This window comes from Azospirillum soli (assembly GCF_017876165.1).
GTDB lineage: Bacteria > Pseudomonadota > Alphaproteobacteria > Azospirillales > Azospirillaceae > Azospirillum > Azospirillum soli.
Genome location: NZ_JAGINQ010000013.1, coordinates 1 through 201,591, shown reverse-complemented (window position 1 = coordinate 201,591; position 201,591 = coordinate 1). Strand labels below are relative to the sequence as shown.

Annotated in this window: 179 protein-coding genes, 3 tRNA genes and 3 pseudogenes; 82 read left to right on the top strand and 103 right to left on the bottom strand. The window is 67.4% G+C overall.

Going from position 1 to position 201,591, the window contains the following annotated elements; genetic code table 11:
• Positions 1–357 (top strand): transposase (locus J2852_RS20365; protein ID WP_209878923.1); only part of this gene is annotated, 357 nt, incomplete at its 5' end.
• 38 nt (positions 358–395) lie between these two features.
• Here J2852_RS20365 and rsmA read toward each other — a convergent pair.
• The 5 genes from rsmA to J2852_RS20340 form a co-directional block, all read right to left on the bottom strand.
• A complete protein-coding gene (gene rsmA / locus J2852_RS20360) occupies positions 396–1,241 on the bottom strand; it encodes a 16S rRNA (adenine(1518)-N(6)/adenine(1519)-N(6))-dimethyltransferase RsmA (protein WP_209878921.1) in 846 nt (281 codons plus the stop codon).
• 41 nt (positions 1,242–1,282) lie between these two features.
• Entirely contained in the window at positions 1,283–1,483 is a 201-nt protein-coding gene (locus J2852_RS20355; protein ID WP_209878919.1) for a hypothetical protein, read from the bottom strand.
• 257 nt (positions 1,484–1,740) lie between these two features.
• Positions 1,741–2,592, bottom strand: a complete 852-nt coding sequence (locus J2852_RS20350; protein ID WP_425514396.1) for an alpha/beta fold hydrolase — start codon at positions 2,590–2,592, stop codon at positions 1,741–1,743.
• 31 nt (positions 2,593–2,623) lie between these two features.
• A complete protein-coding gene (locus J2852_RS20345; RefSeq protein WP_343206788.1) occupies positions 2,624–3,556 on the bottom strand; it encodes a lytic transglycosylase domain-containing protein in 933 nt (310 codons plus the stop codon).
• A 76-nt stretch (positions 3,557–3,632) separates the two neighbouring features.
• On the bottom strand, positions 3,633–4,181 hold the full coding sequence (locus J2852_RS20340) for a hypothetical protein (RefSeq protein ID WP_209878917.1): 549 nt from the start codon (positions 4,179–4,181) through the stop codon (positions 3,633–3,635).
• Positions 4,182–4,325: 144 nt separating this feature from the next.
• Here J2852_RS20340 and J2852_RS20335 point away from each other — a divergent pair, with 144 nt between their 5' ends.
• Positions 4,326–6,590, top strand: a complete 2,265-nt coding sequence (locus J2852_RS20335) for a hybrid sensor histidine kinase/response regulator (protein ID WP_209878915.1) — start codon at positions 4,326–4,328, stop codon at positions 6,588–6,590.
• 33 nt (positions 6,591–6,623) lie between these two features.
• Here the strand turns inward: J2852_RS20335 and J2852_RS20330 are convergent, their stop codons facing one another.
• Positions 6,624–7,508, bottom strand: coding sequence for a LysR family transcriptional regulator ArgP (locus J2852_RS20330; protein WP_209878914.1), 885 nt, complete (start codon positions 7,506–7,508; stop codon positions 6,624–6,626).
• 94 nt (positions 7,509–7,602) lie between these two features.
• Between J2852_RS20330 and J2852_RS20325 the strand changes: the two genes are divergently transcribed.
• From J2852_RS20325 to J2852_RS20315, 3 genes are all read left to right on the top strand, one after another.
• Positions 7,603–8,208 carry a LysE/ArgO family amino acid transporter gene (locus tag J2852_RS20325; protein ID WP_209878912.1) on the top strand — a complete coding sequence of 202 codons (606 nt, stop codon included), beginning with the start codon at positions 7,603–7,605 and terminating at the stop codon, positions 8,206–8,208.
• A gap of 142 nt (positions 8,209–8,350) precedes the next feature.
• Complete coding sequence (locus J2852_RS20320; protein ID WP_209878910.1) at positions 8,351–10,759, top strand: penicillin acylase family protein; 2,409 nt, start codon at positions 8,351–8,353, stop codon at positions 10,757–10,759.
• Entirely contained in the window at positions 10,756–11,973 is a 1,218-nt protein-coding gene (locus tag J2852_RS20315) for a threonine ammonia-lyase (RefSeq protein ID WP_209878908.1), read from the top strand. The genes J2852_RS20320 and J2852_RS20315 overlap by 4 nt, the downstream gene beginning before the upstream one ends.
• Before the next feature lie 6 nt (positions 11,974–11,979).
• Here J2852_RS20315 and J2852_RS20310 read toward each other — a convergent pair whose 3' ends face one another.
• On the bottom strand, positions 11,980–12,459 hold the full coding sequence (locus tag J2852_RS20310) for a flavin reductase family protein (RefSeq protein WP_209878906.1): 480 nt from the start codon (positions 12,457–12,459) through the stop codon (positions 11,980–11,982).
• Positions 12,460–12,671: 212 nt separating this feature from the next.
• Between J2852_RS20310 and J2852_RS20305 the strand changes: the two genes are divergently transcribed.
• From J2852_RS20305 to J2852_RS20280, 6 genes are all read left to right on the top strand, one after another.
• The gene (locus tag J2852_RS20305) at positions 12,672–13,697 is read left to right on the top strand and encodes a flagellar motor protein MotB (RefSeq protein WP_209878904.1); all 1,026 of its coding nucleotides are present in this window, start codon (positions 12,672–12,674) and stop codon (positions 13,695–13,697) included.
• Between the two features lie 200 nt (positions 13,698–13,897).
• Complete coding sequence (locus J2852_RS20300) at positions 13,898–15,382, top strand: circularly permuted type 2 ATP-grasp protein (RefSeq protein WP_209878902.1); 1,485 nt, start codon at positions 13,898–13,900, stop codon at positions 15,380–15,382.
• A complete protein-coding gene (locus J2852_RS20295) occupies positions 15,379–16,356 on the top strand; it encodes an alpha-E domain-containing protein (RefSeq protein WP_209878901.1) in 978 nt (325 codons plus the stop codon). The genes J2852_RS20300 and J2852_RS20295 overlap by 4 nt, the downstream gene beginning before the upstream one ends.
• Before the next feature lie 40 nt (positions 16,357–16,396).
• Positions 16,397–17,137 (top strand): arginyltransferase, encoded by a 741-nt coding sequence (locus J2852_RS20290; protein ID WP_209878898.1) that lies wholly within the window; start codon positions 16,397–16,399, stop codon positions 17,135–17,137.
• 199 nt (positions 17,138–17,336) lie between these two features.
• Positions 17,337–17,873 carry a TRAP transporter small permease subunit gene (locus J2852_RS20285; protein WP_209878896.1) on the top strand — a complete coding sequence of 179 codons (537 nt, stop codon included), beginning with the start codon at positions 17,337–17,339 and terminating at the stop codon, positions 17,871–17,873.
• Positions 17,874–17,890: 17 nt separating this feature from the next.
• On the top strand, positions 17,891–19,396 hold the full coding sequence (locus J2852_RS20280; protein ID WP_209878894.1) for a TRAP transporter large permease: 1,506 nt from the start codon (positions 17,891–17,893) through the stop codon (positions 19,394–19,396).
• Positions 19,397–19,868: 472 nt separating this feature from the next.
• Here J2852_RS20280 and J2852_RS20275 read toward each other — a convergent pair whose 3' ends face one another.
• From J2852_RS20275 to recO, 3 genes are all read right to left on the bottom strand, one after another.
• On the bottom strand, positions 19,869–20,960 hold the full coding sequence (locus J2852_RS20275) for a TRAP transporter substrate-binding protein (protein WP_209878892.1): 1,092 nt from the start codon (positions 20,958–20,960) through the stop codon (positions 19,869–19,871).
• 421 nt (positions 20,961–21,381) lie between these two features.
• Positions 21,382–23,640 carry a DNA topoisomerase IV subunit A gene (gene parC / locus J2852_RS20270; protein WP_209878890.1) on the bottom strand — a complete coding sequence of 753 codons (2,259 nt, stop codon included), beginning with the start codon at positions 23,638–23,640 and terminating at the stop codon, positions 21,382–21,384.
• Between the two features lie 32 nt (positions 23,641–23,672).
• Entirely contained in the window at positions 23,673–24,395 is a 723-nt protein-coding gene (gene recO / locus J2852_RS20265; RefSeq protein WP_209878888.1) for a DNA repair protein RecO, read from the bottom strand.
• 450 nt (positions 24,396–24,845) lie between these two features.
• On the opposite strand from recO, the gene J2852_RS20260 reads away from it, so the two are divergent.
• The 4 genes from J2852_RS20260 (at position 24,846) to J2852_RS20245 (ending at position 30,220) form a co-directional block, all read left to right on the top strand.
• Positions 24,846–27,356, top strand: coding sequence for a sensor domain-containing protein (locus J2852_RS20260; protein ID WP_209878886.1), 2,511 nt, complete (start codon positions 24,846–24,848; stop codon positions 27,354–27,356).
• A 105-nt stretch (positions 27,357–27,461) separates the two neighbouring features.
• The gene (locus J2852_RS20255) at positions 27,462–27,845 is read left to right on the top strand and encodes a hypothetical protein (protein WP_209878883.1); all 384 of its coding nucleotides are present in this window, start codon (positions 27,462–27,464) and stop codon (positions 27,843–27,845) included.
• Positions 27,846–27,925: 80 nt separating this feature from the next.
• Positions 27,926–29,851, top strand: a complete 1,926-nt coding sequence (locus tag J2852_RS20250; protein ID WP_209878881.1) for an alpha-amylase family glycosyl hydrolase — start codon at positions 27,926–27,928, stop codon at positions 29,849–29,851.
• Between the two features lie 108 nt (positions 29,852–29,959).
• Complete coding sequence (locus J2852_RS20245; protein WP_209878879.1) at positions 29,960–30,220, top strand: hypothetical protein; 261 nt, start codon at positions 29,960–29,962, stop codon at positions 30,218–30,220.
• Between the two features lie 67 nt (positions 30,221–30,287).
• Here J2852_RS20245 and frc (J2852_RS20240) read toward each other — a convergent pair whose 3' ends face one another.
• The 3 genes from frc (J2852_RS20240) to J2852_RS20230 form a co-directional block, all read right to left on the bottom strand.
• Positions 30,288–31,538 carry a formyl-CoA transferase gene (gene frc / locus J2852_RS20240; RefSeq protein WP_209878877.1) on the bottom strand — a complete coding sequence of 417 codons (1,251 nt, stop codon included), beginning with the start codon at positions 31,536–31,538 and terminating at the stop codon, positions 30,288–30,290.
• A 129-nt stretch (positions 31,539–31,667) separates the two neighbouring features.
• Positions 31,668–32,096 (bottom strand): PAS domain-containing protein, encoded by a 429-nt coding sequence (locus J2852_RS20235; RefSeq protein ID WP_209878875.1) that lies wholly within the window; start codon positions 32,094–32,096, stop codon positions 31,668–31,670.
• Positions 32,097–32,347: 251 nt separating this feature from the next.
• Positions 32,348–32,866 carry an HPP family protein gene (locus J2852_RS20230; protein WP_209878872.1) on the bottom strand — a complete coding sequence of 173 codons (519 nt, stop codon included), beginning with the start codon at positions 32,864–32,866 and terminating at the stop codon, positions 32,348–32,350.
• 335 nt (positions 32,867–33,201) lie between these two features.
• Here J2852_RS20230 and J2852_RS20225 point away from each other — a divergent pair, with 335 nt between their 5' ends.
• Entirely contained in the window at positions 33,202–33,690 is a 489-nt protein-coding gene (locus J2852_RS20225) for an acyl-CoA thioesterase (protein ID WP_209878870.1), read from the top strand.
• 40 nt (positions 33,691–33,730) lie between these two features.
• On the opposite strand, the gene J2852_RS20220 is transcribed toward J2852_RS20225, so the two are convergent.
• The 4 genes from J2852_RS20220 to J2852_RS20210 form a co-directional block, all read right to left on the bottom strand.
• Positions 33,731–34,168, bottom strand: coding sequence for a hypothetical protein (locus J2852_RS20220; RefSeq protein WP_209878868.1), 438 nt, complete (start codon positions 34,166–34,168; stop codon positions 33,731–33,733).
• Between the two features lie 233 nt (positions 34,169–34,401).
• Positions 34,402–34,536, bottom strand: a complete 135-nt coding sequence (locus tag J2852_RS32105; protein WP_281418465.1) for a hypothetical protein — start codon at positions 34,534–34,536, stop codon at positions 34,402–34,404.
• A 110-nt stretch (positions 34,537–34,646) separates the two neighbouring features.
• Positions 34,647–35,159, bottom strand: coding sequence for a molybdopterin-guanine dinucleotide biosynthesis protein B (mobB, locus tag J2852_RS20215; RefSeq protein WP_209878949.1), 513 nt, complete (start codon positions 35,157–35,159; stop codon positions 34,647–34,649).
• A 95-nt stretch (positions 35,160–35,254) separates the two neighbouring features.
• Positions 35,255–35,977 carry an NUDIX hydrolase gene (locus tag J2852_RS20210; RefSeq protein WP_209878866.1) on the bottom strand — a complete coding sequence of 241 codons (723 nt, stop codon included), beginning with the start codon at positions 35,975–35,977 and terminating at the stop codon, positions 35,255–35,257.
• A 169-nt stretch (positions 35,978–36,146) separates the two neighbouring features.
• Between J2852_RS20210 and pyk the strand changes: the two genes are divergently transcribed.
• Positions 36,147–37,628 (top strand): pyruvate kinase, encoded by a 1,482-nt coding sequence (pyk, locus tag J2852_RS20205; protein ID WP_209878864.1) that lies wholly within the window; start codon positions 36,147–36,149, stop codon positions 37,626–37,628.
• A gap of 16 nt (positions 37,629–37,644) precedes the next feature.
• On the opposite strand, the gene J2852_RS20200 is transcribed toward pyk, so the two are convergent.
• Positions 37,645–38,334 (bottom strand): GntR family transcriptional regulator, encoded by a 690-nt coding sequence (locus tag J2852_RS20200; RefSeq protein WP_209878862.1) that lies wholly within the window; start codon positions 38,332–38,334, stop codon positions 37,645–37,647.
• A gap of 146 nt (positions 38,335–38,480) precedes the next feature.
• Positions 38,481–39,095 carry a thiamine phosphate synthase gene (locus J2852_RS20195; protein ID WP_209878860.1) on the bottom strand — a complete coding sequence of 205 codons (615 nt, stop codon included), beginning with the start codon at positions 39,093–39,095 and terminating at the stop codon, positions 38,481–38,483.
• Between the two features lie 175 nt (positions 39,096–39,270).
• Here J2852_RS20195 and gcl point away from each other — a divergent pair, with 175 nt between their 5' ends.
• The 6 genes from gcl to oxlT (J2852_RS20165) all read left to right on the top strand — a co-directional run bounded on the left by gcl (position 39,271) and on the right by oxlT (J2852_RS20165) (position 46,648).
• On the top strand, positions 39,271–41,040 hold the full coding sequence (gene gcl, locus J2852_RS20190) for a glyoxylate carboligase (protein ID WP_209878858.1): 1,770 nt from the start codon (positions 39,271–39,273) through the stop codon (positions 41,038–41,040).
• Between the two features lie 76 nt (positions 41,041–41,116).
• Positions 41,117–42,019, top strand: a complete 903-nt coding sequence (locus J2852_RS20185; protein WP_209878856.1) for an IclR family transcriptional regulator domain-containing protein — start codon at positions 41,117–41,119, stop codon at positions 42,017–42,019.
• Between the two features lie 50 nt (positions 42,020–42,069).
• Complete coding sequence (gene hyi, locus J2852_RS20180; protein ID WP_209878854.1) at positions 42,070–42,891, top strand: hydroxypyruvate isomerase; 822 nt, start codon at positions 42,070–42,072, stop codon at positions 42,889–42,891.
• Between the two features lie 21 nt (positions 42,892–42,912).
• Positions 42,913–43,821, top strand: a complete 909-nt coding sequence (glxR, locus tag J2852_RS20175) for a 2-hydroxy-3-oxopropionate reductase (protein ID WP_209878852.1) — start codon at positions 42,913–42,915, stop codon at positions 43,819–43,821.
• A gap of 22 nt (positions 43,822–43,843) precedes the next feature.
• Positions 43,844–45,106 carry a glycerate kinase type-2 family protein gene (locus tag J2852_RS20170; protein ID WP_343206787.1) on the top strand — a complete coding sequence of 421 codons (1,263 nt, stop codon included), beginning with the start codon at positions 43,844–43,846 and terminating at the stop codon, positions 45,104–45,106.
• A gap of 240 nt (positions 45,107–45,346) precedes the next feature.
• The gene (oxlT, locus tag J2852_RS20165) at positions 45,347–46,648 is read left to right on the top strand and encodes an oxalate/formate MFS antiporter (RefSeq protein WP_209878850.1); all 1,302 of its coding nucleotides are present in this window, start codon (positions 45,347–45,349) and stop codon (positions 46,646–46,648) included.
• 67 nt (positions 46,649–46,715) lie between these two features.
• Here the strand turns inward: oxlT (J2852_RS20165) and J2852_RS20160 are convergent, their stop codons facing one another.
• A complete protein-coding gene (locus tag J2852_RS20160) occupies positions 46,716–47,717 on the bottom strand; it encodes an NAD(P)H-quinone oxidoreductase (protein WP_209878848.1) in 1,002 nt (333 codons plus the stop codon).
• A 203-nt stretch (positions 47,718–47,920) separates the two neighbouring features.
• Here J2852_RS20160 and J2852_RS20155 point away from each other — a divergent pair, with 203 nt between their 5' ends.
• Positions 47,921–48,106 carry a hypothetical protein gene (locus J2852_RS20155; RefSeq protein ID WP_209878846.1) on the top strand — a complete coding sequence of 62 codons (186 nt, stop codon included), beginning with the start codon at positions 47,921–47,923 and terminating at the stop codon, positions 48,104–48,106.
• 145 nt (positions 48,107–48,251) lie between these two features.
• Here J2852_RS20155 and oxlT (J2852_RS20150) read toward each other — a convergent pair whose 3' ends face one another.
• The 12 genes from oxlT (J2852_RS20150) to J2852_RS20095 form a co-directional block, all read right to left on the bottom strand.
• Entirely contained in the window at positions 48,252–49,586 is a 1,335-nt protein-coding gene (gene oxlT, locus J2852_RS20150; protein ID WP_209878844.1) for an oxalate/formate MFS antiporter, read from the bottom strand.
• Between the two features lie 591 nt (positions 49,587–50,177).
• Positions 50,178–51,002, bottom strand: coding sequence for an IclR family transcriptional regulator (locus J2852_RS20145; protein ID WP_209878842.1), 825 nt, complete (start codon positions 51,000–51,002; stop codon positions 50,178–50,180).
• Between the two features lie 91 nt (positions 51,003–51,093).
• On the bottom strand, positions 51,094–53,847 hold the full coding sequence (gene fdhF / locus J2852_RS20140; protein ID WP_209878840.1) for a formate dehydrogenase subunit alpha: 2,754 nt from the start codon (positions 53,845–53,847) through the stop codon (positions 51,094–51,096).
• Positions 53,844–55,586 carry an NAD(P)H-dependent oxidoreductase subunit E gene (locus tag J2852_RS20135; RefSeq protein ID WP_209878839.1) on the bottom strand — a complete coding sequence of 581 codons (1,743 nt, stop codon included), beginning with the start codon at positions 55,584–55,586 and terminating at the stop codon, positions 53,844–53,846. The genes fdhF and J2852_RS20135 overlap by 4 nt, the downstream gene beginning before the upstream one ends.
• A 72-nt stretch (positions 55,587–55,658) precedes the next feature.
• Positions 55,659–56,933 carry a formyl-CoA transferase gene (gene frc / locus J2852_RS20130; protein WP_209878837.1) on the bottom strand — a complete coding sequence of 425 codons (1,275 nt, stop codon included), beginning with the start codon at positions 56,931–56,933 and terminating at the stop codon, positions 55,659–55,661.
• A 95-nt stretch (positions 56,934–57,028) separates the two neighbouring features.
• Complete coding sequence (gene oxc / locus J2852_RS20125; protein ID WP_343206786.1) at positions 57,029–58,750, bottom strand: oxalyl-CoA decarboxylase; 1,722 nt, start codon at positions 58,748–58,750, stop codon at positions 57,029–57,031.
• Between the two features lie 92 nt (positions 58,751–58,842).
• Positions 58,843–59,490, bottom strand: coding sequence for a GntR family transcriptional regulator (locus tag J2852_RS20120; protein WP_246499869.1), 648 nt, complete (start codon positions 59,488–59,490; stop codon positions 58,843–58,845).
• 540 nt (positions 59,491–60,030) lie between these two features.
• Complete coding sequence (locus J2852_RS20115; protein WP_209878831.1) at positions 60,031–61,428, bottom strand: NAD(P)(+) transhydrogenase (Re/Si-specific) subunit beta; 1,398 nt, start codon at positions 61,426–61,428, stop codon at positions 60,031–60,033.
• 1 nt (position 61,429) lies between these two features.
• Entirely contained in the window at positions 61,430–61,882 is a 453-nt protein-coding gene (locus J2852_RS20110; RefSeq protein WP_209878829.1) for an NAD(P) transhydrogenase subunit alpha part 2, read from the bottom strand.
• Between the two features lie 12 nt (positions 61,883–61,894).
• Positions 61,895–63,067, bottom strand: a complete 1,173-nt coding sequence (locus J2852_RS20105; protein ID WP_209878827.1) for a Re/Si-specific NAD(P)(+) transhydrogenase subunit alpha — start codon at positions 63,065–63,067, stop codon at positions 61,895–61,897.
• 127 nt (positions 63,068–63,194) lie between these two features.
• Positions 63,195–64,217, bottom strand: coding sequence for a 2-dehydropantoate 2-reductase (locus J2852_RS20100; protein ID WP_209878825.1), 1,023 nt, complete (start codon positions 64,215–64,217; stop codon positions 63,195–63,197).
• Positions 64,218–64,390: 173 nt separating this feature from the next.
• Positions 64,391–65,134 (bottom strand): sulfite exporter TauE/SafE family protein, encoded by a 744-nt coding sequence (locus tag J2852_RS20095; protein WP_209878823.1) that lies wholly within the window; start codon positions 65,132–65,134, stop codon positions 64,391–64,393.
• Positions 65,135–65,279: 145 nt separating this feature from the next.
• On the opposite strand from J2852_RS20095, the gene J2852_RS20090 reads away from it, so the two are divergent.
• From J2852_RS20090 to J2852_RS20080, 3 genes are all read left to right on the top strand, one after another.
• Positions 65,280–65,720, top strand: coding sequence for a GNAT family N-acetyltransferase (locus J2852_RS20090; RefSeq protein ID WP_209878821.1), 441 nt, complete (start codon positions 65,280–65,282; stop codon positions 65,718–65,720).
• Between the two features lie 202 nt (positions 65,721–65,922).
• Positions 65,923–66,372 (top strand): CBS domain-containing protein, encoded by a 450-nt coding sequence (locus J2852_RS20085; protein ID WP_209878819.1) that lies wholly within the window; start codon positions 65,923–65,925, stop codon positions 66,370–66,372.
• A gap of 53 nt (positions 66,373–66,425) precedes the next feature.
• On the top strand, positions 66,426–67,358 hold the full coding sequence (locus tag J2852_RS20080; protein WP_209878817.1) for a histone deacetylase family protein: 933 nt from the start codon (positions 66,426–66,428) through the stop codon (positions 67,356–67,358).
• A gap of 17 nt (positions 67,359–67,375) precedes the next feature.
• Here J2852_RS20080 and J2852_RS20075 read toward each other — a convergent pair whose 3' ends face one another.
• The 4 genes from J2852_RS20075 to J2852_RS20060 are packed head-to-tail and all read right to left on the bottom strand — an operon-like array spanning position 67,376 to position 70,990.
• Complete coding sequence (locus J2852_RS20075; RefSeq protein WP_209878815.1) at positions 67,376–69,058, bottom strand: pyruvate, phosphate dikinase; 1,683 nt, start codon at positions 69,056–69,058, stop codon at positions 67,376–67,378.
• Positions 69,059–69,068: 10 nt separating this feature from the next.
• Entirely contained in the window at positions 69,069–69,518 is a 450-nt protein-coding gene (locus J2852_RS20070) for an NAD(P)-binding domain-containing protein (protein WP_343206789.1), read from the bottom strand.
• On the bottom strand, positions 69,511–69,954 hold the full coding sequence (locus J2852_RS20065) for a CBS domain-containing protein (protein ID WP_209878811.1): 444 nt from the start codon (positions 69,952–69,954) through the stop codon (positions 69,511–69,513). The genes J2852_RS20070 and J2852_RS20065 overlap by 8 nt, the downstream gene beginning before the upstream one ends.
• Positions 69,955–69,964: 10 nt before the next feature.
• Positions 69,965–70,990, bottom strand: a complete 1,026-nt coding sequence (locus J2852_RS20060) for a 2-dehydropantoate 2-reductase (protein ID WP_209878810.1) — start codon at positions 70,988–70,990, stop codon at positions 69,965–69,967.
• Positions 70,991–71,319: 329 nt separating this feature from the next.
• Here J2852_RS20060 and J2852_RS20055 point away from each other — a divergent pair, with 329 nt between their 5' ends.
• Together J2852_RS20055 and J2852_RS20050 are read left to right on the top strand one after the other, a co-directional pair.
• On the top strand, positions 71,320–71,532 hold the full coding sequence (locus J2852_RS20055; protein WP_209878808.1) for a hypothetical protein: 213 nt from the start codon (positions 71,320–71,322) through the stop codon (positions 71,530–71,532).
• 108 nt (positions 71,533–71,640) lie between these two features.
• Complete coding sequence (locus J2852_RS20050; RefSeq protein ID WP_209878806.1) at positions 71,641–71,847, top strand: hypothetical protein; 207 nt, start codon at positions 71,641–71,643, stop codon at positions 71,845–71,847.
• Positions 71,848–71,870: 23 nt separating this feature from the next.
• Here the strand turns inward: J2852_RS20050 and J2852_RS20045 are convergent, their stop codons facing one another.
• Entirely contained in the window at positions 71,871–72,527 is a 657-nt protein-coding gene (locus J2852_RS20045; RefSeq protein WP_209878804.1) for a YitT family protein, read from the bottom strand.
• Between the two features lie 200 nt (positions 72,528–72,727).
• Between J2852_RS20045 and J2852_RS20040 the strand changes: the two genes are divergently transcribed.
• The 3 genes from J2852_RS20040 (at position 72,728) to J2852_RS20030 (ending at position 74,389) form a co-directional block, all read left to right on the top strand.
• Entirely contained in the window at positions 72,728–73,162 is a 435-nt protein-coding gene (locus J2852_RS20040) for a hypothetical protein (protein WP_209878802.1), read from the top strand.
• A 79-nt stretch (positions 73,163–73,241) separates the two neighbouring features.
• Positions 73,242–73,925, top strand: a complete 684-nt coding sequence (locus J2852_RS20035; protein ID WP_209878800.1) for an HD domain-containing protein — start codon at positions 73,242–73,244, stop codon at positions 73,923–73,925.
• A 110-nt stretch (positions 73,926–74,035) separates the two neighbouring features.
• Complete coding sequence (locus tag J2852_RS20030) at positions 74,036–74,389, top strand: hypothetical protein (protein ID WP_209878798.1); 354 nt, start codon at positions 74,036–74,038, stop codon at positions 74,387–74,389.
• A gap of 206 nt (positions 74,390–74,595) precedes the next feature.
• Here J2852_RS20030 and J2852_RS20025 read toward each other — a convergent pair whose 3' ends face one another.
• The 3 genes from J2852_RS20025 to J2852_RS20015 form a co-directional block, all read right to left on the bottom strand.
• Positions 74,596–76,749 carry a response regulator gene (locus tag J2852_RS20025; RefSeq protein ID WP_246499868.1) on the bottom strand — a complete coding sequence of 718 codons (2,154 nt, stop codon included), beginning with the start codon at positions 76,747–76,749 and terminating at the stop codon, positions 74,596–74,598.
• Positions 76,750–76,760: 11 nt separating this feature from the next.
• Complete coding sequence (locus J2852_RS20020; protein ID WP_246499867.1) at positions 76,761–82,607, bottom strand: HAMP domain-containing protein; 5,847 nt, start codon at positions 82,605–82,607, stop codon at positions 76,761–76,763.
• Positions 82,608–82,746: 139 nt separating this feature from the next.
• A complete protein-coding gene (locus tag J2852_RS20015) occupies positions 82,747–83,181 on the bottom strand; it encodes a response regulator (RefSeq protein WP_209878796.1) in 435 nt (144 codons plus the stop codon).
• Between the two features lie 503 nt (positions 83,182–83,684).
• On the opposite strand from J2852_RS20015, the gene J2852_RS20010 reads away from it, so the two are divergent.
• Entirely contained in the window at positions 83,685–84,866 is a 1,182-nt protein-coding gene (locus J2852_RS20010) for an MFS transporter (protein ID WP_209878794.1), read from the top strand.
• Positions 84,867–85,149: 283 nt separating this feature from the next.
• Here J2852_RS20010 and J2852_RS20005 read toward each other — a convergent pair whose 3' ends face one another.
• Positions 85,150–85,620, bottom strand: coding sequence for an Lrp/AsnC family transcriptional regulator (locus J2852_RS20005; protein ID WP_209878792.1), 471 nt, complete (start codon positions 85,618–85,620; stop codon positions 85,150–85,152).
• 169 nt (positions 85,621–85,789) lie between these two features.
• Between J2852_RS20005 and J2852_RS20000 the strand changes: the two genes are divergently transcribed.
• The 11 genes from J2852_RS20000 to J2852_RS19950 all read left to right on the top strand — a co-directional run bounded on the left by J2852_RS20000 (position 85,790) and on the right by J2852_RS19950 (position 95,621).
• Positions 85,790–86,182, top strand: coding sequence for a Rid family detoxifying hydrolase (locus J2852_RS20000; protein WP_209878790.1), 393 nt, complete (start codon positions 85,790–85,792; stop codon positions 86,180–86,182).
• An 8-nt stretch (positions 86,183–86,190) separates the two neighbouring features.
• On the top strand, positions 86,191–87,342 hold the full coding sequence (locus J2852_RS19995; protein ID WP_209878788.1) for a PLP-dependent cysteine synthase family protein: 1,152 nt from the start codon (positions 86,191–86,193) through the stop codon (positions 87,340–87,342).
• 75 nt (positions 87,343–87,417) lie between these two features.
• Positions 87,418–87,894, top strand: a complete 477-nt coding sequence (locus J2852_RS19990; RefSeq protein WP_209878786.1) for an L-2-amino-thiazoline-4-carboxylic acid hydrolase — start codon at positions 87,418–87,420, stop codon at positions 87,892–87,894.
• Positions 87,895–87,926: 32 nt separating this feature from the next.
• Positions 87,927–89,048, top strand: a complete 1,122-nt coding sequence (locus J2852_RS19985) for an ABC transporter substrate-binding protein (RefSeq protein ID WP_209878784.1) — start codon at positions 87,927–87,929, stop codon at positions 89,046–89,048.
• Between the two features lie 73 nt (positions 89,049–89,121).
• A complete protein-coding gene (locus tag J2852_RS19980) occupies positions 89,122–90,039 on the top strand; it encodes a branched-chain amino acid ABC transporter permease (protein ID WP_209878782.1) in 918 nt (305 codons plus the stop codon).
• Complete coding sequence (locus tag J2852_RS19975; protein WP_343206785.1) at positions 90,032–91,090, top strand: branched-chain amino acid ABC transporter permease; 1,059 nt, start codon at positions 90,032–90,034, stop codon at positions 91,088–91,090. The genes J2852_RS19980 and J2852_RS19975 overlap by 8 nt, the downstream gene beginning before the upstream one ends.
• Positions 91,091–91,097: 7 nt before the next feature.
• Positions 91,098–91,871 carry an ABC transporter ATP-binding protein gene (locus J2852_RS19970; protein ID WP_209878779.1) on the top strand — a complete coding sequence of 258 codons (774 nt, stop codon included), beginning with the start codon at positions 91,098–91,100 and terminating at the stop codon, positions 91,869–91,871.
• Positions 91,861–92,607, top strand: a complete 747-nt coding sequence (locus tag J2852_RS19965; protein ID WP_209878777.1) for an ABC transporter ATP-binding protein — start codon at positions 91,861–91,863, stop codon at positions 92,605–92,607. Before J2852_RS19970 ends, J2852_RS19965 begins: the two co-directional genes overlap by 11 nt.
• Before the next feature lie 16 nt (positions 92,608–92,623).
• Positions 92,624–93,145, top strand: coding sequence for an L-2-amino-thiazoline-4-carboxylic acid hydrolase (locus tag J2852_RS19960; protein ID WP_209878775.1), 522 nt, complete (start codon positions 92,624–92,626; stop codon positions 93,143–93,145).
• Positions 93,142–94,347 carry a M20 aminoacylase family protein gene (locus J2852_RS19955; RefSeq protein WP_209878773.1) on the top strand — a complete coding sequence of 402 codons (1,206 nt, stop codon included), beginning with the start codon at positions 93,142–93,144 and terminating at the stop codon, positions 94,345–94,347. The genes J2852_RS19960 and J2852_RS19955 overlap by 4 nt, the downstream gene beginning before the upstream one ends.
• Positions 94,344–95,621, top strand: coding sequence for an NAD(P)/FAD-dependent oxidoreductase (locus J2852_RS19950; protein WP_209878771.1), 1,278 nt, complete (start codon positions 94,344–94,346; stop codon positions 95,619–95,621). Before J2852_RS19955 ends, J2852_RS19950 begins: the two co-directional genes overlap by 4 nt.
• Before the next feature lie 85 nt (positions 95,622–95,706).
• Here J2852_RS19950 and J2852_RS19945 read toward each other — a convergent pair whose 3' ends face one another.
• From J2852_RS19945 to cyoA, 5 genes are read right to left on the bottom strand one after another with little or no spacing between them, the layout of a single operon-like run.
• The gene (locus tag J2852_RS19945; protein ID WP_209878769.1) at positions 95,707–96,483 is read right to left on the bottom strand and encodes an SURF1 family protein; all 777 of its coding nucleotides are present in this window, start codon (positions 96,481–96,483) and stop codon (positions 95,707–95,709) included.
• The gene (cyoD, locus tag J2852_RS19940) at positions 96,480–96,920 is read right to left on the bottom strand and encodes a cytochrome o ubiquinol oxidase subunit IV (protein ID WP_209878767.1); all 441 of its coding nucleotides are present in this window, start codon (positions 96,918–96,920) and stop codon (positions 96,480–96,482) included. Before cyoD ends, J2852_RS19945 begins: the two co-directional genes overlap by 4 nt.
• On the bottom strand, positions 96,917–97,567 hold the full coding sequence (cyoC, locus tag J2852_RS19935) for a cytochrome o ubiquinol oxidase subunit III (RefSeq protein WP_246499866.1): 651 nt from the start codon (positions 97,565–97,567) through the stop codon (positions 96,917–96,919). Before cyoC ends, cyoD begins: the two co-directional genes overlap by 4 nt.
• A 10-nt stretch (positions 97,568–97,577) precedes the next feature.
• Complete coding sequence (gene cyoB, locus J2852_RS19930) at positions 97,578–99,575, bottom strand: cytochrome o ubiquinol oxidase subunit I (RefSeq protein WP_209878765.1); 1,998 nt, start codon at positions 99,573–99,575, stop codon at positions 97,578–97,580.
• A gap of 18 nt (positions 99,576–99,593) precedes the next feature.
• Positions 99,594–100,790 (bottom strand): ubiquinol oxidase subunit II, encoded by a 1,197-nt coding sequence (cyoA, locus tag J2852_RS19925; protein WP_209878763.1) that lies wholly within the window; start codon positions 100,788–100,790, stop codon positions 99,594–99,596.
• 327 nt (positions 100,791–101,117) lie between these two features.
• Between cyoA and J2852_RS19920 the strand changes: the two genes are divergently transcribed.
• Positions 101,118–102,512 (top strand): MFS transporter, encoded by a 1,395-nt coding sequence (locus J2852_RS19920; RefSeq protein ID WP_209878760.1) that lies wholly within the window; start codon positions 101,118–101,120, stop codon positions 102,510–102,512.
• A gap of 15 nt (positions 102,513–102,527) precedes the next feature.
• Here J2852_RS19920 and J2852_RS19915 read toward each other — a convergent pair whose 3' ends face one another.
• Entirely contained in the window at positions 102,528–103,034 is a 507-nt protein-coding gene (locus J2852_RS19915; RefSeq protein ID WP_209878758.1) for a hypothetical protein, read from the bottom strand.
• Positions 103,035–103,173: 139 nt separating this feature from the next.
• Between J2852_RS19915 and J2852_RS19910 the strand changes: the two genes are divergently transcribed.
• Positions 103,174–103,800: a cold-shock protein gene (locus J2852_RS19910; protein WP_209878756.1), complete on the top strand. Its 627-nt coding sequence runs from the start codon at positions 103,174–103,176 to the stop codon at positions 103,798–103,800.
• A 212-nt stretch (positions 103,801–104,012) separates the two neighbouring features.
• Here J2852_RS19910 and J2852_RS19905 read toward each other — a convergent pair whose 3' ends face one another.
• The 6 genes from J2852_RS19905 to J2852_RS19880 all read right to left on the bottom strand — a co-directional run bounded on the left by J2852_RS19905 (position 104,013) and on the right by J2852_RS19880 (position 112,979).
• Positions 104,013–104,342, bottom strand: a complete 330-nt coding sequence (locus J2852_RS19905) for a helix-turn-helix domain-containing protein (RefSeq protein WP_209878754.1) — start codon at positions 104,340–104,342, stop codon at positions 104,013–104,015.
• 186 nt (positions 104,343–104,528) lie between these two features.
• On the bottom strand, positions 104,529–106,295 hold the full coding sequence (locus J2852_RS32255) for a sensor histidine kinase (protein ID WP_209878752.1): 1,767 nt from the start codon (positions 106,293–106,295) through the stop codon (positions 104,529–104,531).
• Positions 106,296–106,614: 319 nt separating this feature from the next.
• Entirely contained in the window at positions 106,615–109,797 is a 3,183-nt protein-coding gene (locus tag J2852_RS19895; protein WP_209878750.1) for an efflux RND transporter permease subunit, read from the bottom strand.
• A 56-nt stretch (positions 109,798–109,853) separates the two neighbouring features.
• Positions 109,854–111,020 carry an efflux RND transporter periplasmic adaptor subunit gene (locus tag J2852_RS19890; protein ID WP_209878749.1) on the bottom strand — a complete coding sequence of 389 codons (1,167 nt, stop codon included), beginning with the start codon at positions 111,018–111,020 and terminating at the stop codon, positions 109,854–109,856.
• A gap of 38 nt (positions 111,021–111,058) precedes the next feature.
• On the bottom strand, positions 111,059–111,868 hold the full coding sequence (locus tag J2852_RS19885; protein WP_209878747.1) for an alpha/beta hydrolase: 810 nt from the start codon (positions 111,866–111,868) through the stop codon (positions 111,059–111,061).
• 121 nt (positions 111,869–111,989) lie between these two features.
• Complete coding sequence (locus J2852_RS19880; protein WP_209878745.1) at positions 111,990–112,979, bottom strand: LysR family transcriptional regulator; 990 nt, start codon at positions 112,977–112,979, stop codon at positions 111,990–111,992.
• Positions 112,980–113,390: 411 nt separating this feature from the next.
• Here J2852_RS19880 and J2852_RS19875 point away from each other — a divergent pair, with 411 nt between their 5' ends.
• Together J2852_RS19875 and J2852_RS19870 are read left to right on the top strand one after the other, a co-directional pair.
• The gene (locus J2852_RS19875) at positions 113,391–116,546 is read left to right on the top strand and encodes a M10 family metallopeptidase C-terminal domain-containing protein (RefSeq protein ID WP_209878743.1); all 3,156 of its coding nucleotides are present in this window, start codon (positions 113,391–113,393) and stop codon (positions 116,544–116,546) included.
• A gap of 151 nt (positions 116,547–116,697) precedes the next feature.
• A complete protein-coding gene (locus tag J2852_RS19870) occupies positions 116,698–117,123 on the top strand; it encodes an NUDIX hydrolase (RefSeq protein ID WP_209878741.1) in 426 nt (141 codons plus the stop codon).
• Between the two features lie 42 nt (positions 117,124–117,165).
• On the opposite strand, the gene J2852_RS19865 is transcribed toward J2852_RS19870, so the two are convergent.
• From J2852_RS19865 to J2852_RS19855, 3 genes are read right to left on the bottom strand one after another with little or no spacing between them, the layout of a single operon-like run.
• The gene (locus tag J2852_RS19865) at positions 117,166–117,936 is read right to left on the bottom strand and encodes a hypothetical protein (protein ID WP_209878739.1); all 771 of its coding nucleotides are present in this window, start codon (positions 117,934–117,936) and stop codon (positions 117,166–117,168) included.
• Between the two features lie 30 nt (positions 117,937–117,966).
• The gene (locus J2852_RS19860) at positions 117,967–118,392 is read right to left on the bottom strand and encodes a DUF350 domain-containing protein (protein ID WP_209878737.1); all 426 of its coding nucleotides are present in this window, start codon (positions 118,390–118,392) and stop codon (positions 117,967–117,969) included.
• 23 nt (positions 118,393–118,415) lie between these two features.
• A complete protein-coding gene (locus J2852_RS19855) occupies positions 118,416–120,038 on the bottom strand; it encodes a DUF2491 family protein (RefSeq protein WP_246499865.1) in 1,623 nt (540 codons plus the stop codon).
• Positions 120,039–120,476: 438 nt separating this feature from the next.
• Here J2852_RS19855 and acnB point away from each other — a divergent pair, with 438 nt between their 5' ends.
• Both acnB and J2852_RS19845 read left to right on the top strand, forming a co-directional pair.
• Positions 120,477–123,062, top strand: coding sequence for a bifunctional aconitate hydratase 2/2-methylisocitrate dehydratase (acnB, locus tag J2852_RS19850; protein ID WP_209878735.1), 2,586 nt, complete (start codon positions 120,477–120,479; stop codon positions 123,060–123,062).
• Positions 123,063–123,374: 312 nt separating this feature from the next.
• Positions 123,375–123,665 carry a hypothetical protein gene (locus J2852_RS19845; RefSeq protein WP_209878733.1) on the top strand — a complete coding sequence of 97 codons (291 nt, stop codon included), beginning with the start codon at positions 123,375–123,377 and terminating at the stop codon, positions 123,663–123,665.
• Between the two features lie 10 nt (positions 123,666–123,675).
• Here the strand turns inward: J2852_RS19845 and rraA are convergent, their stop codons facing one another.
• Positions 123,676–124,188: a ribonuclease E activity regulator RraA gene (rraA, locus tag J2852_RS19840; protein WP_209878732.1), complete on the bottom strand. Its 513-nt coding sequence runs from the start codon at positions 124,186–124,188 to the stop codon at positions 123,676–123,678.
• A gap of 27 nt (positions 124,189–124,215) precedes the next feature.
• A complete protein-coding gene (locus J2852_RS19835) occupies positions 124,216–125,268 on the bottom strand; it encodes an NUDIX hydrolase (RefSeq protein ID WP_343206784.1) in 1,053 nt (350 codons plus the stop codon).
• Between the two features lie 230 nt (positions 125,269–125,498).
• On the opposite strand from J2852_RS19835, the gene J2852_RS19830 reads away from it, so the two are divergent.
• Together J2852_RS19830 and J2852_RS19825 are read left to right on the top strand one after the other, a co-directional pair.
• Positions 125,499–126,152 carry a DUF47 domain-containing protein gene (locus J2852_RS19830; RefSeq protein WP_209878730.1) on the top strand — a complete coding sequence of 218 codons (654 nt, stop codon included), beginning with the start codon at positions 125,499–125,501 and terminating at the stop codon, positions 126,150–126,152.
• Positions 126,153–126,156: 4 nt separating this feature from the next.
• Positions 126,157–127,164, top strand: a complete 1,008-nt coding sequence (locus J2852_RS19825) for an inorganic phosphate transporter (RefSeq protein ID WP_209878728.1) — start codon at positions 126,157–126,159, stop codon at positions 127,162–127,164.
• 160 nt (positions 127,165–127,324) lie between these two features.
• Here the strand turns inward: J2852_RS19825 and J2852_RS19820 are convergent.
• Positions 127,325–127,399 (bottom strand) — tRNA-Gly (locus tag J2852_RS19820).
• 88 nt (positions 127,400–127,487) lie between these two features.
• Between J2852_RS19820 and J2852_RS19815 the strand changes: the two genes are divergently transcribed.
• The 4 genes from J2852_RS19815 to J2852_RS19800 all read left to right on the top strand — a co-directional run bounded on the left by J2852_RS19815 (position 127,488) and on the right by J2852_RS19800 (position 131,421).
• The gene (locus J2852_RS19815) at positions 127,488–127,781 is read left to right on the top strand and encodes a DUF1488 family protein (RefSeq protein WP_343206783.1); all 294 of its coding nucleotides are present in this window, start codon (positions 127,488–127,490) and stop codon (positions 127,779–127,781) included.
• Positions 127,782–128,082: 301 nt separating this feature from the next.
• Positions 128,083–129,264 (top strand): GNAT family N-acetyltransferase, encoded by a 1,182-nt coding sequence (locus J2852_RS19810; RefSeq protein ID WP_246499864.1) that lies wholly within the window; start codon positions 128,083–128,085, stop codon positions 129,262–129,264.
• Between the two features lie 193 nt (positions 129,265–129,457).
• On the top strand, positions 129,458–130,603 hold the full coding sequence (locus tag J2852_RS19805) for a carboxylate--amine ligase (protein ID WP_246499863.1): 1,146 nt from the start codon (positions 129,458–129,460) through the stop codon (positions 130,601–130,603).
• Positions 130,600–131,421 (top strand): metallophosphoesterase family protein, encoded by an 822-nt coding sequence (locus tag J2852_RS19800; protein WP_209878721.1) that lies wholly within the window; start codon positions 130,600–130,602, stop codon positions 131,419–131,421. Before J2852_RS19805 ends, J2852_RS19800 begins: the two co-directional genes overlap by 4 nt.
• Positions 131,422–131,924: 503 nt before the next feature.
• Here the strand turns inward: J2852_RS19800 and J2852_RS19795 are convergent.
• The 7 genes from J2852_RS19795 to J2852_RS19765 all read right to left on the bottom strand — a co-directional run bounded on the left by J2852_RS19795 (position 131,925) and on the right by J2852_RS19765 (position 144,266).
• Entirely contained in the window at positions 131,925–133,607 is a 1,683-nt protein-coding gene (locus J2852_RS19795) for a sensor histidine kinase (RefSeq protein WP_209878719.1), read from the bottom strand.
• 88 nt (positions 133,608–133,695) lie between these two features.
• Entirely contained in the window at positions 133,696–134,079 is a 384-nt protein-coding gene (locus J2852_RS19790; RefSeq protein ID WP_209878717.1) for a response regulator, read from the bottom strand.
• Positions 134,076–136,145: a response regulator gene (locus J2852_RS19785; protein WP_246499862.1), complete on the bottom strand. Its 2,070-nt coding sequence runs from the start codon at positions 136,143–136,145 to the stop codon at positions 134,076–134,078. Before J2852_RS19785 ends, J2852_RS19790 begins: the two co-directional genes overlap by 4 nt.
• Before the next feature lie 38 nt (positions 136,146–136,183).
• Positions 136,184–142,483, bottom strand: a complete 6,300-nt coding sequence (locus tag J2852_RS19780) for a HAMP domain-containing protein (protein ID WP_211112285.1) — start codon at positions 142,481–142,483, stop codon at positions 136,184–136,186.
• Between the two features lie 82 nt (positions 142,484–142,565).
• Entirely contained in the window at positions 142,566–142,973 is a 408-nt protein-coding gene (locus J2852_RS19775) for a response regulator (protein ID WP_209878715.1), read from the bottom strand.
• A gap of 203 nt (positions 142,974–143,176) precedes the next feature.
• Positions 143,177–143,548 carry a hypothetical protein gene (locus J2852_RS19770; protein ID WP_209878713.1) on the bottom strand — a complete coding sequence of 124 codons (372 nt, stop codon included), beginning with the start codon at positions 143,546–143,548 and terminating at the stop codon, positions 143,177–143,179.
• On the bottom strand, positions 143,532–144,266 hold the full coding sequence (locus tag J2852_RS19765) for a type 2 periplasmic-binding domain-containing protein (RefSeq protein WP_209878711.1): 735 nt from the start codon (positions 144,264–144,266) through the stop codon (positions 143,532–143,534). Before J2852_RS19765 ends, J2852_RS19770 begins: the two co-directional genes overlap by 17 nt.
• Before the next feature lie 235 nt (positions 144,267–144,501).
• On the opposite strand from J2852_RS19765, the gene J2852_RS19760 reads away from it, so the two are divergent.
• Both J2852_RS19760 and J2852_RS19755 read left to right on the top strand, forming a co-directional pair.
• Positions 144,502–144,870 carry a response regulator gene (locus J2852_RS19760; protein WP_209878709.1) on the top strand — a complete coding sequence of 123 codons (369 nt, stop codon included), beginning with the start codon at positions 144,502–144,504 and terminating at the stop codon, positions 144,868–144,870.
• Positions 144,871–144,912: 42 nt separating this feature from the next.
• Positions 144,913–145,338: a hypothetical protein gene (locus J2852_RS19755; protein WP_209878707.1), complete on the top strand. Its 426-nt coding sequence runs from the start codon at positions 144,913–144,915 to the stop codon at positions 145,336–145,338.
• Between the two features lie 23 nt (positions 145,339–145,361).
• Here J2852_RS19755 and J2852_RS19750 read toward each other — a convergent pair whose 3' ends face one another.
• Both J2852_RS19750 and J2852_RS19745 read right to left on the bottom strand, forming a co-directional pair.
• A complete protein-coding gene (locus tag J2852_RS19750) occupies positions 145,362–145,544 on the bottom strand; it encodes a YqaE/Pmp3 family membrane protein (RefSeq protein ID WP_209878705.1) in 183 nt (60 codons plus the stop codon).
• Between the two features lie 39 nt (positions 145,545–145,583).
• Positions 145,584–147,803 (bottom strand): helicase-related protein, encoded by a 2,220-nt coding sequence (locus J2852_RS19745; protein ID WP_209878703.1) that lies wholly within the window; start codon positions 147,801–147,803, stop codon positions 145,584–145,586.
• A gap of 106 nt (positions 147,804–147,909) precedes the next feature.
• Between J2852_RS19745 and J2852_RS31620 the strand changes: the two genes are divergently transcribed.
• Positions 147,910–148,359, top strand: coding sequence for a hypothetical protein (locus J2852_RS31620; protein WP_246499861.1), 450 nt, complete (start codon positions 147,910–147,912; stop codon positions 148,357–148,359).
• Between the two features lie 18 nt (positions 148,360–148,377).
• On the opposite strand, the gene J2852_RS32100 is transcribed toward J2852_RS31620, so the two are convergent.
• Complete coding sequence (locus J2852_RS32100; RefSeq protein ID WP_281418464.1) at positions 148,378–148,503, bottom strand: hypothetical protein; 126 nt, start codon at positions 148,501–148,503, stop codon at positions 148,378–148,380.
• A gap of 117 nt (positions 148,504–148,620) precedes the next feature.
• Here J2852_RS32100 and J2852_RS19735 point away from each other — a divergent pair, with 117 nt between their 5' ends.
• Positions 148,621–149,121 carry a hypothetical protein gene (locus tag J2852_RS19735; protein WP_209878701.1) on the top strand — a complete coding sequence of 167 codons (501 nt, stop codon included), beginning with the start codon at positions 148,621–148,623 and terminating at the stop codon, positions 149,119–149,121.
• Between the two features lie 11 nt (positions 149,122–149,132).
• Here J2852_RS19735 and J2852_RS19730 read toward each other — a convergent pair whose 3' ends face one another.
• From J2852_RS19730 to J2852_RS19715, 4 genes are all read right to left on the bottom strand, one after another.
• The gene (locus tag J2852_RS19730; protein WP_209878699.1) at positions 149,133–149,909 is read right to left on the bottom strand and encodes a Crp/Fnr family transcriptional regulator; all 777 of its coding nucleotides are present in this window, start codon (positions 149,907–149,909) and stop codon (positions 149,133–149,135) included.
• Positions 149,910–150,047: 138 nt separating this feature from the next.
• A complete protein-coding gene (locus J2852_RS19725; protein ID WP_209878696.1) occupies positions 150,048–152,216 on the bottom strand; it encodes a methyl-accepting chemotaxis protein in 2,169 nt (722 codons plus the stop codon).
• 425 nt (positions 152,217–152,641) lie between these two features.
• Complete coding sequence (locus J2852_RS19720) at positions 152,642–152,974, bottom strand: Gas vesicle protein V (protein ID WP_209878695.1); 333 nt, start codon at positions 152,972–152,974, stop codon at positions 152,642–152,644.
• Between the two features lie 173 nt (positions 152,975–153,147).
• On the bottom strand, positions 153,148–153,585 hold the full coding sequence (locus J2852_RS19715) for a hypothetical protein (protein WP_209878693.1): 438 nt from the start codon (positions 153,583–153,585) through the stop codon (positions 153,148–153,150).
• Positions 153,586–154,032: 447 nt separating this feature from the next.
• Here J2852_RS19715 and J2852_RS19710 point away from each other — a divergent pair, with 447 nt between their 5' ends.
• Positions 154,033–154,248, top strand: coding sequence for a SlyX family protein (locus J2852_RS19710; protein ID WP_209878691.1), 216 nt, complete (start codon positions 154,033–154,035; stop codon positions 154,246–154,248).
• A gap of 21 nt (positions 154,249–154,269) precedes the next feature.
• On the opposite strand, the gene J2852_RS19705 is transcribed toward J2852_RS19710, so the two are convergent.
• Together J2852_RS19705 and J2852_RS19700 are read right to left on the bottom strand one after the other, a co-directional pair.
• Entirely contained in the window at positions 154,270–154,530 is a 261-nt protein-coding gene (locus tag J2852_RS19705; RefSeq protein WP_209878689.1) for a hypothetical protein, read from the bottom strand.
• A gap of 145 nt (positions 154,531–154,675) precedes the next feature.
• Positions 154,676–156,316 (bottom strand): sensor domain-containing diguanylate cyclase, encoded by a 1,641-nt coding sequence (locus J2852_RS19700; protein ID WP_209878687.1) that lies wholly within the window; start codon positions 156,314–156,316, stop codon positions 154,676–154,678.
• Between the two features lie 189 nt (positions 156,317–156,505).
• Here J2852_RS19700 and J2852_RS19695 point away from each other — a divergent pair, with 189 nt between their 5' ends.
• Complete coding sequence (locus J2852_RS19695; protein WP_246499860.1) at positions 156,506–157,006, top strand: hypothetical protein; 501 nt, start codon at positions 156,506–156,508, stop codon at positions 157,004–157,006.
• A 69-nt stretch (positions 157,007–157,075) separates the two neighbouring features.
• Here the strand turns inward: J2852_RS19695 and ppc are convergent, their stop codons facing one another.
• Positions 157,076–159,847: a phosphoenolpyruvate carboxylase gene (gene ppc, locus J2852_RS19690; protein ID WP_209878685.1), complete on the bottom strand. Its 2,772-nt coding sequence runs from the start codon at positions 159,845–159,847 to the stop codon at positions 157,076–157,078.
• A gap of 250 nt (positions 159,848–160,097) precedes the next feature.
• On the opposite strand from ppc, the gene J2852_RS19685 reads away from it, so the two are divergent.
• Positions 160,098–161,099 carry an MBL fold metallo-hydrolase gene (locus J2852_RS19685; RefSeq protein ID WP_209878683.1) on the top strand — a complete coding sequence of 334 codons (1,002 nt, stop codon included), beginning with the start codon at positions 160,098–160,100 and terminating at the stop codon, positions 161,097–161,099.
• 113 nt (positions 161,100–161,212) lie between these two features.
• Complete coding sequence (locus J2852_RS19680; RefSeq protein WP_209878681.1) at positions 161,213–161,419, top strand: hypothetical protein; 207 nt, start codon at positions 161,213–161,215, stop codon at positions 161,417–161,419.
• Positions 161,420–161,449: 30 nt separating this feature from the next.
• Here the strand turns inward: J2852_RS19680 and J2852_RS19675 are convergent, their stop codons facing one another.
• Entirely contained in the window at positions 161,450–162,025 is a 576-nt protein-coding gene (locus J2852_RS19675) for a hypothetical protein (RefSeq protein WP_209878679.1), read from the bottom strand.
• Between the two features lie 200 nt (positions 162,026–162,225).
• Between J2852_RS19675 and J2852_RS19670 the strand changes: the two genes are divergently transcribed.
• The 5 genes from J2852_RS19670 (at position 162,226) to denD (ending at position 165,424) form a co-directional block, all read left to right on the top strand.
• Positions 162,226–162,301, top strand: a tRNA-Asn gene (locus tag J2852_RS19670).
• 4 nt (positions 162,302–162,305) lie between these two features.
• A tRNA-Asp gene (locus J2852_RS19665) sits at positions 162,306–162,382 on the top strand.
• Between the two features lie 71 nt (positions 162,383–162,453).
• A complete protein-coding gene (gene otnI / locus J2852_RS19660; protein ID WP_209878677.1) occupies positions 162,454–163,239 on the top strand; it encodes a 2-oxo-tetronate isomerase in 786 nt (261 codons plus the stop codon).
• Positions 163,239–164,507, top strand: a complete 1,269-nt coding sequence (gene otnK / locus J2852_RS19655; RefSeq protein ID WP_209878675.1) for a 3-oxo-tetronate kinase — start codon at positions 163,239–163,241, stop codon at positions 164,505–164,507. The genes otnI and otnK overlap by 1 nt, the downstream gene beginning before the upstream one ends.
• Positions 164,504–165,424 (top strand): D-erythronate dehydrogenase, encoded by a 921-nt coding sequence (denD, locus tag J2852_RS19650; protein ID WP_209878673.1) that lies wholly within the window; start codon positions 164,504–164,506, stop codon positions 165,422–165,424. Before otnK ends, denD begins: the two co-directional genes overlap by 4 nt.
• Here the strand turns inward: denD and J2852_RS19645 are convergent.
• The 4 genes from J2852_RS19645 to J2852_RS19630 all read right to left on the bottom strand — a co-directional run bounded on the left by J2852_RS19645 (position 165,421) and on the right by J2852_RS19630 (position 167,412).
• Positions 165,421–165,783 (bottom strand): hypothetical protein, encoded by a 363-nt coding sequence (locus J2852_RS19645; protein ID WP_209878671.1) that lies wholly within the window; start codon positions 165,781–165,783, stop codon positions 165,421–165,423. The genes denD and J2852_RS19645 overlap by 4 nt on opposite strands.
• Complete coding sequence (locus J2852_RS19640; protein ID WP_209878669.1) at positions 165,783–166,298, bottom strand: hypothetical protein; 516 nt, start codon at positions 166,296–166,298, stop codon at positions 165,783–165,785. Before J2852_RS19640 ends, J2852_RS19645 begins: the two co-directional genes overlap by 1 nt.
• 59 nt (positions 166,299–166,357) lie before the next feature.
• Positions 166,358–167,101: a phosphatase PAP2 family protein gene (locus tag J2852_RS19635; protein ID WP_209878667.1), complete on the bottom strand. Its 744-nt coding sequence runs from the start codon at positions 167,099–167,101 to the stop codon at positions 166,358–166,360.
• A gap of 131 nt (positions 167,102–167,232) precedes the next feature.
• Positions 167,233–167,412, bottom strand: a complete 180-nt coding sequence (locus J2852_RS19630; protein WP_209878665.1) for a hypothetical protein — start codon at positions 167,410–167,412, stop codon at positions 167,233–167,235.
• A 243-nt stretch (positions 167,413–167,655) separates the two neighbouring features.
• On the opposite strand from J2852_RS19630, the gene ahcY reads away from it, so the two are divergent.
• Entirely contained in the window at positions 167,656–168,960 is a 1,305-nt protein-coding gene (gene ahcY / locus J2852_RS19625) for an adenosylhomocysteinase (protein WP_209878663.1), read from the top strand.
• 77 nt (positions 168,961–169,037) lie between these two features.
• Here ahcY and J2852_RS19620 read toward each other — a convergent pair whose 3' ends face one another.
• The 6 genes from J2852_RS19620 to J2852_RS19595 form a co-directional block, all read right to left on the bottom strand.
• Complete coding sequence (locus tag J2852_RS19620; RefSeq protein ID WP_209878661.1) at positions 169,038–170,927, bottom strand: methyl-accepting chemotaxis protein; 1,890 nt, start codon at positions 170,925–170,927, stop codon at positions 169,038–169,040.
• Positions 170,928–171,084: 157 nt separating this feature from the next.
• Positions 171,085–171,687 carry a hypothetical protein gene (locus tag J2852_RS19615; protein WP_209878659.1) on the bottom strand — a complete coding sequence of 201 codons (603 nt, stop codon included), beginning with the start codon at positions 171,685–171,687 and terminating at the stop codon, positions 171,085–171,087.
• A gap of 61 nt (positions 171,688–171,748) precedes the next feature.
• The gene (locus J2852_RS19610) at positions 171,749–172,729 is read right to left on the bottom strand and encodes an Hsp33 family molecular chaperone (RefSeq protein ID WP_209878657.1); all 981 of its coding nucleotides are present in this window, start codon (positions 172,727–172,729) and stop codon (positions 171,749–171,751) included.
• Positions 172,730–172,747: 18 nt separating this feature from the next.
• Complete coding sequence (gene argF, locus J2852_RS19605; protein ID WP_209878929.1) at positions 172,748–173,665, bottom strand: ornithine carbamoyltransferase; 918 nt, start codon at positions 173,663–173,665, stop codon at positions 172,748–172,750.
• Positions 173,665–174,819: an aspartate aminotransferase family protein gene (locus J2852_RS19600; protein ID WP_209878927.1), complete on the bottom strand. Its 1,155-nt coding sequence runs from the start codon at positions 174,817–174,819 to the stop codon at positions 173,665–173,667. Before J2852_RS19600 ends, argF begins: the two co-directional genes overlap by 1 nt.
• A 147-nt stretch (positions 174,820–174,966) precedes the next feature.
• Positions 174,967–175,770 carry an ABC transporter permease gene (locus tag J2852_RS19595; protein ID WP_209878655.1) on the bottom strand — a complete coding sequence of 268 codons (804 nt, stop codon included), beginning with the start codon at positions 175,768–175,770 and terminating at the stop codon, positions 174,967–174,969.
• Between the two features lie 80 nt (positions 175,771–175,850).
• On the opposite strand from J2852_RS19595, the gene J2852_RS19590 reads away from it, so the two are divergent.
• The 4 genes from J2852_RS19590 to J2852_RS19575 all read left to right on the top strand — a co-directional run bounded on the left by J2852_RS19590 (position 175,851) and on the right by J2852_RS19575 (position 178,357).
• Complete coding sequence (locus tag J2852_RS19590; RefSeq protein ID WP_209878653.1) at positions 175,851–176,426, top strand: regulatory protein RecX; 576 nt, start codon at positions 175,851–175,853, stop codon at positions 176,424–176,426.
• A 75-nt stretch (positions 176,427–176,501) separates the two neighbouring features.
• A complete protein-coding gene (locus J2852_RS19585; protein ID WP_209878651.1) occupies positions 176,502–177,341 on the top strand; it encodes a TIGR02587 family membrane protein in 840 nt (279 codons plus the stop codon).
• A gap of 11 nt (positions 177,342–177,352) precedes the next feature.
• Positions 177,353–177,781 carry a hypothetical protein gene (locus tag J2852_RS19580; protein WP_209878649.1) on the top strand — a complete coding sequence of 143 codons (429 nt, stop codon included), beginning with the start codon at positions 177,353–177,355 and terminating at the stop codon, positions 177,779–177,781.
• A gap of 18 nt (positions 177,782–177,799) precedes the next feature.
• A complete protein-coding gene (locus J2852_RS19575) occupies positions 177,800–178,357 on the top strand; it encodes a hypothetical protein (RefSeq protein ID WP_209878647.1) in 558 nt (185 codons plus the stop codon).
• 40 nt (positions 178,358–178,397) lie between these two features.
• Here the strand turns inward: J2852_RS19575 and J2852_RS19570 are convergent, their stop codons facing one another.
• Positions 178,398–179,096: a pirin family protein gene (locus tag J2852_RS19570; protein ID WP_209878645.1), complete on the bottom strand. Its 699-nt coding sequence runs from the start codon at positions 179,094–179,096 to the stop codon at positions 178,398–178,400.
• Between the two features lie 128 nt (positions 179,097–179,224).
• Here J2852_RS19570 and J2852_RS19565 point away from each other — a divergent pair, with 128 nt between their 5' ends.
• Complete coding sequence (locus tag J2852_RS19565; protein WP_246499859.1) at positions 179,225–179,845, top strand: trimeric intracellular cation channel family protein; 621 nt, start codon at positions 179,225–179,227, stop codon at positions 179,843–179,845.
• 22 nt (positions 179,846–179,867) lie between these two features.
• Positions 179,868–180,143, top strand: coding sequence for a GNAT family N-acetyltransferase (locus J2852_RS19560; protein WP_209878644.1), 276 nt, complete (start codon positions 179,868–179,870; stop codon positions 180,141–180,143).
• 5 nt (positions 180,144–180,148) lie between these two features.
• On the opposite strand, the gene J2852_RS19555 is transcribed toward J2852_RS19560, so the two are convergent.
• From J2852_RS19555 to J2852_RS19545, 3 genes are read right to left on the bottom strand one after another with little or no spacing between them, the layout of a single operon-like run.
• Positions 180,149–180,853, bottom strand: coding sequence for an ABC transporter ATP-binding protein (locus J2852_RS19555; RefSeq protein ID WP_209878642.1), 705 nt, complete (start codon positions 180,851–180,853; stop codon positions 180,149–180,151).
• A 19-nt stretch (positions 180,854–180,872) separates the two neighbouring features.
• Positions 180,873–181,625, bottom strand: a complete 753-nt coding sequence (locus tag J2852_RS19550) for a sulfite exporter TauE/SafE family protein (protein ID WP_209878640.1) — start codon at positions 181,623–181,625, stop codon at positions 180,873–180,875.
• Positions 181,626–181,638: 13 nt separating this feature from the next.
• A complete protein-coding gene (locus J2852_RS19545) occupies positions 181,639–183,255 on the bottom strand; it encodes an acyl-CoA synthetase (RefSeq protein ID WP_209878638.1) in 1,617 nt (538 codons plus the stop codon).
• A gap of 146 nt (positions 183,256–183,401) precedes the next feature.
• On the opposite strand from J2852_RS19545, the gene J2852_RS19540 reads away from it, so the two are divergent.
• On the top strand, positions 183,402–183,983 hold the full coding sequence (locus J2852_RS19540) for an RT0821/Lpp0805 family surface protein (protein WP_209878637.1): 582 nt from the start codon (positions 183,402–183,404) through the stop codon (positions 183,981–183,983).
• Between the two features lie 94 nt (positions 183,984–184,077).
• On the opposite strand, the gene J2852_RS19535 is transcribed toward J2852_RS19540, so the two are convergent.
• From J2852_RS19535 to J2852_RS19515, 5 genes are all read right to left on the bottom strand, one after another.
• Positions 184,078–185,790: a methyl-accepting chemotaxis protein gene (locus J2852_RS19535; protein WP_209878635.1), complete on the bottom strand. Its 1,713-nt coding sequence runs from the start codon at positions 185,788–185,790 to the stop codon at positions 184,078–184,080.
• Between the two features lie 148 nt (positions 185,791–185,938).
• Positions 185,939–186,664: an ABC transporter ATP-binding protein gene (locus tag J2852_RS19530; protein ID WP_209878633.1), complete on the bottom strand. Its 726-nt coding sequence runs from the start codon at positions 186,662–186,664 to the stop codon at positions 185,939–185,941.
• The gene (locus J2852_RS19525; RefSeq protein WP_209878631.1) at positions 186,661–187,650 is read right to left on the bottom strand and encodes a branched-chain amino acid ABC transporter permease; all 990 of its coding nucleotides are present in this window, start codon (positions 187,648–187,650) and stop codon (positions 186,661–186,663) included. The genes J2852_RS19530 and J2852_RS19525 overlap by 4 nt, the downstream gene beginning before the upstream one ends.
• Positions 187,647–188,516, bottom strand: a complete 870-nt coding sequence (locus J2852_RS19520; RefSeq protein WP_209878629.1) for a branched-chain amino acid ABC transporter permease — start codon at positions 188,514–188,516, stop codon at positions 187,647–187,649. The genes J2852_RS19525 and J2852_RS19520 overlap by 4 nt, the downstream gene beginning before the upstream one ends.
• A 73-nt stretch (positions 188,517–188,589) precedes the next feature.
• A complete protein-coding gene (locus tag J2852_RS19515) occupies positions 188,590–189,555 on the bottom strand; it encodes a L,D-transpeptidase family protein (RefSeq protein WP_343206782.1) in 966 nt (321 codons plus the stop codon).
• Positions 189,556–189,728: 173 nt separating this feature from the next.
• On the opposite strand from J2852_RS19515, the gene J2852_RS19510 reads away from it, so the two are divergent.
• The 4 genes and pseudogenes from J2852_RS19510 to J2852_RS32390 form a co-directional block, all read left to right on the top strand.
• On the top strand, positions 189,729–191,027 hold the full coding sequence (locus tag J2852_RS19510) for a tetratricopeptide repeat protein (protein WP_209878626.1): 1,299 nt from the start codon (positions 189,729–189,731) through the stop codon (positions 191,025–191,027).
• A gap of 337 nt (positions 191,028–191,364) precedes the next feature.
• Positions 191,365–192,081, top strand: coding sequence for a hypothetical protein (locus J2852_RS19505; protein WP_209878624.1), 717 nt, complete (start codon positions 191,365–191,367; stop codon positions 192,079–192,081).
• Positions 192,017–192,169 (top strand): annotated as a pseudogene (locus tag J2852_RS32395) (helix-turn-helix domain-containing protein); the annotation flags it as partial. The gene J2852_RS19505 and the pseudogene J2852_RS32395, both read left to right, overlap by 65 nt.
• A 22-nt stretch (positions 192,170–192,191) precedes the next feature.
• Positions 192,192–192,341 (top strand): annotated as a pseudogene (locus J2852_RS32390) (IS630 family transposase); the annotation flags it as partial.
• A 380-nt stretch (positions 192,342–192,721) separates the two neighbouring features.
• Here J2852_RS32390 and J2852_RS19495 read toward each other — a convergent pair.
• From J2852_RS19495 to J2852_RS19470, 6 genes are all read right to left on the bottom strand, one after another.
• A complete protein-coding gene (locus tag J2852_RS19495) occupies positions 192,722–194,245 on the bottom strand; it encodes an AMP-binding protein (RefSeq protein WP_209878620.1) in 1,524 nt (507 codons plus the stop codon).
• A 142-nt stretch (positions 194,246–194,387) separates the two neighbouring features.
• Complete coding sequence (locus J2852_RS19490; protein WP_209878618.1) at positions 194,388–195,368, bottom strand: quinone oxidoreductase family protein; 981 nt, start codon at positions 195,366–195,368, stop codon at positions 194,388–194,390.
• A gap of 14 nt (positions 195,369–195,382) precedes the next feature.
• Positions 195,383–196,282: a 3-hydroxyisobutyrate dehydrogenase gene (mmsB, locus tag J2852_RS19485; RefSeq protein ID WP_209878616.1), complete on the bottom strand. Its 900-nt coding sequence runs from the start codon at positions 196,280–196,282 to the stop codon at positions 195,383–195,385.
• Between the two features lie 30 nt (positions 196,283–196,312).
• A complete protein-coding gene (locus tag J2852_RS19480) occupies positions 196,313–197,512 on the bottom strand; it encodes an ABC transporter substrate-binding protein (RefSeq protein WP_209878614.1) in 1,200 nt (399 codons plus the stop codon).
• A gap of 33 nt (positions 197,513–197,545) precedes the next feature.
• Positions 197,546–199,045: an aldehyde dehydrogenase family protein gene (locus J2852_RS19475; protein WP_209878612.1), complete on the bottom strand. Its 1,500-nt coding sequence runs from the start codon at positions 199,043–199,045 to the stop codon at positions 197,546–197,548.
• A 59-nt stretch (positions 199,046–199,104) separates the two neighbouring features.
• Positions 199,105–199,830, bottom strand: coding sequence for an enoyl-CoA hydratase/isomerase family protein (locus J2852_RS19470; protein ID WP_343206781.1), 726 nt, complete (start codon positions 199,828–199,830; stop codon positions 199,105–199,107).
• Positions 199,831–200,265: 435 nt separating this feature from the next.
• On the opposite strand from J2852_RS19470, the gene J2852_RS19465 reads away from it, so the two are divergent.
• Positions 200,266–200,937: a GntR family transcriptional regulator gene (locus J2852_RS19465; protein WP_209878608.1), complete on the top strand. Its 672-nt coding sequence runs from the start codon at positions 200,266–200,268 to the stop codon at positions 200,935–200,937.
• A gap of 28 nt (positions 200,938–200,965) precedes the next feature.
• Here the strand turns inward: J2852_RS19465 and J2852_RS19460 are convergent.
• Positions 200,966–201,443: pseudogene (locus J2852_RS19460) on the bottom strand (transposase).
• Between the last annotated feature and the right edge of the window lie 148 nt (positions 201,444–201,591).

Below are 201,591 nucleotides of genomic sequence, written 5' to 3'. Positions count from 1 at the left end.
GCAGATGGCCGTTATCTTCGGCGACCGGTTCGCAAGGGCGATGAACGCCTGAAACTGAAATCCGCCCCGCCGAGCACGAAATTCCGGATACTCCCAGAGCGCGTCGCCGCTCACAAGCGGGCCGATATCCTTGCTGCCTTTGAGACCGCGGGGATCCTTGTCCGCTTCCTCCCGCGCTACTCGCCCGACCTCTCGCCCATCGAGCCGGGCTGGGCCAAACTCAAAGGAATCCTGCGCGCCAAGGAAGCCCGCACCGTCAATGCCCTCAACGAGGAACTCGGCCCAGCCCTCAATGCAATCACCGCCACCGACGCCAAAGCGTGGTTCAAGCTATGCGGCTACCCGAATCTAAACTGAGCTGAAATTCGCTTTAACCCCGCCTTATTGACCTTGGCTTATTGGCCCCGGAACGCCCGCGCCAGCGCGGCGAAACCTGCGACGTCCACCTCCTCGGCGCGGGCGGTCGGCTCGATCCCGGCGGCGGCCAGCAGCGCCTCAGCGTCGCCAAGGCTCTTGAGGCTCTGACGGAGCATCTTGCGGCGCTGGCCGAAGGCGGCGGCGGTGACCTGCTCGACCGCCCGCCACTCCGCCGGTTCCCGGTTGACGCGCGGCGTCAGATGCACGACCGAGGAGTCCACCTTCGGCGGCGGCGTGAAGGCCTTGGCCGGCAGGTTGAACAGCACCTTCGCCTCCGTCCGCCACTGCGTGATGACCGACAGGCGGCCGTAGGCCTTGCTGCCCGGCTTGGCGACCAGACGGTCCGCGACCTCCTTCTGGAACATCAGCGTCAGGCTGACATATTCCTCGATTTTCGCCAGCCAGCCGATCAGCAGCGGGGTCGCCACGTTGTAGGGCAGGTTCGCCACGATGGCGCGCGGCGCCGGGGCGAGGTCCACTGGGTCAACTTCCAGCGCGTCCGACTCCACGATCCTCAGACGCCCGTTCGCCGCCTGCACCACGTCCTGCAAGGCGTCGATGAAGCGGTGGTCGCGCTCGATGGCGATGACCTGCTTCGCCTTGGTGGCGAGCAGCGCGCGCGTCAGTCCGCCGGGGCCGGGCCCGACCTCAATGGCGGTGACACCCGCCATATCCCCGGCCGAACGCGCAATGCGCCCGGTCAGATTGAGGTCGAGCAGGAAGTTCTGCCCCAGCGCCTTGCGGGCATCCAGCCCGAAACGGGCGATCACGTCGCGCAGCGGCGGCAGGGCGTGGGGGTCGAAAGCGGAATCGGCGTCGGTCATGGGGTCCTTATAGGACGCTCGACGTCAATCGTCACGGTCCGTCAATCGTCACGACGCTCGATACGGATTTCCGCCCGGCCGGTCAGCACGCCGACCAGAACCGCCACGACGATCAGCACCGGAAGGCCGATCGCCAGCGCCAGGAACAGCCCCGAGGTGATGAACAGAATCACCCCGACCGCGAGCCCCACGACAACCGCCGCCGCCACCGCCGTAAGCGCGTTTGAGACTTGCCGAGCCATACACCCTCGCTTATGTTTGGAGGGTAGGTGGCCGGGTCATTGACCCGACCACCTACCTGCTAGGTAATTTCAAGGGCGATGTGGAGCCGCACTCCCATCGCCCTTATCTTCACCCACAGGGTCAGACTCAGCTTTCGCATCGTCCTACCCTCCGAAACATCGGCAGCACCATTGCCGCCGATCCGCCATGATTAACGGTTGCAGCCGGCGTTGCCCATGCGTCGGAAAGTCTCGTCGGAAAGTCCCGCCGGACGCTCCTACTCTTCCAGCAGAAAGCCGCGCACCGCCGCGATCTGGTCTTCGGTCATCAGTGCCGGAGCATGCCCGGTGTGCGCGAACTCCACCACACGGGCCTTAGGGCCGCGCCGGGTCATCTGCTCCGCCGTTTCGGGCAGCAGTATGTCGGACGTAGCACCGCGCAGCACCAGAACCGGACAGCGGATGCGGTCCCAGATGGCCCACAGATCGACGTCGCCCATCGGCTGCGTCTTGAACGCCTCGGCGATCGCCGGATCGTAGGCGAGGCCGTAACGCCCATCCCCGCGCAGACGCGCGCTGTGCTCGGCCATGTGCCGCCACGCCTCGTCGGGCAGCCGGCCGAAGCCCATCAGGACGAAGCGCAGGTAGGATTCCACCGCCGGAATATCCTCGAACACCGGATCCTTGCCGACATAGTCGGCGATCCGCTGCAAGCCGGGCTTGGAAATGAACGGCCCCACGTCGTTCACGACCAGCCGGCGGATCGGGCTGTTCGGCTGGGCAGCCAGCATCATGCCGATCAGCCCGCCCATGGAAGTGCCGACCCAGTCCACCGCGTCCACGCCCAGCCGGGCGATCAGCGCCGCCATGTCCGCGCAATATTGCGGATAGCCGTAAAGCGTCGGCTCGGCGAGCCAGCCGCTCTTCCCCCGCCCCACCACGTCGGGGCAGGCGACCCGGTAATGATCCGCGAGGTCCAGCGCCAGCGCGTCGAAATCGCGCCCGTTGCGGGTCAGGCCGTGCACGCAGACCACCGTGCGCGCCGCGTCGTCGCGGCCCCACTGGGTATAGGCCACGCTGTGGAAACCGGCCGCGCTGAGGCCGAGGAAGCTGCGTTCGGACATCGGCACGGCGCGGTTTCTCCCCTAGTCTTGTAGCGTTCTAACCCCTGTTGGGCCGCGACAGGTCAGCCGCCTGACGGGCCAGCAACGGCGACGGTCCCGTCACTGCCGCATCGAACGGATGCGTGTCCGCGTCGTAGATGCGGCGGATGGAGCGCACGTAGTTCTGCGTCTCCTCGTAAGGCGGCACGCCCTTGTGACGGTCCACGGCACCTTCGCCCGCGTTGTAGCCGGCCAGGGCCAGAGTAACGTCTCCCTGGAAGTAGGCCAACAGCCAGCGCAGGTACTTGATGCCGCCCTTGACGTTCTCCGCCGGGTCGAAGACGTCGGTCACGCCGAACCGCTCCGCCGTGTCCGGGATCAGTTGCATCAGCCCGGCGGCCTCCTTCGGCGACACGGCGTCGGTGCGATAGGCGCTTTCCACTTGGATGACGGCCAGCACCAGCGCGGGGTCGAGGCCGTATTTCGGCGCCATCTCCTTGACGAGCTTGGCGATCTCGGCCGGCGGCGGGGCCAGCGCGCGCAGCGGGGCGGCGCCCGGCCGGCACCAGGGGCGGATGTGCCCCATCTGGCCCGGCACGTACTTGACCATCTTCTGCGCGTCCGGATGCCCGCGCGTCGCGGCGGCGCGCAGCCAGGCGGTGCCAACGCGCCGGTCGCGCGACACCCCCATGCCGAACAGGAAGCGCCGCGCCATGCGGTAGGCCGCGTTGGGGTCGCCCCGCTCCGCCGCGTCGCAGTCGCTGGCGCGGCTGCCGGCCGCACCACCCTGCTGCTGTTGCTGTATCGCCAGCGGCGACAGGACGCGCACCCCGTTCTCCACGCGCGCGGCCGTCCTGGGCGCTGTCGAGGGGCCAACGGAAGGGTTGTCGCCGCCGCGCACAACCACCGGCTGGTTCTTGGACTCGCCGGCTTGGACGGCGGGTGCCGCCAGCGCGACGAGGCAAGCCAGAGCCATGGATAAAACGCGCACGATCACCCCTGCCACCTTCCTTTGGACGGGAGGGATTATGCGGAAGTACGACCGACTCGGCAAGCACCTGCCCTTTCTACCCCTTTTTCGCGAACCGCCACGCCCAGCCGCGCACCGCCCGCGTCAGGCTCCGCGCCGCCTCCGCCACCCGGCGCCACGCCCGCAACACCGCCTGCCACGCCGGCAGGGCCTTCAGCCAGTCGAGCCAACGCACCACGCGGACATAGCCCCAAGCGAAAGCCGGGATGGTCAGTAGCTTGTCCCGGCTCATGTGGAACAGGCGCTCGACCAAGGTGATCTTCAGAACCTCGGCGGTGCCGATGACCACCACCCCTTCCAGCGCGTGGCCGGTTCCCATCAGATAGAGGCCGAGCGGCTTGGCCGGTTCCAACACCACCAGCGGCACCAGGAACAGCACCAGCGTCGGATAAGGACCCAGCCCAGCCACCCACCGGGCCACCCTGGCGAAGACCGGCCAGCTGCCAACCCAGGCGGCGAACGGCCGGATCACGCCAAAGACCACAGCGTCGATGAGGAAATACAGCACCGCCACCGTCGTCACGACGGGGCGCAGCACCCAATGCCTGACCCAGTGCTTCTCAGACCGTTCGGAAGACCGGAGCATCGCTCCTCCATTCAGGGTATCGGCTACGCCTTTTTATAGTTCAGGCGGACCTTTGGGCAGGTTGGGCGGCGCGCCCGCTTCGCCTATGTAACACCTCTGAGTAAGCGAAACCCTTGTTCTCTTTTCCTGTATTCGCGCCCGACCGTGCCTGGACACTACGACCCACTCCTCGTCGCGCTCTCCATCGTCGTTGCCACCTTCGGCAGCTACGTGGCGCTTGATCTCGCCTCGCACGCCAGGGAGGCGCGGCGCCGGCCCGGCGTCTGGCTCGGCGGCTCCGCGGTCGCCATGGGGGCCGGCATCTGGTCGATGCATTTCATCGGCATGCTGGCCTTCCGCACGCCAATGCCGGTCACCTACGACATCGGCCTCACGACACTGTCCTTTCTGCTGGCCGTGGCGGTGTCGGGCGCCGGCCTGTTTGCGGTCGCCCGCAACATCCCCCGGCGCCTCACCCTGCCCATCGCCGGAACGCTCACCGGGCTCGGCATCGTATCGATGCATTATGTCGGCATGGCGGGCATGCAGATGCCGGGGAGCCTCGCCTACGACACGACGCTGGTCGGCGCGTCGGTGGCCATCGCCATCGCCGCCTCCACCGCCGCGCTGTGGCTCGCCTTCCGCACCGCCAGCCCGCTTCAGCGCTTCGCGAGCGCCCTGGTCATGGGTCTGGCGGTCGTCAGCATGCACTACACGGGTATGGCCGCAGCCAGCTTCCTCGAACCGCACCCGCATATGATGCCACTGGACGGCAGCATGGTCCTGTCCACCCCGCTGCTCGCCGTCGGAACGGGCGCGGGAACGATCCTGCTGCTGTCGCTGGCGCTCGCCTCCGCCCTGCTCGACCGGCGGCGCGTGGCGGAACGGTCGGAACTGCAGGAGGCCCGCTACCGCTCCATCGTGGACACGGCGGTGGACCCGATCGTGGTCATCGACGAAGAAGGGACCATTCATTCCTACAACCGCGCCGCCGAAGCCACCTTCGGCTACGGCGCGGAGGAGGCGGTCGGCGCCAACGTCCGCCTGCTGATGCCGGAACCGCACCGGACCGCCCACGACGGCTACATGGCCCGCCACCGAGAAACCGGCGAGCGGCGCATCATCGGCGTCGGGCGGGAGGTCGAGGGCCGGCGCAAGGATGGCTCCACCTTTCCGCTGGAACTGTCAGTTGCCGAATGGCGCGCTGGGGGGCGGCGCTTCTTCACCGGCATCATGCGCGACATCACGGCGCGCAAGGCCGCCGAGGACGCGTTGCGCCGCGCCAAGGAGGAGGCCGAGCGCGCCCGCGAGGAAGCCCTGGCCGCCAAGGACCGCGCCGAACGCGCCGACATGGCGAAGACCAAGTTCCTGGCCGCCGCCAGCCACGACCTGCGCCAGCCCATTCAATCGCTGTTCTTCTTCGCCCACGCTCTGTCCGACAAGCTGAACGGGCATCCCGCCTCCCCCCTGCTGGCGAGCATGAGCGAATCCCTGAACGGCCTGCGCACCTTGCTCGACAGCCTGCTGGACGTGTCGAAGCTCGACGCCGGCGTGGTCAGCCCCAGCGTGACCGAATTCGCCCTCGGCCCCATGCTGGAGCGGCTGGCCGGTGAGTACGCCCCGCGCGCGGCGGAGGCCGGCCTCACGCTGCGCCACGTGCCGACCAACCGCTGGACCCGCAGCGACCCGGCCCTGCTGGAGCGCATCCTGCGCAACCTGATCGAGAACGCCATCCGCTACACCGAGCGTGGCCGCATCCTGATCGGCTGCCGCCCGTCCGGTTCCGACCTGCGGATCGACGTTCTCGACACCGGCATCGGCATTCCCGAGGACCAGCGGGAGGAGATCTTCAAGGAGTTCACCCAGCTCGCCAACCCGGAGCGCGACCGGCGCAAGGGCCTCGGCCTCGGTCTCGCCATCGTGCGGCGCCTCGCCGGTCTGCTCGACCACACCGTCACGCTCCATTCGACGGCCGGACAGGGCAGCCGCTTCTCGCTGACGGTGCCGACGGTCGCCGCGCGTGCGGCGCCCAAGACCTGCCGCCCCGCCAACCAGCCGGCCTCCGGCAAGGGCTTGATTGTCGTGGTCGAGGACGACGCCATCATCCTGCTCAGCGTCCGGGCGCTGCTGGAGGAATGGGGGTACGAGGTGGTCGCCGCCATGTCCTCCGACGAGGCCATCAGCACGCTGACCAGCCTCGGCCAACGCCCGGACATGATCCTCGCCGACTACCGCCTGCGCGAAGGGCGTACGGGCCTTCAGGCGATCCGCGACATCTTCGGCGTGTGCGGCGTCCGCGTCCCGGCCGTGGTCCTCACCGGCGACACCGACCCCGCCCGCATCGCGGAGGTCCAGCAAAGCGGCTACCGCCTGCTGCACAAGCCGGTGTCCCCGGACCTGCTGCGCGACGTGCTGTCCTCCGCGGCTTGACCGCCCCATCCGTTGGTTCCATCCGGCCCGGAATCACGGTCGATGCAGCATGGCGCGCGCCGTGGTGAGAACGGCGCGCGTGATGTCGGCAAGGGTGCTGCTCGCGATGCGGCTTCGCTGCCAGAACAGCGGGACGTCCAGCGGTTGGTCCGGCACCAGTTCGACCAGCCGCCCGTCGCGCACGTGTTCGGCGACCAGCGTTTCCGGGTTCATCCCCCAGCCGAGGCCGGCCAGTGCCGCGTCGATGAAGGCCTGGGACGAGGGCAACCAGTGGCTGGGCGACGGGATCTCCGTTCCGAAGACCTGCCGTGTCCACAGCGTCTGCAACCGATCCTTGCTGTTGAAGGTCAGGCGCGGCGCGTGCGCGAAGGATTCGGCATCCAGTTCCCCGGAGAAATGCCGGCTAACGAACGCCGGGCTGGCGGTTGCGATGTAGCGCAACGCGCCCAGCGGTGTGCTGTCGCAGCCCTGCACCGGCTTCGCGCTGGCCGTCACCGCCGCCAGGACTTCGCCCCGGCGCAGCCAATCGGCGCTGTGCTCCTGATCGTCCAAGACAAGGTCGAACAGGCAGTCCCGCGTTTCAGCCATGGCGGCGACAAACCATGTGGCGAGGCTGTCCGCGTTCACCGCGATGCGCACGGTCACCGGCGGCCCGGTGTGCTGGAAGCCCGGAAAGTCGCGGCGCAGTTCGCTTTCCAGCAGAGTCACCTGCTCAACATGCTGGCACAGGCGCAGCCCCGCCGGGGTGCCGGCGCAGGGGGTACCGCGCACCACCAGGATCGTCCCAAGCCTTTCTTCTAGAAGCTTCACGCGCTGGGACACGGCCGAAGGGGTGACGTGAAGCTGCTGCGCGGCCCGTTCGAAACTGCCGGTGCGGACCACAGCCGCCAAGGCGGCGAGCAGGGCATAATCCAACATGGATTAGCGTTCCTTAACTCAGCGAAGAATCTTTAATCACTCTAATCTCGCCGACCATGGTAGCGGAAGCGCCTCCGACAACGAGGTGCCCGCCATGCTGTCCGCTTTCGTCCCCGGCCTCCTTCTGGGCCTCAGCCTGATCGTTGCCATCGGCGCGCAGAACGCCTTCGTGCTTCGCCAGGGATTGCGCGGCGAGCACATCCTGGCGATCTGCCTGACCTGCGCGATCTCGGACGCCGTGCTGATCCTGGCGGGCGTTGCCGGCTTCCATCAGGCCAGCGACTGGGTGCCGTGGCTCGAAACCGCGACACGCTATGCTGGCGCGGCCTTCCTGTTCGCCTACGGTCTGCGCAGCTTCTGGGCGGCGGCACGCTCGGCAGACGCGCTGGCACCGGCGAACAGCGTTCCGGCCGGTCTCGGCCCGACGCTGGCGACCTGTCTGGCGCTGACGTGGCTCAATCCGCACGTCTACCTGGACACCGTGGTGCTGGTCGGCTCCGTGTCTACGCAGTTTACCTCGGGCAAGGGCGCCTTTGCCCTTGGGGCGATGACCGCGTCCTTCCTGTTCTTCTTCTCGCTGGGCTACGGCGCGCGTCTGTTGCGGCCGGTCTTCGCACGCCCCGGCGCGTGGCGGGTGCTGGAGGTGGGCATCGGCGTCGTCATGTGGACCATCGCCGCAACGCTGGTGGGCCAAGCTTGATGCTGGTTTCACGTCCGGAGCAATCGGGTGAAAAGCACCGCGTCCAGAATTGGGACATGCATTGCATGCATAACAACAGGCAACGCCTAGCGCTTATCCGCTCGAACACCATCTTTGAAAGGTGTTTCCTGCCGGAGCCGGGATGATCCGCCGCGCCATAACCCGCACCATTGTCGTCATCCTCGCCATCGTGGCGCTCGTGGTTCTGGTCCCCGCGCTGGGGGCGGGCGGCTTCCTGCTGTGGATGCGGGAGCAGATGCCGGTCCACAGCGGCACCGCCACCCTGCCCGGCCTCGACAACCCGGTGGAGGTGCTGCGCGACCGCAACGCCGTCCCGCACATCTTCGCGGCGACGGAGAAGGACGCCTATTTCGCGCTGGGCTACGTCCACGCGCAGGACCGGCTGTGGCAGATGGAGACCATGCGCCGCAGCGGCGCCGGCCGCCTGTCGGAGCTGGTCGGAACCCGCTTCGGCGACTTCGCCCTGCGGCTCGACCGCTCCATGCGGACGCTCGGCGTCTACCGGCGAGCGGAGGCCATCTACGATACGCTGCCGCCCGACGTGCGGGCCACCTTCGACGCCTACGCGGCGGGGGTGAACGCCTATCTGGAGAACCGGACCGAGGCGCTGCCCATCGAGTTCCAACTTCTTCGCCACACGCCGGAACCCTGGCGCCCGGCCGACAGCCTCGTCTGGGGCAAGCTGATGGCGCTTCAGCTCTCCGGCAACTCGGCGGACGAGCTGTTCCGGGCACGCGCCCTGCAAAAGCTTACGCCGGAGCAGGTGCAGGACCTGTTCCCGACCGACCCGCCGGGCACGCCCGTGACCCTGGCCGCCGAACTCCAGGACATGGACCTGAAGTCCGCGCTGGCCGCCCTGCCCAACCTCGGCTTCAACACGGCCTCCAACGAATGGGCGCTGTCCGGCGGCCGCACGACGACCGGCAAGCCGATCATCGCCAACGACCCACATCTGGGGCTCGACGCGCCGATCCTCTGGTATCTGGCCCGCATCGTCACCCCGGCCCACAGCATCGCCGGCGGCACGGTGCCGGGCATCCCGCTCCATGTCCTCGGCCACAACACCCGCGTCGCCTGGGGCTTCACCACCACCCACAGCGACACCCAGGACCTGTTCATCGAGAAGATCGACCCGCAGGACCCGACCCGCTACCTGACGCCGGACGGCCCGCAGCCCTTTGCCACCCGGACCGAGATCATCCGGATCGCCGGCCAGCCTGACGAGGTGCTGACCGTGCGGGAAACCCGCCACGGCCCGGTCCTGACCTCGCCGGACACGGCGGGCGTCGCTCCGGAAGGCCATGTGCTGGCCCTGGCCTTCACCGGGCTGAACGCCAAGGACACCTCGGCCGAGGCGCTCTACCGCCTGAATCACGCCGCCGACGCCGGGGCGGTGCGCGAGGCGCTGTTCCTGCACACCGCGCCCCAGCAGAACATCGTCTACGCCGACACGTCCGGGACCATGGGCTTCCTCTCCCCGGCGCTGGTGCCGGTGCGTCGGGCCGGCGACGGCCGCGTTCCGGTGCCGGGCTGGACCGGAGAGCATGACTGGACCGGCTATATCCCCTTCGACGCGCTGCCGCAGGCGGTCGATCCGCCATCCGGCCAGTTCGTCAACGCCAACAACGCCGTGGTCGGCCCCAACTACCCACACTTCCTGGGCGCCGACTGGCCCGACCCGTCCCGCGCCAAGCGGATCGAACAGATGCTCGGCACCGGCCGCCACACTGTGGAGGCCGTGGTTGCCCAGCAGTTGGACAGCGTGTCCCTGCCGGCCCGCGATCTGCTGCCCCTGATGCTCAAGGTCCCCGTGGACAGCGGCCCGGTGGCCGAGGCCGTCAACCAACTGAAGGGCTGGGACGGCAGCATGAAGCGTGACCGGCCGGAGCCGCTGATCTTCGAATGGTGGCTGCGCGAGCTGGTCCGCACCCTTTTCGCCGACGAGTTGGGCGACATCTTCGCCGGCTACTGGGACCTGCGCCCGCGCGCCGTCCAGAACGTTCTGACCAAGGCACCGCAGTGGTGCGACGACGTGACCACGCCGGCTCGGGAGACCTGCACGGACGCCCTGTCCGCCTCCCTCAAGGCGGCGTTGGCCCAGATCGAGCGGCGCCACGGCCCCCATGTCGTCGCGTGGCGCTGGGGATGGGAGCACAAGGCCGAACTCAATCATCGCCTGCTCGGCCGCGTGCCGCTGCTGAAGGAGCTGTTCGACCTGTCCATCGAGACCGACGGCGGCGCCTTTACCGTGAACCGGGGTACCACCCGCATCCGCGACCCGCAGAACCCCTTCGCCCACGTCCACGGCGCCGGCTTCCGCGCCGTCTACGACCTCGCCAATCTCGGCAACTCCCGCTTCATCATCGCCACCGGTCAGTCCGGCAACCCGCTCTCCCCTCACTGGGGCGATCTGGTGCGGAACTGGCGCGACGGCGCCACCCTGCGCCTGACCGGCGACCGTGGCACCCTGGAGGCGGCGGGCGCCAAGGTGCTGACGCTCACCCCCCGCGACCTTCGGACCTCATCATGACGACCGTCACACTGGACGATGTCCGCGCCGCCGCCGGACGCCTCGCCGGCCTGATCCCCACAACGCCGGCCGAGCCGTCGCCGCGCCTGTCGGAGATGACCGGCTGCTCCCTGGTTTTGAAGCTGGAGAACCAGCACCTCACCGGCTCCTTCAAGGAGCGGGGCGCCCTGAACAAGCTGCTGTCCCTGGGCGAGGCCGAACGCCAGGCCGGCGTCATCGCCATGTCGGCCGGCAACCACGCCCAGGCCGTGGCCTGCCACGCCAGCCGCCTCGGCATCCGCGCCACCATCGTGATGCCGAGCTTCACCCCCTTCACCAAGGTCGAACGCACGGAGAGCTTCGGCGCCAAAGTCGAGTTGCACGGCGACACGCTCAGCGACGCCGCCGCCTTCGCCCATGACCTCGCCCAGCGGGAGGGGCTGATCTTCGTCCATCCCTACGACGACCCGCTGGTCGCCGCCGGCCAAGGCACCGTCGCGCTGGAATTGCTGGAGGCCGCCCCCAACCTCGACACGCTGGTCGTGCCCATCGGCGGCGGCGGCCTGATCGGCGGCATGGCCGTGGCCGCCAAAACGCTGAAGCCGGCCATCCAGGTCATCGGCGTCGAATGCGCCATGTACCCGTCCATGAAGCAGACGCTGGCCGGCCAACCAGTGTCCTGCGGTGGCGCCACCATCGCCGAGGGCATTGCCGTCAAGGCGCCGGGCGCCGTCACCCTGCCGCTGGTCCGCCAATATGTGGATGATGTGGTGGAGGTCGGCGAGCAAAGGCTGGAGGAGGCCGTCTACCGCCTCGCCACCGTCCAGAAGCTGGTCGCCGAAGGGGCCGGCGCCGCGGCGCTGGCCGCCGTCTTCGACGATCCCGGCCGCTTCGCCGGCAAGCGGGTGGGCATCGTGGTGTCCGGCGGCAACATCGACCCGCGCATCCTGGCGCAGGTTCTCATGCGCGGCCTGGTCTACGAGGGGCGCATCGTCCGCGTCCGCATCGGCATCACCGACGCCCCCGGCGCTCTGGCCCGCGTGGCCCGCCTGCTCGGCGAGGCCGGCGCCAACATCGTGGAGGTCCACCACCAGCGCCTGTTCCACGACGTGCCGGTCAAGATGGCCGAGATCGACGTGGTCCTGGAAACGCGCGACCGCACCCACGTCCAGCAGCTCGTCGCCAAGCTGCATGAGGCCGGCTTCCCGACCGAACTGATGACCGAAGTGTCCTGAAGACGCTTACGGCAGCTGCGCGTAGCCGCCCCGGAAATACAGCAGCGGCTTGCCCTCGGCCGTGACGGCCAGCCGGCGCACGCGGCCCAGGATCAGCACATGGTCGCCGCCCTCGTAGACGTGCTCGCGGTCGCATTCCAGGTTGGCGAGGCAGCCGGTCAGGATCGGCACGCCGCTGTCCCAGCGCTCCACGCCCACCCCTTCCCAGCGCTCCTGCAGATCGCGCTTGGAGAAGCGCACCGACAGGTCCGCCTGAGCTTCCGCCAGGACGTTGATCGCGAAGGACTTGGCCGTCGTGAACGCCTCGAACGACATGGCCGCGCGGCCCAGGCAGAACTGGACCAGCGGCGGTTCCAGCGACACCGACGAGAAGGAATTCACGGTCACGCCGATCGGCTCCCCGTCCGGAGCGATGGTGGTGACGACGGTGATGCCGGTGGCAAAGCAACCGAGGGCGTTGCGGAACGCCCGAGAATCGAAGGTCATGGCGGCCTGTGTTGGCTCGACGGTGCGGAAGTCCAGCGGGCTTAACCCACCCGGCCCTTTGGCGCAAGCCGGATCTCTCGGACAACAACCGGGTGTCCGGTCCATTGCATTAAAGGGTTCTTAAGGATGAACGGACACCATTCCCCGGTTGAACGTTCGGGCGCGTTTCGACGGGCGCCTCCGGTCTTTGGGAACGGGATCCGTAGGGAGCAATGGCCGCCAATCCAGCCGGCAAAGAACAGCCGATCATCATCAAGAAGAAGAAGGGCGGGCACGGCGGCCACCATGGCGGCGCGTGGAAGGTGGCCTATGCCGACTTCGTGACCGCGATGATGGCGTTCTTCCTGCTGCTGTGGCTGCTGAACGTCACCACGTCGGACCAGCGCAAGGGCATCGCCGATTATTTCTCGCCCGTGTCGGTCAGCCGCGAATCCTCCGGTTCCGGCGGCATGCTGGGTGGCCGCACCATCACGGCGCCGGGCGCGCAGATCTCTCCGTCCTCGCCCATTTCAGCCGACGTGCCGGTGTCCGGCCCGCCCGGCTATTCGGCGCAGGAGACGGATGACGCCGCCGACCCGACCGAAGCCTCCGTCGCCGAGCAGAAGCCCAACGAGAACCGCCAGGAGTACCAGAAGCGGCTGGAGGAACAGGCCAAGCAGCTGGGCATCCCCAACCAGAAGCCGGGCGAGCGGCTGGGCGATTTCGCGGAACGCGTGAAGGAAGGCGCCGAGAAGCTGCAACAGGCCCAGAACGAGGCCAAGCAGTTCCAGCAGGCCGCCACCGAGATCCGCCAGGCCATCCAGTCGGTCCCGGAACTGGAACCGCTGGCCCAGAACCTGATGATCGACCAGACGCCGGAAGGCCTGCGCATCCAGATCGTGGACCAGGACCGCGTCTCCATGTTCCCCGGCGGTTCCGGCCAGATGTACCCGCAGACGCGCCAGCTCGTCATGCAGGTCGCCAAGGCGCTGAACAAGCTGCCGAACAAGCTGTCGATCAGCGGCCACACCGACGGCACCCCCTTCCCCGCCGGCTCGGGACGCGACAACTGGGACCTCTCGGCCGAACGCGCCAACGCCACGCGCCGCGCGCTGGTCGCCGGCGGTATCCCGGAGAATCGAATCCAGGACGTCGTCGGCCGCGCCGACCGCGACCTGCTGGTGCCCGACCAGCCGGGCAGCCCGCGCAACCGCCGCATCAGCATGGTTCTGCTGCGCGAGACGCAATCTTCGCCGTAAGCCGATACCAAAGCCGCTTCGACCACGGCACCTAAGCGTTAGTTCCTGTCGGCCTTACTCCTCAATTCTTGTTTTTGTGGTGCGCCGCACAACAGTTCGGACGTTTGCCCCTGTTCAAAACGCGAAGTGCTGGTTCATACTTCCCCAGACACCGATCCAGACGGCATCGGTCTTTGTGAGCGTAAGCTGCGGGGGAGTCTGTGAGCGTACCCGAGGGCAAGGCGACTGACCTTTTGTCATCTTACGATCCCGGCCTGTACCACGACGAATTGTTCGGAGGCCATGACTGTCCCGCCGAACATGCGGCGCTGATCCGGCAAAGGCTGGCCGGGCTGGATTTCGCGGAACTGCTGCGGCGCTCCCAGGACGCGGAGCGGGAACTCTACAACCTCGGCATTACCTTCCTGGTCTATTCGGACAAGGACGCGGTGGACCGCATCCTGCCTTTCGACATCGTGCCGCGCGTCATCTCCGCCAGGGAATGGGCGCATCTGGAGGCCGGCATCAACCAGCGCGTCACCGCGCTGAACCTGTTCCTCCACGACATCTATCACGACCAGAAGATCCTGAAGGACGGCGTCATCCCGGCCGATCTCGTGCTGGGCAACGGGAACTTCCGGCCGCAGATGGTCGGGCTGGACGTGCCCTTCGACACCTACATCCACATCATGGGCGTGGACCTCGTCCGCGACCGCCACGGCACCTTCCGCGTGCTGGAGGACAACGGGCGCGTGCCGTCCGGCGTGTCCTACGTGGTGGAAAACCGCCACATGATGCAGCGGGTCTTCCCCGACCTGATGCAGGACATCGGCATCCGGCCGGTGGACAATTACGGCCACAAGCTGCTGGACGCGATGATGGAGATCGCGCCGCAGGACATCGGCGACCCGCAGGTCGTCCTGCTGTCGCCGGGCACCTACAACTCCGCCTATTTCGAGCATATCTTCCTGGCGCGCGAGATGGGCGTGCCGCTGGTCGAGGGCCGCGACCTCGTGGTCGAAAACGACCGCGTCTACATGAAGACGACCAACGGTCTGGCGCGGGTCGACTCCATCTACCGCCGCATCGACGACGCCTTCCTCGACCCCAGGGCCTTCAACCCGGACAGCATGCTGGGCGTGCCCGGCATCATGGAGGCCTACCGCAAAGGCAACGTGGCGCTGGCCAACGCGGTCGGCACCGGCGTCGCCGACGACAAGGCGGTCTATTGCTACGTGCCGCGGATGATCAAATACTACCTGGACCAGGAGGCGATCATCCCCAACGTGGACACGCGCATCTGCCGCGAGCCGGACGCGCTGCAATACACGCTGGACAACTTGGACAAGCTGGTGGTCAAGCCGGTCGGCGAGGCTGGCGGCTACGGCATCACCATCGGCCCGCGCGCCAGCACGGAACAGCTGTCGGAGTGCCGGGAGAAGCTGCTGGCCGATCCCGCCAACTACATCAGCCAGCCGGTCGTCGATCTGTCGGTCTGCCCGACCGTGACCGAGGACGGCATCGAGCCGCGCCACGTCGATCTGCGCCCCTTCGCCATCACCGGAAAGAACACCTGGGTGCTGCCCGGCGGGCTGACCCGCGTGGCGTTGAAGAAGGGCACGCTGATCGTCAATTCGTCCCAGGGCGGCGGCTCGAAGGACACCTGGGTTCTTGAACGTGGGGTGCTGGAAGGGGGCGCATCGTGAACCTGCTCGCCCGTTACGCCGAGTGCATCTTCTGGATGGCGCGCTACATGGAACGCGCCGAGAACCTCGCCCGCATCCTCGACGTGCACGAGACTTTCGCGCGCGACACGCGCGGAGCCACCAACTGGTTCTCCATCGTCCAGCTGAACGCCGACGAGAAGGACTTCTTCAGCCGCCACGACCGGCCGACGGCCGAGGCGGTCGTGCACTACTACATGTTCGACACGCAGCACCCGAACTCGCTGATTTCCATGCTGCGCATGGCGCGGGAGAACGCCCGCACGCTGCGCCCCTGGATCTCGACCGAGATGTGGACGCAGATCAACGTGTTCCACAACAAGCTGCTGGAGATGAACGGCAAGGACGTGGCCCTGCCCAACCTGTCCAAGCTGTGCACCTGGATCAAGGAGGAGTGCCAGACGCACACCGGCATCACCGAGGGCACCTTCTACCGGGATCAGGGCTGGTACTTCTACCAGCTGGGCAAATACATCGAGCGGGCCGACCAGACCACGCGCCTGCTGGACATCAAGTACCACACGCTGCTCCCCTCCCCGATCGAGGTCGGCTCGACGCTGGACGTCAGCCAGTGGACCACCGTGCTCCGCTCCACCGCCGGCTATCACGCCTTCCGGCGTGTCTACCCGCGCGGCATGTCGCCCACGACGGTCGCCGGCTTTATGATGTTCAACGAAGGCTTCCCGCGTTCCGTTGTGATGTGTGTGCGACAGATCGACGGCCTCTTGACCCGCCTCAAGTCGCGCTACAATTTGCGCGGAGGGAACGAGGCGATGGAAAAGGTCGACGAGCTGCTGGGGGCGTTGCTCTCACGGCCGATCGAGGTCATCATCCGTGACGGCCTGCACGAGTACCTGGATTGGGTGCAAGGGCAGCTGTGCGGCGTGACGGACGAGATCGGGCGTGCCTTCTTCGGCCAGGACACCGTCGTCGTCGCCCAAACCCAGTCGCAGTAGACCCAGTCGCAACAGATCCCAGCCGCAACAGCCGGACTCCATGTCGGTCATACAGCCGCAACACCGCCCGCTTCAGCAGTTCTTCCGGTCGGGGCCGATGCCCTGCCCCTACCTGCCGGGCAAGGTGGAGCGAAAGCTGTTCACCCGGCTGCTGGGTCCCTATTCGGCGGAGGTCAATTCCACCCTGTCGCGCGCCGGCTTCCGGCGCAGCCACGACATCGTCTACCGGCCGGTTTGCCCGAACTGCCATGCCTGCGTGCCCGTGCGCATCCCCGTGGCGGCCTTCGAGGCAAGCCGGTCGCAAAAGCGCGTGGCGCGCATCAACCAGGACCTCACCGTCCGCGAGGCGCCCGCCATCGCCACCGCCGAGCAATACCGGCTGTTCGCCAATTACCAGAACTCCCGCCATGGGGAGTCGGACATGGCCCGCATGGCGATGGGCGATTTCGCCGCCATGATTGACGAGGGGCACGCCGACACCAGCCTGTTCGAGGCGCGGGACACGGACGGCCGGCTGGTCGGCTGCATGCTGACCGACCGTCTGGGCGACGGCTTTTCCGCCGTCTACAGCTTCTACGACGCCCGGCAGGACCGGCGCAGCCTGGGCACCTTCCTGATCCTCAGCCTGATTGAGCGCGCGCTGGCGGAAGGATTGCCCTACGTCTATCTCGGCTACTGGATCGAGCAGAGCCGCAAGATGGCCTACAAGGCCAAGTTCCGTCCTTTGGAAGCCCTGGGCCGCGACGGCTGGTATCGTCTGCCGGACGAGACTGCCCGCTGAGTGGGCATATCAGGACAATCCCGTACAAGCGCTTTCAAACTCTTGCAAACCAGGAACCTCCTGAGGAATATTGCCGCCGAAATCGCTCTTTGGTGTTACCATTTAAGTCAATATAGACGTCGGGACCTACCGGCGCCGCATGGCAACAATAAGGGGCAGAGCGGGCACCGTCCCGTTCAGGCAACAGGGAGGTTCTCCGTTGAGATTCCTGCTTCGAATCAGCGGGCTGATCGATGCTGTCAATGACGGCATCGGCAAGCTCGTCTATTGGCTCGTTCTGGCCGCGGTTCTGGTCAGCTCGGTCAACGCCGTGGTCCGTTATACATTCAACACCAGCTCCAACGCGTGGCTGGAGCTGCAATGGTATCTGTTCGCGGCCATCTTTCTTCTGTGCTCAGGCTATACGCTCCTGCGCAACGAACACATCCGCATCGACATCATTGTGGGCCGCTTTTCCAAGCGCGTCCAGGCGGCGGTGGACATTTTCGGGATCCTGTTCTTCCTCTTCCCGATGGCAATCCTGATCATGTGGCTGTCCTGGCCGATGTTCATGGATTCCTTCCGCACCAACGAGATGTCGAGCGACGCCGGCGGCCTGATCCGCTGGCCCGCCAAGCTTCTGGTCCCGGTCGGTTTCTTCCTGCTGAGCGCGCAGGGCGTTTCCGAGCTGATCAAGCGGATCGCCTTTCTGGCCGGGGCCATTGACCAGCCCGGCGAGAAGATGCACAGCCACTAAGACCGGGGACCTCACATATGGCTGAGCTGCTTACCGCCAACATGGCGCCACTGATGTTCGTGGCGCTTGTTGCCTTCCTTCTCATGGGTTTCCCGGTTGCCTTCGCGCTGGCCGCGAACGGCCTCGTCTTCGGCCTGATCGGCATCGAACTGGGCCTGCTGACCCCAGCGCTGTTCCAGGCCCTGCCGGAGCGCGTCTTCGGCATCATGCGCAATGACACGCTGCTGGCGATCCCGTTCTTCACCTTCATGGGCCTGATCCTGGAGCGATCCGGCATGGCCGAAGATTTGCTCGACACCATCGGGCAGCTGTTCGGTCCGTTGCGCGGCGGTCTGGCATACGCGGTGATCTTCGTCGGCGCTCTGCTCGCCGCGACGACCGGCGTGGTGGCCGCCTCGGTCATCTCCATGGGCCTGATTTCGCTGCCGATCATGCTGCGCTACGGCTATGACCGGCGCATAGCCACCGGCGTCATCGCGGCGTCGGGCACGCTGGCCCAGATCATCCCGCCCTCGCTGGTGCTGATCGTGCTGGCCGACCAGCTGGGCCGTTCGGTCGGCGACATGTACGCCGGCGCGATGATTCCGGGTCTGGTGCTGACCGGCCTGTACGCCGGCTACATCCTGATCATGACCATCGTGAAGCCCGAATGCGCCCCGGCCCTGCCGCCGGAAGCCCGGACGCTGCGCGGCTTCAACCTTCTGTTCCGCGTGCTCACCTCCCTGGTGCCGCCGCTGGTCCTGATCTTCCTCGTGCTGGGCACCATCTTCCTCGGCATCGCCACGCCGACGGAGGGCGGCGCCATGGGTGCGGCGGGCGCGCTGATCCTGGCCTTCGCCAAGCGCAAGCTGAGCTTCTCCCTGCTGAAGCAGGCGATGGACACGACGGCGAAGCTGTCGTCCTTCGTGCTGTTCATTCTGATCGGTTCGACGGTCTTCGGCCTGGTGTTCCGCGCGGTCAACGGAGACCTCTGGGTGGAGCATCTGCTGACCAGCCTGCCGGGCGGCGAGCTGGGCTTCCTGATCGTCGTCAACATCATGGTCTTCCTGCTGGCCTTCTTCCTCGACTTCTTCGAGCTGGCCTTCATCATCGTGCCGCTGCTCGGGCCGGTCGCGGACAAGCTGGGCATCGACCTGATCTGGTTCGGCGTGCTGCTGGGCGTCAACATGCAGACCTCCTTCATGCACCCGCCCTTCGGCTTCGCGCTGTTCTTCCTGCGCAGCGTCGCGCCACGCGAGGACTACAAGGACAAGATCACCGGGAAGATCATCGCCAAGATCACCACCGGCCAGATCTACTGGGGTGCCGTGCCCTTCGTGGTCATCCAGCTGATCATGGTCGCTCTGGTGATCGCCTTCCCTGAAATGGTCCTGTCGGGCCTGAACCGGGGCGAACCGGTGGACATCGACAACATCCAGATCGAGATCCCGCAGTTCGAGAGCGAACCGCCGCCGCCCTTCCCCAGCGGCGAGGAGAACGACCCGAACGCCGACTTGATGAAGCAGTTGCAGCAAAACCAATAACGCAACCGCCAAAACGCAAAGCCCTCTCTCCGGAATGGAGAGAGGGCTTTTCTTTTGGCCATTCGTCCAAGAGGCCTGAAGTTTCATCGATTGTGAACCCAGCCACAGCCGGAAAGACACGGCATCCACTAAACAGGGTGCAGCGGTATAGACCGCCTCGAAAACTCTCTCAAAGCAGCAGGGAATCATCATGAAGGGAACAACGCGCTTGATTCTGATCGCCCCGGTTCTGGTGTCGATCTTCATCGGTTCCGTTCAGGCCGCGTCGCTTCCGACATCTCGGCTCATCCCCGTTCCCACATACAAGGGGCCGACCAGGATTTGCACATTGGTTCAAACCAGCGCTGGTTGGTACAACCCCTGCACCGGCGCGACCATCCCGTTCTTTGGATAGGTTCTTGACAGACCATGCAAACGAAAAAGCCCCGCTTGCGCGGGGCTTTTCCTGGGGGACAAAAGACGGTGCCGGTTCTTACTTCTTCGGCGGAGGAGCCGAGAAGACGAAGTTGTCGAAGGTGTTCTCGGCGACGCGGAACCACAGGTACTCCTCGTCACGGAACTTGCGCCACTGCTCGTAGACCTTGCGGAACTTCTCGTTCCGGGCAGCCTCTTCCTCGTACACCTCGAAGGTCGCCTGATAGCAGGCCTGCATGATCTCGCGCGGGTACGGCTTCAGGATGGTGCCGGCGCCGACCAGACGCTTCAGCGCGCGCATGTTCTGGACGTCGTACTTGCCGAGCATGTCCAGGGTGGCGTCGGAGCAGGCGGCCTCGAAGATCGACTTGTAGTGCTTCGGAAGCTGTTCCCACTGGGCGATGTTGACGATCATCGACACCTGCGGGCCGCCTTCCCACCAGCCGGGGTAGTAGTAGTACTTGGCGACCTTGTTGAAGCCGAGCTTCTCGTCGTCGTACGGGCCGACGAACTCGGCGGCGTCGATGGTGCCCTTTTCCAGCGCCGGGTAAATGTCGCCGCCGGCGATCTGCTGCGGCACGGTCCCCAGCTTCGCCAGGATGGTGCCGGCGTAGCCGCCGATGCGGAACTTCAGGCCCTTCAGATCCTCGACGGTCTTCAGCTCCTTGCGGAACCAGCCGCCCATCTGCGTGCCGGTGTTGCCCGCACCGAACTGGATGATGTTGTAGCCCTTGTAGAACTCGCGCATCAGTTCCATGCCGCCGCCGTGGGTCATCCAGGCGTTCTGCTGGCGCGCGTTCAGGCCGAAGGGCATCGCGGAATCGAAGGCGAAGGTCGGATCCTTGCCGACGTAATAGTAGGAGACGGTGTGACCGCACTCCACCGTGTTGTCCTTGACGGCATCCAGCACCTGGAGGCCGGGGACGATCTCACCGGCGGCGAAGGGGCGGATCTGGAACTTGCCGTCGGTCATCTCGGCGACGCGCCGGGCAACGAAGTCGGCACCGCCATAGATGGTGTCCAGGCTCTTCGGGAAGCTGGACGCGCAACGCCACTTGATTTCGGGGTTGCTCTGCGCGATGGCCGGAGCGGCCAGCGTGCTGGCGGCGACGCCGACGCCGGCGGAGGTGATGAATGTACGGCGCTTCATGGTAGTCTCCCTGATTCCCTCGTTGTAAGGCTGGCGCACGCCGTCATTCCGGTCCCGTTCGGAGACCCGGCGCGGCAGCCTAGGGGGCGTTGAGTAAAAGTCGTCGGAACCAAAGCAGACGTTCCGGCGCGGACTACGGACGATCCCCGCCGAAGCCGAAAGGCCCCGGAGCGGCAATCGAAGTTCCACACGGGTTTCCGGTGTCCACGCGTCTGCCTCCCCTGCGTCCGGAGGCGCTAACGGCCTGACACCGCTTCGCTCCGGCTTCGTCTTGATGGCGAAACTATGCCGGAATCGCGGGTCAGTGTTCAAGCACAAGCATAGCTTGGTGCTACCAATTCCGGTCCAACTGCGGGAATCACGTAGACGATTGATCGGGGGACGCGAGGCGGAAGAGCGCTTCCTCCCGCCTCGCTCAACGTTAGGTGAAGCGGTTCACCTTGGGGAAGCCGTTGGGCGGCATCTTGCCGACCCCAGCGCGGTCGCCGAGCCAGCCGGTCAGGTCGGTGACGCTGAACTGCCGCTCGCCGTGCTTCCAGCAGAGGCCGTCGGCGACCGCGAAGACCTTCAGATCGGACAGGCTGGCGTCCTTGTAGTTCTGAAGCTTCACGCCCTTGCCGCGCGTCATCAGCGGCAACTGCTCCAGCGGGAAGACCAGAAGCTTGCGGTTGTTGCCGATGACGGCGATGTGATCGCCTTCGACCGGCACACAGATCTTGGCCTCCTTGCCCTCGTCCGGGTTCAGCACCTGCTTGCCGGCGCGGGTCTGGGCGACAACCTCCGTCTCCTCGACCTGGAAGCCGCGCCCGTCCTCCGACGCGACGATCAGCTTGCGGCCGGGCTGGTGCTTGAACAGGGTGATGATGTCCACGTCGTTGCCGAGGTCGATCATCAGCCGCACCGGCTCGCCGAAGCCGCGCCCGCGCGGCAGCTTGTCGGCGTTCAGCGTGAAGAACTTGCCGTTGGTGCCGAAGACCAGCAGCTTGTCGGTCGTCTCGCAATGGACCCAGAAACCCTCCGCGTCGCCTTCCTTGTACTTCACGTCCGCGCGCTCGACGTCGGTCATGTAACCGCGCACGGCTCGGATCCAACCCTTCCGGGAGCACAGGACGGTCAGCGGCTCGCGCTCCACCATGGCGTCGAGCGGGATGTCGATCACCGTGGGGGCATCGCCGACCTGCGTGCGGCGATCCTCGCCGAAACGCTTGCGGGTTTCCTCCGTCTCCTTGCCGATGGTCTTCCAGCGCAGGGACTCGTCCCCCAGAAGCTCGACCAACTCCGCCTTCTCGGCGGTCAGCTTGTCGTGCTCCTTGCGGATTTCCATTTCCTCCAGCTTGCGCAGGTTGCGCAGGCGCATGTTGAGAATGGCGTCGGCCTGAACCTCCGTCAGGGAGAAGGCGCGCATCAGCTCCTGCTTCGGCTCGTCCTCCTCGCGGATGATGCGAATGACCTCGTCCAGGTTCAGGTAGGCGATCAGGTAGCCACCCAGAACCTCCAGCCGGTGATCGATCTGCGCCAGCCGGTGGCGGCTGCGGCGGACCAGAACCTCGTGCCGATGGTCGAGGAAGGCGTCCAGCACCTCGAACAGGTTCATGACGCGCGGGACGTTGTCGGCGCCCAGCACGTTCATGTTCATGGCGAAGCGGATTTCCAGATCGGTCGTCTGGAACAGCGACGCCATCAGGACCTCAGGGTCCACGTTCCGGCTCTTCGGCACCAGGATGAGGCGTACGTCCTCCGCCGACTCGTCCCGGACGTCCTCCAACAGGACCAGCTTACGGGCCGCCAGCAGCTCGGCGATCTTCTCGACCAGCCGGGCCTTCTGCACCTGATAAGGGATCTCGGTGACGACCACCTGCCAGGTGCCCTGCCCCAGCTTCTCCACCTCCCACTTGGCGCGCAGGCGGAAGGAGCCACGGCCGGTGCGGTAGGCCTCCACGATGTTGGCGCGCGGTTCGACCAGCACGCCGCCGGTGGGAAAGTCCGGACCAGAGATCAGCGTGACCAGATCCTCGATCTTGGTCGGCTCCGGCTTCTCCTTGCCCAGCAGGGCGGCCTTCACGCAGTCCTGCTTGTATTTCAGGACGAGGCGCAGGGCGCTGCACAGTTGGGCGGCGTTGTGCGGCGGGATGTTGGTCGCCATGCCTACGGCGATGCCGCTGGACCCGTTGGCCAGCAGGTTGGGGAAGTTGGCGGGCAGGACCGCCGGCTCCTCCCCGTCGCCGTCGTAGGTCGGGCGGAAATCGACCGCATCCTCGTCGATTCCCTCCAGCAACGCCTTGGCGACATCGGTCAGGCGCGCTTCGGTGTATCGCATGGCGGCGGCGTTATCGCCGTCGATGTTGCCGAAGTTGCCCTGGCCGTCGATCAGGCGGTAGCGCACGGCGAAGTCCTGCGCGAGGCGGACCAGCGCGTCGTACACCGCCGTGTCGCCGTGCGGGTGGAACTTACCGATCACGTCGCCCACCACGCGGGCCGACTTCTTGGGCGGCGTCGAGGGGTCCAGGCGAAGCTGGCTCATGGCATAGAGCAGGCGCCGGTGCACGGGCTTCAGGCCGTCGCGCACGTCGGGCAGCGAGCGGGCCATGATCGTGGACAGGGCGTAGCTCAGATACCGCTCGCTCAGCGCGTCGCGAAGCGGCTTTTCCTGGATGTCGAGAGCGGGGTCTTGTGGCTTCATGGGGTGTTCGTACCAAATCCAGGCGCCCAGATCTACCGGAGGCGCGCCGAAACGTTCACGTAACGTTCACTTAATCGCTCGCGCGCCGGGGGCAAGGGGCCATTCATGACGTGCCGTTCCAGGAAATGGCCGGTCAGGCGCAGGCCTTCCCGCACCTCCTGCGGGCCGCCGCCGCCCATTCCGATCAGGAATCCGGGCAGCCGCAGCAGTTTGTCGCGGTAGGGCTCCCCGACCGAGGCCGACACGGCGCGGCCGGTGCGCGGGCTGACGTAGGCCAGATAGTCGTTCGTGCCGGTCACCGCGCAGCGGTCGAGGTCGAGGCCGAATCCAAGCTCCGCCAGCAGCCCGACCTCCCACCGCACGTAGGACTCGGCCCAGGCCGTGGTGTCGAGCAGGCCGAACAGGGCCAGCAGCCCGTCAAACAGCGCGGCGTGCGGCTCGTGCTCCGGCAGGGCCGCCTCGACCAGCGCGCAGGCGGAGGCGAGCGCGGCGAGTTTCAGCGGATCGTCCAGAAACGCGGCGGCGTAGCCGTGCACAGGCTCCAGCGTGTAGTTGCCGAGGTGCTCGGCCAACCGCCCGCGCCAGCGCACGGCGACCAGCGTGCCCGGTTCCAGCGTGCCGCGCTGGCGGGTGGACCGCCCGCCCATGACCAGTCCGGCGTGCCGCCCGTGCTCACGGGTCAGCAACGTCGCGACCGCGGATCCTTCGCCGTGCGGGCGTGCCGACAGCACGATGCCCTGATCGGACCATTCCATGCCCATGCTCTAGCAAGTCGTTGCCAAGCTCGCAATTCGCGAACATCAGCCGTTCCACACTGGAACGCCTGAAAGGCTTTTGCGGCTCGGGAGAGATGGCGCGGGTCGAAACGGCACCCCAGCCCCAGGGCTATCGCATTTGGAGAAAACATTCCCTTTACATGACATTCGTCATCCCCGCGAAGGCGGGGATCCAGAAAACTTCGCACATAAGCGGCTGAAAAGGCTGGATCCCCGCCTTCGCGGGGATGACGGTGATCCTTTGAATGGAATTCCGTCTCCAAATGCGATTGCCCTGCCCCAGCCCCGGACGACCGCCGCGCGCGCTGTAGCATTTCCATCGTACACGTCAATTTCTGGTTCACCATTCCGCCGATATGGTGGCATTTTAGGGAATGGCGGTTCGACGGCTCCTGCGTCAGAACGTTCCCGCCCGCCAATGAGGGGGTCTTGAGCAGCACGATCGAGCGATATCTGCTGGCTGAGAAAGCCGGCTCCGAGGGCGTCTGGGACTGGGATCTGCGCAGCGACACGCTGTTCCTTTCTCCGCGCTTCAAGGAGTTCCTTGGCCTGCCGCCAAGCGACGGCAACCGGCCGGAGGATTGGCTCGACCGCGTGCACCCCGAGGATATCGACTGGCTCTACGCCTCCTTCGAAGGGCAGATGGTCGGCGTGTCGCTGCCCTTCCAGATTGAGCACCGCGTGCGCCGCGCCTGCGCCGATGGGAGCGACGGCGAGGACTGCTGGCGCTGGCTGGTGTGCCGGGGCATGGCGGTCATGGACGATGCTGGCGAGCCGGTTCGCCTCATCGGCTCGGTCGCCGACATCACCGACCGCAAGCGCGCCGAACACGCCCTGCGCAAGAGCGAGGAGCGTTACGCGCTCGCCGCCGCGGCCAGCAACGACGGACTCTACGACTGGGACCTCGCCGCCGGATCGGTCTATTATTCGCCGCGCTGGAAGTCGCTGCTGGGCTTCGCCGACGGCGACATCGGGGACAGCCCCGACGAGTGGCTGGGCCGCGTCCTGCCGGAGGACGTGGGGAGACTGCGCGACGCCCTCGACGCGCTGGGCGCCGACAACACCGTCTTCCAGATCGAATACCGCATGCGCGACGCCACCGGGGGCGTGCGCTGGATGTCCTGCCGGGGTATCGCCGTTCTCGATACCAGGGGCAAGCCGGAACGCCTCGTCGGCAGCCAGGCTGACGTTACCGACCGCAAGCACGCCGAACAGCGCCTACGCCAGAGCGAGGAGCGCTACGCGCTGGCCGCCGCCGGCGCCAGCGACGGGTTGTGGGACTGGCGACTCGACACCGGAGAGGTCTATTACTCCCCGCGCTGGAAGGCGATGCTGGGCTTCGACGAAAGCGCCTTGTCCAACGTCGTCGCGGAATGGTTCGACCGCGTCCTGCCGACCGATCTCGAGGGGCTGAAGACCGCCATCGCCCTGCACCTGAGCGGCGAGCGGGAGCATCTCCAGCACGAGTTCCGCATCCGAGCCGCCGATGGATCGGAGCTGTGGATGCTGGTGCGCGGTCTTGCCGTGCGCGACGAAAAGGGCCGCTCGGTCCGCATCGCCGGGTCGATGACCGACATCACCGCGCGCAAGAAGGTCGAACAGCAGATGATGTTCGACGCCTTCCACGACGGCATGACGGGGCTGCCCAACCGCACGCTGCTGCTGGACCGCATCGGGCAGGCGCTGGACCGCAACCGGCGTTCCGGCGGCAAACACTTCGCGGCGCTCATCATTGACCTCGACCGCTTCAAGTCGATCAACGACGCGCTGGGCACCACCGCCGGCGACCGGTTGCTGAAGACCATCGCGGAGCGGCTGGACGCCACCCGCCGCATGGGCGACACGCTGGCCCGCCTGTCGGCGGACGAGTTCGCCATGCTGCTGGACGACGTCGACGACGTGAGCGACGCGTTGTCCGCCGCCGAACGGCTGGCGCAGGTCATCGCGCAGCCCTTGGCGGCGGACGGGCACGACATCGTCCTGACGGCGTCCATCGGCATCGCGCTGTCCGTCACCGGCTACGACCGGGCGGAGGACATGCTGCGCGATGCCAGCCTCGCCATGTACCGCGCCAAGTCAGGCGGGCGGGCGCGCATCGACGTGTTCGACAGCAACCTGCGCCGGCAGGCCATGGCGGTGATGCGCACCGAGGCCGACCTGCGCATGGCGCTGGAGCAGAACCAGCTCTGCCTGTACTACCAGCCGATCATCGGCCTGTCGCAGGGCCGCATCGCCGGGTTCGAGGCGCTGATGCGCTGGAACCACCCGGAGCGCGGCCTCGTCCCGCCGGGCGAGTTCATCCCGCTGGCCGAGGAATCGGGCCTGATCGTGCCGATGGGCCGCTGGGCGCTGAAGGAAGCCGCCCGGCAGCTCAGCCTGTGGCAGGGCAAGTTCCCGCGCCTGACCCCGCTGTTCATGAGCGTCAACGTCTCCTCCCGCCAGTTCCGCGACGACGACCTCGTCGGTCTGGTGCGCGACGTGCTGAAGGAAAGCGCCGTCCCGCCCTCCTCCCTGAAGCTGGAGATCACGGAAAGCCTGCTGATGCAGGACCCCGCCAAGTGCCGTGTGCTGATGCAGCAAATCCGCGACATGGACGTACGCCTGTCCATCGACGATTTCGGCACCGGCTATTCGTCGCTGTCCTACCTGCACAAATTCCCGGCCGACACGCTGAAGATCGACCGCACCTTCGTGCAGGCCATCTCCACCGGCGAGGGCAGCGCCGCCATTGTCCAGGTCATCGCCACGCTGGCCGCCATTCTCGGCATGGACGCGGTCGCCGAGGGCGTGGAGACCGAGACCGAGGCCGAGTTCCTGCGCGACATCATGTGCAAGTACGGCCAGGGCTTCCTCTACGCCCGACCGCAGCCGGCCGACGCCATCGAACAACTGCTGGTCTCGGAACTGGCCCAGCCCCTGACGGTCGCCGGATTGGGCTGAGGGCACCGGTCTGCCCGAACGGACACTTCCCCCGCACCCGCCCTTTGTGCGAGTGTCCGCGCCTGCCGCCGAAAATCGAGCGACGAAAATCGAGGATATTGCGTTATGGCCGATCGCACCTGCGGAGAGTGCACGCTGTGCTGCAAGCTGATGGGTGTGCCCGAACTGAAGAAGCCTTCGGCCAAGTGGTGCGTGTCCTGCGACCAGGGCAAGGGCTGCACCGTCTATGAGGAGCGCCCGAACTCCTGCCGGAACTTCCAGTGCTTCTGGCTGATGGACGAGAACTTCCCCGATGAGTTCCGGCCCGACCGCATCCACGCACTGGCCGCCTTCAACGACGTGAAGGACAGCTGCGTGCTGCACGTGGACCCGGCCAAGCCCCGCGCCATGGGCAGCCCGGAGGTCAACGCCCTGATCGACGCCCTGCTGAAGGCCTACAGCAAGGTCTTCGTGCTGTCCGGCAAGGAAAGCGCTCTCATCCAGCGCTGATCCAACACAGGCGGGGCAATCTTTCGTTAACCATAATCAGACACCGTTCCGGCGCCCTGTCACCAGCGGACCGCCGGACGATGACTGTTCTTCCCCGCCTCTTCCTTGCCGCCACGCTGCTGGTCTGCGCCAGCCCCGCCGTCGCCGACGCGCTGTTGGCGCTCGCGGGCAGTGGCGGCGACGCCTGGACCTTCCGCAAGGTGGTCGAGGGCACGATGGCGCCGGGCGCCTGCGAGCGGATCGAGGTTGCCTCCCCGCTGGGGTCGGCGGTGGCGGAACTGGACGGCGACCGATTCATCGCCACCGTGCCGCTCGGCTCGGGCGCCAACGAGATCCGCGCCGTCTGCCACCGCGACGGCCGGGAAACCGCGTCCTCGGCTCAATCCTGGACCGTCCGCCTGACCGACCGGCCCAAGGCCTGGGTGCGCGCCGTGGCGACCCCGGAGGGCATGGCGCTGGACGCCGGCCGCAGCGAGCCGGCCGCCGGCCGCGCCGCCCCGATCGTGAAGACGGAGTGGAGCGCCCATCCCGGCAACCCCGCCCCGCTTCCCGCATTGCCCAGCACCGACAAGCGCCTGACCATCCCCGTGCCGGCCGCCGATGGCGAATACCGGGTCGGCTTGCGGGTCACCGACGCGCTGGGCCGTACCGACGAAAGCGCCGTGCTGTTCCGCGTCCGCGACAGCCGGGCGGAAGCGCTCGACCCGCAACGGCACCGGCCGTCCTGGATGGATCGGGCGGTGGTCTACGGCGTCGTGCCGCACCTGTTCGGACCGCGCGGGCTGGCCGACGTGACCGAGCGGCTGGACGAGATCGCGGATCTGGGCGTCACGGCGCTGTGGCTGTCGCCGCTGACCGAGGCGCCGGGGCTCGACTTCGGCTACGCGGTCACCGACCATTTCCGGGTCCGCGCGCGGTTCGGCACCGAGGACGACCTGAAGGCTCTGGTCGTCGCCGCCCACGCGCGGGGGATGCGGGTGCTGATGGACTTCGTGCCGAACCATCTGGACGAGCGGCACCCCTACCACGCCGACGCTGCAACGCGGGGGCCGGCGTCGCCTTACCATCGCTTCTTCGACCGCAAGCCGGACGGCTCGGTGTCCAGCTACTTCAACTGGACCAACCTGAAGAACCTCAACTACGACCACCCCGAGGTCCAGCGCTACATGACCGAGGCCTTCGCATATTGGGTGCGCGAGATGGGCATCGACGGTTTCCGCGTGGACGCCAGCTGGGCCATTAAGGAACGCGCGCCGGAGTTCTGGCCAGCCCTGCGCACCGAACTGCGCCGCATCAACCCCGACCTGCTGCTGCTGGCCGAGGCCTCGGCCCGCGATCCCTGGTACATGGCGAACGGCTTCGACGCGGCCTACGACTGGACCGACCAGCTGGGCCAATGGGCGTGGCACGACGCCTTTGGCGAGGACATCCCCACGGCGGCAAGGCTGCGCGCCGCACTGTCGGCCAGCGCGCCAAACACGCCGGTCTTCCGCTTCCTGAACAACAACGACACCGGCGCTCGCTTCATCACCAAACACGGGCTGGAACGGACCAAGGCCGCCGCCGTGATGCTGATGACGCTGCCGGGTGTGCCCTGCCTCTACACCGGCGACGAGGTCGGCGCCGCCTACGAGCCCTATGGGGAGCCGCAGCCAGTTGCCTGGGACGATCCCCAGGGCTTGCGCGGCTTCTACACGCGGCTGGCGGAGCTGCGCCGGACAGAGGCGGCCCTGCCCGGCCCTGGCATCGAGTGGGTCGAGACATCAAAGCCCGACACGGTGCTGGCCTACCGCCGGCCGGGCGCGGAGCCGGTCACGGTGGTGCTGAACTTCGGCGGCGAGTCGGCCGAGGCGCCCCGTTTCGCCAGCCCCATGCGGGAGCTGCTGACAGGCGCCGTCATCCAGCCCGGCGCGACGCTGCCGCCCTCCGGCGCTTGGGTGCTGAAGCCGGTCACCGTCAAAACCGCCTCCGCGCCGGACCGTTCGGCTGATCGCCGGAACCCTTGACCTTGGCGCGGGTTGAGACCGTATGCTTGCATCTGTCGGCCCACCGGCCGGGCGAACGAACCGGGTGGATGGAGAGGCCGAAAGGTCGCCAGCCCAAGGGAAGTTCGCATGATGTCACCAATGTCCGTGAACTGGACCACGCTCACCACGTTGCGCGCCACGCCCGGGCCGAGCATCACAGTGCCGCCGGCCACGCTGCTCGCCATCACCCGATCGACCAACCTGAAGCCGGCCGTCGTGAGGCCCGCGCTGGAAGAGCTGGTCAAGCAAGGCTGCGTTCGCGAGTACCGGACCCAGTACGGCAAGTCCTACGCGCGCACGGCCGAGGGCGATCAGCGGATCCGCGACGTGAAGGAGTGGCTGCGCTGACCCCCCGCAAAAAGAGACGGCGCCCACGAGGGGCGCCGTCGTTGCGGGTTTGCGGTTCGGGTGTCGGTCAGACGACCTTGGCCTCGTGCATCTCCATGATCTGGTCCCTGCTGTAGCCGAGCGAGGCGAGGATATCGTCGGTGTGCTCACCCAGCAGCGGCGAACCGGTGACCTCGACCTTCAGGTTGGAGAACTTGACCGGGCTGCCGACGGTCAGGTACTTGCCGCGCTGCTTGTGGTCCACCTCGACGATGGTGCCGCTCTTGCGCAGCGATGGGCAGTCGGCGATCTCCTTCATGGTGAGAACCGGCGCGCAGGGGATGTCGAACTTGCGTAGGATGTCGACCGCCTCGTACTTGGTCTTGTCCTTCAGCCAGTCCTCGATGGTGGCGAAGATGTCGAAGATCTTGTCCTGACGCGCCAGAGGCGTGTTGTAGGCCGGATCGTCGATCCACTCCTCCTTGCCCAGCGCCTTGCAGATCGGCGCCCAGGCGTGACCCTGGATGGTGAAGTAGATGTAGGCGTTGGGATCGGTCTCCCAGCCCTTGCACTTCAGCACCCAACCCGGCTGGCCGCCACCGCCCGCGTTACCGCCGCGCGGCACCACGTCGCTGAACTCGCCGTGCGGGTACTGCGGGTACTCCTCCAGGTAACCGACGCGGTCGAGGCGCTGCTGGTCGCGCAGCTTGACGCGGCAGAGATTGATGACGGCGTCCTGCATGGAGACGGCGACCTTCTGGCCCTTGCCGGTCTTCTGGCGGTGCATGAGGGCGGTCAGGATGCCGATGGCCAGATGCATGCCGGTGTTGCTGTCGCCGAGCGCGGCGGCGCTGACCGTCGGCGGGCCGTCCCAGAAGCCGGTGGTGGAGGCGGCGCCGCCGGCGCACTGGGCGACGTTCTCGTAGACCTTCAGGTCCTCATAATGGTGGCCGTCGCTGAAGCCTTTCACCGAGGCGACGATCATGCCGGGGTTCAGTTCGCTGATGCGCTCCCACGAGAAGCCCATGCGGTCGAGCGCGCCGGGACCGAAATTCTCCACCATCACGTCGGACTGGCGGATCAGCTTCTCCAGCACCTCCTTGCCCTGCTTGGTCTTGGTGTCCAGGGTGATGGAGCGCTTGTTGCTGTTCAGCATCGTGAAGTAGAGGGCGTCCGCCTCCGGGATGTCGCGGAGCTGGTTGCGGGTGACGTCGCCGGAACCAGGACGCTCGACCTTGATCACGTCGGCACCATACCACGCCAGCAACTGCGTGCAGGCAGGCCCGGCCTGGACGTGCGTGAAGTCGATGATCTTGATCCCTTCCAGCGGCTTGCTCATGATTTGTCTCACTCCCTATTGGATCTTCTGACGCTGTTCCCGAAGTTCGGCCAAAGGGACGGCGCCCTTCGGCCAATCGACACCAGACAAGCTCGCCAAAGAGGCTCGGCGGTGTCTGATTTCGTTTTCTCAGCCCGGCGTGGATTCCAGCTCGGCAAGGCGGCGGCGCAGCTTGCGCTCCTCGTTCCAGCGGCTGGTCTCGTCGCGGACGACCGCGATGATTCCGGTCACCGTGCCATCCGCCGTCCGCAGCAGGCCGACGGTGAAGGCGATGGACAGCGTGTGGCCGTCCTTGTGCAGGGCGGGAACCTTCAGCACCTGGGTGCCGTAGCGGGTCTCGCCCGTTTCCATCGTCTTCTCATAGCCATCCCAGTGGCGCTGGCGCTGCCGCTCCGGGATGATCAGGTCGAGCGACCGGCCAAGCGCCTCGTCCCGCGAAAAGCCGAACATGCGCTCGGCCGCCGGATTCCACACGGTGATGGCCCCGCGCGGGTCGGAAACGATGATGGCGTCACCGATGGCCGTCACGAATTGGTCGATGTCGATTGCCGTGGTCATGGCACGTCTCTCTCCCAAACTCCCGACGCTGGCCCCGGTGGACGGGAATGCGGCGGGCGCTTTTCTTCGGCCGTCATTGGCATTGGTCATACGGTATACCAGATGCCAGCGGAATGCAAGCCCTTTTGATGGCGTGTCGAACAAATGGCGCGACCAGCATTTTCCCTGCCCGCCCGGCAACGGAAAACGGCGCGACCACCGGCCGCGCCGCTCCGAATTCTTCAAATTCTTTGAATGGGATAGAACTGCTCTCACACCCAGTAGCGGGGATACGAGCGGTCGGTGCGCAGGTTGTTGACGACCAAGCCGATGCCGATCAACGTGCAGGAGCCCACGAACACGCTCGGGATCAGCAAGAGGGAATCCGTGCCGGCCGAAAGCGCCAGAAGCGGAACCGCGCCGGCCGGCGCATGAAGTGTCCGCGTCAGTTGCATCAATGCGATGGCCGTGCCGACCGCCATGGCCAGCACCCAAGGGGCTGTGCCGAACAGAAGCAACGCCAGCACGCCGACGACGGCCGACATCAGATATCCGCCGATGACCGCACGCGGCTGGGCCAGCGGGCTGTCGGATGCGGCGAAGATCAGGACGCAGGTCGCCCCGAAGGGAGCCATCAGCAAGGGCAGCTTGCTCAGCAGCGCCAGCACAGAAATAGCTCCGATTCCGGAGCTGGCCCCGAACCAGGACCAGAGCACGTCGCCCATCGGCGGGCGTCCGGGCGGCTGGCCCGCACCTTTCATTTTGCTGACAAAGGAGATGATGGGCTTCATGGCGCAGGTCCGGTTGTCCGCATGAATGGGGGATCGCCGGCATCTTGGGATTTGGTATGCCAGACACCAGAAATGCTAGATTCTGCTCAGAATGGCGTCAATATGCCCTTTGGAGAGGCAATCACGCGCACCACCGGAAACTCTAAGCCAAGGAGCGGCCCCGCGCTCACGCCAGCCCTGGACGAGCGGCGTACACCCTTTGAACAGGCAGGCTGACATTTCGCTTGCTGACCCGCGCGCTTGCCTGTAGTACCGTATCAAGAATGTTCGCAAAACAAACAATCAGAAACAAACCACTCTTCCGACCCCGCCCCCTTCAGGAAATGCCCCCCTCGATGCCCGACACTCTCGCACGACTGGACAAGCACGGCCAAAACGAAGCACGGCACCGCCCGCTGCCTCCCGGCGCTTTCCGCGTGCACCGGCCCATCCGGTTTTCCCACACGGATCCGGCGGGGATCGTCTATTTCCCGGTCTATTTCGACATGTTCAATGGGGTGGTCGAGGACTGGTTCACCCACGGCCTGAACATCAACTACGCCAGCCTGATTCTCGACCAGCGGATCGGACTTCCCATCGTCCGTGCGGAATGCGACTTCGTGATCCCCAGCCGCATGGGGGAGACCCTCACCCTGGGCATCCTGGTCGAGCGAATCGGCCGCAGTTCCATCGGCATCGGCATCACCGGCGAGGTCGCCGGCACCGTGCGGCTGTCCGGCCGCCTGACGGTGGTGGCGACGGCGCTGGACAACTTCGGCTCGATCCCGATCCCGAGCGAGTTGCGCGCTACCTTGGAAGCCTATCGCGCGGCCTGCGGCGCCTGATTCCGGCGCCGCCTGCCCGGATCGTCCTTACGCCGCCAAGCTACTCGATACGGTCGCTGATGAATGCGGCGCCCTTGTCGTCCTTGGGTTCATAAGCCACGACGTGCAGCGAGTTCTGCTTGAAGGAGCAGGCCTCCGGTGGAGCGGTCTGGGTCGCCGGATCGAACGCATAGGGGCGGGGTGGCGCCGTGATGTCCACCTTCTGCTTGGTCCAAGCCCCGGCTCCAAAGACGCGCGGGGTGGATTCTTCGGCCCACAGCCAGATGATCTGGGCGCCCGACCGGGACTGTTCGACAAAGGTTTCCATCATCCGGCGGCAGGTCTGCTCGTCCAGGCTGTTCACCGAGCGTTCGGTTACGACCTCCCGCTCCGGTGTTGCCTGCTGCAGGGTGAACAAGGCGGCCACCACCAATCCGCTGGCAACAATGCCCCCGAGACTCCAGCCGATCACAAACTTCAAACTGTCACTGTCGGTCATTCCTGCGAATCCTGCACTTGCCGCTTTCCGGTCTCCGGCTTGCCAAGCCCATCCTATAGAAAACAAGGCGGTACAGCACTCCGTTGCGCCGCTTCCATCACACCCGTTCGGCATCATACCTGTTCGGGGGCAAAAACGAAAACGGGCCGCGACGGTAACGCAGCCCGCTTTTCCGTTGGCGTCTTTCGGTGATCCGCGCCACCCCTGCGGCGCCGCTCACCCGATAGGGCTACTCAATGGGTCAAGGCGCGATACAGAATGTAGGCGGGCGTAGCCCGGAACCAAGCGGCCAGGAAAGCGCCGACGGCCTGGATGACATGCGACGAGTTGCGGTCCGCACCGGCATGGGAGAAGGTCGAGGTGGTCATTGCTGTTCTCCATCGTGTTGATGGAGGCAATCTTACTCTGGTATGCCAAATGCCAGATGCGCAAAGGCCGCAAAGCAGGAAGCTGTAAAAATTACAGCCACTTCAACTGTTTATGATCCCATCATTTTCAGTGGCAACGCCTTCTCGACGATCAGGGCGGTGATCGCCCCGATGTCGTCCAGATCGAGGACCGGAACCGGGGATTCCGGCACCGGGCCGTCGCTGACGACGGCGACGATGGTCGGGTCGCCTGCCGCGATCAGCGGCTTGCCCACGGACCGGCGCCACACCTCCAGCTTTGGGTGACGGTCGCGCTTGAACCCCTCGATCAGCAGCAGGTCCACCGGCGACATGTGGGACAGCAGCTCCGCCAGCGTCGGCTCCGGTTCGTCGCGCAGTTCGCGGACAAGCGCCCAGCGCTTGGGCGAGCTGACCAGCACCTCGGTGGCGCCAGCCATGCGATGGGTGTGGCTGTCCTTTCCGGGATGATCGATGTCGAAGCCCTTGTGCGCGTGCTTCAGCGTCGAGACCTGAAGGCCCTGCCCGATCAACGCCGGCAACAGCTTGGTCATCAGCGTGGTCTTGCCGCTGCCGCTCCACCCCGTCAGGCCGAAAAGGCGCATGCCGAACCCCCGGTCACGGCGACAACGGAAGCGCGGACGGCTGCCCGCGTCAAGCATGGTCATGGTCTCTCTCCCTGAAGCATCGTTTTTGGTTCTCATCCCAGCCGGACGTCGGAGGCGGCAACCTCGGTCAGCGCGTAGCCGGCACCGTCCGGGATGCGGAACACCGCACCGGCCGGCCCGTCGATCCGCCGGGGCAGGATGGGCACCAGCGGTTGGTGGTGTGCGGCGGCCAGCGCCTCCGCAACGCTGCCGCATCCGGACAGCCGCATCAGGTTCATCCGCGTGGCGAAGACCAGCGACAGCCTACCGGCCTCGGCCTCGCGCAGGATCGCGGCGGGCGTCCCCCACAGCCCGGCCACCGCCTCGCCCCCATCGACGGTCGCAACCTGCCCAACCGGAGCGGGAGCCAGGAAGAAGGTCGTGTCGAAGCGCCGCCACACCGTTTCCGGCGTGATCCAGCGGGCAAAGGGCACCAGCGCCTCAACGGCGGGTTCCAGCCCGGCCAGCCGCAAGCGTTCGGCGAGGGGGACCGGCGACGGCGCGCGCAGCACTTCCAACAGGGCGGCGTCCACGCCCCCTCGCGCCAGCAGGATGCCGCACTCCTCGAACGCCTCGCGGATGGCGGCGCGGCGGAGCGTACGGTCGTCGCCCGGCGCGCCGGCTCCGTCCTCCGGATCGACCCGCCCGCCGGGGAACACCGTCGCCCCGGCCGCGAAGCGCAGGCCGGCATTCCGCCGGATCATGAACAACTCCAACCCCTCGGCGCCGTCGCGCAGCAGGATCAGACTGGCGGAGGGAATGGGCTGGTTTTCCATATCGCATCAATGGCGGCATCAAGGATGCGATGGCCTCACGCCGGAACCCGCCCGGTCAAGCTCACGGCCCCGCTTTCCCACCATGCGGAAAAGCAACCCGCGTTCGTTGACCCTCCCCTCCGCCCGGCCGCAGCATCACCCCGTCACCGCGAGCCGAGGAGGCACAGCCATGCCGCGCAACCGCAGCACCAAGATCGTCGCCACGCTGGGACCGGCCAGTTCGACCTACAGCCAGATCTTCGCGCTGGCGGAGGCCGGGGTGGACGTGTTCCGCCTCAACGCCAGCCACGGCAGCCAGCCGGAGCACGCCGAGCGCTACCGCCAGATCCGCGCCGTGGAGGAAACCATTGGCCGGCCGGTGGGCGTGCTGCTCGACCTGCAAGGGCCGAAGCTGCGCGTCGGCACCTTCGCCCAGGGCGCGGTCACGCTGTCCGCCGGCGACCGCTTCCGCTTCGACCGCGACCCGACGCCGGGCGACCCCCGGCGGGTCTGCCTGCCGCATCCGGAGATTTTCGAGGGCCTCGCCCCGGGACACGAGTTGCTGCTGAACGACGGCCGCATCCGCCTGCGCGTGCGCGACTGCGGGCCGGACCACGCGGACACCGAGGTTGTGGTCGGCGGCACCTTGTCCGACCGCAAGGGCATGAACGTGCCCGGCACGACGCTGGCGCTCAGCGCGCTGTCCGACAAGGACCGCAGCGACCTGCGCTTCGGCCTGGCGCTGGGCGTGGACTGGATCGGCCTCAGCTTCGTGCAGCGGCCGGAGGACATCATCGAGGCGCGCGGCCTGATCGGCGACCGCGCCCACATCATCACCAAGGTCGAAAAGCCGGCCGCCCTGCCGCACCTGCCGGAAATCATCCGGCTGTCCGACGCGATCATGGTGGCGCGCGGCGACCTCGGCGTGGAACTGCCGCCGGAGGACGTGCCGGGCCTGCAAAAGCGGATGATCCGCCTGTGCCGCGCCCTGGGCAAGCCGGTGATCGTCGCCACCCAGATGCTGGAGTCGATGATCAACGAGCCGAGCCCGACCCGCGCGGAGGCGTCGGACGTGGCGACCGCCGTGTATGACGGCGCCGACGCCGTGATGCTCTCGGCCGAATCCGCCTCGGGCAACTATCCGGTTGAGGCGGTGGCGATGATGGACCGCATCGTCCGCCGCGTCGAGCGCGACCCGCTGTACCGCACGATCATGGACGCCGACCACCCGCGCCCGGAGGCCACCACCCCCGACGCCATGTCGGCCGCCGCCCGGCAGATCGCCGAAACCATTTCGGCCACCGCCATCGCGACCTTCACCACGACGGGATCGACGGCGTTGCGCGCGGCACGGGAACGGCCGCCCGTCCCCATCCTCGGCCTCAGCGCCCGCCGCGAGACGGCGCGCCGGCTGGCGCTCGGCTGGGGCATCCACCCCGTCTGGACGGCCGATGTGGAGAGCTTCTCGGAGATGGTGGAGCGGGCGAGCATGATCGCCTCGCAGGAAGGGATCGGCGCCGCCGGGGAGTCGCTGATCGTGACGGCCGGCGTCCCCTTCGGAACGCCGGGCGCCACCAACAGCCTGCGCGTCATCACCATCACGCCGGACGGGAACCGCACCGCGCCCGCGGCTGGAGCCGAGGCCGGCCGGCCGGCCTTCGAACAGGCCTGACCATCATTGAGAACGGTTATTCGAGGAAGTCGCAGTGCTTCGCGACGTGCGCCGCCAGACCGAGGGTGTGTTCTCGGATCAGCTTCTCGGCCTGGTCGGCGTCGCGGCGCTCCAACGCCTTGATGATTTCCTTGTGGTCGTGGATCGACCGTTCCGCGCGGTCTTCCTGGCCGATGGTCAGCTTGCGGATCGCCCGCATGTGGATGAACAGGTTGTCCGTCATCTCCTGAATCAGCTTCGACCCGCTCAGCCGGATGATGCTCTTATGGAAGGCGATGTTGGCTTCGGAATATTCGCCGACATTCTCCTTCGGGCTGCGCTGCTCGAAGTTGCGGAACAGGTCCCACAGGGTGCGGATGTCCTCGTCGGCGGCGTTCTCGGCGACCAGACGGCCGGCCATGCTCTCCAGCGCCGCCCAGACCTGGACCATCTCGATGATCTCGGCCTTGGTCTTGCGGATCACGAAGATGCCCCGGCGCGGCAGCAGGCGGATGAAGCCTTCCTGCTCCAGCAACGTCAGGGCCTCGCGGATCGGCGTGCGGCTGACGCCGAGCAGGTCGCTCAACTGGCGCTCGTCCAGCCGGATCTCCGCCTGATGGTCGTAGATGTCCATTTCGGAGATCGCCTGCTTCAGCGAGTGATAGACCTGGCTGCGGAAGGTCGTGCCGGTGTCGAGCGGCTGAACGTTGAGCGCCGGAGGGGTCATCGGAGCGGGTCCCTATGCTGACTTGCGCGGACAGCGGCCCACGGCGTTATGCCGGGACCGCGAAGGCGCCGTTCATTGATTCTCGTATGTGCCATACCAGATGCACATTCCCCGGCGAAAAGTCCAGCCCCGCCGTGTGGGCACCCCTATCCGGCGATGGCTTTCAACACGCCGGAAAGCCGCGCCGGATCGCGCATCAGCGGCCCCATGACCGCCACTCCGGCGGCACCGGCCGCCATGCAGGCCGCCGCTCCCGTCTCGTCCACCCCGCCCAGCGCCACCACCGGCAGACCGGCCCCGGCGGCAAGACGCCGCAGCCCGTCCACCCCTAGGTCCGGTCCGTAGCCGGGCTTGCTGGCCGATAGGAACACCGGTGAGACGGTGGCGTAATCGGCCCCCGCCTCCGCCGCGCGCCGCAGCCCCTCCGCCCCGTGCGCCGACAGGCCGATCAGCGCCCCCGGCCCGAGAATCCGCCGCGCCTCGACCGGATCGCCCCCCTCCGGCAGATGCACCCCGCCCGCCCCCGCCGCGCGCGCGAGATGCGCGTCGCCATGGACGAGCACCAGCGCCCCCCAGGGCCGCGCGCGCTCCAGCAGCGCGCGGGCGAGCGCCAGCTGCTCCGCCCCCGGCAGATCCTTTTCCCGCAGCGACAGCCAGCGCAGACCGGCGGCGAACAGCCGGTCCGCCAGTTCGGGCAGCGGCAGCGCCGCCTGTCGGCGGTCGGTGATGGCCAGCAGCGGCGGCGTCGGCAAGCGCGTCATGGCGCCACGATGACAGCCCCGCATGGAAGCCCGCAAGCCCCTGTTCCACGTCCCACTTTCGGCGCCGTTTCCACTCCACGGAAAGTTTTCCGCATCCGTTTGCCGAATCGGAGCCTCCCGGCGAAAGCTTGGTCCAACGCAACGGCGATCAGCCAGTCCAAGGAGGGAACAGAGCATGGCAAGGATGATGGCGATCGAAGCCGCGGTTCATGTCCTGGAAAAGGAAGGCGTGTCCGTCTGCTTCGGCGTGCCGGGAGCGGCCATCAATCCGTTCTACGCGGCGCTGCGCAAGAACGGCCGCATCGGTCACATTCTGGCCCGCCACGTCGAGGGCGCCTCGCACATGGCCGAGGGCTACACCCGTGCGGAGGCCGGCAACATCGGCGTGTGCGTCGGCACATCCGGCCCGGCGGGCACCGACATGATCACCGGCCTCTATTCCGCCTCGGCCGACTCCATCCCCATCCTGTGCATCACCGGCCAGGCGCCGCGCGCCCGCCTGCACAAGGAGGATTTCCAGGCCATCAACGTCCCCGACATCGCCAAGCCGGTGACCAAATGGGCCGTCACCGTGCTGGAGCCGGGGCAGGTCCCCTACGCCTTCCAGCAGGCGTTCCACATCATGCGTTCGGGCCGGCCGGGCCCGGTGCTGATCGACCTGCCCATCGACGTGCAGATGGCGGAGATCGAGTTCGATCCCGACACCTACCAGTCCCTGCCCGTCTACAAGCCGGCCGCCACCCGCGCCCAGATCGAAAAGGCGCTGGCCATGCTGAACGAGGCGGAACGGCCGCTGATCGTGGCCGGCGGCGGCATCATCAACGCCGACGCCAGCGACCGGCTGGTGGAGTTCGCCGAGCTGACCGGCATCCCGGTCATCCCGACCCTGATGGGCTGGGGCAGCATCCCGGACGACCACCCGCTGATGGCCGGCATGGTCGGGCTCCAGACGGCGCACCGCTACGGCAACGCGACCATGCTGGAGTCCGACTTCGTGCTGGGCATCGGCAACCGCTGGGCCAACCGGCACACCGGCTCCATCGACGTCTACACCAAGGGCCGCAGGTTCGTGCATGTGGACATCGAGCCGACCCAGATCGGGCGCGTGTTCATGCCGGACTTCGGCATCGTCTCCGACGCGGCGGCGGCGCTCGACCTGTTCGTCACGGTGGCCGAGGAGTGGAAGGCGGCCGGCAAGCTGAGGGACCGCTCCGAATGGGTGGCCCAGTGCCAGGCGCGCAAGCGCGGCATGCTGCGCCGTTCCGACTTCGACAACGTCCCGGTCAAGCCGCAGCGCGTCTACCAGGAGATGAACACGGCTTTCGGCGAGGACGTCTGCTACGTCAGCACCATCGGCCTGTCGCAGATCGCCGGCGCGCAGTTCCTGCACGTCTACAAGCCGCGCCACTGGATCAACTGCGGTCAGGCCGGCCCGCTGGGCTGGACGCTGCCGGCGGCGCTGGGCGTGCGGGTGGCCGATCCCAAGCGCAAGATCGTGGCGCTGTCCGGCGACTACGACTTCCAGTTCCTGATCGAGGAGCTGGCGGTGGGCGCGCAGTTCAAGCTGCCCTACATCCACGTCCTGGTGAACAACTCCTACCTCGGCCTGATCCGGCAGGCGCAGCGCGGCTTCAACATGGACTATCAGGTCCAGTTGGGCTTCGAGAACGTCAACGCGCCGGAGGTCAACGGCTACGGCGTCGATCACGTTGCGGTGGCCGAGGGGCTGGGCTGCAAGGCGATCCGCGTCACCGACCCGAACGACCTGTCCGCCGCCTTCACCCGCGCCGCGCAGTGGATGGACGAGTTCCAGGTGCCGGTCGTCGTCGAGGTGATCCTGGAGCGCGTGACCAACATCGCCATGGGCACGGAGATCAACAACGTGACCGAGTTCGAGGAGGTTCTCGACCTGCCCGTCGATGAACCGGAACTGGTCAACGCGTAACTCCTCCGCCTCAGCCGGCGGCTCCATCCGGCCGCCGGCTTTCTTTTTTCCCCTTTTCCCGAGTGGAGGAGACAGCATGGCACCCAGCCTCACCAAGGCGCGGCGCCCGACCGGCCGCAAGCCTCCAACCGGGGAACGATCCGCGCAGGTGCAGTCGCTGCTGCGGGCGCTGTCCCTTCTGGACAGCCTCGCCGAGGCTGAGGACGGCGCGGCGCTGACCGAACTGGCGCAGCGCGTGGGCCTGTCCACCTCGACCGCGCACCGGCTGCTGATGACGCTGGAGCAGGAACGCTACGTCCATTTCGACGCGGAGCGGAAGCTGTGGTCGGTCGGCGTGCAGGCCTTCGTCGCGGGCAGCGCCTTCATGCGCTCGCGCAACCTCGCCACTGTCGCCCGCCCCGCCATGCGCGCGCTGATGGAGCAGAGCGGCGAGACCGTGAACCTCGCCATCGAGGACGAGGGGCAGGCGCTCTACCTCGCGCAGGTCGAATGCCGGCAGATGATGCGGGCCTTCTCCACGCCGGGCGGCCGGGTGCCGCTGCACTGCTCCAGCGTCGGCAAGGCGCTGCTGGCGGCCATGCCCGACGCGCAGGTCGCCAAGATCCTCCACCGCACCGGCATGACCCGCATGACCGCGCGCACCATCGCCACCCCCATGGCCCTGCGGGAGGAGTTGAACCGCACCCGCGAGCGCGGCTACGCCATCGACGACGAGGAGCACGCGGTCGGCCTGCGCTGCGCCGCCGCCGTCATCCACGACGAGTTCGGGGAGCCGGCCGGCGCGGTCTCCGTCTCCGGCCCCATGGCCCGCATCCCCGACGACCGCCTGCCCCTGCTCGGCAGCCTGGTCAAGGACGCGGCGGACGCCATCGCCCGCCAGTTCGGCGGCCGTGCGGGCCTTCCCGGGACCGACCTGCGGGGGACCGATCTTCGTGGGATGGACTTCCACATCGTGGAAAAGACTTGGACCGTTCGTTGACGCCCGCGCCCCGCTGCGGCCTGATGATCCCAACAATCAGGGAGACCAACATGCCCAACAGAACGCCGCCCAAAACGCCCAAATTCGCCGCCAACCTGACGATGCTCTACAACGAGGTGAGCTTCCTGGACCGCTTCGCGGCGGCGGCCAAGGACGGCTTCACCGGGGTCGAGTACCTGTTCCCCTACGCCTTCGAGAAGGAGGCGCTGGCCGAACGGCTGGAGCGCTATCGCCTCGTGCAGGTCCTGCACAACCTGCCGGCGGGCGACTGGGACGCGGGCGAACGCGGCATCGCCTGCCTGCCGGAACGCGTGGGCGAATTCCAGGACGGCGTCGGCAAGGCCATCGAATACGCGACCACGCTCGGCTGCACGCGGATCAATTGCCTCGTCGGCAAGGCGCCGGCCGGGGTCGCGGCGGACAAGCTGGAGCGCACGCTGGTGGACAATCTGGCCTTCGCCGCCAAGGCGCTGAAGGCCGCCGACATCCGGCTGCTGGTCGAGCCGATCAACACCCGCGACATTCCGGGCTTCTACCTGAACACCACGACGCACGCCGAGCGGCTGATCGAGGCGGTCGGGTCCGACAACCTCTTCATCCAGTACGACGTCTACCACATGCAGATCATGGAAGGTGACCTCGTGCCGACGATCCAGCGCCTGCTGCCCAAGATCGCGCACGTCCAGGTGGCCGATAATCCCGGCCGCAATGAGCCCGGCACCGGGGAGATCAATTACCCCTTCGTCTTCGCGTCGCTCGACCGGCTCGGCTACCAGGGCTGGATCGGCTGCGAATACAAGCCGGCGCGAGGCACCAGCGAGGGCCTGTCCTGGATGCGCCCCCACCAGACGCCCGAGACCGTCGCAGCCTAACCAAAAATCAAGGAGGAAACCATGAAGGTTGGATTCATCGGGCTCGGGATCATGGGCCGGCCGATGGCCGGGCATCTGATCGCGGCCGGGCACACGCTGTTCGTGCACGACATCGCCCCGCCGCCGGCGGAACTGCTGGACCAAGGCGCCACCGCCTGCGCGTCGGGGCGCGCGGTGGCGCAGCAGGCCGAGGTGATCATCACCATGGTGCCCGACACCCCGCACGTCGAGGCGGTGCTGTTCGGCGCCGACGGCGTGGCCGAGGGGCTGTCGTCCGGCAAGATCGTGGTGGACATGTCCTCGATCTCGCCCATCGAGACCAAGGCCTTCGCCAAGCGCATCAACGCGCTGGGCTGCGACTATCTGGACGCCCCGGTGTCGGGCGGCGAGGTGGGCGCCAAGGCGGCCTCGCTGACCATCATGGTCGGCGGGACGGAGGCGGCCTTTGCGACGGTCAAGCCGCTGTTCGAGGCGATGGGCAAGAACATCACGCTGGTCGGCGGTCCCGGCGACGGCCAGACGACCAAAGTCGCCAACCAGATCATCGTCGCCCTGACCATCGAGGCGGTCGGTGAGGCGCTGCTGTTCGCCTCCAAGGCTGGGGCCGATCCGGCCAAGGTGCGGCAGGCGCTGATGGGCGGCTTCGCCTCCTCGCGCATCCTGGAGGTGCACGGCGAGCGCATGGTCAAGCGGACCTTCGATCCGGGCTTCCGCATCGAACTGCACCAGAAGGACCTCAACCTCGCGCTGTCCGGCGCCCGCGCGCTCGGGCTGTCGCTGCCCAACACGGCGACCTGCCAGGAGCTGTTCAACGCCTGCGCCGCGCACGGCGGCAAGGCCTGGGACCACTCCGCCATGGTCCGCGCGCTGGAACTGCTCGGCGGGCATGAGATCGGGCAGAACCACCGGGCTCTCGAACCGGCGGAATAGAAGGAAGAAGGGGGGCTGAGCCGTGACCATCACCGACCCGCGAGCGCTGTTGACCGACATGTTCCGGGCCGCCGTGGCCTCGGCCCAGCCCGCCCTGTGCGTCCCGCCGCACCTGCCCCCGCCGCCCAGGGGGCGGACCGTCGTGGTCGGCGCCGGCAAGGCCGCCGCCGCCATGGCGCGGGCGGTGGAAACCCATTGGACGGGTCCGCTGTCCGGGCTGGTGGTCACGCGCTACGGCCACAACGTCCCCTGCGAGCGGATCGAGGTGGTCGAGGCGTCCCACCCCGTTCCCGACGCGGCCGGTGAGGGCGCCGCGCGGCGCATCCTGGAGATCGCCGCCGGGCTGGGGCCGGACGATCTTCTGCTCTGCCTGATCTCCGGCGGCGGATCGGCCCTGCTGGCGCTGCCGGCGCCCGGCCTGACCATGGCCGACAAGCAGGCGGTGTCCAAGGCGCTGCTGCGCTCCGGCGCCAACATCGGCGAGATGAACTGCGTGCGCAAACACCTCTCGTCCATCAAGGGTGGGCGGCTGGCGGCGGCGACCAAAGCGCGGGTGGTTTCGCTGGTCATCTCCGACGTGCCGGGCGACGATCTGTCGGTCATCGCCTCCGGCCCGACGGTGCCCGATCCGACCAGCTATGGCGACGCGCTGGCCGTGCTGGAGAAGCACCGCATCGACCCGCCGAAGGCAGTGATGGACCACCTGCTAGCCGGGCGCGACGAGACCCCGAAGCCCGGCGACCCACGCCTTGCAGCCACGCGCACCGTCTTGGTCGCCACACCGCAAATGGCCTTGGAGCGCGCCGCCGAGGTCGCGCGCCGGGCCGGCATCACACCGGTCATCCTGGGTAACGCGCTGGAGGGCGAAGCCCGCGAGGTGGCGCTGGTCCATGCCGGTATCGCCCGGCAGATTGTCAGCCATGGGCAGCCGGCGCCGGCCCCCTGCGTCCTGCTGTCCGGCGGCGAGACGACCGTCACCGTGCGCGGTCATGGGCGCGGCGGCCGCAACGCGGAGTTCCTGCTGGCGCTCGCCGTCGCGCTGGACGGGCTGCCCGGCGTGCACGCGCTGGCCGCCGACACCGACGGCATCGACGGCACGGAAGACAACGCGGGCGCCCTGCTCTCCCCCGCTTCCCTCAAGCGCGCCGCCGACTTGGGCATCAGCGCCAAGGAGCGGCTGGCCGACAACGACGGTTACGGATTCTTCAGCGCGCTGGGCGACCTGCTGATCACCGGCCCCACCCTGACCAACGTCAACGACTTCCGCGCGGTGCTGGTCCTCTAACTGCCCAACTGTCATATCCCGTTGGTTCGACCCAAGGAATAAGACCCTATCCCACAAGCCAGGTTGTTGATACCGGCAATTGTTGGGCACACTCACGTTCAGCGGTCGAGGGATACCGAGTTTGGCATGCCAGAGGCGGCTCTCCATATGACGGAGTTCATGCCCAGACGCGGCCCCGCCCAGAAGAAAATAAAAAGCAAACAAAAGAATTCGTTCAAAGGGTATCCGGGGAGGAACCAAATGCGGCAAGTCGATGCACGCGCGGCCGAGCCGCACGGCGCGCGATGGATCCAGTTGCTGATCGGCGTCATCTGCATGTCGATGATCGCCAATTTGCAATACGGCTGGACCCTGTTCGTCGAACCCATCAGTGAAAAACATGGCTGGGGTCTCGCGGCCATTCAGGTAGCCTTCACCATCTTCGTGGTCACAGAAACCTGGCTGGTCCCGGTCGAGGGCTGGTTCGTGGACAGGTTCGGGCCGCGCATCGTCGTGCTGCTCGGCGGCATCCTATGCGCGCTGTCCTGGGCCATCAACTCGGTGGCGGACTCGCTGTTGCTGCTCTATCTCGGCGCGGCCATCGGCGGCATCGGGGCGGGCGGCGTGTACGGCACCTGCGTGGGCAACGCGCTGAAGTGGTTTCCCGACCGCCGCGGGCTGGCCGCCGGCCTGACCGCCGCCGGCTTCGGCGCCGGCTCGGCGCTGACCGTGGTGCCGATCGCCAACATGATCCACGCTTCCGGCTACGAAGTGACCTTCCTGTATTTCGGCATCGGCCAGGGCGCTGTCGTGTTCCTGCTCGCTTGGTTCCTGAAGGAGCCCAAGCACGGGCAGGTCCCGCAGGTGAGCAGGGCGCTGGTGGTGCAGAGCCGCGAGAGCTACACGCCGGCGCAGATGGTCAAGACGCCGGTGTTCTGGATCATGTACCTGATGTTCACCATGGTGGCGGCCGGCGGCCTGATGGCCACCGCCCAGCTCGGGCCCATCGCCAAGGACTTCCAGCTGGACGGCGTGCCGGTGTCCATCATGGGGCTGACGCTGCCGGCGCTGACCTTCGCCCTCTCCATCGACCGCGTGCTCAACGGCCTGACGCGCCCTTTCTTCGGCTGGGTGTCGGACCACATCGGCCGCGAGAACACCATGTTCATCGCCTTCGCCATCGAGGCGGTGGGCATCGTCGCCCTCAGCGTCTACGGGCGCGACCCGATCGCGTTCGTGATCCTGACAGGGCTGGTGTTCTTCGCCTGGGGCGAGATCTACAGCCTGTTTCCGGCCTGCTGCGGCGACACCTTCGGGTCGAAGTACGCCACGACCAACGCCGGCATGCTGTACACCGCCAAGGGCACGGCCGCGCTGCTGATCCCGTTCGGCAACATTATCGCCGACGCGACGGGGGGGTGGATGGTCGTGTTCTATCTCGCCGCGTCGGTCAACGCCTTTGCCGCGATCCTGGCTCTGTTCGTGCTGAAGCCGATGCGCGCCCGCTTCGTCGCCGGTGACCGGCGGACGGCGGAGTGTCTGACCGTCCAACCCGCCAAATAGCCGCCCACGGACCAGCCGGCGAACGATCAGAAGGGGCGCGGTTCACCGACCGCGCCCCTTCTCGTTCTCAGGAGCGAACCGCCAGCACGATCTTGCCGACGTGCTGGTTGCTTTCCATCAGGCGGTGCGCCTCGGCGGCGGAGGCCAGAGGGAAGGTCTCAAAGACCACGGGCTTGACCCGCCCCTCGGTGATCAGCGGCCAGACCGTTTCGCGCAGCTGGTCGGCCAGCGCCCGCTTGTAGGCGACCGGCCGCGCCCGCAGGGTGGATCCGGTCAGCGTCAGTCGCTTCGCCATCACCGGAAACAGGTTGACCTCCGCCTTCGGCCCGCGCACGAAGCCGATCACCACATAGCGCCCCTCCACCGCCATGCAGTCGATGCTGCGCGCCAGATAGTCGCCGCCGACGATGTCGAGCACCACGTCGGCGCCCTTCCCGTCCGTGACCTCCTTCACCACGGCGGTGAAGTCCTCAGCCGTATAATCGATGGCCCGGTCGGCGCCGAGATCGAGGCAAGCCCGCACCTTGCCCGCGCCGCGCACGGTGGTGAGGACCCGCGCGCCCAACGCCTTGCCGAGCTGGATCGCCGTCGTGCCGATGCCCGACGCGCCGCCGTGCACCAGCAGCGTCTCGCCCGCTCGCAGCCGGCCGCGCTCGAACACATTGGACCAGACGGTGAAGAAGGTTTCCGGCAGCGCCGCCGCCTCGGCCATGGACAGGCCGTCCGGCACCGGCAGGCATTGCGCGGCCGGCGCGCTGCAATATTCGGCATAGCCGCCGCCGGCGAGCAGCGCGCAGACCGGATCCCCGACCGACCAGCCGGACACCTCGGCCCCCACCGCCGCGACCAGGCCGGCCACCTCCAGGCCCGGAATGTCGGTGGTGCCCGGCGGCGGATCATAGCGGCCAAGCCGTTGCAGCACGTCCGGACGGTTGACCCCGGCGGCGGCCACCTCGATCAGCAGCTCGTTCGCCTTGAGAACCGGCATGGGCCGGCGCGTGGGCACCAGCACCTCCGGCGCGCCCGGCCGGCTCACCTCCACCGCAATCATGGTTTCGGGCAACGCCATGGATCCGCCTTTCGCATTTGATGAAAAACGTCATTGTCCGACCGGCTCGTCACAGCGCAAACCGCCCCATCTCCTTTTCCCGCATGGTGGAAATCGTCCTGTATTGGTATTTCGCATCTGGTATACAAAATCCCCTTGCCTTTCGGGGTCGGCGCTCCTAAATTGACCCGCAACAGGCCCCCCTAGCCAAAGGAGCAAGAACCATGATCGAGTCGCAGATGATCGCCTATGTCGCGCTGGCCGGACTGATGGCGCACGGCCTCTACGTCCTCACCCGCGGCGACGTTGACAGCTCCCCGACCGACGCCGGTGACGATTCGGGCCTCTGGACGTCCGAGCGTTTCAACCAGAGCGGCGAAGGGCACGAGCGCCCCTTCTTTCTCGACTGAGCGCGGTTGCCGCCAAGCCGGAAGAATGCCGGCGGCGGACAAGGGTTTGGGGGGAACAACACGAAAGCACGAAAAGGCCGCCGCGCGGTGATCGCGCGGCGGCCGAACCTTTTGTCCTCCCGTGTTGGGGCAGCTCGTTCCGTGTTTAAGAGGTCGCGTTGCCGGCGGGCTGTGCGAGCGGGCTGGCGATCGGTCCCCGAAGGGCCTCGGCCTCGTTACGGGCATGATGGCGCTTCAGCATCGGCTTCAGCACCAGGATGGCGCAGGCCGCGGCGGTCAGGTCCATCGCCGCCGTCACGTAGAGCACGGTCGCCCAGGTGCCGGTCGCTTCCATCAGCAGGTTGCCCAGCGGGACCAGGAGCGCGGCCACACCCTTGGCGCAGTAGAGGACGCCGTAGATCTTGCCCGCATGCTTGGTGCCGAAGGTGTCGGCCGAGGTGGCGGAGAACAGGCTGTACACTTCGCCCCAGGCCAGGAACACCATGCCGCTGAGGATCAGGAACATCATCGGGTCGTGGCCGAAGCGGCTGAGCATGATGATGCCGAAGCCTTCGAGGGTGAAGGCGACGAACATAGTCGCTTCACGGCCAATGTGGTCGGAGATGAAGCCGAACAGCGGGCGCGAGATGCCGTTCATGACGCGGTCGAGCATCAGAGCGAAGGGCAGAGCCGCCATGGTGATGCCGAGGATGCTGATCGGGGCTTCCTTGACGCCCAGGTCGTGGGCGATGACGCCCAGCTGCGCCACGGCCATCAGGCCACCGGTGACGGTGCAGATGAACATGACCATCATGACCCAGAAGACGGGGGTCTGAAGGGCTTCGGACAGCGTGTAGTCACGGCGGGTCTGAGCGACCTTGCTGGACGTCTTCACCTCTTCCTTGGCGGGGGTGCGCAGCATCCAGGCGGCGGCGAAGATGACGGCGCCCTGGATCAGGCCGAAGGTGAAGAAGGTCGACTGGTAGCCGGAGGAGTGGATCATGTTGGCGATGGGCAGGATGGTCAGGGCCGAGCCGGCGCCGTAACCGCCAGCCGTCAGGCCGACCGCCAGACCGCGCTTGTCCGGGAACCACTTCAGGGCGTTGTTGACGCAGGTGGCGTACACGCAACCGACGCCGATGCCGCCGATGGCCGAACCGATGTACAGCAGGCTCAGCGTGTCCGCGTAGCTGTTGACGACCCAGGCAAGGCCGGTGAACAGACCACCGACCGCGACGATGACGCGGGGGCCGTAGCGGTCGATGAAGTAGCCTTCGATCGGCGTCAGCCAGGTCTGCACGACCACGAAGACGGTGAAGGCGGTCTGGATCGAGGCGCGCGTCCAGTTATGCGTCGCCTGGATTTCCGGCACGAACAGCGTCCAGGCGTACTGGATGTTCGCGGCCGCCACCATGCAAAAAACACCGGCGAGGATCTGGAGCCAGCGCGTCTTGTCGGACACTTGCGCCGGAGCGTCTTTGGCTTGGGTCGAATGGACCATGTGTCCCTCCCATGGGATTGCGATGGTTGGTACCGGGTGCTTGTTTTTACCGGGTGCTTGTTTTTCTTGGGGCCGGGGACCGGTGGTCATCCGTGTCGGCCAAGCCCTGGGCCACTTTTCTGAAAGTGGTTGAGTTTCGAACGGCGTCGGCCTGGGTCGGGACCGAGCAGCGATTCCGCTGAAGCATTCGGTGCTCCATATACGGCATCTGGTATGCCAGATCTAAAATCTGTTTGCAACACTGATTTTCTGCCCCACTACCATCAGCCTAGACCGGCTTCCGTTCCTTGGCGGAAAGACTGGATGGGCACCGCGCACAGACAAAAAAAGACCGTGCTGTTTCCAGCACGGCCATCAGATCAGGTTCGCAAGAGGCGAGCTGTCCATATCACCCGGCATAGAGGACTAAATCGCCCTCCGTGGACTTATGATGGCATTCCCCTCTGCTCGGAAAAACACTCCAGAGACATTTTTCCACGATGCGGAAAGCTTCCCGCGCCAATAAAAATGACCGCGCCACGGGAGTGGCGCGGTCGAGTTCCACAGCGGGGACGCTGCGCTCAGAGATGAACCCAATTCATAAATCGGCCATTACATCGGCACACGGCCTCCGAACTCCGCCGTGATGGCGGCGGCGGTGCGCTTGACCATCTCGCCTAGGTCGTCCACACGGGCATCCCGCATCCGGCGGCTGGTGCCGGACAGGGATATGGCGCCGACGACCGATGTGGTCTCATCAAAGATGGGGGCCGCGACACAGCGCAGGCCGGACACCCGCTCCTCCTGATCGACGGCGAATCCCCGGCTGCGGACCAGCGACAGTTCCTGCCGCAGCGCCGGCAACGAGGACACGGTGGTGCGCGTGAACTGCCGCATCCCGCGCTGGGTGACGATGGACTGCACCCGCGCCTCGGCCATCGCCGCCAGGAACGTCTTTCCGACGGCCGAGCAATGCAGCAGCGTTCGGTCCGTCACCGGAACGGCCGCCTGCGCCAGACGCGCACCGGAGACGCGGTGCAGATAAATGGCCTCGCCATCCTCCTCGACGGCAAGGCTCACCACCTCGCCGCTGTCCTCCATCAACCGCCGCAGGCGGGGCCGGGCGACGTCGAGAAGACTGCGTGTTCTCAGAAAGTTGATGCCGCTCGTGTAGGCTTGCAGCCCGACCGCCCAGCCGCGCTTCTCCTGATCGAAGCGGACGTAGCGCTCCTGTTGCAGGGTGGTCAGCAGGCGGTGCGTGGTCGATGGCGACAGGTCCGCCGCCTCGGCCACGGCGGTGAGGCTCATGGGCGTGCCCGCACCGCCGAGAATGGACAGGATGTTCAGCGCCCGCGTCAAGGACTGGACCAGTTGCCCCTTGGCCGCCGTGTCGGGCGCGCCGGGGGCGGACTCCGGGCTTTGCGATTGCGTCTTCATGGTTCCTTCCCTCCACGCCACCGGCCCTTTTGGCGGGCCTTTGTTGGCCCCCTGCCCCGCGCCGAAGCGCGGAGCAGGGTGTCTCAGGACGTCACGCGACCGGCTCGATCCGCGCGGCGGCGAACTTGAACTCCGGGATCTTACCGTAGGGGTCGAGCTTCGGGTTGGTCAGCACGTTGGCCGCCGCCTCGGCGTAGCAGAAGGGCACGAACACCAGCCCGCTGGGGACGCCGTAGTCGGACCGCGCCTTCAGCTCGATGGCGCCGCGCCGCGTGGTCACCTTCACCGTGTCGCCGCCCTTGGCCCCCATGCGGCGGAGATCCGCCGGGCTCATGTAGGCCACCGCCTCCGGCTCGATGTCGTCGAGCACCTGGGCGCGCCGCGTCATCGACCCGGTGTGCCAGTGCTCCAACTGGCGGCCGGTGGTCAGCACCATGGGGAAGTCGGCGTCCGGCTCCTCGGCCGGCGGGATCACGTCGGCGGGGACCAGACGGCCACGGCCGGTCGCCGTGGGGAAGCCGTCGCCGAACACGATCTCCTGCCCCGGATCCTCCGCCGACAGGCTGGGATAGGTGACCGAGCGCTCGCGCTCCAGCCGCTCCCAGGTGATGTTGTCGAGCGAGGGCATCGCCTTCTTCATCTCGGCGAACACCTCGCGCGGGTGCCCGTAGTTCCAGTCGAGGCCGAGGCCGCGCGCCAACGCGTTGAGGATCCACAGGTCCTGCCGCGCCTCGCCCGGCGGCGGCAGCGCCTGCCGGCCCATCTGCACCTGGCGGTTGGTGTTGGTCACCGTGCCGTTCTTCTCCGGCCAGGCGGAGGCCGGCAGCACCACGTCGGCATACTTGGCCGTCTCGGTCAGGAACAGGTCCTGCACGACGAGATGGTCGAGCATCCCCAGCGCCTCGCGGGCGTGCTCCACGTCCGGGTCGGACATGGCCGGGTTCTCGCCCATCACATACATGCCGCGGATTTTGCCAGCGTGGATGGCGTCCATGATCTCAACCACGGTCAGGCCGCGCTTGGGATCCAGCTTCGTCTGCCACAGATCCTCGTAGAAGGCGCGGACCTCGGCGTCCTCCACCGGACGGTAGTCCGGGTACATCATCGGGATCAGGCCGGCGTCGGACGCGCCCTGCACGTTGTTCTGGCCGCGCAGCGGGTGCAGCCCGGTGCCGGGGCGGCCGATGTGGCCGGTGACCAGCGACAGCGCGATCAGGCAACGCACGTTGTCGGTGCCGTGGGTGTGCTGCGACACGCCCATGCCCCAGAAGATGATCGAGGCCTTGGAGGTGGCGTACAGCCGCGCCACGTCGCGCAGCGTCTGGGCGTCGATGCCGCAGACCGGGGCCATCGCCTCCGGCGTGAAGGCCTTGATGTGCTCCTTCAGCTCGGCGAAATCCTGGGTGTGCTCGGCGACATACCGCTCGTCGTACAGCCCCTCGGTGATGATGACGTTCAGCAGCGCGTTCAGCATCGGCACGTCGCGGCCGGGCGTGAAGCGCATCATGTGCGTGGCGTGGCGCCGCAGCGCCGTGCCGCGCGGATCCATGACGATCAGCTTGGCGCCCTTCTTCACCGCGTTCTTGAAGAAGGTCGCGGCGACGGGGTGGTTCTCCGTCGGGTTGGAGCCGATGACGACGATCACCTCGGCGTCCTTGGCCGCCATGAAAGGGGCGGTCACCGCACCCGACCCGATGCCCTCGATCAGCGCCGCCACGGAGGAGGCGTGGCACAGGCGGGTGCAATGGTCCACGTTGTTGGTGCCGAACCCGGTCCGCACCAGCTTCTGGAACAGGTACGCCTCTTCGTTCGAGCCCTTGGCCGAACCGAAGCCGGCCAGGGCCGAGCCGCCCTTCGTGTCGCGGATGTCCGTCAGCCCCTTGGCGGCCACGGCCAGCGCCTCCTCCCACGAGGCTTCGCGGAAATGGGTCAGCGGGTTGGCCGGGTCGATGTCCACGTCATGCTTGGACACGCCCTCGCGGCGGATCAGCGGCGTGGTCAGCCGGTGCGGGTGGTGGATGTAGTCGAAGCCGAAGCGGCCCTTCACGCACAGCCGGCTCTCGTTCGACGGGCCGTCGCGCCCGGTCACCGACAGCAGCTTGCCGTCCTTGATATTGTAGGTCAGCTGGCAGCCGACGCCGCAATAGGGGCAGACGCTGTCCACCGTCTCGTCCGCCGCCGCCTTGAAGACGCCGGTCGTCAGATCGACCTGGGTCTTCGGCATCAGCGCGCCGGTCGGGCAGGCCTGCACGCACTCGCCACAGGCCACGCAGGTGCTGTCGCCCATGGCGTCGTCGAAGTCGAAGACGATCTTCTCGTGATGGCCGCGAAGCGCCATGCCGATCACGTCGTTGACCTGGACCTCGCGGCAGGCGCGGACGCACAGGTTGCACTGGATGCAGGCGTCGAGCTGCACCGCCATGGCGGGGTGGCTGAAGTCCTTGGCGACCGGCGCCGCCCGCGTCGGGAAGCGGCTTTCCGTCACGCCGACCTTGTCCGCCCAGTTCCAGAAGCGGGAGTCCGGGTCGTGCGCCTCGGCGCGCTCCGGCTGGTCGCCGACCAGCAGCTCGAACACCATCTTGCGGGCCTGCTTGGCCTTGTCGCTGGCGGTGCGGACGTACATGCCGGCGGTCGGCGTCCGCTTGCAGGAGGCGGCGAGCACGCGCTCGCCCTCGATCTCCACCATGCAGGCGCGGCAGTTGCCGTCGGAGCGGTAGCCGGTCTGGGTGGTGTGGCAGAGGTGCGGGATCTCGGTGCCGAGGCGCGTGGCGACCTGCCAGATGGTCTCGCCCGCCTGCGCCTCGACCTCTTGCCCGTCGAGATGGAAGTGGATCCGGCCGCTCATTGGGCATCCTCCCGGGTCTTTTCGTTGCTCACCGCGTTGTTGAGTCGGTCGCGGAAGTGCTTCAGCGCGCTTTTCAGCGGATTCATGGCCGCCTGGCCGAGGCCGCAGATGGAGGCGCTGCCCATCACCGCCGCCAGCTCGTCGAGCAGCGGTTCGTCCCACACCGGCCGCTTGATCAGCGCCACGGCCTTCTCGGTGCCGACGCGGCAGGGCGTGCACTGGCCGCAGCTTTCATCCTCGAAGAAGGCCATCAGGTTCAGGACCACCTTGCGCATGTCGTCCCGGTCGGACAGCACCACGACGGCGGCCGAGCCGATGAAGCAGCCGTGCTGCTCCAGCGTGCCGAAGTCGAGCGGCACGTCGTCCATGCTGGCCGGCAGGATGCCGCCCGACGCCCCGCCCGGCAGGTAGCCGATGAAGGTGTGCCCCTCGGCCATGCCGCCACAGTACTCGTCGATCAGCTCGCGCATCGTGATGCCGGCGGGGGCCAGCTTGACGCCCGGCTCCTTGACGTGGCCGGAGACGGAGAAGCTGCGCAGGCCCGTGCGGCCGTTGCGGCCGAAGCTGCCCCACCATTCCCCGCCCTTCTCCACGATGTCGCGGATCCAGAACAGCGTCTCGACGTTGTTGATCAGCGTCGGCCGGCCGAACAGGCCGACGACGGAGGGGAATGGCGGCTTGTGGCGCGGCAGTCCGCGCTTGCCCTCGATGCTCTCCAGCATCGCGGACTCCTCGCCGCAGATGTAGGCGCCGGCGCCGCGCCGCAGGTGGATGCGGGTGTGGTTGGCGAGCCCGGCGGCCTCCACCACGGCGATCTCCCGCGCCAGGATCTCGCGGCATTGCGGGTACTCGTCGCGGAGATAAATATAGACGTCCGTGGCCTCCACCACCCAGGCGCCGATCAGCATGCCTTCCAGGAAGCGGTGCGGGTCGGTTTCCAGATGGAAGCGGTCTTTGAAGGTGCCCGGCTCGCCCTCGTCGCCGTTGACCGCCATCAGGCGCGGCCCGGCCTCGTGCCGCACGAAGCGCCACTTGCGCCCGGTCGGGAAGCCGGCGCCGCCCAGGCCGCGCAGGTTGGCGCCCTCCAGCCGGTGCAGGATGTCCTCCACGTCCCGCCGCCCGTCCAGGCAGTCGGTCAGCAGCGCGTAGCCGCCGCCCGCGCGGTAGGCCTCGTAGCCGGCGTAGTCGGGGATGCGCGGGTGGGTGTCGCCGTTCCTCACCGCTTCGGTCACGCTCTCGACCGTGGCGTTCTCGTGCAGGGCATGGCCGATGGCGACCGCCGGGGCGTTGTGGCAGGCGCCCATGCAGGGGGCCCGCACCACGCGGACGTCGGGGCCCAGCGCCCCGGGCAGCTGCTCCATCAGTTTCTCGCCGCCGGCCATGCAGCAGGACAGGCTGTCGCAGACCCGGACGGTGACCGGGGGCGGAGCCTCCTCGCCGTCCATGACGATGTCGAAATGGGCGTAGAAGGAGGCCACCTCGTAGACTTCGACCAGAGCCAGCCGCATCTCCTGCGCCAGCGCGGCGAGGTGGCGGGCGTGCAGGCCGTGGTAAGTGTCCTGAAGAAGATGAAGATGCTCGATCAGCAGATCCCGCTGGCGGGACCGGTCGCCGAGCAGCCCCTGCACGTCGGCCAGCGCCGCCGGATCGACCTGCCGCCCTTTGGGCTGCGGCCGCGTGTTCCGGCGCCCAGCGCCGGGATGCATGGCCCGCTTCGTCGCGACCATCGCCGTGTCCATGTCCGCCTCCCCGTTCCTAAGCTCTGGTACCGTTGCTTTTTTTTGCCCGTTTGTTTGGTGACGCCTGTCGGTTTACTCGGCGGCCATCCGTTGGACGGCGCCCAGCGCCCCGCCGTCGCGGGCCATGGCGATCCGCCGTTCGTCGAAGCCAAGGACGTCGCGCAGGATTTCCTCGGTGTGCTCGCCCAGCAGCGGGGAGCGCGTCACCTCGGTGGGGCTGTCGGACAGCTTGATCGGGTTGCCGACCGACAGGTACTTGCCGCGCGTCGGGTGATCGACCTCGACCACCGTGCCGGTCGCCCGCAGCGACTCCTCCTCGGCGATCTCCTTCATCGACAGGATCGGACCGCAGGGTATGTCGTATTCGTTCAGGATGTCCATGACCTCGAACTTGGTCTTTGTCTTGGTCCAGTCCTCGATGGTGGCGAAGATGCTCATCAGGCGCGGCAGGCGGGCCGCCGGGGTCGCGTAGTCGGGATCGGTGATCCATTCCGGCTTGCCGATCACCGTGCAGATCTTGCCCCACACCGGCGCCTGGGTGATGAAGTAGATGTAGGCGTTGGGGTCGGTCTCCCAGCCCTTGCACTTCAGGATCCAGCCCGGCTGGCCGCCGCCCGACGCGTTGCCGGCGCGCGGCACGGTGTCGCCGAAGCTGCCGTTCGGATATTGCGGGTATTCCTTCAGCGGCCCGCGATCCAGCCGCTGCTGGTCGCGCAGCTTGACCCGGCACAGGTTCAGCACGGCGTCCTGCATGGCGGCCAGCACCTTCTGCCCGCGCCCGGTCGACTTGCGCTGGTACAGCGCGGTGACGATGCCCAGCGCCAGGTGCAGGCCGGTGCCGCTGTCGCCGATCTGCGCGCCGGTGACCATCGGGGGGCCGTCGTCGAACCCGGTGGTGGAGGCCGCACCGCCCGCGCACTGCGCCACGTTCTCGTAGACCTTGCAATCCTCGTAGGGGCCGGGGCCGAAGCCCTTGACCGACGCCACGATCATGCGCGGGTTCAGCTCCTGGATGCGCTCCCAGGTGAAGCCCATGCGGTCGAGCACGCCGGGGGCGAAGTTCTCGACCAGCACGTCGCAGATCTTCACCAGCTCTTCCAGCACCGCCTTGCCTTCGGCCGTCTTGGTGTCGAGGGTGATCGAGCGCTTGTTGTGGTTCAGCATCGTGAAGTAGAGGCTGTCCGCGCCGTCGATGTCGCGCAGCTGGCCACGGGTGATGTCGCCCTCGCCGGGCCGCTCCACCTTGATCACATCAGCGCCGAACCACGCCAGCAGCTGCGTGCAGGTCGGGCCCGACTGGACATGGGTAAAGTCCAGAACACGCACCCCTTCAAGAGCTTTTCCCATCGTCCTTCCCCCTCGACGTTTCCTGATTTCTTACTGACGTTTTTTTGGCGGGTGGCGGCCCGCCCGCCTGAACGGCCGGGCCGCGCCCTCCCTTGCTACTCGGCCGCCGGCATCTTGCGGACCGAGCTGGTCGGGTTGAGGCTGCCGATGTTGCCGCTTTCGGTGCCGGCCGCCGGGTCGATGACCGCGTTGATGAGCGTCGGCTTGCCGCTGCCCATGGCCTCGCTGACGGCGCGGTAGAGATCGTCCGGGTTCGTCACGTTGACGCCCACCCCGCCGAAGGCTTCCATCATCTTGTCGTAGCGGGAGCCCGGCACGAACACCATCGGCGAGGGGTCCGGCTTGCCCGTCGGGTTGACGTCGGTGCCGCGATAGATGCCGTTGTTGTTGAAGATGACGATGCAGACCGGCAGGTTGTACCGGCAGATCGTCTCCACCTCCATGCCCGAGAAGCCGAAGGCGCTGTCGCCCTCGATGGCCAGAACCGGCTTGCCGCTCTCCACGGCGGCGGCGACGGCGAAGCCCATGCCGATGCCCATGACGCCCCAGGTGCCGACGTCCAGGCGCTTGCGCGGCTGCTGCATGTCAATGATGCCGCGCGCGAGGTCGAGCGTGTTGGCGCCCTCGTTCACCAGCATGGCGTCCGGCCGCTCCTGGACGACACGGCGGAGCGCGCCCAGCGCGCCGTGGAAGTTCATCGGCACCGCGTTGCTCATCAGCTTCGGCGCCATCTTGGCGATGTTCGCCTCCTTGCGGGCGGCGACCGCGTTGACCCAGTCGGCCGGCGGCGGCGTCCAATCGCCGTCGATGGCGTTCGTCAGCGCGGTGATGCAGGAGCCGATGTCGCCGACCAGCGGGGCGACGATCTCGACGTTGCTGTCCATCTCCTTCGGCTCGATGTCGATCTGGATGAACTTCTTCGAGCCGGGCGCGCCCCAGCTCTTGCCCTTGCCGTGCGACAGCAGCCAGTTGAGCCGGGCGCCGACCAGCAGCACCACGTCGGCCTCCTTCAGCACCAGGGAGCGCGCGGCGCCGGCCGACAGCGGGTGGGTGTCGGGCAGCAGGCCCTTGGCCATGCTCATCTGGAGGAAGGGGATGCCGCTCTTCTCGACGAAGCTGCGGATTTCCTCGTCGGCCTGGGCATAGGCCGCGCCCTTGCCGAAGATGACCAGCGGGCGCTTGGCGCCCTTCAGCACATCGACCGCGCGCTCGACGGCGCTCGGGGCCGGGATCTGGGCCGGGGCCGGGTCGATGACCTTGACCAGCGAGCGGGCGCCCTCGGCGGCGTCCATCACCTGCGAGAACAGCTTGGCCGGCAGGTCGAGATACACGCCGCCCGGACGGCCCGACACGGCGGCGCGGATGGCGCGCGCCACGCCGATGCCGATGTCCTGCGCGTGCAGGATGCGGAAGGCGGCCTTGCAGAGCGGCTTGGCGATGGCCAGCTGGTCCATCTCCTCGTAATCGCCCTGCTGGAGATCGACGATCTCGCGCTCGGACGAGCCGGAGATGAGGATCATCGGGAAGCAGTTGGTGGTGGCGTTCGCCAGGGCCGTCAGGCCGTTGAGGAAGCCCGGCGCCGATACGGTCATGCAGACGCCCGGCTTCTTGGTCAGGAAGCCGGCGATGGCGGCGGCGTTGCCGGCGTTCTGCTCGTGCCGGAACGAGATGACGCGCATGCCTTCGCCCTGCGCCATGCGCAGCAGATCGGAAATCGGAATGCCCGGAACGACATAGAGGTTCTCGATGCCGTTGAGCTTGAGCGCGTCGATGACGAGCTGAAAGCCATCGGTCAGCGCCGGAGGCGCATCGATCACAGAAGCATCCGTGGCTTGGTTCTTGTCCATTATTGCAGCCGCAGTCGACATAACGGTAACTCCTCCCCGAGCTCTTTAAGGTTCAGATCGGTTCAATCGAGAAAGTCGCAGTGGTTTTCCACGAAGTGCGCGAGGCCGAGCGTGTGTTCGCGCACCCGGCGCTCCGCGAGGTCGGCGTCCCGGTCCATCAGGGCCTGGATGATCTCGCGATGCTCGACCATCGACTTTTCGGCCCGCCGGCCCCGGCGCATGGTGACCCGCCGGATCGCCCGCATGTGGATGAAGAAACGGTCGGTCAGATCGGCGATCAGACCGCAGCCGGACGCCTGGATGATCGCCTGGTGGAAGGCGATGTTGGCGTCCGAATATTCCAGCACGTGATCGGCCAGCTCGCCTTCCGAAAACGGGTCGAAGGTGGCGTTCAGGTCGTCGACGCTCTGGCTGTTGGCGCGTTCCACGAAGAGACGGGCGGCCATGCCTTCCAGCGCGGCGCACACCGTGATCATCTCGACGATTTCCGCCTTGGTCTTGCGGACCACGTAGATGCCCCGGCGCGGCTGCGAACGGATGAAGCCCTCCTGCTCCAGCAGGGCCATGGCCTCGCGCACCGGGGTGCGGCTGACGCCGAGGGCTTCGCAGAGGTGGCGCTCGTCCAGGCGGATTTCGTTGCGCTCGCCATAGATGTCCATCTGCGTGATGGCTTGGCGCAGCGCCTGATAGGCCTTCGCCTTGAAGCTCATGCCCTGGTCAAGGGGCTCTACGGAGAATCTCATTCGGTCCATGGCGTTTCCGTCCCTGTGCTGCGCCGCCTCTCGCGTGCATTTTTCACCCATCTTGTGGTGCGTGGGTTTGAATTGGAGATACGGTATACCAGATGCCACTGGGCGCGCAAGCGAATATGTTCGCGCATCGAACTGTTTTGTTGGTCAGCACCGCGATGCGTCGCCGGAAGCGCCAGCTCCGCCCAGGAACTCTCAAATTCATAGCTCAATCAGCTGCTTAGCCCCTTACGCGACTCACCATGGACGTGATAGACGGCGTCCTGGCACACCACATGCCACGCGGACATAGCTGGTATACATTATCCATTATCCTCGTTTCGACCCTTCCGGGTTACAAAGGGGAACAGGAACTGCACGCAGTCCTCCTTGTAGGTTCCCCACTGACGGCTCCGCGGCCTTGCGCTGACGGGGCCTTCTTTTTTGCCGCGAGCGCACCATGGAAAAAGCCCCTCCCCGGTTTCGCCGGAAAAGGGCTTTTCGCCTTTTCAAAAATGCGTTTTACGACTGCTCGGCGGCTTTTACGACCTCTTCGGTGACCTTCTTGGCGTCGCCGAACAGCATCATGGTGTTGGGGCGGAAGAACAGCTCGTTCTCCACGCCGGCGTAGCCGGAGGCCATCGAGCGCTTGATGAAGAACACCGTCTTGGCCTTCTCCACGTCGAGGATCGGCATGCCGTAGATCGGGCTTTGCGGGTCGGTCTTGGCCGCCGGGTTGGTCACGTCGTTGGCCCCGATCACGAAGGCCACGTCGGCCGTGCCGAAGTCGCGGTTGACGTCCTCCAGCTCGAACACCTCGTCGTACGGCACGTTGGCCTCGGCCAGCAGCACGTTCATGTGCCCGGGCATGCGCCCCGCCACCGGGTGGATGGCGTACTTGACCTCGACGCCTTCCTTCTTCAGGTGGTCGGCCATCTCCCTGAGCGCGTGCTGCGCCTGCGCCACCGCCATGCCGTAGCCCGGCACGATGATCACCGACTGCGCGTTCTTCATGATGTAGGCCGCGTCCTCCGGCGAGCCGGCCTTCACCGTGCCGCGCTCGCCGCCGCCGCCCGACGCCGCCGCCGCGCCCTCGCCGCCGAAGCCGCCGAGGATGACGTTGAAGATCGAGCGGTTCATGCCCTTGCACATGATGTAGGACAGGATCGCACCCGACGAGCCGACCAGCGCCCCGGTGATGATCAGCAGGTTGTTCTGCAGCGTGAAGCCGATGCCCGCCGCCGCCCAACCGGAGTAGCTGTTCAGCATCGAGATGACCACCGGCATGTCCGCCCCGCCGATGGGGAGGATCAGCAGGAAGCCGAGCGCCAGCGCCACGATCACGATCAGCCACATGGCGACCGAGGCGTTCGACTGCACCAGCCAGAGGATCAGCAGGATGGTCAGCACGCCCAGGCCGGCGTTGAGGTGGTGCTGGAAGGGGAAGACCAGCGGCTTGCCCGAGACCAGCCCCTGCAGCTTGGCAAACGCGACGATGGAGCCGGTGAAGGTGATGGCGCCGATGGCGGTGCCGAGCGCCATCTCGACCAGCGAGCCCTTGGCGATGGCCCCGGGCACGCCGATGCCGTAGGCGGCCGGCGAGTAGAAGGCGGCCAGCGCGACGAACACGGCGGCCAGACCAACCAGGCTGTGGAAGGCGGCGACCAGCTGCGGCAGCGCGGTCATCTCGATCTTCTTGGCGATGACGTAGCCGATGCCGCCGCCGATGGCGATGCCGAGGATGATCATCCAGTAGGACTGGACGATGGGCAGGGCCAGCGTGGTGAGGATGGCGATGGTCATGCCGACCATGCCGTAGATGTTGCCCTGACGCGAGGTCTCCGGGCTGGAGAGGCCGCGCAGCGCCATGATGAAGCAGACCGAGGCGACGAGGTAGAGAAGGGCGGCGAGGGTTTCCATCTTACTGACCCTTCTTCTTGAACATGCTGAGCATGCGCTGGGTGACGAGGAAGCCGCCGAAGATGTTGACGCTGGCCAGGATGACGGCGAGGAAGCCCATCACCTTGGAGAAGCCCCCAGCAAAATCATAAGGGCCCGCCGGGCCGGCGGCGATCAGGGCGCCGACGATGATGACCGAGGACACCGCGTTGGTCACCGCCATCAGCGGCGAGTGCAGCGCCGGGGTGACCCGCCACACCACGTAGTAGCCCACAAAGCAGGCCAGAACGAACACCGTCAGGCCGGTGATGAAAAAGCTGCCGCTGTGCACCGCCGCCTCCACCACGGGGGCCGGCAGGGGCACGGCGGGCGCCACTTGCGCCGCCTGCGCCTCCGACACGCCCAGATGACTGGTCAGCGTAACGAGGGCGTCACGGAAGGCGGCGAGAACGCTTGCGGGATCGGGATGTTCCATGGGGCCGCCTCCTCAGACGGGCTGCGCTTCGCGGACCGTCTCCGCGAAGGCGGGGTGGACGACCTGGCCGTCGCGGGTCAGCGCGATGGCCTTGACGATCTCGTCGTCCCAGTTGAGCGCGATGCCCGTGTCCTTGTCGTGCAGCGACTGCAGCAGGGCGAGCAGGTTCTTGGCGTAGAGCAGCGACGCCGACTCGGCGATGCGGCTGGGGTAGTTGCCGTGCCCGACGATCGTCACGCCGTTGGCCGTGGTCACCACCTCGCCGAGCTTGGATCCCTCGACGTTGCCGCCCTGCTCCACCGCCAGATCGATGATCACCGAACCCGGCTTCATCGAGGCGACATGCTCGGCCGTCACCAACACCGGGGCCTTGCGGCCGGGGATCAGCGCGGTGGTGATGACGATGTCCTGCTTCTTGATGTGCTCGGCCACCAGCGCCGCCTGCTGGCGCTTGTAGTCGTCCGACATCTCCTTGGCGTAGCCGCCGGCCGTCTCGGCCTGTTTGAACTCCTCGTTCTCCACCGCGACGAAGCTGCCGCCCAGGCTCTGCACCTGCTCCTTGACCGCCGGGCGCACGTCGGTGGCCGAGACGATGGCGCCCAGCCGCTTGGCGGTGGCGATGGCCTGCAGGCCGGCGACGCCGACGCCCATGATGAAGGCGCGCGCCGGCGGCACGGTGCCGGCGGCGGTCATCATCATCGGGAAGGCGCGGCCGTACTCGGAAGCGGCGTCCACGACGGCCTTGTAGCCGGCGAGGTTGGCCTGGGAGGACAGCACGTCCATGACCTGGGCGCGGGTGATGCGCGGCATGAACTCCATGGCGAAGGCGTTCACCCCGGCCGCCGCGTAGGCGGCCAGCGACTCGCGGGCGTTGTGCGGCTGGAGGATGCCGAAGAGCAGGGCGCCGCGCTTGATCAGCGCCAGCTCGTCCTCACCGCCCTCGGCGGCGGTCAGCGGGCGCTGCACCTTCAGCACGATGTCGGCGTCGGCCAGCGCCGAGGCGGCGTCGGGCGCGATGGTGGCGCCGGCCGCCGCGAACACCGCGTCCGGCAGGTTCGAGCCGAGGCCCGCACCGGTTTCCACGACCACGTCGAGGTTGAGGGCTTTGAGTTTTTTGACGGTTTCCGGCGACGCGGCGACGCGCGCCTCATTCGGCCGCCGTTCCTTGGGGACAGCGATCTTCATGGGTGTGTTTTGCCTCCCGACTTGTGCGGCTCGGCAAGCCTCAGCCTTCCGGCCGGATTGGCGGACGGCCGCGACGGGGCGGCCTCCGCGATGTCACTGCTGATAAGAAGAGATCCGGCCCGTGCCCTTACTGCGCGGCGACGGCGGGGACGGGTTCGGCGGCGGGGTGCGGGCGGCTGTACAGCCCGGCCACCTCGCCGCGCTGGCGCACCAGGGCCAGCACCACGTCGATGCTCGGCGTCGCCACCCCGACCAGCCGCCCCATCTCCTGCACCACCGACAACAGCGCGTCGATCTCCATCGGCCGCCCGCGCTCCAGGTCCTGCAGCATCGAGGTCTTGTGCGCCCCGACCGCCCCGGCCCCGTTGATCCGCCGCTCCACGTCGACCCGGAAGCGCACCCCGATGCGCTCGGCGATCGCCTGCGCCTCCAGCATCATCGCTTTGGCCACCGCCCGCGTCCCCGGATCGGCGCAGATCACCTCCAGGGTGGCGTGGGTCAGCGCGCTGATCGGGTTGAAGCACAGGTTGCCCCACAGCTTCAGCCAGATCTCGTCGCGGATGCGCTCCAGCACCGGCGCCCGCAAGCCCCCCGCCGCCATCGCCTCCGACAGGGCGCTGACCCGCGCCGAGGTGCCGCCGTCCGGCTCGCCGAGCGGGAACTTGTCGCCGTAGATGTGCTGGATCACCCCCGGCTCGACCACCTCGGTGGCCGGGTAGACCACGCAGCCGATGGCGCGCTCCGGCCCGAAGCCGGTCCACTGCGCCCCGCCAGGATCGATGGTCTCCAGCCGCCGGCCCTCGAAGGCGCCGCCGGTCTTGTGGAAGTACCAGTAGGGGATGCCGTTGACCGCCGTGACCACCGCCGTGTCCGGTCCCAGCAGCGGCTGGATGGAGGGCACCGCCGCCGGCACGGAATGCGCCTTGAGCGCGATGATGACGTAGTCCTGCGGCCCCAGCTCGGCGGCGTTGTCGGTGCAGCGCGGGCGCACCACGGTGTCCTCGTCCTGGGCGAGCAGGCGCACGCCGCGCTCGCGCATGGCGGCGAGATGCGCGCCGCGCGCCACCAGGCTGACCTCGGCCCCGGCCTGGTGCAGGCGCACCCCCATGAAGGCGCCGATGGCGCCGGAGCCAAAGATGCAGATCTTCATGCCGCGTCCCTCCCACTGCTGCCGCGCTGCGTTGGTTGGCTCGGACCGCTCCTCAGGATTGGTTTGCTGGGGCATCCATCGGCCCCGCCAACGAATACTGAGTTTGGTATACCATATGCCAAGTGTCAACGCGGAAATTGGGGGCTTCGCGACGCTGCCCGATCAGTGCCCCATCAGTGCCTGATCCAAAAGAAATAGACGGTCAGCGCGGCACCGATCCCGATGATCAGCCGCTTCAAAAGCACGGGATCCACGCGCTTCGCCGCCAGCGCGCCGGCGTATCCCCCACCGACCGCCGCGATGGCCATCGCCGCCGTTTCGGTCCAAGACACGGCCCCGGAGAGGACGAAGGTCGCCACCGCCGCCGCGTTCATCAGCGTGGCGAGCAGGATGCGCAGGCCATTCATGGCGTGCAGGTCGCGCATCCCGAACAGCGTCAGCGCCGCCAGCATCAGCAGGCCAATACCGCCGCCGAAATAGCCGCCGTACACCGAGATGACGAACTGCACGACCAGCACGCCACGCCCACCCAACCGCAAGCGGTCGCTCAGCCTACGGGCGTAACTGCCGAACGCGAAGACCAGCGTGGCGAAGAGCAGCAGCCACGGCACCAGCCCGGCGAACACCGCGTTCGGCGTGACGATCAGCAGAATGGCGCCAAGCCCCCCGCCGACCACGCTGATGGCGACGAAGGCGGCGACGTTGACCTCCTCCACGGACCGGATGTTCGCGCGGTAGGCCCAAGTGCTCGCCGCTTGTCCGGGGAACAGGGCGACGGTGCTGGAGGCGTTGGCGCTGACCGGCATCATGCCGGCCAGCAGCAGCGCCGAGAAGGTGATGAAGGCGCCCCCTCCGGCGATGGCGTTGAGCACGCCCGACACGAAGGCGGCCAGCATCAGCAAGGCAAGAACGAGCATGATTCATTCCTTCCAGACGCGTTTTCCCGGCGATTGGGTGGATCGCGCGAGGCGCGGCTTGCGCGGCTCTGATATCTGGTATACCGTATTTCAGATGAGACTTGAAGTCTCGACCGGATCCAACGCAGGGGAGGAACGACGCAACATGGACGGACAAGCGATCAAGGTCACGCTGGCGCGAACCGACGACGACATCGTGTCGAGTTTCGAGGTCATCCGGGAACTCCGCACCCATCTGACCGACGCGACGGCCTTTCGCGATCAGGTCCGCAGGCAGATGGACGACGGCTACAATCTGGCGGTTCTGCGGGTCGGCGGTGACGTCGCGGGCTGCGGTGGCTTTCGCGTTCACGAGACGCTGTCTCGCGGCCGTTACATGTATGTCGAGGATCTGGTCACGTCGTCGAAGCACCGCTCGTTGGGGCTCGGCGACAAGCTGTTCGACTGGCTGACCGGGGAAGCGCGCGAGCGCGGCTGCGCGCAGTTGGAGATCATTTCCGGCGTGCAGCGCGGCGACGCCCACCGCTTCTATCACCGCAAGCGGATGAGCATCAAAGCCTTCCAGCTCGTCCTGCCGCTGACCTGACGGCAAGGGTCAAGAATCTGAACAAAAGGCGGCCCCGCCGAGCAGGGCCGCCTTTTTTGTGTCCTCCCCCGAATGCGCGAACCGTCCGCCTTCAAAACTGTTTGACTGACATACAGTATTTGGTATACCAATTCTCCTGCGATGCCGCGCGCACAGGCGCCCATCGGCGTTCAGGGAGCGATCAACCAAGAGAGGGCACGCCATGAGGGTCGAGGACATTCTCCGCACCAAACAGCCCAGGATCGTCGCGGTCCGGTCGGGCTCCACCATCGATGAGGCGATCGGGCTGATGAAGTCGGAAAACATCAGCGCGCTCGTGGTCAAGGACGTCTGCCGTACGGAAGGCAACGCCTTGGCCGGCGTGCTCTCCGAACGAGACATTGTCCACGCGCTCCTCGACAAGGGGCCGGGGCTCCTGCGGCTGCCGGTGTCGCAACTGATGACCCGCAATCCGGTGACCTGCTCCCCCACGGACAGCCTGCACGAAGCCCTTCAGCTCATGGTGCGGCATCACATCCGACATCTGCCGGTGCTCGACGACGGCACGCTGGTCGGGGTGGTCAGCGCCCGCGACTTCACCCGGCTGCAACTGGACGAACTCGCCCCGGCCGAGCGCCCGCGCGAGGCGGAGCCGGTCTACGCCCATCACTGAACCAACATTCCCGGAGGGGACGCATCCCGCGCGCCCTCCGGGCCAGGGGAGCCATGACGACTCTGATCTTCACCCATCCCGACTGCCTCGGCCACGACACGGGACCGGGGCATCCGGAACGGCCGGAGCGGCTGGACACCGTTTTGCAAGTGCTGGAACAGGAACCGTTCCGGCGCCTCGAACGCCGTCCCGCCCCCGAGGCCACCGTCGAGCAGCTCGCCCGCGTGCATGAGCGGGCCTATGTGGACGCCGTGCTCGCGGCCATGCCGGAAACCGGCTACGCGCGCCTTGACGCCGACACCCTGCTCTCCCCCGGATCGCGGTCCGGGGTGCTGCGGGCGGCCGGTTCCGTCGTCGCAGCCGTGGACGCCGTGCTCGGCGGCGAGGCCGACAACGCCTTCTGCGCGGTCCGCCCCTGCGGCCACCATGCCGAGCCGGCCCGCGCCATGGGATTCTGCGTCTTCAACAACATCGCCGTCGGGGCACTGCACGCCCGCGCCCAGCACGGCCTGACCCGCATCGCCGTGGTCGATTTCGACGTGCATCACGGCAACGGGACGCAGGCCATGTTCGCCGACGACGCGAACCTGTTCTTCGCCTCCACCCACCAGTCGCCGCTCTACCCCGGCACCGGCCACCCGGAGGAGCGCGGCGTCGCCGGCAACATCGTCAACGCGCCGCTGCCGCCCTTTTCCGGCTCGGTCGAGTTCCGGCGGGCCATGGAGCGGGACATCCTGCCCGCCCTGGACAGCTTCGCGCCAGAACTCCTGCTCATCTCCGCGGGCTTCGACGCCCACGCGCGCGATCCGCTGGCGCAGCTGCAGCTGACCGGGGCCGACTTCGAATGGGCGACACGCCAGCTCGCGCTGGTCGCCGACCGCCATTGCGGGGGAAAGATCGTCTCCGCGCTGGAGGGCGGCTACGACATGACCGGCCTCGCCGAGGGCTGCGCCAGCCATCTCCAGGCGCTGATGCGGGCGGCCTGACGCCGCCCGTGTTTCCGCTACACCACCACCCCGGCGTCGGCGGCCCAGGCGAGAAGCCGGGTTGCCGGGCCGGACGGTTCGGGCCGGACCATCGGTACGGCGCCCAGCGCCACCTGCCCCGTCGAACCGTCGATGGTCACCACGTCGCCCGCGCGCAGGATGGGGCCGGCGGCCGTCGCCATCTCGCCGCGCGCGAGGTCGATGCGCAGCCCGCGCGCGCTGACCACGCACGGGCGCCCCATGCCGCGCGCCACCGTGGCGGCGTGGCTGGTGAAGCCGCCGCGCGTCGTCACGATGCCGCAAGCGGCCTGCATGCCGACGATGTCCTCCGGCGAGGTTTCCGGGCGGCACAGGATCACCGCCGCGCCGCCCGCGCCCAACCGCACCGCGTCCTCCGCCGTGAAGGCGACGGCACCACAGGCGGCCCCCGGCGACGCGGGCAGTCCTTGGGCCAGCAGCGTCCGTTCCGCCTCCGGGTCGAGCACCGGGCGCAGCAGATCGGCCAGAATCGCCGGATCGACGCGCTGGACGGCGGCATCGGGGGTGATGACGCCCTCATCCACCAGATCGACGGCGATGCGCACGGCAGCGGCGGCGGACCGCTTGCCGGTGCGGGTCTGAAGAATGAACAGGTCCCCGTTCTGCACGGTGAATTCGATGTCCTGCATGTCGCCGAAGTGCCGCTCCAGCCGTTCGGCCAGCGCGCGCAGGCGGGCGAAGGTCGCCGGCTGGCGGTCCCGCAACGCGGCCAAGGGGCTCGGCGTGCGGATTCCCGCCACCACGTCCTCGCCCTGAGCGTTCGCCAGGAACTCCCCGCACAGCCCCGGCTCCCCACTGGACGGATCGCGGGTGAAGGCGACACCGGTGCCTGACTCCCCTCCCCGATTGCCGAAGACCATGCTTTGCACCGTCGCGGCGGTCCCCCAGTCGTCGGGGATGCCGTGCAGCGCCCGGTAGGCGACGGCCCTTGGGTTCATCCAGGATCGGAAGACCGCCCCGATCGCCTCGTGCAGTTGCTCCGCGGGGTCCTGAGGAAAGGCGCGCCCAGTCCGGCGACTCACCTCTTCTTGATACAGCGTGACGACACGGCGCCAGTCCTCCGCCCCGAGATCGCCGTCCTGGACCAGCCCGCGTTCTTCCTTGTAACTGTCCAGCAGGGCGTCGAAACGATGGGCGCCCACGCCCAGCACCAGCGGCGCGTAGGACTGGATCAGGCGGCGGTAGCAGTCGTAGGCGAAGCGGACGTCGCCGGTGCGGGCGGCCAGCCCTTCCACCGTCGCGTCGTTCAGGCCGAGGTTCAGCACTGTGTCCATCATGCCGGGCATGGAGGCCCGCGCCCCGGACCGCACCGCCACCAGCAGAGGATTGCGGGGATCGCCGAAGCGCGCCCCCGCCTCCCGCTCCAGACGCCGCAGCGCCGCGTCCACCCGCTCCATCAGACCGGGAGGAAAACCGCCGGCCTTCAAATGATGTCGGCAGGCCGCCGCGGCGATGGTGAAGCCCGGCGGCACCGGCACGCCCAGCCGCGCCATCTCGGCAAGACCGGCCCCCTTGCCGCCCAACTCGTCAACCAGATCGCCGCCACCCTCGGCAAAGCCGGGGCCAAACGCGTACACCCATCGTCCGGAACCGCCATCCGCCGACACACCGGCACCACAGGCGGCCGTTCCCTCGGTTCCGAACCCGACTTGATCGAACATGGCGCCCCCGTCAGGCCGGCTGTGGTTCGTCACAGGAACCGGCCATCAGGCGCAGCACGTAGCCGAGGCTCCGGATGTCCTCGTCCGGCTCCACCCCGGCGGTTCCCTTCGTCTCTTCCCGGTCGGGGCCGGCCGCCGCGTCGGGCCGCGCCAGCCCCTCCGCGACGCCGTCCGGTCCGAACAGCACCGCCTCCGCGTGCGGGGCGTCGGGCACCATGATGAGGACGACTTCGGACTGTTGCGCCACCTCACGCCCCGAGGCGCAGGCGATGACGCCTTGGTCCAGCAGCTCGGCCGGCGGCGAGGCGATGTCGTGCACAAACAGCGTGTGCCCGGCCGCGAGCAGATGACCGGCCATCGGCCGGCCCATGGTCCCAACCCCGATGACTCCAACCCTCATGGCTCTCTCCTCACCTTGGGCATCACTGGTGTGGGCATCGTTGGTGTGGGCGTTACTGATGGGCCGCGGCCGGGAAGTCCCAGCGCCTGTCCGCCGCCACCTGCGCGATCTGGGATTTGATGAGGTCCGCGACGGTGATGAGCCCGACGAGGCTCGCCCCGTCGAGCACCGGGACATGGCGGACCTTGTGCTCGTCCATCAGTTCCAGAACCCGGTGCAGCGGGTCGCCCGGACGACAACACACCAGGTCGCGCCGCATCAGCGCTGTCACCGGCTGCGCCAGAACCCCGGCGCCGCGCTCGGTCAGCGCCCGCACAACGTCGTGGTCGGACAGCACCCCCACCACCGTGTTGCCCTCGGTCCGGCACACGTCCTTGACGACCAGACCGTCGGTGTCCTCGGCCTTCAGAAGGCGCAGCGCCACCTCCACCGTCTCGTTCACCCGCACCGTGCCGATGCGCGTGCCCTTGCTGCGCAGAATGTCATCGACGCGCATGGCGGCCTCCCTACTGCGCGGCGACGGCGGGGGTGGGCTCGGCGGCGGCGGGGTGCGGGCGGGTGTACAGCCCGGCCACCTCGCCGCGCTGGCGCACCAGGGCCAGCACCACGTCGATGCTCGGCGTCGCCACCCCGACCAGCCGCCCCATCTCCTGCACCACCGACAGCAGAGCGTCGATCTCCATCGGCCGCCCGCGCTCCAGGTCCTGCAGCATCGAGGTCTTGTGCGCCCCGACCGCCCCGGCCCCGTTGATCCGCCGCTCCACGTCGACCCGGAAGCGCACCCCGATGCGCTCGGCGATCGCCTGCGCCTCCAGCATCATCGCCTTGGCCACCGCCCGCGTCCCCGGATCGGCGCAGATCACCTCCAGCGTCGCGTGGGTCAGCGCGCTGATCGGGTTGAAGCACAGGTTGCCCCACAGCTTCAGCCAGATCTCGTCGCGGATGCGCTCCAGAACCGGCGCCCGCAGCCCCCCCGCCGCCATCGCCTCCGACAGGGCGCTGACCCGCGCCGAGGTGCTGCCGTCCGGCTCGCCAAGCGGGAACTTGTCGCCGTAGATGTGCTGGATCACCCCCGGCTCGACCACCTCGGTCGCCGGGTAGACCACGCAGCCGATGGCGCGCTCCGGCCCGAAGCCGTCCCACTGCGCCCCGCCCGGATCGATGGTCTCCAGCCGCCGGCCCTCGAAGGCGCCGCCGGTCTTGTGGAAGTACCAGTAGGGAATGCCGTTGACCGCGGTGACCACCGCCGTGTCCGGTCCCAGCAGCGGCTGGATGGAGGGCACCGCCGCCGGCACCGAGTGCGCCTTGAGCGCGATGATGACGTAGTCCTGCGGCCCCAGCTCGGCGGCGTTGTCGGTGCAGCGCGGGCGCACCACGGTGTCCTCGTCCTGGGCGAGCAGGCGCACGCCGCGCTCGCGCATGGCGGCGAGATGCGCGCCGCGCGCCACCAGGCTGACCTCGGCCCCGGCCTGGTGCAGGCGCACCCCCATGAAGGCGCCGATGGCGCCGGAGCCAAAGATGCAGATCTTCATGCCGCGTCCCTCCCACTGCTGCCGCGCTGCGTTGGTTGGCCAAACCTGTCCCCGCGATTGGTCCGCCGGGGCATCCATCGGCCCCGCCAACGAATACTGAGTTTGGTATACCATATTCCACGTGTCAACAGCCTGCAGAAGCGGAGACCAATATTCAGTGGAGGCACCCAGCGGTGGTAGCGGGCACGGATGCATCGGCGCGTTTCCGGTCGTTTTCGCAACTCGGCCATGCAGCGAACGACGTGTGACAACGATGGCGAAGTGATCGGCATCAACGAAAACGCCAAGGCCATTCTTAGAATGGGTCCGACTTGCAGAGGACACCCGTCATGACTGGCCCCGTCAACGATCTTCAGTACACCGCACAGTTGGTTCGGGAGCTTTGCGGCGACCGCTTTCTTGCCCTCGCTCCGGAACATCAAGGCGCGATTTGCGCCATGTTCGACGACATTATGAACGAGGAAGGCATTGAGGCGCTGACACCCGCGCGCGTGGACACGATCATCGCCTACACGGCCACCCACCTGTTGGACGCCGCGTAAAAGCCCCACCAAACACCCGCCGTCATCGGCAAAAAAGGGGTACGGAGGGAAGACTTAGAGCGTTGGACCGTTTACCTCCCACGACATACACCGGTCGAGGAAGCTCCAATGACTCCGCTGTATCGTGTCATCCGGCATGCGGATGGCCGCGACTTCTACGACGGCACCCCGGTGACGCTGGCGGATGCCCAGGTCATGCTCAACGACGCCATCCTCGACGGCCGGGTCGAGGTCGGGTCGTTTCTGCACGTTGAAACCGACGAACTGCTCATCCAACCGCCCGAAGCCGATCCAGGGCTCCTGAACGCGTCCTGATCCACGACCCGTCAGCGCGCCCGTCAGCGCGCGACGTACCAGTCCGCGCGATGGTTGAACGCGACGAAGGCGTTCAGGACGGCCGCGCCGATCATCGAGGCGATCAGCGCCTGAAGATCCAGCACGAAGGCCGCCGCCGAGAAGATGACGAGATCGAACAGGGCTTGCAGCCAGCCGGCGCGGAAGCCCGTCTTCTCCTGCACATAATAGGCAAGAATGCCGACGCCGCCGCCGCTCGACCCGTGGCGGAACAGGCCGATCACGCCGATCCCGATGCAGAAGCCGGCCAGCACGGCCGCCACATGGGGCTCAAGCAGTCTGTAGCCGACCACGCTGGGGAACAGGCTGGACAGAACGGACACGCCGGTCACCGCGATCAGAGAGCGCGCCGTGAACTTCCAGCCGATGCGTGCGATGGCCAACAGGTAGAAGGGCAGATTGATCAGAAAGAACAGGATGCCGAACTTCACGCCCGTCGCGTACGAGATCACGAAGGCCAACCCGGCGGCCTGCCCGGTGATCAAGCCGGCCGCCTGCAGGATCGAAATCCCGAAGGACGTCATTATTATGCCGAAAAGCTGCCCCTGCGTGTTGTCAAAAGCACTGTGGGCCGGTTTCTGAATTCCAAAAGTTGCTTTTTCGGGAGAAGCCGATGTCGTTTCACTGAGTTCCACGGCCATCCCAAGCGCCTTTTCCGCAACCGTTGTTCATCCTGAACACGGACGATACTTCACCAACTCTCGCCACGTCTATTCCATTCCAACCGCAAACGGCCCAATCGCAAGGACCAGCCCCCCGGCCTCGGCGCAGAAAGGTCATTTGACGGGCCGTTCCCGCCCCGCTACCGACGAACCCTGGTCCGGTGGAGGCAGGGAGAGACGTGAACGGTCGCCTGGACGACGAGACACGACGCGTGATCGGGTTGCTGGCGCAGGTGTCACGGCAACTGCTGGTCCACGGCGTCACCGACGCGGAGGCGTTCGCCGACGCGCTGCACGCCGCCTTGAAGACCGGTTCCCCGCTGCCCCTGGACCGGGCCGCCCACGCCTTCGCCACGCTCGCCCCCGAATGGCGGCGCATGGTCATCGACACGCTGAACACCGCCATCCAGCGCGGCCTTTCCCCGTCGCCGCCCCCAGACGACCGGCCAGAGGACGACCGGCCAGAGCCGGAAAACACCTTCTGGAGCCTTCTGCCCGTCCTGCAACCGAGCGGTATCACCGCCCGCGACCGGCTGCGTGCCGAGCGCGAACACGCAAAACATCGTCCGCAAACCAATGTCCTAAGCCGTTCGGAAGGACCCCTTGATTTATGACGAGTCTCCGAATGATAGCGGGAAAGAACGAGCCAGCGCCCCCACATCGAAAGTAGAGGACTCTGAAGGACGAACGCCCATGCCCAAGGATGCCGTGATCAGCGATGTCGCCATGTGGGAAGCCAGCATCGTCACGTGGCTGCGCGCCAACGTGGGGGAAGACCCGGCGCACGACCTCGACCACCTCCAACGGGTGTGGCGCACCGCGAAGGCGCTGGCATCGACCGAGACGCTGACCTCCCCCGGCACCACCGTGAACATGCTGGTCGTGCTGGCCGCCAGCCTGCTGCACGACATCGTGAACGTGCCCAAGGATCATCCGGACCGCAGCCGCGCCTCCCGCCTGTCCGCCGACCTCGCGGACGACCTGTTGCGCGACATGGGCTTTCCGGAAGCGCTCCTGCCGCCCACCCGCCACGCCATCGAAGCGCACAGCTATTCGGCCGGGATCGAGCCGCTGACCATCGAGGCCAAGATCGTCCAGGACTCCGACCGGCTGGAAAGCCTCGGCGCGATTGGCATCGCGCGCTGCTTCGCCACCTCCGGCCTGATGAAGCGGGCGCTGTTCCACGGCGAGGATCCCCTGGCGCAAACCCGCCCGCTGGACGACCTGCAATACGCGCTGGACCATTTCGAGGCCAAGCTGTTCCGCCTGCCGGAAACCATGCAGACCATGGCCGGCCGGTCCCGCGCGCTGGAGCGGGCGAACTTCCTCCGCGCCTTCCGTGCGCAGCTTCTGGCGGAGATCGCCGGGGACTCCTGACACCGAAGCATGGGTGGTTTCCTGCCCTTCCGATCAAGATCGCTGGACAAACGCCGCGCCACTGCCCAATTTCCCTGCCCATTTTGTAAATGCAGCGAGGAGCGGACGGAGTGTCCCTTTCCCAATCGGGCAGCGCCCCCATTGATCCGAAGACCGAGGCCCGGCGTCTCTTGACCGAAGCCATCACCAGCTACCTGCAACTGTGCAAGGATCTGGCGGCGGCGACCGAGCGGGCCACGGCCATGAGCAGCAGCACCGACAGCGCGGCTCGGCGCAGCGCCTACCAGACGCTGACCGAACTGGGCGATCAGGTCCGGCTGGCACAGCGCCGGCTCACCAACACCGCCCGTCAGGCCCGCAAGGTGATGCCGCTGGCCGAGATCGAGGACGTGGCGAAGAAGCTCGACAAGCGCGACACGACCGAAAGCGCCGCCGTCCTGGTGAAGGCCGCCTTGGCCGGCTGATGCTCCCAGGCTGATGCTCAAGGGCTGATGCTCCTGTCCACAAAGCCCTTCTCCTTGCCAGGGGAGAAGGGCTTTGGACGGACAGGAACCGCCTTAAAGCGAATTTCCATTCGCTTTAGATTCAAACGGCCTCACACGCCGGCCGGGCTTCGGACGCACGAGCGTCCGGGACCGCCGTCGCGGTCCAGAGCAAATCGAAATCCGCTCTAAGAACCCGCCTTCAGCGCCGCGCGCACCGACCGCGCCAGATCGCGGTCGCGGTAGGGCTTCACCAGCATCTCCGCGCCCGGCCCCCCGGCGCCCTCGCCGGCGCCCACCCCATGCGCGTAGCCGGACGCGTACAGCAGCTTCAGTCCGGGCCGCAGGCACAGGCACTCCCGCGCCAGCTCCATCCCGTTCATCCCGCCGGGCATGACGATGTCCGTGAACAGCAGGTCCACGCGCGGGTTGGCCTGCAACACCTCCAGCGCCTGCGGGCCGTTCTCCGCCTTCAGCACCGTGTAGCCGAGATCCTGCAAGGTCATCGCGGCAACGTCGCGCACGTGCTGCTCGTCGTCCACCACCAGGACCACCTCGCCCTGCCCCTGGAGGGCGCCGCCCGGAACATCGTCGTTCGGGCTTCCTACCGTCTCCACGCTCCGTTCCGCTTCCGCATCGTCCGGCGCGCAGGGGATGTAGAGGTGGAAGGCCGTCCCCCGGCCGACGTCGCTCTCCACCTTGATGACGCCGCCGGACTGCCTCACGAATCCGTGGATCATGCTGAGGCCGAGGCCGGTGCCCTTGCCGACATCCTTGGTGGTGTAGAAGGGCTCGAAGGCGCGCTCCAGCACCTCCGGCGGCATGCCGGACCCGGTGTCCGACACGCTGAGGCACACGTATTTGCCGGGCTTCAGGTCCAGACCGGCCGGGGGCGCGTCCTCCTCCACCGTCAGAGTGGAGGTCTCGATGGTCAGGCGCCCGCCGCCCGGCATGGCGTCGCGGGCGTTGATCACCAGATTGAGCAGAGCCGATTCCGCCTGCGTCCGGTCCACCAGCGCCGGGCACAACGGCGGCGTGCTGGTAATGACCATGTCGACGGTCGGCCCCAGGGTGCGCTCCATCAGTTCGCCCATGTTGCGCACCAGGGCTTCCATGTCCACGCGCTCGGGATGAAGCTGCTGGCGCCGCGCGAAGGCGAGCAGGCGCCGCGTCAGGTCGGAGCAGCGCAGGGACGCCTGAAGCGCCATCTCCAGCTTTCGGGCTGCCCTGGGATTGTCGCCGACCAGACGGCCGAGCCGTTCCAGGCTGCCGATGACCACCATCAGCATGTTGTTGAAGTCGTGCGCGATCCCGCCGGTCAGCTGGCCGATGGTCTCCATCTTCTGGGCGTGGGCCAGCTGGTTCTGCATCTCCCGCGTTTCGGTCACGTCCAGGATGGTGCCGCAGATCTCCAGCGCCTCCCCATCGGAGTCGCGCAGCGCGATCGCCTGATCCAGCAGGACCCGGTACGTCTCCTCCGCATCGCGCCAGCGGTACTCGACGGTGGTGGTGGCGGTGGCGGTGGACACGCCGTCCCCGGCGAGATCCGCCATCTGCACCCGCACGCGCTCCCGGTCGTCCGGGTGGATGCGCGATTCCCAGAACCCCGCCTCGCGCAGGAACCGTTCGGCGGGGAAACCGAACAGCGTCTCGACATTCTCGGTGACGTAGCGGAAGGGCGTGCCGGCCCCTACCCCGGCGCCATTGATGTCGGCGGTGTAGAGCAGGATGGGCAGCGACCGCACGATCAGCGCCTGCCGTTCCTCCGACCGGCGGAGCGCCTGTTCGGCCATCATCTTTTCCGTGCGCACGCGGAAATTCTCGGTCATCAACCGCTGCTTCAGCTCGGCCTGCCGCTTCACCTCCTCGGTCTTGCGGTACAGCTCGACGAAGACGGACACCTTGCTGCGCAGGATCACCGGATCGACCGGCTTGAACATGTAATCCACGGCACCCGTCGAATAGCCGCGGAAGATGTGCATCTCGTCCTTGTTGATGGCCGTCAGGAACAGGATGGGGATGTGCCGCGATTTCCGGCGGTGGCGGATCAGCTCGGCCGTCTCATAGCCGTCCATGTCCGGCATGTGCACATCCAGCAGGATGACCGCGAAATCCTCGTCCAGGACGTGCTTCAACGCCTCCTCGCCGGAGCGGGCAAGCACCAGCGTGGCGCCCAGATCGCCCAGCGTCTCCCGCATGGCCAACAGGTTGCGCGGATCGTCGTCCACCACCAGGATGCGCGCCTCGGGCGGGGGCAGGCTGTCCGCCGCCCCGCCCGTCACCTCGACCGGCATCGCCGCCATGGCGCGCTGGAACCCATTGCTGTCGTCCCGTGAGGGCATCGGCCAGCCTCTCATTCCCGGTTGGGGCGCTGAAGGATCGTCGGCACGCCGGTGGGCGGCGCGGCGTGCTGCCGGCCGGTCCAGACGCGCAGGAGCGAGACCAGATGGTCAACGTCCACCGGCTTGGCAAGATAGTCGGTGGCGCCCGCCTCGATGCACTTCTCCCGGTCGCCCTTCATCGCCTTGGCGGTCACGGCGAGCACCGGCAGCCCCTGCCGGCCGGGCATGGAGCGGATTTCCCGAATGGTCTGATAGCCGTCCATGTTCGGCATCATGATGTCCACCAGCACGACGTCCACATCCGAAGTTTCCTTCAGCCGCGCCAGCCCGTCCATGCCGCTTTCGGCGTGCAGCACGGTCATGTCGTGCGCTTCGAGAACGCTCGCCAGGGAGAAGATGTTTCGGAAGTCGTCATCGATGATCAGCACCTTCTTTCCGGCCAGCGACGGGTCGCGCTGGCGCAGTTCCAGCAGGGTCCGGCGCTTGTCCTCGGGCAGGCGGTCCACGGCGCGGTGCAGGAACAGCGCCGTTTCGTCCAGCAGGGAGCCGGACGACCGCACCTCCTTCAGCACCACCGATTCGGCCAGCCGGCGCAGCCGCGTCTCGTCCTCCGGCGCGATGGTCTCGGCCGCGTAGACGACGACCGGCATCCAGGCCGTGCCCTCGTGGGCGCGCAGCCCCTCGATCAGGTCGAAATCGGCCGGCTGCGGGTGGGTGAGGTCCAGCACCATGCAGTCGAACGCCTCCTGCGCCAGCGCCTCCTTCGCCTCTTCCACGGTGGCCACGCTGCGGCTTTCCACGTCGCCGTTGCCGACCAGCGCGGCGATGGCCCCCGGCTGCTCCCCCTCTTTCTCGACGATCAGCAGCTTGCGGTGGTGCCGCTCCACGAAGCCCTTGACCTTGTTCAGCGCGGCGAAGATCGCGTCGCGGTCCACCGGCTTCTCGCTGTAGGCGAAGGCCCCCATGGCGAGCCCGCGCCGCCGCTCGTCCTTGGCGGAGATGATGTGCACAGGGATGTGGCGGGTCTGCGGGTCGCGCTTCAGCAGGTCCAGCAGCGCCCAGCCGTTCATGTCCGGCAGGCCGATGTCGAGCAGGATGGCGTCGGGCCGGTACTTGCGGGCCAGCGGCATGGCCGGGCCGCCGGCGTTCGCCATGATCACCTTGAAGCCCTTCTCCCGCGTCAGGTCGATCAGGATGGAGGCGAACTTCACGTCATCCTCGATCACCAGCACCAGCGGGTCGCCCGGCCGGATGCGCTCGCGGTCGTCCATGGACGGGTGGAGTTGCAGCAGCGCCAGCCCTTCCTCGGAGCCGGAGGCGACGATCGGCCGCGTCGGCGCGGTGGCCGCCGCCGTCCTGGACGCCTGTTGTTCCGCGTGGCTGGCGAGGTCGAAGTTCAGCGGCACGTAGAGCGTGAAGGTGCTGCCCTGCCCCATCGCGCTGCTGACCCGGATCTCGCCGCCCAGCAGGCGCGCGATCTCGCGGCTGATCGAGAGGCCGAGGCCCGTGCCGCCATACTTGCGGCTGGTCGTGCCGTCGGCCTGCTGGAACGCCTCGAAGATGATGCGCTGCTTCTCCTCCGGGATGCCGATGCCGGTGTCGATGACCGAGAAGGCCAGCACCTGATCGGCCGCGTTCAGCACCGGATGGCCGCTGCTCCAGCCCTGGGTGGCCGGCTCCAGCCGGAAGGTCACGCCGCCCGTTTCCGTGAACTTGAAGGCGTTGGACAAAAGGTTGTTCAGCACCTGCTCCAGCCGCTTCTCGTCCGTCTGGATCGCGTCGGGCAGGCGCTGGTCCATCTCGATGGAAAAGCGCAGCCCCTTTTCCTGGGCCAGCTGGGCGAAGGTGCGCTCCACATGACCGCGCAGGTCGTCCAGCACCACCTCGCCGATTTCCAGCGTGACCGTGCCGGATTCTATCTTCGACAGGTCGAGGATGTCGTTGATCAGGCTCAGCAGGTCGGTGCCCGCCGCGTGGATGGTGCGGGCAAACTCCACCTGCTTGTCGCTGAGGTTGGTGTCAGGGTTATCGGCCAGCAGCTTCGATAGGATGAGCAGACTGTTCAGCGGCGTGCGCAGCTCGTGGCTCATGTTCGCCAGGAACTGCGATTTGTATTTGGAGGTGAGGGAGAGCTGTTCGGCCTTCTCCTCCAGCGCCGCCTTGGCGAGCACGACCTCGCGGTTCTTGCGCTCGACCTCCACGTTCTGGCGTTCCAGCTGTTCGGCCTTTTCCTCCAGCGCCTCGTTGGTCTGGCGCAGCTTCTCCTGCTGGGCCTTCAACAGCTCCTCCGACTGGCGGAGCGAGGCGGCCTGCTGTTCCAGCCGCTCGTTGGTGGTCTTCAGCTCCTCCTGCTGGCTTTGCAGTTCGGTGGTCAGGCGCTGCGACTGCTTCAGCAGGCCTTCCGTGCGCATGTTGGCGGCGATGGTGTTCAGCACGATGCCGATGCTCTCGGTCAGCTGCTCCAGGAAGGACTGGTGCGTCTCGCTGAAGCGGTTGAAGGAGGCCAGCTCGATGACCGCGTTCACCTCGTTCTCGAACAGCACCGGCAGCACGATGATGTTCATCGGCGGCGCCTCGCCCAGGCCGGAGCTGATGGCGACGTAGTCCTTCGGCACGTTGGTCAGCAGGATGCGCTTCTTCTCGTACGCGCACTGCCCGACCAGCCCCTGCTTCAGCGCGAAGCGGTTGCCGAGGTTCTTGCGCTCCTTCAGCGCATAGCTGGCGACGAGGTCGAGCACCGGCTCGTCGTTCTCGCGCGCGGCGACGTAGAAGACGCCGTGCTGAGCGTTCACCAGCGGCGCGATCTCCGACAGGATCAGGTTGGAAACGGTGACCAGATCGCGCTCGCCCTGCAGCATGCGGGTGAACTTGGCGAGGTTGGTCTTCAGCCAGTCCTGCTCCGCATTCTTCAGCGTGGTGTCGCGAAGATTGCGGATCATCTCGTTGATGTTGTCCTTCAGCGCCGCGACCTCGCCGGAGGCCTCGACGGTGATGGAGCGGGTCAGGTCGCCCTTGGTCACGGCGGTGGCGACCTCGGCGATGGCGCGCACCTGGGTGGTCAGGTTGGCGGCGAGCTGGTTGACGTTGTCGGTCAGGTCGCGCCACACGCCGGTCGCCCCCGGCACCTTGGCCTGGCCGCCCAGCTTGCCCTCGATGCCGACCTCGCGCGCCACGTTGGTCACCTGATCGGCGAAGATCGCCAGCGTCTCGATCATGCCGTTGATCGTGTCGGCCAGCGCGGCGATCTCGCCCTTGGCGTCCACCGTCAGCTTGCGCTTCAGGTTGCCCTGCGCCACCGCCGTGACGACCTCCGCGATGCCGCGCACCTGATTGGTCAGGTTCGTCGCCATCATGTTCACGTTGTCGGTCAGGTCCTTCCAGGTGCCGCCGACGCCTTCGACCTTGGCCTGACCACCCAGCTTGCCTTCCGAACCGACCTCACGGGCAACGCGCGTCACTTCGGACGCGAAGCTGTTCAGCTGATCGACCATCGTGTTGATGGTGTTCTTCAATTCCAGAATTTCGCCGCGTACATCGACGGTGATCTTCTTCGACAGATCGCCCCGCGCAACGGCCGTCGTCACCTCAGCGATGTTGCGCACCTGACCGGTCAGGTTGGCGGCCATCATGTTCACGTTGTCGGTCAGGTCCTTCCAGGTGCCGGCAACCCCCTTCACCTGCGCCTGCCCGCCCAGCTTGCCCTCAATGCCGACTTCGCGCGCCACCCGCGCGACCTCACTTGCGAAGCTGTTGAGCTGGTCCACCATCGTGTTGATCGTGGATTTCAGCTCCAGAATCTCACCCTTCACGTCCACCGTGATCTTCTTGGACAGATCCCCGTTCGCCACCGCCGTGGTCACCTCGGCGATGTTGCGCACCTGTCCCGTCAGATTGGCGGCCATCAGATTGACGCTGTCGGTCAAATCCTTCCAGGTGCCGGCCACACCCTTCACCTGCGCCTGACCACCCAGCTTGCCTTCCGAGCCCACCTCGCGGGCGACGCGCGTCACCTCGCTCGCGAAGCTGTTGAGCTGGTCGACCATGGTATTGATCGTGGACTTCAGCTCGAGGATCTCGCCCTTCACATCGACAGTGATCTTCTTGGACAGATCCCCGTTCGCGACGGCCGTTGTCACTTCGGCGATGTTGCGCACCTGAGAGGTCAGGTTGGACGCCATCAGGTTCACGTTGTCGGTCAGGTCTTTCCAAGTCCCCGCGACGCCCTTGACCTGCGCCTGTCCGCCAAGCTTGCCCTCGGACCCCACCTCGCGCGCCACGCGCGTAACCTCACTCGCAAAGCTGTTGAGCTGGTCCACCATGGTGTTGATGGTGTTCTTCAGCTCCAGAATCTCGCCCTTCACGTCCACCGTGATCTTCTTCGACAGGTCGCCGTTCGCCACCGCCGTGGTCACTTCCGCAATGTTGCGGACCTGATTGGTCAGGTTGCCGGTCAGCAGGTTGACGTTGTCCGTCAGGTCTTTCCAAGTGCCCGCCACGCCTTCCACGCGGGCCTGCCCGCCAAGACGCCCTTCCGTACCCACTTCACGGGCCACACGGGTGACCTCGGACGCGAAGCTGTTGAGCTGGTCCACCATGGTGTTGATGGTGTTCTTCAGCTCCAGAATCTCGCCCTTCACATCGACGGTGATCTTCTTGGACAGGTCGCCCTTCGCGACGGCGGTCGCCACCTCGGCGATGTTGCGAACCTGATTGGTCAGGTTGCCGGTCAGCAGGTTGACGTTGTCCGTCAGATCCTTCCAGGTGCCGCCGACGCCCTCGACCTGCGCCTGACCGCCCAGCTTTCCTTCCGTACCGACCTCACGCGCGACGCGGGTGACCTCACTGGCGAAGCTGTTGAGCTGATCGACCATCGTGTTGATGGTGTTCTTCAGCTCCAAAATCTCGCCCTTCACATCGACGGTGATCTTCTTGGACAGGTCGCCCTTCGCGACGGCGGTCGCCACCTCGGCGATGTTGCGCACCTGATTGGTCAGATTGCCGGTCAGCAGGTTGACGTTGTCCGTCAGATCCTTCCAGGTGCCGGCAACGCCCCGCACCACCGCCTGCCCGCCCAGCTTGCCCTCCGAGCCCACCTCGCGGGCAACGCGGGTGACCTCCGACGCGAAGCTGTTGAGCTGGTCCACCATCGTGTTGATCGTGGACTTCAGCTCCAGAATTTCGCCCTTCACGTCCACAGTGATTTTCTTGGACAGATCCCCGTTCGCCACCGCCGTGGTCACCTCGGCGATGTTGCGGACCTGGGCCGTCAGGTTGGCGGCCATCATGTTGACGTTGTCGGTCAGATCCTTCCAGGTGCCCGCGACGCCCTTGACCTGCGCCTGTCCGCCCAGCTTGCCCTCGATGCCGACCTCGCGCGCCACGCGGGTCAGTTCGGAGGTGACGGAGACCAACTGCTCCACCATGGTGTTGACGTTCCTGGCGGTGCGCAGGAATTCGCCCTGAAGCGGGCGCCCCTCGATCTCCAGGGCCATGGACTTGGAAAGGTCGCCCTTGGCGACGGCACCGATGACGCGGGCCATTTCCGTCGTCGGCTGGGTCATGTCGGTGACCAGCGCGTTGATGTTCTCGACGCACAGGTCCCAGCCGCCGCCCGCGCCCGGCAGCTTGGCGCGCTGGCTGATCTTGCCTTCCTTGCCGATGGTAACGCTGAGCCGCCCGATCTCCTTCGTCAGGTTCTCGTTCATCTCGACGACGTCGTTGAAGGCCGCCGCGATCTCCCCGTCCAGCCCGCCCAGGTCGATCGGCAGCCGGGTCGAGAAGTCGCCTTTCTGGAACTGCCGAAGCGCCCGCAGCATGACCTGCGGGGTGAGCTGGTCCTGAGAGGTCGTCATCGTCATGGTACGATCATCCCTGTGCGTCAGAGGCGTGGCCCATGCACAACGCAAGCATGGGCGCGACCGACCGGCGCGGCCCCTGGACTGTTCAACAAATTATGGGGAAGGTCCCGCCGAGGCCGTACGGACGGTGAAGAACGGTTCAGTGCGGCGCGAAAGCCGCCTCCAGGGCGCCCTTCAACTGATCCGCGTCATAGGGCTTGTGCAGAAAACCGCGTGGCATGGCCGTCTTGGCCCGCTCCATCACCGCCGGATCGCTGTCGCCCGACATGAAGATGCTGCCCACGGAGAAGCGTTCGCGCAGGGTGCAGGCCGTCGTGATCCCGTCCACGGCGCCCGCCAGATTGATGTCCACCAGGGCGAGCGTCGGACGCTCCCTCTCCGCGATCGTCAAGGCATCGGCCGCCGACGATGCAACGCCGCAGACTTCATACTGCAGATCTTCCAGCACGTCGGTCAGGAACATGGCGACGAGCGCCTCGTCCTCCACCACAAGCACGCGAACGGGTCCGGTGCCGCCATTGGAAAACGCCTGGTCGATGCCTGAGTCGGCGGAATTTCCAAGCGTGTGGGTCATCGTCTTCCCTCTTGTCGTTAGCCTGCCGCGTCCCGCGCCGGTGGGCGCTGGATGACGGGTGTCGTGCGGCCTTCTCCCGGCCGTCCGGACACGAAGCAGCACCACCGGCTGTCCTATCCCCATCGCATTACGGATGAAGTTAAAACAACTCCCGGCGGAACGTAGCGTTAAGGATTATCACGCAACGGCGGCACCCGATAAGTGATAAAAAGCAAATCACTCCGAAGGGAATATCCCATTGTCCATACAGGTACGCATCCCTTTAAGGGAGTTTAATCCCGTTTTCGCAAGAAATTACCATAAATGCAGTTCAAAGCCGCACCGATACTTGCGAGGGGCGAATCGACCGCAAGATGCCGCTGCCTTGAAGCGGCGAGCCATGCTCAAACGTCATCTCGCACTTGCGAAAATAACCCCGGACCACGGTTTGCCACCCGCCGTTCCCGACCGATATGGTGCACCTTGCGTTGCAGCATAGCCTGAACGGAACCGGAGACGAGACGATGCCCCCTGCCGAGCGTGCCACGACACACCCAGGTCTGGTGATGCTGGCGCTGGCCATGGGCGGATTCGCCATCGGCACCACCGAATTCGCGTCGATGAGCCTGCTGCCCTATTTTGCGCACGGGCTGTCCATCGACGAGCCGACCGCCGGCCACGTCATCAGCGCCTACGCGTTGGGCGTGGTGGTAGGCGCGCCCATCATCGCGGTTCTCGCGGCCAGGGTGGCGCGGCGGACTCTGCTGATCGGGCTGATGGCCGTGTTCGCGCTGGCCAACGTGCTCAGCGCGCTTTCCCCGACCTATGGCTGGATGATCGCCTTCCGTTTCCTGAGCGGCCTGCCGCATGGCGCCTATTTCGGTGTGGCCGCGCTGGTCGCCGCGTCGCTGGTCCCGCCGGACCGCCGGGCGCAGGCGGTGGCGCGCACGATGCTCGGCCTCACCATCGCCACCATCCTCGGCGTGCCGCTCGCCAACTGGCTGGGGCAGACGTTGGGCTGGCGCTGGGGTTTCGGCATCGTCGGCGTGCTGGCGCTGCTGACCGTCGCGCTCGTCTGGGCCTTCGCGCCGCAGGACCGCCCGCACCCGCACGCCTCGCCGCTGCGCGAGTTGGGGGCGCTGAAGCGCCGGCAGGTGTGGTTGACGCTCGGAATCGGCGCCATCGGTTTCGGCGGCCTGTTCGCGGTCTACACCTACGTCGCCTCGACACTGATGGCGGTAACGCAGGTGTCGCCGCATCTCGTGCCCATCGTGCTGTGCGTCTTCGGCATGGGTATGACCGTGGGCACCCTGGCCGGCGCCTGGGCGGCCGACCGCGCACTGATGCCGACGGTCGGCGGAATCCTGCTGTGGAGCGCCGCGTCGCTCGCCCTGTTCCCCTTCGCCGCCGGAAACGTCTGGACGGTGTCTCTGGTCGTCTTCCTGATCGGCGGTGGGGGCGGGCTCGGCACCGCCTTGCAGACCCGGTTGATGGACGTGGCGGAGGACGCGCAGACGCTCGCCGCCGCCCTCAACCACAGCGCCTTCAACGCCGCCAACGCGCTCGGCCCCTGGCTGGGCGGCATGGCGATCGCCGCCGGCTGGGGCTGGACCTCCACCGGCTGGGTGGGCTGCGCCCTCGCGCTGGGCGGCTTCGTCATCTGGGTCATTTCCCTGCTGGACGAGCGCGCGACCGCCAGCGCGTAAAGGAAAACAGGGTTCGGCGTCTTGCACGGGCGGCCCGGTGACGGGCGCCTCAAGGGACGTGCGCGTCCGCGCCAGGGAACGGCGCTATCATTTGGGCAGCCGACCCATTCCAAAAGCCATGACGGCTGCGCAAAAATTTTCTAATTTATAAACATAGAAAGAAAAAATTTCCTTCTTTCCTGCTAACGGCAACCGAAAAAAGGTAAAAAACTCCACACGCGATCCTGTAGCATTTTTTGTGTCGGTTGGATGAACCAAACCAGCCGACAGGTTGTGTGAAGTCTTAGATTTTCAAGTAAGAAAGGGGGATTTCGGTGGTCGATTTCATTTCCTCCATGGCGAACATCGACGAAACATCCTGCAATTCGATGCGTTCGATCAGTTTTTGGTAAAATTGATCATAGGCCTTGATATCCGGGATCACCACTCGCAGCAGATAGTCGATATCGCCGCTTAGGCGGTAGAAATCGACGACCTCCGGAATGTCGGCGACGACCCGGCGGAACTGCTCCAGCCATTCCGCGGAGTGCTTGCTCGTGCGAACCGCCACGAACACGGTCACATCGACGTTCAGCTTGCCGCGATCCAGCAAGGCGACGCGGCGGCGAATATAGCCTTCCTGCTCAAGACGTTGCACGCGCCGCCAGCACGGCGTCGCCGATAGGCCGACCTGCTTCCCCAGGTCCGCCAGCGACAGCGTCGCGTCCGCTTGCAGCGCCGCCAGGATCTTCCGGTCGATCGCATCGATGGTCATGGACACAGCCCTTCGTCACTCGTGGCGGGGAACGGGTGGACTTTGCCAAACATCAGGCCGCCGGGGAAAGATTTTTCACTTTGACAACACAACGGGCAATCGCCTGCCAAGGCATGAGCAGACTGCCCGTTTCCCAAGCAACACCACGCACCAATCAGAAAGCAGAGGCATGACCAGCCCCTTCGCAACCGACCCCATCGCCACCGATAAGGCACCCTCCGCCATCGGCCCCTACTCGCAGGCGCGGATCGCCGGCGGCCTGCTGTTCGTCTCCGGGCAACTGCCCATCGATCCGGCGACGAAGGAGTTCGCCGGGACCGACGCGCCGACGCAGGCCGGGCAATGCCTGCGCAACATCGCGGCCATCGCCGAGGCCGCCGGCACGGACCTGAGTAAGACACTGCGCTGCACCGTCCTCGTCACCGACCTGACGCAATTCAAGGCGGTGAACGAGGTCTACGCGACCTTCTTCGCAGCCCCCTTCCCGGCCCGCACCACCGTGGAGGTCTCCGCCCTCCCCCTGGGCGCTTCGGTCGAGATCGACGCCATCATCGCTCTCTAGAGGGTGTCATGACCGCTTCCGCGCAGCACGCGCCCGCGCCCCTCCCCATCGCTCTCGACCGGTTCCCAGTGAGCCTCGACTGCACGCCGCTGCCGTCCGGTGGGGAACGCGCCTGGACCCAGCGCGCCATCGAAATCCTGGAAAACGACGCGCTGCGCTCCGCCGACACGCACCTGCTGAAGCTGGACGTGCCGGCCCTGCCGGGAATCGACATCTACCTGAAGGACGAATCCACCCACCCCACCGGTAGCCTGAAGCACCGCGTCGCCCGCTCGCTGCTGCTGTTCGCCATCTGCAACGGCCGGGTCAACGAGGGCACCCCGATCATCGAGGCCTCGTCCGGCTCCACGGCGGTGTCGGAGGCCTATTTCGCCCGCCTGCTGGGTCTGCCCTTCTACGCGGTCATGCCGCGCACAACCTCGGCGGAGAAGATCGCTGCCATCGAGCTGTACGGCGGACACTGCCATCTGGTGGATTCGCCCAAGGCCATTTACGCGGAGGCGGCCGCGCTCAGCGCCCGCGTCGGCGGCGCCTATCTGGACCAGTTCACCTACGCGGAGCGGGCGACCGACTGGCGCGCCAACAACATCGCCCAGTCGATCTTCGACCAGATGCGGGGCGAACGCCACCCGGTCCCCAGCTGGATCGTGATGAGCGCGGGCACGGGCGGCACCGCCGCCACCATCGGGCGCTATATCCGCTACCGCCATCTGTCCACGCGGCTGTGCGTTCCGGACGCCGAACATTCGGTCTTCTACGACAGCTACGCCCAGCGCTGCCCCACCGTGACCTGCGAACGGGGTTCGCGCATCGAAGGCATCGGCCGCCCACGCGTGGAGCCGTCCTTCATCCCGGATGTGGTCGATCACATGATGAAGGTCCCGGACACCGCCTCGCTCGCCGGCATGAAGGTGCTGTCGCGCCGGCTCGGGCGGCGGGTCGGCGGGTCCACCGGAACCAACTTCTTCGGCCTGTGCTGGATCGCCGCGCGCATGCGCGACGCCGGCCAGACGGGCTCGCTCGTCACCCTGATCTGCGATTCCGGCGACCGTTACCGCAACACCTACTACGACGCCGGATGGATGCGGGAGAACGGCTTTGACACGGCCCCGTACGAGGCCGTCCTGGAAGACTTCCTCGACGGCAAGCCGGCGCTCTGAACACACCAAAAATCACAAAACAAAGTCGCCACCACAAACAACTTCAAACAGGCCAAGAACAGGAGGCTTTCTGCTATGGACGAGTTTCGGGCAATGCTGCGCGGCGCGTTGAAGAGCCGCGCCATGGTGTATGAAGCGGCCTTCGACGAGATGCGCAAGGAAATCGGCGAGGAGAAGGCGCGCACCATCATGGAACGCGCCATCTACCGCCGGGGCGCGGCCATCGCGCACAACTTCTCCCCCTACGCTCCGGGCGATCTGGCGGGCCTGCGCGACGCCTTCCTGAAGTTCATCCCCGACGCCGACGCCATGTTCGGCCCGGAGGTGGTGGAGTGCACCGAGGAGGTGCTGGAAATCCGCTTCCACACCTGCCCCCTGAAGGAAGCGTGGCACGAGGCCAATCTGCCCGACGCCGAGGTCGAGACGCTGTGCGCCATCGCCGGCTGCGTGGACAAGGGCACGTTCGGCGAGGCCGGCTTTACCATCGACGTGGACACCTGGAAGCCCGGCCGCAGCACCTGCTGCCACCTGACCATCACCCCCGGCCGCTGACCGCCGCCCCATCGTCTAAGGGAACCTGGACCATGAAGAGCAAGATGATCCTTGGGGCCGTGCTCGGTGCGGTGATGAGCGCGGGCGCCGCGCTGGCCGCCGACAAGGAGATCATGATCGGCTATCAGGCGCCGTTCAGCGGCGACCGCAGCCAGTACGGCGAGATGTTCCGCAACGCCGCCGCCATCAAGCTGGCGGAGTTCAACGCCTCGGGCAAGCTGCCGGGCGCCACCGTCTCCATCGCTTACGAGGACAGCAAGGACGACCCGAAGGAAGCCCGCAACATCGCGCGCAAGTTCCTGGACAACCCGAAGATCGTCGGGGTGATCGGCGACTTCTCCTCCACCGTGTCGATGGCGGCGGCGGAGATCTACGCCACGGAGAAGATGCCGCAGCTGTCGCAGACCGCCTCCCACCCGGACTTCACCAAGATCAGCCCCTGGCAGTTCCGCAACATCACGACCCAGGCGTTCGAGGGGCCGTACAACGCCGACTGGATCCTGTCCAAGGGCCTGAAGACCGCCGCCGTCATCTACATCCAGAACGATTGGGGCATCTCCGCCCTGGAAGGCTTCGTCGACGGCTACAAGGCCAAGGGCGGCAAGATCGTCGCGACGGAGACCTTCAACCCCGGCAACCGCGACTTCCGCTCCATCCTGACCAAGGTCGCCCGCCAGAAGCCCGACGTGATCTATCTGGCGATGTTCTACGAGGAGGGTGCCGCCCTCGCGCAGCAGCGCGAACAGCTGGGCATCACCATCCCGCTCTACGGCACCAGCTCCCTCTATTCGCCCAAGCTGATCGAGTTGGGGCGCGCGTCGGTGAACGATCTGCACCTCGCCACCACCTTCACGCCCGACAACCCCGACCCGGCGGTGCAGACCTTCGTGAAGGAATACGTCGCGCGCCACAAGGCGGAGCCGAGCATGTTCGCCGCCCAGGCCTACGACGCGGTCGGCATCATGCTGGACGCCGTGGCCGCCGCCGGCCCGTCGGTGACGCGCGAGACGCTGCGCGACGCGCTGGCCAAGACCACCAACTATCCGGGCGTCACCGGCGCCACCAGCTTCGACCCGGCGACCCGCGAACCGACCAAGTCGCTCGCCAAGATGGTCGTCAAGGACGGCAAGTTCCAGGTCATCGGCGAGCCCTGATCGCCACCGAACCGCCTCGAACAGACGGGAACGGGGGGCGGCGCGCCGTCCCCCACGGCGAACGGAGCTTGCCATGATCTTCGACATCTTCCTTCTGCAACAGGTCATCAATGGCCTGTCCATCGGGTTCGTCTACGCCCTGATGGCGATCGGCTTTACGCTGATCTTCGGTGTCCTGAACGTCGTCAACTTCGCCCATGGCGAGGTCTACACCATCGGCGCCTTCATCGGGCTGATGGTCATCACCGCGCTGGCCCCGCCGCTGGTGGCCGTGGTGCCGCTGGTCCTGGCCGCCGGCGCGCTGAGCGGCGTCGGGCTGGAGCGTCTGGCCTTCCGCCCCTTCCGCCGCTTCACCGACGAGGCCAGCCAGAAATCCCGCGCCATGCGCGAAGCGACCCTGCTGTCCTCGCTGGCCGTGTCGATCATCGCGCGGGAGATCATGATGCACCTCTTCGGCGGCGACATGCAGGGCGTCCCCTCGGACTATCTGCTGCAACGCCCCGTGGCCATCGGCCCCATCATGGTCGCCACCGGCAGCCTGGTGATCTTCGCCACGTCAGCCGTGATGCTCGGCGCGCTGCAATTCCTGCTGTACCGCACGCAGACCGGCCTGGGCATCCGCGCCGTGTCCAACAACCAGCTGGGTGCCCGTTACGTCGGCATCGACACCGACCGCACCATCGTCACCACCTTCGCCGTCGGCTCCATGCTGGGCGCCACGGCGGGCATCCTGGTCGGGCTGTACGACGGCGCGATCTCCCCGCACATGGGCTTCGCGCCCGGAGTGAAGGCCTTCGTCGCCATGGTGATGGGCGGCCTGTCCAGCATCCCGGGCGCCGTCGCCTGCGCCCTGCTGCTGGGCGTCTCGGAAAGCATCGCGACCGAGTTCCTGTCGAGCGGCTGGAAGGACCTGATCACCTACAGCCTTCTGGTCATCACGCTGGTCTTCTTCCCGCAAGGAATCTTCGGACATGGACGTGAACGTGCCTGACGCTCGGATCCTGCCGTCCTCCACGGCGCTGCCCGCCTCCGCCACCGCGTGGCGCGGCCGGCAGATCTTCTGGACCGTGGTTCTGCTGGCGGTCGTGTTCGGGGCCGTCCCCGCCGCCATCACCGCCACCGGGTCCAGCTACCTCGCCCAGATCGCCATCACGGCGATGATCTTCGTCATCCTGTCGGCCAGCCTGAACCACATCACCGGCACCGCCGGCCTGCTGTCCATCGGCCACGCCGCCTTCTACGGCATCGGCGCCTATGCGGCGGCCCTGCTGTCCACCAAGCTCGGCCTGCCCTTCATCGTCACCCTGCCGGCGGCGGGGCTGATCGCGGCCTTCGTCGGCTTCCTGGTGGCGATGCCGACCATGCGGCTGGTCAGCATCTATTTCGCCGTCGCCACGCTCGGCATTGGCGAGATGATCTACGTCATCCTCCTTAACTGGGTCGATCTGACCCGCGGCCCCATGGGCATCCGCGGCATCCCGCCGATCGAGCTGTTCGGCTGGCAGGCCAACACCCTGCTCAGCCGCTACATGGCGGTGGCGGTGATCGCCGTCGTCTGCGTGTGGGTGCTGCATCGGCTGACCCATTCCTACTACGGCAACGCGCTGCGGGCGCTGCGCGAGGACGACCAGTGCGCCGACAGCATGGGCATCGACGTGGTGCGGCTGAAGGTCGAGGCCTTCGTCGTCTCCACCTTCTTCGCCGGGGTGGCCGGGGCGCTCCTGTCCCACACGTCGGCCTACATCGCGCCGGACAACTTCCGCTTCATGGAATCGATCCTGATCCTGGCGATGGTCGTGGTCGGCGGCATGGGCAGCCTGCCGGGCGCCGTGGTCGGCGCGCTGTTCATGATCGTCCTGCCCGAGGCGCTGCGCGACATCGGCGATTACCGCATGATCGCGGTCGGCGCCACGATGTTCCTGTCCATCCTGCTGCTGCCCAAGGGCATGCTGGCCGAAGGCGCGTCCCTGGCCTTCGTCCGCCGGGCCTTCGCGCGGGGCTGGACGACCATGTCCGGCGGCACGCCGGTCGGCTGGAAGTGAGGCGGTCATGACGGACGCGAACACCATTCTTTCCATCGACGGCCTGACCCGACGGTTCGGCGGCCTGCTCGCCGTCAGCGACGTGACGGCCACCATCAAGCAGGGCGAACTGGTCGGGCTGATCGGCCCGAACGGCGCCGGCAAGACCACCCTGTTCAACCTCATCACCGGCTTCACCCCGCCCAGCTCCGGCACGGTGCGCTTCGCCGGGCGGGACGTCACGGGCCTCAAGCCCTGGCAGATCGCCCGCATGGGCATGGGGCGGACCTTCCAGAATCTGCGGGTCTTCCCCAACATGACGGTGTTCGACAACGTGTCGGTCGGCGCCGTCGGCAGCTTCGGGCAGTCGCCCTGGCGGGCACTGTTCAACGGCGGCGCGCAGAGCCGCGCCGTCAGCGCCCGCAGCTGGGAGGCGCTGGAGCGCGTCGGCCTCGCCGACGTGGCGGGGGAGATCGCCGCCAACCTGTCCTACGGCAAGCGCAAGTATCTGGAGATCGCCCGCGCCCTGGCGACCGCCCCGCGCCTGCTGATCCTGGACGAACCCGCCGCCGGCCTGAACGACACCGAAACGGCGGAGCTGGCCGACTTCATCCGCCGCCTGCACGCCGAGGGCGTGACCGTCCTCTTGGTCGAGCACGACATGGGGCTGGTCATGAACAGTTGCAGCCGCGTGATCGTGCTGGCGTCGGGCCGCAAGATCGCCGACGGCACGCCCGAACAGGTCCAGCGCGACCCCGCCGTGCTCGAAGCCTATCTGGGAGTGGAAGACGATGCCGCTTGACGCCGTCACCGACACCACCACGACCGCCGTCCGCCGCATTCTGGAGGTGCGCGACCTCAAGGTCCGCATGGGCTCGCAGGAGATCCTGCGCGGCGTCTCCCTGGATGTGCGGGAAGGCAGCATCGTCGCCGTGCTGGGCGCCAACGGCGTCGGCAAGACGTCGCTGATGCGCGCGCTGTCCGGCATCTACCGCACCACCGGCGGAACCACCGTCTTCGCCGGCCAGGACCTGACCAACAGCCCCAGCCACGCGGTGGTCAAGCTGGGTCTGGCGCAGGCGCCGGAGGGGCGGCAGATCTTCGGCACCATGACGGTGCGCGAGAACCTGCTGCTCGGCGGACGGGTCCGTTCCCAGGACCGTGCCGCCCGCATGGAAGCGATGCTGGAACTGTTCCCCCGCCTGCGCGAGCGGCTGTCGCAGAAGGCCGGCTCGCTCTCCGGCGGCGAACAGCAGATGCTGTGCATCGCCCGCGCGCTGATGTCCAAGCCGCGCCTTCTGCTGCTGGACGAACCGTCGCTGGGCCTCGCCCCCATGGTGGTGAAGCAGATCTTCGACCTTCTGGTGCAAATCCGCTCGGAGGGCACCTCGATCCTGCTGGTCGAGCAGAACGCACGCGCAGCCCTGCGTGTCGCGGATCACGCATACGTCATGGAGGCGGGTCGGGTTACCTTGTCCGGAAACGCCGCCGAACTGGCCGCCGACCCTCGGGTCCAGGCCGCCTATCTCGGCGGATAGAAGGGAGAAGGAGACCATGACCAACCCCGCACCCATGCCCATCCTCGAACGCCGCCGCATCGAGGCGGAGTTCGCCAAGGCGCTCTACGACCAGCTGCTGCCCGAGATCGGGCGGGAACGGGCGCGCGCCGTCCTCGCCCGCGCCATCGAGGTCATGGCCCGCGCCGCCGGCGCCGCCATGGCCGAGGAGGACCGCAAGACCCACGGCACCGCCGACCTGTCCACCTTCCGCGAGCGTCTCGCCCTGTGGACGGCCAACGACGCCCTGGCGCTGGACGTGATCGAGGCGGCGCCCGACCGGCTGGACTTCAACGTCACCCGCTGCCGCTACGCGGAGACCTACCGCGCCATCGGTGTGGCGGAGATCGGCGACATCCTGTCCTGCAACCGGGATGGGGAGTTCATGTGCGGCTACCGCCCCGACGCCCGCTTCACCCGCACCCAGACCATCATGCAGGGCGCCAGCCACTGCGACTTTCGCTACACCCTGCCGGAAAGCACCCTGCCTGAGGGCGGGGCGACGGAGACGCCGAAATGACCATCCCCGAAAACGTCCGCCTGAACCCGGCCGCGACCGCGCTCAGTGCTGAGATGCAGGCGTGGCGCCACCACCTGCACGCCCACCCCGAAACCGCCTTCGAGGAGCATGAGACCAGCGCCTTCGTTGCCGAGAAGCTGCGCGCCTTCGGCTACGAGGTGGCGACCGGTTTGGGCCGCACCGGCGTGGTCGGCACGCTGAAGGGCCGCCACGGAGGCCAGCGCGCCATTGCGCTGCGCGCCGACATGGACGCCCTGCACATCCACGAGGCGAACGACTTCGCCCACCGCTCCGTCAATCCGGGGCGCATGCACGCCTGCGGGCACGACGGCCACACGGCGATGCTGCTGGGCGCGGCGAAGCTCCTCGCCGACGATCCGGACTTCCACGGAACCCTCCGCGTCATCTTCCAGCCCGCCGAGGAGAACGAGGGCGGCGCGCGCGAGATGATCGAGGACGGCCTGTTCGACCGCTTCCCCGTGGACGCCGTCTACGGCATGCACAACTGGCCGGGCCTGCCGCTGGGCCGCATCGCGCTGCGCCCCGGCCCGATGATGGGCAGCTACGACATCTTCGAGATCGTCGTGCACGGCAAGGGCAGCCACGCCGCCATGCCGCACATGGGCAACGACGCCATCACGGCGGCCGGCCACCTGCTGACCACGTTGCAGACGATCCCCGGCCGCAGCCTGCACCCGCTGGACAGCGCCGTGGTGTCGGCGACGCAGATCTTCGGCGGCGACACCTGGAACGTCATCCCGCCGTCGGTCACCATCCGGGGCACGGTGCGCGCCTTCAAGGACAGCGTGCAGGACACGGTGGAGGCCCGCATGCGCGTGCTGGCGGAGCACACCGCCGCCTCCTTCGGCTGCACGGCGGAGGTCCGGTACGAGCGGCGCTACCCCGCCACCGTGAACAGCGCGGATGAGACGGCGCTCTGCGCCGAGGTCGCGGCCCGGCTGGTCGGCGCTGACAATGTCGATCACGATCCGATGCCGTCCATGGGCGCGGAGGATTTCGCCTTCATGCTGAAGCAGCGGCCCGGCTGCTACGTCTGGCTCGGCAACGGCCCGGCGGAGGGCGGCTGCCTGCTGCACAACCCCGGCTACGACTTCAACGACGCCAATCTGGCCATCGGCGCCAGCTATTGGGTCAGCTTGACGAAGACTCTGCTGTCCGCTGAGGCGGAGGTCGCGGCATGACCGGGATGCCGGCATCCCACTGGGCGGCGACGGCCGTTGCCGCCCCCGAGACGGCCCCGCTGAAGGGGCCGCTTCAGGCCGACGTCGCCGTGGTGGGGGCCGGGATCACCGGCCTCTCCGCCGCAATCCACCTCGCCGAAAGCGGCGTGCGCGTCGTTCTGCTGGAGGCAGCAGAAGCCGGCTTCGGTGGTTCCGGGCGCAACAACGGCCAGATCATCCCGACCCTCTCGCGCCTCGACCCCGCCGACCTCGTCGCCGCCTACGGCAGCGAGAAGGGCGAAGGGCTGATCGCCATGATCCGGGATTCGGCGGCCCTGGTCTTCAGCCTCGTCGAAAAGCACGGGCTGCGCTGTGACGCCGTGCAGAAGGGCTGGATCCAGCCGGCCCACCGCCCCGGCCGCATGGTCGCGGTGGGCAAGCGCGTGGCGCAGTGGCAGGCGCGCGGGGCCGATGTGCGGCTGCTCGACGCCGAGGCCGCGCGGGCGGCCCTCGGCACCGACTTCTGGCACGGCGCGATGCTCGCCCCCACCGGCGGCCACGTCAACCCACTCTCGCTCGTCCGCGAGATGGCCCGCGCGGCCATCGGGCTGGGGGTTGGCCTGCACACCGACACCCCTGTCACCGGCTTGGAGCGCGCCGGTTCGGCGTGGCGCCTGACAACGCCGCAGGGCAGCGTGACGGCCGAGCGGGTGATCCTGGCGACCAACGCCTACACCGACGACCTGTGGCCGGGGCTGCGCCGGTCCATCGTGCCGGTCCTGAACTTCCAGATGGTGACCAAGCCGTTGCCGCCCGAACTGCGGGCGTCCATCCTGCCCGCCGACATGGCGTGCAGCGATACCCAGGGCGACCTGCATTTCTTCCGCTGGACCGCCGACGACCGGCTGGTGTCGGGCTGCACGCTGATCTCCCTTCAGGACGCCGACCGCCGCGCGCAGGAGCGCGTGCGCGACCGCATCGCCCGCGTCTTCCCGCAAGCCGGCCGCCCGGCCATCGAGCGGAGCTGGAGCGGCCACCTTGCCATGACCGCCGACTTCCGCCCGCACTTCCACGAGCTGGCGCCGGGCGTGGTGGCGGCAGTCGGCTACAACGGCCGGGGCATGGCGCTGGGGGCCGCGGTGGGCCGGGAACTGGCGAAATTCGGTGCCGGCACCGACTCGAAGGACCTGCCGCTTCCCTTCACACCCCTGCGGACCCTGCCCCTGCACGCGCTGGTGACCCGCTTCGCCCCCGCCTACATGGCCCACCTGCGCCGCCTTGATGCCACAGGCTAAAGCCCTTCTCCCCTCGTGGGAGAAGGGTTGGGATGAGGGGGCGGCCGCAAGGCCGGAAAACCTCTCCATGGCCGACGCTTCCCCCTCACCCAACCCTCTCCCCAGGGGGGAGAGGGGCTATCTGTCTCCTCTCCCGCCACTCGTGGCGGATCAGGTACGCGGCCCCGCCCGCGACCATCGCGGCAAGCCCGTACCACGTGATCGCGTAGACCAGATGGTTGTTGGGAAACGCGATCACAGTCAGGCCGCCAACTGGAAACGCCGGCCCACCAACGCCGGCATCCGCGTCGATGAAGTACGGCGCCACCTCCTCCAGCCCCCGCGCCGCCGCGATGGCCGCCACGTCGCGCGAGAACCAGCGGTCGGCGGCCGGGTCGTTGGCGCGCAGCATGGCCCCGCCCGGTTCGCTGATCCGCAGCAGCCCCGTCACCGTTACGTTGCCCTCAACCTGCCCGTCCGTCCGCGTGGCCGGATCGCGCCGGCCGGGCGGGACGAAGCCGCGATTGACCAGTATCACCGTCCCGTCGTCTCTCCGCAGCGGAGTCAGCACCCAGGAACCGGGGCCGAGCACGGTGGAGGCGGCGACCAGCGTCTCGCGGTCGTTCAGGAAGACTCCGGTGACGCTCACGCGCCGGTATTCATGATCCGCCGCCGTGATCGTCGGCCACTCCGCCCGCCCCGGCGCCGGGACCGGCGGCGCGTGGACGCGCGTCTCCACCCGCTCGATGAGGGCGAGCTTCCAGGCCCGCCGCTCCACCTGCCAACTGCCGAGCGCGACCAGCACCGCGAAGACCACGGTCGCGACGATCCCGAACCCGACCAGCCAGCCGAGCGAACGCGGCGGGTTTGCTGCCTCGGTCACGGCATGTTGCGCATATGCTCCGGTGACATCGGCATCATGTTGGTGTCGAGATGATGCATCACCCACAGCGACCCGGTCAGCGTGATGACGACGATGACGATGGTGAACATCAGCGCCAGGAACGTCCAACCGCCCTCCGACCGCGTGTTCATGTGCAGGAAGTAGACCATGTGCACGACGATCTGCACGGCGGCGAACAGCAGGATCACCACCGCCGCGACCGTCGGGCTGCGGAACACGTCCGCCATCACGATCCAGAAGGGAATGGCGGTCAGCACCACCGACAGGCCGAAACCGATCAGGTAATCCTTGAACGACCCGTGATGGGTGCTGGTGTCATCGTGCCCGTGGCCATGCCCGCCATCATGTCCCCCGCCATCATATCCACGGGAATGCGCGGCGGCGCGGTCGGGCTCGTGTTCGGCGTGAACGCTCATCCCCTCAGGACTCCCATCAGATAGACGAAGGTGAAGACGCCGATCCAGATCACGTCCAGGAAGTGCCAGAACATGCCCAGGCACATCAGCCGCCGGTGGTTTTCCGGGATGAAGCCGTGCAGCGGCAGCTGGAACATCAGCGTCACCAGCCAGAGGATGCCGGCCGTGACGTGCAGCCCGTGCGTGCCCACCAGCGTGAAGAAGGCGGACAGGAAGGCGCTGCGCTGCGGCCCGGCGCCTTCCGCGATCAGATGGTAGAACTCGTAAAGCTCGATCACGAGGAAGCCGAGGCCAAACAGGCCGGTGACGCCCAGCCAGAACAGCGTCAGCCCCATGCGCCGCTTTTCCACCTCCAGCATCGCCAGACCGTAGGTGATGGAGGAGAACAGCAGCAGCGACGTGTTCAGCGCGATCAGCGGCAGTTCGAACAGATCCGCCGGGGACGGCCCGGCGGCGTAACGGGTGCCGAGCACGCCGAACGTCGCGAACAGCACCGCGAAGATCAGCGCGTCGCTCATCAGGTAGATCCAGAAACCCAGAAGGGTGCTGCTCTCGGCGTGGGCAGCCTCCTCCACGTCGTAGAAGACGGGGGCTTCCGCTTCGGTGGCGGCGGCTTCGCGGCGCGCCGTATCCAGATGCATCGTCATGATCGTTCGCCTACTCCGCAGCGGCGCGCGCGCGCCCGTCTTCGAAGCTCATGACCTCCTCGGCCGGGATGTAGTAGTCCCGCCGGTAATTGAAGGTGTGCGCGATGGCGGCCGCGATCAGAGCGACGAAGGAGACAATGGCGAGCCACCAGATGTACCAGATGAGCGCGAAGGCCAGCACGGTGCTGATCGCCGACAGTACAAACCCGGCGGCGGTGTTCTTCGGCATGTGGATGGGCCGGTAGCCGTCGCGCGGGCGGACGTGGCCGCGCCGCTTCATGTCCCACCAGGCGTCCTGCTCGTGGACGATGGGGATGAAAGCGAAGTTGTAGGGCGGCGGCGGGGAGGAGGTGGACCATTCCAGCGTCCGCCCGTGCCACGGATCGCCCGTCAGGTCGCGCAGCTGCTCCCGCCGCAGGAAGGTCACCGCAAGCTGGACGATGAAGGACCCGATCCCCAGCGCGATCAGCAGCGCGCCGAAGGTCGCGGCGTAGTACCAGGGCTGCAGTGCGTAGTCCTCGAAGTGGTTCAGCCGCCGCGTCACCCCCATCAGGCCAAGCACATATTGCGGCATGAAGGCGAAGTAGAAGCCGACCAGCCAGAACCAGAAGGTCATCTTCCCCCAGAAGGGATCGAGCCGGTAGCCGGTCACTTTCGGGAACCAGTAGTACAGTCCCGCCATCAGGCCGAACACCACGCCGCCGATGATCACGTTGTGGAAATGGGCGACCAGGAACAGGCCGTTGTGCAGCACGAAATCGGCCGGCGGAACCGCCAGCAGCACGCCGGTCATGCCGCCGATCACGAAGGTCACCATGAAACCGACGGTCCACAGCATCGGCACCTCGAACCGGATGCGGCCCCGGTACATGGTGAACAGCCAGTTGAAGATCTTGGCGCCCGTCGGGATGGAAATGATCATCGTCGTGATGCCGAAGAAGGCGTTCACGCTGGCCCCCGACCCCATCGTGAAGAAGTGGTGCAGCCAGACCAGATAGGACAGGATCGTGATGACCACCGTCGCGTAGACCATCGACGCGTAGCCGAACAGCCGCTTGCCGCAATAGGTCGAGACGATTTCCGAATAGATGCCGAAGCAGGGCAGGATCAGGATGTACACCTCCGGGTGGCCCCAGATCCAAATCAGGTTGATGTACATCATCGGGTTGCCGCCCAAGTCGTTCGTGAAGAAATGCGTCCCCACGTAACGGTCGAGCGACAGCAGCGCCAAGGTGGCGGTCAGCACCGGGAAGGCGGCGACGATCAGCACGTTGGTGCACAGCGTCGTCCAGGTGAAGATGGGCATCTTCATCATCGTCATGCCCGGCGCCCGCATCTTCACGATGGTCGCGATCAGATTTATGCCGGACAGTGTTGTCCCGACACCCGCGACCTGTAGCCCCCATATGTAGTAATCGACCCCGACACCGGGGCTGAAGTCAGGCCCCGACAGCGGCGGGTAGGCCAGCCAGCCCGTGCGGGCGAACTCACCCACGAACAGCGACACCATGGTCAGGAAGGCGCCGCCGGCGGTCATCCAGAAGCTGAAGTTGTTCAGGAAGGGAAAGGCGACGTCGCGGGCCCCGATCTGCAACGGCATGACGTAGTTCATCACCGCGGTGACCATCGGCATCGCGAAGAAGAAGATCATGATCACGCCGTGGGCGGTGAAGACCTGATCGAAATGGTGCGGCGGCAGATAGCCCTCGTTCGGGCCGAAGGCGACCGCCTTCTGCGTCAGCATCATGATCGCGTCGGCAAAACCGCGCAGCAGCATGATGATGGCGAGAATCCCGTACATGACGCCGATCCGCTTGTGATCGACGCTGGTGATCCATTCGCGCCACAGATAGCCCCAGGCCCGGTAATAGGTCACCGCCGCGACCAGCGCGAGGCCGCCCAGCACGACGGCGGTGAAGGTCGCGATCAGAATGGGTTCATGGAGGGGAATCGATGCCCAGGTCAGCCGCCCGAAGAGAAAGGTCTGAAGATCTATGTCTGAGAACATGGGATTGCCCCGCTCCGACTATCGCGGCTGGCCGCTGTCGGTCTTGTTGGTATCGGTGTTGTTGCTATCGGTCTTGTTGTTGAGTTGCGGCGGCGCCACGGTGTCCGGCGCGCCGGGCATGGCGTGGCCCTGAGGCGTGTCCGGATGGGTCGTCGGCTGGTTCACGGCGGGCGATCCCGGCCGGGGCCGCATGCCTTCGGGCTGGACGTCGCCGTCACCGCCGCCGCGCGGCGGGCGCCCCGACGCCGGATGGGTCGCGGCCGACGCCTCGTGGCCGCTCTGCATCAGGCGGTTGTCGTACCGCAGGCGCTCCCGGTTCTCGTGGCTCTCCCGGCCGGCGCCGCCCATGGAATCGATGTGGTGCATCTCGGCCATGCACATCTTTCCGGGGACCGCGCACATGTTCAGGATGGCGGTGTAAAGCCCGTCCTCCACGCGGGAGAAATACTGGACCGGCACGTCCTCCTTCGGCTGCTCCAGCGCCAGATAGGCGGGGCGGTCGAGCGCCGATCCCTCCCGCTTCACCTTCTCCACCCACTGGTCGAACCCCTGCCGGGTCATGCCATGGAAGTTGAAGTTCATGCGCGAGAAGCCGGACCCGCTGTAGTTCGCCGAGAAGCCGTTGTAGGTGCCTTCCTCGTTGATGACCGCGTGCAGCTTCGTCTCCATCCCGGCCATGGCGTAGACCTGCCCCGCCAGCGCCGGAATGAAGAAGGAGTTCATCACCGTGGCCGAAGTGATGTGGAAGGCGATGGGCACGTCCACCGGCGCCGCCAGTTCGTTGACCGTCGCGATCCCGTGGTCCGGGTAGAAGAACAGCCATTTCCAATCGAGCGCGACGACCTGGACGTTCAGCGGCTTCGCATCCGCCGGCAGGGGCCGCGAGGAATCGAGGCGGGTCAGCGGCCGGTAGGGGTCGAGCGTGTGCGTGCTGAGCCAGGTGATCGCCCCGAGAGCGATGATGATCATCAGCGGCGCCGTCCAGATCACCACCTCCAGCCGGGTGGAATGATGCCATTCCGGGTCGTAGGTGGCCTTCTTATTCTCCGCGCGGTAGTGCCACGCGAACAGCAGCGTCAGCGTGATGACCGGCACGATGATCAGCAGCATCAGCACCGTGGAGGTGACGATGAGGTTGCGCTGCTGCACCGCAATGTCACCGGCCGGATCCATCACGACGGCGTTGCATCCGGCCAGGAGAACCGGAAGGAGCATCGCCCCGAACGCGCGGAGCCTGTTGCGGGCGCGCGGGGCATGAATTCGCCTGAGTTGGGGCACCGGAGCGCTTCCCATGCGTTACGTTCGTTGGTCCCGCCCGGCGGAGCGCCGGACGAGCGTGATCGGGGCTTGGCTGGCCGGCGGCGGTCAGCACCCGCTGGATTAACCGTGGAGATCAATTTTTGTGCCCTTGCCCAAATTTCATTCCCCATCCGGCATGGGTGGCCGGAATGGGTGGGCACAAGAAGGGTTCCCGGCCTGTTGGGCTCCTGAGCCTCGATGCCGTCAACCCGGCCGCAAAAGGATGGGGAGCGAAGAACCTCGATGAGCGCACATCACGGCACGCCGACCTCGACACCGCTGGAGCGCGACGCGCGGCTCGTGTCGACCGACCACAAAGTCGCGCCGGGCGAGATCGCGCTGGGCGTCGTCATCGGCCGAACGGCGGAATTTTTCGATTTCTTCGTCTACGGAATCGGCTCGGTCCTCGTCTTTCCGTACGTGTTCTTCCCGTTCGTCGATCCGGTGACGGCGACGCTCTATTCCTTCCTGGTGTTCTCGCTGGCCTTTATCGCGCGGCCGGTCGGCTCCATCGTGTTCATGGCCGTCGATCAGATCTACGGGCGCGGCGTGAAGCTGACGGTGGCGATGCTGCTGCTCGGCTTTTCCACGGCGGCGATCAGCTTCCTGCCCGGCTACCAGAGCATCGGCGTCGTCTCCATCGTGCTTCTCGGCGTCTTCCGCGTCGGGCAGGGGCTGGCGCTGGGCGGCGCCTGGGACGGGCTGGCGTCGCTGCTGGCGCTCAACGCGCCACGCCATCGCCGGGGCTGGTACGCGATGATGCCGCAACTCGGCGCGCCGCTCGGCTTCCTGCTGGCAAGCGGGCTGTTCGCCTACTTCCTGCTCAACCTGTCGTCGGAGGACTTCCTCAGCTGGGGCTGGCGCTTCCCCTTCTACGTCGCCTTCACCATCAACGTGGTGGCGCTGTTCGCCCGTCTGCGCCTTGTCGTCACGGACGAATTCTCGCGCCTGCTCGAAAACCGGGAGCTTGAGCCGACCAGCGTCGCCGACATGTTCACGGCGCAGGGGCGTTTCGTGCTGATCGGCACCTTCGTGCCGCTGGCCAGCTTCGCCCTCTTCCATCTGGTGACCATTTTCCCGCTCAGCTGGGTCACCCTGTTCGACCAGCGCTCGGGCGGCGAATTCCTGCTGGTGCAGTGCGCCGGGGCCGTGGTGGGGGCGCTGGCCACCGTCCTGTCCGGCCTGATCGCCGACCGCGTCGGCCGCCGCCCCCTGCTCGCCATCTGCGCTGGCGCCATCGCCGTCTTCAGCGCCGTGACGCCCTTCCTTCTGGGCGGCGGCGCCACCGGACAGACCGCGTTCATCCTGCTGGGCTTCGCGCTGCTCGGTCTGTCCTTCGGCCAGGCGGCGGGGGCGGTGTCATCCAACTTCCTGACCCGCTACCGCTACACCGGCTCGGCCCTCACCTCCGACCTGTCCTGGCTGACCGGCGCCGGCTTCGCGCCGCTGGTGGCGCTCGGCCTGTCGAGCAAGTTCGGGCTTGGCTGGGTCGGCGCCTATCTGCTGTCGGGCGCCGTCTGCACCCTGGCCGCCCTGCTGTTCAACAAGCTGGAGACGCGGGAAGGCCCGGACGGAAGCGGTCCCCGCGCGACCGGTCCCAACTCACCCGGCCGCAATCTGGCCCCCCGCCCCCGCTGACGGAGACCGCTCCCTCTACTCATCAAACGTCCGGAACGCGTCGGCCAGCACGGCCCCGTACATCAGGGCGACCGCCCAGAACCGGGGCGGCAGCCCTTCGGGCCGGGCCGGCGCGTTCATGAGCACCTGTGCCCGGAACTGATTCTCCGCGTCCAGCCCGCCGGCCGCGAAGTCGCCGCGCTTCAGCGTCAGCCCCAGGCTCCGGACGAGGTACAGGACGGCCAGCCGCCGGGCGCTGCCGGTGTATTTGCCCTTTCCCAACACCCAGTCCTCGACGTCCATCCAGGGTTCCCACCCCGTGTCCGGCGGCACCGGGTCGCCGTCCTCGTCAAGGCGCACGGCGCAGTGGTCCAGGGCGCGGCCCAGTTCGACCAGCGCCGCGCCGATCCGCTCCCGAATCTCGTCGCGCTCGCCATCGTGAAGCTCCGCCAGACGGCGAATCTGCTCCAGGATCGGGCGCTGGCGGTCCGGGACCGGCACGGGAAGGTGCCGTTCGATGAGCGAAAGCGCGCTGTCCAGCATGGGTCTCCTCACCGGGTTTTGGGCGATGGTGCCCCAAGACCTTGTGGAAAGCGACCCGGAACGTCACCTTACAGATTGCGTTGGAAAGGAAACCCCGCCAAGGTCATTCATCTGCAATACGGGCTACAGAGTGCTTACGGTGAGCGAAGAGTTGAAGAACGTCACGGCGACGGTGAAGTGGTTCAAGACGGACAAGGGCTTCGGCTTCGTCCGCTTCGCGGATGGAAGCGGCGAGGCGTTCCTCCATTCGTCGGTGCTGGCTCCTCTGGGCGATGTGTCCTTGATCGAGGGCACCATCCTCGTCTGCGATGTCGTGGAAGGTCCGAAGGGCCGTCAGGTTTCGGCCGTTCACTCCGTCACGCCCGGCGCCCCGCCGGAGCCCAAGCCGCGGCGCGAGCCGAGGGCGCGCCGCCAGCGCTCCGAAGGGGCCGAGCCGGGTGCGCCCGCTCCCGCCGGTGAACGGGCTCCGGAACGGATTGCCGAACGGACTGGTGAGCGCCCGCCCCGCCCGGCGCGATTCGAGCCGGCTCCCCGCGTACCCCTCGGGCCGGAGCATGTCAGCTACGGCACGGTGCGCTGGTACAACCTCGACAGCCAGTCCGGTCTGATCGATCCGTGGGACGACGAAACCGGCATCGGGGTCTATTTCGACCGCGCGACGCTGCGCCAGTCGGGCCTCGACGTGGTCGCCGATGGCGAGGACGTCCGTTTCGTTGCCCATAAGGGCGAGAACGGCCCCTTCGCCGTGCGCGTCGAACTGGCCTGACGCTTCGCAAGCACGGCCCGAAAGCACGACCGGCTGAAACACAGAGGGCGCCGATGCGGGACCGATCCCGCCGGCGCTCCCTTATGCGTCGAAGGCCCGTTTAGGGCGGATCTCGATCCGCTCTGGACCGCGACGGCGGTCCCGAACGCCCATGCGTTCGAAGCCGGCCGGCGAATGAGGCCATTTGAATCTAAAGCGAATGCTAATTCGCTTTAGGGCGTGTAGGTCCGCGTCGTCCGACGCTCGACGATCACCGCCGGGCGCTGGTCGTGCCCGCCGGGCCGCGTCGGATAGGGCGACCGCGCGCCCGGCGCGGCATGCCCATGCTCGGGCCGCGCCGCCGCCTCGCGCACCTCGAAGATGCGGCGGTCGGTCGGCAGGCTCTCGGCCAGAACGACGACAGCGTTCAGCGACAGCCGGCCGTCCTGCCCGCCCGGCTGGAAGGGGCGGAGCCGGCCCGCGTTCAAGAGTTCCTGCACCTCGGCTTCCGAACATCTCAGCCAAGCTGCGGCTTCCGCCATCGTCAGGGGGAGATCACGCATCGCACACAGTCTCCTGGTGGTTTGGCTGTAAATAGAGTCGGCAGACCTTCAACAACAGCGTTGCCGCAACAACGCGATGCGCACTGGCCCTGATTCCGGGATACAGACAGAGCCCGCCCCCGGATGCAAGCGTATCATATCAGCTTTCTTCATGAACCGCGATGGGGCCGACGGTCAGGCTGCCACTCAGCCCGCGACCGGCGCCGTCACCGGCATGCGGATCAGGAACCGGCACCCCCGTCCCTGCCCGTCCTCCAGCGCGATGCGCCCGCCCAGCCGCGAGGTGACCAGATTGAAGACGATGTGCAGGCCAAGCCCGGTGTTCCCCGCGCCGCGCCGGGTCGTGAAGAAGGGGTCGAACACCTTGGACCGGATGTCGGCCGGGATGCCGCGCCCATCGTCGCTGAAGGACAGCGCCACCGTATCCGCGTCGATCATCGTCACGTCGATCCGCAACGTGCCGGCCTGCCCCGGCTCGAAGGCGTGGTCCACCGCGTTCATGGCAAGGTTGGTCACCACCTGCCCCAGGGCGCCGGGGTAGGAATCCATGACGATGTCGTCCGGGCATTCGACCGTCAGGACGTGCCCGGCCTTGCGCAGGGCCGGCGCCAGACTGCTCGCCAATTCCTCAAGGCTGGCCCGCAGGTTGAAGCCGCGCCGCTCGTCCGCCACCTGATCGGCGGCCACCTGCTTGAAGCTCTGCACCAGCCCGGCCGCCCGCGCCACATGGGTGTGCAGAAGAGTGCTGGTCTCCTTCGCGACGCCCAGATAGTCCGTCAGATCGCTCTTGCGCACCTGTCCGTTCGCGACGCGCTGTTCCAGCCGCCGGGTCTCGTCGCCCAGATGCGTGCTCGCCAGCAGCGCGATGCCCAGCGGCGTGTTGATCTCGTGCGCGACCCCGGCGACCAGATGGGCCAGCGCGGCCATCTTCTCGGCCTGAATCAACTGCGCCTGCGTCGCCTTCAGCCGCTCGTGGGCGAGCCGTTCGCTGTCGAGCGCGTCGGCCAGCCGCCGCGCCTGATCGGCCAGATGCGTGTTCGTCGCCGACAGCTCCGCCGCCGCGCGCCGCGTCGCGGCCGACCAATGGCTGAACAGCTGGTGCGCGACGTAGAAGGCGAACAGGACGATGATCGTCATCACCCAGTACATCGACTGGGACGATTCGGCGAGCGCCCTGGCCGCCGCGCGGACCGCCCCGTCGTCGCCCGTCGCCGAGGCCGTCTCGAAGGCCAGCGCGTTCAGCCGCACCGACGCGTACAGGAACAGCAGCACCCCGGCGAGGATCGTCGCCCCGCCCAGCACCGTCCAGGCCCCCCGGTCGCCCTCCTCCGCCCTCCAGCCCCGGCCGCCGCGCCAGCGCGCCAGAGGCCGGCTGAAGGCCCAGAGGAACGGCGCGACGATGGTCAGATTCTGCAGGAAAGCGCCCAGCCACCACCCCTGCCAGACCGGCAGCACGTCATGCCGTCCGACCCCGTTGGTCATGATCCAGATGACCGACCCGGCGGAGCCGAACACCGCGCCGACGAAGGACAGCACGACGAAGACGACGAGCGCGTTGAAAGACCGCAGGTCATAGGGAATGGGCAAAGCCCGATAGCCGATGGCGAAGACGGCCAGCCCCAGCGGGTCGGCGAAGGCGAACAGCAGCGACCAGTGCAGCGGCATGCCCGAATGGAGCGCCAACGCCAGCGTCGAAAGATAGGCGGGCAGGAATCCCCACCAGAAGCCGAACCACAGCACCCACAGCGTGGCGAAGATCAGCGGCGGATAGAGCGTGGCGAACACGTCCACGCCGGCGAAATGGATCGGCAGCCCCGACCAGCCCAGCGTGATCGACGCCAGCCCCAGCCCGATGCTGGCCGCCAGCGTGCCCAGCCACGCCGCCAGGACGACCGCCCGGTCGCGCCGACCGCCCTTCGTCCAGAACAGGCGGAACAAAGTCGGCCGGTACACGGCGCAGGCCGCATCCCGTTCCTTCAAAACGTCCTGCCCCGATTTTCCCCGAGCAGGATCGGGCCGGGCAAGATCGGACCGAGCATCGGACGCAATCGTTCGTGTGCCCATGACATGACCCGCTTGCCTTGCCCTGAAACCGATATTCTCCAACAAGATCCTTAGAGAGGAAATTATTAAGTTCCCATTCGAAAATCTTACGCCCTTCGGCAGAGGCGACCCATTCGGACGGATCAAGTCTTGACAAGGGGGAACGGAATCACGCCGTCACAATCGATCGTGATGTTTTCCAGGCGCGCCCGTCCCCCTCGCCCGCAGCTCATTCACCCGCCGCGGCGGCCATCGAACCGTGCGCCGGAACCGCCTTCACCTTGCCCGCCCCGGCCAGCCGGCGCAGCAGCACGTAGAAGACCGGCGTCAGCACCAGACCGAACAGCGTGACGCCGATCATCCCGAAGAACACCGCCACGCCCATGGCCTGCCGCATCTCCGCCCCCGCCCCGGTGGAGACCACCAGCGGCACCACCCCCATGATGAAGGCGATGGAGGTCATCAGGATCGGCCGCAGGCGCAGCCGGCTCGCCTCGATGGCCGCCTGGACGGCGGTGCGCCCGTGCTGCTCCAACTCGCGGGCGAACTCCACGATCAGGATGGCGTTCTTCGCCGACAGGCCGACCAGCACCATGAAGCCGATCTGGGTGAAGATGTTGTTGTCCCCGCCGGTCAGCCACACGCCGCCCAGCGCCGACATCAGGCTCATCGGCACGATCAGCAGGATGGCCAGCGGCAACGTCAGGCTTTCGTACTGTGCGGCCAGCACCAGGAAGACCAGCAGCACACTGATCGGGAAGACCCACAGCGCGGCATTGCCAGCCAGGATCTGCTGGTAGGTCAGGTCGGTCCATTCGAACTTCACGCCGCGCGGCAGAACCTCCGCCGCGATGCGCTCGGCCGCCGCCTGGGCCTGACCGGACGAGAAGCCGGGCGCCGGACCACCGTTGATGTCGGCCGCCGTGTAGCCGTTGTAGCGCACCACCATCTCCGGCCCGTAGCTCTGCTTCACCGTGACCAGAGAGGACAGCGGCACCATGGCGCCCTGCGCGTTGCGCGTCTTCAGCAGCCCGATGTCGTCGGCCTGGGCGCGGAACGGCGCGTCGGCCTGCACCCGCACCTGATAGACGCGGCCGAAGTTGTTGAAGTCGTTCACGTAGAGCGAGCCCAGATAGATCTGCATGGTGTCGAACACGTCGCCGACCGGGACGCCCAGCTGCTTGGCCTTCACCCGGTCCAGATCGACGTCCAGCTGCGGCACGTTGATCTGATAGCTGGAAAAGCTCGGCCCCAGTTCCGGCGTCTGCGCCGCCTTCTTGACGAACGCGTTCACCGCCTCGCTCAGCGCCTCGTAGCCAAGGTTGCCGCGATCCTCCAGCTGCATCTTGAAGCCGCCCAGCGTGCCGAGGCCCATGACCGGCGGCGGCGGGAAGATGGCGACGAAGGCTTCCTTCAGCCCGGCGTAGCGCCGTTGCAGGTCGCCCGCGATGGCGTTCGCGGACAGACCAGGATCCTTGCGCTCGGCAAAGGGCTTCAGCGTCACGAACACGATGCCGGCGCTGGAGCTGTTGGTGAAGCCGTTGACCGACAGGCCGGGGAAGGCCACCGCGCTCTCCACGCCGGGGCGGGCCAGCGCGATGTCGGTCATCTCGCGGATCACCTTCTCCGTCCGGTCCAGCGAGGCGCCGTTGGGAAGCTGCGCGAAGCTGACGAGATACTCCTTGTCCTGCAAGGGCACGAAGCCCGTCGGCACTGCCCGGCCGAGCAGCACGGTCAGCCCGAGCAGCAGCGCGTAGACCGCCAGCATCGCCCCCTTGTGCCGCACCACCCCGCCGACACCCCGGCCATAGCCGTCCGACGCCCGGTGGAACACCCGGTTGAACAGCCGGAAAAAGCCGCCGAACACCCGGTTCATTCCACGGGTCAGCCAGTCCTGCGGCTGGTCATGGCCGCGCAGCAGCACCGCCGACAGGGCCGGCGACAGGGTCAGGGAGTTGAAGGCCGAAATCACCGTGGAGATCGCGATGGTCATCGCGAACTGCTTGTAGAACTCGCCGGTCAGGCCGGTCATGGCGGCCAGCGGCACGAAGACGGCAACCAGGGTCAGCGCAATGGCGATGATCGGCCCGCTGACCTCCTGCATGGCCTTGACGGTGGCGTCGCGGGCGGACAGGCCGGACTCGATGTTGCGCTCGACGTTCTCCACCACGACGATGGCGTCGTCCACGACGATGCCGATGGCCAGCACCATGCCGAACAGCGACAGCGCGTTGATCGAGAAGCCGAAGGCGTACATCAGCGAGAAGGTGCCGACGATGGACACCGGCACGGCCAGCAGCGGGATGATCGACGCCCGCCACGTCTGAAGAAAGACGATCACCACCAGCACGACCAGCGCCACCGCTTCCAACAGCGTGTGCACCACCGCCTCGATGCTGGAGCGGACGAACTGCGTCGGGTCGTAGACGATGGAATAGTCCACGCCGTCCGGCATGTCGGCCTTCAGCTCGGCCATCGTCGCGCGCACCTGGTCGGAAATCGCCAGCGCGTTGGCGTCCGGCGTCTGGGTGATCGCCAGCGCCACCGCCGGCTTGTTGTTCAGCAGCGACCGCAACCCGTACTGGGCGGCGGCCAGCTCCACCCGCGCCACGTCGCGCAGCAGCGTGACGCCGCCGTCGGCACCCGTCTTCAGGATGACCTCGCCGAACTCCTCCGCCGTCTTCAGCCGGCCGCGCGCGTTGATCGACAGCTGCAACGGCACGTCCGGCAGCGTGGGCGAAGCGCCGATGACGCCGGCCGCGACCTGCACGTTCTGCTCGCGGATGGCGTTCACCACGTCGGTGGCGGTCAGCCCGCGTTGGGCGACCTTCTGCGGGTCGAGCCACACGCGCATGGCGTAGTCGCCGGATCCCCAGACCTGCACCTCGCCCACGCCGCCGATCCGGTTCAGCCGGTCCCGCACGTTCAGGATGGCGTAGTTGCGCAGGTAGGTCATGTCGTAACGGTCGTTCGGCGACAGCAGATGCACGACCATGGTCAGGGTGGGCGAGCTTTTCGCGGTCGTGACGCCCAGCCGCTGCACATCGGCCGGCAGGCGCGGCAGCGCCTGCGCGACGCGGTTCTGCACCAGCTGCTGCGCCTTGTCCGGATCGGTCCCCAGCTTGAAGGTGACGGTCAGCGCCATGTTGCCGTCGCTGTTGGCCTGCGACTGCATGTACAGCATGTTCTCGACGCCGTTGATCTGCTCCTCCAGCGGCGAAGCGACCGTCTCGGCAATGACCTTGGGGTTGGCGCCGGGGAACTGCGCGCGCACCACGACGGAGGGCGGCACCACCTCCGGATATTCGGAGATCGGCAGCTGGAACAGCGAGATCGCCCCCGCCAGGAACAGCGCGACCGACAACACGCCGGCAAAGATCGGCCGGTCGATGAAGAACTTGGAGATGTTCATGGAATCACCTGCATTTCTCCCCCTCTCCCCTCTGGGGAGAGGGAACTAGGGACGCGTCAGCGCGCCGCCGTCTGCACCCGATCGGCGCCCATGGCGACCGTCTTCGGGCTGACCTGCGTGCCGGGCCGGGCGTGCTGGAGGCCGTTGACCACCACCCGCTCGCCCGACGACAGGCCGGCAGTGACCACGCGCAAGCCGTCCTGCAACGGGCCGAGCTTCACCGCCCGGTACTCCACCCGGTCCTCCGCGCCGACGACCAGCACGAACTTCTTGTCCTGATCGGTCCCGATGGCCCGGTCGTCCACCAGCAGCGCGTCGTACGGCGTCGTGCCGCCGACCTTCAGACGTGCGTAGAGGCCGGGGACCAGCAGCCCGTCGGCGTTGTCGAACCGGGCGCGCACGCGGATGGTGCCGGACACACTGTCCAGCCTGTTGTCCACATGCTCCACCGTGCCGGCGCGCGGATGCCCTTCTTCGTTCGCAAGTCCGAGGCGCACGGGGATGTCCGCCGCGTCCTTCACCGTGGCGATGTGGCGCAGGTAGGTTTGCTCATCCACGTCGAACGACGCGTAGATCGGCGACACCGACACCAGCGTGGTCAGCGGCTCCGCCGCCGCACCGGCCGCGACCACATTGCCGACCGTCCGCTCCGCCCGCGACACGCGGCCCGACACCGGGGCGGTCACCTGGGTGTAGCCGAGGTTCAGCCGCGCGATGTCCAGCGCCGCCTGGGCGGCCTTCAGGTTGGCGGCGGCCTCGCGCGCCGCGTTCTCCTTCTCGTCCATGGACCGGCGGGAGATGGTGTCGTCCTTGATCAGGCGCTGACCGCGATCCAGGTCGGCGGCGGTGTAGCGCACGCGCGCCTGGGCGGCGGCCACCTGCGCCTCGGCCCGCGCCACCTCCGCCTCGTAGGGGCGCGGGTCGATGGTGAACAGCACGTCGCCCTGGCGGACCAGCGATCCGTTGCGGAAATGCACGGCGACGATGGTGCCCGGCACCTGCGGGCGGATCTCCACCCGGTCCACGGCCTCCAGCCGGCCGGAATAGCTCTGCCAGTCGGTCACCGGCTTGGCCTGCACGGTGGCGACATCCACCTCCGCCACCACCGGCGGCGGAGCGGTTTGGGCCTCGGCCGGGTGACGCCCGGACATGGTCACGGCGACGGCGGCAAGGGACACACCGGCCGCCAGGACGACAGCGAATTTCGCACGGGATGCGGTCATGGTACTTCCTGCGGTTCGGGCCAAAAGTTCGAAGGGTTTTACGAATGCGCGCCGTTCAGGCGGCGCCTCAGAAACTCGGCGGCGGCGGCCAGGGCCGGTTCATGGTCGGCCAGTGCCGCATGCGACACGCCGGGGAAGCGCGTCACCTCGGTCGGCACTCCGGCACCGATCAGGCGGGCGGCGTAGCTCTCAGCCTCCGGCCGCAGCACATCGTTCTGCGCGGTGACGATCAGAGTCGGCGGCAACTGCCCCAGCCGGCGGGATTCCAGCGGCGCGGCGTAGGGGTGCAGCCGTTGCGCCGCCTCCGGCAGATAGGCGCGGTAGCAGCGCGCGCAGTCCGCCACCGTCACGTCGGAGCCCAAAGCCCGCTCGTCCCCCGCCCGCGTCAGGCTGGGGTCCAGCATGGGGCCGAGCAGCGCCTGCGCGGCGATCTCCGGACCACCCTGATCGCGCGCGATGAAGGTGAGAGACGCGGCGATGTGCCCGCCCGCGTCATGACCGGCGACACCCAGCCCCGCTTCCCGGATGCCGAGCGCGCCAGCCTTGTCCGTCAGCCAGCAGGCCGCCAGATGCGCGTCGAAGGCCGCGGCGGGAAACGGGTGGGCCGGCGCCAGCGAGTAGCCGACCGACACCACCAGTGCCGGCACGCTGCGCGCCAGAAACGAGGCCGCCCCGTCCGCCGCGTCCAGCGAACCGGTGGTGAAGCCGCCGCCATGGAAATAGAGCAGCCCCGGAAGCGGCCCCCGCGCATCCACCGGCCGGTAAATCCGCAGCCGGATGTCCTGGGCATAGCCGGCGATAACGCGTTCATCGACCGCCAGCGAACCGTCCTGCCTTGCGTGATCCATCGCGAACCGGCGCCGGGCGCCCCTCCCACACTGCTGTGGAAGGGAGTTTGTCCAGGCGGAGCGGTCGGATAAATATCAGGGTTCCGGCAACACTGTTCAGATCAGCTGAACAATCACCTCTTCAGACGACGCAATCACACGCCGTGTCGCGCTCCGCCGGGGCCGAACGGACCGGCTCGCCACAGGAGTCCTCCGCGACATCCTCCCCTTGCAGAAGCGGACAGCGCTCGAACAGCTCCGCGACCCAGTCCACGAAAACGCGGACCTTAGGGGATAGATGCCGGTGGTGCGGGTAGACGGCGGAGACCGGCACGCGCGGCGGTCGCCATTCCCGCAGGACTTCGCGCAAGGCACCGCTGCGCAGGTGGGGCAGCACCATGAACCGCGCGGGTTGCAGGATGCCCAGCCCCTCCAGCCCGCAGGTCACATAGGCGTCCGCGTCGTTGACGGCGACGGAGCCTTTCATGGCGACCTCAATCTCCTGGCCGTCACGCGTGAAGCACAGCTCGAAGTTCCGCCCGGTCCGGTTGTTGAAGTAATTCACGGCCACATGGCGGTCGAGGTCCTCGATGGTCGAAGGCTCGCCATGTTCGGCCAGATAGGCCGGGCTGGCGCAGGTGATCGGCTGCATGGCGCCGATGCGGCGCGCCACGAGGCTGGAATCCTCCAGCACGCCGACGCGGATAACGCAGTCCACCCCTTCCTGGATCAGGTCGATCGGCCGGTCGCCCAGCCCGATCATGAGGTCGATGTCCGGGTATGTCTGGTGGAATTCGTGGATGGACGGGATGATGACCAGCCGGCCGATGGATCCCGGCATGTCCACGCGCAGCCGGCCGCGCGGCGTCTTGCGGGCGCTGGTGAAGGACGCCTCGATCTCGTCGATTTCCGACAGGACACGGGTGGCGCCTTCCAGATAGGCCGCGCCATCCAGCGTCAGGTTCAGCCGCCGCGTGGTCCGTTGCAGCAGCCGGACACCCAGCGAGGCTTCCAGGTTCTGGATCGTCGTGGTGACCGAGGCGCGCGGCAGCCCCAGCGTCTCCGCCGCTTTTGAGAAGCTGTTCACCTCGACGACGCGAACGAAGACGCGCATGGCGTGCAGCTTGTCCATCGCGGATTCACCATCAAGTCGCGGCCACCCAATTCACGATCGCTCAATTCATGATCGCGGGCTTCTCCGGTTCTAAACGCAACCGCCCGCGCTGTCGATGGGCTCGCGCGTCCATCGCCCTGCCCCAGTCTCAGCTTACAATTTTAGGTAAAGTTTCGTTAAGCTGACGTAATTAGCGCAACGCGCGAACAAATTCACCATACTTGGCGCCAGACAATTGCCGCAAACGCAATCAAAGCGGTTGATTGTTTGCAATTTCGGGTATAACCCTCCCTGGTTAGGTAGCAACATTACCCCGTTGGATTGAGGGCGACCCGGCGCGCATTGGCCGGGAGAAAAACGGCCCCTCCGCATTGCATCCCCGGTTCGCACGGGCCATGCGCGGAACGAAGCGGGGACTGGAGAGGGACAATGGCGACCGGCATTTCCATTTCGGGCTCACTCACCAACAATCCGGTGATCGACTCCGCGCTCTATGGAATGAAGTGGAACGGCACGGCGCTGACCTATAGCTTTCCGTCCTCGCTCAGCGACCTGTCCGGCTACGCCACTCCCCCGACCGCCAACGTCAGCGGCTTGGACAGCACGGAAAAGCTGACGTTCAAGGCCGCCCTGAAGGCCTGGAGCGACGTTTCCGAACTCACCTTCACCGAGGTCATGACGGCCAGCGCCTCGGACATCAGCGTCTATTGGTATCTCGATCCCGGCAATCTCTCCGCCCAGGTGGTCGATTTTCCCGGAAACACGCAGGAAGCCGGCGACATCCAACTGGGCACCTGGATGGTTCCGAACAATCCCTACACATGGAACCCGGGCGACTATCCCTACTTCACCATTCTCCACGAGCTCGGCCACGCCCTCGGCCTGAAGCACCCGCACGACGCCATCAACGGCTTTCCCAGCGCCGACGCCGACATCGATTTCATCCAGACATCGGTGATGAGCTACCGCTCCTATCCGGACGGCGACACCGGAGGGTACACCGTTCCGTCGGGCAGTTATCCGGCCAAGCCGATGCCGAACGACATCGCGGCGATCCAACACCTGTACGGCCCCAACTGGGCCACCAACAGCGCCAACACGTTCTACACCTTCGATCCTCAAGCCCCGATTGTTCTGACGACCATTTGGGACGGCGGCGGCAACGACACCTACAACTTCGCCAGCTACGTCACCAACCTGTCCATCGATCTGAAGCCCGGCGCGTGGTCGGACCTTGGTTCCCAGTACGCCGCCGTGGACTACATGTTGGTGGACGACGAGGTCGTTCCCACGGCCTGGTTCGGCGCCAACATCGCGAACCCCTACCTCTACGACAATGACCCTCGCTCCCTGATCGAGAACGCCACGGGCGGGTCCGGAAACGACACGCTGGCCGGCAACCATGCCGACAACATTCTGACCGGCAACGGCGGCAACGACGTGCTGACCGGAGGCATAGGGGCCGACACCCTGATCGGCGGAACCGACACCGACAGCTTGGCGGGCGAGGACGGCGACGATGTCTTCAGGGGCGTGGCCAGCGACATGTCCGGCCTGCCCGAAACCATCGACGGCGGGGCCGGCACCGACACGCTGTGGCTGACCGGCAGCGGAACGGTGGACCTGACCTCCGCCACGGTGACGAGTCTGGAAGTCATCAAGATGGCCCAGGCCTCGTCGATTCAGACCCTGACGCTGGGCAGCGGCCAGACCGGCGCCCTCACCACCATCCAGGGCACCAGGACCGCCGGTTCCGCCGACGACGTGGTGAACCTCGCCAGCGGCAACCTGTCGCTCTCGACCCAGGCCGACCTTCTCCTGCTCAACCTGACCGAAGCCAACGCCGTCCAGACCGTCACGGCCGGCGCCAGCGCCCTGCTCGGCGTGATGGTGACCGGCACCGGCGACGACATCGTCACGGCCACCGGCGACCTCGACCTGACCGGCGCCAGCCTGACCGGCCTCGCCGAACTGGCCTTCGGCTCGTCAGGAACGGCGTCCACCCTGACCCTCGATACGACGAGCCTGTCGGGAGGCCTGCCGATCTCCGGCTTCGGCGCGGGAGACACGATCACCATCAACGGCGTGACGCTGTCCGGCACGGTCACCCAGGGCGACGGCACCGCCGTGGCCGCCCACTCCATCCAGATCGGCACGCCGAGCAACGGCCTGACCACGCTCCACATCGACACCGACGGCGTCGCCGACGCCGCCGAGCTGAACCTCGTGCTGAAGGGAAGCTACAGCGCCAACGGCCTCATCAGCCTCGACGGTTCCAGCATCCGCCACGCTGTGCCGCCCACCGACAACGGCGGCGGAAGCGGTGATGGCGGCGGCAGCGGAAGCGAGTCCCCCGCCCCCGTGACGAACACCACGACGAACGGCGTCACCACCACGAAGGTCGATACCATCCCGGTCGGGACCACGACCCCGGTGACCGTCGATCTGGGGACCGGGAGCGGCACCGGCCTGTCGGCCAGCCTGCCCGGCGGCACCAGCCTGAACGCCAGCGGCCCGCAGAACCCGGTCGTGCCGACCCAGCTTTCCGACGCCGTCTCCGCGATGGTGGGCACGATCAGCACCGACCCGGCGCAGCAGGCGGCGATTGGCAGCGCCATCTCCTCCTTCGTCTCCACACTGCCGCCGACCGCGACCGTCGCGGTGCGCACCATCACCCCGACCGTGGCCGCTGGGACTTCCCCGAACGCCCCGATCAGCATCACCGGCAGCGCGACCGGCGGGGAGGCGGTGGTGCTCGACACCCGCGGCCTGCCCAGCGGCACGATCATCAGCGTCAACAACGTCGATTTCCTGGCGGTGGTCGGCGGCGTGCAGCTGTCCGGCGGCGACGGTTCGCAAACCGTGGTCTGCGACGGGTCGGCCCAGTATGTCGTGCTGGGTGCGGACGACGACACGTTGCGCGGCGGCGGCGGCGGCGACTTCATCGGGTCGAAGACCGGCAACGACGTTCTCTACGGCGAGGAGGGCAACGACACCGTTCAGGGCGGCGACGACAACGACCTGCTGTTCGGCAACGTTGGCGCCGACCTGCTGCTGGGCAACATGGGGGCCGACACGCTCTACGCCGGCCGGGACCGTGATACCCTCTACGGCGGCCGGGATGGCGACGCGCTGTTCGGCAACGACGACGCCGACCGGCTGCACGGCGACGACGGCAATGACCGCCTGTTTGGCAACACCGGCGCGGACGTCCTGCTCGGCAACATGGGCGCCGACACCCTGTACGGTGGCCGCGACAACGACACGCTCTACGGCGGCCGTGACGACGATTGGCTGTTCGGCGACGAGGGCAACGACGTGCTGTTCGGCGATCTCGGCGCCGACACCCTGACCGGCGGCGCGGGCACCGACCTTTTTGTCTTCGCCGCCGGCAGCGGGCAGGACACCGTCACCGACTTCAGCGCCGCCGAGGGCGACCGCATCCGGTTGCAAGGCGGCCTGACCTACACGCTGTCGGCCAACGGCGCCGGCAACGCCGTCATCACCTTCTCGGGCGGGGACAGCGTCACGCTGCTCGGCATCCGCCAGGATCAGGTGCAGTCCGGCTGGTTCCTGACCGGCTGACGCCCCCTCACCGGCGCCTTCGGCAAGGCCCAAGCCTTTTTGGGCCCAAGCCGTTTTTGGCCCGTGCCTTTTTCGGCACATGTCTTTATCGAAAGACAATCTCTCATAGGGTGAACTTGGGGTGTGGCCTTCCGTTGCCCACATTGAAGCGATGAGCAACCGCACGCCACACACCCAATACGCCGCGTTGCCGTACCGGCTGAACAACGGCCGGCCGGAGGTCCTGCTGATCACGTCGCGGGAAACGCGGCGCTGGATCATCCCCAAGGGCTGGGCCGAGAAGTCCGTCAAACCGCACGCCATGGCCGCGCGCGAGGCGTATGAGGAAGCGGGCGTGCGCGGCACCGTGGATCGCCGCCCCTTCGGCGACTACCGCTACGTCAAGCGGCTGAGCGCAACCAAGTCCGTGGTCTGCGCGGTCACCGTCTACCTTCTGGAGGTCGAGGAGGAACTAGACGACTGGCCGGAGAAGGACCAGCGCGAACGCCGCTGGCTGTCCCCCGGCCAAGCCGCCCTCGCCATCAGCGAGAGCGGCCTCGTCGAAATGCTTCTGCGCCTCGGCATTCCACCGGAGTAGAACGGTCCCTCAACGGCGGTTCCCCTCAACGCCGGGTCTTTGTCACCGCCGGTTCTTCAGGGCCGCCAGCCGGTCGGACAGGTTGGTCGGCGCCGGCCGCACGCCCGACGCGGCGTCCAGCGCCGCCTTGATGTTGGGGTCGTCCTCTTCCGGCTTGCTCGGCTTCAACAGCTTCGCCTTGGTGTTGGCCGCCTCGGCGGAGGCAAGGTCGCGGGCGGCGGCGTCCTGCATCGCCTTCAACGCCGTGCCCAGGCTTGAGGTCGCGCTGGTCAGCCCGGCCGCCTGCCGCGCCGCCTCGGCCCGCTGTTCGGCCATTTCGCGCTGCTGCGCCGCGCGGCCCAGGTCGCGCTGTGCCCGGTTCAGTTCGCTGCGCGCGGCCTTCAGCTTGTTACCGGCCTCCGCGTAAGTCTTCTCCAGCATGTCGAGGAATTCCCGCGCGTCCCTGGCGTCCTGCTCCTCGCGGTCGATCTCCGGGGCCATCTGCTCCAGCATGCCCACCAGAGTGCCCAGGCTCTGCTCAAGCTGCCCCTTGCGGCCGGGGTCGGTCTCCGTCTCCATCTGCTTTTGCAGGTGCTCGGCGGCGGTCATGCGCTGGCGGGACAGCTGGCCGATGGCGTCGGCCTCCTTCTGCTCCTTCTCGTAGGCGGCGCGCGCCTGCGCGACCTGAAGGCCGAGCTGGTCGAGATGCTCCTCCATGGTGCGCAGCTCGGCTTCCGTGGCGGCGTGCGGGTCCCAGCGGACCAGCGCCTCGACGGCGGACTGCACGGCCTGGTCGGTCTTCACCCCGACGAGGTTGCGGATGAACGAGATCATGGCAGCGGTTCCTCTCGGTTGGGGCGGGTTTCACCCCGCCATGGCGCCCGCGTTCAACAGCGCGACCGCGATCTGAAGCCCCGCCAAAGCTGTTCCCGCAGCCACGTTCCCGGCCTCGATCATCGGCCGCAGGTCGCGGAACAGCCAGATGGCGATCAGGAAGGTCAACAGCTGAAGCAGCAGGGCGATTGCCCCCCAGACGACGATGTCGGCCAGCGCCTCGCTGGTCGCCAGCGTCGCCGCCAGTGGGATGGCCAGCGCCACCACCGTGCCGCCCAGCACGACCCCGGCCGCCCGGTTGCCGCTGGCCAGAAGCTCCCGCTCATGCAGCGGCGTCACGCCGACATAGGCGGCGACCCCGACGAAGAACAGCACCAGCGTCGCCCCGAAATGCAGCAGCAGCAGAGGCAGGCCGGTCCCAAGGCTTTGCAGGATTTGCGCGAAACTGGTGTCCATGGCGTCCATCCGTCCGGTCTGGCTCAGGTCAGCGACAAGGTCGCGGGGTTGATGTCGATGCCGGCGCGGACCTCCACCCAGGCCGATCCGGAATCCTCGACCGCCGCGACCAGCACATATTCGGTCGTCGGCGCCGGGTCGGTCGCCCCGGTGCCCGCCGCGTACAACATGGCGGACAGGCGCCGCGTCCGGCTGCCCCGGTGGTCGGTCACCGTCTCGTCGAAGACGACCGGCGCGATCCGCGCCGCGCTGGGGTTCCATTGCCGGTCGTAGAGCTTGCCGTCCTTGGTCTGGAACTGCGGATAGCCGACCATCCCGTCCGCGTCGGCCAGCCAGAAGGCCCATTCCTCGCTGTCCGCCGGCTGAACCTCGTCCAGCGTGGAGAACCAGCGGCACTCGTCCGGCACCCCGTCCGCGCCCAGATGCAGTTGGAAGAATCCCCGCCCGCCTTGCAGATAGAGCCGGTGCAGGGTGACGCCCCCGCCCTTCAGCGTCCCGACCGCCTCCACGCTGACCAGCGCGTCCCCGCCGCTCCCGCCGGGCGGGGTCACCTTGGTCGCCGTCCCGGCCAGCAGGAAGGGCGTGGGGTCCAGCGTCAGCGTCATGCCGACCCTGAACAGCGAGGGCTCATACGGCTTGCCCGAGACCTTCTGGCGAATGATGTTCGCGGCGGTTCCCAGAGACGTGCGCGACATGCTTGAGCCTCCCGTGTTGGCGCGGCGGCGCAGCACCATGAAGGCGACCACCCCCGCCCCGGCCACCAGCAGGATCACCACCGTCCCGAAGCCCCCGCCCCCGGACTCCCGGGACGCCGGAGCGGACGTGTCGGCCCGCGCGACCTCGCGCGGGGTATCAGGCGGCAGGTAGTTCGGGTCGCGCGGCTGCCCTTCCTGCGCGCGCAGCTGGTTGTCCAGATCGTCCAGCCGGGCGCGCAACTGCGGATCGTCCTGCGCCCGCCGCTCGGCCTCGGCCCGCCACTGCGCGTAGCCGGGATCGCCCTGATGGTGGTGGAACCAGTCCGCGTATCCCGGCCTCGTCAGATTGTCGAGCAGGAACCAGAGGAACAGCCCGTTCCACAACCCGAAGCTGGGCGAGCCCCCATAGGCCCATCCCGGCGGGCGCCACCCCCCGTACCAGCCGCCCGGCCCATAGCTTCCGCCCGAACGCCGCTGCCCCCAGCCGGAGCCCCAGCCGCCACCCCAGCTTCCGCCACCGCCCCACCCATAATCGTTGCGCGGCGCCGGAGCCGGCGTGGTCACCGGCGGCGTCCGCTGCCGTTGCTGCTCGATCCGGTAGCGCTCCAGCGCTTCCCCGCTCTGCCGCCGGGACACCGATGCGTCCCCGCCCCCGTACGGCGCCCGGCCGTAGGTGCCCGGCGACGGCGCGGTCTGCGGCCGGCTGTAGCCGCCGCTGCCCATCGACGGCGTCCGTGGCGCCGAAGGGCGCACCGTGACCGACGGGGTCCGCGACGGCCGGCTGTACCCGCCGCTGGAGCTTCGCCCGCCCCCGGCCCGCGCCTCCGCGACATCCGGCCACACCACCGCCGCCACTCCCACGGCAACAACCGAAACCGATACCGGCGGCATCGGCGCCAGCGCCAGAAGGACGCTCAGCAATGGGACGATCAGCCGTTTCCTGGGGGGCATCTTGCGGTCGGAGGGGTGGTTGCCGTCATGCGAAACGCCCCAAACGCCCTTTTGTTCAGGTCTCCGACCAAGGCATTCCAAGAAAGCGAACGCGCGGGATCCTTGCGGCGATCATGACGCCATTAGGGAAAGACGCCCCTCTCCTGCCCCGTCCCGAGCAAGTTGTAATACCACTTCTATGGCCACGGACTGAAAACCGAAGCGAGAATCGCGCGTCAACTTGACGATGACGGGGCGGCGACGTAAGAAACCTGCGTTCCGCGGTGGATCCTTCTCGCACGAGGGATCGGCGGCATGGGGTTTCGTGTTCTGCGCTTCCATTTTTTGTCCCTCGGCATGGGAAGGTGCCGGACGGACAAGTCGGGCAGCGGCGGCGCGGGACCCCAGGTCCGGGGGAACCCACGTCTGTCAGTAACCTTGGAATGAGAGGATCGAACCGTGCTTGAAGCTTACCGCCAGCATGTCGCTGAGCGTGCCGCGCTCGGCATTCCGCCCCTGCCGCTTACCGCCAAGCAGACCGAGGAGCTGGTCGGTCTCCTCAAGACTCCTCCCCAGGGCGAAGAGCAGTTCCTGGTCGATCTGATCACCCACCGCGTCCCGGCGGGCGTCGACGACGCCGCCAAGGTCAAGGCCGCCTTCCTGGCCGCGATCGCCAAGGGCACGGACTCCTCGCCGCTGATTTCCAAGGTCAAGGCCACCGAACTGCTGGGCACCATGCTCGGCGGCTTCAACATCAAGCCGCTGATCGAGCTGCTGGCCGACGCCGAGTGCGGCGCCGCCGCCGCGGCCGGCCTGAAGACCACGCTCCTGATGTTCGACTACTTCCACGACGTCAAGGAACTGGCCGACCAGGGCAACGCCAACGCCAAGGCCGTCCTCCAGTCCTGGGCCGATGCGGAGTGGTTCACCTCCCGTCCGGAAGTCCCGGCCAGCCTCACGCTGACCATCTTCAAGGTTTCCGGCGAGACCAACACCGACGACCTGTCGCCGGCCCCGGACGCCTGGTCGCGCCCGGACATCCCGCTGCACGCGCTGGCCATGCTGAAGAACCCGCGCCCCGGCATCGAGCCGGAGGAGCCGGGCGTTCGCGGCCCCGTGAAGCAGCTTGAGGCGCTCAAGGCCAAGGGCAACCTCGTCGCCTACGTCGGCGACGTGGTCGGCACCGGCTCCTCGCGCAAGTCGGCGACCAACTCGGTCCTGTGGTTCACCGGCGAGGACATCCCCTTCGTCCCGAACAAGCGTTTCGGCGGCGTGTGCCTGGGCTCCAAGATCGCCCCGATCTTCTACAACACGATGGAAGACGCGGGCGCTCTGCCGATCGAACTCGACGTTTCCAAGATGGAGACGGGCGACGTCATCGAGCTGCGCCCCTATGACGGCAAGGCCCTGAAGAACGGCGAAGTCATCGCCGAGTTCAAGGTCAAGTCCGACGTGATCTTCGACGAGGTCCGCGCCGGCGGCCGCATCCCGCTGATCATCGGCCGTGGCCTGACCGGCCGCGCCCGCGAGGCGCTGGGTCTGGCTCCGTCCACCCTGTTCCGCCTGCCGTCCTCGCCGTCCGACAGCGGCAAGGGCTTCTCGCTGGCCCAGAAGATGGTCGGCCGCGCCTGCGGTCTGCCGGAGGGCAAGGGTATCCGTCCGGGCACCTATTGCGAGCCGAAGATGACCACGGTGGGGTCGCAGGACACCACCGGCCCGATGACCCGCGACGAGCTGAAGGATCTGGCCTGCCTGGGCTTCTCCGCCGACCTCGTCATGCAGTCCTTCTGCCACACCGCCGCTTATCCGAAGCTGGTGGACGTGAAGATGCACCAGGAGCTGCCGTCCTTCATCGCCACGCGCGGCGGCGTCGCCCTGCGTCCGGGCGACGGTGTCATCCACTCCTGGCTGAACCGCCTGCTGATGCCGGACACCGTGGGCACCGGCGGTGACTCGCACACCCGCTTCCCCATCGGCATCTCCTTCCCGGCCGGCTCGGGTCTCGTCGCCTTCGCCGCCGCCACCGGCGTCATGCCGCTGGACATGCCGGAGAGCGTTCTGGTCCGCTTCAAGGGCGAGCTTCAGCCGGGCGTCACCCTGCGTGACCTCGTCAACGCGATCCCGCTCTACGCCATCCGCCAAGGCCTGCTGACGGTGGAGAAGAAGGGCAAGAAGAACATCTTCTCCGGCCGCATCCTGGAGATCGAGGGTCTGCCCGACCTGAAGGTGGAGCAGGCGTTCGAGCTGTCCGACGCCTCGGCCGAGCGTTCCGCCGCCGCCTGCACCGTTCGGCTCAACAAGGAGCCGATCATCGAGTACATGCGCTCCAACATCACCCTGATGAAGTGGATGATCGCGAACGGGTACGAGGACGCCCGCACGCTTGGCCGCCGCATCAAGGCGATGGAGAGCTGGATCGCCAACCCGAACCTGCTGGAGCCGGACGCCGATGCCGAGTACGCGGCGGTTATCGAGATCGATCTGGCCGACATCAAGGAGCCGATCGTCGCCTGCCCGAACGACCCGGACGACGTGAAGCTGCTGTCCGAGGTTGCCGGCGACAAGATCGACGAGGTCTTCATCGGTTCGTGCATGACCAACATCGGCCACTTCCGCGCGGCCGGTAAGGTCCTGGAAGGCAAGACCGACATCCCGACCCGCCTGTGGATCGCCCCGCCGACCAAGATGGACGCCCAGATCCTGACCGAGGAAGGCTATTACAGCGTTCTCGGCAAGTCGGGTGCGCGCATGGAGATGCCGGGCTGTTCGCTGTGCATGGGCAACCAGGCGCAGATCCGCAAGGGCTCCACGGCCATCTCGACCTCGACCCGCAACTTCCCGAACCGCCTGGGCATCGACACCCGCGTCTACCTCGGCTCCGCCGAGCTGGCCGCCGTCGCCGCCCTGCTGGGCAAGCTGCCGACCCCGGCCGAGTATCTGGAGCAGGTCAATGTCGTGAACCAGAAGGCAGGCGACATCTACCGCTACATGAACTTCGACCAGATCCCGGCCTTCGCCCAGGTCGCCGAGGCGGTCGACGCCTAAGCACCCCTATTTCCCTCCCCTGCGAAGCGGGGGAGGGTCAGGGTGGGGGCTCGCCTATGGCGCGCCCGACAAATGAAAAGCCCCCGCCGGTTTCCCGGCGGGGGCTTTCTCATTGAACCGAAGACGTTTGATGGAAGCCATCAAACGTCTTCGGTATCACTCTGGGAGACTCGCGCAAAAACAATTCAGCCCCTTCAAGCCCTTAACCCCGTTCCCCGGACAGCCATACCACGATGCGGGAAAACTCCGCGGCGGCATCGACGGGTGCGGCGGGATTCCTCAGAATTGGTTTCGCAAGCCAAGGAGACGAGCATGGCGACGGCCTCATCGGCGATGGTCTTCGAAAACCCCACCACCGGGCAGAAGGAGGCCGTGTCCAACCGGGACGGCGTCCGAGCGTTCCTGACCGGCCCCTTCTACTTCGCGTCGAAAAGCCTGTGGCTTCATGCCGCGATCCACGCGGTGCTGTCGATCGTCGGCCTGCTGCTGTGGCCCAGCGGCGCCCTGATGGTGGTCGGCGTCTGGTTCGGCTATGCCTTCGCGACGCCGACCATCCTGGAATACCGCTACCAGAAATTGGGCTGGCAGAAGGTTTCAGGCTGATCCGGCGGCGTCAGGCCGCCGCCCCGAACTCCTCCGCCGCCAGCACCAGCACGCCGTCCTCGTCCGCGAACACCAGATCCCCCGGATTCACCCGGATCCCCGCCACGTTCACCGGCAGCCCGGCCTGCCCTTCGCCGTTCCGCACGGTCTTACGCGGGATGGCGGCCACGGCCTTGATGCCCAAATCCAGCGTCGCCAGCACCGCCGCGTCGCGCACGCAGCCGTGGATCACCACGCCTTCCCAACCGTTCTTCACCGCGTCCTTGGCGATCAGGTCGCCCATCAGGGCGGCGCGCAGGCTGCCGCCGCCGTCCACGACCAGCACCTTGCCCTTGCCCGGCGTGCCCAGCGTTTCCTTGACGCGCGAGTTGTCCTCGAAGCACTTGATGGTCACGGCCTCGCCAGCGAACTTGCGGCGTTGGCCGAAGTCGCGGAACACCGGGTCGGCCACGCGGGCGGTCTTCTCGAAACGGTCGTACAGGTCGCAGGTGCTGTCAAAGCCGGTGCTGTCAAAGTCTGGCATCGCAGTGTTCCCCCTTATTATTGAACGTCATTCGGGCGCCGGGACGGCTCCGGTGCTGGTCCGCTCCAGAATCGCGGAACGGCGGAAGCGGTAGAGTTCGGCGGGGCGCCCGCCGGTCTGGCTCTCGAACTGACCGGTCGGCTCCACCAACCCGCCGGAGATCATCAGGCGGCGAAAGTTCTGCTTGTGCACCCGCTCGCCCGACAGCGCCTCCACCACCTGTTGCAGCTGGTGCAGGGTGAAGGTCGGGGGCAGCAGTTCGAACACGATGGGCCGGTACTTCAGCTTGCCGCGCAGCCGCTCCAGCGCAGTCGCCAGCACGCGCCGCCCGTCCCGCGCCATCGGCCGGCCGAGCGCACGCGGCATGTCCACGCGTCCCGCCCCCATCCCTTCCATGGCCCCCTCGACGCCGGCCCGGCGCGCGAGGTCGCGGTCGCGGAAGGCTTCGACCACCAGCCCGGCCTCGTACAGCAGCTCGTAGCGTTCCAGCACGCGCTCCGCGTCCCACGCCGCCCCGTCCAGCGCGAAGGCCAAGCCCGCACGCTCGCCCCGGCGGGCGCGGGACGCCTCGTCGGGGGCCGCCGCCACCCAGCGCTCCAGCGCCGGCACGATGACCGTGTCCAGCAGGTGCGGCCGCTCGTCGCGCCAGTCCTCCCAGGGGAAGAACTCGTACAGGTCGTGCCACGCCGCCCCGGCGCCGCGCAGCGGGTCCTGCCGCACCAGCGCCAGATAGCCGACCACTATGGAGCGCGGGCCGCCGAACAGCTCGTGCGGGTCGCGGTGGCGGTCGCCGAAGGTGTAGAGCTGCTCCACATAGCGCAACGCCAGCCCGGCGGTGTCCTCGGCCACCGCGCGCACCCCGTCCTGCAACGTGCGGAACCGCTCCGGCTCGAAGGGGGCGCCCGGCAAGGCGTCGCGGTGCGGCAGGGGCTCGTCGCCACGGCGGTGCGATTCGGGGATCTCAAACCCGCTGCGGACGGTCACGACGCGCGGCACCGCTCCAGTTCCCGCCCCGGCGGTGACCGAAACGATGGCGACCGCCAGCCCCACCTGCGTTTCCCCGCCCGTCGCTCCGCTCACGCGCGCACCCGTCCCTGTTGATCCGTGGCCGCAGAATAAGCGGCGCGCGCCCGCAAATCACCGGTCTTTCGCGCGCAGCCCGCTCGGGCGCTCGCGGAATTCGGCGGGCGCGCGGGCGGCGTGACACTTTTATGACTCCCTATTTCCGTCCGTGGTGATACATCACGCGCGGAACCGGCCTGCACGCATTGGGTCCGGTCTCATTGGGTAGTGTCATTGGAGACCCACGCATGTTGAACCTGTTCCGAGCCCTGATGCCGCGCGAGGAGCGATTCTTCGACCTCTTCGCCGAACACGCTCGGAAGATCGTCACCGGCGCCGACGCGCTGCGGACGATGATGCGCGGCGAAGGCGATCTGGAGGAATGGTTCCGCACCATCCGCCGGGTCGAAAGCGAAGCCGACGCCATCGAAAAGGAAGTGCAGCTCGCCGTCCACCGCACCTTCATCGTTCCCTTCGACCGGTCGGACATCCAGGAACTCGGCAAGCGGATGGACGACGTCCTCGACCTGATCGAGGAAACGGCGCGCCACCTCGTGGAGGCCGGCTTCACCGACTTCACGAAGGAAATGCACGCCCAGGCCGACGCCATCGTGCGCTGCGCCAACCTGCTGGCCGAAGGCGTGCCGATGCTGCGCGCCATTCCGAAGCACGTCGAACAGCTGCAAGCCATGACCAGCGAGATCTCCCGGATCGAGAGCGAGGGCGACCGCCTCCTGCGCGAGGCCAAGCATCGCCTGCGGGAGGAGAGCGGCGGGCTGGACGCCCCCATCACCCACCGCCACGCGCTCCAGCGCGAGATCGTGGAGCTGCTGGAAAGCGTTCTCGATGCTTGCGAGGACGTGGCCGACACCATCGACGGCATCATCGTCGAACAGGTCTGACCCCATGGAAGCCGCCACCCTCGCCCTGCCCATCGTCATCGGGCTTGTCGGCGTCGCCCTTCTCTTCGATTTCCTGAACGGCCTGCACGACGCGGCCAACTCCATCGCCACGGTCGTCTCCACCCGCGTGCTGTCGCCGCGCACCGCCGTGGCGATGGCCGCCTTCTTCAACTTCATCGCCTTCCTGTTCTTCGGCCTGCACGTGGCGCAGACCATCGGAACGGGCATCGTGGGCGCCGGCGTCGTGGACGCCAACGTCATCTTCGGCGCCCTGATGGGGGCCATTGTCTGGAACCTGTTCACTTGGTGGCTGGGCATCCCGTCCAGTTCCTCCCACGCGCTGATCGGCGGGCTGGTCGGGGCCGGCGTGGCGAAGGCGGGGCTCGACGCCATCGTCGCCTCCGGCCTCATCAAGACGGCCAGCGCCATTGTGGTCTCGCCGGTGGTCGGTTTCCTGCTGGCCAGCACGCTGATGGTCGTCGTGTCCTGGCTGTTCGTGCGGACGACGCCCTTCATGGTCGACAAGATCTTCCGCAACCTGCAGATCGTCTCCGCCTCGCTCTACAGCCTCGGGCACGGCGGCAACGACGCGCAGAAGACCATGGGCATCATCGCCGTTCTGCTCTATTCGCAGGGGATGCTGGGGCCGACCTTCCACGTTCCCTTCTGGGTGGTCATCACCTGCCAGGCGGCGATGGGCCTGGGCACGCTGTTCGGCGGCTGGCGCATCGTGAAGACCATGGGCTCCAAGCTGACGGAGCTGAAGCCGGTGCACGGCGCCTGCGCGGAAACCGGCGGCGCCATCACCCTGTTCGCCGCCACCTGGATGGGCGTTCCGGTCAGCACGACCCACACCATCACCGGCGCGATCATCGGCGTCGGCGCCACCCGCCGCACCAGCGCCGTCCGCTGGGGTCTGGCGCAGAGCATCGTCATCGCCTGGGTCATCACCCTGCCCGCGACCGCCGTCGTGGGCGCGCTGTTCTACGAACTGTCCCTCCTCCTCTGGTGATACGGCCGGCCTGAAGGCTTCGTCCGCATCACCCTTTCGATCAATGCCGGGTTTCACGGTCGGCGGGTACTGGAAGTGATCATCCGCCGACCGTATGAGGGTGAAAACGAAAAGGGCGGCCAACCGGCCGCCCTTTTTCGATGCATCGCTTCGCTGTAAATGGAGCGGGCGAAGGGATTCGAACCCTCGACCCCAACCTTGGCAAGGTTGTGCTCTACCCCTGAGCTACGCCCGCGCCGCTCCCAACGAAGGGAGCCGTCGTATACTCGACACGGCGGCGTATGGCAAGCGTCCTTTTTTCTTTGACCGCGAAAGTTCCACCGGTGCCGGAAAACACCTCTTCTCCAGACGCCGCCCTTCCCCACGCCGAATGGCGCGCCGGCATCGACGCCCTGACCTTCATCCCGCCGGGCCACCGGGGCCATTGCGCCGTGCACCGCCTCGCCTTCCGCACCCTGCTCGGCCACACCCCCACGCCCGCCGACTGCCTCGCCCACTTCGCCCGTCACCGCGCAGCCTTCCATAAGGCGGCAACCCGCAAGATCGCCGCCCGCAACCTTCCGCCCGACTCCAGCCTGCATCTGAACAGCCGCGACATCGAACGGGCGATGTCCTGAGGGTTGGATCACGCCCCGGAACGGCCACCCCGCATCCTCCCGGTCCCATCCCTTCCGGCTCCCCGGCCGCCTCTGACGGAGTCCCCCGCCGGAACGCCGCAACACGGCTTTCGCGGCTGCGTTGTTGCCCCATGTGTTTGTGCATAATGCCAGCAATCCATTGGACAGGGGGAACCACACATGAATCCGGCAACACTTGGACGCCCATCGGCCTCACCCGTCCTGTAAACCTCTTCGCCGCCTCATCGACGTATCTCCCGCCCCCCGCACCGCCCGACGGAGAGAGACCGCGCCCATGGACATGAGGATTCTTCCTGAGGCCGACGATCAGGACATCGACATCGAACTTCTTCCCGCGAACCGCATCGACACTCTGAAGGAGCTTTGGACCGACCTCGAAGCGCGCGCCGACGGTTCGTTCTTCCTGTCCTGGCACTGGATCGGGACATGGCTGGCGTTCCTGCCCGCCCGCACGCGCCCGCATGTGCTGGTGGCGCACCGCCATGGCCGCGTGATCGGGCTGGCGCTGTTGTGCCCGCGCACGCTCTGGCGCTTCGGGGTGCTGCGCACGCGCTGCTGGCTGCTGCACGAAACCGGCGAGCGCGCCTTCGACCGCCTGTTCATGGAGTACAACGGCATCCTCGCCGACCGCGCTTGCGCCGAGGCGGTGCTCAGCGCCTGTTTCGAATGGCTGGGGCGCCGCCTGACCAACTGGGACGAACTGGTCCTGGGCGGGCTGGAACCGGCCGCCGAGACCGCCGTCCGCCGCGCCGCCGCCCGACTCGGCCACACGCTACAGGTCCGCATGGCCGACAGCACCCAATGGGTGGACCTCGACGGCGTCCGCGCGTGTGGCGGGGACTATCTCGCCACGCTCGGCAAGAACACCCGCGCGGCGGTGAAGCGCGCCATGCGCCTCTACGCCGAACGCGGCGCGCTGGAATATCGGGTCGCCTCCACGGTCGGGGAAGCGCTGGACGACTTCCGCGCCATGGAGGTTCTGCACCAGACCAGCTGGACCGCGCGGGGACAGTCCGGCGCCTTCGCCAACCCGGTCTTCCGGCCTTTTCACGAGCAACTGATCCGCGACGGCGTCCCGGCCGGCGCGGTGCGGCTGTGCCGGATCAGCGTCGGCGGGGAACCTATCGGCTTCCTGCACAACTTCGTCCATCGCGGCCGGGTGCTGAATTATCAGGGCGGCTTCGCCTATGAGGCCGACAAGCGGCTGAAGCCCGGCATCGTCAGCCACGTCCTGGCCATCGAGGACACGCTGAAGCGCGGCGAGCCCGCCTACGACTTCATGTCCACGCCGGCCGGTCACAAGCCGCTTCTGTCCAACGCCGAACAGCCGATGAACTGGATCGCGCTGGGCCCCGACCGGCTGACCCGCCAGATCGACGCCAGACTCCGCCAAGCCAAGGCGGGCCTGACCGAGCTGATGAAGCGCCTGCCCCGCCCCCGCCTCGCCCCCGCGAACCGGTGATCGTCAAATCGGCGGTCGTCAAATCGGTGACCTCCGAACCAACCGGATTGCCGCGACCGGATTGCCCAGAATCCCCGCCTTCGCGCGGACGATGGAAACGCTTACCTAACCTCCCCACGGCACAACCGCGACAGGCCGCACCATGAACAAGGCGTTTTCCCCGAGTGCTTTGCCAAGTGCCTTGGCGTGCGTCATGGGCGATCTTGACATGGTGCGCCCCCTCGGCCTCGCGGGCATCCGCTGCGCCGTGGTCACGCACCCCGGCAGCCCGGCCCTCCATTCCCGCTACACCCACGCCGCCCTGGTGCGGGAGGACAGCGCGGAAAAGCCGAACGGCCTTCTGGACGCCCTGGTCCAGTTCGGCCGCGCGCAGGCCGAACCGCCCGTCCTCTTCTACCAGGACGACGCGCAGCTTCTCCTGGTGTCCCGCAATCGCGAGCGCCTGTCCCAGGCCTTCCGCTTCACCATCGCCGACGCGGAACTGGTCGAGGATCTGGTGGACAAAAGTCGCTTTCAAGCGTTGGCCGAGCGGCTCGGCCTGCCGGTCCCGGCGACCCGCCGCCTGTATCCGGCGCGGGAACCCGCCCCCGACCGCCTCGACCTGCGCTTCCCGGTCATCGTCAAGCCCTTGACCCGCCGCAAGAGCTGGGACGAGACCGAGGGCTTCGGCAAGGCCATTCAGTTGGACTCCCTCGACGAGTTGCGCGCTCTTTGGCCGCGTCTGGTCGAGGTCGGCATGGACCTGCTGGTGCAGGAGATGATCCCCGGCCCCGAAACCCGGATCGAGAGCTATCACGTCTATGTGGACGGGCGCGGCTCCATCGCCGGGGAATTCACCGGGCGCAAGATCCGCACCTACCCCGTCGCCTACGGCCACAGCACCGCGTTGACCATCACCGACGAGCCCGACGTGGCGGCGCTGGGTCGCTCCCTCACCGAGCGGTTGAACCTGCGTGGCGTCGCCAAGTTCGACTTCAAGCGCGCCCCGGACGGCACCCTCCACCTTCTGGAGGTCAACCCGCGCTTCAACCTCTGGCACCATCTGGGCGCGGTCGCCGGGCTGAACCTGCCGGCCCTGGTCTTCGCCGACGCCACCGGCCAGCCCCGCCCGGCCATGGGCCGCGCGCGGCCGGGCGCCTGCTGGTGCCACGTCACCAAGGACCGCCTCGCCGCCAAGGAAAGCGGCGTGCCGATGTCCGCGTGGCTGCCCTGGGTCCTGCGGTGCGAGGCGAAGGCCATCACCTGGAACGACCCGATGCCCTTCCTGCGGAACATGGCGGCGCGCGTCCTGCCGTCGCGTGCGCGGGACGGCCATTCTCCGGTGAAGGCATCCCCATGAAGATCGCGCTCATCTCGGACATTCACGCCAATCTTGAGGCTTTGCAAGCCACCCTCGACGCCATGGCGGCGGAAGGCGTGGACCGCATCGTCTGCCTGGGCGACATCGTCGGATACAACACCGACCCGACCGAATGCGTGGCCCTTCTGCGCGAGGCTGGCGCGCAGTGCATCGCCGGCAACCACGACCGTGCCGTCACCCGCCAGATCAGCACCGACGGCTTCAGCGCCGCGGCCATCCGAGCCATTTCCTGGACGCGCCGGCGCCTGGCGCCCGACGTGATCGCCTGGCTGTCGAGCCTTCCGCTCAAAGCCAACATCGACCACCACCTGGTCGTCGTGCACGGCGCCCTGCACCCGGACGTCGGCTGCGAGGTGGTCCGCCTCGACAATGACGAGCGCCGCCTGCTGACCTTCCAGGCCTTGATGAAGCACCCCTCCGGCGCCCGCGTCTGCGCCTATGGCCACACCCACCGCATGGGCATCCACGAATACCGCGACGGCACGGTGTGGACGCACCGCGACCTCGACGAGGTGCCGTTGCGCGAAGGTTCCTACTACCTGCTGAATCCCGGCACCATCGGCGAGCCCCGCACGTCCGAACGCCGCGCCACCTACTTCATCTACGACACCGACCGCCAGTTGGTGAGTGCGCGCCGCGTCGCCTACGACGAGTCCATCCCCTTCGGCAAGACCCGCCGCGCCGGCATCGAACCCCGCCGCTTCACCAACCTCCCCGCCCCGGTCCGCGCCGCGCTCCAGCAAGCCCTGCGCCGGATCGGCCTTTACGAGACCGTGCGGCGGGTCCTGAACTCCTGACTGTGTATTCTTGTTTTGTTCTTATTTTTTCGCTACGCTTTCGCCATCAACGGACGATTTGCGCCAGGACCGGCGCTCCATCGGATGCGGCCCTCGATCATCGTGACCGGGCTTGGTCCAATCGCCCCGTGAGTGTCTGTCTGAGGTCAAGTACGTCTTCTCATCGTCATGCCCGGATCAAGTCCGGGCATGACGGAAGCGGATAGGCTCCAAGCCCCTGGAACACGGCATGGGTGTGCAGCCCACCCCGCACCCAAAGAGAGAAAAAAGCCATCAACCAACACAACACTCATCGGCAAACTGTTGCACGATGCTGCACTGGTTAACGCCACACAGTTCATTCGTGCACTCATCGTTGTGCACCGACTGCACAACGGAAGCACGCAAACAAACCTCTCTAACCCATTACCCACACACGCGAATCATCCCAAAAACGCCGTTGTGCAGATTCCGGAAACGCCAGAATCTGCACAACGGTGCACAATGGGCAAATCCACCGCCCGTTAACCAGTCACCACCGCCGTCTTGACCGCCCCCTCCGCCGAACCCGATCCCGCCGCCGTCCGCAGCGGGAAGGTCAGCGTGAAGCGCGTCAGCCCGTCGCTCACCAGACTGGCCTCGCCGCCCAGCTTGGTGACCAACGACTGCACGATCTGCAAGCCCAGGCTGCTCGCCGAACGCCAGTCGAAATCCGGTGGCAGGCCGGCGCCGTCATCCTCGATGGTCAGCCGGCCTCGGGTGCCCCGCCGGGCCAGCGCGATGCGCAACGAGCCCGCGCGCCCCTGGGGAAAGCCGTGTTTCAGCGCGTTGGAGAAGATCTCGTTGACGATCAGGCCCAGCTGGATCCCCTGGTTCATGTCGAGCGAGAAGTCCTCGCACTCGATGGACACGGTAACCCGGTCGTTGCCGCCGTAGGAATCGCGCAGCCGGTCGGTCAGATCCTGGAGGTATTCGTGGAATTCCAGCCGCGTGCGGTCGCCACCCCCGCTCAGCATTTCGTGGACGAGGCTCATGGCGTGGACGCGGTTGACCGAATCCTCGAAGGCGCGGCGCACGGCGTCGTCGCTGACCTGGACCGACTGCAGGCGCAGCATGCTGGAAATGACCTGCAGGTTGTTCTTCACCCGGTGGTGCACCTCCTGCATCAGCACCTCCAGCTGGGCGTTGGCGCTGCGCAGGTCGGCGGTGCGGGCGCCGACCTCGCGTTCCAGCATACGCTTGGCGCGTTCGTCGTCACGCGCCTGCCGGAAGACCAGCACCGTCAGCGCGCCGAGCGCCGCCAGCGCCACCGCCGCCGAAATGCCGGGCACGCGGGTTTCGTCCAGCCAAACCGCCCGCACCTCGTCCCGGTCGATCGCGGCGCTGATGTAGAGCGGCACGCTGTCCACACGGGCGTAGCTGATGATCAGGGTTCGGCCGTCCTCCACGCCCTGAACGGTCGTCGGTCCGGGACGCGTGCCATCGGCCCGCGCCTCTTCGGCCAGCGCCTTGCGCAGGACGGTGCCGCCCTTGAAGGTCTGGCTGAACGGCTCCCCGCTCACGCCTTCCGACTTGTGGGTGACCAAGGGGTTCAAGTCGTCGCGGAACAGGGTGATGGTCGGATTGAAGGGCAGAGTGATGGACCGGTAGAACTCCGCCATGTAATCGACGCTGATGTAGCTGGCGGCGATGCCCCGGAACTCGCCCCGCTCGCCCCGGATGGCGCGGCTGAGGACGAAGCCGGGACGCGCCGTGGTCCGGCTGATCAGGCTCCGGCTGATGAACAGGCCTCTCGGCCCGTCGCGATGGGTCGTGAAATAGGGGCGGTCCGCCACGTCCACGTCCGGTGCCGGGAAGCTGTTGCTGGCCAGACGAAGGCGGCCCTGGTCATCGACCAGCACCAGCGCGTCGATGTAGGGGAAGCGTTCGCTGAGGCGTTGCAGCGCCTGTCCCGCCCGGTGCGAGGTGGCGACCTTGTCCCACTCCTCGCTCTCCATGGCGGCGATGGCCTCGGTGGTGGCGAGGTCGGCCGCCTCGAACAGGCGGGAGCCGTGGTCGGCGAAGAAGAAGGCGGCGTCGTGCGCCTGCTGCTCGGCCCGCTTGACCGCCCGGTCGTAGCTGGCCGAGGCGAACAGCACGAACACCGCCGCCACGAAGCCAAGGCAGGCCAGACAGGCGTAACCGACGATGGTCCGGCGCCGGGCCAACCGCCGGCTCTCCCCCCAACCCGCCTCGGATGCCCCAGGGGATGCCCCGGGCGACGCCCCAGGGAACACGCCGTGGGACGCGCCGGGGTCAGTTGCCATTGCCGATCACCGTCGTGATGGCTTGGCGCAGAACGCCGGGCAGGAAGGGCTTGCCGATGGCCATGGCGTCGGGCAGACCGCGCGCCCGCAACTCCCGCCAGTTGCCGGTGACGAACAGCACCGGCACGGGACGGATGGTCTGGATCATCTTCACCGCGTCAATGCCGTCCACCGGTCCCGGTAGGCGGATGTCGGCCAGGATCAGGTCGGGGGTGTGCCGCTTGGCGGCCGCGACCGCCTCGTCCGCCGTGCCGGCGACCGCGCAGACGGTGCAGCCCAACTCGGTCAGGATCGAGCGGAGGTCGAGGACGATCAGCGGTTCGTCCTCGATGATCAGGACGCGGGTCGGGTTCGTTTCGTCTGGACTGGTCATTCGCACAACACTGCTGCCACCGGCTGGTCGAGGACGCCGCGGACGGCCCGCGCCAGCTCATGTCGATAGTAGGGTTTCTGAAGCACCGGAGCCTCCACCTTCGCCTCCCGGCTGCGGGCCAGCGCGAACTCCGGATAGGCGGAGGCGTAGAGGACCCGCAGCCCTGGCCGGGCGACCACCGCGTGGGCGGCAAGGTCGAAGCCGTTCATCCCGCCGGGCATGGCGATGTCGGAGAACAGCAGGTCCGCCACCTGCCCGCCGGCCAGCATGGTTAGGGCGGCGCGCGCGTCCGGCGCCTCCGCCACCGTATAGCCCAGGTCGCGCAGCATCTCCACGGCCACGGCCCGAACGCCGGGGTCGTCCTCGACCAGCAGGACGGTCTCGCCGGGCTTGGCCGGCGGGCAGTCGCCCTCCTCGCTTGCCGGGGAGACCGGCTTCGGCAGGTCCGCCGCCGCGCGCGGCAGGATGATGTGCACCGCCGTTCCGCGGCCGGGTTCGCTGTCGATGCGAATCGCGCCGCCCGACTGCTTGACGAAGCCGTAGATCATGCTGAGGCCGAGGCCGGTGCCGCGCCCCAGCTCCTTGGTGGTGAAGAAGGGTTCGAAGACGCGCTCCCGCACCTCCGGCGTCATGCCGGTGCCGGTGTCGGCGACCGACAGGCGGACGTACGCGCCGGGGGCGGCCTCGGGGAAGTCCCCCCGGTCCTCCTCCGTCACCGTCAGGTTTCCGGTCTCCATGGTGATGGTGCCGCCCTGGGGCATGGCGTCGCGGGCGTTGACCACGAGGTTGAGCAGCATCGACTCCACCTGCGCCCGGTCGACGACCAGCGCGCCGAGGTCGGCGGCGAGCCTTGTGGTGATCTCGATCTCGTCCTCCAGCGTTCGGCGGAACATCTGCATCATGTCCCGGACCAGGGCATTTAGGTCGAGCGGCGCCAGCTGCAACGTTTGCTTTCGGGCGAAGGTCAGCAGCTGGCGTGTCAGGTCCGAACAGCGCAGCGCGCCCTGCATGGCAAGGTCCACGCGCATGGCGATCTTCGGCTCCCCGCTCTCCCGCATGTGTTTCTGCACACGCTCCAGATTGCCGATGATGACCGAGAGCATGTTGTTGAAATCGTGTGCGATCCCGCCGGTCAGCTGGCCCAGCGCGTCGATCTTCTGGACCTGGGCAAGCTGTTGCTCCGCCTGGCGCCGGTCGGTGACGTCCAGCCATGTGCCGACGATCTCCTGCGCCCCCGTGGACGAGCGAACCAGCACACCCTGGTCGAAGATGTGGCGATAGGCCCCGTCGGCGCACCGCCAGCGGTACTCCATGCTGAAGGCGCCGCCGGTCAGGGCCGCCACCACCTCCGTCAGGACGCGGTCGCGGTCGTCGGGATGGATGCGGTCCTTCCAGAAGTCCGGCCCTTGCGCGAATTCACGCGGGGGGAAGCCGCAGATCCGCTCGACCATCTCGCCGACGAACTGCGGGCCGGCCGGACCGAAGGCGTCGCCGGAGGACAGGTCCACGCTGTACATGGCGATGGGCAGCGCCCGGATGATGGCCGCCTGCCGCTCCTCCACCCGCTGCAGCGCCTGTTCGGCCAGCTTGCGTTCGGCCTTGGCCCGGATGTTGTCGTCCAGCAGCTTCTGCTTGATGGCGACCTGCCGTTGCAGCTCCCTGGACTTGTTGAACAGGTCCACGAAGACGGCGACCTTCGACCGCAGCATGGTCGGGTCCACGGGTTTCAGCATGTAGTCCACCGCCCCCGCGGAATATCCCCGGAAGAAGTGGCCCTCGTCCTTGTTCACGCCGGACAGGAAGATGATCGGCACATGACGGTTGCGCTCGCGCTGCCGGACCATGGCTGCCACCTCGTAGCCGTCCAGGCCCGGCAGGTGCACGTCCAGAAGGATCAGCGCGAAGTCCCGCTTTAGGAGGTGGCGCAAGGCCTCCTCCCCCGACGCCGCCTTGACCGTGTCGGCGTCCAGCGAGGCCAACGCCTGCTCCAGCGCGAACAGGTTGCCCGGATCGTCGTCCACCAGCAGGACGCTCGCCCGAGCCTCCTCGGCTCCAGCCGGGGCCATGGGGCCTATTGTCGGTTGGCCGGGCATCGGTTGGCCGATCATCGGTTCAGCCACGCGCGCAGCGTGGCAAGCAGGCGGTCGACCTCGACCGGCTTGGCGATGTAGTCCGACGCCCCGGCCTCCAGGCATTTCTCGCGGTCGCCCTGCATGGCCTTGGCCGTCACGGCGATCAGGGGAAGATCCTGGAAGCCGTCGATGCCCCGGATCTCCTGCATGACCTCGTACCCATCCATCTCCGGCATCATGACATCCACCAGGGCGGCGTCGATGCCGGGCGTGCTCTTCAGCAGCTCGATCCCGTCCCGCCCGTTCTCGGCGAAGACCACGTTCATCCGGTACTGCTCCAGCACGCTGGTCATGGAGAAGATGTTGCGGATGTCGTCGTCGATGAGCAGGACGGTCCGGCCGGCCAGCGCGTTCTGGTCCTGGCGCATGGCTTCCAGCGTCTCCCGGTCCTCCGGCCGCAGGTTCGACAACGGCCGATGCAGCAGCCTGGCGGTCTCGTCCAACAGCTGTTCGGGCGTGCCGGCCTGCCGCAGCAGGACCGATTGCGCCAGCACGTCCAGCTTCTCCGCCTCCGCGTCCGGCAGCGGCTTCCGGCGGTAGACCACCACCGGCAGCGCCGGCTGGTTGTCCCGGATGCGTTCGATCAGCGGCAGCATCGACGAGCGCGGCAGGCCGGAGCCGAGCACGGCGCAGTCGAACACCTCGTTGGCGAGCAGCCGTTGCGCCTCCTTGGCGGAGCCGGCCTCGGTGATCTGCACGTCCTCGCCGCCGATCCGGGCGACCAGCTGTTCGCGCAGCTCGGCGTCGCCGACCACGACCAGCAGGCGCATCACGTCCCGCGCCACGATGCCGCGCAGCGCGGTGAAGGCCGCCGACAGCTTCTGCGGATCCACCGGCGTGGTGGTGACGCCGAAGGCGCCGACGTCGCGGCAGCGGTGCCGGCTTTCCTCCGGTGCTATGACATGGACCGGGATGTGGCGCAGGTCCAGGTCGTGCTTGATCTGCTCCAGCAGGGCCAGACCGTCGATGTCCGGCAGGTGCAGGTCGATGGTGATGGCGCTGGGGCGCACCTTGCGGATCAGCGGGATGGCGCCGTTCCCGGTGTGCGACAGGACGACCTTGAAGTCCTTCTCCCGCGCCAGCTCCATGATCGAGCGGGCCGCCGTGGCGTCCGGCTCGACCAGCAGCATCACCATGTCGCCGCCGGTCAGCGCCTCGCGGTCGTCATGGTGGTCGGTCTGGGTCAGCATGAACCGCTCGGCCGCCACGGTCGCCGGGTTGGCCGGACCGCAGATCGCCCGGTCGGCGCCCGCCTCGTAGCGGACCGGCAGGTATAGTGTGAAGGTGCTGCCCGCGCCCGGCGCGCTGGTCACACGGATTTCACCACCCAAACGCTGGGCGATCTCGCGGCTGATCGAGAGTCCCAGGCCCGTGCCGCCGTACTTGCGGCTGGTGGTGCCGTCGGCTTGCTGGAACGCCTCGAAGATGATCTTCTGCTTGTCCTCCGGCACGCCGATGCCGGTGTCGGTGACCGAGAAGGCCAGCACCTGCGGCGCGCTGCTGAGGGAAGCGTTGTTCGGGCTCCACCCCTCCGCCGCCGGGCCGATGCTCAGAGTGACGCTGCCGCTGTCGGTGAACTTGAAGGCGTTGGCCAGCAGGTTGTTGATGACCTGCTGCAGGCGCTTCTCGTCGGTGCGGATGACCTTCGGCAGTTCCTCGTGCATCTCGATGGCGAAGGACAGCTTCTTGTTCTGCGCCACCTGACGGAAGCTGCGCTCCAGATGCTCCACCATGTCGGGGACCTGAACGTCGCCAACCTCGATGGACACCGTGCCGGATTCGATCTTCGACAGGTCGAGGATGTCGTTGATCAGCGCCAGCAGATCGGAACCGGCCGCGTGGATGGTGCGCGAGAACTCGATCTGTTTGTCGTTCAGGTTGCCCTGCGGGTTGTCCGACAGCAGCTTCGACAGGATCAGAAGGCTGTTCAGCGGCGTGCGCAGCTCGTGGCTCATGTTGGCCAGGAACTCGCTCTTGTACTTGGAGGTCAGCGCCAGCTGTTCGGCCTTCTCCTCCAGCGCCCGCTTGGCCATCTCGACCTCGCGGTTTTTCGCCTCCACCTGCATCTTCTGGCGGGACAACAGCTCGGCCTTCTCCTCCAGTTCCTCGTTGGTGCGGCGGAGCTCGTCCTGCTGGTTCTTCAGCATCTCCTCCGACTGGCGGAGCGAGGTCGCCTGCTGCTCCAGCCGGTCGTTGGTCTTCTTCAGCTCCTCCTGCTGGCTCTGCAGCTCGGCGGTCAGCAGCTGCGACTGCTTCAGCAGGCCCTCGGTGCGCATGGTCGCGGCGATCGTGTTCAGCACGATGCCGATCGACTCCATGAGCTGGTCGAGGAAGCTGCGGTGCGTCTCGCTGAACAGGCTGAAGGCCGCCAGCTCGATGACCGCCTTCACCTCGCCCTCGAACAGTACCGGCAGCACGATGATGTTCAGCGGCGGCGCCTCGCCGAGGCCGGAGTTGATCTGGATGTAGTCGGGCGGGACGCTGGTCAGCAGGATCGGCTGCTTCTCGAACGCGCACTGGCCGACCAGTCCCTCGCGCAGCCGGAAGCTGTTGGAGAGGTGCTTGCGGGTCTTGTAGGCGTAGCTCGCCACGAGGTCGAAGGAGACCTCCTCGCCCTCCGGGTTGGCGATGTAGAAGACGCCGTGCTGGGCGTTCACCAGCGGCGCCAGTTCCGACAGGATCAGGTTGGAGACGGTGACCAGATCGCGTTCGCCCTGCAACATGCGGGTGAACTTGGCGAGGTTGGTCTTCAGCCAGTCCTGCTCCGCGTTCTTCAAGGTCGTGTCCTTGAGGTTGCGGATCATCTCGTTGATGTTGTCCTTCAGCGCCGCGACCTCGCCCGACGCCTCGACGGTGATGGAGCGGGTCAGGTCGCCCTTGGTCACGGCGGTCGCCACCTCGGCGATGGCGCGGACCTGGGTGGTCAGGTTGGCGGCGAGCTGGTTGACGTTGTCGGTCAGGTCGCGCCACACGCCGGTCGCCCCCGGCACCTTGGCCTGGCCGCCCAGCTTGCCCTCGATGCCGACCTCGCGGGCGACGTTGGTGACCTGATCGGCGAAGATGGCCAGCGTCTCGATCATGCCGTTGATCGTGTCGGCGAGTGCGGCGATCTCGCCCTTGGCGTCCACCGTCAGCTTGCGCTTCAGGTTGCCCTGCGCCACCGCCGTGACGACCTCCGCGATGCCGCGCACCTGATTGGTCAGGTTCGTCGCCATCATGTTGACATTGTCGGTCAGGTCCTTCCAGGTGCCGGCGACACCCTTCACGACCGCCTGACCGCCCAGCTTGCCCTCGGTGCCCACCTCGCGGGCCACGCGCGTGACCTCCGATGCGAAGCTGTTGAGCTGGTCCACCATCGTGTTGATGGTGTTCTTCAGCTCCAGAATCTCACCCTTCACATCGACGGTGATCTTCTTGGACAGGTCGCCGTTCGCCACCGCCGTCGTCACCTCGGCGATGTTGCGGACTTGGTTTGTCAGGTTGCCGGTCAGCAGGTTGACGTTGTCGGTCAAATCCTTCCAGGTACCGGCAACCCCCTTCACCACCGCCTGTCCGCCGAGCTTGCCTTCCGTGCCCACCTCGCGGGCCACGCGCGTCACCTCGGACGCGAAGCTGTTGAGCTGGTCCACCATCGTGTTGATAGTGTTCTTCAGCTCCAGGATCTCACCACGCACGTCCACGGTGATTTTCTTCGACAGGTCGCCGTTCGCCACGGCGGTCGTCACCTCGGCGATGTTGCGCACCTGGTTGGTCAGGTTCGCCGCCATGGCGTTCACGTTGTCGGTCAGATCCTTCCAAGTGCCGGCCACGCCCTCCACCTGCGCCTGTCCGCCCAGCTTGCCTTCGGTGCCAACTTCGCGCGCCACGCGGGTCACTTCCGACGCGAAGGAGCCCAGCTGATCCACCATGATGTTGATGGTGTTCTTCAGCTCCAGGATCTCGCCTTTCACGTCCACCGTGATCTTCTTGGACAGGTCGCCCTTCGCCACCGCCGTCGTCACCTCGGCGATGTTGCGCACCTGAGCGGTCAGGTTCGTCGCCATCAGGTTCACGTTGTCGGTCAGGTCCTTCCAGGTGCCGGCCACACCCTTCACCACCGCCTGACCGCCCAAGCGGCCTTCGGTGCCCACTTCACGCGCCACGCGCGTCACCTCGGAGGCAAAGGAACCGAGCTGATCGACCATCGTGTTGATGGTGTTCTTCAGCTCCAGAATCTCGCCCTTCACGTCTACGGTGATCTTCTTGGACAGATCCCCGTTCGCCACCGCCGTCGTCACTTCTGCGATGTTGCGGACCTGAGCGGTCAGGTTTGTCGCCATCGCGTTCACGTTGTCGGTCAGATCCTTCCAAGTACCGGCGACGCCCTCCACCTGCGCCTGTCCGCCGAGCTTTCCTTCGGTGCCCACTTCACGCGCCACGCGCGTCACCTCCGACGCGAAGGATCCCAGCTGATCCACCATGATGTTGATGGTGTTCTTCAGCTCCAGGATCTCGCCTTTCACGTCCACGGTGATCTTCTTGGACAGATCGCCCTTCGCCACCGCCGTCGTCACCTCGGCGATGTTGCGCACCTGGGCCGTCAGGTTGGTCGCCATCAGGTTCACGTTGTCGGTCAGATCCTTCCAGGTGCCCGCGACACCTTCCACGCGGGCCTGACCACCCAAACGGCCTTCCGTGCCGACCTCGCGCGCCACGCGCGTGACCTCGCTGGCGAAGCTGTTCAGCTGATCGACCATCGTGTTGATGGTGTTCTTCAGCTCCAAAATTTCACCCTTCACGTCGACGGTGATCTTCTTGGACAGGTCACCGTTCGCCACCGCCGTGGTCACTTCCGCGATGTTGCGCACCTGAGCCGTCAGGTTCGTCGCCATCGCGTTCACGCTGTCCGTCAGGTCTTTCCAGGTGCCGGCCACGCCCTTGACCTGCGCCTGCCCACCAAGCTTGCCCTCGGAACCCACCTCACGCGCCACGCGCGTGACTTCGCTGGCGAAGCTGTTGAGCTGATCGACCATCGTGTTGATGGTGTTCTTCAGCTCCAGAATCTCACCCTTCACATCGACGGTGATCTTCTTCGACAGATCGCCGTTCGCCACGGCCGTGGTCACCTCGGCGATGTTGCGGACCTGATTGGTCAGGTTCGCCGCCATGGCGTTCACGTTGTCCGTGAGATCCTTCCAGGTGCCGGCGACGCCCTCCACTTGGGCCTGGCCGCCGAGCTTTCCTTCCGTGCCCACCTCGCGCGCCACGCGCGTCACTTCGCTGGCGAAGCTGTTGAGCTGATCGACCATCGTGTTGATGGTGTTCTTCAGCTCCAGGATCTCACCCTTCACGTCGACGGTGATCTTCTTCGACAGATCGCCCTTCGCAACCGCCGTCGTCACTTCGGCGATGTTGCGGACCTGGGCGGTCAGGTTCGTCGCCATCAGGTTCACGTTGTCGGTCAGATCCTTCCAGGTGCCGGCGACACCCTTCACCACCGCCTGACCGCCCAGTCGCCCTTCGGTGCCCACTTCACGCGCCACGCGCGTCACCTCGGAGGCAAAGGAACCGAGCTGGTCCACCATGATGTTGATGGTGTTCTTCAGCTCCAGAATTTCGCCCTTCACGTCCACGGTGATCTTCTTCGACAGATCGCCGTTCGCCACGGCGGTCGTCACCTCGGCGATGTTGCGCACCTGGGCGGTCAGGTTCGCCGCCATGGCGTTCACGTTGTCGGTCAGGTCCTTCCAGGTGCCGGCCACGCCCTCCACGCGCGCCTGACCGCCGAGCTTTCCTTCCGTACCCACCTCGCGGGCCACGCGGGTCACTTCGCTGGCGAAGCTGTTCAGCTGCCCCACCATGGTGTTCACGATCTTACCGATGCGCAGGAATTCACCGCGCAGGGGGCGCCCGTCGATCTCCAGCACCATCGTCTGCGACAGGTCGCCCTTCGCGACCGCGCCGATCACGCGCGCCACCTCGTTGGTCGGCTGCACGAGGTCGCCGATCAGCGTGTTGATGGAATCGACGCACTTCTCCCATTTGCCCGTGGCGCTGGAGAGCTTGGCGCGCTGGCTGATCTTGCCTTCCTTGCCGACGACGGAGCTGAGACGCCCGAATTCCTCCGTCATCTGCTCGTTCAGTTCGACCACGTCGTTGAAGGCTTCCGCGATTTCCCCGTCGATGCCCGTGAAGTGCAGCGGCAGTCGAACCGAAAAGTCACCTTTCTTGAAACGGCGAAGAGCCGCCAGCAGGTCGCGGGCGGACAGTTCCAGGTCGGTGGTCTCAGGCATGTTCAGGCCCGCATCGTTCTTTTTCTTGTGTGAGGTCCGCCCGTGCAGGGCCGTTTTCGGTTCCAGTTTGACGTCGTCGCCATCAGCCATGACCGACCGCCTTTCCAAGCGCCACCCGCAGTTCGTCCAGGGAATAGGGCTTCATCACAAAGCCCACGGCTCCGGCATCCTTCGCCCGCGCCAGGGTGTCCGGGTTGCCGTCGCCCGACAGAATGATGGAGGGTATGCCCATACCCCGCAGCGTCCGCGCGGTGTCGATCCCGTCCATCGATCCCTTGATGCGCAGATCGACCAGCGCGAGGCTGGGGTGGTGAAGCGTGGCCGCCTCGATCGCCTTGGCCCCGGAATCCGCGACGGCGCACACCTCATGCTCCAAATCCTCGATCATGCAGGATAGGGAGAGAGCGACGAGTTGTTCGTCTTCCACGATCAGCACCCGGCACGGTGCGTGCGCCGGCTGGACGATGTTGCCAGAACCAGAAGCGGGCATCCCTAATTCCGTGAGTTTATCGGACGGAGAGCCCACAAACTTAATTCGTGCCGAAATGAACAACCTCACCGTAATGGTCGTATAAAGCCAAAAGTATAGGTTCTATGCCCTACGCAAGGTTCAGGCTGGTTCCGCGCACAGACGCGCCGGGGCATCGCCGGCAACGTTCCCGGCGCGTCAAATGACACAAACCAACAATGACGTTACTGGAGCCCCGCAGCCCGAGCGGCGAAAATGCGTTCGGCCAGCGCCAGGGACAAACGCGCTTCGCTTTCCGGCACACTCTCGTCGAGCGACCGCTCCGCACGCAAAGCGACCAGCCACAACGTGTTCCAATGCCGACGCGCCAGCTTCAGGAACTCGGGGCCACCATCCAGATCGATGGCGAACAGGGCTTCACGCACCGCCCGCGTGTTGCCGGCGAAGGTCGCTGGGTCGAGCCCGACCGCTCCGGCCACCATGTGGAACACGGCGTCATACGCGAATCGTGCCGTGGCGCACCAGCGCCCCTCGCCGCTGAGCGCGGTGGAGGATTCGCGAGCCAGCGCGAGGTAATGTTCAGGCAGCATGGGCATCGGCGGCGAACCTCAAAGCCAATCCGCCGCTCAGCCGCGGCGCCACACGCTCTACCCACCCGTGGAGGCTGTCGGCAAGATCGGCGAGACGGTCGGTCTCAACCAGCAGATCTCGGGGGACGGGAATCACCATCTCGTAGACGATCATGTCGCCCGCGATGCGCGGCTTCAATTCGATGAACTCCGGCGTTCCGATCACTTCGGCCAAGGCCGCCGTGTACAGTTCGCCGGCCGTGACCAGATTCAGCTCCGGCGTGCGGCGGCGGCCGATGGCCAGCGCGCGATGGCGCATCTGCCGGACGATGGTCAGCCATTCGTCCTGGAACTGCTCGGCCGCCTCGAACACCTCGCGCAGCAGGGACGAGACTCGCTGCGGCATGTTCAGCTTGCGCGCCAGCGCTTTGTATTCCCGGATGACATCGTTGCCCAGGCGCTTGATTTCCGCCTCATGCTCGGCGGCGACCTCGATCAGCTGCTCATGCACGGCGAAGCCGTCGGCGTTGGCGCGCTCGGCCAGATACATCAGCCGTTCCGCATCGTAGCGCACGTCGGCGATGGTGTGGTTGGCTGCCAGTTCGACCACGTTGCGGCAGGCACGGGCGTGTTCAAGGTCCAGGTTGTCGCGCCGCTCCAGCACGCTGTGAATCAGCGCGACATACTGTTGCGCGACCTTCAGCGGCTGTTCGGGTGTGAATGGGTCGAGTGCGAGATGGGCCATGGGCGGCATCCCTGCATGGCGGGCTTAGGACTGTCAATCTGACCATTGGCCTGCCAACAAACGCATCCCTAGCCATGCGGCATAGGCCGGAACCAACCCCTTGATCGGCGGCACTCACCGGCAGTCCGTTCCGCGTTTGATATAAATCCAAAAGCCAACTTCCACGGGCGCCCGCTTGCATTAGAAATCGCTGGCTTGATGGAACGCCGGACCTTAGCCCCCGAGTCTTAGCCCGATGCATGTGCTGGTAGCCGAAGACGACCCCATCATCCGCGAAGCCTTGGCCGGGATGTTCGCCCTGGAAGGCTATCGGGTCACGGCGGCCTGCGACGGCGGGGAGGCGCTGAGCGTCTTCGAGCAGGACCCCTGCGACGTGCTGGTCACCGACCTGCGCATGCCGGTTCTGGACGGGCACGCGCTGATCCGCAGCACCCGGCGGCAGCGGCCGGACATGCCGGTCGTCGTCGTCACCGGCAACCTGCCGAAAAACGCGGCGGAACTGCTGGACGGCGATGCACGGCGGAAGACCGCCATCCTGTTCAAGCCGGTGGCGTTCGAGGCGATCGTCAGCACCGTCAAGGCCTTCATGGCTCCGGCGACCTGAGAAGCCGCAGGAACGCCCGCTGCCCGGTGCTGTTGACCGGGCATGAGAATACCGACGCACATCCACGGGATGATCGACTATGCGGCGGGCGTGGCGCTGGCCGCCGCGCCGCGCGCGATGGGCTGGCACGGCACCACCCGGACGCTGATGGACGCGGCGGCCGTGGGAAGCGCCGCCTACGCGCTCGCCACCGACTATGAGTGGGGCGCCGCGCCCATGCTGACCATGGACCAGCACCTTGCCATCGACACAGCCCAGGGGATCGGCTTTCTCGCCGCGGCGGCCCTGCTGTCCAATGAGCCGAGAGACGCCCGCCTCGCCATGGCCGGTTATGGCCTGTTCGCCCTGACGGTGGTCGCCCTGTCCGAGCGCCGCCCCCGCAACCAACACGCCGACCTGCGGCGGCGCGAAATCGCCGCCGGGCAGGCTATGGCGGATTCGTCGCTGGAATCCGTCACCGCTCAGTAGCGGACGGCTCAGTAGCGGACGGCTCAGTAACGGACGGGAGTGCGGTCCTTGTACTTCACGATCACGTACAGGGCATGGATGATGCCGGGCACGTAGCCAAGCAGCGTCAGCAGCACGTTGATCCAGAACTGGGCGCCGAATCCCACTTGGAGGAAGACGCCCAACGGTGGCAGCAGCAGTGCCAGGATGATGCGAATGATGTCCATGCCGGGATAACGCGCCACCCGGCGTTGGGTTCCGCCGGGTCAGCGCCGTCCGGGACCGAAGCGCTTGCGCGGGGCTCCGCGAAAGCCGGCTTTCGGTGGAGGCTCCCGCCGGTTGCCGGCGGATTTGGCACCGCGCGTGGCGAGCAGTTCCGACAGGCGCCGGCTGACCTCCCCACGCCGGGTGCGGACGGCCTCGCGCTCCGGAAACAGGGTGGGGAACTTGCGGGCCGCCCAGTAGTAAAGATCGCAGGCCCGCGACAGACCCTCCAGCGCCGCCGCGTCCAGCCCGTCGAGCCGCGCCGGGACGAAGCGGCCGATGGGTTGGGCCTCGCCCCCCTCCACTGCCGCGATGATGGTGGCGAGGACGCGGGCTTCGGCCTCGTCGTCCAGGTCGGCGGGGGCGAGCAGCAGGTCAAGCTTGTCGGCCAGAGCCAAACGCCGTTCGTCCAGCATCACGGCCAGCCGGCGCAAGGTGGAGAGGTCGCCGACCCGGTAGGGCGATCCTGCCGTGCGCGCGTCGGCGAAGCAGCCCACCAGCAGGACCGTCTCTTCCGTCTCCAGATAGACGGCCAGCCGGGCCAGCATGCCGCGCGTCGGGCGCACGGCCAGCGGTGCCGTGGGCAGAAGCCGCGCGTCGGTCTGTTCCAGCAGGCGGCGAAGTGCCTGCGGCGTGCCGCGCCCGATGACGCCGAATTCCCCGGCCTCGAACTTGCCGAAGCGGCCGGCGCGGCCGGCGATCTGCTTCACCTCCGTCGCGGTCAGCGGGCGGACGGTGCTGCCGTCGAACTTCTCCAGCGCGGTGAACAGGACGCGGCGGCACGGCAGGTTCAGGCCCATGCCGATGGCGTCGGTGGCCACCACCACGTCCGCCTCGCCGGACAGGAAGCGCGCGGCCTCGCGGCGGCGCACCTCCGGGGCCAAGGCACCATAGACCACCGCGACGGACAGGCCGCGCGCCCGCAGCGTGTCGCGGACGCTGTGCACCTCCCGCCGGGAGAAGGCGATCAGCGCGTCGCCGGGCTCCACCTCCGGCCAGTCCAGGCGGCGGTCGATCATGGTCAGCGGCACCTTGCGCTCCAGCTCGATCACCTCCAGGGATTCCCCGAGGTGCGCCGCCGCGCGTTCCACGAGAGGGCGGGCCTCCGGCGCGCCGAGGATGTAGAGGGTTTCGGCCGGCGCTCCCATCAGGGCCGCCGTCCAGGCCCAACCTCGGTCGGGGTCGGCGAGCATCTGGATCTCGTCGATCACGGCGACCTCGACGGGGCGGTCGGGGTCCATCATCTCGATAGTCGAGGCGGTATGCCGCGCGCCGGGCTTGGGGATCGCCTCCTCCCCCGTCAGCAGGGAGGTCGGGGTACCTTCGGCGTTCAGGCGTTCCATCACCTCCAGGGCCAGCAGGCGCAGCGGGGCGAGATAGATGCCGTCGCGGGCGGCCTTCAGCGCCTCAATGGCTTGGTGCGTCTTGCCGGAGTTGGTCGGGCCGGTGACCAGCACCAGCTTGCGCCCCAGGCCGCGCGCCACCGGGAACAGCCGCTCGAACCGGGCGAAGTCGAAATGGCGGTCCACATAGGCGCGGCCACGCGCCTCGGCGCGTTCGCGGCGCCACACGTCGAACTCCCGGTCCCAGCGGGCCAGCAGCTCCTCGACCCCGTGGCGGTTGCGGGAGGCGCGGGAGAGGCGGTCGGCCAGCGCATCGAAGGCCCAGTCGTCGTTCGCATCGCCGGCGGCCTCGGCATAGGCGCGCAGACGGGCGGCGGTGCGGGACAGGGCGTCTTCCAGGGCCGAGGTCAAAGCCGGGTCGCCGTCGAGGCGGGCCGCCAGTTCGTCGTCGCTTAGACCGGACAGTTCCATGGCGTCCAGCACGCGGGAGACCTGGAGCCGGACGGGCGCGGGCATCCCGCGCCAGGGCAACTCGTCGCTGCGGGTGGCGCGCACGCGGACGCGGTCCTCGGCCGGGTGCAAGGTGGTTTGGCGTCCTTCCAGTGCCCGGCGTCCCTGGGCCAGCAGGTCGTTGCGCCGCTGGGCGCGGTCGATCAGCCCCTGGATTTCCAGGACGATGGCCTCCCGCCGCTCGGCGGGAACCAGCAGGTCGCGCTTTCCCTTCGGCAGGGGCAGGCCGAGCGGGACGAGGCCCAGCCGTTCGGCCTGCTCAACCCGCGACACGCCGACCGAGGCCGGTGTCGCCACCTCCGGATGGGCGCTGGCGAGGTCGTGCACGAGGTGCGGGTCGGCGAAGGGGCCGTCTTCGGGCAGGGTCATCATCGTCTCGCGCTTGGCACAAGATTTTCGAAAAAACAGACTGGCGGTTCATGCCCATCCGTGTCATGAGCCAAGCCCCCAAGGGCATGACGCCCGGCATAAAGCCATGACCAAGCCAAGCCGCGCAAAGATTCTGAGACCCGACCTCGATCCGGCCGACCGCAAGGCGCCGGTCGGCGACAACCGCTGCCGCTGCTGCGGCCGGCCGGGCGGCACGGTCGTGCGCTGCCTGCCGGACGGGCGGTGGTACGACGCCGCCGACCAGACCTGGCGCGACGGGCGCGGCCGGCGGGCGGCGTGGCCCGACGTGGTCGAATACGCCCAGACCAAGGACATCCGCATCATGGTCCGCCCGGTGCGCCCGTCCGGCAACCCGGAAGGCCGCGCCAAGAACCTGTGCCGGCGCTGCCACATGCTGGAAGAGGCGGTGCGCAACGCCGTCCGGTCCCGCATCCGGGCGCGGATGCGGCGGGCGCTGGGGGACCTGTTCCTGGGAGACTATCTGTCCCCCGGCATCCTCGACCGGGCGCTGGCGCTGTACCGCCGCAAGACCTGAGGGGTCAGAGCGGGCAAGTCAGAGCGGGTCTTGCGGCTCGCCCGGTATCGGCGGGGCTTCCGGCGGTTCGTCGCCGGGGGCGTCGGGCGGCATCGGGAAGGGCAGATCGGGATCCTGCGGGGTCGGCGGATAAGGGCTGGTCATGGTGGGTCTCCCAAAACGGTTCCACCCTAAACAATTTCATCCGCTGTCCGGCACCTGATCAAAGTCAACGCGACGGAGGGGCCATCCGGCGATGATGCGCGGGAAAGGACCCCCGCCATGCCCCGCAGCTTCATCATCACCCCGCTCGCCCCGGCCCAGACCGATCAGGCGCTTCCCGTCATCCAGGCCCTGCATCGAGACATGACGCTGGCCCAGTGGCGCGGCGTGGTGGAGCCATATCAGACGCTGGGCGACGACGGCGGCGTGATGGCCTGCGAGATGAGCGACGGCCACATCCGGGGCCTGTTCTGCTACCGGGTGCGGCAGGACGGCGCGGCGCGGGTTCTCACCGTGCCGACCTTCGTGGCGGTCGGGCTGTTCGACGCGGCGGCGACATCCGGGGCGCAGATCGAGGCCATCGACCGGCTGGCCCACAATCTCGGGTGCGGGACCGTCGAGGTCGATCTGGACGGCTGCGTCATGGCGGCGCTGGCGCCGAAGCTAGACGCCGCCGGGCTGTTCGGCAGGCTGGGCTACAGGGTCGAGGGACGGACCCTGGTCAAGGACATGGAGGCGGAGCCGGTGGGCGCCGCCTTCCCGGTGGTCGGGGCCGCTTAACCCTCATTTGCTCAGGCGCTGACCGTCGCGGAGGCTTCCAGGCCGTCCAGGTCGTCGAGGCGGATGCGGTCGTTGGACAGGCGGGTGATCTGGCCGGCGTCCTCCAGCTTGCGCAGGACGCGGGACAGCGTCTCCGGGCGCAGGCCCAGATAGGCGCCAATGTCCACCTTCGACATGGGCAGGAAGACGCTGGGCTTGCCGTCGACCAGACGCTTCGACCGGCGGCCGGACGCCAGCAGGAAGCTGGACACGCGCTCCGCCGCCGTCTTGCAGCCGAGCAGCAGGATCTGGTCCTGGGCCGCCGACAGTTCCACCGAGGTCATGGCGAGCAGACGGCCCTGGACGGCCGGGTTGCGCTCCATCAGGCGGGCCAGCGAGGCGCGCGACACGCGGCAGACCGTGGAGGCGGTCACCGTCTCGGCGGTGTAGGCGTAGCTTTCCCCCACCGCGAGGCCGATCACGTCGCCGACCGTGGCGAAACCGGTGATCTGCTGACGGCCGTCCGGCAGGGTCTTGTAGAGCTTCAGCATGCCGGACACGACGGTGAAGACCGCCTCGGCCTTCTCGCCCTCGTTGACCACGAGGTTCGCCGACAGCAGGTCACCGGGGCGGGACGCGGCGGCCAGTTCCGGAAGCTGTTCGGGAGTCAGGGCGGCGCAAAGCCCCTTCGCCCGCGCCGAGCAGGTGGAGCAGCGGCTTTTCTCGGCAGCGATTTTCTCGATGACGGGCGCCTCGGGCATGGGAACCGGGGCGACGGTCGGAGCGGTGGTGGCGACGGAGAACGGCATGTCTCTAACCTCTGTCAGGCTTCGCTCGTGTGCCTGACGGAAGCTTAAGCCGTACGGCACCAAGGTCCTAGTTCTGAGGCTAAGGTATGAATCGCCGTCCGCCGCCGCCGTGATTTAGATCAAGCCGACGAAAGATTCTTAAGCCGCCTCCGCCTTCCGGATGGCGCCGAGGAAGCGGTCGATCTCCCCGCGCAGGGCGTCGGCCTGCCGGGCGAGGCCCTGGGCCGAGGTCAGCACCTCCGACGCCGCCGTGCCGGTCTTGCCGGCCGCCGCGCTGACGCCAACGATGGTGTCGGTGACCGTCCGCGCGCCCTCGGCGGAGCGCTGCACGGTCTCGGCGATCTCCGCCGTGGCGGCGCCCTGCTGCTCCACCGCTGCCGAGATGACGGCGGAGATGCCGTCCACCTCGCGGATGATCGAGGCGATGCGGCCGACCGCCGTCACGGCCGTGTCGCTGGCCGTCTGGATGTCGCCGATCAGGCTGGACACCTCCCCGGTCGCCTTGGCGGTCTGGCTGGCGAGGCTCTTCACCTCGTTGGCGACGACCGCGAAGCCCTTCCCGGCCGCGCCGGCCCGCGCCGCCTCGATGGTCGCGTTCAGCGCCAGCAGGTTGGTCTGGCTGGCGATGTTCTCGATCAGGCCGACCACGGCGCTGATCTTGGCCGCCGCGTGAACCAGGGCCTCGACCACCGTGTTGGTGCGCTGCGCCTCGTCCACGGCGGACTGGGTGATGCGCACGGAGTCGGCCACCCGCGCGGCGATCTCTTGGATCGAGGCGGTCAATTCCTCCGTCGCCGCTGCGACCGCGTTCACCCCGTCCGAGGTCTGGTCGGCCGAGGCCGCGACGGTGGCCGCCTGCCCGCTGGTCTGGTCGGCGATGGCGCGCATGGACTGGGCGGTCGCCTCCAACTCCACGGCGGCGTCGGCGACCGTGCGGACCACGCCGCTGACCTCCGCGTCGAAGCGGGCGGTCAGGGCCTCCACGGTGCGGGTCTTCTCCTCCTGCCGGGCGCGCCGCTCGTCCTCCTCGGCGCGCAGCCGGTCGGTCTGGATCAGCGCGTCCTTAAACACCTGCACGGCGGCGGCCATGGCGCCGATCTCGTCGCGGCGGTCGCGGGCGGGGATCTCAACCGCCCGGTCGCCGCCGGCCAGCCGGCGCATGGCCTCCGTCATCGCCCACAGGGGCCGGGTAATGCCGCGCGCGAACATCAGGCCGCCGGCCGACAGCGCGGCGAGCAGCAGCAAGCCGCCGAGGGCCATGCGGTTGCGCAGTTCGACCACCGGGGCCAGCACTTCGCCCAGTTCGGCCTCCGCCATCACCGCCCAGCGGATGCCCAGCACGTCGATCGAGCGATACGCTGAGATCACATCAGCATTGCGGTGGTTGCGGGTCTCGCGAGCGCCGCTGCGCCCGGCCAGAGCCTCGGCGACGGCATCGCTGTCCGCCTTGGTGGACAGAACCGTCGGGGTACCGGACAGTCGGGAGTTGCTGCGCAGCCGCCCGTCCGACCCGACCAGATAGGTCTCGCCGGTGTCGCCCAGCCCGTGCGCCGACTGCATGATGCCGTTCAGCTTCGCATCCGACATGGCGATGGCGAGCACGCCCAGGAACTGTTCCTCACCCGACGGTGTGGCCAGGGTGATCGGGCTGGCGAGGATGGCCGTCGGACGCCCGCCAGCGGGGCTGTAGGCGGCCAGATCGCTCATCACCACGCGCCCACCCTTGGGGGCCGCGCGGACCTTGGCAAAGACCTCGGCGAGCGCGGTGTCCTTCCATTGGCCGTTGGCGAGGTCGGTCGCGAAATCCTCGCGCTTCGCCACGCTGTAGAGCACCACCCCGTCCGGGTTCATCAGGATGACGTCATCGTAGTCCCGCCCGGCCGCCAGTTCGCGCAGCCAGGGATGAATCTTCAGGTGGGTGATGTCGTAGAGGCTGGTGCCGCCCTGGTCGAGCTTGGCCCTCTGGTCAGCCGGATTGTTGTTTTCCTCGATGTACTTGCGCCGGATTACCGCATCGGGAGCGCCGTTCGCGGCCTCCAGACGGTAGCCGTTGACGAAGCCGAGCAGGCCTTCGCGCAGCATGCGGTTGTTGGCCGTCACCTGAACGTCGTTCTGCACGCCGTCCAGATAGTCGGACAGCGAGGCCTGACGCGCGCTCGCCAGCGCCACCAGCTTGTCCCGCGCGCCGGCCTTCAGGCTTTCCGCTGCCGAAACGTAACCGAGAACCCCCGCCGCGAGAATGGAGATGAACGAGGCGGACACAATCATTGCGGGCAGCTTGTGCCGCAAATCCATCGCGAACTTCATGGTGTCTCCTCCCTACCGCGTTATTTTTCCGTAACGAAGCAAGGAGCGTGCCGCTGGCATGCCACGCATCGGCATTCAGAGCCATGCGCGGCTCGCATGCCGAGCCGTTTGGGCGATTGTGCATCGTTGTGCAGTTTTGGCAGGGCGCCGGATCTGCACAACGGCGAAAATGGCCGGATATAGGTTTTAAGCCAGCGTGTTATAGGCCATCGTTCGTAGACGGCCATTGTGCACGCCTGCACAACGGGCTGTGCGCGAATGGATGCGGCAGGCGCATAGCTTGCAACATCGCGCACCATAAACTCCATCAATGTCGCAGGGGGATGGAATCCGGTCGTTGACGGGCGCAAGAGTAGCTCAACCGACAATACAAAACAAGAACGGCCCGGAATGCCGGGCCGCTGCTTGCTGGGCGGTGTTGCGCGTCAATAATCGCGGCCGGGGCGACCACGAGGCGGAAAACGGCTGGAGGTCGCGCGATAGCCGCCGGCGGTCGTCGCGGCATCGCCACCGTCGCCGTCGGTCGCGGACTGGCGGGCCTGACGGTCCAGCATGCGGGCGCCTTCCGCGCGGGAAATCGACGCTTCGAGGTCACGGATGCGCGATTGCAGCGAGGTGACCACGGCGGCACCGGCCTGACGAGCCTTGAACTGTTCCAGGTCCTGCTTCAGCCGGACCAGCTGGCTTTTCTGTTCGGCGAGGCTGGGACCGTCCTTGCGCCTCGGCACGCGGTAGACTTTTTCGTCGTATCGGTTCACGGCGTTTCTCCTGTCTGCATCCATGCAGATTGGGTCCGCGCGTCGAAGCACCATCGCCCCTAAGGGATACGACCCTGACTTTTTCACCGATCGTTTGTTCGGGGGCCGTTCGTTCGGGCGCCGTTCGTTCGGGCGCCGTTCGTTCGGGCGCCGTTCGTTCGGGGACCGCTCGTTCAGGGACCGTCGCGTTCTTCCGCCGCGCGGGCCGCCGCCAGCGCGTCGCGGTAGCGGCGCAGGCGGGCGTATTGCGGCCACGCCATGCCGATGAGCGGGTCGCACCAGTGGACAAGCACCAGCAGGCCGAGCCCGCCGAAGCCGCCAATCAGGGCGCCGTACAGCAGCCCCCCAAGCGCGCCCAGAATCCAGGGATCGGAATAGCGGGCGCCACTGAACGCCTCTGTCGCGGCCATGCCCAGCGTGGCGAGCAAAGCCAGCACCGCGCCGGTCCGGCCGGGGGAGTACCAGATGCGCAGGTCGGCGGGCGTCAGCCCGTAATCTTCGGGGATCGGCCGGGCGGCGTCCTCCGACACGGCCCCACCGCCCTCGATCACGCGCCATTGCCTGCCGCCGCAGCCGCCGCCACAGCAATTGTCGTCGTTCAGCCGTTCCATCGCGCGATATTGCGCGGATGGAGCGGCTTCGGCAATCACCGATCAGCGATGGCCGGTCAGGTGGGCGGGTGAAGGCCGCCGCTTCGCCCGGCGCCGTAGATGGGCGCGCGTCCCGCGTCGGCCGGGACGAGTTCGCATTCGTCCGCCGCAGCATATTTGACAATAGTTCCGTCGATCAGACGAAGATCATAGGAGGGAGTGCCACAGACGGTGCGCGCGATGACCATCGCGTCGCGTCCCCGATGCCTAACCCTCGACCCAAGCCGCAACATGGTTCCCTCTTCATTTTGTTGCTGTTGTTTATCGAACGATACTCCCGGCGGCGTTGGGCAGCGGTGCAACAAAAGGAAGACGCGAATGGGTCGGCAGGAGCTTTGATCTGCCGGGCGAGATGTTTTAAAGCTGCGCCCATCGGGGCCGCTTCGGAGCCCCACAGCAGGACCCGCCATGGACGACTCCATCGAACGCCGCATGACCGAATTGGAATCCCGGCTGGCCCACCATGAACGGATGGCCGAGGAACTGTCCTCTGTGATGTTCGAGCAGGGACAAATCATCGACCGGCTGACCGCGCAAGTCCGCCGCCTGCGCGAGCGCGTCGCCGAGTTGGAAGCCGGCCCGCAGCGCGCGCCGCAGGACGAGGCTCCGCCCCCGCATTATTGAAACCGCCCCCAAAATGACCCTTCAGCGCGTCCGCCAGCCGGCCTTAGGACCGCCCCAGGAGATCTGCGGAATGCACAGAGGCTGGCGCGCGCAGTCGGCCTTGGCGCAGCCGCAGGCGGGGAACAGGCAGCGGTCGCCGTTCACATCGGTCGCCTGGACGGCCAGCTCGTAGCGCGTGCCGCGCATCAGCCGGGCGCCGATGGCGCTGTGGCGTTCGTAATGTTCGATGACCGCAAGCGACCGGAGCATCCGGGCGCGCTGTTCCTTGGCATCGACGCTCATCCCTTCCTCCCGCCGTCATCGGCTCTTCCGATGAAATTGGGCGGGACGGAGGGAGCCTCCCACAGGGGCAAGCGCCTTAACTCCGCCGTCCCCCGGAGGGATGCCGGACGCGGTTCTCCGGAAGGCCGGTGATAGAACCCTGCCGTCAGGCGTCGGCGGGAAGTTCGGCGGTCCAGCGGATGGCGCGGTTGCGGCCCTCGCGCTTGGCGCGATAGAGCGCCTGATCGGCGAATTTCAACACCTTCGGAACGTCGGCCGCGTCGTCCGGCCACATAGCGATGCCGATGGAGCAGCCGACGGACACCGCCTCCCCCTTCACGATCACCGGCTCGTTGATGGCGGCGATGATGCGCTCGGCCAGTTCGGCAGCGTCGGGACGGGGCGTGCCCTCGCGGCCCGGCAGCACCGCCGCGAACTCGTCGCCGCCCAGCCGCGCCACCACGTCGTCGCCCCGGAAGCAGGCGGCGAGGCGCCCACCGACCTGCCGCAGCACGGCGTCGCCGACATCGTGGCCCAGCCGGTCGTTGACCGGCTTGAAGCCGTCCAGGTCGATGTAGAGGAAGGTGGCCGAGCCTTTGCCGGAGGTCGAAGCCTCCACATACTGTTCGAAATAGCGGCGGTTGGGCAGCGCGGTCAGGCGGTCCTGGTAGGCGATGTCCTCCAGCCGCAGCAGGGCGGCGTCGCGGTGGACCAGCCCGTCGATCAGGTCGTGCAGCGTGGCCGACAGGGTGGTGATCTCGCGGGACCCGCCGAACACCGGCATCGCGGTGCTCTGGTCGCCGGCGCGGATGCGGTCGGCTGCCTCGGCGATCTGGCGGAGCGGCCGCGTGATGCGTCCAGCCGCCAGCCAGGCGAGAGCGCCGAACAGCACGACCATGGCGCCGCCGGCCAGCGCGGTTTCCACCGTCTGCGCCGTCGCCGGGGCGTAGGCGATGTCGAGCGGCTGGCGGGCGATGACGCTCCACCCCAGCCCATTGTAGGTCCGGTATCCGTCGCCGAAGGCGTAGCCGGTCAGGTAGCGCCGGCCGTCCGGCCAGTTTTCCACCGTCCAGCCCTGGCCCTTCGCCTGGGCACGCTCCACCGCGTCGATGTCCAGGCGGCTTCCGGCCATGCCCCTGGGGCCGAGCAGGATGGTGCGGTCGGCGGCCACGACGAACAGTTCCAGTTCGGCGCGGTCCTTCATCGGTTCCAGCATCGACTGGCGGACTTCGTTGACCCAGGCCCAGCTGAGATGGGTCGCCAACACGGCGATGACGTCGCCCCACTGGTCGCGCACGGGCACCGAGATGTCGACGAACTTCATCGCCTCGCCGGTCGGGTTCGGCAGCAGCTTGGCGAGCAGCACGGCGTCGTGCACGTCGCCGACGAACAGGCCGTCCAACCCGTTGCGGTAGACCGGGCGGGCGGAGATGTCGACACCGTCGAGGATGCCTTCGGTCGCCGCCAGCACCTTTCCCTTCGGATCGACGATGCCCATCCAGGACATGGTCGGGAAGGTCGCCTGGAAGTCGTCCAGCAGGCGGCGCATGGCCGGCGGATCGTTCAGGATGGGGGCGACGCCGAGCTTGGCAAGCATGCCGACCTCGCTGGAGCGCGCCCACATGGAATTGTCCAGCTTGTCAGCCATCTGGCTGGCGACCTCGGACAGGGAACGGCCGATTTCGTTCTCGATCCGCTCGCGCGAGCGCAGGCCGGTCAACAGCGCGAGCACGATCGAGACGCCGAGCACCAGCGCCGCGCTGGTCAGCGCCACCGTCGTCCTCAGCCCCCGCTCCCTGCCGGCCATCACCCTTCCTCCCGATGCGGACACCCGCCCCCGTCCCTTCGGACAGAGATGGCGAGCGTGGAAGGATCGTCCGGAATGTTTAAAATTCGTCTAAATTCCCTGCCTCGCAACGGAAACGTAACAGGAACTTTCATTCGCGCCAAACGATTCCATGTATAGTGGATCGGACGACAGCCGTGGGAGGATCCAGTGGCGACGCTCAAGGAGTTCGAAGAGGCGCTGAAGGCGGCGGGCAACGTGGCGGCCCTGGAGATTCTGGACAAGCTGCGGGAACGTGACCGGGCGAATCGGACGATCCGGCCGGCGCGGCGTCTGGTCGGGCGCAAGATGACGCCGGAACTGGCGGCGGAAATCCAATACCTTCACCGCACCACGTCCATGACCCAGCAGGAGATCGCCTTTCACCTCGGCGTCAACCAGGGGCGGGTGAACGAGGTCATCAAGCGCGGCAAATGGCTGGACGGCGACCCGAACGCGCCGGAGGCCATCGCCCGCGACAAGGCCAAGGAACGGGCCAAGGATGGCGTCGGAATCGCCCCGCGCAAGCCGGCGGTGAAGAAGACATCCCGGCCGAAGCTCGTCACGCCGGCGAACGAGGCGGCGGAGAAAAAGCCTTCGGAGAAGAAGCCGCCCGAGAAAAAGGCGAAAGCGGCGGGGCCTCAGGCACAGCTGCCCTTCGAAGGATTCTGACCGTTCGCTGTCGGAGGGCCGCGAGCCCTTCCCCCGCGTGGGGAGAAGGGCTTTCGCGAAACCCTGGCGTCAGCCGCTGTTGCGCAGGCCGGCGGCGACGCCGTTGATGGACATCAGGATGCCGCGCCGCACGCGCTCGTCGTCGGCGCCGGCGCGGTGACGGCGCAGCAGCTCGATCTGCACATGGTTCAGCGGGTCCATGTACGGGAAGCGGTTGCGGATCGAGCGCGCGAGCAGCGGGTTGTCGTCCAGCAGATCGTCCCGCTCGATGATCGCCAGCAGGTGACGGCGGGTCAGCAGCATCTCGTCCCGGATGCGGCCGAAGATGCGCTGGCGCAGCTCGACGTCGTCCACCAGCTCCGCGTAGCGGGACGCGATGGCGAGATCGCTTTTGGCGAGCACCATGCCCATGTTGGACAGCAGCGTGCGGAAGAACGGCCAGGCCCGGTGCATGCGGCGCAGCAGTTCCAGCCCGTCCGGCGTCTCCTTCAGCCACGCGTCGATGGCGCTGCCGAAGCCGTACCAGCCCGGCAGCATCAGGCGGCACTGCGCCCAGGAGAAGACCCAGGGAATGGCGCGCAGATCCTCGATGCGGTCCGACTTGGTGCGCGAGGCCGGGCGGCTGCCGATGTTCAGCGTGGCGATTTCCGAGATTGGCGTGGCGGCGCGGAAGTACTGGGTGAAGCCCGGCGTCTCGTAGACCAGCCCGCGATAGGCCTCGAAGGCCAGCTGGGACAGGCGCTCCATGGCGGCGTAGAAGGCTTCCGCCGGCTCCACGTCGTTTTCCAGGTCGAGCAGGGTCGCTTCCAGCGTGGCGGCGGCCAGAACCTCCAGGTTGCGGCGGCCGACCTCCGGGTTGCCGTACTTGGAGGCGATGACCTCGCCCTGCTCGGTGATGCGGATCTGGCCGGACACGGCGCCCACGGGCTGGGCCAGGATGGCCTGATAGCTGGGACCGCCGCCACGGCCGACCGAACCGCCGCGACCGTGGAACAGGCGCATGCGCACGCCGTGCCGGTCGAACAGCTTGGCCAGCTCGATCTCCGCCTTGTACAGCTCCCAGCCGGAGGTCAGGAAACCGCCGTCCTTGTTGCTGTCCGAGTAGCCGAGCATCACCTCCTGCTCGTCGCCGCGCGCGCTCACCAGGGCGCGATAGGCCGGCAGGGTGAACAGCCGCTCCATCGTCGTCGGGGCCTGGCGCAGGTCGCCGATGGTCTCGAACAGCGGGATGATGTTCATCGAGATTTGGGGGGAGATTTGGGGACCGCCCGCGCCGGGCCGCAGGAGGCCGGCTTCCTTCAGCAGAAGGGCGACCTCCAGCAGGTCGGACGCGCCATCGGTCTTGGAGATGATGCAGTTCGGCAGGGCGGCGTCGCCGTAGGTCTCCTTGATCTCGCGGGCGGAGAAGAGGATCGCCAGCTCGCCCGTCGTCTCCTCCGAATAGGTCTGGTAGGGGGAGTAGAGCGGACGGGCGTCGGTGATCTCCTCGGCCAGCAGGGCGATGCGCTCCTCCTCCGACAGGGCCTTGTAGTCTGCGCAGCGGCCGGCGACGGCCAGCAGCTCGGCCACCGTGCGCTCGTGCACGTCGGAATTCTGGCGCAGGTCAATGGGCGCCAGATGGAAGCCGAAGACCTGCACCGCCTTGATCAGCCGGCGCAGCCGCCCGGCCGCCAGCTTCGCCCCGCCGAGCGAGGTGAGGGAGGTGGACAGCACCTCAAGGTCGGCCAGCAGTTCGGCGCTGGAGGCGTAGGGCTCGGCCTCGCCGACCGCGTTGCGCAGCGCCTCGTGATGGTCGAGCGTGCGGATGGTGGCGGCCAGACGGGCGTAGATGCCGGTCAGCGCACGCCGGTACGGCTCGTCCTCGCGGTGGGGCGAGGTGTCGGGGGAGCGGTCCGCCAGCGCGGCGAGGTCGGGGGAAATGCCGACCAGCAGCTTGGACAGCGGCAGCTCGCCGCCGAGGTCGTGCACCTCCGACAGGTAATGGTCCAGCGCGGCGGCCGATTGCAGGCGGATGGCCTCGCGCAGGATCGGCGCGGTGACGAAGGGGTTGCCGTCGCGGTCGCCGCCGATCCAGGAACCGACGCGCAGGAAGGGCGGCAGGCTCCAGTCCTTGCCCGGATAGCGGCGCTCCAGCAGATCCTGGAACTGGCAATAGAGCTTGGGCAGTTCGGAGAAGAAGGTGTCGTTGTAGTAGGAGACGCCGTTCTTCACCTCGTCCACCACGGCGAGGCGCTGCGGGCGCAGCATGCGGGTGCGCCACAGGGTGAGGATGGCGGCCTGGAGGGCGGCGTCGTTCTCCTCCGCCTCCTCCGGGGTCAGGCGCGTGCGGTCGCGGGTGTCGAGCAGGCTGGCGACCTTGCGCTCCAGCGACAGGATGCTCTTGCGCTGCACTTCGGTCGGGTGGGCGGTCAGGACCGGGCTGACCAGGGCGACGCGCAGGAAGGCGGCGAGCTTGTCCGGGCCGATCCCGGCGGCGTCCAGCCGGTCGAGCGCGTGGGGCAGCGTGCCGTCGCGCGCGGGCGAGCCGGCGATGGCGTGCTCGCGGTTGCGGCGGATGTGGTGCTGGTCCTCCGCGATGTTCGCCAGATGCAGGAAGTAGGAGAAGGCGCGCACGACGGCGGTCACCTTTTCGCGCGGCAGGTTGTTGAGCATCGCCGCCATCTCGCGCCCGGCCGACGCGTCGTCGTCGCGGTTGAAGCGGACCGAGGCCTGACGCACACGCTCCACGACGGCGAAGACCTCCTCGCCCTCCTGCTCGCGGACGGTGTCGCCCAGCAGGCGGCCTAGCAGGCGGATGTCCTCTCGCAGGGAGAGGTCCTTGTCGGGGGTCTCGATGGCCATGGGTCCGGTCTCGCAGCGCGGTGGCAAATGTACGCGCCGCAACATAGCGCAAGGCAGGCCCCGACCTGAAGCACAGATCGTACCTGATATATAAGATGAGCGACTTTTATCCGGTTCGCGGTTGAGGCTTAACCGGTTTCCGGTTGACGACCCGACACCCGCCGCGAACCGGGATGGACCACAGGACATGGTGCGACAGGATGCGGGCCACCCCCTGGGCAAGGCTGGTTCGCGCCCCCAACTACCTGCCATGCCGCGCGACGACTCCCACCCCCGATTGCCCGCCGTACCGTCCGATCACTGGGACGGGAAGCGTTTTTTCAACCCGCACGCCGACACGGACAAAAGCCGCCGCGACCTGTGGCGGCTCTACACCGAGCACAAATGGCCGCGCTGGGCACCACGGCCACCGGAACAGCCGCGCCCGTCGCCCCCTATCACACCAGCGGCGGGCGAGGTTGCGCTGACCTTCATCGGTCACGTCACCTTCCTGCTGCGGATCGGCGGCGCGACGTTCCTGACCGACCCGGTCTTTTCCGACCGTGCCGGGCCGTTCGGGCGGTTGGGGCCGAAGCGGACGCGGGCGCCGGCCGTGCCGCTGGACGACCTGCCGCCGGTGGATGCCGTCCTGCTGAGCCACAACCACTACGACCACATGGACATGCCGAGCCTGAAGCGGCTGGCCCAGCGGCGCGGCGTGCCGCAGGCGATCAGCGGGCTGGGCAACGGTCCGATGCTGCGCCGTGCCGGCTTCGACGCAGTCAACGAGTTGGACTGGTGGGACGGCATCGACGGCCCGGACGGCACGCGCATCACCTTCGTGCCCGCCCAGCACTGGTCGGCGCGCGGCCCCTTCGACCGGCGCAAGACGCTGTGGGGCGGCTTCGTCGTCGAGGCGCCGGGCATCACCGTCTATTTCGCCGGGGACAGCGGCTACTGCCCGCATTTCCGGGAGATCCGCGAGCGGTTCGGCACCATCGACGTGGCCCTGCTGCCCATCGGGGCCTACGAGCCGCGCTGGTTCATGGCGCCCCAGCACATGAACCCGGATGAGGCCGTGCGGGCGCATCGGGACCTGGAGGCGCGGCAGAGCGTCGCGATGCATTTCGGCACCTTCCAACTGACGCCGGAGGCCATCGACGCACCGGCCGAGGCGCTATATCTGGCGCTGGCCGAACAAGACCTTGAATCTAACCGCTTCGTCGTACCCGCCTTCGGAGAAACCTTGCTCTTCCCATCCCGCTATATCTAGAGGCGACCCGCGTCCAGCCGCCGATATATTGCCTAAGCCGCATTGCCGGGACTCACACAAAGGCTTACCCAGGACACAGAGGTCACCCCAACCTACGGCGGAGCCCGGCGAGAATGCAGTTGGAAATCAATGCCTTCGTCAGTTCGCTCGGTGGCGAATCGGACTACGACCCCGGCGCGCTCGACCGCATACGCGACACGGTCCGTTCGCTGGCCGAGAATCTGGCCGCGCTGAATCTCGGCATCATTCTGGAGGTGCGCGACGTGCAGCGGTCGCATCTGCTGGACCGCATCATCCACACCGACGCCCTGACGCGCTGAACCACGCGCTGAACCACGCGCCGAACCGGGTTATTTCCGCATCGGCCAAGCGCGCCGGGCCAGCCGGGCGTCGAGGTCGTCGGCCTCCAGCGTCGGTTCACCCTGGCTGCGCAGGACGAAGCTGAAGGTGTCCATGACCCGGTCCAGCACGATTTCGTGGTCGTCGGGCCGGCGGCTGACCGACACGACCGCGTAGCCCGCCGCACGCGCCACCGCCGGTTCCCCGCGCAGGCCGCGCACGCCCCAGCCGGCCAGCGCCGCCTTGCAGCGGAACAACTCGACCGACAGGCCCGTCTCCCCGGCCCGCGCCACCACATATCCGGCGGCGACCGCCAGCGGGGCTAGAAGGCCGTCCCAGTCCAGGCAGTCTTCCCGGGACACCCACATCCCGCCGACCGAGCAGGGGGCTGCGCCGATGGCCTCGCCCAGCCCGGCGCGGAAGGCGCGCAGGGTCTCCACCGCGTCCTGCGCCGGCATCGGCTCGACCCGCCGGCCCTCGGGCATCAGCAACAGGCGCCCGGCCCACTCGGTGGAGGGCGGAAGCTGTTCGGTCAGGCGAGCCATCAGGGCTTCGCGCGCGGCGGCGAAGGGAACGACCTTGGACATGTGGGATGCGTCGGTTGCGGTGTGGGGAGATATGGAAAGTCCTGGCCGCGCAAGGAAGCGAAACGCGCCAGCACTGTCAACCACGGCGCGTGCGGGCGGAGGTTTTGTCACGGCGCCGGGAGCGCCGCGAAAAAAGTGGCGGGCCGATGCATTATTCCCCTTGCCAGGATCCGGGAACGGGCTTATAAGCCGGCCTCCGTTCCGGATTAGCTCAGTCGGTAGAGCAGCGGACTGTTAATCCGCGTGTCGCTGGTTCGAGTCCAGCATCCGGAGCCATTGCGCGGGTGTAGCTCAGTTGGTTAGAGCGCCGGCCTGTCACGCCGGAGGCCGCGGGTTCAAGTCCCGTCACTCGCGCCATCTTCCTTCTCCCTGGTTGACGTTTCCCCCTGCGGGGGCTGACACTCGACCGAAAAGGGGAGGAGAAGACCATGGCGCGCCTTGCCGCCAATCTCACCATGCTGTTCAACGAGGTTTCGTTCCTCGACCGCTTCGACGCGGCGGCCAAGGCCGGCTTCCGCGCGGTGGAGTTCCTGTTTCCCTACGCCCATGACGAAGCCGAGGTCGCCCGCCGCAAGGCCGAAAGCGGCGTTTCGGTGGCGCTGTTCAACCTGCATCCCGGCGATTGGGACGCGGGCGAGCGCGGTCTTGCCTGCCTGCCGGACCGGGAGGTGGAGTTCGTCGAATCGATCGAGCGCGCGCTGATCTACGCCGCTGCGCTCGACTGCCCCACCCTGCACGTCATGGCCGGCATCCCGCCGCAGGGAATGAGCCGGGACGACGCCATGGCCCTCTATGTGGAACGCCTGCGCCACGCGGCCCATCGCGCCGCCGACCACGACCGCAGCGTCGTGATCGAGCCGCTGAACGACCGCGACATGCCCGGCTACCTGCTGCGCACCACCACGGAGGCGGCGCGGGTGATCGAGGCGGTGGGCGCGCCGAACCTCGGCCTGCAATTCGACCTCTACCACGCGCAGATCATGGAAGGCGACCTGACCACGCGGCTGCGGCGGCTGGCACCGATGATCCGGCACGTCCAGATCGCCGGCGTCCCCGACCGGCATGAGCCGGACACGGGCGAATGCGACCCGCATTACCTGCTGCGCGTCCTGGACGAGATCGGCTATCGCGGCTGGGTCGGCTGCGAATACCGCCCGAAGGCCGGCACGCTGGCGGGGCTCGGCTGGGCCAAACGGTATCTGGAGGGCGCGTGATGGGCCGGCTGCTGCTGGGATGCGTGGCCGACGACTACACGGGTGCGTCGGACCTCGCCAACACGCTCGCCAAGGCCGGGCTGCACACGGTGCAGACCATCGGGCCGGAGGGCCTCGCCCACGCCCCCGATGACGCGGAGGCCGTCGTCGCCGCGCTCAAGAGCCGCTCCATCGAACCCGACGAGGCGGTGCGGATGTCGGTCGAGGCGTGGCGGCGGCTGAAGGGGCTCGGCGCGCGGCAGTGCTATTTCAAATACTGCTCCACCTTCGACAGCACCGACCGGGGCAACATCGGCCCGGTGATGGACGCGCTGCTGGCCGAGACGGGGGCCGACTTCACCATCGCCTGCCCGGCCTTTCCGGAGACCGGGCGCACCGTCTATCAGGGGCACCTGTTCGTGTGGAGCCAGCCGCTCCATGAATCGCCGCTGAAGGACCACCCGCTGAACCCCATGCGGGATTCCAACCTGCTGCGCGTGCTGGAACGGCAGAGCCGGACCAAGGTGGGGCTGGTGGACTGGCAGACGGTCTCGCAAGGGGCCGAGGCGGTGCGCGCCGCCTTCGGCGTGCTGCGCCGGGCCGGGGTGGGAGCGGCGGTCGTGGACGCCATCACGTTGGCCGACCTCGCCGCCATCGGTGCCGCCTGTGGGGACCTGCCGCTGGTCACGGGTGCCTCGGGGCTGGCCGGGGGGCTTGCACGGAACTTCATCGAGGCGGGCTTGGCGGAGGGGCGGAACGCCACCGACCTGCCGGCCGTGGCCGGGCCGGAGGTTCTGCTGGCCGGAAGCTGCTCCCCCGCCACGCTGGCGCAGGTGGAGGTCGCGGCCCAGCGTTACCCGCTGCTATGGCTGGACGTGGACGCCCTGCTGGGCGGCACGGACGTCGTTCCGGAACTGCTGGAACGGGTCACGGGCCGGTTCGGCCAAGGGCCGGTGCTGGTCGCCTCCAGCGCCGCGCCGGACGCGGTTCGGGCCGTGCAGAACCGTTTCGGCCGGGACGAGGCCGGGCGGCGGGTGGAGGAGGCCTTCGCGCGCCTTGCCACCGGGCTCGCTGAGGCCGGCGCCCGGCGCTTCGTGGTGGCGGGGGGCGAGACCTCCGGCGCGGTGGTCGACGCGCTGGGGGTGAAGGCCCTGCGGATCGGGCCGGAGATCGCGCCGGGCGTGCCGGCCACGGTCAGCCTGGGGCCGATCCCCTATGCACTGGCGCTGAAGTCCGGAAACTTCGGCGGTCCCAACTTCTTCGCCGACGCGCTGGAGGTCATGCCATGACGATTCTCATCACCGGTGGCAACGGGTTCCTCGGCCGGAGGCTGGCGCAACGGCTTCTGAGCGAAGGGGGGCACGAGGTCACGCTGCTGGACATCCAGGCCGGGCCGGAACTGCCGCCGGGCGCCTCGGCCATCGTCGGGGACCTCGGCGATCCGGCGGTGCAGGAGCAGTTGCGCGGCCGGGGATTCGACAGCGTCTTCCATCTGGCCGCCGTGGTCAGCGCCGCCGCCGAAGCGGACTTCGACCTCGGTATGCGGGTCAATGTGGACGGCACGCGGGCTCTGCTGGAGATTTGCCGGGACCTGCCCTCCCCGCCTCGGCTGGTGTTCGCCAGTTCCGTGGCGGTGTTCGGCCATGCGCCAGCCTTGGTGGAGGACGACACGCCGGCCCGGCCGCAGTCCTCCTACGGCACGCAGAAGGCCATCGGGGAGTTGCTGGTCAACGACTACAGCCGGAAGGGCTTCGTGCGGGGGTGCAGTCTGCGGCTGCCGACCGTGGTGGTGCGGCCGGGCAAGCCGAACCTCGCGGCCTCATCCTTCGCCAGCGGGATCATCCGGGAGCCGCTTGCGGGACAGCGCGCGGTCTGCCCGGTGCCGTTGGAGCAACCGCTGTGGGTCAGTTCCCCCGCTCAGGTCGTCGCCAACCTGCTGCACGCCCATGGGCTTGATCAGGACGCCTGGGAGGACGACCGGACGGTCAACCTGCCGGGCATCTCCGTGACCGCGGAGGAGATGATCGCGGCGCTGGAGCGGGCCGGGGGCGATCCGTCGCTGATCGACCACCAGCCGGACGAGCGCATCGCCCGCATGGTGGCGAGCTGGCCCGGCGCCATGAACACGGCGCGGGCCGACCGGCTGGGCTTCGGCCGGGACGCGGGCATCGACGCCATCGTCCAGGCCTATGTGGAGGGCCGTTAACCGGTCTTCTTCTGCTCGGCCTGGATGAGATCGACGATCCGCTTCAGCGCGGCGGCGTCGAGCGGGCTGTCCATGGTCAGGTCCTGGGCGAACTTGCGGATCGCGCCGATGGAGCGGCGTTTGGCGATGAAGTCGGCGTCGCCCTCTTCGGTCGGCAGGACCACCGGCCCCTTGTAGTAGGAGCCGCGGAAGCCCCACTGGCGCCGGCCGTCGGCGCGCCACTGCGACCCGTCGGACAGGACCATGCAGCGCTTGTCGTGGGTGAAGGATGCGACGGTGGCGAGTGACTGCGGCCCGCTCTGGCTGGCGTGCACGGTCACGGCGTCTCCGACGTTGAACTCGATCTTGCGGTGTTCCATCAGGGGGTCCAGGCGGAGCGTGGGAGGGGTTCGCCGGGCAGGAAGTCGCTTGCCGCCTCGCGCTGGCGTTCGACGGCTTCCATCAGGCGAGACTTGGCGGCGTTGCGGCTTTCGGTCGGGCCGGAAGACGGCTTGGCAGGTGCCTTGCTGGACGGCTTGGACCGGCCGCCGTTCAGCGCGGCGAGGAAGCCGGTCGCGGAGCGCGCGGCCTTCCCCAGCGAGGGCAGCGTGATCGAGCGGACGGGCGCGGTGGACGGGCGCCGTCCGCCGGCGGCCTCGGCATGCGCCATCGCGTTCGCGCGCTCCACAATGCGCTCGCGGCAATCGCGGTCGAGCGTCTGGAAGACACGGGCGGCCTCGTGCAGGTCGCGCTCGCCGCGCGTTTCGATGGCGCGGTTCAGGGCGTTGCTCAGCAGCCGGAATTCCAGCACGCCGGGCATCCGCGCCTGTTCGACCGCGCGGGCCAGCACGCCGACGGCTTGCAAGGTATCGTGGTCGAGGGTGCGTTTGGACATCGATATGCTGTGCCGTCCGACATAGATCGTCCTGCAATATCGGCAGGCGCGAGTCCCGGTCAAGAGCGATCCGGTTCCGGAGAGTCGTCCACGCCCCCATCGGCGTTCGGTTCCACCGCACCGCGTCTTTGCAGCCACAGAGCGACCAGCCAGCACAGCGCCGCCCAGGCCGCCCCGACGCACCAGCCGGCGAGAACGTCGGTGGGCCAGTGAACCCCCAGATAGACGCGGCTGACGCCGATCAGCAGCGTCAGGGCCATCGCCACCAACAACGGATAGGCCTTCAACCGCCGTCGCGCCGCGAACCGCGCCAATAACGCGCCCAGCGTCAGGTAGACCACCGCCGACAGCAGCGAATGGCCGCTCGGGAAGCTGGCCGTGAAAACCACGTCGCCATGGGGAACGAGGTCCGGCCGCGCCCGCGCTATTCCCAACTTCAGCAGGGAGCTGAGGACCATCCCGCCCCCCACCGACAGCAGGAGCAGCAGAGCCGCCCCGCGCCTGCCGAGAAGGAGAAGATAGCCCAGCACCGTCAGGGTGATCAGGGACAGCACCACGATGCTGCCCAACGCCGTGATGTTGCGGGCCGTCTCCTCCACCCAGGCCGGCCCCAGCGCATGGGTCGGGTCCCCCGGATCGCGGAGGGCCAGGAGGATCGCCCGGTCAACGGCGACCGTTTCCCCCTGCATCACCTCGCCGGCCAGATTGACGAAGGCGGCCAGCAGGCCGGCGACGACGGCCAGTCCAATGAGAAGAGTCAGCTCGTGCCGTCCGAGCCGGTTCCAGAAGCCGTTGCGGAGCATGGGGGAAGGCGCCTGTGGATGGACGTTCATGGTGAGTCGTCGCGACTGATCACGCGGAGGCGTGAACTTACACAACAGGCGTCCGGGCACAACCGGCTTCCGAGCGGATGGGGGGTTCGGGAGGGTTGCCCTTATTCTTCGGCGCGCAGCCGTTCCGCGACGGCGCAGTCGGGGCGGGACCACGCATGGTCGCAGGGGCGGGAGGTATCCACGGTGGGACGGACCCGAGGACGATTGGCGGCAAGACGGTGCAACCGCGCGATGTCGCGGTCGCTCAAGCCCTGGATGTGGCGGACCAACGCCGAAGGCATGGGGACTCTCAACCCTTTCTTGCTTTACCCATAGGTCAAGTATGGGGATCGGGCGGCGCGGTTTGAAGATGCACGATGGGGATCGGCCATCGGTAGGGTCGGCGGAAAGATCGGCGAGACAGCTACCCAGCAAACATAAAGATATCTTTATGCTTGCACGGAAGCGGACGCGCTGGTACATCCTTGCCCTGAAGCGGGCCATCGGGTCCGCGCCGTTCTTTTGTCCGTCAGGAGACACGCCCCATGGCCGCGCCCGCCAACTTCACCGACTACAAGGTCAAGGACATCAGCCTCGCCGAGTGGGGCCGCAAGGAAATCAACATCGCCGAGACCGAGATGCCGGGCCTGATGGCGCTGCGCGAGGAGTTCGGCGACGCCAAGCCGCTGAAGGGCGCGCGCATCGTCGGCTGCCTGCACATGACCATCCAGACCGCCGTCCTGATCGAGACGCTGACGGCGCTCGGCGCGACCGTGCGCTGGTCGTCGTGCAACATCTTCTCGACCCAGGATCAGGCCGCCGCGGCCATCGCCGCCGCCGGCATCCCGGTCTTCGCCTGGAAGGGCGAGACGGAGGAGGAGTTCTGGTGGTGCATCGAGCAGACCCTGCGCGGCCCGGACGGCTGGACCCCGAACATGATCCTGGACGATGGCGGCGACGTCACGCAGATCATGCACGACAAGTATCCGGAGATGCTGGACGACGTGCGCGGCCTGTCGGAGGAGACCACCACCGGCGTGCACCGTCTGTATGAGATGATGAAGAAGGGCACCCTCAAGGTTCCCGCCATCAACGTCAACGACAGCGTCACCAAGTCAAAGTTCGACAACCTCTATGGCTGCCGCGAATCGCTGGTCGACGGCATCAAGCGCGCCACCGACGTGATGATGGCCGGCAAGGTCGCCGTCGTCGCCGGCTATGGCGACGTGGGCAAGGGCTCGGCCGCCTCGCTGCGCTCGCAGGGTGCGCGCGTGATGGTCACCGAGATCGACCCGATCAACGCGCTCCAGGCCGCCATGGAAGGCTATCAGGTGGTGACCATGGAAGAGGCCGCCCCGCTGGGCGACATCTTCGTCACCGCCACCGGCAACGTGGACGTCATCACGCTGGACCACATGCGCCAGATGAAGGACCGCGCCATCGTCTGCAACATCGGCCACTTCGACAGCGAGATCCAGATCGAGGCTCTTCGCAACTACAAGTGGGAAGAGGTCAAGCCGCAGGTTGACGAGGTCGTCTTCCCGGACGGCAAGCGCCTGATCGTTCTGGCCCAGGGCCGTCTGGTGAACCTGGGCTGCGCCACCGGCCACCCGAGCTTCGTGATGAGCGCCAGCTTCACCAACCAGGTGCTGGCCCAGATCGAGCTGTGGAACAACCACAAGAACTACGAGCGCAAGGTCTATGTGCTGCCGAAGCACTTGGACGAGAAGGTCGCCCGTCTGCACCTGGACAAGATCGGCGCCAAGCTGACCACGCTGTCGACCAAGCAGGCCGAGTACATCGGCGTGAACGTCAACGGCCCGTTCAAGCCGGAACACTACCGCTACTAAGATCGGCGTCAGCCGATGCGGAAAGGGCCGCCCCACCGGGGCGGCCCTTTTTGTTTGTGCGTTCGGCGGCCTTTCGGTCAGCCGAGCTTGAAATAGCCCACAAGGCGCCGCAGGTCGGTCGCCTGATTGGCAAGGGACTGCGAAGCGGCGGTGGTCTCTTCCACCAGCGCGGCGTTTTTCTGGGTCATCTCGTCCATGTGGGAGACGGTGACGTTGATCTCATCGAGAGCGGAGGCCTGCTCGCTGCTGGCCGACGCCATCTCGGCGATCAGGCTGGCGACCTGCTGAACGCCGGACACGATGCCCTCCAAAGCGCTCCCGGCCTTTTTCACCAGATCCACGCCATCCTTCACCTGATCGTTGCTGGTGAGGATCAGGCCCTTGATCTCCTTCGAGGCCTGGGCGGAACGCTGGGCGAGGTTGCGCACCTCCTGCGCCACCACGGCGAAGCCCCGGCCGGCGTCACCGGCGCGGGCGGCCTCGACGGCGGCGTTGAGGGCGAGCAGGTTGGTCTGGAAGGCAATTTCGTCGATCACGCCGATGATGTCGGTGATCTTGCGGCTGGCCTCCTCGATGCGCTTCATCGCATCGATGGCCGAGCCGGCGACCACGCCGCCGGATTCGGCGGAGTTGCGGGCGTCGGTCGCCATGTGATTGGCGCGCTGGGCGTTGTCGGCGTTGGAGCGCACGGTGGCGCCCAGTTCCTCCATGCTCGCCGCCGTCTCCTCCAGCGAGGAGGCCTGCTGCTCGGTCCGCTCGGCAAGGTCGTGGGAGCCCAGCGAGACTTCGGACGCGGCGGCCGTGATGGCTTCCGTCGCGTGCAGGATCTGTCCGACGATCTCGGCGAGCTTGGCGGAGGTGGTGTTGACGTCCGTCTTCAGCGTCTGGAAGGCGCCCTGGTAATCGCGCTCGACACGCTTGTTCAGGTCGCCCTGGGCGAGCGCGCCCAGCACCTCGCCGAGGTCGCGGATCACGCTTTCCACTGTGTCGGTCAAGCGGTTGATGCCTTCGGACATCGTCTTGTAGAAGCCGTCCTTGCCGGCCAGATCGAGGCGGCGCGACAGGTCGCCCTTGGACACGCCGTCGATCAGCGCGGCGATCTCCTCGCCGATGGCCTTCTCGCGGGCGCGCTGAGCCTCCTCGGCGCGGCGTTCGGCTTCCAGCCGTTCGCGCTCGGCCTCGTCCATCTTCTTCTTGGCGATGGCGTTGTCTTTGAAGACCTGGACCGCCCTGGCCATCTCGCCGACCTCGTCGCGGCGGTCGAGGCCGGGGATGGCGACGTCCAGCTTGTTGCCGGCCAGCTCGTGCATGGTGCCGCTAATGGCGCGCACCGCCCCCATTTGCCGACGCAGCAGCAGGAAGCTGATGATGCCGAAGGCGACGGTGACAAGCGGCGCCAGGATCAGGACGATCTCCTGCACCTCGGTCACCGTCCTCAGAACGTCGGCGCGCTTCAGACCGACGAAGAGGACGCCGACGACCTTGCCGGACGAGTCGAGGAGCGGATCATAGGCGGTGTAGTAGGGCTCGCCCAGGATTTGCGCCTCGCCCCGGAAGGGTTTGCGGTGCAGGAACAGCGCGTCGTAGACCGGCCCCGGATCGAGCTTGGTGCCGACCGCGCGGCTTCCGTCGCTTTTCAGGACATTGGTGGAAACGCGGACATCGCCCTGGAACACCGTGGCGACGCCGCCGGTCAGGTCGCGGATGCGGTCCACCACCGAGGTGTCGCCATCGACGCGGAAGTCGGCGACGTAAAGGGCGCCGTCGCGGACGCTGTACCCCTGCCCTTTCTGTTCGAGCAGCATGCGGGCGAGCCCGATGCTCCGCTCGCGCTGCTGAAGCGCCGCCTCGGCGCTCCGCTCGCTCAGGATGTAGCTGGACGACACCGTCAGGATGGTCGCCAGGATGACCAGCCCCAGCACGTTGAGCAGCGACAGCTTAGCGGTCAGCGTCAGGTTCTTGAACACGGTAGCTCCCTTGGGCGACGGCTGTGCGGCGGCCTTTCCGCACAAAGAGAGCTAAATGTTATAGGACTTTGTTAGTATGCTAAAGTGACGAATGTGAAGAACAGGCCTGCCGTTCCGCGCGGACCGGGGCCGGTCTCGCGCGGAACGACAGATCGGATCAGCGCCGCACCATCGGAGCGAGATCCTTGCGGATGCCGGCGTCGAGGCGCGCGTTCAGGTCCTCGACCATGCGGCGGGTGATGTCCAGGAAGGTCGCCTCGCGATCGGCGAGCGAGATGTTCTCCGGAACCGTCCTGGAATGGGTCACCGTCGCCTTGGTCGTGCCGTGGAAGGACGCGGTGCCGGGGCCGCCTGCGGGGACATCGCCGGTCACCTCGACGTCGATGCGGCCATCGTAGCGCTGGGCTTGATCGTTGGTGAAATAGCCCTGGACGCCGCCGGTCTTCGGCAGCTGGGTTTCCACAATGCTGGCGTCGCGGATGGTGACGCGCACGCGGCCGGGACCGCCCGACGCCTGCAAACGCTCGTTCGCCCAGCGGCGCACCGCTTCGGCCGGCGGGACGGAGGAACGCTGCTCCACATGATTGCCGCCCATCGGGCGGGAAGCGTCCACCACGTCGATGCTGGCGGCGTTCAGGACGATGGGGCCGAAATTGGAAAAGTCGATGGGCCGGGGCGCCGGGCGCGGCGGCGTGCTCTGGCAGGCCGACAGCGCGAGCGCGGCCAAACTGGCGGCGAGAACGAAACGGCGGGACGGCATGATCGCTCCGGTTGGATTCGGGTACGGCGCGGCACTATAGCCGCGCCGTCTCCAACCTGCATCAGGCTTGAGGTTTGCCGTCCCCCGGATTGCCGCCCCCCGGATTGCCATACACGCGGTCGAGATCCGCGTCGTCGAAGTGGTAGGCGGTCGAGCAGAACTGGCAGACCACCTCGACGCGGCCGTCGTCGATCTTCAGTTCCTGAACCTCGTCGCGCGGCAGGCTGGACAGCATGTCCGAAACCCGCTCGCGCGAGCAGCGGCAGCCGAAGCGCAGGCCCTTGGGTTGCCAGACGCGCACGCCGTCCTCGTGGAACAAGCGGAACAGCAGGTCGCTGGCCGCCAGATCCGAGGCGAGAAGCTCTTCGCCGGTGGTGGTGGACAGCAGGACCATGGCGCGGCGCCACGCGTCCTCGTCGCCGGAACCCAGCACCTTCTCGGTCTCTTCCTGGGGCAGGCGCTGCACCATGATGCCGCCGGCCCGCCATGCGCCGTCACCCCCATCGGAGAGGGTTTCCTGATCGACGGAGATGGTCAGGCCGGTGTCGATCTGCTCCGACTGACGGAAATAGTGCTGCACGCAGTCGGCCAGCGTCTTGCCGTACAGTTCGACGATGCCCTGGTAGCGGTCGGTGTTCGGCCCCTGGTCCACGGTGAAGGCGATGTAGCCCTTGCCCAGCAGCGCCGGGGCCGGAGCGATGGCCACGTCGTCGGCGGCCTTCTTCAGCTCATCCTCGTCGTACTGGGCGTAGGCGCGGATGTCGCCGACCGACGTGATGTCGGCGACCATCAGCTTGATCGGCCCGTCACCCTTGGTCTGGAGCGTGAAGATGCCGTCGTACTTCAGCATGCTGGACAGCAGCACGGCGAGCGCCATCGTCTCCGCCAGAAAGCGGGCGACCGGCTCCGGGTACTTGTGGCGGGCCAGAATCTCGTCCAGGGCGGGGCCGAGCTTCACCATGCGGCCTCGCAGGCGCGACGCCTCGATCTGGAACGGCAGAACGAGGTCGTCGGTCAGCGGCCGGACGGAAGGATCGTCCATATGGTCCTCAAACTTCCTTTAGATTTTGGCGCCGAGGCACCAGGCCAGGATGGCCTTCTGGGCGTGCAGGCGGTTTTCCGCCTCGTCCCAGACCACGGAGTGCGGGCCGTCGATGACGCCGTCCGTCACTTCCTCGCCACGGTGGGCCGGCAGGCAGTGCATGAACAGGGCGTCGCTGTTGGCGAGGCTCATCAGCTGCTCGTTCACCTGATAGGGCGCCAGCCCGGCGTGACGTTCCTCGACGTCGGTGTTGTTCATGGACACCCAGGTGTCGGTGACGACGCAATCGGCGTTGCGCACCGCGTCCTCGGGATCCTTGACGTGAACCACACGGCCGCGCTTTTCGTTCCGCGCCCATTCAAGCAGGGCCGGCGACGGACCGAACTGTTCCGGGCAGGCGACGCGGATTTCGAAGTCGAACCGCACGGCGGCGTGGATCCAGCTGACCGCGACGTTGTTGGCGTCGCCGCTCCAGGCCACGACCTTGCCGGTGATCGGGCCGCGGTGCTCCTCGAAGGTGAGGAGGTCGGCCATGATCTGGCAGGGGTGCGACTGGTCGGTCAGCCCGTTGATAATGGGGATCGAGGCGTGCTTTGCCAACTCATGCACGCGCTCCTCGCCCATGGTGCGGACCATAACGGCGTCCACGTAGCGCGACAGGACGCGCGCGGTGTCGCCGATGGTCTCGCCACGGCCGAGCTGCATGTCGTCGGGCTTCAGCACGACGACGTCGCCGCCGAGCTGGCGCATGCCGACCTCGAAGGAGACGCGGGTGCGGGTCGAGGGCTTCTCGAAAATCATGGCGAGCGTCCGCCCGGCCAGGGCCGAGCGGTGCGCGTCGATGTTCTTCTTGATGGTGGCGGCGCGGTCCAGGATGTGGCGCAGCGTGCCCGTGTCGAGCCGGTCGATGTCGAGGAAATGCCGGACGTTGGTCATCATGCGAACTCCCGCGCCGTCTGGGCGAGGATGCCGATGGCCTCCTCCACATGGGCCTCAGTGATGGTGAGCGGCGGCAGCACGCGCACGACGTTGTCGCCGGCCGGAACGGTCAGCAGGCCGTTGGCGCGCGCCTTGGCGACCACGTCGCCGTTGGTCGGGCCGCAGACGAGGCCGAGCAGCAGGCCCTGGCCGCGCACTTCCTTGAACACCGCCGGGAACTGCCCGGCGAGGTCGCGCAGGCGGCCCTGGAAGACATCGGAGATGCGCTGCACGCCGTCGAGGAAGCCCGGCTCCAGCACAACGTCCAGAACGGCGTTGCCGACCGCCGTGGCGAGCGGGTTGCCGCCGTAGGTCGAGCCGTGCGTGCCGGCGGTCATGCCGGACGCGGCCTTTTCCGTGGCAAGGCAGGCGCCGAGCGGGAAGCCGCCGCCGATGCCCTTCGCCACCGCCATGACGTCCGGCGTGATGCCGGCCCATTCATGGGCGAACAGCTTGCCGGTGCGGCCCATGCCCGACTGGATCTCGTCCAGGAACAGCAGCAGGCCGTGCTGGTCGCAGAGTTCGCGCAGAGCGCACAGGAACTCCACCGAGGCGACGCGGATGCCGCCCTCGCCCTGGATCGGCTCGATGCAGATGCCGCCCGTCTCCTCGGTGATGGCGTTGCGCACGGCGTCCAGGTCACCGAAGGGGACGAGGTCGAAGCCGTCCAGCAGGGGCGCGAAGCCCTTGATCAGCTTTTCCTGCTTCGCCGCCGAGATGGCGCCCAGCGTGCGGCCGTGGAAGGCCTGCTCGAACGTGATGATGCGGTTCTTGTGCGGGTTGCCGTTCTCGTAATGGTACTTGCGCACCAGCTTCGCGCCGCACTCCCACGCCTCGGCGCCCGAGTTCGTGAAGAACACGGTGTCGGCGAAGGTGGCCTGCGTCAGGCGCGTGGCGAGGCTTTCCTGCCCGGCGACCCGGAACAGGTTGGACGTGTGCCACAGCTTGTTCGCCTGCTCGGTCAGCGCCTTGATCAGGTGCGGATGGGCGTGGCCGAGCGCGTTCACCGCCACACCGGCGGCGAAATCCAGGAATCGTCGCCCGTCGGTCGCGTAGAGATACGGACCTTCGCCGCGCTCGAACACAACGTCGGCGCGGGCATACGTGGGCATAACGACCGGAATCACGGCTCAAGCCTCCCAAGAGGAAAAAACCCGGCGGGCACCCCTGCCCGCCGGGGAAGTGGCAAATATCAAGAGATCGTTTGGTTCTGTCAACGAAATGGCAAATAGGGGAAATGGCGGAGATGGGGCGTTTCGTCACGCCTTCAGCTTGTAGCCGGTCTTCAGCATGCGCCAGGCCAGCCACCACAGGCCCCCGTTCACCGCCAGCATGACCAGGATGCCGACCGCCAGGGTTCCGTCCGAGCGGCCGATGAAGCCGTAGCGGAAGCCGTCGATCATGTAGAAGAACGGGTCGAAATGCGCGATCCACCAGAAGGTCGGCGGCAGGTTCTCCACCGAATAGAAGGTGCCGGATAGGAAGGACAGCGGAGTCACAACGAAATTCGTCACCGCCGCGATGTGGTCGAACTTTTCCGACCAAATGCCGCCGACGAGGCCCAGCAGCGATAGCAGCATGGAAGCCATGACGGCGTGGAAGATCACGAATTCCGGATGCGCGATGCGGATCGGCACGAAGGCCCAGATCGCCAGCCCGGTGACCAGACCGACGCACAGGCCGCGCGTCACCCCGCCCATGACGAAGCCGAAGGCCAGCTCCAGCGGAGCCATGGGCGGCATCAGGATGTCGACGATGTTGCCCTGGACCTTCGAGATCACCACCGAGGAGGAGGTGTTGGCGAAGGCGTTCTGCGCCATCGCCATCATGATCAGGCCGGGCGCCAGGAATTCCAGATACGGCACCGGGCCGACCGTGCGCACGGCGCCGCCCAGCGCCAACGCGAAGACGGCGTAGAACAGCAGCGTGGTGACGACGGGCGCCCAGATGGTCTGCTGGTGCACCTTGATGAAGCGCCACACCTCGCGCGCATACAGGGTCCAGAGGCCGACCCAGTTGACGGCGCCGACGGTACGGGGCATGGGAGGAAGAGGATGTGTCATCGGATCACTATTCACGGGGGCGGACGGGACTTTAGGGTGCCCGGACCGTCCCGACAACCGCCGCCGGACGGGAGACAGCCATGACGCGCGAAACAGCCGCACCGGAGCGCAAGCTCCCCAGGCGCGTCACGCCGCAGTATCTGGAGAACGCGGCGCTGCATTATCTGGAGCGTTTTGCGACCTCGTCGGCCAATCTGCGCCGCGTGCTGATGCGCAAGGTCGATCGCTCGGTGCAGGCGCACGGCACGGACCGGGAGGAAGGCGCGCGGTGGGTCGATGAGCTGATCGCGCGCTACCAGCGCAGCGGGCTGCTGAACGACACGGCCTATGCGGAAATGCGCGCGGCCAGCCTGCACCGCCGGGGCACCTCCACCCGCGCCATCCGGGAGAAGCTGGCCTCCAAAGGCATCGGGCGGGACGAGGCGGACAAGGCGCTGGACACCCTGGACGAGGAGGTGGACGGCGACCTGAACCTGACCGCCGCGCTGGCGCTGGCCCGGCGGCGGCGGTTGGGGCCGTACCGCCTGCCGGAAAAGCGCGCCGAGCACCGCGACAAGGATCTGGCGGCGCTGGGGCGCGCGGGCTTTTCCTACGACATCGCGCGGCGGGTGGTGGACGCCGAGGATCCGGACTCGCTTCTGGATTCGGGGGAGTAATCACCCCTCTCCCGCCGGGTGCGGGAACAGGAACGCCCCGCCCGGCATTGTCCTGCCATGGACACCACCCGGCCCATGGACACCACCCGACAGCGCGCCCTGCTTCATGACGAAAAGCACTTCGCCCACGCGCTGGCGCGCGCCGGGGCGGGGGCGGTCATCTTCGCCTTTCCGCTGCTGATGACCATGGAGATGTGGGAGTTGGGCTTCTACATGGACCGCTTCCGGCTGGCGCTGTTCATGCTGATCACCATGCCGGTGCTGTTCGGCCTGTCCTACTTCAGCGGGTTCGAGGAGACCTTCTGCTGGCAGGACGATCTGGTGGACGCGCTGACCGCCTTCGGCGTCGGCTTTCTGGTGTCGGCGGTGCTGCTGTACGTGTTCGGGATCATCGCCGCCGACCAGCCCATGACGGAGATCGTCGGCAAGATCGCCCTGCAATCCGTGCCGGCCAGCATCGGCGCCATGCTGGCGCGCAAGCAGTTGGGCGAAGGCGACGACCCGGACGAGGAACAGCGCAAACGCTCCTCCTACCCTGGCGAGCTGTTCCTGATGGCGGCCGGCGCGCTGTTCGTCGGCTTCAACGTCGCGCCGACGGAAGAGATGGTGCTGATCTCCTACAAGATGACGCCGTGGCACGCGATCCTGCTGGCGGTTCTGTCGGTGGCGCTGCTGCACGTCTTCGTCTACCGGGTCGGATTCGCCGGTCAGGAGAGCCGGGGCAAAGCGACGTTCCTGCACGTCTTCATGCGCTTCACGGTCGCCGGCTATGGCATCGCGCTGCTGGTCAGCCTGTATCTGCTGTGGACGTTCGAGCGGACCGGCGGCCTGTCGATGATGGAGCTGGTGACCGCCATGGTGGTGCTGGGCTTTCCGGCCGCGCTGGGCGCCGCCACCGCCCGGCTGATCGTCTGAGAGGGGATGGGATGGTCGAGGTTAATCGGCGGGATTCCTATGAAGAACCCCGAGAAGAGGAATCCGCCTCCGTCTCCTGGGTGGCGCGGATCGCGTCGGGGATCGGGCTGGTGCTGTTCCTGGGATCGGTCGGGATCCTCGGCTACGAGGGGCTGTTCCGCAGCGGCGGCGATCCGGTGATCGCGCTGAGCGTCGAAAGCGTGACCCACGACGGCCAGCGCTGGCTCGCCCGCGTCCGGGCGGAGAACACCGGGGGCGAGACCGGCGCTCAGGTCCGCATCGCCGGACAGCTGATGACCGGGCAGACGGTCGTGGAAACGGCGGAGGCCGAATTCACCTACATCCCCGCCGGATCGACCCAGGAAGGCGGGCTGTTCTTCGACCGCGACCCGAAGGCACACGAGTTGCGGCTGCGCGTGTTGGGCTACGCGAAGCCCTGAGCAGGAGAGTTCGACCCCATGACCCGCCTGACCATCGACGAGGCGCAGCAGCGCATCCGCGTCTTCCTGACCGAGGACATGGCGGAGGCGTTGCGCGCCGTGGATTACGAATCGCCGCCGCTGGCCGACACTCCGTCCGGGCTGACCCTGGCCGAGGCGCGGCGGGCGGAGGTCAGCTTCAGCCATGTGCTGGGCGCGTCGGACTGCCTGTACCGGGTGGACGCGTTCGGGGAATCGCTGCTGATGCGGCTTCAGCTGAACGTGCGGCGCTTCGTGGCGATCTATCAGGTGCCGGTGAGCGACCCCATCGGCAGCAGCACCATCTCCCCCCATTTCGAACGCTGGGCCATCGGCGCCGGGCACGCCGGCTGGATGATCGGCTGGCGCGACGGCACCGACCCGTGGAAGGCCGAGCGGCGGACGGTGGAGACCTACTGCTACGCCATGCTGCCCGAGGACTTCCTGGACAACCCGCTGGAGCAGCTGTACTGGCGCACGGATCTGGTGCAGATGACCCGCGCCTTCATGCTGGAGGCCCGGCGGATGGGAATCCGGTTGTCGGCGGAGGACGCGTAACGCCCCCTCCCGGCGAGACCGGGAGAGGGCGCTTTCGCGGTTACGCCAGATCGAACAGCAGCACCTCGGCACCGCTGTCGCTGTCCAGAGTCAGCGTGGTTTCGTCGGAGACGGCGGCGCCGTCGCCTTCCTTCAGCGTGACGCCGTTCAGGCGTGCCTGCCCCCTGGCGACCTGCACCCAGGCGTGGCGGCCGGGGCGCAGGTCGTGGGTCACCGCATCGCCGTCGCCGAGCAGCGTGGCGTAGAGATCCAAGTCCTGGTGGATGGTCACGCTGCCGTCACGCCCGTCCTTGGAGCCGACGAGGCGCAGGCGGCCCTGCTTCTCCTCGGCCGGAAAGGCCTTCTGCTCGTAGCCGGGGACCATGCCCTCCTCATCCGGCAGGATCCAGATCTGGAGGAAGTGCACGGACTCCGACTTGGAGGCGTTGTACTCGCTGTGGCGGATTCCGGAACCGGCGCTCATCCGCTGGACATCGCCGGGGCGGATGACCGAGCTGGTGCCCAGCGTGTCCTTGTGCTCCAGCGCGCCGTCCAGAACGTAGGAGACGATCTCCATATCCGCGTGGCCGTGCGTCGGGAAGCCGGCGCCGGGGATCACCCGGTCGTCGTTGATGACGCGCAGAGCCCGGAAGCCCATGTGCGCCGGGTCGTAGTAATGCCCGAACGAGAAGGTGTGGCGGCTGTCCAGCCAGCCCATGTTGACCTTGCCGCGCTCGTCGCGATGGCGAACCGTGATCATGTCCGAACCTCCTTGATCCTTTGTTAGGCTTTCGCCCCTTGTCTGGAGAGCAATGTGAGGCCCGAGACACGAAACAACAATTCGTGCTACGAAGGCTTCTCTGTTCTTCATTCAGCAACAAATGGATCATGACCGACGTCACCACGCTGCTGCTCGCCATGGATCTGACGGGCGTCTTCATCTTCGGGCTTACCGGCGGTACGCTGGCGGTGCGTCACAAGCTGGACATCATCGGGGTTCTCGTCCTGGCGGTCGTGACGGCGCTGGCCGGCGGCATGGTCCGTGACCTGCTGATCGCGGTGCCGCCGGCCACGCTGCGGGACGACCGCTATCTGATCGCGGCGCTGGCGTCGGGCCTGTTCGCCTTCTTCTTCCACCGGCCGATCAACAAGCTGGTCAAGCCGGTGATGGTGCTGGACGCGGCGGGGCTGGGCCTTTTCGCGGTGGCCGGCTGTGGCAAGGCGCTGGCCCACGGGCTCGGCCCCATACCGGCGGTTCTGCTGGGCGTGCTGACCGCCTGCGGCGGCGGGGTCGTGCGCGACATCCTGGTGGCCGAGGTGCCCCGCGTGCTGCGCGAGGAGATCTACGCGGTGGCGGCGGTGCTGGGCGCGGTGATCGTCGTCGCCGGGCAGCGGCTGGGGTTGCCGGAGGTGACGGTCGCGGTGGCCGCAGTGGTGGCGGCTTTCCTGCTGCGCGTGGTCAGCGTCCTGCGCGGCTGGAGCGCGCCGCGCGCGCCTGGAACGCAATAGCAGTGGCGCTGTTGAAAGGGGTATGAGCACTCCCATTCGAGACAACCCGGACAAGAGCCGCTTCGAGCTGGACGTCGATGGGCGGATCGTCTTCGCCAACTACCGGCGCAACGGCTCAACGCTGTACATCCCCTATGTGGAGGCGCCGCCGTCGCTGCGCGGGACCGGCGCCGCCGGGCGGCTGATGCAGGGCGTCATGGAGCACGCGCGGGCGGAGAAGCTGAAGGTCGTGCCGATCTGCAGCTACGCGGCCGTCTGGATCCACCGCCACCGCGAGCATCACGATTTGCTGGCGTGAGCGTCCTATAGGCCGAGATACGCCTGCTTCACCGCCGGGTCGGCCAGCAGGCCCTCGCCCGTGCCGGACAGGACGACGCGGCCGTTTTCCAGCACGTAGGCCCGCTGCGCCAGCTTCAGCGAGGCGGCGACGTTCTGCTCCACCAGGATGATGGTCATGCCGCCGGCCGCCAGATCGCGGATGGTGCGGAACAGCTCGTGCACCAGGGCGGGGGCGAGGCCGAGCGAAGGCTCGTCGAACATGATCAGTTCGGGCTTGCCCATCAGGCAGCGGCCGATGGCGAGCATCTGCTGCTCGCCACCCGACAAGGTTCCGGCCGCCTGATCCAACCGCTCGTTCAGGCGGGGGAACAGGGACAGGACCTGATCGAAGGTCTGTTTCGCCGTGGCGCGGGCGCGCGGGATGACGGCGCCCATTTCCAGATTCTCGCGCACGCTGAGCGAGGGGAAGATCTGCCGCCCCTCCGCCACTTGCCCGACGCCGAGGTCGCAGACGAGGTGGCTGGGCAGGCCGGCGATCTCCTGCCCCTTGAAGCGGATGCTGCCGCGCGCCGGCTTCAGGATGCCGGAGATGGTGCGGATCAGCGAGGTCTTGCCCGCACCGTTGGCGCCGACGATGGCCGTGGTGGTGCCGGCCTCCACCACGATGGAGACACCGTCGAGCGCCTGGGCGTCGCCGTAATACAGGTCGAGATCGGATACGGTCAGCATGGCCGGCACTGTAGCGCACTTATTTGAAGAAGAAGAGTGCGCTCATCACCAGACCGACCGCGATGATGGCGGTGCGCAGGATGCGCGGGGGGATCTTCCGCCCAACGCGCGCGCCGGCATAGCCGCCGACCACCGCCGCGACGGTCATCAGCGCCGCGTAGCGCCAATCCACCGCCCCGCCGACCGCGTAGGTCACCACGGCGATGGCGGTCAGCACGGTCGAGAACAGGTTCTTCAGCCCGTTCATCGCGTTCAGGTTGGTCATCCCGAACAGGCTGAACTGCGCCAGCAGAAGAATGCCGAGCCCGCCGTTGAAGTAACCGCCGTAGACCGACACCACGAACAGCGTGGCGAGCAGAGCGCCGGTGCCGTGCAGGCCGACGTTCCGCAGCTTGGCGGAGATGGAACCGCCGAAGGCGAACAGCGCCGTCGCGACGAGAAGGAGCCAGGGGACGATGTCGCGGAAGATCTCGTCCGGCGTGACCAGCAGCAGGCCCGCCCCGACCAGCCCACCCACGAGGCTGACCAGCGAGAGTGGGATGAGGCCGACTCCGCCGAACGGTTCCAGGTCGTGACGGTAGCCGTACATGCCGCTGGCGTAGCCCGGCAGCAGTGCGACGGTGCCGGTGGCGTTGGCGGCCACCGGCGGAACGCCCGCGTAGATGAGAGCGGGAAGCGTCAGGAAGCTGCCGCCGCCGGCAACGGCGTTCATCGCCCCGGCGAAAAAAGCGGCGGAAAGGAGGAGAGCAGAAGTCGCTAACAGATCAGGCATTTCGTCTTTCTCGTTAACCCCGCGATCGCAGTTCGCGGCGGATGATCTTACCGGTGGTGGTCATGGGAAGGCTGTCCACGAATTCGATGGCGCGCGGGTATTCGTGGGCGGCAAGGCGGGTCTTGACGTGTTCCTGGATCGAGGCGACCAGGGCGTCATCCGGTTTTACGTTCTCCTGAAGGACGATGAAGGCCTTCACGATCTCGGTGCGCAGGGGATCGGGAACGCCGACCACGGCGGCCATGCGCACGGCGGGGTGGCCGATCAGGCAGTCCTCGATCTCGCCGGGGCCGATGCGATAGCCGGCGGACGTGATCACGTCGTCGTCGCGGCCGACGAAGCGGATGTAGCCGTCCTCGTCCAGCTCGCCCTGGTCGCCGGTGACCAGCCAGTCTCCGATGAACTTGGCCGCCGTGGCCTGGGGGTTGTTCCAGTATTGCAGGAACATCACCGGATCCGGACGGTGCACGGCGATCAGGCCGAGCTGGTTCGGCGGCAGCCGGTTGCCCTCCCCGTCAATCACCGCCACGTCGTGGCCGGGGGCCGGGCGGCCCATGATGCCGGGCTTGGAGGGCATGATCGTCGCGCAGGACGACACGATCATGTTGCACTCGGTCTGGCCATAGAACTCGTTGATGGTCAGGCCGAAGGTCTGGCGGCCCCAATCGAGCAGTTCGGCGCCCAGCGTCTCGCCGCCGCTGGCGATGGAGCGCATGGAATAGCTCCAGCGGCTTTTCGGGTCGCGGACGCCGCGCATCATCTTCAGCGCGGTCGGCGGCAGGAAGGCGTTGCGCACCTGGAAGTCGGCGATCAGGCGGAAGGCCTCCTCCGCGTCGAACTTCTCGAAACGGTGGGACACGACGGTCACGCCGTGGTGCCAGGCCGGCAGCAGCACGTCGAGCAGGCCGCCGATCCAAGCCCAGTCGGCGGGCGTCCAGATGCGGTCGTGGGCTTGAGGGAACAGGTCGTGCGAAATTTCCACGCCCGGCAGATGGCCGAGCAGGACACGGTGGGCATGCAGCGCGCCCTTCGGCTGGCCGGTGGTGCCGGAGGTGTAGATGATGACCGCCGGGTCGTCCGCCGCCGTATCGACGGGCGTGAAGGCGTCCGAGGCGTTCTGAACGAGGCTGTGGAAGTCGAGTTCGCCCTCCCCGGCGCCGTCGATGCGCAGGACCAGTTTCAGGTCGGGCAGCCGGTCGCGGATCTGCGCCAGCTTGGCGGCGCCGGTCGCGTCGGTGACCACCGCCTTGGCCCCGCAGTTGCCGAGCCGGTATTCCAGCGCCTCGACGCCGAAGAGCGAGAACAGCGGCACGGCGATGCCGCCCATCTTGTAGACGGCGACGTGGCTGATGGCCGTTTCGGGCGCCTGGGGCAGCAGAATGCCGACCCGGTCGCCGCGCGAAACGCCGTGCGCGGCCAGCGCGTTGGCGAGGCGGTTCGACCGCCCTTTGATGTCGGCGAAGGTGAACTCATCCACCGCGCCGTCGCGGCGCTTGTGGATCAGGGCGAGGCGCTCCGGGTCACGCTCGGCCCACTTGTCGCAGACGTCCACGCCGATGTTGTACCGGGCCGGGACCGCCCAGGCGAAGCGGTCGCGAAGGCCCTCGTAGCTGTCCGCTTGCGGCAGCATCGTCTCCTCCCAAATCGTTCTTGCCGGCTGTGTTTGCGCGGCCATTTTCTTGATCATAGGGGTAACGGCGCCGTTCCGCCAAGCGGACGGAATATTTGCGGGGCAGCCATGTTCGTACACATGAGTTTCGAACGTGAGGTCGTGCCATGAAAGCCAAGCCGTTCATCGCAGCCGCCCTGTCGCTGGGCCTGCTCGCCGGGTGCGCCAGCCCTTATGGCGGTTATGGTGGTGGATACGGGTACGGCAACGCCGCGTACGGGGCCGGGTATGGGTACAACACCGGCTATGGCGGCACCGGGTATGGAAGCGGTGATGGCATGTTCGACGGGAACAAGCAGACCGTCGGCACCATCCTGGGCGGCGTGGTCGGCGGTCTGGCCGGGTCACGCTTCGGCGGTGGCACCGGCAAGCTGGTCACCACCGGCATCGGCACGCTGATCGGCGCGGCGCTGGGCAACGCGGCCGGGCGGTCGCTGGACCGTGCCGACCACAGCTACGCCCAGCAGGCCGCCGGCCAAGCCTATGCGGCGCCGACCGGCAGCACCATCCGCTGGAACAACCCGCAGTCCGGCAACTGGGGCAGCTTCACGCCCACGCGCGACGGCGTGGGGCCGTCCGGCGAGCATTGCCGCGAGTTCCAGACCAGCCTCGCCATCGGAGGAAGGATCGAGCGAGGCTACGGCACCGCCTGCCAGCAGGTGGACGGGACGTGGCGCGTGGTCGGCTGAGAAGAGGAATTCACCACCAAGACACCAAGGCACCAAGAATTTCCGACTTGGCCTGGCCGTGTTTTCTTGGTGCCTTGGTGGTGAAATTTTTTGACTACGCCGCGCGAACCGCCGACAAGAAGACTTCCACCTTGCTGCGCAAGTCGTCGGCCTGGGTGGACAGCGTGCCCGCCGCGCCAAGCACCTCGCGCGCAGCGGCACCCGTCTCGTTGGCGGCGTGATTCACGTCGGCGATGTTGTTGGACACTTCCTGCGTGCCGGAGGCCGCCTGCTGGATGTTGCGGGCTATTTCCTGTGTCGCCGCCTGCTGCTGTTCGACGGCGGCGGCGATGGCGCCGGCCACCTCGTTGATCTGCTGGATCGTGCCCATCACGTCGCCGATGCAGGCCACGGCCCCTTCCGTTTCCGACTGGACGGAGACGATCTTGGCGGCAATCTCGTCGGTGGCGCGGGTCGTCTGGTCGGCCAGCGCCTTGACCTCCGCCGCGACGACGGCGAAGCCCTTCCCCATCTCCCCGGCACGCGCCGCCTCGATCGTGGCGTTGAGCGCGAGGAGACGTGTCTGGCCGGCGACCTGGGTGATCAGGTCGATGACCGCCACGATCTCCGCCGACGCGGAGGCGAGGCCGCGCATGGCGTGGTCGGCGTGTTCGGCCTTTTGCACGGCCTCGCCCGCGATGGCGGTGGAGGTGGCGACCTGACGGCCGATTTCCTGCACCGAGGCGGCCAGTTCCTCTGTCGCGGTGGCGACGGTCTGGACGTTGGCGCTAGCCTGCTCCGACGCGCTGGCAACGGTGATCGACTGGCGCGTGGTCTGCTCCGCCGTAGCCGCGAGCTGACTGGCCGTCGCCTGCATCTGCACGGCCGCCGAGGAGACGGAGCCGAGCGCCGCGCTCGCCTCGCGGTCGAAGCGGCCGGTCAGGTCCTCGATGGCGCGGGCGCGGCGGGCGCGGGCCTCCTGCTCGGCGCGCTCACGCTCCGCGGCCTCGCGGGCGGCGATCATGTTGTCCTTGAAGACCAGCACCGCCTGGGCCATCAGCCCGACCTCGTCGCCCCGGTCGGTGGCGGGAACCGGCGTGGAGTCGTCGCCGGAAGCGAGACGGCGCATGGCGTCGGTCATGGCGCCGAGCGGCCGGACAATGGAGCGCGAGGTCAGCACCACCGCCGCCACGGCGATCAGCAGCCCAAGCGTCAGCAGGACCGCCTGCACCGTGACCAGCCGGTTGGCGGCCAGGATCATCCCCTCGCTGTCACTGCGCAGCAGTTCGCGCTGGCGCGGGATCATGCCGCCGGTGCCGTCGGCCTGCCGCTCACCCACCAGAAGGCTCATCACCTTGTTGGCGCGCGGGATCGCATCGTCGTTCAGCGAATTCAGGGCGCCCATCTGGTCGCCGATGGTGCCCAGCGATTCGGCCATGTCCTGATCGCGGCGCAGTTCCTCCAGCAGCGGCTTGACCAGTTCCCAGGTCTTACTGACGTTGGGGTCGGTCCAGTGGGGCGACAGCGCGTCCAGTTCCTTGCGCAGATCCGCGATGCGGTCCCAGGCGGCGTTGCGTTCCTGCTTCAGATCTTCGCGGTTGGTCAGCAGATAGCCCTGCATGGCGCCGTTGGTCGAGACCACCGCCGCGACGATGCCCTGCCCCGCCAGCGCGGTCGGCATGCGGACCTCCGCCACCAGACGGCTGGTCGTCTTGCCGCCCTCGGTCATCATGAGCCCGATGCCCACATTCACCACCAGAACGGCGATCACCGCCGCGAAGCCGATGGTGAGTCTTTGGCCGATTCGCAGATTGCGAAATGCCTTCATGCTGTCCTCCCATCCGGGGCTCTTCGGCCCCCTGTGCGCTGCCGACCTTCGGATCGGTCATGGGGCGAATGATGGACAGGCAAACATTAACGGAGTGTTGCGCTGGGGGATAACCCGGTTCAGATGTTCCAGGTTCACATGTTCCAGCTCAGATGTCTTCAGAACCCAGGTAGGATTCGACCACGCGCGGGTCGGCGACGACCTCGGACGGGGTCCCCTCGGCGATCTTCTCGCCGTGGTCCAGCACGACGACGCGGTCGGACAGGGCCATCACCGCGCGCATGACGTGCTCGATCATCAGGATGGTCAGCCCCTCGCGCCGGTTCAGGTCGCGCAGGACCTCCACCATGCGGTCCACCTCGGTCGGGCGCAGGCCGGCAAGAACCTCGTCCAGCAGGAGGAGCGTCGGCCGGGTGGCGAGCGCGCGGGCGACCTCCAGCCGCTTGCGGTCGGGCAGAGTCAGGCTGCGCGCCGGGCGGGCCGCCTGATCGGCGAGACCGAGCCGGTCGAGCACCGCGCGGGCGTGCTCGCGCGCCGCCGCGACGGACCGTTCACGGGCAAGCGCGCCGACGATGACGTTCTCCTCGACGGAGAGCTGGCCGAAGGGCTTCACGATCTGGAAGGTGCGGCCGATGCCGGCGGCGCAGACACGGTTGGGCTTCAGGCCGGTGATCGGCTTGCCCGCGAGATGGACGGTGCCCTCGTTGGGCGGAAAAACGCCGGCGATCAGGTTGAAGGTCGTCGTCTTGCCGGCGCCGTTCGGGCCGATCAGCGCGACGATGGAGCCCTGGGGCACCGAAAAGCTGACGTCCGACACGGCCTTCAGGCCGCGAAAGCGCTTGGATAGCTTTTCGACGTGCAGAAGCGCCGTCATGCGGATTCTCCCGGCGCGCGGACGAGGCGGAGCTTGCGCGCCAGCCAGGGCCAGACGCCTTCCGGCCGGAAGACGACGATCACCACCAGCGCCACGCCGTAGAACAGCTGCTTCAGGCCCGGCAGGTCGAAGCCGGACACCTCGATCAGGAAGGTCAGCCCCTCGCCCAGCGGCGTCAGGATGAAGGCGCCGAGGATCGGCCCGATCAGCGTGCCGATGCCGCCGACGATGGCCGGCAGGATGATCTCGATGGAGCGGCCCATGGAGAACACCTGCTCCGGGAACAGGTTGTTGAAATAGAAGGCCTGGAACACGCCGCCGAGCGCCGTCAGGGCCGAGGACACCGCCACCGCCGCGATGCGCGCGCGGAACAGGTCGACGCCCACGGCCTCCGCCGCTTCCGGCTCCTCCCGGATGGCGAGCCACTGATAGCCGAGGCGGCTGTGCAGCAGGACGCGGGACAACGCCAGCGCCCCCAGCACCAGCGCCAGGATCACGTAGTAGAACAGCGTCGGCGAACCGCGCAGGTTCAACAGGTCGTTGCCGACATCACCGGCGACGGGAATGAAAAAGCCGCCCGATCCGCCCAGCCACTGCATGTGGTCGAAGCCGATGCGCGCCACCTCGGCGAAGGCGATGGTCAGCAGGGCGAAATGCACCCCGCGCACGCCGAATCGGAAGCCGAGGAACCCAATGAAGCAGCCCGCCGCCATGGCCACGAGCATCGCCACCCACAGGCCGAGCCACGGGCCGATGCCGAAATGCACGAACAGCGCCGCGCTGGCGTAGGCGCCGAGCCCGACATAGAGGGCGTGGCCGAGCGACAGCAGGCCGGAAAAGCCCATCATCACGTTCCACGCCTGCCCGACATAGGCGAACCACAGCACGGTGGTCAGCACCGAGACGACGTAACGGTCGGCGACCAGCGGCGCCACCAGCAGGAGAAGGCCCAGAAGTGCGAGCAGAACGATCCCGCGCCGGGTCACGAGCGCCTCCCCAACAGGCCCTGCGGGCGCAGCAGCAACACCACGATCAGCACCGCGTAGCTGAAAAGCGACTTGAGCGAAGGCGTCAGCAGGAAGCCGGCCAGCGCCTCCGACATGCCGATCAGCACACCGCCAAGCAGCGCGCCCGGCAGGCTGCCGAGACCGCCCACGATGACGATGATGAAGCTGAGCAGCGTGTATTCCGGAGCCAGCTGCGGCCGGGCATCCACCAGCAGGGTCATCAGCGCCCCCGCGATCCCGACCACGGCGGAGCCGATGCCGAAGGTCATCGCGTAAAGCCCGTCGATGTTCAGCCCGACCACGCGGGCGCCCAGCGGGTTGTCGGCGCAGGCTCGGATGGCCTTGCCAGGGCGGCTGAAGCGGAAGAAGGCGAACAGCGCCGCCGCCACCACGATGGCCGCCGCGCCCGCGCGCAGCCGCACGGCGTCCAGCAGCAGGGGCCCGACCTCCACCGTGTCGAAGCCGTAGGGAACCTGCACGTTGCGCGAATCCGGCCCGAACAGCATCAGCATGGCGTTCAGGATGATCGTGGCGATGCCCAGCAGCAGGATGAACTGCATGTGCTCCGGCCGCTCCACGAAGCGGTTGACCAGCCCGCGCTGCAACCCCCAGCCGAAGGCGAAGAGGACGAGCGCGATGATCGGAGCGGACAGGATGGGGTCGAGCCCGATGAAGCCGGCCAGCAGCACGGCGCCGTACATGCCGGCGACCATCATTTCGCCATGGGCGAAGTTGACGACGCGCACCACGCCGAAGATGACCGACAGCCCCAGCGCCGCAAGCCCGTAGACGAGCCCGTTCAGCAAGCCGGAAGCGGCGATGTTTAGATAATAGTCCAACGGCATGCGGCGGGCACCCGATTGCTAAGCCCTAGCGGCGTAGCAGTCGAATGAATTTGAGGCAAGAACCCTGTGCATTTCACCGCCGCGCCGCCACGGTCGCCACGCCGCCCAACTCCGCGATCCTCGTCTTCACCTCCTCCATCCGGCCGCTCAGGGCGGCGCGCAGGCAACCGTGGGCGGCGGTCGCCACGGCGGGGTCCGCCTCGCTGCCCTTGCGGATCCAGCACAGGGCGGTGATGCGGTCGTCGAATCGCCGTTCGTCCTGCAACAGCGCGTAGGAGGCAGCGGCCCGGCCCTCGGGGGAGAGCCCGGTCAGAAAACGCTCTTGCAGGCCGCGCACCCGACCGTCGAGCGACGCCAGTTCCGGGGTGGCACAGACCATGCGGCGCAAGGGGGCCGTCGCCGTCGAGCAACGCGGGTCCGGCACGATGGGAATCTGGGCGGGAATCGGGGCGGGAATCGGGGCGGCGATTGGGGCGGCGATTGGGGCGGGAGCCACGACGGACACGAGAACGGCGGGCGGCACGGGCGGCGGCGTCTTCGCGACCTGAACCGGAGGCAGGGGCTTCGGCGCGGCCTTCCCCGGCTGGGCCGGCACGGTTTCCGGCGCTTTCATCGACACGTCCACGACGCGGACCGGCGTCCCGACTTCGGCAATGGCGAACAGGGTTTCGATGTCGGCGGGCATCATGCGGAAACAGCCGCTGCTGACACGACGGCCGATGGAGCCCGGCTCGTTGGTGCCGTGGATGGCGATGGCCGTCCAGCCGAGGTCCAGCGCGTATTTGCCGAGCGGGTTGTTCGGCCCCGGCGGCACCGACAGGGGCAGCGACGGCTTGGCGCGGCGCTGGCTGGCGGTCGGGTGCCAGGTCGGGTTGCGCCGCTTGCGCACCACCGTGGTGTCGCCCAGCGGAATCGCCACGCCCGGTCGGCCGATGGCGACGGGGAAGGAGCGCGACTCGGAACCGTCTTCCATCAGGTACAGGCGGCGGTCGGCGAGGCTGATGACGATCTGACGGCCGGCCGATTCAAGCGATTCCACACCCTGTGCGGTTGCGGGAATCGAGGAAAACACCGCCGCGACAACCGCGAGGGTTGCCGTGCAGAGCCAATGCCTCAAGAATGTCGCGAAGCGGTGCATGTGGAAAGTTCAGCGCGCCTCTCCTAAAACCGCGTAAATATGCCTCCTCGGACCGAGCAGCAGGAACGCCGATTATGGACACCATCGAACAGACGCTCGCCGTCGCGACCGAGCATCACCGCGCCGGGCGCACCGCGGAGGCCGAACGGCTCTACCGGGAGGTGCTGGCCTTGTCTCCCGGCCATCCGGACGCGCTGCACCTGCTGGGCGTGATCGCGCTGCAGGGCGGCCGCGCGGCGGAGGCGGTGGACCTGATCGGGCAGGCCGTGTCCAGCGACCAGACCTCTCCCCTGCTGCACGCCAACCTGGGCCACGCGCTGCACGCCACCGGCCGCACCCGCGACGCGGCGCTGAGCTTCGCCCGCGCGCTGGCGCTGCTGAGCAACCAGGGCGAGGGCTGGGCCAACGTCAACGCGCTGGCCGGGCTGATCCGCCGTTACGACGACGAGACCCGCCGCGCCGCCGCCGCCGAGGTCGATGCCGGCTACAAGATGGGAGACGTGATGCGGCGCCAGTCGCTGCTGTTCCTGCTGACCGGCGATCTGGCGCATTACGAAAGCATCACCCGCGCCGTGCTGGCCGAGCCGATGCGCTTTTCCATTCCGTCGATCCACTATGCCTTCTGGGGCATGGCGATGCAGATGCACCAGGGCGCGGTGCGCACCGGCGACGTGGGCGCCTTCGCCTCGGGCGACCTGCTGCGATTCTACCGCTTGATGGTCGAGGAGACGGCCCGTCGCTTCCAGCTGTCCAGCCGCATGAAGCGCCAGCAGCCCCGCGCCGAGGTGAAGCGCGTGGCGCTGATCACCAACCAGATGCTGGGAGAGGGCCACCAGCCGACCGTGGACGCCTTCGACTACGCCCGCCGCATGCAGGACGAGTTCGGGCGCGCGGTGGTCATCATCAACCCCAACGCCATGGCCATCACCGGCGAAAACGGTTTCGTGCCGGAATACTCCTACAACGTCACCGAGGATTACGACGGCGAGCAGACGATCGCCGCCTTCGGCGCGCAGGTCCGCATGGTCTCCTTCCCGCAGAAGCGGTTCGACGAGGAGAAGGTGCAGGCCATCGTCGATTGCGTCGAACGGTTCGACCCGGACGCCATCGTCGCCTTCGGCGGCTCCAACGTGGTGGCCGACCTGTTCGCCGACCTGCGCCCTGTGGTGTGCGTGCCGACTGCCTCCGGCCTGCCGACGACCAAGGCGCGGCTTATCCTCGGCCACGCCGGGGAGGACAGCGCCGAGCAATGGCCGGCCGACCTGAAGGGCCGCTTCCGCCCCTTCTCCTTCGGCACGCTGGACGATTCCGACAGCCGCCGCCGGTCTGTGGAGCGGCTGTTCGCTTACTGTTTGGAAGCGCAGACGGCGTGATTAGCGTTCAAGCTGGTCGGTGAACAATGATAAGCACGGACCTCACAGTTTGGGTCTGCTGACATTCACCGGGCCACCGGGACGGCGGCGACGAACACCGACGGTCTTTACGAACGACCGATCGGAGGGAAGCGCAACGCCGCCTCGAACAGTTCGAGAAGGAAATCGCCCCCACCCACGTCGGCGAGTCCCGGCTGAGCTGGCACGCTGCCGTCTTGTCTTCCGCCACCTCACCGGGGTCGGCCCTCATGCCGTTAAGCCGGGTACGCTGAAGCGCTACACGGTAAGCCTTGGGCAGGTTGGCCCATACCTGGAAAAATACCTGGAAAAGCTCCACGTGGACCGGATCGCCCGCAAGCGCATTTCCGATCCGGTGTCAGCGCGGGGCAAGGCCGGGGCCGGCAACGCCACCATCAACCGCAACTTCACCAACCGTGTCGCGATCTTGGGGGCTGCGATGGAATGGGGCGCGTGCGAGCCGGACCCGGCGCGCGACTATCCACCCGCCGTCCTCGGTCGATGTCGGGGCGGTCATGACTCCGCTACCCTGGCCGGTTCTCCAGCATGGTCAGGCTCGTCGCGCAGACCGGGTGTCGGCGGGAGGAGGCGGCCAGCTCGGCCGTGGGGGCAGGTCAACTTCAAGGCTGGCACGGTCAACTTCCTGAAGACCAAGACCAGCTGCCCCACGACGATCACGCCGGAACCGGCAACGGTGGAGATACTGTCCGCCCTGGCGCGCTTCCTCGGATCGGTTGTGGTGTTCTGGCACGACGAGGGCACGCGCCACCAGAACGTGGCGGCCCGGTTCCGGGAGATCGTGCAGTCGGCACAAGAGTCGGCACACCTACACCGGTTTTGCCTGGGTTGCAGGCCCAGGAAACCGCCGAATCAGCCAGGCGATATATTGAAAAGAAAGGAAGTGGCGGAGGGGATGGGACATTCCGCCATGTCCCTGCGGAACCCGCATCACCCCTGCTTAGCCCAAGCCGATGGGCGGCGACCGACACTCGCCGCGCATGGAGGCTCACGCACCGGAAGTCCTGGCGCTGATTGAGGCCACCCCCGGCCTCATGCTGGCCGAGATCGCGGCTCATCTGGAGAGCCGGCACGGGCTGCGGGTCGCGGTGAGCACGGTCTGGCGCCTGCTGACCCGGCGCGGCCTGACGGTCAAAAAAAACCGCGCACGCCACCGAGCAGCAGCGCCCGGACGTGCTGCGCCGCCGACGCGCGTGGTTCGACCTCCAGCCCGACCTCGATGCTGAGCGCCGGGTGTTCATCGACGAGACCGGCGCCTCCACCAAGATGGCGCGGCGCGCACGAAAGACGCTCTCTGGGAGGCCATTCGACAGGGCATCGACGCAATCACGCCGGCAGAGTGCTTGAACTTCTTCTCAGCCGCCGGGTATGGCCGTGATTGAACGGCAAAAGCCCTAGCCTTGTGAAGCATGATAGGCGACCGGAGCGGACACGGAGCCTTGGGTTACGGCACGGCCCCATGCTTGCCCCAAAGCACCAACCCGGCATAAGCCAGCAGCGGGACAAGCAGCACCGCCAGGACGACGCACAGCAGAATCCGAACGGCTTTCATAGCCGGTAACACAGATGGCGAATCCGCTACGGCAATCCGCGATACCCGAACGCCCCATCACCTCGCTACCAGGAAAGGCTATGCCAGCCGGAGGCCAAACAAAGGATCAATGGCTTGCTCCTTGCTTCCTGAACACATCCTTGTGCAGCGCACCGAGTTCGTTCTTCAAAACCTTTCCCATGGCATTCCGGGGAAGGGCATCCTGGACGATCACGGCCTTGGGCAGTTTGTATCCGGCAAGTTCGCGGGATGCCTGTGCAAGAATGGACGCCGGATCGAGGGACTCGCAGCCCGGTTGGCGCTCGACGACGGCCACCACGCCCTCGCCGAAATCGGGATGGGGAACGCCGAAGACAGCAGCCTCGCTCACCCCCTCGACGCGGTTGAGCACGATTTCGACCTCGCGCGGGTAAACGTTGTAGCCGCCGGAGATGATGATTTCCTTGGCACGGCTGACCAGCGTCAGGCGGCCGTCCGGGGCCGCGTGGGCCATATCCCCGGTCATGAAGAAGCCGTCCGGCCGGAATTCCGCCGCCGTCTTTTCCGGCATCCGCCAATAGCCCTTGAACACGTTCGGGCCGCGCAGTTCGAGACCGCCGACCTCGCCCTCAGACGTCGGCCGTCCGGCGTCGTCCACAATCCGGACCTCCAGCCCCGGCAACGGATAGCCGACGGTGCCGGGCAGCCGCTCGCCGTCGAGGGGGTTGGAGGCGATGATCGTGGTTTCGGTCATGCCGTAGCGTTCGAGGATCCGGTGCCCGGTGCGGGCCTCGAACACCTCGAAGACGTCCCGCGACAGGGGCGCCGAGCCGCAGGTGAACAGGCGCATGCTCCCGCAGCGCTCCCTGTCGAGCCGCGCGTCGGCGAGCAGACGGGTGTAGAGCGTCGGGACGCCCATGAACACGGTGCTGCGCGGCAGATGCTCGATGACGGCGTCCGCCGTGAACCTGGGAAGAAAAAGGCAGGACGCCCCCGCATACAGCACGGAGTTCAGGGCGATGAACAGGCCGTGCGCGTGGAACATGGGCAGCGCGTGCAGCAGCACGTCGGCGTCGGAGATCCCCCACAGCGCGTTCAGCGTGCGGGTCCCGTAGGCCAGATTGCCGTGGGAGATCATGGCACCCTTGGGGCGCCCCGTGGTGCCGGACGTGTAGAGGATCGCCGCCACCTCGTCGGGCCCGACCTCGGCAACCTGCTCCCAGGGTGGCAGGTCGCGGCACGCCGCCGTCACGCTTCCTTCGCCGTCTGGATCGAGCGTGAACGTTGCGCACCCGGCTGGCGGGACCAAGTCGCCAACGACCGGAGTCTGTCCGACGAACACCGTGGGTTCCGCGTCGTCGACAAAATAGCGCAGTTCGGTCAGCGTGTAGGCCGTGTTGAGCGGGAGGTAAATCGCCCCGAGTTGCAGCGTTGCGAGATAAAGGCACACCGCCTCGGGCGACTTCGCCACCTGCACGGCAACCCGGTCGCCCGGACCGACACCGGCTTCGTGAAGGAAGCGTGCCATGCGTCCGGCTGTCCGCCACAGGTCCGCGTATGTCCACGTCTGCCCTGTGTCGGTTCGCAGGGCCACCCGCGCATCGGACGACGAACCGGGTTTCAAAAGCAGGCTGTAGAGATTGTCCGTCATTCTGGTGTTCCTGTCGCCGCGATGCTGGCCGGGCCGGGCGCGGCGCCATCGAGGGCAGCCGCGACGGCGGTCCCGGACGCCCGTGCGTCCGAGGCCCGGCGCGAATGAGGCCGTGTGAATCTAAAGCGAACGACAATTCGCTTTAGGGAATGAGCACGATCGATCCCGTCGTGCGGCGCGCTTCCAGGTCGCGGTGTACCGACGCCGCGTCGGTGAGCGGCGCGCGACGGGCGATGTCGACCTGGACCCGGCCCGAGACCAGTGCCTCGAACAGCCCGCCGGCCAGAGCCTCGATGTCCTCGCGGGTGCGGGTGACCGTGGCCAGGGTCGGTTTGGCGAGGAAAAGCGAGCCTTTCTGCGCCAGCACGCTCACGTCCAGCGGCGGCACCGGGCCGCTTGCCTGCCCGAAGTTGACCATCATGCCGAAGGGCTTCAGACAATCCAGCGATGCCATGAAGGTGTCCTGCCCGACGGAGTCGTAGACCACGTCGACGCCGCGCCCGCCGGTGATGTCGCGGACGCGCGCGACGAAATCCTCCTCGCGGTAGAGGATGACGTGATCGCAGCCGGCGCCCCGGGCGACCGCCACCTTTTCGGGCGAACCGACCGTGCCGATCACCGTCGCGCCCAGAGCATGTGCCCACTGGCACAGCATCTGGCCGACGCCGCCCGCCGCGGCGTGCACGAGAAGGGTGTCCCCCGCCTTCACCGGATAGACACGATGCAGCAGATACTGCGCCGTGGTTCCCTTGACCATCGCGGCGGCGGCCACCTCGTCCGACACCGTGTCCGGCAGCTTCACGAGGCGGTGCGTGGGAACGATGCGCTGTTCGGCGTAGGCGCCGAGCAGCATCCAGTAGGCGACGCGGTCGCCGGGGGCCACGTCGGTGACGCCGGGGCCGACCGCCTCGACGACGCCGGCCCCCTCCACGCCCAGCACGGCCGGGCGTGGGATCGCGTACTGCCCGGACTGGGCGGTGCGGTGATAGGTGTCGATGAGGTTGACGCCGACCGCCGTGTGGCGGACCAGGGCTTCCCCCGGTCCGGGGGGCGGCACGGTCACCTCTTCCCAGACCAGGGCTTCGGGACCGCCGGGCTGGTGGACGCGGATCGCATGGACCATGATCGGTCTCCCCCTCACGCCGATTTCAACCGTCCGGTGATCAGGGCGAAGACGGCGCTGAAGTCCTTGTCTCCGTGGCCGTGCTCCACCAGCATCTGGTAAAGCGCGGCGGCGCTGCCGGCGAGCGGCGTGGCGGCTCCGCTGGTGCTGGCCGCGTCCTGGGACAGGCGCATGTCCTTCAGCATCATCGCCGCCGCGAAACCCGGCTGGTAGTCGCGGTTGGCCGGCGACGCTGGCACCGGCCCCGGAACCGGGCAATAGCTCTGCAAGGCCCAGCAGTTGCCCGAGGACACGGTCATGACATCGTAGACCGTCTGGTGGTCGAGCCCGAGTTTCTCGGCCAGCGCGAACACCTCGCTGATGGCGACCATGCTCATGCCGGCCATCATGTTGTTGCAGATCTTCAAGGCGACGCCGCTGCCCGACGCGCCGACATGGAAGATTTTGGGCCCCATGCCGGCCAGGACCGGGCGGGCACGCTCGAAGCCCTCGGCGCTGCCGCCGACCATGAAGGTCAGAGTCCCGGCCTGCGCCGCCGGGACCGCGCCGGACACCGGGGCGTCCACCATGACGAAGCCGGCCTCGGCCGCCGCCTTGCTGACCGCCCGCGCGCTCTCCACGTCGATGGTCGAACAGTCGATCAGCAGCGTGCCCGGACGGGCGTGCGCCAGCACGCCGCCCTCCCCTTCGTAGGCGGCCCGCACATGCTTGCCGGTCGGGATCATGCTGATGACGGTGTCGGCGTCGGCCAGCGCTTCGGCCAGCGTGGCCGCCGCGCGACCGCCAGAGGCGGCGTAAGCGTCGCGCGCCGCGGCCACGACGTCGTACCCGACGACGGCATGCCCCGCCTTGGTAAGGTTTTCGCACATGGGACGGCCCATGTTGCCCAGTCCGATGAATGCAATTCGCGCCATGACTTTTCTCCGGATGAGTCGTTCAGGGGGTCACTTCTTGACCAGGGAGCACTTGCTTTCGCTCAGGGGGATTGCCGCCTGTTCGCCGGGGATGGTGCGCAGAACCTTGTAGTAATCCCAGGATCCCTTGGACTCCGCCGGAGTCTTGACTTCGATCAGGTACATGTCGCGGATGACCCGGCCGTCCTCCCGGACCTTGCCGCCCTTGGTGATCAGATCGTCGACGGGGAGTTCCCGCATCTTGGCGGCGACCACCTTGCCGTCGTCGGTGCCCGCCGCCTGCATCGCCTTCAGGTAATGCGTCACCGCCGAGTACACGCCGGCCTGGACCATGTTGGGCTTGCGCTTCATGCGGGCTTCGAAGCGCTCGCCCAGTTTGCGGCTGCCCTCGTCGCGGTCCCAGTAGTAGGCCGTGGTCGCGATGAGGCCCTTGGCGTTCTCCAGACCGAGCGCGTGCACGTCGCTGATCAGGACGGCCAGCCCGACAAGCTTCTGGCCGCCGTTGGTGATGCCGAACTCAGCCGCCTGCTTGACCGCGTTGGTGGTGTCCGTCCCGCCGTTGGCGAGCCCGATGATCGAGGCCTTGGACGCCTGTGCCTGAAGAAGGAAGGACGAGAAGTCGCTGTTGCCGAGCGGGTGCCTAACCTGCCCCAGCACCTTGCCGCCGTTCTCCTGGACCGTCTTGTCGATGTCGGCGGCCATCTGGTGGCCGAAGGCATAATCGGCGGTCAGCATGAACCAGTTCTTTCCGCCGTCCTGGACCACGGCGCGGGCGGTTCCAACCGCCTGCGAGTAGGTGTCCCACATCCAGTGGAAGCCGTTGGGCGAGCAGTCTTCGTTGGTGAGGCGCGTCGTCCCCGGACCGGTGGCCAGGGTGACCTTCCCGCGTTCGCGGGCAAGGTTCTGGACGCCGATGGCGATGGCCGAATTGGTCAGGTCGGCGATGGCGTGGACGCCCTGGGTGTCGAACCATTCGCGGGCCTTCGCCAGCCCGATGTCGGGCTTGTTCTGGTGGTCCGCCGACAGGATCTCGATCTTCTTGCCCAGAACTTGGCCGCCGAAATCCTCGACAGCCAGCCGTGCCGCCTCGACCGAGCCGACGCCGCCGAATTCGCTGTACAGGCCCGACTGGTCGTTCAGCACGCCGATCCGGATGACGTCGGCGGCTTGGGCGGCCCCCGCCGCCAGAGCGGTCGTGGCCAGAAGAGCGGCGATGAAGGACGTACGCATTCTTGTTTCCTCCCCTTATTGGTGCACGGTTGGTCAGTTCATGTTGATGATGACCGTCTTCTTGTGCGTGAAGTGATCGAGCATCGCTTCGAGGGATGCTTCCTTTCCAAGGCCGGACTGCTTGACCCCGCCGTAGGACAGGCCCGGCTGCACGACGAGGTTCTGGTTGACCTGCACGAAGCCGGCCTGGAGCCGCTGGGTCGCGTCGAGGGCGGTGCGAAGGTCGCGCGTCCAGATGGTCGCGGCGAGGCCGAAATCGCTGTCGTTGGCCATGGCCAACGCGTCCTCATAGTCGCGGAAGGCGATCACGCAGGTGACCGGGCCGAAGATTTCCTCGCGGGCCAGCCGGTGATCGTTGGACAGGCCGGTGAACAGGACGGGCTGCACGAACAGGCCGCGCACCAGCCGCTCGTCCGTCGGCAGGGCCGAGCAGCGGTGCGCCACCGCGCCCGCCGCCGCCTCGCCGAGCGCGATGTAGCTTTGCACCCGGTCGAACTGCTGCGGCGAGATGATGGTGCCGATGTCCGTCGCCTCGTCCAGCGGGTCGCCCATGGTCATGGCATCGACCTTCGCCTTCAGCTTTTCGACGAAGGCGTCGTGGAGGCTCTCATGGACGAAGATGCGGGAGGAGGCCGTGCAGCTCTGGCCCTGCCGGGTGAAGCGCATGCCCGCCACGGCACCGTCGATGGCCTTGTCGAGATCGGCGTCGCCCATCACGATCATCGGGCTTTTGCCACCCAGTTCGAGGGTGACGGGGATCAGCTTGTCGGCCGCCAGATGCGAGATGATCTTTCCCGTCTCCACCGAGCCGGTGAAGGTCACCTTGCCGACCCCCGGATGCGTCACCAGCGGCGCGCCGCAGCCGGGGCCGTCGCCCGAGAGGATGTTGAGAACACCCGCCGGCAGCACCTGATTCATGACCTGGACGACGCGCAGGGCGGCGAGCGGCGCCTCCTCGGCGGATTTGACGATGACCGCGTTTCCGGCAACCAGCGCCGGAGCGATCTTGAGCGCCATCAGATACAGGGGGACGTTCCACGGGATGATGGCGCCGACGACGCCGATCGGTTCGCGCTGGGTGAAGGTCAGCATCTTCGGGTGAAACGGCACGGTTTCACCCTTCAGTTCGGACGCGAGCCCGCCGTAGAAGCTCAGGGTGTCCGCCACCAGCGAGGCCTCAACCCGGCTTTCGGTCCGAATGGCCTTGCCCGTCTCCAGGGCGAGCAGACGGCCGATCTCCTCGGCGTGGGCCACCAGCCGGCGCCCGCATTCGACCACCAGCCGACCCCGTTCGCGCGCCGACAGGCGGGCCCAGGCGCCTTGCGCCTCGACCGCCGCGCGGACGGCAGTGTCGACGTCCCGTTCGCCACCCTCCGCCGCCGTGGCGATCACGTCGCCCGTCGCCGGGTTGACGACGTCGAAGGTCTTTCCGGTGGCCGCCGGCCTCAGTTCGCCGCCAATCAGCAGCAAGCCCGACAGTTCGCGCGCCAGGGCATGGGGGTTCGTGTTCAGAACCACGTTCTGGTCGGTCATGGACAGTCTCATTTCGAAATGGGGGCTGGTGCGCCGGTCCGGCGCGTGCTGAGAGCCGATCAGGATGCCCGGCGCTTCGACCAAGCCTTCAGGCCGTTGGCGAACTCGTCCGACCGCAGGCTCGCGGCGAAGGCCGCTTCCGCCGCCCGATCGTCCAGTTCGCCCCGGGCGAGTTCGTTGAGCGCGCGCTTCATGCCGGCGATGGCCTGCGGCGCGCAGGCCGCGATGCGTCCGGCCAGATCGTCCACGGCGGCCTGAAGCTCGTCGGGCGCGACGATCCGGTCGAGGAAGCCGATGCTCAGCATCTCGTCGGCGGCGATCGTTTCCGCTGTGAGAAACAAGCGCTTGGCCGCGTTGAGGCCGAGCCGCGACACATAGCGCCGAAGCCCGCCGGGGTAGAATTGTATGCCAAGCTGCCCGGCCGGCATACGCATGCGCATCCCAGTGACGCCGATGCGGAAGTCGCAGGCGAGCGCCAGATCGGTGGAGCCACCATAGACGCTGCCGTTGAGCGCGCAAATCGTCGGGACACGGACCGATTCGACGCGATCGCACAACCGCGCAAAGGCCATCTCCCCATCACTGGCGTCCGTTTCGCCGTGCTGGGACGATTGGGCCGCGCTCAGGTCGTAGCCGGACGAAAAGCTCGGCCCGGTCGCGGTCAGCACCAGCACGCGGACGGAAGGGTCTGCTTCGACGGCCGCGATGTCTTCCTGCAACGTGGCGATGTCCGCCGCGTCGATCCGATTGTGCTGAAGCGGACGGTTGAGCCGGATCGTGGCCACCGCGCCATTCACGGTCAGTTCGGGTGCTGTCGCCGGCCTGTCTGACCCACCCCGTGGTGTGCCGATCATTGTTTCCTCCCAGGCGCCACCAAGGCGGCGGCGCAACGCTATGGATACCGATTTTGTTTTTTGAAAGAACCATAGGCGAATTTATGCATACCAGAAGGCGGCAATGGAATGCAACATAGAAAGTTTGGCACGCTTATGGTTTGATGCCCCCTCAATGTGCGGCGGCGACTGCCGATCAAGCTTCGCGCCCTTTAAGCCGGCAAAAATCACGCCCGATAAGGAGATGCTGCGGCCCTCCACACCTTACCCCTTCCCAGCCCCGCCCATCTTGGTCGACCAAAACCAATCTTTGGCATACCATTACATTGACGGAAGCAGCCGGGCGCGATAGTGTCGGCTCATCCCGATTTGCCAACGGATCATGCCATGCAGGCGGAAAAGCCGAGCCGCGTCACGGAAATGCGGCAGGTGCTTGAACAGGAAATTCTGGGAGGCCTCATCGCGCCCGGCGAGCGCTTGGATGAACGGGCTTTGGCCGAACGGTTTGGCGTTTCACGGACGCCGGTGCGCGAGGTGCTGTCCCAGCTTGGCTCAAGCGGCCTGGTCACAATAAAGCCGGGAGCCGGCGCATCCGTTCTGCGGATGTCCGCCAAGCAGCTTGTCGGCATGATGGAGGTTCTGGTCGAACTGGAATCCCTGGCGGCCAGCCTCGCCGCCCGCCGCATGGGAATTGCCGAGCGCAAGCGTCTTGTGGAGGTGCACGAGGCAAGCCGCACCGCCGCCGAGGCCGGCGACATCGAAGCCTACGACAATCTCAATCGTGAACTGCATGAACTGATCTACGCCGGAAGCCGGAACGAACATCTGGAGCACCAGGCGAAGCTCATCCGCAGCCGCTTGCGTATCTATCGCCAGTATCCGTTCCAGCACACCGCGCGTCCTTTGAAGTCCTATACGGAGCACGACCTTTTCGTGAAAGCGATCCTGGAAGGGGATGGAGAGGCCGCGCGCCGGCACATGCACGACCACATGACCACGGGCGGAAGCATTTGGGTCGATATGGTGGTCTCCATGCCGCCAATCGGTGACAACGAGTAACGGCGCCGTTGCTCAAACAGCCAAATCTTCAATCGATTAAGAGCGCCCAACAGAACCATCTCTGGACGAAGCGCCAGAAGATGAGGCTGGCGGCGATGTGGAAGGCGGAGACGATATCGGCGCGCCGTTCGTAGCGGACGGCGAGGCGACGGAAGCGGGCGAACCAGGCCAACGTCTCCTCGCCCCCTTCCCCGCCTATGCGGGGACAAGCCTTGCCGGGACGGCGGCGCTGTCCACCGCCGCCCGTTCCCAGTTGATGGCGTTGGCGCAGCCAAGCCGATCCAGCAGCACACCGTGCAAGCGTTCCCAAATCCCGGCCCGGTGCCACTCGTGCAACCGTCGCCAGCAGGTCATCCCCGACCCGCAGCCCATATCCACGGGCAGCAGTTCCCAGGGAATGTCGGTGCGCAGCACGAACAGGATGCCGGTCAGCGTTGCGCGGCTGTCCAGCCGGGGACCCCGTCCTTCAGCTTGGGCGGGTCCGGCGGACGCCCTTCTTGCCGTATTGAGCCGCAGGCGCATGGCCGCCAGGAAGGCCAGCGCCAGCATGGACAATGTGGGGAGTATCCGGAATTTCGTGCTCGGCGGGGCGGATTTCAGTTTCAGGCGTTCATCGCCCTTGCGAACCGGTCGCCGAAGATAACGGCCATCTGC

What these genes read in the sequence shown, in the direction of transcription:
- mmsB (WP_209878616.1), bottom strand. Translation starts at nt 196,282, where the DNA reads ATGGCGCGAATTGCATTCATCGGACTGGGCAACATGGGCCGTCCCATG.
- J2852_RS20225 (WP_209878870.1), top strand. Translation starts at nt 33,202, where the DNA reads ATGCCCGACACTCTCGCACGACTGGACAAGCACGGCCAAAACGAAGCA.
- J2852_RS19780 (WP_211112285.1), bottom strand. Translation starts at nt 142,483, where the DNA reads ATGCCTGAGACCACCGACCTGGAACTGTCCGCCCGCGACCTGCTGGCG.
- J2852_RS31620 (WP_246499861.1), top strand. Translation starts at nt 147,910, where the DNA reads ATGACCAAGCCAAGCCGCGCAAAGATTCTGAGACCCGACCTCGATCCG.
- J2852_RS19520 (WP_209878629.1), bottom strand. Translation starts at nt 188,516, where the DNA reads ATGCCGTTGGACTATTATCTAAACATCGCCGCTTCCGGCTTGCTGAAC.
- J2852_RS19510 (WP_209878626.1), top strand. Translation starts at nt 189,729, where the DNA reads ATGGACACCATCGAACAGACGCTCGCCGTCGCGACCGAGCATCACCGC.
- J2852_RS19890 (WP_209878749.1), bottom strand. Translation starts at nt 111,020, where the DNA reads ATGACCGCATCCCGTGCGAAATTCGCTGTCGTCCTGGCGGCCGGTGTG.
- J2852_RS20340 (WP_209878917.1), bottom strand. Translation starts at nt 4,181, where the DNA reads ATGCTCCGGTCTTCCGAACGGTCTGAGAAGCACTGGGTCAGGCATTGG.
- J2852_RS20305 (WP_209878904.1), top strand. Translation starts at nt 12,672, where the DNA reads ATGGCCGCCAATCCAGCCGGCAAAGAACAGCCGATCATCATCAAGAAG.
- argF (WP_209878929.1), bottom strand. Translation starts at nt 173,665, where the DNA reads ATGACCAACGTCCGGCATTTCCTCGACATCGACCGGCTCGACACGGGC.
- J2852_RS20085 (WP_209878819.1), top strand. Translation starts at nt 65,923, where the DNA reads ATGAGGGTCGAGGACATTCTCCGCACCAAACAGCCCAGGATCGTCGCG.
- J2852_RS19645 (WP_209878671.1), bottom strand. Translation starts at nt 165,783, where the DNA reads ATGGAACACCGCAAGATCGAGTTCAACGTCGGAGACGCCGTGACCGTG.
- J2852_RS20115 (WP_209878831.1), bottom strand. Translation starts at nt 61,428, where the DNA reads ATGGAAACCCTCGCCGCCCTTCTCTACCTCGTCGCCTCGGTCTGCTTC.
- J2852_RS19730 (WP_209878699.1), bottom strand. Translation starts at nt 149,909, where the DNA reads ATGCCGTTCTCCGTCGCCACCACCGCTCCGACCGTCGCCCCGGTTCCC.
- J2852_RS20065 (WP_209878811.1), bottom strand. Translation starts at nt 69,954, where the DNA reads ATGCGCGTCGATGACATTCTGCGCAGCAAGGGCACGCGCATCGGCACG.
- rraA (WP_209878732.1), bottom strand. Translation starts at nt 124,188, where the DNA reads ATGCCAGACTTTGACAGCACCGGCTTTGACAGCACCTGCGACCTGTAC.
- J2852_RS19610 (WP_209878657.1), bottom strand. Translation starts at nt 172,729, where the DNA reads ATGGACGATCCTTCCGTCCGGCCGCTGACCGACGACCTCGTTCTGCCG.
- J2852_RS32105 (WP_281418465.1), bottom strand. Translation starts at nt 34,536, where the DNA reads ATGACCACCTCGACCTTCTCCCATGCCGGTGCGGACCGCAACTCGTCG.
- J2852_RS20245 (WP_209878879.1), top strand. Translation starts at nt 29,960, where the DNA reads ATGATGTCACCAATGTCCGTGAACTGGACCACGCTCACCACGTTGCGC.
- J2852_RS20290 (WP_209878898.1), top strand. Translation starts at nt 16,397, where the DNA reads ATGTCGGTCATACAGCCGCAACACCGCCCGCTTCAGCAGTTCTTCCGG.
- J2852_RS19475 (WP_209878612.1), bottom strand. Translation starts at nt 199,045, where the DNA reads ATGACCGACCAGAACGTGGTTCTGAACACGAACCCCCATGCCCTGGCG.
- J2852_RS20145 (WP_209878842.1), bottom strand. Translation starts at nt 51,002, where the DNA reads ATGAAGACGCAATCGCAAAGCCCGGAGTCCGCCCCCGGCGCGCCCGAC.
- recO (WP_209878888.1), bottom strand. Translation starts at nt 24,395, where the DNA reads ATGGAATGGTCCGATCAGGGCATCGTGCTGTCGGCACGCCCGCACGGC.
- J2852_RS20235 (WP_209878875.1), bottom strand. Translation starts at nt 32,096, where the DNA reads ATGACCACGGCAATCGACATCGACCAATTCGTGACGGCCATCGGTGAC.
- J2852_RS20105 (WP_209878827.1), bottom strand. Translation starts at nt 63,067, where the DNA reads ATGAAGATCGCTGTCCCCAAGGAACGGCGGCCGAATGAGGCGCGCGTC.
- J2852_RS20005 (WP_209878792.1), bottom strand. Translation starts at nt 85,620, where the DNA reads ATGACCATCGATGCGATCGACCGGAAGATCCTGGCGGCGCTGCAAGCG.
- J2852_RS20120 (WP_246499869.1), bottom strand. Translation starts at nt 59,490, where the DNA reads ATGAGCTTCAAGGCGAAGGCCTATCAGGCGCTGCGCCAAGCCATCACG.
- cyoD (WP_209878767.1), bottom strand. Translation starts at nt 96,920, where the DNA reads ATGAGCGTTCACGCCGAACACGAGCCCGACCGCGCCGCCGCGCATTCC.
- J2852_RS19490 (WP_209878618.1), bottom strand. Translation starts at nt 195,368, where the DNA reads ATGGTCCATGCGATCCGCGTCCACCAGCCCGGCGGTCCCGAAGCCCTG.
- J2852_RS19970 (WP_209878779.1), top strand. Translation starts at nt 91,098, where the DNA reads ATGACGGACGCGAACACCATTCTTTCCATCGACGGCCTGACCCGACGG.
- J2852_RS20050 (WP_209878806.1), top strand. Translation starts at nt 71,641, where the DNA reads ATGACTCCGCTGTATCGTGTCATCCGGCATGCGGATGGCCGCGACTTC.
- J2852_RS20075 (WP_209878815.1), bottom strand. Translation starts at nt 69,058, where the DNA reads ATGTTCGATCAAGTCGGGTTCGGAACCGAGGGAACGGCCGCCTGTGGT.
- oxlT (WP_209878850.1), top strand. Translation starts at nt 45,347, where the DNA reads ATGCGGCAAGTCGATGCACGCGCGGCCGAGCCGCACGGCGCGCGATGG.
- J2852_RS19715 (WP_209878693.1), bottom strand. Translation starts at nt 153,585, where the DNA reads ATGGAACGGCTGAACGACGACAATTGCTGTGGCGGCGGCTGCGGCGGC.
- J2852_RS19990 (WP_209878786.1), top strand. Translation starts at nt 87,418, where the DNA reads ATGGACGAGTTTCGGGCAATGCTGCGCGGCGCGTTGAAGAGCCGCGCC.
- J2852_RS19570 (WP_209878645.1), bottom strand. Translation starts at nt 179,096, where the DNA reads ATGATCACGGTTCGCCATCGCGACGAGCGCGGCAAGGTCAACATGGGC.
- J2852_RS20280 (WP_209878894.1), top strand. Translation starts at nt 17,891, where the DNA reads ATGGCTGAGCTGCTTACCGCCAACATGGCGCCACTGATGTTCGTGGCG.
- cyoC (WP_246499866.1), bottom strand. Translation starts at nt 97,567, where the DNA reads ATGACGATGCATCTGGATACGGCGCGCCGCGAAGCCGCCGCCACCGAA.
- J2852_RS19560 (WP_209878644.1), top strand. Translation starts at nt 179,868, where the DNA reads ATGAGCACTCCCATTCGAGACAACCCGGACAAGAGCCGCTTCGAGCTG.
- J2852_RS20055 (WP_209878808.1), top strand. Translation starts at nt 71,320, where the DNA reads ATGACTGGCCCCGTCAACGATCTTCAGTACACCGCACAGTTGGTTCGG.
- J2852_RS20090 (WP_209878821.1), top strand. Translation starts at nt 65,280, where the DNA reads ATGGACGGACAAGCGATCAAGGTCACGCTGGCGCGAACCGACGACGAC.
- J2852_RS19540 (WP_209878637.1), top strand. Translation starts at nt 183,402, where the DNA reads ATGAAAGCCAAGCCGTTCATCGCAGCCGCCCTGTCGCTGGGCCTGCTC.
- J2852_RS19955 (WP_209878773.1), top strand. Translation starts at nt 93,142, where the DNA reads ATGACCATCCCCGAAAACGTCCGCCTGAACCCGGCCGCGACCGCGCTC.
- J2852_RS19830 (WP_209878730.1), top strand. Translation starts at nt 125,499, where the DNA reads ATGTTGAACCTGTTCCGAGCCCTGATGCCGCGCGAGGAGCGATTCTTC.
- J2852_RS20000 (WP_209878790.1), top strand. Translation starts at nt 85,790, where the DNA reads ATGACCAGCCCCTTCGCAACCGACCCCATCGCCACCGATAAGGCACCC.
- J2852_RS20035 (WP_209878800.1), top strand. Translation starts at nt 73,242, where the DNA reads ATGCCCAAGGATGCCGTGATCAGCGATGTCGCCATGTGGGAAGCCAGC.
- J2852_RS20200 (WP_209878862.1), bottom strand. Translation starts at nt 38,334, where the DNA reads ATGACCCCTCCGGCGCTCAACGTTCAGCCGCTCGACACCGGCACGACC.
- J2852_RS19615 (WP_209878659.1), bottom strand. Translation starts at nt 171,687, where the DNA reads ATGCCGTCCCGCCGTTTCGTTCTCGCCGCCAGTTTGGCCGCGCTCGCG.
- J2852_RS19845 (WP_209878733.1), top strand. Translation starts at nt 123,375, where the DNA reads ATGGCGACGGCCTCATCGGCGATGGTCTTCGAAAACCCCACCACCGGG.
- J2852_RS19700 (WP_209878687.1), bottom strand. Translation starts at nt 156,316, where the DNA reads ATGGCCGGCAGGGAGCGGGGGCTGAGGACGACGGTGGCGCTGACCAGC.
- J2852_RS19765 (WP_209878711.1), bottom strand. Translation starts at nt 144,266, where the DNA reads ATGGCCCATCTCGCACTCGACCCATTCACACCCGAACAGCCGCTGAAG.
- denD (WP_209878673.1), top strand. Translation starts at nt 164,504, where the DNA reads ATGACGATTCTCATCACCGGTGGCAACGGGTTCCTCGGCCGGAGGCTG.
- cyoB (WP_209878765.1), bottom strand. Translation starts at nt 99,575, where the DNA reads ATGTTCTCAGACATAGATCTTCAGACCTTTCTCTTCGGGCGGCTGACC.
- J2852_RS19680 (WP_209878681.1), top strand. Translation starts at nt 161,213, where the DNA reads ATGCAGTTGGAAATCAATGCCTTCGTCAGTTCGCTCGGTGGCGAATCG.
- J2852_RS19810 (WP_246499864.1), top strand. Translation starts at nt 128,083, where the DNA reads ATGAGGATTCTTCCTGAGGCCGACGATCAGGACATCGACATCGAACTT.
- J2852_RS20095 (WP_209878823.1), bottom strand. Translation starts at nt 65,134, where the DNA reads ATGCTCGTTCTTGCCTTGCTGATGCTGGCCGCCTTCGTGTCGGGCGTG.
- oxlT (WP_209878844.1), bottom strand. Translation starts at nt 49,586, where the DNA reads ATGGTCCATTCGACCCAAGCCAAAGACGCTCCGGCGCAAGTGTCCGAC.
- J2852_RS19825 (WP_209878728.1), top strand. Translation starts at nt 126,157, where the DNA reads ATGGAAGCCGCCACCCTCGCCCTGCCCATCGTCATCGGGCTTGTCGGC.
- J2852_RS19800 (WP_209878721.1), top strand. Translation starts at nt 130,600, where the DNA reads ATGAAGATCGCGCTCATCTCGGACATTCACGCCAATCTTGAGGCTTTG.
- J2852_RS20155 (WP_209878846.1), top strand. Translation starts at nt 47,921, where the DNA reads ATGATCGAGTCGCAGATGATCGCCTATGTCGCGCTGGCCGGACTGATG.
- J2852_RS19585 (WP_209878651.1), top strand. Translation starts at nt 176,502, where the DNA reads ATGGACACCACCCGACAGCGCGCCCTGCTTCATGACGAAAAGCACTTC.
- J2852_RS20110 (WP_209878829.1), bottom strand. Translation starts at nt 61,882, where the DNA reads ATGGAACATCCCGATCCCGCAAGCGTTCTCGCCGCCTTCCGTGACGCC.
- J2852_RS20045 (WP_209878804.1), bottom strand. Translation starts at nt 72,527, where the DNA reads ATGGCCGTGGAACTCAGTGAAACGACATCGGCTTCTCCCGAAAAAGCA.
- ahcY (WP_209878663.1), top strand. Translation starts at nt 167,656, where the DNA reads ATGGCCGCGCCCGCCAACTTCACCGACTACAAGGTCAAGGACATCAGC.
- J2852_RS19750 (WP_209878705.1), bottom strand. Translation starts at nt 145,544, where the DNA reads ATGGACATCATTCGCATCATCCTGGCACTGCTGCTGCCACCGTTGGGC.
- J2852_RS20135 (WP_209878839.1), bottom strand. Translation starts at nt 55,586, where the DNA reads ATGGACACGGCGATGGTCGCGACGAAGCGGGCCATGCATCCCGGCGCT.
- J2852_RS19885 (WP_209878747.1), bottom strand. Translation starts at nt 111,868, where the DNA reads ATGGATCACGCAAGGCAGGACGGTTCGCTGGCGGTCGATGAACGCGTT.
- J2852_RS20355 (WP_209878919.1), bottom strand. Translation starts at nt 1,483, where the DNA reads ATGGCTCGGCAAGTCTCAAACGCGCTTACGGCGGTGGCGGCGGCGGTT.
- J2852_RS19710 (WP_209878691.1), top strand. Translation starts at nt 154,033, where the DNA reads ATGGACGACTCCATCGAACGCCGCATGACCGAATTGGAATCCCGGCTG.
- J2852_RS19760 (WP_209878709.1), top strand. Translation starts at nt 144,502, where the DNA reads ATGCATGTGCTGGTAGCCGAAGACGACCCCATCATCCGCGAAGCCTTG.
- J2852_RS19685 (WP_209878683.1), top strand. Translation starts at nt 160,098, where the DNA reads ATGCCGCGCGACGACTCCCACCCCCGATTGCCCGCCGTACCGTCCGAT.
- J2852_RS19600 (WP_209878927.1), bottom strand. Translation starts at nt 174,819, where the DNA reads ATGCCCACGTATGCCCGCGCCGACGTTGTGTTCGAGCGCGGCGAAGGT.
- J2852_RS19725 (WP_209878696.1), bottom strand. Translation starts at nt 152,216, where the DNA reads ATGAAGTTCGCGATGGATTTGCGGCACAAGCTGCCCGCAATGATTGTG.
- J2852_RS32100 (WP_281418464.1), bottom strand. Translation starts at nt 148,503, where the DNA reads ATGACCAGCCCTTATCCGCCGACCCCGCAGGATCCCGATCTGCCCTTC.
- J2852_RS20275 (WP_209878892.1), bottom strand. Translation starts at nt 20,960, where the DNA reads ATGAAGCGCCGTACATTCATCACCTCCGCCGGCGTCGGCGTCGCCGCC.
- ppc (WP_209878685.1), bottom strand. Translation starts at nt 159,847, where the DNA reads ATGGCCATCGAGACCCCCGACAAGGACCTCTCCCTGCGAGAGGACATC.
- J2852_RS19785 (WP_246499862.1), bottom strand. Translation starts at nt 136,145, where the DNA reads ATGGCCCCGGCTGGAGCCGAGGAGGCTCGGGCGAGCGTCCTGCTGGTG.
- J2852_RS20325 (WP_209878912.1), top strand. Translation starts at nt 7,603, where the DNA reads ATGCTGTCCGCTTTCGTCCCCGGCCTCCTTCTGGGCCTCAGCCTGATC.
- parC (WP_209878890.1), bottom strand. Translation starts at nt 23,640, where the DNA reads ATGAAGCCACAAGACCCCGCTCTCGACATCCAGGAAAAGCCGCTTCGC.
- J2852_RS19995 (WP_209878788.1), top strand. Translation starts at nt 86,191, where the DNA reads ATGACCGCTTCCGCGCAGCACGCGCCCGCGCCCCTCCCCATCGCTCTC.
- J2852_RS19895 (WP_209878750.1), bottom strand. Translation starts at nt 109,797, where the DNA reads ATGAACATCTCCAAGTTCTTCATCGACCGGCCGATCTTTGCCGGCGTG.
- J2852_RS20025 (WP_246499868.1), bottom strand. Translation starts at nt 76,749, where the DNA reads ATGCCCTCACGGGACGACAGCAATGGGTTCCAGCGCGCCATGGCGGCG.
- J2852_RS19880 (WP_209878745.1), bottom strand. Translation starts at nt 112,979, where the DNA reads ATGGACAAGCTGCACGCCATGCGCGTCTTCGTTCGCGTCGTCGAGGTG.
- otnK (WP_209878675.1), top strand. Translation starts at nt 163,239, where the DNA reads ATGGGCCGGCTGCTGCTGGGATGCGTGGCCGACGACTACACGGGTGCG.
- J2852_RS19915 (WP_209878758.1), bottom strand. Translation starts at nt 103,034, where the DNA reads ATGCTGGACAGCGCGCTTTCGCTCATCGAACGGCACCTTCCCGTGCCG.
- rsmA (WP_209878921.1), bottom strand. Translation starts at nt 1,241, where the DNA reads ATGACCGACGCCGATTCCGCTTTCGACCCCCACGCCCTGCCGCCGCTG.
- J2852_RS20230 (WP_209878872.1), bottom strand. Translation starts at nt 32,866, where the DNA reads ATGAAGCCCATCATCTCCTTTGTCAGCAAAATGAAAGGTGCGGGCCAG.
- J2852_RS19535 (WP_209878635.1), bottom strand. Translation starts at nt 185,790, where the DNA reads ATGAAGGCATTTCGCAATCTGCGAATCGGCCAAAGACTCACCATCGGC.
- J2852_RS19640 (WP_209878669.1), bottom strand. Translation starts at nt 166,298, where the DNA reads ATGTCCAAACGCACCCTCGACCACGATACCTTGCAAGCCGTCGGCGTG.
- J2852_RS20210 (WP_209878866.1), bottom strand. Translation starts at nt 35,977, where the DNA reads ATGGAAAACCAGCCCATTCCCTCCGCCAGTCTGATCCTGCTGCGCGAC.
- J2852_RS20060 (WP_209878810.1), bottom strand. Translation starts at nt 70,990, where the DNA reads ATGAAGATCTGCATCTTTGGCTCCGGCGCCATCGGCGCCTTCATGGGG.
- J2852_RS20015 (WP_209878796.1), bottom strand. Translation starts at nt 83,181, where the DNA reads ATGACCCACACGCTTGGAAATTCCGCCGACTCAGGCATCGACCAGGCG.
- J2852_RS19555 (WP_209878642.1), bottom strand. Translation starts at nt 180,853, where the DNA reads ATGCTGACCGTATCCGATCTCGACCTGTATTACGGCGACGCCCAGGCG.
- J2852_RS19960 (WP_209878775.1), top strand. Translation starts at nt 92,624, where the DNA reads ATGACCAACCCCGCACCCATGCCCATCCTCGAACGCCGCCGCATCGAG.
- J2852_RS20195 (WP_209878860.1), bottom strand. Translation starts at nt 39,095, where the DNA reads ATGACGCGCTTGCCGACGCCGCCGCTGCTGGCCATCACCGACCGCCGA.
- J2852_RS20255 (WP_209878883.1), top strand. Translation starts at nt 27,462, where the DNA reads ATGGCCGATCGCACCTGCGGAGAGTGCACGCTGTGCTGCAAGCTGATG.
- J2852_RS19920 (WP_209878760.1), top strand. Translation starts at nt 101,118, where the DNA reads ATGAGCGCACATCACGGCACGCCGACCTCGACACCGCTGGAGCGCGAC.
- frc (WP_209878877.1), bottom strand. Translation starts at nt 31,538, where the DNA reads ATGAGCAAGCCGCTGGAAGGGATCAAGATCATCGACTTCACGCACGTC.
- J2852_RS19950 (WP_209878771.1), top strand. Translation starts at nt 94,344, where the DNA reads ATGACCGGGATGCCGGCATCCCACTGGGCGGCGACGGCCGTTGCCGCC.
- J2852_RS19590 (WP_209878653.1), top strand. Translation starts at nt 175,851, where the DNA reads ATGACGCGCGAAACAGCCGCACCGGAGCGCAAGCTCCCCAGGCGCGTC.
- J2852_RS19480 (WP_209878614.1), bottom strand. Translation starts at nt 197,512, where the DNA reads ATGCGTACGTCCTTCATCGCCGCTCTTCTGGCCACGACCGCTCTGGCG.
- J2852_RS19675 (WP_209878679.1), bottom strand. Translation starts at nt 162,025, where the DNA reads ATGTCCAAGGTCGTTCCCTTCGCCGCCGCGCGCGAAGCCCTGATGGCT.
- J2852_RS20185 (WP_209878856.1), top strand. Translation starts at nt 41,117, where the DNA reads ATGGCACCCAGCCTCACCAAGGCGCGGCGCCCGACCGGCCGCAAGCCT.
- gcl (WP_209878858.1), top strand. Translation starts at nt 39,271, where the DNA reads ATGGCAAGGATGATGGCGATCGAAGCCGCGGTTCATGTCCTGGAAAAG.
- mobB (WP_209878949.1), bottom strand. Translation starts at nt 35,159, where the DNA reads ATGCGCCTTTTCGGCCTGACGGGGTGGAGCGGCAGCGGCAAGACCACG.
- J2852_RS19985 (WP_209878784.1), top strand. Translation starts at nt 87,927, where the DNA reads ATGAAGAGCAAGATGATCCTTGGGGCCGTGCTCGGTGCGGTGATGAGC.
- otnI (WP_209878677.1), top strand. Translation starts at nt 162,454, where the DNA reads ATGGCGCGCCTTGCCGCCAATCTCACCATGCTGTTCAACGAGGTTTCG.
- J2852_RS19905 (WP_209878754.1), bottom strand. Translation starts at nt 104,342, where the DNA reads ATGCGTGATCTCCCCCTGACGATGGCGGAAGCCGCAGCTTGGCTGAGA.
- J2852_RS19790 (WP_209878717.1), bottom strand. Translation starts at nt 134,079, where the DNA reads ATGACCAGTCCAGACGAAACGAACCCGACCCGCGTCCTGATCATCGAG.
- J2852_RS19770 (WP_209878713.1), bottom strand. Translation starts at nt 143,548, where the DNA reads ATGCCCATGCTGCCTGAACATTACCTCGCGCTGGCTCGCGAATCCTCC.
- J2852_RS19860 (WP_209878737.1), bottom strand. Translation starts at nt 118,392, where the DNA reads ATGGACACCAGTTTCGCGCAAATCCTGCAAAGCCTTGGGACCGGCCTG.
- J2852_RS19705 (WP_209878689.1), bottom strand. Translation starts at nt 154,530, where the DNA reads ATGAGCGTCGATGCCAAGGAACAGCGCGCCCGGATGCTCCGGTCGCTT.
- J2852_RS19735 (WP_209878701.1), top strand. Translation starts at nt 148,621, where the DNA reads ATGCCCCGCAGCTTCATCATCACCCCGCTCGCCCCGGCCCAGACCGAT.
- hyi (WP_209878854.1), top strand. Translation starts at nt 42,070, where the DNA reads ATGCCCAACAGAACGCCGCCCAAAACGCCCAAATTCGCCGCCAACCTG.
- J2852_RS19495 (WP_209878620.1), bottom strand. Translation starts at nt 194,245, where the DNA reads ATGACGGACAATCTCTACAGCCTGCTTTTGAAACCCGGTTCGTCGTCC.
- J2852_RS19980 (WP_209878782.1), top strand. Translation starts at nt 89,122, where the DNA reads ATGATCTTCGACATCTTCCTTCTGCAACAGGTCATCAATGGCCTGTCC.
- J2852_RS20010 (WP_209878794.1), top strand. Translation starts at nt 83,685, where the DNA reads ATGCCCCCTGCCGAGCGTGCCACGACACACCCAGGTCTGGTGATGCTG.
- J2852_RS19865 (WP_209878739.1), bottom strand. Translation starts at nt 117,936, where the DNA reads ATGATCTCGTTCATCCGCAACCTCGTCGGGGTGAAGACCGACCAGGCC.
- J2852_RS20315 (WP_209878908.1), top strand. Translation starts at nt 10,756, where the DNA reads ATGACGACCGTCACACTGGACGATGTCCGCGCCGCCGCCGGACGCCTC.
- J2852_RS19635 (WP_209878667.1), bottom strand. Translation starts at nt 167,101, where the DNA reads ATGCTCCGCAACGGCTTCTGGAACCGGCTCGGACGGCACGAGCTGACT.
- J2852_RS20080 (WP_209878817.1), top strand. Translation starts at nt 66,426, where the DNA reads ATGACGACTCTGATCTTCACCCATCCCGACTGCCTCGGCCACGACACG.
- cyoA (WP_209878763.1), bottom strand. Translation starts at nt 100,790, where the DNA reads ATGCTCCTTCCGGTTCTCCTGGCCGGATGCAACGCCGTCGTGATGGAT.
- J2852_RS19775 (WP_209878715.1), bottom strand. Translation starts at nt 142,973, where the DNA reads ATGCCCGCTTCTGGTTCTGGCAACATCGTCCAGCCGGCGCACGCACCG.
- J2852_RS20330 (WP_209878914.1), bottom strand. Translation starts at nt 7,508, where the DNA reads ATGTTGGATTATGCCCTGCTCGCCGCCTTGGCGGCTGTGGTCCGCACC.
- J2852_RS19545 (WP_209878638.1), bottom strand. Translation starts at nt 183,255, where the DNA reads ATGCTGCCGCAAGCGGACAGCTACGAGGGCCTTCGCGACCGCTTCGCC.
- pyk (WP_209878864.1), top strand. Translation starts at nt 36,147, where the DNA reads ATGCCGCGCAACCGCAGCACCAAGATCGTCGCCACGCTGGGACCGGCC.
- J2852_RS19870 (WP_209878741.1), top strand. Translation starts at nt 116,698, where the DNA reads ATGAGCAACCGCACGCCACACACCCAATACGCCGCGTTGCCGTACCGG.
- J2852_RS19965 (WP_209878777.1), top strand. Translation starts at nt 91,861, where the DNA reads ATGCCGCTTGACGCCGTCACCGACACCACCACGACCGCCGTCCGCCGC.
- J2852_RS20160 (WP_209878848.1), bottom strand. Translation starts at nt 47,717, where the DNA reads ATGGCGTTGCCCGAAACCATGATTGCGGTGGAGGTGAGCCGGCCGGGC.
- J2852_RS20220 (WP_209878868.1), bottom strand. Translation starts at nt 34,168, where the DNA reads ATGACCGACAGTGACAGTTTGAAGTTTGTGATCGGCTGGAGTCTCGGG.
- J2852_RS19550 (WP_209878640.1), bottom strand. Translation starts at nt 181,625, where the DNA reads ATGCCTGATCTGTTAGCGACTTCTGCTCTCCTCCTTTCCGCCGCTTTT.
- J2852_RS19565 (WP_246499859.1), top strand. Translation starts at nt 179,225, where the DNA reads ATGACCGACGTCACCACGCTGCTGCTCGCCATGGATCTGACGGGCGTC.
- J2852_RS20020 (WP_246499867.1), bottom strand. Translation starts at nt 82,607, where the DNA reads ATGACGATGACGACCTCTCAGGACCAGCTCACCCCGCAGGTCATGCTG.
- J2852_RS19875 (WP_209878743.1), top strand. Translation starts at nt 113,391, where the DNA reads ATGGCGACCGGCATTTCCATTTCGGGCTCACTCACCAACAATCCGGTG.
- glxR (WP_209878852.1), top strand. Translation starts at nt 42,913, where the DNA reads ATGAAGGTTGGATTCATCGGGCTCGGGATCATGGGCCGGCCGATGGCC.
- J2852_RS19630 (WP_209878665.1), bottom strand. Translation starts at nt 167,412, where the DNA reads ATGCCTTCGGCGTTGGTCCGCCACATCCAGGGCTTGAGCGACCGCGAC.
- frc (WP_209878837.1), bottom strand. Translation starts at nt 56,933, where the DNA reads ATGGGAAAAGCTCTTGAAGGGGTGCGTGTTCTGGACTTTACCCATGTC.
- J2852_RS20250 (WP_209878881.1), top strand. Translation starts at nt 27,926, where the DNA reads ATGACTGTTCTTCCCCGCCTCTTCCTTGCCGCCACGCTGCTGGTCTGC.
- J2852_RS19575 (WP_209878647.1), top strand. Translation starts at nt 177,800, where the DNA reads ATGACCCGCCTGACCATCGACGAGGCGCAGCAGCGCATCCGCGTCTTC.
- J2852_RS19805 (WP_246499863.1), top strand. Translation starts at nt 129,458, where the DNA reads ATGGGCGATCTTGACATGGTGCGCCCCCTCGGCCTCGCGGGCATCCGC.
- J2852_RS19745 (WP_209878703.1), bottom strand. Translation starts at nt 147,803, where the DNA reads ATGACCCTGCCCGAAGACGGCCCCTTCGCCGACCCGCACCTCGTGCAC.
- J2852_RS19855 (WP_246499865.1), bottom strand. Translation starts at nt 120,038, where the DNA reads ATGCCCCCCAGGAAACGGCTGATCGTCCCATTGCTGAGCGTCCTTCTG.
- J2852_RS20100 (WP_209878825.1), bottom strand. Translation starts at nt 64,217, where the DNA reads ATGAAGATCTGCATCTTTGGCTCCGGCGCCATCGGCGCCTTCATGGGG.
- fdhF (WP_209878840.1), bottom strand. Translation starts at nt 53,847, where the DNA reads ATGAGCGGCCGGATCCACTTCCATCTCGACGGGCAAGAGGTCGAGGCG.
- J2852_RS20310 (WP_209878906.1), bottom strand. Translation starts at nt 12,459, where the DNA reads ATGACCTTCGATTCTCGGGCGTTCCGCAACGCCCTCGGTTGCTTTGCC.
- J2852_RS19595 (WP_209878655.1), bottom strand. Translation starts at nt 175,770, where the DNA reads ATGACACATCCTCTTCCTCCCATGCCCCGTACCGTCGGCGCCGTCAAC.
- J2852_RS20320 (WP_209878910.1), top strand. Translation starts at nt 8,351, where the DNA reads ATGATCCGCCGCGCCATAACCCGCACCATTGTCGTCATCCTCGCCATC.
- J2852_RS19465 (WP_209878608.1), top strand. Translation starts at nt 200,266, where the DNA reads ATGCAGGCGGAAAAGCCGAGCCGCGTCACGGAAATGCGGCAGGTGCTT.
- J2852_RS19580 (WP_209878649.1), top strand. Translation starts at nt 177,353, where the DNA reads ATGGTCGAGGTTAATCGGCGGGATTCCTATGAAGAACCCCGAGAAGAG.
- J2852_RS19755 (WP_209878707.1), top strand. Translation starts at nt 144,913, where the DNA reads ATGAGAATACCGACGCACATCCACGGGATGATCGACTATGCGGCGGGC.
- J2852_RS19530 (WP_209878633.1), bottom strand. Translation starts at nt 186,664, where the DNA reads ATGACGGCGCTTCTGCACGTCGAAAAGCTATCCAAGCGCTTTCGCGGC.